The following is a 197,887-nucleotide window of genomic DNA, read 5'->3' on the forward strand; positions in this document are numbered from 1 at the left end:
GTGACTGGTGTTAAGACGTGTGCTATTCCGTTGTGGGTTTTTTTCAGACTGCCAACGGCGACCAACCACCCCCGATGAGGGTCGGCAGTCCGAAAATCACCCAGCCCCCGGAGCACCCACCCCCGGAACCGCCCCCGGCGTCACCCACCCTCCCGAAAGCCCCCACCCCGACAGAAGCCCCCGCAGAAAGCCCGAAGGCCCCCACCCGGCAAACCCGGACAGAGGCCCCCGTCACTGCTTCAGCAACCCCCTCAGCGGTGGTCGAGCGCCGGGTTCACCGTCACCTCGACCCGCTGGAACTCCTTCAGCTCGGTGTACCCCGTGGTGGCCATCGCCCGCCGCAGCGCCCCGAACAGGTTCATGGTCCCGTCCGGCGTGTGCGAGGGCCCGGTCAGGATCTCCTCGGTGGTGCCGACGGTCCCGAGGTCCACCCGCTTGCCGCGCGGCAGCTCCTCGTGGACGGCCTCCATGCCCCAGTGGAACCCCTTGCCCGGCGCGTCGGTCGCCCGCGCCAGCGCCGCACCGATCATCACCGCGTCGGCGCCGCAGGCGACCGCCTTCGGGATGTCGCCGCTGTAGCCGACGCCGCCGTCCGCGATGACGTGGACGTACCGGCCGCCCGACTCGTCCATGTAGTCCCGGCGGGCCGCCGCGACGTCCGCGACCGCGGTCGCCATCGGCACCTGGATGCCCAGCACGTTGCGGGTGGTGTGGGCGGCGCCCCCGCCGAACCCGACCAGCACACCGGCCGCGCCGGTCCGCATCAGGTGCAGCGCCGCCGTGTAGGTGGCGCAGCCGCCGACGATCACCGGCACGTCGAGCTCGTAGATGAACTGCTTGAGGTTGAGCGGCTCGGCGGCGCTGGAGACGTGCTCGGCCGAGACGGTGGTGCCGCGGATGACGAAGACGTCGACCCCGGCGTCCACGACGGCCTTGGAGAACTCGGCGGTGCGCTGCGGCGAGAGCGCGGCGGCGGTGACCACACCGGAGTCGCGGACCTCCTGGATCCGCTGCTTGATCAGCTCGGCCCGGATCGGCGCGGCGTAGATCTCCTGCAGCCGGCGGGTCGCGGCGGACTCGTCGGTGATCGTGGCGATCTCGTCGAGCAGCGGCTGCGGGTCCTCGTAACGGGTCCACAGGCCTTCGAGGTTCAGGACGCCCAGGCCGCCCAGTCGGCCGATCTTGATGGCCTGCTCCGGCGAGACCACGCTGTCCATCGGGGCGGCCAGGAACGGCAGCTCGAAGCGGTAGGCGTCGATCTGCCAGGCGATCGAGACCTCCTTCGGGTCACGCGTACGACGGCTGGGGACGACGGCGATGTCGTCGAAGGCGTACGCCCGGCGGCCGCGCTTGCCTCGCCCGATCTCGATCTCAGTCACTTCGAGCCCTTCTGGTTTGTTGCTCCATGCCCGCCGGGTCACCCCGGCCGCCCCCAGTATCCCGTACTACCGCTGGTCCCGCCCCGACGGCCCGTTCCCCGCACACCCCGAGGGGCCCGCGACCGCAGTGCGGCCACGAGCCCCTCGGTGGTACGGACCGACCGGCGAACCGCTGAGCGGTCCGCTCGGCGAACCGCTCAGCGCGACGAGTAGTTCGGCGCCTCGACGGTCATCTGGATGTCGTGCGGGTGGCTCTCCTTGAGGCCCGCCGAGGTGATCCGGACGAACCGGCCCTTGCTCTCCATCTCGGAGACGGTGGCGGCGCCCACGTAGCCCATGGTCTGGCGCAGGCCGCCGATCAGCTGGTAGAGCACCGCGGACAGCGGGCCGCGGTACGGCACCTGGCCCTCGATGCCCTCGGCGATGAGCTTCTCGTCGGAGGTGACCTCGCCCTGGAAGTAGCGGTCCTTGGAGAAGGACTTCGCCTGGCCGCGGGACTGCATGGCGCCCAGCGAGCCCATGCCGCGGTAGGACTTGAACTGCTTGCCGTTGATGAACATCAGCTCGCCCGGGGACTCCTCGCAGCCGGCCAGCAGCGAGCCCAGCATCACGGTGTCGGCACCGGCGGCGAGCGCCTTGCCGATGTCGCCCGAGTACTGCAGGCCGCCGTCGCCGATGACCGGCACGCCGGCCGCCTGGCAGGCCTGGGCGGCCTCGTAGATGGCGGTGATCTGCGGCACGCCGATGCCGGCGACGACGCGGGTGGTGCAGATGGAGCCGGGGCCGACACCGACCTTGACGCCGTCCACGCCGGCGTCGATCAGCGCCTGGGCGCCGTCCCGGGTGGCCACGTTGCCGCCGACCACGTCGATCCCGACGGCCGACTTGATCTTCGCGATCCAGGCCAGCGCGTTGTGGCTGTGGCCGTGCGAGGTGTCGACGACCAGGAAGTCCGCGCCCGCCTCGACCAGGGCCTGGGCCCGGTCGAAGGCCTCGGCGCTGGCGCCGACCGCGGCGCCGACCAGCAGACGGCCCTCGGAGTCCTTGGCGGCGTTCGGGTACTGCTCGGCCTTGACGAAGTCCTTGACGGTGATCAGGCCCTTGATCCGGCCCTCGTCGTCGACCAGCGGGAGCTTCTCGATCTTGTGGCGGCGGAGCAGCGCCATCGCGTCCACGCCGGAGATGCCGACCTTGCCGGTGATCAGCGGCATCGGGGTCATGATCTCGCGGACCTGGCGGCTGCGGTCCGCCTCGAAGGCCATGTCACGGTTGGTGACGATGCCGAGCAGCTTGCCGGACTCGTCGGCGATCGGCACGCCGGAGATCCGGAACTTGGCGCACAGCGCGTCGGCCTCGGCCAGGGTGGTGTCCGGGCCGACCGTGATCGGGTCGGTGACCATGCCGGACTCGGAGCGCTTCACCAGGTCGACCTGGTTGGCCTGGTCCTCGACCGACAGGTTGCGGTGCAGCACGCCGACGCCGCCCTGGCGGGCCATCGCGATGGCCATCCGCGCCTCGGTGACCTTGTCCATCGCCGCGGACAGCAGCGGGATGTTGACGCGGACGTTCCGGGAGACCCGCGAGGAGGTGTCGACCTGGTTCGGCAGCACCGCGGAGGCCCCGGGCAGCAGCAGGACGTCATCGAACGTGAGCCCGAGCATGGCGAACTTCTCGGGTACGCCTGCGGCGTTGTAAGACATTTGGGGGTACCTTCCGTGGCCGGCCTAATCCGCTCGCGCCCAGAGGGAAGGGGCGCGTTGATCGCTCACTCGCGCAGACCGCCGAAAGCCGGGTGGGCCGGACTTGGACGAACCTCCAAGGAAACCCCGTGCGCACCCGCGAAACTTTGGCAACCTGCCCAGGCGCCGATACCCCATGGTACTGGCACCGCGAATGTGCCCTCGTGTGCCCTTGACAACAAGCGCCCCCGACGGCTCATTCCGCACCGCGGAACGCCGCCCCGCCGGGTCGGAGGCTCAGGAGGACTCCTCCGCGAGCGCCCGCAGCCGGCTGAGCGCCCGGTGCTGGGCCACCCGGACGGCCCCGGGCGACATCCCGAGCACCTCGCCGGTCTCCTCCGCCGACAGCCCGGCCGCCACCCGGAGCAGCACCAGTTCGCGCTGACGGGCCGGCAGGTTGGAGAGCAGTTCCTTGGCCCAGGCCGCGTCGCTGCTCAGCAACGCCTGCTCCTCCGGGCCGAGCGCCTCGTCCGGCACCTCCGGCAGGTCGTCCTGCGGAACGACGGTCGAGCCGGGCCCGCGCATGGCGGCCCGCTGCAGATCGGCGATCTTGTGCGCGGCGATGCCGTAGACGAAGGCCTCGAACGGCCGCCCCTGGTCCTTGTACCGGGGCAGCGCGCACAGCACCGCGACGCAGACCTCCTGGGCCACGTCGTCCACGTGGTGCCGGGCCCCGCCCGGCAGCCGGACGAGCTTGGCGCGGCAGTACCGCAGCGCGAGCGGATGCACGTACGCGAGCAGCGCGTCGATGGCCGGGCCCTCGCCGCGCACGGCGGCCGCGACCAGTTCGCCGACCAGGGGCGAGCCACCCGAACCGAGCACCGGCGGGCGCCCCGGAGCGGCCTCGGCGCCCGAGGAGTCGGAGTCGCCGGTATCCGCGTACGCCGGATCGTGGCCCGGGCCGGAGGGCTGGGCCTCACCCGGGTCCGCCTGGCCGGCCGCACCGGCGACATCGTCGCGCATCGGTCCATGGTGCCTGGTCGACCGGGAAAACGCGGCACCGCGTCCGGAGTTGTGCACCGGAACGTTATGCGCTGCGGCACCGTGCGGCGTGCCGCGCACCACCGGCCCCTCCTGCACCGTGCCGCCTCCCGCCCCGCCGCCGTGGGTGGTCCTGTCCGTCGCGCCGTCCGCCGAGTGTCCTGCGGCCGTGTGGTTCGCCGCAGTGCCTGTCCGCTGGTCCCCGAGGTGCTCCACTCCTCCATGGTGCAACCTCGGGACCGTAACGTCACACGCCCGTGCGGCACCCGCTCCGGAATTCGACGGCGCCGTACCGCAACCGACGGCGCCGGCGGCGGTCAGCGGACCAGGCCCCAGCGGAAACCCAGCGCCACCGCGTGCGCGCGGTCGGAGGCCCCGAGCTTCTTGAACAGCCGCCGGGCGTGGGTCTTGACGGTGTCCTCGGAGAGGAACAGCTCGCGCCCGATCTCGGCGTTGCTGCGCCCGTGGCTCATCCCCTCCAGCACCTGGATCTCACGCGCCGTCAAGGTCGGCGCCGCGCCCATGTCGGGGCTGCGCAGCCGGCGCGGGGCGAGCCGCCAGGTCGGGTCGGCGAGGGCCTGGGTGACGGTGGCCCGCAGTTCGGCGCGCGAGGCGTCCTTGTGCAGGTACCCGCGGGCGCCCGCGGCGACCGCGAGCGCGACCCCGTCGAGGTCCTCGGCGACGGTGAGCATGATGATCCGGGCGCCCGGGTCGGCCGACAACAGCCGCCGGACCGTCTCGACCCCGCCGAGGCCGGGCATCCGGACGTCCATCAGGACGAGATCGGAGCGGTCGGCCACCCAGCGGCGGAGGACCTCCTCCCCGTTCGTCGCGGTGGTGACCCGGTCCACACCGGGTACGGTCGCGACGGCGCGGCGAAGCGCCTCGCGGGCGAGCGGGGAATCGTCGCAAACGAGAACGGATGTCATGACCGTCGTCCTCCGCAGCTGATCCGCGTCACGTTGAGCCTCCTGGCTGGTACGAACCTCTCCGACACGGCCGATCGGCGTCGGACTCCGTCCTGATCGCCCCGACTTGCCCGCGATCGTTCCTGACGTCCGGCGCCCGCTAACCGCCTCCGCACTTCCAACGACCGTCACTCGAATGAGTTACGGCCTTCAGGCCATCTCCACCACTGTACGTGGCCAACCCATTACCGATCAGCCGCATCGCGGTGCACACGCCGCACTTTTGCGCAGCTCGCGCGCGGTGGGCGCACGACCCGCACACCGGTGCGGGCCGTCGCGCGCCCCTCGGCCACCCGATTGCCACACCCGCGCCCGGCAAACCCCTTGCCCACTTTGCCCGTTTTTATAGCTTTCGTATGGTCATTGACTGTTGTGCCAGTGTGTGGGTGACTTGTCCATGGAGTTGCCTTAAGTCATATTTCCAGGTGTCCACACCAGCGCGGGACGCCCCGCCGGGCACCGCCCGGCAGCAGCCCGCCGAAACGCCCGGCCGCCGCCGACCGCCTCTGAAGGGAATGAGCCATGGCAGATTTCTCCCGCCTCCCCGGTCCCAACGCGGACCTCTGGGACTGGCAGCTCTCGGCGGCCTGCCGCGGCGTGGACAGCTCGCTCTTCTTCCACCCCGAGGGTGAGCGCGGCGCGGCCCGCAGTTCGCGCGAGACCAGCGCCAAGGAGGTCTGCATGCGCTGCCCGGTGATCGCCGAGTGCGCCGCGCACGCCCTGGCGGTCCGGGAGCCGTACGGGGTCTGGGGCGGAATGACCGAGGACGAGCGCGAGGAGATGCTGGGCCGCTCGCGGCACCGCCTGGTGGAGGTCCCGCTGACCCCGCCCGCGGTCGCGCAGCGCTAGGCCCGACTCCGCGGTGCGCCGTGAAGAAACGTTTCTTCGCGGCGCCACAGGCCCGGTCCACCCCGACCTGGGCGTACTCCCGGGCCGCCGGGGCCCGGGTCACCGACCGTCAGCGACCGGCCGCCGCACCCGCCAGCCGCTCCTGCATCAACGCCACGGCCGGCACCTCGGCCAGGTCCGGCAGGGTCAGCGCCACCACCTGGCGCACCGCCGGCACTCCGGAGGCCGTCCGCACCGGCACCGTCGACACGCCGTCAGGGCGCACCGACTGCAGGGCCAGCCGGGGCAGCACCGCCACCCCGAGCCCGGCCGCCACCAGCCCGACCACCGCCGGGTAGTCGTCGGTCGCGAAGTCGATCCGGGGCTCGAACCCCGCCCCCGCGCACAGCTCCACCAGGTGTCCCCGGCACTGCGGGCAGCCGGCGATCCACTGCTCCCCGGCCAGCTCGGCCAGCTCCACCGGACCGCCCCGCCCGGCCAGCGGGTGGGCGGCGGGCAGCAGACCCACCAGCGGATCGTCCAGCAGCGGGGTGACCACCAGGTCGGACCAGTCGGTGCCGGCCGACAGCTGCTGGGCCTCCAGGTTCGCCTCGGCCCGCGCCTCGCGCGGCGAACCGTGCGCCGGCGCCGGCGCCGCGACCGCGCCGTCGGTCTGCGGGTAGCGGAAGGCCAGCGCGAGCTCGCACTCGCCGCCGCGCAGCATCGCCAGCGACTCCGGCGGCTCGGCCTCGACCAGCGACACGCGCACGCCCGGATGGCTGTCCCGCAGGCGGGCGACCGCGGGCGGCACCAGGGTGGAACTCGCGGTCGGGAAGGACACCAACCGCACCCGTCCGGCCCGCAGCCCGGCGATCGCGGCCACCTCCTCCTCGGCAGCCGAGAGCCCGGCCAGGATTCCGGTGGCATGCTTGAGCAGGACCCGCCCGGCCTCGCTCAGCTGCATCCCGCGGCCGGAGCGGACCACCAGCGGGGTGTCCACCGACTTCTCCAGCGCCTTCATCTGCTGGCTGATGGCAGGCTGCGTACACCCCAGCTCGCGGGCGGCGGCGGAGAAGGAGCCGGTGCGGGCGACGGCACGCAGAACGCGCAGATGGCGGGCCTCGATCATGCCTCAGTTATAAGGCAATCTTTGCATTCTGCAAAATTCTACTGATAGTTGAAGCCTGGAACACCGCAGCACCGACACAGCCGGAGGCCCGGTCCACGCCCCCGCGAGGGGGGTGCGGACCGGGCCTCCGGTCAACCGCTGTGGCTATCGGCCTCAGTGCGAGTGGCCGTGACCGCCGTGCGAGTGGCCGGCGTCGGCCTCCTCTTCCTTCTTCTCCACCACGAGGGTCTCGGTGGTGAGCAGCAGGGAGGCGATCGAGGCGGCGTTCTCCAGCGCGGAGCGGGTGACCTTGACCGGGTCGATGACGCCGGCCTTCACCAGGTCGCCGTACTCACCGGTGGCGGCGTTGTAGCCCTGGCCGGCCTCCAGCTCGGAGACCTTGGAGGTGATGACGTAGCCCTCCAGGCCGGCGTTCTGGGCGATCCAGCGCAGCGGCTCGTGCAGCGCCTTGCGGACCACGGCGACACCGGTGGCCTCGTCACCCGACAGGCCCAGGCCGCCGTCCAGCACCTTGGCGGCGTGGACCAGGGAGGCGCCACCGCCGGCGACGATGCCCTCCTCGACCGCGGCGCGGGTCGCCGAGATGGCGTCCTCCAGGCGGTGCTTGCGCTCCTTCAGCTCCACCTCGGTGGCGGCGCCGACCTTGATGACGCAGACGCCGCCGGCCAGCTTGGCCAGGCGCTCCTGCAGCTTCTCGCGGTCCCAGTCGGAGTCGGTCGCGGCGATCTCGCCCTTGATCTGGGCGACGCGGCCGGTCACGGCCTCGGTGTCACCGGCACCGTCGACGATGGTGGTCTCGTCCTTGGTGATGGTCACGCGGCGGGCGGTGCCCAGCACGTCCAGACCGGCCTGGTCGAGCTTGAGGCCGACCTCCTCGGAGATGACCGTGCCGCCGGTCAGGACGGCCAGGTCGCCGAGGATCGCCTTGCGGCGGTCGCCGAAGCCCGGGGCCTTCACCGCGACGGCGTTGAAGGTGCCGCGGATCTTGTTGACGACCAGGGTCGACAGCGCCTCGCCGTCGACGTCCTCGGCGATGATCAGCAGCGGCTTGGAGGCACCGCTCTGCAGGATCTTCTCCAGCAGCGGCAGCAGCTCCTGGATGGAGGAGATCTTGCCCTGGTTGATCAGGATGTACGGGTCCTCGAGGACCGCTTCCTGACGCTCGGCGTCGGTGACGAAGTACGGCGACAGGTAGCCCTTGTCGAACTGCATGCCCTCGGTGAAGTCCAGCTCCACGCCGAAGGTGTTCGACTCCTCGACGGTGATGACACCGTCCTTGCCGACCTTGTCGATCGCCTCGGCGATCAGCTCGCCGACCTGGGTGTCCTGCGCGGAGAGGGACGCGACGGCGGCGACGTCGTCCTTGCCCTCGATCTCGCGGGCGATGGACAGCAGGTGCTCGGAGACGGCGGCGACGGCCTTGTCGATGCCCTTCTTCAGGGCGGCCGGGCCGGCACCGGCGGCGACGTTGCGCAGACCCTCGTTGACCAGGGCCTGGGCCAGCACGGTGGCGGTGGTGGTGCCGTCGCCCGCGACGTCGTTGGTCTTGGTGGCGACCTCCTTGACGAGCTGCGCGCCAAGGTTCTCGTACGGGTCGTCCAGCTCGACCTCACGGGCGATGGTGACACCGTCGTTGGTGATGGTCGGGGCACCGAACTTCTTGTCGATGACGACGTTGCGGCCCTTGGGGCCGATGGTCACCTTGACGGTGTCGGCCAGCTTGTTGACACCGCGCTCCAGCGAGCGGCGGGCGTCCTCGTCGAACTGCAGGATCTTCGCCATGTTCCCTATTCCCTCGGGGCTACGGCCGGCCGACCGGCCGCCGAACTACGTGAACCAACAACCACGCCCCGGGCCCCTGTCACTAGGGACACGGATCCGGGGCGGGTCGGAACGACTTGCTTCTCGGTACTGCTTACTTCTCGATGATGGCGAGAACGTCGCGAGCCGAGAGGACGAGGTACTCCTCGCCCCGGTACTTCACCTCGGTGCCGCCGTACTTCGAGTACAGGACGATGTCACCGACGGCGACGTCGAGCGGCAGACGCTGGCCGTCCTCGAAGCGACCCGGGCCGATGGCCAGGACGACGCCCTCCTGGGGCTTCTCCTTGGCGGTGTCCGGGATAACCAGGCCGGAGGCCGTGGTGGTCTCGGCGTCGAGCGGCTGGACCACGATGCGGTCCTCGAGCGGCTTGATGGCAACCTTGCTGCTGGTGGTCACGTCCGAGCTCCCCTTCGGAGATTACGGGGTTTTCTAACGGGTAGGTGGCGAACCTGCGGGCCTGCCGTCGCGGGGGTCAGACACACGTCTTCGCGTTAGCACTCCCCCAGTGGGGAGTGCCAAGGATGACCTTAGGCCGCCGTTAGCACTCAGTCAACCAGAGTGCCAACGACGCGCCTGCGGATCCCCGGCCGCGGCTGAGCGGCCGTACTCGTGTGCGGGCTGCGGACCGGGAAGCGGACCCGGTGCCGGGACCGGGACCCGGGCCGCCGACCGGTCAGAATGGGCCCGTGGACACCGAGAACCTCCAGCCCCTGCTGACCCCCGAGGGTCAGGCCCTGCTCGCCGAACTGCGCGAGTTCGCCCCCGAGGAGGAGCTGACGCTGGCCACCCGGCTGCGGCGGGAGCACCCGGCCGAGCTGGTGTCCGCGGCCTTCGGGCAGGCGCGGCTGCGGCAGCGGGCGCGGGCGAAGTTCGGGGCGGACGCCGACCTGATGTACTTCACGCCCAACGGCGTCGAGCAGTCCACCCGGCGCAGCGTGGCCGAGTGGCGGGCCCGCCGCTTCGCCGACCTGGGCGTGCGGCGGCTCGCCGACCTGTGCTGCGGCATCGGCGGGGACGTGCTGGCGCTGGCCCGGGCCGGGATCCACGTGCTGGCCGTCGACAAGGACCCGGCGGCCTGCGCCGCCACCGCGGCCAACGCCGCCGCGCTGGGCCTCGCCGACCTGGTCGAGGTGCGCTGCGCGGACGTCGCCGAGGTGGACGTCACCGGCTACGACGCGGTCTTCACCGACCCGGCCCGGCGCACCTCGCGCGGCCGGGTGTTCGACCCGGAGGCGTACGCCCCGCCGCTCTCCTGGGCGGTCGAGGCCGGGCGGCGGACCCCGATCGGCGCACTGAAGGTCGCCCCGGGCATCCCGCACGAGGCCGTGCCGGCGGACGCCGAGGCCGAGTGGGTCTCCGACCACGGGGACGTCAAGGAGGCGGTGCTCTGGTTCGGCACCGGGGCGACCCGGCCGCACCGCGCCACCCTGCTGCCGCACGGCGCGAGCCTGACCGGCGGCGACCTGCCCGACCCGCCGGCCGGCCCGGTCGGGCGCTACCTGTACGAGCCGGACGGCGCGGTGATCCGGGGCCACCTGGTGGCCGAGGTGGCCGAGCAGGTCGGCGGCCGGCTGATCGACCCGAAGATCGCCTACCTGACCTCGGACCGGCTGGTCGCCACCCCGTACGCGCACGCCTTCGAGCTCACCGACGTGCTGCCGTACCACGTCAAGAAGCTGAAGGCGCTGCTGCGCGAGCGCCGGGTCGGCACGGTGGTGATCAAGAAGCGCGGGATGGCGATCACCCCGGAGGAGCTGCGCCGTCAGCTCAAGCCCTCCGGGCCGAACAGCGTCACGGTGATCCTCAGCCGCACCGACGACGGGCCGCTGATGATGCTGGGGCAGCCGGTCGGCTGAGCAGGCCCTACGACGCGGGCGCCTGGATGTAGTCCTCCAGCCGGGCCACCGAGAAGCCCTGCTCCTGGATCCGGGCCAGCAGGTCCCCGAACATCTGGGTCATGGTGGCGCCCTTGAGCTCCTTGGGGCCGCGGAAGTGCGCCAGGATGATGTCCCCGGGCTTCAGCTTCTTGTCGCCCGCCTGGTACTGCATGTCGTGGATCTGCATCGACTCGCGCCAGAGCACGATCGCGCGCGGACCGCACTTCTGCACCGAGGTGTTGAGCATCGGGGTGTTGGCGCCGTCGCCGAACGGCGGGCGGAACAGCAGCGGGGCGGTGCCGTACTGCTGGGTCAGCGCGGCCTGGTCGTCGCAGATCTCGGACTTCTGCTTGTCCGCCGACAGCTTGCTCATCACCGGGTGGGTGACGGTGTGGTTCTGGATGTGGTTGCCCAGCGCCTGGAGCGGCTTGAAGTAGCCGTAGTCGTTCTTGACGATGTCCTTGGTCAGGAACATCGAGATCGGCACCTTGAGGTCGGTCAGCATCTCGACGAACTTCGGGTCCTTCTCGGCACCGTCGTCGATGGTGACGAAGACGACCTTGTCGCTGGTCTTCACGTCGCTGAACACCGGTACGGTGCCGGTGCGTTCGAGCTTGATCGGCTTGTCGGCGGGCGGCGCCGGGGCCGGCGCGAGCGGCTTGAGGTTCCACTTCGCCCAGGCCGCGGCGTCGCCCTGGGCCGGGGCCGGGGCCGCGCCGGGGGTGGTGGCGGCGGCGGTCGGCGTGCCGCCGGCGGCGGACGCCCGGGGCGCCGCCGTGGTCGCGGCGGGTGCGGCACTGCCGCCGCCGCCCCCGTTGTCCCCGCACGCGGTGGCGAAGGCCAGCAGGGCCAGCGCCCCCGCCGCGTACGTCCTGGTCCTGCTCAGCCCGTCCCTGTTCACCGCAGCGCGCTCCCGGTCCCGTCCAGCCTTTTCTCAGCTATGCACGGTAGCGGCCGTGGCGGCGGTTCCCGTCCAGGGCCTACTCGACGTGGTCGCTGGTGAAGGACCAGCGGTGCACCGGGCGGCCGAGCAGCCCGGCCGGCGGGTCGGCGACCGGCACCGGCTCGCCGCTCCACCAGGTGATCAGCAGCACCCGCTCACCGGGGGCGGAGAGCAGCTCGACCCGCTCCAGCCCGGCCGCGCCGCGCACCGCCAGCAGGACGGACTCCCGTACCCAGGCGGCGAGTTCGGCGCCGCGGCCGGTCGCCGCGCGGGCCTCCCACATCGCGGCGACGGTCATGCCGCGCCACCGCCGAGGGCGTCGTAGGCCTGGCCGTGGAGGTCGCCGTGTCCGACCGCCGCGCCCGGGACGTGGGGGTCGGTCACCGGCAGCGAGGAGTCGGCGGACAGGTCGAAGGCGGAGGGGGTACGGCCCCGCCACACCATCTCGGAGCCCAGCGCGGCGACCATCGCGCCGTTGTCGGTGCACAGGCCCGGCCGGGGCACCCGCAGCCGGATGCCGGCCCGGTCGCAGCGCTGCTGGGCCATCTCGCGCAGCCGGGAGTTGGCCGCGACACCGCCGCCGATCATCAGGTGGTCGACGCCGTTGTCCTTGCACGCCTTGACGGCCTTGCGGGTGAGCACGTCGGTGACCGCCTCCTGGAAGGAGGCCGCGACGTCGGCGATCGGCACCTCCTCGCCGGCCCGGCGCTTGGCCTCCACCCAGCGGGCGACGGCGGTCTTCAGGCCGGAGAAGGAGAAGTCGTACGCGGGGTCGTTCCTCCCCGACAGGCCGCGCGGGAAGTTGATCGCCTTCCGGTCGCCCTCGCGGGCCGTCCGGTCGACGATCGGACCGCCCGGGAAGCCCAGGCCGAGCACCCGGGCGACCTTGTCGAAGGCCTCGCCGGCCGCGTCGTCGATGGTCGCGCCGAGCGGGCGGACGTCGGTGGTGATGTCCTCGCTGAGCAGCAGCGAGGAGTGCCCGCCGGAGACCAGCAGGGCCATCGTCGGCGAGGGCAGCCGGCCGTGCTCCAGCTGGTCGACGCAGATGTGCGAGGCGAGGTGGTTGACCCCGTACAGCGGCTTGTCCAGCGCCCAGGCGTACGCCTTCGCGGCGCTGACGCCGACCAGCAGCGCGCCGGCCAGGCCGGGGCCGGCGGTGACGGCGATGCCGTCCAGGTCGCTGGCCTTGACCCCGGCGGTGTCCAGGGCGCGCTGGATGGTCGGGACCATCGCCTCCAGGTGGGCGCGGCTGGCGATCTCCGGGACGACGCCGCCGAAGCGGGCGTGGTCGTTGACGCTGGAGGCGACCGCGTCGGCCAGCAGCGTGGTGCCGCGCACGATGCCGACGCCGGTCTCGTCGCAGGAGGTCTCGATGCCGAGGACGAGCGGTTCGTCAGCCATGGGGGGTGTCCTTCGGTTCCTTCGGGTCGGTGCCGTCGGTGCGGTCGGTGCCGTCGAGGCTCGGGTGGTCGAGGCGCATCACCAGCGCGTCGATGTTGGCGGGCTGGTAGTAGCCGCGCCGGATGCCCACCGGTTCGAAGCCGTGGCGCTCGTACAGCCGCTGGGCGCGCTGGTTGTCCACCCGGACCTCCAGCAGCAGGTCGTCACAGCCGCGCCGGGCGGCCTCGTGGATCAGGTCGGTGAGCAGGGCCGTGCCGAGACCGGCGCCCTGGTGGCGCTCGTCGACGGCGATGGTCTGGACGTCGCCCTCGCCGGCCACGGTCATCAGACCGGCGTAGCCGACGATCGTGCCGTCCGCGGCGGTGGCCACCGAGTAGTGGCGGGTGCCGCCGGGGTGGGCCTCGGCGAGCTCGGACCAGAACATCCCGTGGGACCAGGCGTCCTCGGGGAACAACCGGAGCTCCAGGTCCATCACCGGCGCGATGTCCCACCAGCGCATCGGGCGCAGGGTGGTGCCGTGGTTCACGCCGGGAGCACCGCCTTGTAGCCGGCCGGGACCTGGGCGTCCGGGCGGCGCAGGTACAGCGGGACGTTCGGCAGCAGCTCCCGCCCGGCGGCCAGCTCGGCGGCGGCGAAGCCGGCCAGCGCGCCGGCCGAGACGTGCTCGGGGCCGTGCGCGCCCGGGAAGGCCTCGGGGTAGAGCAGCGCGCCGGCGCCCACCGCGCGGGGAGCGGGGGTCAGCTCGGCCGGGCGGTCCACGCCGGGGCCCTCGGTGCGGTTGCCCTCGGCGTCGTACGAGGCCCAGTAGACCTCCTTGCGGCGCGCGTCGGTGGCGACCGTGAACGGCTCCCCGGCCAGGCCCTCGGCGCGGGCCTGGAAGGCGATCGCGTCCAGGGTGCAGACGCCGTGCACCGGCAGCCCGAGCGCGTGGCCGAGCGCCGCGGCGGTCACCAGGCCGACCCGCAGACCGGTGTACGGGCCCGGGCCGACGCCGACCGCGATGCCGGTGAGCCGGTGCTTGTCCACCCCGGCGGCCCGCAGGACCTGGTCGATCGCGGGCAGCAGCAGTTCACCGTGGCGCCTGGCGTCGACCTGGTGGGTCTCGGCGAGGACGCCCGTGCCGTCGTGGACGGCGGCGGTGACGGCAGGGGTAGCGGTGTCGAACGCGAGCAGCAGCACGGGTCAAGGTTAGACCGACGTTGGGCCGACCGGCCGATCGAGCTGGTGTCCCCCTCGGGAACACACGTACTGGGCACTGCCGACCCGCCCGAGGGACCTGGCACGATAAGGGCGGTACGAACAGCGGACGGCGGCGGGAGCGGGCACGTGGCGAAGATGGGTCCTGGAGTGGTGGTCACGGGGTTGACCCTGGGGGCCCTGGCGGTGGTGAGCCTGCTGGCCTTCCAGGCCAACGGCGCGCAGGACCGCGCGGGCGGGCCCCGGCCGACCGTCGCCTCGACGTCCACCGGCCCGGCCGCCTCCGCGACGCCGAGCGCCTCCGCCACCCCGACCGTCCCGCCGCTGCCGACCACCTCCGGCAGCGGTACGCGGGTGGTCTACTCGGCCGGCAGCCACGTCGTCTGGCTGGTCGACCCGAAGAAGAACCCGCAGGTCACGGCCGCCTTCGTGGTCACCCCGGGCTCCGTCGAGCCGACCCCGGGCAGCTACTCGGTGTACAGCCGCACCCAGACCGCGACCGGCACGGACGGCAAGCAGATCGAACACGTGGTGCGGTTCGCCCAGCAGAACGGCGTGGTGTTCGGCTTCAGCTCGGCGCTGGACGGCGCGACCCCGAGCGCCGACCCGAAGACCAAGACCGGCGGCATCCGCAGCGGCCGCGCCGAGGGGCAGCTGCTCTGGGACTTCGCGCCGAACGGCACCAAGGTGGTCGTGGTCGCCTGACCCCGTGGTCGTCCGGCCGCGCGGTCGTCCGGCCGAACGGCGGGCGCCCGCCCGGCGCGGGACCTCCCGGCGCGGAGCGGGACCGCGGGGCACCGGTCACGCGGCCCGGGGCGCTCCCGCCTCGGGCTCCTCGTCGTGCCGGGACCCCGGTTCGGGCGGGGTGGACACCGCCTCGGCGGCCGCGCAGGCGGCCAGCAGTGCCCGCATCGGCTCCCCGGGAGCTCGGCGGGCGGACTCTCCGGCCCCGGCGGTGCGCGCGGCGCGCTCCGGGGCGGGGGTGGTGCTCGACATGGCGCCTCCCTAGTTAGGCAGACCTAACCGCAGCACCCATCCCACCACGCCCGGCACCCCGCCCGCAACACCTTGCCGACAGCCTGTCGGTAAAACGGCGGAACCCGGTCGACCGGCGCCGGGCCCGTCCTCAGGCCAGCTCGGCCAGCCGCACGTCAGCCCAGCGCTCGCCGATGCCGGCCAGCACCACCCGGCGCGGGTCGTGGTCCTCCCCCGCGGTGTCGCCGATCGCCCGCTCGATCCGGACCTCCAGCCGGTCCTCGGAGAGCCGCTCGACCTTGCCCTCGCCCCACTCGACCACGACCACCGACTCCGGCAGCGAGACGTCCAGGTCGAGGTCCTCCATCTCGTCCAGGTCCCCGCCCAGCCGGTACGCGTCCACGTGCACCAGGGCCGGGCCGCCGACCAGCGAGGGGTGCACCCGGGCGATCACGAAGGTCGGCGAGGTCACCGCGCCGCGGACCTGGAGCCCCTCCCCCAGGCCGCGGGTCAGCGTGGTCTTCCCCGCCCCCAGCTCGCCGGAGAGCAGCACCAGGTCACCCGGCCGCAGCAGCGCGGCCAGCTCCCGGCCGAGCCGGCCCATCCGCTCCGGAGTGGGGACGGTGAGAGTGGCGTGCGAGCCCATGCGCGTGTCTTGCCCTTCGGTCCGTAGGCGCGCCGACCACCGGCCGCCACGGCTACGGTGCCACATCGCGGCCCCCCGCCGTGGCGCGCGGGGCCCGGGCGGCCCCCGCCGGGTCTCAGACGGGGTCGGCGGCCGGATCCCCGGACGGGTCCGCGGGCCGGTCCGGCCCGGCCGGTTCGTCGGCGAGCGCGAGGACGGCGGGCGGCAGCGGCGCGGCACCGACGAAGTCCGCGGCCCGGCGCAGCAGCACCGCCAGCTCGTGGTCGACCAGCTCCGGGCACTCCAGCAGCACCAGGTGCCCGGCGCCCTCGACCAGCACCAGCTCGGCGCCCGGCAGCCGCTCCGCCATCGCCTCGCTGTGCGCGGAGGGCGTCAGCAGGTCCTTCGTCCCGGCCAGCACCAGGGCCGGCAGGCCGCGCAGGGCGGCCAGCGCCCCGTACTTCTCGTGCGCCCCGAACACCGGGTAGAACTCGGCGACCACGTCGATCGGGGTGGCGTCCAGCAACTGTTCGGCGAAGCGCACCACGCCGGGGTCGACGTCCCGGCTCCCGAAGGAGAACCTCCGGTAGAAGACGGCGGCCACGTCCGAGCCGAGCCGCCGGCTCGCCTCGACCAGCTCGACCTGCCGGCCGAGCAGCTTCACCACCCCGGGCGCGACCTTCTTGAACAGCTTCGCCCCGGCCTTCGGCAGGCCGAGGCTCACCTCGTTCCAGTCCCCCGCCAGGGTGCCGATCAGCGCGACCCCGGCGACCCGCTCCCGGAACAGCTCCGGGTGCTGGTCGGCCAGCGCCATCACCGTCATGCCGCCCATCGAATGGCCCACCAGCACCAGCGGCCCGGTCGGCGCGACGGCGTCGATCACCGCCTTGAGGTCGCCGCCCAGCTGGTCGATCCCGGCCGGCTCGCCCGCCAGGTACGAGCGGGAGCGCTCGGAGCGGCCGTGGCTGCGCTGGTCCCAGAAGACCAGCCGCAGGCCCTCGCGCAGTGCGGCCCGCTGGAAGTGCCAGCTGTCCTGGTTGAGGCAGTAGCCGTGGCTGAACACCACGGTCAACCGCGGGGCGCTGTCATTCGCCCGCTCGCCTCCAGGGCGCTCCGGACCGGTGCCGACGGTCGGCGCTCCGGCGAGCCCTCCTCCGTCGGTCGCCGGCCGCTTCTCCCTTTCGGCACCGGCGCGCCCCTTCGGCTCGCGGCGGTGGCCGCCCGGCTCGGCCTCCTCCCACCCCGTGCCGTCCAGCTCGACGTACAGCTCGGTGCCGTCCGGCGCGGCCACCGTCAGCGGGCGCCCGCGCAGCGAGCCGTAGGGGGCGGCCGCCTCCAGCTCGGCCCGGGCCCGGCGGCGCATCGCCCGGCCGACCGTCAGCCGCTCGATCGCGACGCCCGCCGCCGCGCCGGCCGCCAGCACACCGACCGAGATCCCGATCACGCCGGCCCGGCTCACCCCGGAGGCCGCGTCGGCCGCCTTGGCCACCGCCGCGACCGGGTTGCCGCCGCCCGGCGTTTCGGTCATGCCGTGCGACCCCCGTCGTGACTGCCGTCCAGGTAGCGGCGCGGCACCCGGGCGCCGATCCGGGTGATGATCTCGTACGAGATGGTGCCGCAGGCGCGGGCCCAGTCCTCGGCGGTCGGCTCACCGCGATCGCCGGCGCCGAACAGCAGCACCTCGTCGCCGATCGCGGGGGTGTCGCCGCCCAGGTCCACCACGAACTGGTCCATCGCCACCCGGCCGGCCACCGTGCGCCACTTGCCGTCGATCTGCACCGGGCCGGTACCGCTGGCGTGCCGGGGCACGCCGTCGCCGTACCCGACCGGCACCAGACCCAGCGTCGTCGGACCGGGCGTCACGTAGTGGTGGCCGTAGCTGACCCCGTGCCCGCCGGGGACGTGCTTGACCAGCGCCAGCCGGGCGGACAGCGCCATCACCGGGCGCAGCCCGAAGTCGGCCGGCGAACCCACCTGGGGCACCGGCGACAGCCCGTACGCGGCCAGGCCGGTGCGGACCAGGTCGAAGTGCGACTCGGGCAGCAGCAGGGTCGCCGGGGAGTTGGCGATGTGCCGCACCTCCGGGCGCACCCCGGCGGCCTCGGCGGCCGCCAGCGCGGCGCGGTAGGAGTCCAGCTGGGCCTGGATCGACGGGTGGCCGGGCTCGTCGGCGGCCGCGAAGTGCGACCAGATGCCGACCACCTTCAGCAGCCCCCCGGCCTCGGCCCGCCGCACCTCGGCCAGCAGCTCCGGCCAGTCGTGCGGCTGGCAGCCATTGCGGCCGAGCCCGGTGTCGGCCTTCAGGTGCACCCGCGCCGGGATCCCGGTCTCCCGGACGGCCGCCAGCAGCTCGTCCAGCGCCCACCGGCCGCTGACCGAGATGTCCAGGTCCGCGCGCAGCGCCTCGCGCCACGGCCCGCCGGGCGTCCACAGCCAGCACAGGATGCGCGCCTGCTCGGGGCGGATGCCCGCGGCGCGCAGCGCCAGCGCCTCGTCCGGCGTCGCACAACCGAGCCAGCCGACCCCGTTCGCGACCGCCTCGCGGGCGCACGCGACCGCGCCGTGGCCGTAGGCGTCCGCCTTGACGGCGAGCATCACCGCCGCGCTCCCGACGCGCTCCCGCAGGGCCGCGAGGTTGCCGCGCAGGGCGGCGAGATCGATGGTCGCCTCGGCCCGTACGCCGTCGGTGAGGGTGGCCGTGCCGGTCGTGTTCGCAGTTGTCATCAGGGTCAGTCTCCCAGACGTCCCGGAGTCCTCGCCGAACGGCCCGGCAGCGCGGCGGTCGGCGCCGCGGCCTCCCGCACCCCGCCGACCTGCGGCGAACGGCCCGTCCGCCCTGGTGAGGACGCGGCGAACGGACGTTCCGGTTCCGCCCCCGCGGCAGGCGCTACGGCTGCCGGACCGCCCGCCAGACCGTCGGCAGCGCCTCCGCCACCGCGAGCGCCGTCACCGGCGCGCCCGGGTCACCCGCCGCCTCCCGGCCCGCCAGGCCGTGCAGGTAGGCGGCCGCCGAGGCGGCGTCCAACGGGGTCAGACCGGCGGCCAGCAGGGAGCCGGCCAGCCCGGCCAGGACGTCCCCGCTGCCCGCGGTGGCCAGCCAGGGGGTGCCGGTGGGGTTCACCCGGACGGCCCCGCCCGGGTCGGCGACCACGGTGGTGGAGCCCTTCAGCAGCACGGTGGCCCGGTAGCCGGCGGCCAACCGGCGGGCGGTGGCGAGCCGGGCGGCGGCCAGGTCGTCGGCGGCCGGCGGCGGGGTGCCGTCGGCGCCGGCCAGCAGCCGGGCGGCCTCCCCGGTGTGCGGGGTGAGCAGGGTGGGCGCGGTGCGGCCGGCCAGCGCGGCCGGGCCGAGCCGGCCCAGTTCGGTCAGCCCGTCCGCGTCGACCAGCACCGGGACGTCGCTCGCCAGCGCCTCGGTCAGCGCCTGCCGCGCCCCCTCGCCGCCGCCCGGGCCCACCACCCAGGCCTGCACCCGTCCGGCCCCGGCCGGTCCGCCCTCGGTGACCAGCGTCTCGGGGAAGCGCCGCACCACCTCCTCGGCCGCCGTACCGACGTACCGGACGGCCCCCGCGCCGCCCCTCAGCGCCCCGGCGACCGCCAGCAGCGCCGCCCCCGGGTAGCGCGCCGAGCCGGCCGCCACCCCGACCACGCCGCGCCGGTACTTGTCGCTCTCCGCGCCCGGCAGCGGCAGCAGCCCGGCCACGTCCGCGTGCTGCAGGGCCGTCACCTCCGGCTCCGGCGGCGCCAGCCCGATGTCCACCAGCTGCACGGCCCCCGCGTACTCGGCCCCGGGGTCGATCAGCAGACCGGGCTTGTAGGTGCCGAAGCAGACCGTAACGTCCGCGCGCAGCGCCTCCCCGGGCACCTCGCCGCTGTCCGCGTCCACCCCGCTGGGCAGGTCCACCGCGACCACCGTCCCGCGCCGCCCGGCCCGGGCGTACGGCACGGCCTCCGGGCGCAGCCCGCCCCGGCCGCCGATCCCGACGATGCCGTCCAGCACCAGGTCCGCGCACGAGAAGTCGGCCAGGCCGACTTCCTGATCCGCTGTCGCCCGTCCGCCCGCCGCCCGCAGGGCCGCCAGCCCGCCCGGGTGCGCCTTCTCCGGGGCGAGCAGCACCGCCGTCACCCGCGCCCCGCGCCGGGCCAGTCGCGCCCCGGCGTACAGGGCGTCACCCCCGTTGTCCCCGCTGCCCGCCAGCACCGTCACCCGACTGCCGTACACCCGCCCCCGACGCCGGGTCAGCAGCCGCGCACAGGTCGCCGCCAGCCCGGCGGCCGCCCGCTGCATCAGCGTGCCCTCCGGCAGCCGCGCCATCAGCGCGGCCTCGGCGGCCCGGACGGTTTCCACAGGGTGTGCATGACGCATGGGGAGGGCTCCTTCAGCGATCGGCTACCGCCGACGCTAGCCCGCGCCGCCGCCCCACGGGGCCGGGCCTGCGGCACACTTTCGGGTGACACCCACGTCGTTCCCCCGCCGGTGCCGGTCCGTACGCCCTTCCCGCCCCGTTCTCCTTCACGCTCGACACGGCGCCCCTGCGGTAGGGCACAGCCACCGCAGGGGTGCCGAGCGCGACTTACTCGACGGTGACCGACTTCGCCAGGTTGCGCGGCTGGTCGACCTCGTGGCCCTTGGCCGTGGCCAGCTCGCAGGCGAAGACCTGGAGCGGGACGGTGGAGACCAGCGGCTGGAGCAGGGTCGGGGTGGCCGGGATGCGGATCAGGTGGTCCGCGTACGGCACGACCGCCTCGTCGCCCTCCTCGGCGATCACGATGGTGCGGGCGCCGCGGGCCCGGATCTCCTGGATGTTGGAGACGATCTTGTCGTGCAGGATCGACCGCCCGCGCGGCGAGGGCACGACCACCACGACCGGCAGCCCCTCCTCGATCAGCGCGATCGGGCCGTGCTTGAGCTCGCCCGCCGCGAAGCCCTCGGCGTGCATGTAGGCGAGCTCCTTGAGCTTGAGCGCACCCTCCAGGGCCACCGGGAAGCCGACGTGACGGCCGAGGAACAGCACCGAGCGGGCGTCGGCCAGCGAACGGGCCAGCTCGCGCACCGGCTCCATGGTCTCCAGCACCTGCTCGACCTGCTTCGGCGCGTCGCCGAGCTCGCGGATGATGGTGAAGATCTCGTCGCCCCACTTGGTGCCGCGCACCTGGCCCAAGTAGAGGGCGACCAGGTAGCAGGCGACCAGCTGGGTCAGGAACGCCTTGGTCGACGCGACCGCGACCTCCGGCCCGGCGTGGGTGTACAGCACCGCGTCCGACTCGCGCGGGATGGTGGAGCCGTTGGTGTTGCAGATCGCCAGCACCTTGGCGCCCTGCTCCCGGGCGTGCCGCAGGGCCATCAGGGTGTCCATGGTCTCGCCGGACTGCGAGATGGCGATGACCAGCGTGCCCGGGCCCATGATCGGGTCCCGGTAGCGGAACTCCGAGGCGACCTCGACCTCGCAGGGGATGCGGGTCCAGTGCTCGATCGCGTACTTGGCGATCATGCCCGCGTGGAACGCGGTGCCGCAGGCGACGATGACGACCTTGTCCACCGAGCGCAGGTCGGCGTCGGAGATGCGCAGCTCGTCGAGGGTGAGCCGGCCGTCGGTGCCGATCCGGCCGAGGAGGGTGTCGGCGACGGCCTTCGGCTGCTCGGCGATCTCCTTGAGCATGAAGTAGTCGTAACCGCCCTTCTCGGCGGCGGACGCGTCCCAGTCGACGTGGTACTCGCGCACGTCGGCCGGGGTGCCGTCGAAGTTGGTGACGGTCACGCCCTCCCGGCGCAGCTCGACGACCTGGTCCTGGCCCAGCTCGATCGCCTCGCGGGTGTGCGCGATGAAGGCCGCGACGTCCGAGGCGAGGAAGTTCTCGCCCTCACCGCGACCCACCACCAGCGGCGAGTTGCGGCGGGCGCCGACCACCACACCGGGCGCGTCCGCGTGCGCGGCCACCAGGGTGAAGGCGCCGTCCAGCCGGCGGCAGACCACGCGCATGGCCTCGGCCAGGTCACCGTCGTACACCTCGCCGAGCAGGTGGGCGACGACCTCGGTGTCGGTCTCGGACCGGAGGGTGTGGCCGCGCTCGGCGATCTCGGCGCGCAGCTGGGCGAAGTTCTCGATGATGCCGTTGTGGACGACGGCCACCCGGCGGTCGTCGTCCAGATGGGGGTGGGCATTGGCGTCCGTCGGGCCGCCGTGGGTGGCCCAGCGGGTGTGGCCGATGCCGGTGGTGCCGCCGGGCAGAGGGGACTCGGCGAGCGACTTCTCCAGGTTGACGAGCTTTCCGGCCCGCTTGTCCGTGACGAGACTCCACTGCCCCTGGGAGTCCTGCGCCTGCACCGCGACACCGGCCGAGTCGTAGCCCCGGTACTCCAGTCGCTGCAGGCCCGCGATAACTACGTCGAGGGCGGACTGCGCGCCCACGTATCCAACAATTCCGCACATGCGTGCCAGCATAAGGGCGGTTCTGTGGCCGTATTCCCGTCTTCCGCGAACGCTGCGTGACCGACACCACAACCACGGTGAACTCCACGACGGCTCACAATGGAGCATGTGCTGACCGAACTCTGTACGCGGGGCGCCGCCACGCCCGGCCCGTCCCCGTCCCCCTACGTGGACCTCAGTCGGGCCGAGTGGAGCGCGCTGCGCGAGCGTACGCCGCTGCCGCTGACCGCCGAGGAGGTGGAGCAGCTGCGCGGCCTCGGCACAGCCCTCGACCTCGACGAGGTGCGAGACGTCTACCTGCCGCTGTCCCGGCTGCTCAACCTGTACATCCACGCCACCCACGACCTGCGCGGCGCGCTGGGCACCTTCCTGGACACCCCGGACACCGAGCGCACCCGCACGCCGTTCATCATCGGCGTGGCCGGCTCGGTCGCCGTCGGCAAGTCCACCACCGCCCGCCTGCTCCAGGCCCTGCTGGCCCGCTGGCCCGAGCACCCCCGGGTCGAGCTGGTCACCACCGACGGCTTCCTGCTGCCCAACGCCGAGCTGCGCCGCCGGGGCCTGATGGCCCGCAAGGGCTTCCCCGAGTCGTACGACCGCCGGGCGCTGATGCGCTTCGTCGCGGACGTGAAGGCGGGCAAGGACCGGGTCACCGCACCGGTGTACTCGCACCTGGTGTACGACATCGTGCCGGACGAGCGGCTGACCGTGGAGCGCCCGGACATCCTGATCGTCGAGGGGCTGAACGTGCTCCAGCCGGCCCTGCCCGGCACCGACGGCCGGACCCGCCTCGCGGTGGCCGACTACTTCGACTTCTCGATCTACGTCGACGCCCGCACCGACGACATCGAGCACTGGTACCTGGACCGCTTCCGCAAGCTGCGGCAGACCGCCTTCCAGGACCCGAACTCCTACTTCCGCCGCTTCACCGAGGTGCCGGAGGAGGAGGCGATGGAGTACGGCCGGCAGGTCTGGCGCACCATCAACAAGCCCAACCTGCTGGAGAACGTGCTGCCCACCCGCGGCCGGGCCACCCTGGTCCTGCAGAAGGGCCCGGACCACAAGGTCCGCCGGGCGCTGCTGCGCAAGCTCTGACCGGCCGGCAGCCGCAGGGACGGCGGCCGCCGGGACCGGACGGCATCGACGGCGAAGGGCCCCCGCACCCGCGGGGGCCCTTCGCCGTACGGGGGTCAGCCCAGGTGGGTGCGGACCGCCTCGGCCAGGCGCTGCCCGACCGTCTCGGCCTGGGCCGGGTCGGCGGCCTCGACCATGACCCGGACCAGCGGCTCGGTGCCGGAGGGGCGCAGCAGCACCCGGCCGGTGGAGCCCAGCTCGGCCTCGGCCTCGGCGACGGCGGCGGCCAGCTCGGTGCTGGTCCGCACCCGGCTCTTGTCGACGCCCTTGACGTTGATCAGCACCTGCGGCAGCCGGGTCATCACGGCGGCCAGGTCGGCCAGCGGCTGCTTGGTGGCGGCCAGCCGGGCGCCCAGCATCAGGCCGGTCAGGGTGCCGTCACCGGTGGTGGCGTGGTCCAGCAGGATGACGTGGCCGGACTGCTCGCCGCCCAGCGCGAAGCCCTGCTCCTTCATCGCCTCCAGCACGTAGCGGTCGCCGACGGCGGTCTCCACCAGGTCGACGCCCTCGCGCTGCATCGCCAGCTTGAAGCCGAGGTTGGACATCACGGTGGCGACCGCGGTGTTGCGGCGCAGGGTGCCGGCCTCCTTCATGGCGACGGCGAGGATGGCGATGATCTGGTCGCCGTCCACCTCGTTGCCCTCGGCGTCGGCGGCCAGGCAGCGGTCGGCGTCGCCGTCCAGGGCGATGCCGAGGTCGGCCCGGTGCTCCTTCATCGCGACGCGCAGCCGGTCGAGGTGGGTGGAGCCGACGCCGTCGTTGATGTTGAGGCCGGTGGGCTCGGCGCCCAGGGTGTGGACGACCTCGGCGCCGGCCCGGGCGAAGGCCTCGGGGGCGACGTACGCGGCGGCGCCGTGGGCGCCGTCGATGACGACCCGGATGCCGTCCAGGCGGTTGGGCAGCACGCCGATCAGGTGGGCGACGTACTTGTCGAAGCCCTCGGTGTACTCGCGGACCCGGCCGACGGCGGCACCGGTCGGGCGGTTCCAGTCCTCGCCGCCCACGGTGTGCTTGCGGTAGTGGGTCTCGATCGCGTCCTCGATCCGGTCGTCCAGCTTGTGACCGCCCCGGGCGAGGAACTTGATGCCGTTGTCCGGCATGGCGTTGTGGCTGGCGGACAGCATCACGCCGAAGTCGGCGCCGAGCGCGCCGGTGAGGTACGCCACGGCGGGGGTGGGCAGGACGCCGACCCGGAGGACGTCGACGCCGGAGCTCGCCAGGCCGGCGATGACCGCGGCCTCCAGGAACTCGCCCGAGGCACGGGGGTCACGGCCGACCACCGCGACCGGCCGGTGCCCGTCGAAGGCGCCGGCCTCGCCGAGCACGTGGGCGGCCGCGACCGACAGGCCGAGCGCCAGCTCCGCCGTCAGGCCCTCGTTGGCCACGCCGCGTACGCCGTCCGTACCGAAGAGTCGTCCCACTGTCCCGTCCTCCATCACCATGCTCGGAACCCACCGATGACCCGGCCGCCGCACGTTAGCCGGGGAACACGTCGCCCCGGAGTACACGAGGTACTCCGGGGCGACGGTTTGCGCAACCAGGGGGGTGCGCCGCCAGGGCGGACCGCACCCCCCGGGACGCGATTAGCGCTTGCTGTACTGCGGCGCCTTGCGGGCCTTCTTGAGACCGGCCTTCTTGCGCTCGACGGCGCGGGCGTCACGGGTCAGGAAGCCGGCCTTCTTGAGGGCGCCGCGGTTGTTGTCCACGTCGGCCTCGTTCAGGGCGCGGGCCACGCCGAGGCGCAGCGCGTAGGCCTGACCGGAGACGCCGCCACCGCTGATGCGGGCGACGACGTCGTAACGGCCGTCCAGCTCGAGGAGCTTGAAGGGCTCGTTGACGGTCTGCTGGTGCACCTTGTTCGGGAAGTAACCCTCGAGGGTGCGACCGTTGATCTTCCACTGGCCGGTGCCGGGGACGATGCGCACGCGGGCGATCGCCTCCTTGCGGCGGCCCAGTCCGGCGCCCGGGGTGGCCTCGCCGAAGCGGCCGGCCAGGGACTCGGAGGTGTAGCTCTCCTCGGAGGTGTACTCGCCCTCGACGGCCTCAACGGCCTCGTCGAAGTCGACCTCAAGGGTTTCAGTGGTCTCGGCCACGATGATCCTCAGCTCTTTTCAGTGTTGGGGGGCTTGGTGGCCGAATTACTGCGCGACCTGGGTGATCTCGAACGGCACCGGCTGCTGGGCAGCGTGGGGGTGCTGGTCGCCCGAGTAGACCTTCAGCTTCGAGAGCATCTGACGGCCCAGGCTGTTCTTGGGGATCATGCCCTTGATGGCCTTCTCGACGGCCTTCTCCGGGTTGTTCGTCAGCAGGTCGTCGTAGCGCACCGAGCGCAGACCGCCCGGGAAGCCCGAGTGGCGGTAGGCCAGCTTCTGGGTCTTCTTGTTACCGGACAGGTGCACCTTGTCGGCGTTGATGATGATGACGAAGTCACCAGTGTCAACGTGCGGCGCGTAGATCGCCTTGTGCTTGCCCCGGAGGAGGTTGGCGGCCTGGGAGGCCAGGCGGCCGAGCACGACGTCGGTCGCGTCGATGACGTGCCACTGACGCTGGACGTCGCCGGGCTTGGGGCTGTACGTACGCACGGTCGTAGCCTTCGCTTTTCAGTGAGTGAGTCCTGACAGGAGCACCCGGACGGAAGAGCAGCCTGGCCCACCTTGGACGCAATTCAAGGGGGGACCGCTGGTCGTCGACCTGATGTCTCCGGCGTACCGACCTCTCACGTGAGATAGAGCGAGCCAATACGCACATCAAGCGTCCAGGTTACCGGGCGGGCGGGAAGGGGTCAAAAATCGCTCGGGTCCCACCCGCCCGTCACTCAGCGTTCGCGTTCCACCCGGGTGACGTCCCAGACCGGCTCGGGCGATTCGAAGACCCGGCCGTCCGCCCCGAACACCAGGAAGCGGTCGAAGGTCTTGGCGAACCAGCGGTCGTGGGTGACGCACAGCACGGTGCCCTCGAAGGCCTCCAGCCCGGCCTGCAGCGCCTCGGCGCTCTCCAGGTCCAGGTTGTCGGTCGGCTCGTCGAGCAACAGGGCCGTCACGCCGGAGAGTTCGAGCTTGAGGATCATCAGCCGGGCCTGCTGCCCGCCGGACAGCGACTCGAACTTCTGCTCCTCCTGCCGGTCCAGCTCGTACCGGCGCAGCGCGCCCATCGCGGCGCCGCGGCTGAGCGCGTGCTCCTCCTCGATGATCGAGCGGACGGTGCGGCCGAACAGCTCCGGGTGGGCGTGGGTCTGCCGGAAGTGGCCAGGGACGACCCGGGCGCCGAGCTTCCAGCCGCCGGTGTGGGCGACGCTGTCGTCGCCGGCGAGCAGCCGCAGCAGGTGCGACTTGCCGGCCCCGTTGGCGCCCAGCACCGCGACCCGCTCGCCGTAGAACACCTCCAGGTCGAAGGGCTGCATCAGCCCGGTGAGCTCCAGCTGCTCCAGGGTGAAGGACCGCATGCCGGTGCGGCCGCCCTTGAGCCGCATGGTGATGCTCTGCTCGCGCGGGGGCTCCTCCGGCCGGCCGGCCTCCTCGAACTTCTTCAGGCGGGTCTGGGCGGCCGCGTAGCGGGTGGCGAGCGCGTGGCTGACCGAGGCGGCCTGGCGCAGGGTGACGACCAGCTTCTTGAGCTTGGCGTGCTCCTCGTCCCACCGCCGGCCCAGCTCCTCGAACCGCGCGAAGCGGTCCTTGCGCGCCTCGTGGAAGCTGTCGAAGCCGCCGCCGTGCACCCAGACGCTGCTGCCGGCGGCGCCGGACTCGACGCTGATGATCTTGTCGGCGGTGCGGGAGAGCAGCTCGCGGTCGTGCGAGATGAACAGGACGGTCTTCGAGGTGGCCTTGACGGCCTCCTCCAGCCAGCGCTTGGCGGGCACGTCGAGGTAGTTGTCCGGCTCGTCGAGCAGCAGCACCTCTTCGGGGCCGCGCAGCAGCGCCTCCAGCACCAGGCGCTTCTGCTCGCCGCCGGAGAGGGTGCTCAGGCCGCGCCACTGGGCCTTGTCGAAGGGCATCCCGAGGGCGGCCGTGGTGCAGACGTCCCAGTCCGTCTCGTAGTCGTAGCCGCCGACGTCCGCCCAGTCGGAGAGCGCCTGGGCGTACGCCATCTGCGTCTTCTCGTCGTCCTGGGCGATCATCGCCAGCTCGGCGGCGTCCACCGCGCGGGCGGCCTTGGCGATCCGCTCCGGGGCGACCGAGACCAGCAGGTCGCGGACCGAGGCGTCGGCCGGCAGCGCGCCCGGGGTCGCGCTCTGGTCCTCCCGGCCGGTGGTGCCGACGAACTGGCGCATCACGCCGAGCCCACCGCTGATCGTCACCGTGCCGCCGTGCGGCTGGATGTCCCCCGCGATCATGCGCAGCAGGGTGGTCTTGCCCGCGCCGTTGGCGCCGACCAGGGCGACCGCGGCGCCCTCGCCGACCCGGAAGGACGCGTCGTCGAACAGCACCCGTCCGTCCGGCAGGTAGTACTCAAGGTGCGAAATCTCGACGTGTCCCATGGGAGCGATTGTCCCAAGCGGACGCCCCCGGCCAAAACGGATTACCAGACGGCGGGCTGCCCGGGCAGCGTGCGCATCCGCCGGGCCTGCCGGTTCCGCTCGGCGAGCTGGTCGTCCGCCGGGTAGCCGACCTCCTCCAGGGTGAGCCCGTAGGGGCGGATCACGTTGACCGCCGAGTTGCGGACCCCGCCGGCCAGCACCTCGCCGGGGAACTCCACCGGCCGGTGCCCGTCGCCGACCAGCAGCATCGCGCCGACCAGCGCCCGGACCATGTTGTGGCAGAAGGCGTCGGCCCGGACGGTGGCGACCGCCAGGCTGCCCTCCTGGCTGGCGTAGCCGTCCACCGGGACGCGGTCCCAGTGCAGCTCCAGCAGGGTGCGGATGGTGGTGGCGCCCTCGCGCTTCTTGCAGTACGCGGCGAAGTCGTGCTCGCCGAGCAGCAGCTTCGCGGCCTCGTTCATCCGGTCCACGTCCAGCGGCCGGTCGTGCCAGAGCACGTGCCCGCGCAGCAGCGGGTCGACCCCGCCGGGGTGGTCGGCGACCCGGTACGCGTACCGGCGCCAGATCGCCGAGAAGCGGGCGTCGAACCCGGCCGGCGCGGCTCCCACCCGGTAGATCCGGACGTCCCCCGGCAGCCGCCCGGCGAGCCGGCGCAGCAGCTTCTCCCGGTGCGCCTCCCACAGCTCGGCGGGCAGGTCGACGTGGGCGACCTGCCCGCGGGCGTGCACGCCGGCGTCGGTGCGGCCGGCCACGGTCAGCGGGAACAGCTCCGGGCTGCGGGTGACGATCTGCAGCGCGGTCTCGATCTCCTCCTGGACCGTCCGCCGGCCGCCCTTCTGCCGGGCCCAGCCGGAGAACTCGGCGCCCTGGTAGGCGAGGTCGAGCCGGACCCGGACGTACCCGTCGGCCGGGCCGTCCTTCACCGGCGGCTGCTCGGCGCAATCGTTGACCACTTGCTCCTGCTCCTACGAATAAGGAACGGGCCCGCTCCCCCATCGCTGGGGAAGCGGGCCCGCATCACACCTGGAGGTGTCAGGCCTGCTCGGTGGCCTCGGCCTCGTCGGCCTTGGCCTCGACCTTGGCGTCGGCCTCCTTGACGGCACGCTTGGTGGCGCCCTCGGCCTCGCCGACGGCGGTCTGCGCGACGGTCAGCGCCTCGACCAGCTCGATCACGGCCATCGGGGCGTTGTCGCCACGACGGGGACCGATCTTGGTGATGCGGGTGTAGCCACCCGGGCGGTTCTCGTAGCGCGGCGCGATCTCGGTGAAGAGGGTGTGCAGCACCGAGATGTCGGTGATGGTCTTGCGCACCAGGCGACGGTTGTGGATGTCGCCCTTCTTCGCCTTGGTGATCAGCTTCTCCGCCAGCGGGCGCATCCGACGGGCCTTGGCCTCGGTCGTGGTGATGCGGCCGTACTGGAACAGCTCCCGGCACAGACCGGCGAGCAGCAGCGGCTCGTGGTGCGGGCCGCCGCCGAGGCGGGCACCCTTGGTGGGACGCGGCATGGTGACTCCTTGAATCTCCGACTACGGCCGTATCAGGTACCGCAGCGGGCGTACCGGCACTGTTGCCCGTACGACTTCCATGACGACGGGGGCGGCTCCGTGGAACCGCCCCCGCGGCCAAATCTCTTAGTACTGCTCGGTCTCCGCGTAACCCGCGTCGTCCAGGTCGTCGGCGCCGAAGGCGTCGGCGGCGGCGGTCGGGTCGAAACCGGGCGGGCTGTCCTTGAGGGCCAGGCCCATGCCGGCCAGCTTCGCCTTGACCTCGTCGATCGACTTCGCACCGAAGTTGCGGATGTCGAGCAGGTCGGCCTCGGAGCGGGCGACGAGCTCACCCACGGTGTGGATGCCCTCGCGCTTGAGGCAGTTGTAGGAGCGGACGGTGAGTTCCAGCTCCTCGATCGGCAGCGCCAGGTCGGCGGCCAGGGCGGCGTCCGTCGGGGACGGGCCCATGTCGATGCCCTCGGCGTCGATGTTCAGCTCGCGGGCGAGGCCGAACAGCTCCACCAGGGTCTTGCCGGCCGAGGCCATGGCGTCGCGCGGACGCATGGCGGGCTTGGTCTCGACGTCGACGATCAGCTTGTCGAAGTCGGTCCGCTGCTCGACACGGGTGGCCTCGACCTTGTAGGTGACCTTCAGCACGGGGCTGTAGATCGAGTCGACCGGGATGCGGCCGATCTCCTGGCCGGAAGCCTTGTTCTGGACGGCGGAGACGTAGCCGCGACCGCGCTCGACGGTCAGCTCCATCTCCAGCTTGCCCTTGCCGTTCAGCGTGGCGAGGACCAGCTCCGGGTTGTGCACCTCGACACCTGCCGGCGGGGCGATGTCGGCGGCGGTGACGACACCCGGGCCCTGCTTGCGCAGGTACATCACGACCGGCTCGTCGTGCTCCGAGGAGACGACCAGCTGCTTGATGTTGAGGATGAGGTCGGTCACGTCCTCCTTGACGCCCGGCACGGTGGTGAACTCGTGCAGGACGCCGTCGATGCGGATGCTGGTGACAGCGGCACCCGGGATCGACGACAGGAGCGTGCGGCGCAGGGAGTTGCCGAGGGTGTAGCCGAAGCCCGGCTCCAGCGGCTCGATCACGAACCGGGAGCGGAACTCGTCGACGACCTCTTCGGTCAGCGAGGGACGCTGAGCGATAAGCATGGGGGGTAATCCTCCGGTTGTCTTCGGCACCCACTATTTGATGCCGACAGGACCAAGCGTACGGGGTCCCGTCGAAAACGGGACCCCGTACGAGGTTTACAGCAGGTACTGCGTGCCCGAAGGCGCTGCGTCAGACGCGGCGGCGCTTCGGCGGACGGCAGCCGTTGTGCGGGGTGGGGGTGACGTCCTGGATCGAGCCGACCTCCAGGCCGGTGGCCTGGAGCGAACGGATCGCGGTCTCGCGGCCGGAGCCCGGACCCTTCACGAAGACGTCGACCTTGCGCATGCCGTGCTCCTGCGCGCGACGGGCAGCGGCCTCAGCGGCCATCTGCGCGGCGAACGGGGTGGACTTGCGCGAGCCCTTGAAGCCGACGTGGCCGGCGGAGGCCCAGGAGATCACGTTGCCCGAGGGGTCGGTGATCGAAACGATGGTGTTGTTGAACGTGCTCTTGATGTGCGCGTGGCCGTGAGCGACGTTCTTCTTTTCCTTGCGGCGGATCTTCTTCGCGCCGGCAGCCTGACGACCCTTGGGGGGCATAAGTCTGTTCTCCTACTGAGGTGGTCGGTCCGCTGACCCGCGGGCCGGAGGGATGTCCGGTTACGGGACGGACTACTTCTTGCCCGGCTTCTTCTTACCGGCGATCGCGCGACGCGGGCCCTTGCGGGTACGCGCGTTGGTGTGGGTGCGCTGGCCGCGGACCGGCAGGCCACGGCGGTGACGCAGACCCTCGTAGCAGCCGATCTCGACCTTGCGGCGGATGTCGGCGGCCACCTCACGGCGGAGGTCACCCTCGACCGTGTAGTTGGCGTCGATGTACTGGCCGAGCTTGACGAGGTCTTCCTCGGTGATGTCGCGAACGCGGACATCCGGGTTGACGCCGGTCTCGGCGAGGGTCTGCTGGGCGCGGGTACGGCCGATGCCGTACACGTAGGTAAGGGCGATCTCGATCCGCTTCTCACGGGGGAGATCAACGCCGGCGAGGCGTGCCATTCAAGGCTCCTGTGGTTCTTCAGAGGTCTTGCGTGCTACCTACTCCGACACCTCACGGTGAGGGAGCCCCGGCCTCTGACCGGGGGCGGCAGTCCGTCCGCAACCGGACGGATCGGGTAGCCCGCTTATGACGTTTTCGCGTCGCGCGAAGTACTACGAGAAATGCTGGGGAGAGATCAGCCCTGGCGCTGCTTGTGGCGCAGGTTGTCGCAGATCACCATGACCCGGCCGTGACGGCGGATCACCTTGCACTTGTCGCAGATCTTCTTGACGCTCGGCTTGACCTTCATGTTCAGGTTCTCCGGGTCTAGATCTGACGTTCTTACTTGTAGCGGTAGACGATCCGGCCGCGCGTGAGGTCGTAGGGGCTGAGCTCCACGACGACCCGGTCGTCCGGCAGGATGCGGATGTAGTGCATGCGCATCTTGCCACTGATGTGCGCGAGGACCTTGTGACCGTTCTGCAGCTCGACCTTGAACATCGCGTTCGGAAGAGACTCGATCACGGTGCCCTCGATCTCAATGGCGCCTTGCTTCTTAGCCATGAACTGCGAGATCCACCTTCCGGGACCGGCTACCGTATGCGGAACGCTCGTGCGAACCTGGGTTCACCCCAGCCCCGAGGGGAAGAGGGCGTGCTGAAGCACGCTACGAGTGAGCCGACGGTCCATCCTACGCCAGCGCGTCCCACGGGCCAAAACGGGGCCCCGGAAGGAGGCCGCCGTCACACCGGGCGGTTCAGACCCCGGCGGAGACGGTCAGCGGGTCGACGTGGGCGGTGCAGGCCGAGCAGCGGCGGGCCGCCTCCGGGATCTCGGTCAGGCACTCGGGGCAGGGGCGCATCGGGGTCTTCGGCTTCTTCGGCAGGTACTTCGCGGTCGCCTTGGTGATCGGCAGCACGACGCAGAAGTACAGCACCGCGGCGGTCATGAAGAAGGCGATCAGCACGTTCAGGAACTGCCCGTACGGGAACTTCACCCCGAGGATCGTCGCCGTGTACGAGCTGAAGTCGCCGGCCGCCCCGACCACCACGCCCACCAGCGGGGTGAGGAAGGCGGACACGAAGCCGGTCACCACCGCGGTGAACGCGGCGCCGATGACCACACCGACCGCCATGTCGATGACGTTGCCGCGCATCATGAAGTCGCGGAATCCCTTGAGCACGTGCTCTCTCCTGCTCGCTCGTAAGCCAACTGCCACTGCCAGCCGTTAAAAATAGGACAAAAGCCCTGGAGGTCCAAACCTCCAGGGCTCTGATCCCTTGTCAGTGGCGGAAGTTGCCCGCCGCGGCGACTAGGCCAGCGGGTCCGGCGCCGCGGTGACGCCCAGCTTGGCGAGCTCGGCCTTGCCGCCGTCGAAGGCGGTCAGCACCAGCGGGCCCTGCTCGGTGACGGCCACCGAGTGCTCCCAGTGCGAGGCCCAGGTGCCGTCGTTGGTGACGACCGTCCAGTCGTCCTCCAGCACCGTGGTGTGCGGGGTGCCCAGGGAGACCATCGGCTCGATCGCCAGCACGGTGCCGGGAACGAGCTTGGGGCCCTTGCCGCGGCCGCGCTCGACGTAGTTCAGCACGTGCGGCTCCATGTGCATCGCGGTGCCGATGCCGTGGCCGCCGTAGCCCTCGGTGATGCCCCACTTGCCCTTGGGCGGCAGCGGCTGGCGGCGGATGAAGCCCTCGATCGCCTTGGAGACGTCCACCAGGCGGTTGTTCTTCTTCATCTGGGCGATGCCGGCCCACATCGAGCCCTCGGTCACCCGGCTGAGCATCTCGACCTCCGGGCGGACCTCGCCGACCGCGACGGTGATCGCCGAGTCGCCGTGCCAGCCGTCCAGGATGGCGCCGCAGTCGATCGAGATGATGTCGCCCTCCTGCAGCACCCGCTCCCCCGGGATGCCGTGCACGACCTCGTTGTTCACCGAGGCGCAGATCACGCCGGGGAACCACAGGCCGCCGTGGTGGGCCCGGAAGTTCGAGGTGGCGCCGTGGCCGGTGATGACCTTGTCGGCGATGTCGTTGAGCTCCTGGGTGGTCACCCCGGGAGCGACCGCCTCGCGGCAGGCCTTGAGGGCCTCCGCCACGATCAGCCCGGCCGCCCGCATCTTCGCGATCTGCTCGGGGGTCTTGATCTCCACCATCAGGGTCACGCCTTCCAAGTCCGGATTACCACTGCCTACCACGGTACGACGTCGAAAACGGCCGGGCCGCCCGCTCCTCGGGCGACCCGGCCGTTCCACGCGTACCTCGCCGAGCGAACTCAGCCGTTCTTCTTCAGCGCCTCGATCGCGCGCTGGGTGACCTCGTCCACCTTGCCGAGCGCCGAGATCGTCGCCACCAGGCCCTGCTGGGCGTAGTAGTCGATGATCGGCTCGGTCTCCGTGTGGTAGACCTCCAGGCGGGTCCGCACCTTCTCCTCGGTGTCGTCCGAGCGCTGGTACAGCTCGCCGCCGCACTCGTCGCAGACGCCCTGGACCTTCGGCGGGTTGTAGTCCACGTGGAACACGTGGCCCCCGTCGTTGCGGCACAGGCGGCGGCCGGCGATCCGGCGCACGACCTCGTCCTCGGGGACCTCCAGGTCCAGGACGCCGTCCAGCTCGATGCCCTGCTCGGCGAGGATCGCGTCGAGCGCCTCGGCCTGGCCGAGGTTGCGGGGGAAGCCGTCGAGCAGGAACCCGCCCTCGGCGTCCGGCTGGAGCATCCGGTCCTTGGCCATCCCGATGGTGACCTCATCCGGCACCAGGCGACCCGCGTCCATGTAGCTCTTGGCCTCGAGCCCCAGCGGGGTGCCCTGGCCGATGTTCGCGCGGAACAGGTCGCCGGTGGAGATGTGGGGGATGGACAGGGTCTTGGCGAGCAGGTGCGCCTGAGTACCCTTCCCGGCCCCGGGAGGACCAACGAGGACGATACGCATCAGCGGAGGAACCCTTCGTAATTGCGCTGCTGGAGCTGGCTCTCGATCTGCTTCACAGTTTCGAGTCCGACGCCGACGACGATGAGCACGCTGGTGCCGCCGAACGGGAAGTTGGTCTGCTGTCCGAAGGCGACGAGGGCGATCATCGGGATCAACGCGATCATGCCCAGGTAGAGCGAACCCGGCCACGTGATGCGGGTGAGCACGTAGTTCAGGTACTCGGCCGTGGGCCGGCCGGCCCGGATGCCCGGGATGAAGCCACCATACTTCTTCATATTGTCGGCAACTTCTTCGGGGTTGAAGGAGATGGCGACGTAGAAGAACGCGAAGAACACGATCAGCAGGAAGTAGGTGGCCATGTAGATCGGGTGGTCACCCTTGATGAAGTTCCGGCTGATCCAGACCGCCCAGCCCGCCTGGCTGTTGGTCAGCTGGACCACCAGGGCGGGGATGTAGAGCAGCGACGAGGCGAAGATGACCGGAATGACACCGGCCTGGTTCACCTTGAGCGGGATGTAGGTCGAGGTGCCGCCGAACGCCCGGCGGCCGATCATGCGCTTCGCGTACTGGACCGGGATCCGACGCTGGGCCTGCTCGACGAAGATGACGAGCATCACGACGATGATGCCGACCGCGACCACCGAGAGGAACTCGACCCAGCCGCCGCCGATGGTGCCGGACTGCTTGATGTTCCACATCGACGACGGGAACTGCGCGGCGATCGAGGTGAAGATCAGCAGCGACATGCCGTTGCCGATGCCGCGGTCCGTGATCAGCTCGCCCAGCCACATGATGACCGTGGTGCCGGCCGTCATCGTGATGACCATGACGGCGATCCGGAACACCCCGGTGTCCGGGACGATCTGGTTGGCGACCGGGCAACCCGAGAACAGGGCGCCGCTGGAGGCCGTGGCCACGATGCCGGTGCCCTGGAGCACCGCGAGCGCGATCGTCAGGTACCGCGTGTACTGGGTGATCTTCGCCTGGCCGGCCTGCCCCTCCTTCTTCAGCGACTCCAGTCGCGGGATCACGACGGTGAGGAGCTGGAGGATGATGCTCGCCGTGATGTACGGCATGATGCCGAGGGCGAAGATCGTCAGCTGGAGGAGCGCGCCACCGCTGAACAGGTTGACGAGCCCGAACAGGCCGTTCTTGCTGGTGTTGGCCACGCAGACGTTGACGGCCTTGAAGTCGACGCCCGGGATCGGGATGTGAGAGCCCAGCCGGAACAGCACCATGATGCCCAGCGTGAACAGCAGCTTCTTGCGCAGGTCGGGCGTCTGGAACGCCCGCGCGAACGCACTGAGCACGGTGCCTCCTGCGCCTCCCGCGCGTCGTCGGCGGGAGGGTCGGTTCTGGATTGGGGAGTTTGCGGTTCGGGCTCCCGTACAGACGGCATAGGCGAGCCTACGCGCAGCCTACAAGGGAACTCCACGGACTCTAACAGTGCACGGCCACTCGAAAGAAGCGCGTACCGTCCCTCCCCCACTCACGGGGGTACGGGATGCCCGGTTTTGCCACACAAAAGAACGACCGCCGGGTGCACTCGATTTCGGCCCCGGGATGAAAGCCCCGGTAAAAGCACGAACCCCGCACCTCCCGAAGGAGGTGCGGGGTTCGAAGCCGGGTGTCGGCGGGTTCAGCGGGCTCAGACGAGCTCGGTGACCGTACCGCCGGCGGCCTTGATCTTCTCGGCGGCGGAGCCGGAGACGGCGTCGACCGTCACCTGCAGCGCAACCGAGACCTCGCCGGTGCCGAGCACCTTGACGAGGGAGTTCTTGCGAACCGCGCCCTTGGCGACCAGGTCCTCGACGGTGACCTCTCCACCCTGCGGGTAGAGCTCGGCCAGCTTGTCGAGGTTGACGACCTGGAAGGTGATCTTGAACGGGTTCTTGAAGCCCTTCAGCTTTGGCAGGCGCATGTGGAGCGGCATCTGGCCACCCTCGAAGCGCTGCGGAACCTGGTAGCGGGCCTTGGTGCCCTTGGTACCACGACCGGCAGTCTTACCCTTGGAGGCCTCACCACGACCCACACGGATCTTGTCGGTCTTGGCACCCGGGGCGGGACGCAGGTTGTGGATCTTGATCGGGTTGTCGCCCATGATCAGTCCACCTCCTCAACCGTCACCAGGTGACGGACCGTCTGGGCCATCCCGCGGATCTCGGGACGGTCCTCCTTGACCACGACGTCGTGCATGCGCTTGAGACCAAGCGAACGCAGGGTGTCACGGTGGTTCTGCTTGCTGCCGATGTACGACTTGGTCTGCGTGATCTTCAGGCGAGCCATCAGGCGCTCACCCCAGCAGCACGCGCCCGCAGCAGAGCGGCGGGGGCCACGTCCTCCAGCGGCAGGCCACGACGGGCGGCGATCTCCTCGGGGCGAACGAGGCCCTTCAGAGCCACCACGGTGGCGTGCACGATGTTGATCGCGTTGTCCGAGCCGAGCGACTTCGACAGGATGTCGTGGATGCCGGCGCACTCCAGGACGGCGCGCACCGGACCACCGGCGATAACACCGGTACCGGGGGCGGCGGGCTTCAGCAGCACGACGCCGGCGGCCTTCTCACCCTGGATCGGGTGCGGGATGGTGCCCTGGATACGGGGGACCTTGAAGAAGTTCTTCTTGGCCTCCTCGACACCCTTCGCGATGGCGGCCGGAACCTCCTTCGCCTTGCCGTAACCGACACCCACGGTGCCATCGCCATCGCCCACCACGACGAGCGCGGTGAAGGAGAAGCGACGACCACCCTTGACAACCTTGGCGACACGGTTGATCGCGACAACGCGCTCGACGTAAGCGGTCTTCTCGACGGCGGGGGCGTTGCCCCGGTCGTCACGCTTACGGTCGCGCCGCTCGCCACCGGTGCCGCCACCGGCGCCGCTACCGCGGCGCTGGGGTCCAGCCATTGGATTTACCTCTCTCGTTTACGTCCGTCGACAGAGTCGACGAGCGGCTTAGAAGTCGAGCCCGGCCTCGCGGGCCGCGTCCGCCAGGGCGGCGATGCGGCCGGCGTACCGGTTGCCCGCGCGGTCGAAGACGACCGACTCGATGCCGGCGGCCTTGGCGCGCTCGGCGACCAGGCTCCCGACCTTCTTGGCCAGCTCGGTCTTGTCGCCCTCGGCGCCCTTGATGGACACGTCGAGGGTGGACGCCGACGCCAGGGTGTGACCCTTGGCGTCGTCGATGACCTGGGCGACCATGTGACGGTTCGAGCGCGTCACGACGAGGCGCGGACGCACCTCGGTGCCGACGACGCGCTTGCGAACGCGGATCGCGCGGCGCTTGCGAGCGGCGCTCTTGTAGGCGTTGCCCTTGCCGATCTTGACAGAGACGCTCATCGCTTACTTACCACTCTTTCCGACCTTGCGGCGGATGACCTCGCCCGCGTACTTGACGCCCTTGGCCTTGTACGGGTCGGGCTTGCGCAGCTTGCGGATCTTCGCGGCGACCTCGCCGACCTTCTGCTTGTCGATGCCGTCCACGTGGAACTTGGTGGGCGACTCGACGACGAAGGAGATGCCCTCCGGCGCAGTGATCAGGATCGGGTGGCTGTAACCGAGCGCGAACTCCATGTCGGAGCCCTTCGCGGTCACACGGTAACCAACACCGCTGATCTCCAGCGACTTGCGGTAGCCCGCGGTCACGCCGGTGATCATGTTCGCCACCAGCGTGCGGGTCAGGCCGTGCAGGGCCTTCGACTGACGCTCGTCGTTGGGGCGGGTGACGGCCAGAGTGCCGTCCTCGCCCTTGCCGATCTCGATCGGCGCGGCGACAACGTGGGTGAGCGAGCCCTTCGGGCCCTTCACCGAGACCGCCTGGCCATCGATGGTGACGTCCACGCCGGCGGGAACCGAGATGGGCAGCCGTCCAATGCGAGACATTGCTGTACCTCCGTTTCCCGAATTACCAGACGTAGGCGAGAACTTCTCCGCCTACGCCCTTCTTGGCAGCCTGCTTGTCGGTCAGGAGACCCGAGGACGTGGAGATGATCGCCACGCCCAGGCCACCGAGGACCTTCGGCAGGTTGGTGGACTTTGCGTAAACGCGCAGACCCGGCTTGCTGATGCGCTTGATGCCGGCGATGGAGCGCTCACGGTTGGGACCGAACTTGAGCTCGATGGTCAGCTTCTTGCCGACCTCGCCCTCAGCCGGCTCCTCAACCTTGTAGGAGGAGATGTACCCCTCCTGCTGCAGGATCTGGGCGACGTGCGCCTTGATCTTGCTGGCCGGCATCGCCACGGAGTCGTGGTACGCCGAGTTCGCGTTACGCAGACGCGTGAGCATGTCTGCGATGGGGTCGGTCATGGTCATGATGGCCTCAGGCCTCTCTCGCCGCGGTTTCTCCGCGCCAGGTCCCCCTTCCGCACTCTTTCGAGTGCGGCAGAGGCACAAGCGCAGGGGACCTGCGACGTCGTAAGACTGGGTGCGAGCCCTCCCTGAGAGGGCCACGGACATCCATGGGGAAGCCGTGGCAGGGGGCCCGACCCCACCACCTTACGGGAATCCGTACGGCAGCCCAAAAACGGGCGGTGTGGGATCGGGCACCTCTGCTTCGCTTGCGGTGCCTGGAGCTCTGGCCGTCTTCCCGGAGGGAAGGACTACCAGGAGCTCTTGGTCACGCCCGGCAGCTCGCCGCGGTGCGCCATCTCACGGAGGCAGACACGGCACAGGCCGAACTTGCGGTACACCGAGTGCGGACGACCGCACCGCTGGCACCGGGTGTAGGCCCGGACGCCGAACTTCGGCTTCCGCTCGGACTTCGCGATGAGGGACTTCTTCGCCATTGGCTCACGCCTCCTTGAACGGGAAGCCCAGAGCGCGCAGGAGCGCCCGGCCCTCGTCGTCGGTCTGAGCGGTGGTCACGACGGTGATGTCCATACCGCGCTGACGGTCGACCTTGTCCTGGTCGATCTCGTGGAACATGACCTGCTCGGTCAGACCGAAGGTGTAGTTGCCACGGCCGTCGAACTGCTTCGGGGAGAGGCCACGGAAGTCACGGATACGCGGCAGGGCCAGCGACACCAGACGGTCCAGGAACTCCCACATGCGGTCACCACGGAGGGTGACGTGGGTGCCGATCGGCTGGCCCTCGCGCAGCTTGAACTGCGCGATGGACTTGCGAGCCTTGGTCACGGCCGGCTTCTGACCGGTGATCGCGGTCAGGTCGCGGATCGCGCCCTCGATCAGCTTGCTGTCACGGGCAGCCTCGCCGACACCCATGTTGACCACGACCTTGACCAGGCCGGGGATCAGCATGACGTTCTCGTACGAGAACTCCTCCTGCAGCTGACCCTTGATCTCGGAGTTGTAACGCTCCTTGAGACGGGGGGTCACCTTCTCAACAGTCGTCTCAGACATCAGATGTCCTCACCGGTTCGCTTGGCAACGCGGATCTTGTTGCCCTCGTCGTCGAAGCGGTAGCCAACGCGGGTGACGACCTTCTTGCCGTCCTTCTCCACGACCAGCTGGACGTTGGAGACGTGCACCGGGGCCTCGACGGTGACAATGCCACCCTGAGTGCCCGGGCCCGGCTTGGTGTGCTTCTTGACCCGGTTCACACCCTCGACCAGGACCTTGTTCTCAGCCGGCATGGCCTGGATGACCTTGCCCTGCTTGCCCTTGTCCTTGCCGGTGATGACCTGAACCAGGTCACCCTTCTTGATCTTCATGCTGTTCGCCATGAGTTAGAGCACCTCCGGCGCAAGCGAGATGATCTTCATGAACTTCTTGTCACGCAGCTCGCGGCCCACCGGGCCGAAGATGCGGGTGCCACGGGGGTCACCATCAGTGTTCTTCAGAACGACCGCGGCGTTCTCGTCGAAGCGGATGTACGAGCCATCCGGACGACGACGCGACTTCACGGTACGGACGACGACGCACTTGACGACGTCACCCTTCTTCACCGAACCGCCGGGGATCGCGTCCTTGACGGTCGCGACGATGACGTCCCCGATACCGGCGTAGCGACGACCGGAGCCACCGAGAACGCGGATGCAAAGGATTTCCTTCGCGCCCGTGTTGTCGGCGACACGCAGTCGCGACTCCTGCTGGATCACAGCTTTCTCCTGATCGTCAACGAGAGCTGACGGGCCGGCCGCTGCTCACACCAGCGCCCACGAGGGGCCTGGTGCACATACGGCCGTACCGCATCAACTTCGTTACTTGGCCTTCTCGAGGATCTCGACGACGCGCCAGCGCTTCGTCGCGGACAGCGGGCGGGTCTCCGCGAGGAGGACCCGGTCGCCGATGCCGCAGGCGTTCGCCTCGTCGTGCGCCTTCAGCTTGTTCGTACGGCGGATGACCTTGCCGTACAGAGCGTGCTTGACGCGGTCCTCGACGGCGACGACGACGGTCTTGTCCATCTTGTCGCTGACGACGAGACCCTCACGGGTCTTGCGGAAACCGCGCGTCTCGTTGGTGTTCTCAGTCATCAGGCGTTCTCCACCGTCTCGATGCCCAGCTCGCGCTCGCGCATCAGGGTGTAGATCCGCGCGATGTCCTTACGGACGAGCTTGAGCCGTCCGTGGTTGTCGAGCTGCCCGGTCGCCGCCTGGAAGCGGAGGTTGAACAGCTCCTCCTTGGCCTCACGGAGCTTGGCAACGAGACCCTCGTTGTCCAGCTCGCGGAGGTCAGCAGCCTTGGTGCCGGCCGACATCAGCTCTCACCTGCCTCGCGCCGGATGATCCGGCACTTCATCGGGAGCTTGTGAGCAGCGCGGGTCAGCGCCTCACGAGCCACCTTCTCGTTGGGGTACGACAGCTCGAACATGACCCGACCCGGGTGCACGTTCGCGATCCACCACTCGGGCGAACCCTTACCGGAACCCATGCGGGTCTCGGCCGGCTTCTTGGTGAGCGGACGGTCCGGGTAGATGTTGATCCAGACCTTGCCGCCACGCTTGATGTGACGGGTGACGGCGATACGAGCGGACTCGATCTGCCGGTTCGTCACGTAGGCCGGGGTGACGGCCTGGATGCCGTACTCGCCGAACGCGAGCTCGGTGCCACCCTTGGCAGCGCCGCGGCGCTTGGGGTGGTGCTGCTTGCGGTGCTTGACCCTACGGGGGATCAGCATTGGGGTCAGGCCTCCGTTCCGGTGTTCTCGGCAGCCGGAGCCTCGACGGCCGCGGCCGCGGGGGCCTCGGCAGCGGCGGGACGACGGCCACGGCCACCGCGCTCGCCACCACGGCGCTCGCCACCGCGGGCGGGACGACCACCCTCGGGGCGGGCCGGGCGGTTGCCCGAGCGGGCGGCGGCGTTCTCAGCGCGGACCTCGGCGATGTTCTTGACGTCGCCCTTGTAGATCCAGACCTTCACGCCGATGCGGCCGAAGGTGGTCTTGGCCTCGAAGAAGCCGTAGTCGACGTTCGCACGCAGGGTGTGCAGCGGCACGCGACCCTCGCGGTAGAACTCCGAACGGCTCATCTCGGCGCCGCCGAGACGACCGGAGCACTGGACCTTGATGCCCTTGGCGCCGGACTTCATGGTGCCCTGCATCGACTTGCGCATGGCACGACGGAAGGAGACGCGGGAGGACAGCTGCTCCGCGACGCCCTGAGCCACGAGCTGGGCGTCCAGCTCGGGGTTCTTGACCTCGAGGATGTTCAGCTGGACCTGCTTGCCGGTCAGCTTCTCGAGGTCGCCGCGGATGCGGTCGGCCTCGGTGCCACGGCGACCGATGACGATGCCGGGGCGGGCGGTGTGGATGTCGACGCGGACGCGGTCGCGGGTGCGCTCGATCTCGACCTTGGAGATGCCGGCGCGCTCCATGCCCTTCGTCATCATGCGACGAATGGCAACGTCTTCCTTGACGTAGTCCTTGTACAGCTTGTCGGCGTACCAGCGGGACTTGAAGTCCGTGCTGATGCCGAGGCGGAACCCGTGCGGGTTAACCTTCTGGCCCATTACCGGGTCCCTTCCTTGCTGCTGACGACCACGGTGATGTGGCTGGTCCGCTTGCGGATCCGGTAGGCACGACCCTGGGCACGCGGACGGAACCGCTTCAGGGTCGGGCCCTCGTCAACGTACGCCTCGCTGATGACGAGGTCGTCCACGTTGTTGTGGTTGTAGTTGTGCACGGCGTTGGCAATGGCGCTGTCGAGCACCTTGCCGACCGGCACGGTGGCGGCCTGCGGAGCGAAACGCAGGACCGCCTGGGCCTCCGTGGCGTTCAGGCCACGGATGAGGTCCACCACGCGGCGGGCCTTCATGGGCGTGACGCGGATGTACCGCGCCTGGGCCCTGGCTTCCATGGTTGTCCCCTTGCTGGTGTAAGTCATTGAGTCGGTAATCTCGCTGGCGACTAGCGACGCTTCGACTTGCGGTCGTCCTTGACGTGACCGCGGAACGTGCGCGTCGGCGCGAACTCGCCGAGCTTGTGGCCGACCATCGACTCGGTAACGAACACCGGGACGTGCTTACGGCCATCGTGCACCGCGATCGTGTGGCCGAGCATGGCCGGGAAGATCACGGAGCGACGGGACCAGGTCTTGATGACGTTCTGGGTACCCGCCTCGTTCTGCGCGTCCACCTTCTTGAGAAGGTGGCCGTCGATGAAGGGGCCCTTCTTGAGACTGCGCGGCATCTGACCTGCTCCTAGCGCTTCTTGTTGGTCTTGCGGCGGCGCACGATGAGAGCGTCCGACGCCTTCTTCGGGCGACGGGTACGACCCTCCTTCTGGCCCCACGGCGAGACCGGGTGGCGACCACCGGAGGTCTTACCCTCACCACCACCGTGCGGGTGGTCGATCGGGTTCATGGCCACACCACGCACGGTCGGGCGAACGCCCTTCCAGCGCATACGGCCGGCCTTGCCCCAGTTGATGTTCGACTGCTCGGCGTTGCCGACCTCGCCGACCGTCGCGCGGCAGCGCGCGTCGACCAGGCGGATCTCACCGGAGGGCATGCGCAGGTGCGCCATCTTGCCCTCACGCGCCAGCAGCTGAATGCCGGAACCGGCGGAACGGGCCATCTTGGCACCGCCCCCGGGACGCAGCTCCACCGCGTGGATGGTCGTACCGACCGGGATGTTGCGAAGCGGCAGGTTGTTGCCCGGCTTGATGTCGGCGCCAGCGCCGTTCTCGATCCGGTCGCCCTGCGCGATGCCGCGCGGCGCGATGATGTAGCGCTTCTCGCCGTCCGCGTAGTGCAGGAGCGCGATGCGCGCGGTGCGGTTCGGGTCGTACTCGATGTGCGCGACCTTGGCCGGCACGCCGTCCTTGTCGTGACGACGGAAGTCGATCACGCGGTAGGCGCGCTTGTGACCGCCACCCTGGTGGCGAACGGTGATCCGACCGGCGTTGTTACGGCCGCCCTTGCTGTGCAGGGGGCGAACCAGCGACTTCTCCGGCGTGGACCGCGTGATCTCTACGAAGTCGGCCACGCTGGAGCCACGACGGCCCGGCGTAGTCGGCTTGTACTTGCGGATGCCCATTTGGCTCTCTCGTCCTCGTCCTTATCGACGATCACGATCTCCTGAGTCAGGAGACCGGACCACCGAAGATGTCGATGCGGTTGCCCTCGGCCAGCGTCACGATGGCGCGCTTGGTGTCCTTGCGCTTGCCAAAGCCCGTCTTGGAGCGCTTGCGCTTGCCCTGACGGTTGATCGTGTTGACAGCCTCGACCTTGACCGAGAAGACCGCCTCGACGGCCTGCTTGATCTGGGTCTTGTTGGCGCCCGGCGACACGATGAACGTGTACTTGTTCTCGTCGAGAAGGCTGTAGCTCTTCTCGGAGATGACCGGCTTCACCAGGACGTCACGGGGGTCCGTGAACGTCTTGCTCGTAACGTCGCTCATCAGGCGGCGCTCCCTTCGAGCTCGCCCTCAGCGGCAACGGCCTTGGCGGACGCGGCCGGACCGGCCACGAAACGCTCGAAGGCGGCCTGGGTGAAGACCACATCGTCGGAGACGAGCACGTCGTAGGTGTTCAGCTGACCGGCGTCCAGGATGTGCACGTTCGGCAGGTTACGAGCGGACTTGAGGCCCAGCTCGTCCGAGCGCTCGACGACCAGGAGGACGTTCTTGCGGTCGGTGATCTTGCCGAACAGACCCTTGGCGGCCTTGGTCGACGGCGCCTCGGCCGCGACCACGTCGGTGACGACGTGGATGCGGTTGTGGCGGGCCCGGTCGGTGAGCGCACCGCGCAGGGCGGCGGCGATCATCTTCTTCGGGGTCCGCTGCGAGTAGTCGCGCGGCACGGGACCGTGCACAACGCCACCGCCGGCGAACTGCGGCGCACGGGTCGAGCCCTGACGGGCGCGGCCGGTGCCCTTCTGGCGGTACGGCTTCTTGCCGCCACCGCGGACCTCGCCACGAGTCTTGGTCTTGTGGGTGCCCTGACGGGCCGCAGCGAGCTGCGCCACGACGACCTGGTGCATCAGCGGAACGCTGACCTTCGCGTCGAAGATCTCGGCCGGCAGCTCGAGGCTGCCGGTCTTGTCGCCCGAGGGCGACAGGATGTCAATGGTGCTCATATCCTCACAGCCCCTTCGCCGCGGTGCGGACGAGGACGAGGCCGCCGTTCGGGCCCGGGATTGCGCCCTTGATCAGGAGCAGCCCCTTCTCCGCGTCAACGGCATGGATGGTCAGGTTCTGGGTGGTCACACGCTCGTGGCCCATCCGGCCGGCCATCTTCATGCCCTTGAACACGCGACCCGGGGTGGCGCAGCCACCGATCGAGCCGGGCGAGCGGTGCTTGCGCTGCACACCGTGACCGGCGCCGAGGCCCCGGAAGTTGTGACGCTTCATGACACCGGCGAAGCCCTTGCCCTTGGAGGTGCCGGTCACGTCGACCTTGACACCCGCCTCGAACAGCTCGGCGGTGATCTCCTGGCCCAGGGTGTACTCGGACGCGTCCGAGGTGCGGAGCTCGACCAGGTGACGACGCGGGGTGACACCGGCCTTGGCGAAGTGGCCCGCGAGGGGCTTGTTCACCTTGCGGGGGTCGATCTCGCCGAAGCCGAGCTGGACGGCGTCGTAGCCGGCCTCGCTGTCGGCGGTGTGGACCTGGGTCACGACATTGGGCCCAGCCTTGACGACGGTCACCGGAACGACCCGGTTGTTCTCGTCCCAGACCTGGGTCATGCCGAGCTTCTCGCCCAGGATGCCCTTAATCTGCTTAGCCATCTTCGGTGCGCCTCTCAGAGCTTGATCTCGATGTCGACGCCCGCCGGCAGGTCGAGACGCATGAGCGAGTCAACCGTCTTCGGCGTGGGGTCGAGGATGTCGATCAGACGCTTGTGAGTACGCATCTCGAAGTGCTCGCGCGAGTCCTTGTACTTGTGCGGCGAGCGGATGACGCAGTACACGTTCTTCTCAGTGGGCAGCGGCACCGGGCCCGCGACCTGCGCACCAGTACGGATCACCGTCTCGACGATCTTCTTCGCCGAGGAGTCGATGACCTCGTGGTCGTAGGCCTTGAGCCGGATGCGGATCTTCTGTCCCGCCATGGCTACTCAGTAGTCCTTTGTCCTTAGTCACTGCACGACTTCCCTCCGACCCCCGCGCTCGGGCGTGTCGCACTGGCGCTTGCAAAAAACCGGCGAAGAACTTCGTCGGTTTCAAACTTTCGGGGTGAGGGGGAGCCGGGCCGAGGCCCCGCACACGCTTCCCGGAAGATTCCCGTACTTTCGCCCCGCAGCTGCCGTGGCGTAGAACTCACGCTTGACGGCCATCACGGGAACGACGAGTACATGGGACTCGCTTCCAGTCCTCCCGGCGGGAGGCGCGCAGCATCGGCACTCAACCGAGCAACTTGGACATACTGCCACATGGAGCAGCCGAAATGCCAATCGGGGCCGGTGAGGACTACCTCACCGGCCCCGATCGGGTGACCGTGCTCAGCGGCGGTGCGTCACCACGGGCGCTTGGTGCCGCAGACCGTCGCCCAGTCGTCGCCGCTCACGTTGCCGCACCACAGCGTGCCCTTGTCGGGACCGTTGTTGTACTCCTTCAGGCCCTTGTTCACCGGCGCGCAGTCGGTCGGGCCGGCCGGGTCGTACTTGGGGCACTTGCCGTCGCTGTTCACCAGGATGTGCGCGCGCCAGGCGTCGATGCCCATGTCGACGTTCTGGCTGCCACTGCTCGGGAGGAGCTTCGGGTCCGTGGTCGGCATGTAGCGGTCCACCGACCAGGAGGCGGACATGGTCGCGAACAGCGCCACCGCGCAGACCGCACCCGCGACCAGGCGACCGGTGACCGCCGGGCGCAGGGTGACCGGCGCCGGCTCGCCGTCGGTGCCGACCCGCTGGACGGTGCGCAGCCAGCCGGTCCCCCGCTGGACGGCGAACATCAGGCCGAGCACGGCGAGGATCATCAGCGCGTACAGGATGATCCAGGTGGTGCGCGGGTACAGCTGGATGGACTTGGTGTGGGCCATCTGGGAGGCGAACCAGTAGCGCAGCAGCCAGGCGCTCACCAGGGTGGCCGCGGTGGTCCTGACGACGATGCTGCGCAGCCCGAGGCCGAGCGCCAGCGCGACGCCTGCCAGCAGCAGCAGGGTGTAGGCGCTCTGCCCGGCCAGCTCACCGCGCCACGGGAAGTCGTGGTAGGTCATGGTGCCGGCGCGGTCCGAGGCCCAGCCCATGATGTACGCCGGGTCGATGTAGACCGACAGGTAGGCGTACCGGTCCTTGGCCTCGGCGCCCAGCCGGACGAGCTGGTACAGCAGCGGCGCGCCGACCACGACGGCGCTGCCCAGGGTCGCGCCGAGGAACACCAGCACCGGCTTGATCCGGGCCGCGCCCTTGCGCCACGGCACCAGGAACAGCGCCAGCACGAACACGCCCGGCGCGGCCCAGACGAACCAGCCCGAGTACCAGAGGAACATCAGGCCGAACGAGACGCCGAAGCCGACTCCGCGCCACACGGTGGAACGGGTGCTCAGGGTGTGCGCCCGGCGCAGCTCGCGCAGCGCGGCGGCGAGCATCGGCACCATCACCAGCATGGTGACGTGGCTGTACGGCCGGATCGGGTCCAGGAAGAGGATCGCGGACGGGACGGCGATCAGCAGCGCCCAGAACGGGCGCAGCATCAGCCGCCAGGACAGGTACGCCATCGGGCCGACCAGCGCGCTGCAGATCAGCTGGAGGTCCTTCATCGCGTAGCCGCCGCCACCGATGCCGCCGTAGAACAGCTTCGACCAGATCGCCAGCGCCGCCGGGAACCCCGGAGGGTAGACGCCGGGCAGGCCCTGGCCGCGCAGCATGTCGTTGGCCATGCCGATGAGGTTGCCGGGGTCGCCCTCCTGGCCGCCGAGGCCCCACTGGGTGCCGTTCAGCGCCACCGCGATGCCACCCGCGACCGCGCCGGTGGCCAGACCGGCGACGGCCGCGCAGACCAGCCGCTGGACCAGCTGGTAGCGGGCCAGGCTGCCCCGGTAGGCGGCGTACAGCAGCACCGCGAGGACCGGCAGGCCCACGATCGCGGCGTACTTCTGCAGCTCGGCCAGACCGCTGACCTGGCCGACCCGGTTGAGCGGGTTGGCGTTGATGCGGCTGCACAGCAGCGTGAAGGCGAAGGCCGCCACGATCGAGACCAGGGCCTCGGCCGAGCGGACCGCCCAGGGCCGGGCCAGCAGGCCGTCCATCCTTCCGAGGCGGTCCGCGACCGCGCCCTCAGGTCGTCGGTGCTCCGCCTCGGAGCCGCCGACCGGGCTGGTGGCCAGATCAGTCATGTCAGTCACTTCCGTGCGTGGCCACTGCGAACGTGGCGTGGAGTGGCGTGGGGGGTCGGCGATCAGCGGACATCATAGGTCGGCCGACGGTGGGCGGGGGCTCCGGACGAAGTCCCCGCCCAGCACGCATCCGACCTGGTCAGCTGCTGCGCATGGCGCGGCCGACCATGGCCCCGGCGTGGGAGAAGTCACCCGCACCCAGACGACCGGCCGCCACCATCAGGGCGTGCAGCCGGGAGGAGATGTGCAGGTCGGCCGAGCGGGCGGCGCCGCCCCAGCCCTTGGCGCGCAGTTCCTTGGAGATCAGCGAGTAGTACTTCAGCTCCTCGTCGAAGCGCTTGCCGTCCTTGACCCGGTTGGAGGAGTCGCTGGCCTGGTGCCGGCGGTAGCGGAACACCTCGCGCTCGTCGACCAGCAGGTTGCCGCCCTCCATCAGCATGTCGACCATGAACGCGAGGTCGTGGACGGCGTCGATGTCCGGGCGGTACGGGATCTTCGAGAGCGCGGACTGCCGGTAGAGCAGCGACGGGGTGTACAGCCAGTTGCCGGCCAGCAGGCTCTTCACCGCGGCCTCGCCGCTGATCACGCCGGCCTTGCGGGCCGGGGCGGCGATCCGGCGCTTGACCTTGTCCCCGATGCCCAGCGCGGGGACCAGGGTCCCGTCGCTGTCCATCACCTTCACGCCCGGCTGGCAGGCGATCGCGTCCGGGTCGGCCTTCATCCGCTCCAGGACGACGTCCAGGTAGTCGGGCTCCAGCAGGTCGTCGGCGCCCATCATCGAGACGAACTCGCGCTCGGCCAGGGTGGAGGCCTTGTAGGTGTTGCCGTTGGGGCCGAGGCGCTCCTCGTTGCGGACGTAGCGGATCCGCTCGTCGTCGAGGCTCTCGATGTACTGCAGCGCGCGGAAACCGGGGTACTGGTCATCCACGACGGTCAGCCGCCAGTCCTCCTGGTGCTGGGCCCGGATGCTGTCGATGGTGGCGAACAGGTACTCCGGGTCGCCGTAGTACGGGATGACGAAATCGACGCTCATGGCGGCGCCGCACCTCCTGGTCCTGGATCACGCTTCGGTGCCGCCCGGCCGCGGCTGCCGGGCCGGACCAAGTCAACCAGCTTCCGGACGGTGATCGCCGCGCGGTGCCGCTCCGGCCGACCGTTCCTTCCCCCGCTGGCCGACGTGCCGACACTCGGAAGAACGGGCCCGCACGATCCGCGGGTTCAGACCGCCCTCCGGAATAGCGGATTTCCGCGACGCACCCGGAAACACCGGGCCCGTGGAGAATGTCCGCCTTGTCGACCGATTCACGATATTCCGTCGACGAACACCGCCCGCATCAGTCTACTGTCACGGCCTTGTTCGAGGAACCCGCCCCTGATCGCTCCCACCGGGCTCAACTCCGGCCAGCGGCTGGCCTGTTGGCGGGCGGCGCGGACGTGGGCGTCGTCATGTCCACAACGTTTCCGGCGCCGTGCGGGTATCCGGGCTCCGATCGCTGCCGATATCCCGCCCTTGCCCGCCCGGTCATTCCGACGACACCCCGCCCGGCTTTCCCCGGACAATTCGCCCAGGTGCGAGGAAGGGCCGCACCCCTGCGGGTGTGGCCCTTCCTGTTGCTCGTCCCCCCGCCCTGCGGGAGGCGCCCGGTCAGCGGTCGGAGCCGACCGGGGCGTCCAAGCGGTCGTTGTTGTGCCGGACGCCCTCGGTGATGGCCACGGTGCGGGCCAGGTCGGTGAGCTTCTTCTCGAGCGAGCGGAAGCGCAGGTAGGTGTTGAGGGTGAGGAAGCCCATCGCGATCACCATCAGGTACAGCACCAGGTCGGTGCCGCGGCCGACGCCGAGCGCGGTGGCCAGCTTGGTCACGCCGGTCGGCCACAGGATGGCGACCACGTTGGCGATCACGAACAGCGCGAAGGCGATGCGCTTCCACGCCCGGGTGTTCGCGGCGTCCCAGCGCCGGACGAACAGGAGGGCCATGGCCACCGCGGCCACGACCAGGATCAGCTGGATCCAGAGGTGATTCATCGGCGGTTACGCTCCCGCAGCGAGATGTCGAAGAGGATGTTCACGCCGTTGATCAGGGACTGGCCCTTGGCGCGCGAGTAGTCGGTGTACAGGATGTCCACCGGGACCTCGGCGACCCGGAGGTCCGAGCCGGCGAGGAAGGAGACGATCTCCGAAGCGTGCGCCATGCCGTTCATGGTGATCTTGATCCGGCCGGCGGCCTCACGGTTCATCACGCGGAGACCGTTGTGCGCATCGGTGAGCTTGAGCTTGCGGGCGGTCGGGCTGACCGCGGCGGCGGTGCGGAGCACCACGCGCTTGATCCACGGCACCTGGCCGGTCTGCTCGATGAAGCGCGAGCCGAGCACGATGTCGGCCTCGCCCGCACGCAGCAGGGCCACCATCTTCTCGACGTCCCCGGTCTGGTGCTGGCCGTCCGCGTCGAAGGTCGCGAAGTACTCGGCGCCCTCCTGGGCCAGCGCGTACTTCAGACCGGTCTGCAGCGCGGCGCCCTGGCCCAGGTTGACCGGGTGCCGCACCAGGTGGGCGCCGGTCGTCATGACGTGCTGGGCCGTGTCGTCGGTGCAGCCGTCGTCGATCACCACGATGTTCGGGAAGGTCTTGCGTGCCCCCTCCACGACCTCGGCGATCACCTGGCCTTCGTTGTAGGCCGGGATCACCAGCCAGACGTTGTCATACTCGGACACAGGTGCTCCATGCTTGGCGAACGGCACGGCGGCCCGTGCCTCGGGTCTGTCTGTCGGTGGTGGTCATGGCCTCAGGACGTCCGCAGCGGCTCTGCTGCCGACGGCTCGGTCGGTACGGCGGCGGGACGGGAGGGGAAGGCTCGGTAGAGCGACCACAGCAGCAGGACCGCACTGACCAGCGAGCCCGCCAGGTACGCGAGCTCCGCGCGCAGGCCGACGGCACCCGGAGCGAGTGCGACAGCCACCAATGCTACGGAACCGGCGGTCCAACCGACCAACTGGCGGCGGTGCTGGCCGCTGGACATCAACGCCTGGCCGAAGACCGTCGCGAGGACGTAGCAGACCGTCCCGAACACCAGCCAGAGGAAGTCCAGCGGCCCGAGCACGTCCTTGGCGTTGAAGAGCAGCGGGTTGAGCTTGGCGCCGAGCACGATGACCGGCAGGCCGCCGCCGATGCACAGACCGGCGGCGATCGCGGCGGTGCGGGTCAGCACCTTGCGGAACTCGGCGTGGTCGCCGGCGGTGGCGGCGCCGGAGAGCGCGGAGACCATCGAGGCCTGGAGGGCGCTGTAGGCGAACAGCGGCGCCCGGGCCATCACCACGGCCTGGCCGATCGCGAAGACCAGCGCGTCGGAGGCCTCGGAGTGCTTCGGCGAGAGCAGGCGCGCGCAGATCACGGTCGCGTTGACCACCAGCTGGCTGAGCATCACCGAGGCGATCAGCAGGCCGAGGCCGCTGGTCAGCTGCTTCCAGGACACCTCCGGCCCCGGGGTGCGGTCGGCCAGGGTGTCGCGCAGGCCGATCAGCGAGGCCGCCAGCGGGGAGACGAAGAGGATCAGGCCGAAGACCAGTGCCGAGTGCAGGCCGAGCGCCGCCGCCAGCGCGGCCAGCCCGATCCGCAGCCCGCCGTCGACCGCCAGCTGGGTGCCGTACGGGCCGAACCGGCCGAGGCCGGCCAGCGCGCCGCGGGCCACCGAGCTCACCGCGAGGCCGGCCAGGCCGCCGGCCAGCGCGAGCACCAGGCTCCGGTCGCCGCTGAACAGCTGGTCGGCGATCGGCCGGGCGGTGACCGCCAGCAGCGCGCAGACCGCGACCAGGATCGCCAGGGCGAGCAGCAGCATCCGCCGGACGGCGGGCAGTGCGCCGTGTCCGGCCACCTTGCGGGCGGCCACCAGCCGGGTCAGCTCGAGCTCGACCGGCTGGAAGAGTCCCCACCCCACGGACATCACGATGGTCCAGAGCATCGTCACCCTGGCCGCACCGACCGTGCTCAGGCTGTAGCCCACGAGCGCCATGTAGACGTACGCCGAGGCTCCGAGCACGACCGTGCCACCGACCACGAGCCGCGCCCCCGGGGGAAGCACCCCAAGCAGCTTGGCGATCGGGTTCTTCATCACATGACCACCGAATTCAGCGGCCGGCCTTGCCACACGTGTCCGCACGAGGCCGACCAGGCCGTGCGATTGCTGTGAATAGTAGCGGGTGGCCGTGAATCCCCGGTGCGCGTCCGTCCACCGTCGGCACACCCGTCGGAACACCCGTCGGAGCCCACCTCAGACGCCCGGGAAGGTACGGCCCCAGGGCTGGGTCCAGAGCAGCCCCGGATCGCTCACCATGGTGACGGTCACGCCCTGCTTGGCCAGGTCCCGCTTGATCCGGTCGCCCACCGCGCGGTCGGCGGTCAGGACGGTCGGCGTCGCGTGCGGCGCGGGGAGCTGGTCGATGGCGCCCTTGAGCCGCCCGAAGGAGCGCTGGTAGTCCTCCTCCTTCACCTGCGGACCGCCGATGTCCACCCAGTGGATGTCGTACAGCGCCTTCATGTCGCCGCCGCGCCGGTTCAGCAGCGAGGCGAGCCAGGTGGCCTTGAGGTTCTTGTAGTTGTCGTTGGAGACCAGGGCGATGACCGGGCCGTCGCTGTTGCGCAGCGGGGCCAGCCCCTCGATCCCCTCGGGCCCCATGTCGCTCTCGAACTCGCCGCGGCCCCAGGCCACCAGCGGGTTGGTGGACCAGGCGGACGGGTTGTCCTTGGTGGCCAGGAAGCCCCACTGGACGTTGGCGAAGAGGCTCAGCGCGGCGGCGACGGCCAGGCCGGAGAGCACCAGCTCCTGCAGCCGCCGGGCCCAGGTCCGGCCGCTCCCCCGAGCCGGCGTCTGCAGCAGGACGCCGACGGCACCGACCGAGATCAGGGCGACCACGATGCCGACGGCCGTCATCTTGTGGAAGTAGTACGAGTACCGCCCGATGCTGTGCAGCTGGTACGCGGCGAAGGCCGTGAGCACGGCGCCGGTGGAGAGCAGCACCGCGAGGTGCGCCTGGCCGGAGGCGGTGCGGCGGTTGCGCGGCACGGCCGCCGCCAGCAGGCCGAGCAGTCCGCCGCCGATCAGGACCGAGCGGTCCGCGGCGACGCTCGGGCCGCTCATGTTGGAGGCGCTCGCGACGTCCAGGTTGCCCAGGACGGAGAGCACGCTCGGCAGGACGGCCACGCCCATCGCGCACGCCAGCGCGCCGAGCGTCCACCACCAGCGCCCGGCGAACCGGCGCCGGTGCACCACCAGCGCGCCCAGCAGCGCGACGCCGACGAACGCGCCGTAGATGTTGTACGCGTAGGTGACCGTGATCAGCCCGGCCGAGGCGGCCAGCACGAACTCGGTGCGGCCCATCGCCGGCCGGATCAGCACCGCCAGCGCGAGCGCTATCAGCATCAGACCGATGAAGGTCGAGTCGAAGCCGTGGACCAGCAGGTCCAGGTAGTTGCTGGCGAACATGATCGCGGCGACGGTCCCGCACACCGCCGCGGCCTGCCAGCCGCGCAGTCGGGGTCCACCGATCCAGCGGGCCGCCCAGACCAGCGCGGTGCAGAACAGCGCGTAGGCCACCAGCAGGTACAGGAAGTACCGGTTCATGGTCTGGAGCATGTCGCCCGGGGAGGCGGCGGAGTGGACCAGCGTGTCGGTCCAGGCCAGCAGGAAGTGCGAGCCCTGCGGGTAGGTCACCTCGGACGGCGGTATCAGGTAGGCCCTGGCGGCTTCCTGATGGAGGAAGTTGAAGCCTCCGACGCCCTCTATGCCGGAGAAGAACGAGAAGTGCGCGAGCCGGTCCTCCGCGGTGGCGAAGTAGGCGACCCGCTCCGCGGCCGACGATCCGGCGACGGGGTGGAAGAGGTAGTGCCAGAACCCGGCGAAGGTGCCCAGCACCAGCAGGTCGGACCAGCGGAAGCGCAGCGGCAGCCGCGGCGCGCGCCGGGCGGCCCAGGCGGCCACCGTCAGCACGCTGAACATCACGCCGGTGGTGGCCACGGGTGAGAGGCCCCAGGGCCAGAGCGAGAAGACCAGGCCGAAGGTGAGCACCGCGCCGAAGAGGATCAGCGCCGCGACGAAGAGCCGGTCCAGCAGCACGCCGCCGACCCGGATCACGGCGGCCGTCGCGATCAGCAGCAGCGGCAGCAGCACCACGCCCAGGTGGAGCGCGACCAGGCAGGCCGGCACCAGCCAGGACAGCGCGATCCCGCCGGCCAGCACGAGCGGGTTGCGGCCCGTCCACCGGCCGCCGACCGGAGCCCGCCGCCGTCCCGGCGGCGCGGTCGCTTGCTGGATCCCGCTGTCGGGCGAGCTCTGTACGGTCGACACGGTGCCGTGCCCCTCCGGTTCAGTCCCTGCCGCCCGTCTCCCCCTACCGGGTCCGGACTTCATCCACCGGCTGCGGGCAGGCTACGAGGGCCAAGCATACCGAGGTCGTGCTTGCCCCGACCGACCCGGGGGCACGCAAGGGCAGCCCACGAACGACCGAACCGGGGAGCCCGTGCGCTCCGTTCGGGGGGTGTCGGGAGGGTCAGGAGCCGGCGGGCCCGGCGGAACCGCCGCGGAAGACCCAGACCTTCAGCAGCACGAACCGCGCCACCGTGGCGAGCCCGTTGGCGACCACCAGCCCGCCCACCTCCACCGGCCGGGAGGCGTGCGGCACGACCCGGTCGAGCAGGGCGAGCACCCCCGAGCTGAGGCCGAGCCCGATCAGGAAGGCGACCGCGCCCTGGAGCTGGTGGCGGACCATCCCCTCCGAGCCGACCACCCCGAAGGTGAAGCGGCGGTTGGCCGCGGTGTTGGCGACCGCGCTGACGGCCAGCGCGATCAGGTTGGCCGCCTGCGGGTTCGTGAACAGCCGGGCCAGGACGAACAGCCCCAGGTAGAAGACGGTGCTGAGGACGCCGATGACCAGGAAGGAGGGCAGCTGGCGACGGGTGGCGGCGGCGGGCCCGACGGGCTCCTCGGTCAGGGTCACCGGCCCCGGCCCCGCTCGTCCTCGTCCGCCGAGTCGTAGCCGACGAAGTAGGTCGGGCGGTTCTGCACCGCCGAGTAGATCCGGCCGACGTACTCCCCCAGCAGGCCGACGCAGATCAGCTGGACGCCGCCGAGGAAGAGCATCCCGATGAACAGCGAGGACCAACCCGGCACCGTCGAGCCGAGCGCGTAGGAGACGGTGGCGTGGACCGCGAGCGCGATGCAGACCACGAAGCTGACCAGACCGAGGTAGGTGGCCAGCCGCAGCGGGGCCGCGGAGAAGTTGGTGATGCTGTCCAGCGCCAGCCGCACCATCTTGGACAGCGGGTAGTGGGTGCCGCCGGCCACCCGCTCCTCGCGGACGTACACCACCTCGCCGCTGGGGAAGCCGAGCCACGGCACCAGCAGCCGGTAGACCGGCTGGTGCTCGGGCAGCTGCTTGAGGGCGTCCACGGCGGCGCGGCTGAGCAGCCGGAAGTCGCCGGCCTGGTTGGGCATCCGCTTGCCGACCAGCCTGCGCATCAGCCAGTAGTAGGCGCCGGCCGTGCGCCGCTTGAAGGCGGTGTCGGTGCCGCGGTCCCCGCGGACGCCGTAGACCACGTCGAGGCTCTGCTCGCGGGCCAGGTCGAGCATCTCCGGGATCTTCTCCGGCGGGTCCTGGAGGTCGGCGTCGATGCTGACCACGTAGTCGCCGACGGCCCGGTGGATGCCGGCGGTCAGCGCGGCCTGGTGCCCGGAGTTGCGGGCGAAGCGGACGATGCGGAACTCCGGCCAGTCCTGCCGGATCTTCTGCATGAGCACGGGTGTGGCGTCCCGGCTGCCGTCGTCCACGCCGACGACCTCGTAGTCGACCCCCAGCCCGTCCAGGATCGGACGCAGCCGCTCGACCGTCAGCGGAAGTGCCTCCTGCTCGTTGTAGATCGGCATCACGACCGACAACAGCGGTGCCGTAGACATGCGTTGGATCCCACTTTCCGCGACGGCGGGGCTGGCTGGTGAGGCGACCATAACAGTCGGCCATGAGCCGCCCGTGAGAGGAAGTGCCCCCAGGTGAGCGCGGGGTTAGACGCCGAAGGGCCCCACGCGCCTCGCGGTGCGTGGGGCCCTTCGGACAAGCCTGACGGGGCAGGCAGGTCAGAGCATCAATTACTTGATGATCTTGGTGACCTGGCCGGCGCCGACGGTGCGGCCACCCTCACGGATGGCGAACTTCAGGCCCTCCTCCATGGCGATCGGCTGGATCAGCGCGACCGTCATGGCGGTGTTGTCGCCCGGCATGACCATCTCGGTGCCCTCGGGGAGGGTCACGACGCCGGTCACGTCCGTGGTACGGAAGTAGAACTGCGGGCGGTAGTTGTTGAAGAACGGGGTGTGGCGGCCACCCTCGTCCTTCGACAGGATGTACGACTGGGCCTCGAAGTCGGTGTGCGGCGTGACCGAACCCGGCTTGATGATGACCTGGCCGCGCTCGACGTCCTCGCGCTTGATGCCACGGAGCAGCAGACCGACGTTCTCACCGGCCTGGCCCTCGTCGAGCAGCTTGCGGAACATCTCGATGCCGGTGACCGTGGTGGTGGTCTTGGTCTCCTTGATGCCGATGATGTCGACAGTCTCGTTGACCTTGAGGATGCCACGCTCGATACGACCGGTGACGACGGTGCCACGACCGGTGATCGTGAAGACGTCCTCGATCGGCATCAGGAACGGCTGGTCCACGGCGCGGGCCGGGGTCGGGATGCTCTCGTCGACCGCGTGCATGAGGCCGAGGAGCTTCTCGCCCCACTCCTTGTCGCCCTCGAGGGCCTTCAGCGCGGAGACGCGGACGACCGGCAGGTCGTCGCCCGGGAACTCGTACTCGGAGAGCAGCTCGCGGACCTCGAGCTCGACGAGCTCCAGGATCTCCTCGTCGTCCACCATGTCGGCCTTGTTCAGGGCGACGACGATGTAGGGGACGCCGACCTGGCGGGCCAGGAGGACGTGCTCCTTGGTCTGCGGCATCGGGCCGTCGGTGGCGGCGACGACGAGGATCGCACCGTCCATCTGGGCCGCACCGGTGATCATGTTCTTGATGTAGTCAGCGTGACCGGGGCAGTCGACGTGGGCGTAGTGACGCGCCTCGGTCTGGTACTCGACGTGCGCGATCGAGATGGTGATACCGCGCTGACGCTCCTCCGGCGCCTTGTCGATCTGGTCGAACGGCGTGAAGGGGTTGATCTCCGGGTACGCGTCGTGCAGCACCTTGGTGATGGCCGCGGTCAGCGTGGTCTTGCCGTGGTCGATGTGACCGATGGTGCCGATGTTGACGTGGGGCTTCGTCCGCTCGAACTTCGCCTTGGCCACTGAGTCCTCCTGAGGACAGTTCCTGTACGCCGTGCTGACGTCAGTTGGTCTTTGATACGGGCCCGGTCCGGGTGCCGGAAGCACCGCGGACCGCCCCGTGGGTGGGGGGGCCGGAGGACCCGGGAGGATCCGGACGGATCCTCCCGGGTCGCCTCCTAACAGCCTAAGGGGTGTGAATCATCCCGAATATCGGGACGTCACTCGCCCTTGGACTTGGCGATGATCTCCTCAGCCACGGCCTTGGGGACCTCGGCGTACGAGTCGAACTGCATCGAGTAGCTCGCGCGACCAGAGGTCTTGCTGCGCAGGTCACCGACGTAGCCGAACATCTCGGAGAGGGGCACCAGCGCCGCAACGACGCGGGCACCGTGACGCTCGTCCATGGACCGGATCTGGCCACGGCGAGAGTTGATGTCACCGATCACGTCGCCCATGTAGTCCTCGGGCGTGGTGACCTCGACGGCCATCATCGGCTCAAGAAGGACCGGCTTGGCCTTCCTGGCGCCTTCCTTGAAGGCCATCGAGCCGGCGATCTTGAACGCGAGCTCGGAGGAGTCGACGTCGTGCGACGCACCGTCGAGCAGGGTCACGCGAACGCCCTGGAGCGGGTAGCCGGCGAGGACACCGAACTCCATGGCCTCCTGGCAACCGGCGTCGACCGAAGGGATGTACTCCTTCGGCACGCGGCCACCGGTGACCTTGTTCACGAACTCGTAGCCCTCGGCCTGCTCGAGCGGCTCGATCGCGATCTGGATCTTCGCGAACTGGCCCGAACCACCGGTCTGCTTCTTGTGCGTGTAGTCGATGCGCTCGACGGCCTGACGGATCGTCTCGCGGTACGCGACCTGCGGCTTGCCGACGTTGGCCTCGACCTTGAACTCACGCTTCATACGGTCGACCAGCACCTCGAGGTGCAGCTCGCCCATACCCGCGATGATGGTCTGGCCGGTCTCCTCGTCCGTGTTGACCTGGAAGGACGGGTCCTCCTCGGCGAGACGCTGGATGGCGACACCCAGCTTCTCCTGGTCACCCTTGGACTTGGGCTCGATCGCGACGCGGATGACCGGGGCCGGGAAGTCCATGGACTCCAGGATGACCGGGTTCTTCTCGTCGGACAGCGTCTCACCGGTGGTGGTCTGCTTCAGGCCCATGACGGCGACGATGTCGCCGGCGCCCACCGACTCGATCTCCTCACGCTTGTTCGCGTGCATGCGGTAGATCTTGCCGATGCGCTCCTTCTTGCCCTTGACGGCGTTCAGCACCGAGGTGCCGGACTCCAGGCGACCGGAGTAGATCCGGACGAAGGTGAGCTTGCCCAGGTGCGGGTCGGACATGATCTTGAACGCGAGGGCGGCGAGGGGCTCCTCGTCCGACGCCTTGCGCGAGATCTTGGTGTCCGGGTCGTTCGGCTTGGTGCCCTCGACGGACTCGATGTCCAGCGGCGACGGCAGGTACTTGACGACCGCGTCGAGCAGGGGCTGAACGCCCTTGTTCTTGAAGGCGGTACCGCAGAAGATCGGGGTGAAGTCCGAGTTCAGGGTGCCCTTGCGGATCACGTCCTGCAGCAGCTCGACCGGGATCTCCTCGCCCTCGAGGAAGAGCTCGGCGATCTCGTCGCTGATGGTCGAGACGGTGTCGATCAGCTGCTCGCGGTACTCGTCCGCCTGCTCCTGCAGCTCGGCCGGGATGTCGACGATGTCGTACATCTCGCCCTTGGCGGCCTCGGCGGACCAGACCAGCGCCTTCATGCGGACCAGGTCGACGACGCCCTGGAAGTCCGCCTCGGCACCGATCGGGAGCTGCATCACCAGCGGGGTGGCGCCGAGGCGCTCCACGATGGTGTCGACGCAGAAGAAGAAGTTCGCGCCCGTGCGGTCCAGCTTGTTGATGAAGCAGATGCGCGGGACGCCGTAGCGGTCAGCCTGCCGCCACACGGTCTCGGACTGGGGCTCGACACCGGCAACACCGTCGAACACCGTGACGGCACCGTCGAGGACGCGCAGCGAGCGCTCCACCTCGACGGTGAAGTCGACGTGACCCGGGGTGTCGATGATGTTGATGGTGTTGTCGACGTCGTCGACCGTCCAGTGGCAGGTCGTCGCGGCCGACGTGATCGTGATGCCGCGCTCCTGCTCCTGCTCCATCCAGTCCATGGTGGCAGCGCCATCGTGGACCTCACCGATCTTGTACGAGACACCGGTGTAGAACAGGATCCGCTCGGTGGTGGTGGTCTTGCCCGCGTCGATGTGCGCCATGATCCCGATGTTGCGGACCCTGGCGAGGTCAAGGGAGGTTGCAGCCATGGTGGCTCGTTCTCTCTCTGTCTAGTGACGGGGTACGGACTACCAGCGGTAGTGCGCGAAGGCCTTGTTGGACTCGGCCATCTTGTGGGTGTCCTCGCGACGCTTCACGGAAGCGCCCAGGCCGTTGCTGGCGTCGAGGATCTCGTTCATCAGGCGCTCGGTCATGGTCTTCTCGCGACGGGCGCGGGAGTAACCGACCATCCAGCGCAGCGCCAGGGTGCTGGCGCGGCCCGGACGGACCTCGACCGGAACCTGGTAGGTCGCGCCACCGACACGGCGGGACTTGACCTCGAGGGCCGGCTTGACGTTCTCCAGCGCACGCTTCAGCGTGACGACCGGGTCCGAGCCGGTCTTCTCGCGGACGCCCTCGAGGGCGCCGTACACGATCCGCTCGGCGGTGGAACGCTTGCCGTGCAGCAGGATCTTGTTGACCAGCTGCGTGACGACCGGGGAGCCGTAGACCGGGTCGATGATGACCGGGCGCTTCGGGGCGGGGCCCTTACGAGGCATTCTTACTTCTCCTTCTTGGCGCCGTAGCGGCTGCGGGCCTGCTTGCGGTTCTTGACACCCTGGGTGTCGAGCGAACCGCGGATGATCTTGTAGCGGACACCAGGAAGGTCCTTCACACGACCACCGCGCACCAGCACGATGGAGTGCTCCTGCAGGTTGTGGCCCTCGCCCGGGATGTAAGCGGTGACCTCGATCCCGCTGGTGAGGCGCACACGGGCGACCTTACGAAGCGCCGAGTTCGGCTTCTTCGGGGTGGTCGTGTACACACGCGTGCAGACCCCACGGCGCTGCGGGGAACCCTTCAGCGCGGGAGTCTTGTTCTTCTCGACCTTGTCCTGCCGGCCCTTTCGGACCAGCTGCTGGATCGTAGGCACCGTTTCTCCGTTTTCTGTGTGCCAAGGCTTGGTGGAACTAACCTGCGGTGTCTCCCTCGCACACGGCCCCGTGGTCGACCCACGCGGTCGGGTGTGTTGGGCGTTTTCCGACACGGAATCCCATGGCTGATGTACAGCGACGGCGCTCTACGCGCGGTGCGCTGGGAAGCGCTCCGGCTCGGCGCGGCGACCGGTGTGCATGCACGCACAAGGACCCGGGGACACCCCAGGCACAAGGTCAGAGCGTACCTAGCGCATGGGGCGCGGTCAAAACAAATGCAACGCCGCAGGTCGCGACCCTCGGCCGGGTGTCGCCCCGGTGTCCCGGACGCGACCGCCCGGTGTCGGGACGCCCTCCACCCGCTCTACCACAGTCGGCGGGGCCCCGCCAGCGGGGGCGGACCCGGCGGGCTCGGCAGGCGCAGCGGCCCCGGCGGACGCGGCCGCTACGCGAAGCCCAGCAGGATCAGCAGCGTCCAGAAGCCGCTGCCCAGGTAGCCGAGCACCAGTCCCAGCACGGCCGCCCAGTCCCCGTCCATGTTGCGCTCGCGGATCTGCGCGCGGGCGATGTGCCCGGTCACCACCGCGGGCAGCGACAGGAACAGCAGGCTGGACACCAGGGAGACCACCGCCAGCACGTTGGTCGGCCGGGCCTGCGGCACCGGCGGCGCGGCCAGGAAGGTCGCCGGGACCGGCTGGACGGCCTGCAGCGGCGACATCGGCCCGGTCGGCAGGTCGGCCACCAGCACGGCCAGCTCGCCGTAGGTGAGCGCCCGGGCGGCGGCCTCGTGGCGCTGCTCGTACTCCTCGGCGGACAGCCGGCCCTCGGCGAACCCGGCCTTCAGCACGTCCACCGTGCGGTCCCGGTCCGCGTGGCTCGCCCGCATCGCAGCCTGCGGGGACGCCGGGGACGACGGCCCGGCGAGCCTGCCGTCGGGCACCGGCCGACGGCCGTGCCGATCGGCGGGGCCGGGTTCGCCCCACGGTTGAACGGACATCCGCCACCTCCCCGCGGCGCGGCACCCCGCGCGCTCACTGCTCCTCATAGTGCAGGACGAACAAGGGAACTGAGTAGTTGCCGGACCGGATCGCCGACCGGATCACCGACCGGTCCGGCGCCCGCCGCAACCCGGCGGCCGGACGGCGCGCCTCACCCGTTCGGCGGACTGGCTCAGGGGATGCTCAAAGCGGACGACAGTCTGTTCGGGCAGTGCCAGGCTGGGCCCGGGAGCAACCGTTCCGTCCACCGTCCGTCCCGCCACGACCACAGACAGAAGGCCGCCATGCAGGCGTCAGCACCGTCGCCCTCCGAACCGACCCCCACCGGACCGGACACCCCCTCCGCCGTGAGCATCCAAGGGCTGTGGAAGCACTTCGGCACCCAGGCCGCGGTGGCCGGACTCAGCCTGGAACTGCCCGCCGGTGCGTTCATCGGACTGGTCGGACCGAACGGCGCGGGCAAGACCACCACGCTGTCCATGGTCACCGGCCTGCTCCGCCCCGACCAGGGCGCCGTGCTGGTGCACGGCACCGACGTGTGGGCCGACCCGGTCACCGTCAAGGCCCGGATCGGCATCCTGCCCGAGGGCCTGCGGATGTTCGAACGCCTCAGCGGGCGCGAACTGCTGCAGTACACCGGCCGGCTGCGCGGCCTGCCCGCCGCCGAGGTGGACCGCCGCGCCGAGGAGCTGCTGGCCGTCCTGGACCTCGGCCGGGACGCCGACAAGCTGGTCGCCGACTACTCCACCGGCATGCGCAAGAAGATCGGCCTGGCCGCCGCCCTGCTGCACAACCCCGACGTGCTGTTCCTGGACGAGCCCTTCGAGGGCGTCGACCCGGTCTCCGCCCAGACCATCCGGGGCGTGCTCAAGCGGTACGCGGCCGCCGGCTCCACGGTGATCTTCTCCAGCCACGTGATGGAGCTGGTCGAGCAGCTCTGCGACTGGGTCGCCGTGGTCAACGCCGGCCGGGTGATCGCCCAGGGCCCGCTGGACACCGTCCGGGGCGGGCGCAGCCTGCACGAGGCCTTCCTGGAGCTGATCGGCGTCCGCGAGGACGACGGCCGGTCGCTCGGCTGGCTCGGCGGCGGCCCCGCCGGGAGCGCCCGGTGACCGCCCCGGCGCCCGCCCGGGCGACCCCCGCGGTGCCCGACGGGCGGACCGTGGTCCGCGGCATGGTCGCGCTCAAGCTGCGGCTGCTGCGCAACGGGCTGCGCCGCAGCCGCGGCCGGGCCGTCGTGTACGTCGTCGGCGGCCTGCTCGGCCTGGTCCTCGCGGGCTTCACGGCCCTCGGCATGGCGATGCTGAACGGGCGCTACGCCGGCTCCGGGGACACCGGGGTGATGCTGCTCGGCGTACTCGTGGTGGGCTGGGCCGCGCTGCCGCTGTTCCTGTTCTCCAGCGACGAGAGCGCCGACCCGACCAGGCTCACCATGCTGCCGCTGCGGCCCGGTCCGCTGCTGCGCGGATCGCTGCTGGCCGCGCTGATCGGGCCCGGTCCGCTGATCAGCCTGGTGCTGGTGACCGGCGCGGTGCTGTCCGGCGCGACCGGCGGGGCCTCGGCCGCGGTCGCGGTGGTCGCGGTGCCGCTCGCGCTGCTCTGCCTGGTCACGCTGTCCCGGGCGGTCGCGGCCGGGAACGCCCGGATGCTCTCCAGCCGGCGCGGCAAGGACTTCGCGATCTTCGGCGGGCTGGCCTTCGCCCTGCTCGTCCAGGTCGCCAACGTCGGCTCGCAGAGCATCTTCGGCCGCCAGCACGGCAAGGACCTCGACCTCAGCCCGCTCCGGCCGATCGCCGCGGTGCTCCGCTGGATCCCGCCGATCAGCGCGGTCGACGCCCCGCGCAGCACCGGCGCCGGCGAGTACGGCCAGGCGGCGCTCCAACTGGCCGCGGCCGCCGCGCTGCTGGTGCTGCTGCTGCGCTGGTGGCGCGCCAGCCTCCAGGAGCTGATGGTCACCGCCGACTCCTCCACCCTGGAGGTGGCGCGCGGGGTGCAGAACGGCCGCGGCTGGGGCTTCCTGCCGGAGGGCCGGACCGGCGCGGTGATGCAGCGCCACCTGCGCTACGCCTGGCGCGAACCGCGGGCCAAGGCCGCGCTGTTCACCAGCATCGGGATGACGCTGGTGATCTGCGTGCTGTCGGTGGTCCAGGGCTGGTCGAGCGTCTACCTGCTGGCCATGACCGGGACGTTCCTCGGGCTGCAGATGCTCAACCTGTTCGGCATGGACGGCTCGGCGTTCTGGATGGTCGCCGCCACCCTGCGCACCCCGGCCGACGCCCGGGACGAGCTGCGCGGCCGGGCGTACGCGGTGCTGTCGTACGCCGTCCCGGTCACGGTGCTGCTCGGGCTGGTGCTGGCCGCCGCCACCGGCGACTGGGCCGGGCTGCCGTCCGCGATCGGCCTGGCCCTGGCGGTGCTCGGCTGCGGCATCGCGCTCGGCTCGGTGTTCAGCGTGATCGCGCCGTACACCATGCCGGCCGACAGCAACCCGATGCGCAACGCCGCCCCCGGGCAGGGCGGGCTGATCCTGCTCAACCAGTTCGGCTCGATGCTCGGCGTCGTGGTGCTCGCCCTGCCGGTCGGCGGCTACCTGCTCTGGGCGCTGACCTCGGACGGGCCGACCTGGCCGCTGCTGCTGCTCGGCCCGCTCTACGGCGCCCTGATCGCCACCCTCGGCATCCGGCTGGCCGCCGCCAAGCTGCTGGACCGGGTGCCGGAGATCATGGCCAAGGCCATCGAACGCTAGGGCGTGTCCGGCCCTGGAACGTGCCCGGGGCGCCTCGGCCGTCCCGTCTCCTCGGCCCCTCCGGCATCATGGGCCGGAGGGGCCGAACCGTCGAGGAGAGCAGGGACACACCGTGGGCAAGCGCGCGCAGCAGGGCGACGGGAACGCCGGGCCGCTGCTGGAGCAGGCGGTGCACGCGGTGCTCACCGCGCCGGAGGAGTCGCTCGACCTCGCCCTGGACACCGGGGCCTCGCTGCTGGCCGCCTCGGCCGGGCAGTGGCCGGCGGTCAGCCGGGCGCTGCTGGGGTACGCGGACACCGCGGTGGGCCGCTGCTGGTCGGCCGGGTGGCGCCCGGCCGACCTGGTGCGGGTGGTGCGGCGCGGGCTGAAGCCCGTCCACCTGGCGCTCGCGGTGGACCTGATCGCCGCCGAGGGCCGGCGGCACCCCGCCGCGGGCCTGGACCGGCGCTGGCAGGAGCAGTTGCGCGAGCTGGAGACCGAGGTCTGGTGGCCGGCCGACGAGCAGTACCTCGGCGCCTTCGCCCACCGGCACCGGCTGGACCGCTTCGCGCTCGCCGGCGCCGTCCTGGAGCTGCTGCGCACCTGGGGCCGGCTGCCCCCGGTCGCCCCGGTCGGCCCGGCCCCCGGCCGGACGGCACGGGCGGAGCGCCCCGCCGGGCCGGGCCCCGCCGCTCCGACGACCGGCCAGCCGCGGATGCTGGCCCGGATCCGGGCGCTGCTGGCCAAGGCCGAGTCCACCGAGTACCCGGAGGAGGCCGAGGCGCTGACCGCCAAGGCCCAGCAGCTGATGGCCCAGCACAGCATCGACGAGGCGCTGCTGGCCGCCGGCGCGGCCGACCGGGACACCCCGGCGGCGCTGCGGATCGGCGTGGACAACCCCTACGAGGGCCCCAAGACGATGCTGCTGGACGCGGTCGCGGCGGCGAACCGGTGCCGGGTGGTGTGGGCCAAGGAGTTCGGCTTCTGCACCGTGATCGGCTTCGACGGGGACCTCGACGGCGTCGAGCTGCTCTACACCTCGCTGCTGGTGCAGGCCACCCACGCGCTCAACAAGGCCGGCTCCGGCAAGGACTCCCGCAGCAAGGCGTTCCGGCAGTCCTTCCTGGTCGCGTACGCGGCGCGGATCCGCGAGCGGCTGACCGCCGCCACCGAGCGGGCCACCAGCGACGCCGCGGCCGGCCGTCACCTCCGCGAGGACGGCACCGAGGAGCAGCTGCTGCCGGACGAGCGGCTGCTGCCCGCGCTGGCCGCCCGCTCGGCGGCGGTGGACGAGGAGGTCGGCCGGCTGTTCCCGAAGCTGGTCTCCCAGCGGGTCCGGGTCAGCGACGGCGAGGGCTGGGCGGCCGGCCGGGCCGCGGCCGACCGCGCGGCGCTGCACGGGCGGGGCGAGATCCGCACCTGACGTCCCGCCTGATAGAAACGACCCGCCACGAACGAAGGGGGATCCGACGTGACCGAGTCGGCGGCGGAGTCGGGATACCGGGACCGGGTGCGCGGCGCGCTGCTCGGCGGCGCGATCGGCGATGCGCTGGGCTGGCCGGTGGAGTTCCAGCAGCTCCACCAGATCCAGGACCGGTTCGGACCGCAGGGCGTCACCGGGCTGCCGTCCGGGGGCCCCGGGACGGTCGAGGTCACCGATGACACCCAGATGACGCTGTTCACCGCCGAGGGCCTGATCCGCGGCTTCGTCCGCGGCTGGACGGGCGGCGGCGGCTCGGTGCCGGAGGCCGTGCACGGCGCCTACCGGCGCTGGCTGCGCACCCAGTTCCAGCCCGCGCCGGACGTCGAGCCCCAGCCCCGCCCGTACGACGGCTGGCTGCTGAGCCGACCGTTCCTGTACGCCCGGCGGGCGCCGGGCAACGCCTGTCTGAGCGGGGCCTCCGAGCACCCGGTGTTCGAGCCGCCGGCCCCGATCGGGCTGCCGGGGCCGATCAACCCCGGTTCCAAGGGGTGCGGCACGGTGATGCGCTCGGCGCCGTTCGGGCTGGCCCGGCTGGGGGTCGAGCAGTCCTTCGGGCTGGCCGTGCAGTGCGCCCAGCTGACCCACGGGCACCCGACCGGCTACCTGGCGGCCGGCGCCCTGGCGGCGCTGGTCGAGCGGCTGGCGTCCGGGACGGAGCCGTGGGCGGCGGTCGGCGAGACGGTGGAGCAGATCCGCGAGCTGCCCGCGTCCAAGGAGACCGTGCAGGCGCTGGCCCGGGCGGTGCGGCTGGCCCAGGAGGCCGAGCCCTCGGCGGACACCGTGGAGCGGGTCGGGCTCGGCTGGATCGCCGAGGAGTGCCTGGCCATCGCGGTGCACTCGCTGCTGGCGGCCACCCTCGACCCCGACCCGGTGCGCGCCGCGCTGCTGCTGTCGGTCAACCACTCCGGGGACAGCGACTCGACCGGCGCGGTCTGCGGGAACCTGGTCGGGGCCGCGTACGGCGCCTCGGCGCTGCCCCCCGAGTGGGTCGCGGCGGTCGAGGGACGGGCGGAGCTGCTGACGGTCGCCGACGACCTGCTGGTGCTGTTCGGCAGCCGTGACCCGGGCCACCCGGCGCTCGGCGGGCGCTACCCGGCCTGGTAGGCCGCTCCGCCCGGTGCCCGGCGGGCGCCACCCGGCCCGGCGGGCCGCATCACCGGCCCCGGTGGGCCGCGTCACCCGGCCTGCGGGTCGGTGACCTGGCCGAGGAAGAGCGGCCGCCCGGTGGCGGTGTCCCGGATCAGGAACAGGAACGGCCGGTCGATGTGCAGTTCGGCGGGCTGCCGCGCGGCCGGCACCGCCCCGGCGACCACCGCGCCGCTGCCGGCCGCCGCGACCGTACCGCCCTCGTCGACCTCGACGGTGGCCTTCTGCAGCACCCCGCCGAGGCCGAGTCGGTCCGGGGCGATGCCGCCGAAGTCGGGCGCCGCGAAGGCCGTCCGGACACCGAGCGAGCGCAGCGCGGAGCTCAGCTCGTTCGAGGTGTCGAAGCGGAAGCGCGGCAGTTGGAGGTCGACGGGCTGCTCGGCGAGGGCGCCGAGGATCCGGTCCAGCTGGGGCTGGTCCAGGCCCTTGCGGAAGGCCGCGAAGCCGCCCTGCGCCGGGACGATCAGGTCCATCGCCAACGTGCCGTCCGCGTAAGGGAGTTCGACGGCCTGCCAGGGCTCGCCGGCGATCCCGCCGGAGCCGTCGGCGTACTTGAGGTCGCCGTTCCGGCTCATGCTGGGGACGCTCGGGGCGGAGCCGTCGAGCGTGTGGAAGGGGCGGTCGGCGGTGTTCGCGGGCTTGAACTCGGTGGCCCACTTCGCCTTCAGGTAGAGCGCGTCGGTGAGGATCAGCCGGGTGTCGCCGGTGACCGCGCCCGGCGGGAGGAGGTCCTTGATCCGGCCGTCGGTGGTCTTCGCCACCGCCGCGTTGATCGCCGTACGGGCGTCCTCCGGGCTCTTCGCGAAGTCGGCGGTGTGCACTCCGGCGTCGAAGGCGGTGGCGAGGGTGGCCAGGTAGCCGGGTGAGACGGCCATGCCCTGCTTCGTCCAGACCTCGTCGGCCTCGCGCAGGGTGAGCTTGTCGGTGGCCGCGGCCGGCCGGTTCAGCGCACCGACGGCGAGGGCGTACTGCTCGGGGGCGAGGTCGGTGTGCAGGGCCTTGGCGAGTTCGTCGGCGGTCGCGCCGCGCGCGCCGGGGAGCAGCATGGCGAGCACGGTGGCCAGGCCGGACGGCGAGACCACAGTGTTGCGCCCGGCGGCGTCCGGCTGTGCGGTGAGGGCGTGCAGGAGGTCCAGGCCGAAGGCGTCGGTGGCCCGGGCGGTGGCCGCGATCCGGGCGGGGTCCACGGCGGGGCGGGAGGCCGGAGCGGCGGCCCGCAGTTCCCCGGTGGCGGCGGCTCCGGTGCTGCCGCAGCCGCTGAGCAGCGGCGCGGCGAGGGCGGCGGCGAGGAGCAGCGCCGCCGGGCGACGGCGGTGGGTTCCGAGCGTGCTGCGGTTCGTCATGGCCCTTCGACGTGCCGCCCGGGGAACGGGTTCCGGTCCCCGGGCCGCGGCCGTCGGGTCAGTCCCAGAGCGCGCCGAGCTCCAGCAGTTCGTCCCGGTGCTCGATCCGCTCGACCCACTCCCCGGGCCAGACCGCCTCGCCGTGGTGGGCGCCGGCGAAGGCGCCGGTCAGGCAGGCGAGCGAGTCGGAGTCGCCGCTGGAGTAGGCGGCCCGGCGGACGGCGGCCACCGGGTCGTCGGGCAGCAGCAGGAAGCAGAGCAGCCCGGTGCCGAGGGCCTCCTCGGCGATCCAGCCCTCACCGGTGGCCAGGCAGGGGTCGGCCTCGGGGTCGGGCGCGACGAGCGCGGCCTCCAGCCGGTCGAGCACCTTGAGGCAGTCGTCCCAGCCGCGGGCGATGACGGCCTGCGGGGAGGCGCCGTGCCAGCGGTCGGCGAGGTCGCCGAGCCAGAACTCGTCGTACCGCTCGCGGCTCGCCAGCGCGTACGCCCGCAGCGCGGCGGGCAGGTCGGCGGGCGGGAGGCCGTCAGCGAGCCGGCGCACGGCGTACGCGGTGAGGTCACCGGCGGCGAGTGCGGTCGGGTGGCCGTGGGTGAGGGCGGACTGCAGCTGGGCGGCGCCGGACAACTGCCGGGCGTCCAGCTCGCGGACCAGCCCGATCGGGGCGACCCGCATGTTGGCGCCGCAGCCCTTGGAGCCGACGTCACTGGCCTGCTGCCAGCGGTACTGCTCGCGGCTGAGCCGCTCGCAGGAGCGCAGACAGGTCATGCCGGGGGCGCGGTTGTTCTGCGGGGAGCGCCACCAGTCGACGAACTCCTCGCGGACCGGCCGGGCCAGTCGCAGCGGGGTGAGCGGCCCGCGGGCCAGGGCGGTCCGCAGGCCGCGGCCGAGGGCCAGCGTCATCTGGGTGTCGTCGGTGACCAACGCCCGCCCGGGCAAGGGGAGTCGCCGCCAGTCCGGGTGTTCGGCGGCGATCCGTTCGATGTCCTGGAACTCGGTCAGCCGGCCCAGCGCGTCGCCGATCGCCAGCCCCAGCAGTGCCCCTGTCGCCTTGCCCACGGCGTTCTCCCCCTCGCTCGTCCCGGCCGGGCCCGGCGCTCAGACCTCGACCAGCAGTTCCTTGAGTCCGCGGATCACGTAGCCCGGGTTCCACTCGGGCTCGCGGACCGGCCGCAGGCCCGGGGCCCGGCGCAGCAGCGTGCCGTAGGACTCGGTGAGCTCCAGTCTGGCGAGCGGGGCGCCCAGACAGAAGTGGATTCCGGCACCGAAGGTGATGTGCGGATTGTCGGTGCGGCCGAGGTCGAGGCGGTCGGGGTCGGCGAAGCGCTCCGGGTCACGGTTGGCGGAGCCGAAGAGCAGGGCGATCTCGGCGCCGCGCGGGACGGTGACGCCGCGGACCTCGATGTCCTCCAGCACCCAGCGCTCGAACATCTGCAGCGGGGTGTCCCAGCGCATCAGTTCCTCGACGGCGGTGGGCAGCAGGTCGTCCACCGCGCCGCGCAGCCGGGCGAGTTCGTCGGGGTGGCGGAACAGCGCCCACCAGCCGTTGCCGGTGGTGTTGACGGTCGCCTCGTGGCCGGCGTTGAGCAGCAGCACGCAGGTGGAGACCATCTCCTGCTCGCTGAGCGCGTCGGAGCCCTCCTGGGCCTGGACGAGCGCGCTGATCAGGTCCTCGCCCGGGGCCGCCCGGCGCTCGCGGATCAGCCCGCGCAGGTAGTCGGAGAACTCGGTGCTCGCGGCGACGGCCCGCCGGGCGGTCTCCTCGCTCGGGTTGAGCTCGAACATGCCGGTGATGTCGGCGGACCAGGGGCGCAGCAGGTGGCGGTCGGACTCGGGCACGCCGAGCATCTCGGCAATCACGGCGACCGGCAGCGGCTCGGCGACGGTGGCGATCAGGTCGCCGCCGCCGGCCGCGAGCAGTTCGTCGACCAGTTCCCCGGCCAGCCGCCGGACGGTCGGCCGCAGCCCCTCGACCATGCGCGGGGTGAAGGCCTTGGAGACCAGGCGGCGGATCCGGGTGTGGTCGGGCGCCTCCAGGTCGAGCAGCCCGTGGTCGTTGAGGGTGTGGAAGGGCTCGTGCGCCGGGTCGGGCTCGGGGCGGCCGAACTCCTGGTGGCTGAACCGGTGGGTGTAGGTGCGTCCGAGCCGCCGGTCGCGCAGCAGGGCGCTGACGTCCTCGTGCCGCGAGACCAGCCACTGGTTCGTCGGTTCGTGGTACGCCACGGGCGCGTGCTCGCGCAGTTCGGCGTACGCGTCGTACGGGTGGGCCACGAACGCCGCCGACCAGGGGTCGAACTTCGCCGTCGTCGTCATCGGTCGATCACTCCAGGCCGTGAGGGGAAGCCGGAAGGATCATCGTACGCACGCGGTGCATTCGTAAAGAGATCCCTCCGGCCCTTCCGCTCCCGCCGCTCCCCCGCGCCTCAGGCCCGCTCCCGCACCAGCCGCCGCACCAGCTCCGGCAGCGCCGTCGAGATCGGCTCCCGGATCACCTCGGCCGCGGCCACGTCGTAGGGCGTCTCCTCGCCGTTCACGATGATCAGCTTCGCCCCGCTCCGCACCGCTTCGTACGGCAGCCCGGCCACCGGGAACACCTGGAGGCTGGTGCCGACCGCGATGAACAGGTCGCAGGCACGGGCGATCGTGTCGGCCCGGCCGAGCACCTCCTGGTCCAGGTTCTCGCCGAACATCACGATCCGCGGCTTCAGGATCCCCCCGCACTCCCGGCAGTCCGGGTCCGGCTCCCCGGCCTCGACCCGGTCCAGCGCCCGCGCCATCGACCCGACCGCCCGGCAGTCCAGGCACTGGGTCTCCCGGACGTTGCCGTGCAGTTCGAGCACCTTGCGGTCGGTCAGCCCGGCCCGCTGGTGCAGCCCGTCGATGTTCTGGGTGAGCACCCGCAGCGGCAGCCCGGAGCGTTCCAGGTCGACCAGCGCGCGGTGCCCGGCGTTCGGCTCCGCGGCCAGCTCGGCCGTCTCCAGCCGCATCCGCCAGGCCCGCTCGCGCACCTGCGGGTCGCCCCGGTACGGGCCGATGGTGACCAGTTCCTCGGCCGACGGGTCCCGGCGCCAAAGGCCCTGCGGGCCCCGGTAGTCGGGGATGCCGGAGTCGGTCGAGATGCCCGCGCCGGTGAGGACGGCGATCAGGGGGCGCTTCGCGTTCATACCCCGGACGGTACGGGCCCCGCGCCGCGGCGGCCACCGGGATTCCGGGCGCCGGAAATCCGGGTGCGCCCGGCCAACTCCCGCCGCACACTGGGCCGGTCACACGCCGTCGGTACGAAGGAGCCCCGTGCAGGGGGCAGTCAGCGTCTCGCCCGCCCGGATCCCCGAGCTGCTGCTCGGCCTGGCCGCCGTCCGCCCGGTGTTCCTCTGGGGCGCGCCCGGGATCGGGAAGTCCTCCCTGGTCAGGGCGTTCGCCGAGGCGCTCGGCCTGGAGTGCGTGAGCCTGGTCGGCACCCAGCTCGCCTTCGGGGTGGTCCTGGACACCTCCGGCTCGATGGACCGGCTCCTGCTCGGCAAGGCGCTGGGCGCGATCGCCTCCTACGCCGTCGCCCGGGACGTCCCGGCCGCCCGGGTGGTGCACTGCGACGCCGCCCCGCACGACGCCGGGTACCTCCCGGTCGAGGAGATCGCCGGCCGGCTCCGGGTGCACGGGCGCGGCGGCACCGTCCTCCAGCCGGGCATCGACCTGCTGGAGCGGGCCGAGGACTTCCCGCCTGGGGCGCGTGTACTGGTGATCACCGACGGCGAGTGCGACGTGCTGCGGGTGCGCCGCGAGCACGCCTTCCTCGTCCCGCGCGGCGCCGGGCTGCCGTTCACCCCGCACGGACCGGTGTTCCGGATGAGCCAGGCACCGTGTCCGGCCGCCGTCGACCCGCTACGCCGGCACCGCCCGGGGCGCCGCGCCGAACCGGACCAGCGGGGTGAGCGCGACCAGGTAGCAGGCGGCGGCGAGCGGGATGAAGGCCAGGTCGGCCCCGCTGGCGACGGTGCCGACCAGCATCAGCACCGGGCTCCACCAGCGCAGCACCCGGCCGGCCCTCACCGAGGCCGCGACCAGCAGCGCCAGCAGCCCGACGTAGAACAGCAGCGGGCCGACCTGGTACACGACCGGGAGCACCCCGGGGACGTCCTGGATCCGCCCGAACAGCCGCACCTGCTCCGCCTTGTCCCCCGCGGCCAGGCCGACGCCCAGGTCGATCCCGATCTGCACCAGCGAGGCCGCCAGGCCCGCGAACGCCGTCCCCAGCGCGGCGTTCGCGGCCAGCCGCCCGGCCGCGGTCCCGCGCGGGGCGAGCAGCCCGCGCAGTGCCCGCAGCACCGGGGCGAACAGCAGCAGGCCGGCGAACATCGCGGTGTGCCCGAGGGTCCAGCCGGGGCCGGGCTCGCGGGAGCCGGGCACCAGCCGGATGCCTCCGTAGAGGGCCATCAGGGCGGGGGCTCCGACGGCGGCGTAGCCGGCGAGGCGGCTGGTGCGGTTGGCGTTCATCTGACGATCTCCAGTGGTGTCCATGGCCCCGGGTCCGTGGCCGGTGTCCCGTTCCGACACCCCAGAGCCTCCCGGCCGACCCCCTCGTCGCGGATCACCCGCACCGGCGAAACCGGCCCCTCCCCCGCACGGGGGAGGCCCTCAGGACTCCCCCGCCACCACCGCGCCGGCCTCGTACGCGAACACCACCGCGTGCACCCGGTCGCGCAGCCCGAGCTTGCTCAGCACGTTGCTGACGTGGGTCTTCACCGTGTGCTCGCTGACCACCAGCTCGGCCGCGATCTCCGCGTTGGACAGCCCGCGGGCGAGCAGCCGCAGCGTCTCCTGCTCGCGCGCGGTCAGCTGCTCCAGCAGCCGGGACGGCGGCCGCACGGCCCGCTCCGGGCCGCCCGGGCGGCGGGCCGCGAACTCGCCGATCAGCCGTCTGGTCACCGAGGGTGCGAGCAGCGCCTCGCCCGAGGCCACCATCCGCACCCCGTGCGCCAGGTCGTCCCGCCGGACGTCCTTCAGCAGGAAGCCGCTGGCCCCCGCGTACAGCGCGTCGAAGACGTAGTCGTCGACGTCGAAGGTGGTCAGCATGATCACCTTGGTGGCCGGGAACTCCGCGCACACCCGGCGGGCGGCCTCCAGACCGTCCATCACCGGCATCCGGACGTCCAGCAGCAGCACGTCCGGGGAGTGCGCCCGCACCGCCTCGACGGCCTCGGCGCCGTCGCGGGCCTCGGCCACCACCTCGATGTCCGGCTGGGCGTCCAGGATCATCCCGAACCCGGCCCGCACCAGCTCCTGGTCGTCCGCGACCACCACCCGTATCGGCGTCATCCGCCCACCCTCTCCAGCCCGCCCGACGGCCCCAGCGGCAGCCGGGCACTCACCAGGAAACCCTCGCCCGCCGGGCCCGGCCCCGCCTCGGCCCGGCCGCCGCAGGCCGCCGCGCGCTCACGGATGCCGACCAGCCCGCGCCCGCCGGACCAGCCGGCCGCCGTACGGTCGGCGGTCAGCGGCACTCCACGGCCGTTGTCGGAGACCCGCACCTCCAGCGCCCCGTCGGCCCGCCGCACCCGGATCGCGACCCGGTCGGCGCCGGAGTGCTTGACGGTGTTGGTCAGCGCCTCCTGCACGATCCGGTACCCGGCCGCCTCCACGTCCGCGGGCAACCCGCCCAGCCCGTCGGCGAGTTCGAGGTCCACCCGCAGGCCCGCCGCGCGCACCCGCTCGGCCACCTCGGCGAGTTCGGCCAGCCGGGGCTGCGGCGCCAGCTCCCGCCCCGCCTCCGGGTCCTTCAACACCCCGAGCACCCGCCGCAGTTGGACCATCGCATCGCGGCCCGCGTCGCCGATGGTGTCGAAGGCGCGGATCGCCCGGTCCGGGTCGTCGCGCACCACCAGCGGCCCCGCCTCGGCCTGGATGACCATCAGCGAGACCGCGTGCGCGAGGATGTCGTGCATCTCCCGGGCGATCCGGGCCCGTTCCTCGGCGACCGCCCGGGCCGCGTCGCTGGCCGCCCGCACCCCGGCCTCCCGGGCCCGCTCCGCCTCCACCCGGGCCAACTGCCGCTGGCTGCGCACCAGCGCCCCGAAGACGAACGAACCGCCCGAGGTCAGCACGCTGAACAGCGCGCCGTTCGGCGAGTGGGTACCGATCACGTTGGCGACCACCACCACCGCCAGCACCGACCAGCGCTGCCACTCAGGGAAGCGCTCGGCCACCGTGTACATCCCGATCACCGCGTACAGCGGCACCTGCGGGTTCGCCGAGTGGGCCACCACCGACAGCAGCAGCGAGGGCAGGCTGCCGACCAGCAGCCAGAGCAGCGTGGCCCGTCGGCGCCAGGGCAGGAACAGCGAGGTCGACACCGCCAGCAGGTACACCCACCACGGCCAGTCGGTGTCGTCGTTGTAGACCGCCCAGATCGACACCGCCGCCGAACAGGCGGCCAGGAGGCCGTCCAGCACGTACGGGCTCAGCCCGGCCGTGCGGCCCGGCCGGCGCGCCGCGTGCTCCACCCTCGCACCTCCCCCGTACCCGGGGGCCCCGCCCCCGCGGAGAAGATCATGCCCTACCGGCAGAACCACCGGCAGCGCCCGGTCAGCCACCGCTGACCGTCACGCCGCCGGTCTCCGCCCGCGCGGTGATGGTGTGCGCCGCTCCCGGCTGCGAGGGGATCCGCACGTCCGCGCCGCCCGCCCCGGCCCGCGCGTCCACCGCGTACGCCTCCCCCGACGGCACCCGCAGCCGCACCCCGCCGTTGCCGACCCGGGCGTCCAGCGTGGCCGGGGCCGCCGCGAAGCCGGCCCGCACCCCGCCGTCGGTCGCGCTCAGGTGCACCGTCGGGGACGTCAGCCCGTCGGCCACCACCCCGCCGTTCTCCACCGCGGCGTCCACCTGGGCGGCCAGCCCGGTCAACCGGATCCCGCCGTTCTGCGCCTTGATCCGCACCTTGGTGCCGGCCGGCACCCGCACCGTGTACCCGACCCCGCAGGAGTCGCAGGTGTACGCCAGCCGCAGCACGCCGTCCGTCACCTCGTGGGTGGTCCGCGGCGCGCTCCCCCGGTAGGTCTGCCGCTCGACGACCTGCACCGAGTCCCCGGTGCCGATCACCTCGATGCCGCCGTCCTCCCCCTCGACCACCAGCTCCTGCACGTGGCCGGCCACCCCGTAGTCGACCGTCCGGTGCCGGTCGTCCCCCCAGGACGGCAGGCACCCCTGCATCCCCAGCACCACCGCCGCCGTGATCGCCACCGCGCCCAGCACCCGCCGCATGTCCGGTCCCCTTCGCCCGCCCCGTCGTCCCGACACCGAGAACCCTCCCGCCTCCGCCCCGCCGGGGCCTCCCCCGCCGGAGCGGTTCCCGGTGCTCCCCCGGGCGGGGGAGCCCGGCCCGGCGGGCGCCGGGAACGCCGCAGGGCGGCCACCCCGTGAGGGGTGACCGCCCTGCGATCAGTGCTGCGCGACTCAGCCGGTGTACGGGCCGTAGTCGTAGTCGTCCAGCGGAACCGCCTGGCCGGAGCCGGCGCCGAAGGGCGACAGGTCGTAGTCGTCGTAGCCGACGGCCGAGTACATCGCGGCCTTGGCCTCCTCGGTCGGCTCGACCCGGATGTTGCGGTAGCGGGGCAGACCCGTACCGGCCGGGATGAGCTTACCGAGGATGACGTTCTCCTTGAGGCCCAGCAGCGGGTCCGACTTGGCGTGGATCGCCGCGTCGGTGAGGACCCGGGTCGTCTCCTGGAAGGAGGCGGCCGACAGCCAGGACTCGGTGGCCAGCGAGGCCTTGGTGATACCCATCAGCTGCGGACGGCCGGAGGCGGGGTGACCGCCCTCGGCGACCACGCGACGGTTCTCGGTCTCGAAGCGGCCGCGCTCGACGAGCTCGCCCGGGAGCAGCTCGGCGTCGCCCGACTCGATGATCGTCACGCGGCGGAGCATCTGCCGGATGATGATCTCGATGTGCTTGTCGTGGATCGACACGCCCTGCGAGTTGTAGACCTTCTGGACTTCGGCGACCAGGTGGATCTGGACGGCACGCTGGCCCATGATGCGCAGGACGTCGTGCGGGTTGGTGGCACCCATGGTCAGCTTCTGGCCGACCTCGACCGCCTCGCCCTCGCTGACCAGCAGCTTCACACGCTTGGAGACGGGGTAGGCGATCTCCTCGCTGCCGTCGTCCGGGGTGATGACGATCTTGCGGGTCTTCTCGGTGTCCTCGATCCGCGCGCGGCCGGTGGCCTCGGAGATCGGGGCCACACCCTTGGGGGTACGGGCCTCGAAGAGCTCGACGACACGCGGCAGACCCTGGGTGATGTCGTCACCGGCCACACCACCGGTGTGGAAGGTACGCATGGTCAGCTGGGTACCGGGCTCACCGATGGACTGGGCGGCGATGATGCCGACCGCCTCACCGATGTCGACCAGCTTGCCGGTGGCCAGCGAGCGGCCGTAGCAGAAGGCACAGGTGCCGACGGCCGACTCACAGGTCAGGATCGAGCGGGTCTTGACCTCGCCGATGCCGTGGCGGATCAGCTCGTCGATCAGCACGTCACCGAGGTCGGTGTTGGCGGTGGCCAGCAGCTTGCCGTCGACGGTGATGTCCTCGGCGAGCATGCGGGCGTACACGCTGGTCTCGACGTCGTCGGCCTTGCGCAGCACGCCGTCGGCGCCCACGGAACCGATCGACAGCTTCAGGCCGCGCTCGGTGCCGCAGTCCTCCTCGCGAATGATGACGTCCTGGGAGACGTCGACCAGACGACGGGTGAGGTAGCCGGAGTCGGCGGTACGGAGGGCGGTGTCGGCCAGACCCTTACGGGCACCGTGGGTGGAGATGAAGTACTCCAGCACGGTGAGACCCTCACGGAACGACGCCTTGATGGGTCGCGGGATGGTCTCGTTCTTGGCGTTCGACACCAGACCACGCATACCGGCGATCTGGCGCATCTGCATCATGTTTCCACGAGCACCCGAGTCGACCATCATGAAGATGGGGTTCGTCTTCGGGAAGTTCGCGGCCATGGCCTCGGCGACCTCGTTGGTCGCCTGGGTCCAGATGCCGACGAGCTCCTGCTTGCGCTCGTCGTTGGTGATCAGACCGCGCTCGTACTGCTTCTGGACCTTCTCCGCCTTGGCCTCGAAGCCCTCCAGGATCTGGGGCTTGCTCGGCGGGACGATGACGTCCGAGATCGAGACGGTGACACCGGAGCGGGTCGACCAGTGGAAGCCGGCCGACTTCAGGTTGTCCAGGGTCGCCGCGACGACGACCTTGGGGTAGCGCTCCGCCAGGTCGTTGACGATCGCGGAGAGCTGCTTCTTGCCCACCTCGTAGTCGACGAACGGGTAGTCCTCGGGCAGCAGCTCGTTGAAGAGCGCGCGGCCCAGGGTGGTCTTCAGGCGGAAGGGCTCGCCGTCGAACCAGCTCGACTGGCCGTCCTCGTCCACCGGCGGGGTCCAGCCGCGGGGCGGGACGGTGCCGGCGCCGAGGCGCAGCTCGATCGGGGCCTGGACGTCCAGGTCGCGGGCGTCGAAGGCCATGATCGCCTCGGCGGTCGACGAGAAGGTGCGGCCGGCGCCCTTCACGTTGTCGCGGTCCGAGGTCAGGAAGAACAGACCGAGCACCATGTCCTGGGTCGGCATGGTGACGGGGCGACCGTCGGCCGGCTTCAGGATGTTGTTCGAGGACAGCATCAGGATGCGGGCCTCGGCCTGCGCCTCCGCGGAGAGCGGCAGGTGGACGGCCATCTGGTCACCGTCGAAGTCCGCGTTGAACGCGGTGCAGACGAGCGGGTGGATCTGGATGGCCTTGCCCTCGACCAGCTGCGGCTCGAAGGCCTGGATGCCGAGGCGGTGCAGGGTGGGCGCACGGTTCAGCAGGACCGGGTGCTCGGCGATGACCTCTTCGAGCACGTCCCACACGACCGGGCGGGCACGCTCGACCATGCGCTTGGCCGACTTGATGTTCTGCGCGTGGTTCAGGTCGACCAGGCGCTTCATCACGAACGGCTTGAAGAGCTCCAGCGCCATGGCCTTGGGCAGACCGCACTGGTGCAGCTTGAGCTGCGGGCCGACGACGATGACCGAACGGGCCGAGTAGTCGACTCGCTTGCCGAGCAGGTTCTGACGGAAACGACCCTGCTTGCCCTTCAGCATGTCGCTGAGGGACTTCAGCGGGCGGTTGCCCGGGCCGGTGACCGGACGGCCGCGGCGGCCGTTGTCGAACAGCGCGTCGACGGCCTCCTGGAGCATGCGCTTCTCGTTGTTCACGATGATCTCGGGGGCACCGAGGTCGAGCAGGCGCTTCAGGCGGTTGTTGCGGTTGATCACGCGGCGGTACAGGTCGTTCAGGTCGGAGGTCGCGAAGCGGCCACCGTCCAGCTGCACCATCGGACGCAGGTCCGGCGGGATGACCGGGACGCAGTCCAGGACCATGCCGTTCGGCTTGTTGCTGGTCTGCAGGAAGGCGGAGACGACCTTGAGGCGCTTGAGCGCACGGGTCTTCTTCTGGCCCTTGCCGGTGCGGATGATCTCGCGGAGGCGCTCGGCCTCCTCCGCCAGGTCGAAGGTCTCCAGGCGGTCCTTGAGGGCCGCGGCGCCCATCGAGCCGGAGAAGTAGGTGCCGAAGCGGTCGCGCAGCTCGCGGTAGAGCAGCTCGTCGCCCTCGAGGTCCTGGACCTTGAGGTTCTTGAAGCGGGCCCACACCTCGTCGAGGCGGTCGAGCTCGCGCTGCGCGCGGTCGCGCAGCTGCTTCATCTCGCGCTCGGCACCCTCGCGCACCTTGCGGCGCACGTCGGCCTTGGCGCCCTCGGCCTCCAGCTCGGCCAGGTCGGTCTCGGCCTTCTTGGCGCGGCCTTCGAGGTCGGAGTCGCGGCGGTTCTCGATCTGCTGACGCTCGACCGAGACGTGCGCCTCCAGGGACGGCAGGTCGCGCTGGCGGCGCTCGTCGTCGACCCAGGTGATCATGTAGGCGGCGAAGTAGATGACCTTCTCGAGGTCCTTCGGCGCCAGGTCGAGCAGGTAGCCGAGGCGGGACGGCACACCCTTGAAGTACCAGATGTGGGTGACCGGGGCGGCCAGCTCGATGTGGCCCATCCGCTCACGGCGCACCTTGGCGCGGGTCACCTCGACGCCGCAGCGCTCGCAGATGATGCCCTTGAAGCGGACGCGCTTGTACTTACCGCAGTAGCACTCCCAGTCCCGGGTGGGGCCGAAGATCTTCTCGCAGAAGAGTCCGTCCTTTTCGGGCTTCAGGGTGCGGTAGTTGATGGTCTCCGGCTTCTTGACCTCGCCGTGCGACCACTGGCGGATGTCGTCGGCGGTGGCCAGGCCGATGCGGAGCTCGTCGAAGAAGTTGACGTCAAGCACTGGTCGTCAAGCCCTCTTTCGTGATTCGAGAGTTTGTCTGTGGTCTGAGGGGGGCCTGGGGGCGGGCCGGCCGCGCGCTCCGGTTGATCCGGACGCGCGAGCCGGCCCGACCTCCGTCAGACCTCTTCGACGCTGCTCGGCTCGCGCCGGGACAGGTCGATGCCGAGCTCCTCGGCGGCGCGGAAGACGTCCTCGTCGGAGTCCCGCATCTCGATGGACTGGCCGTCCGAGGACAGCACCTCCACATTGAGGCAGAGCGACTGCATTTCCTTGATGAGGACCTTGAAGGACTCGGGAATGCCGGGCTCGGGGATGTTCTCGCCCTTGACGATGGCCTCGTAGACCTTCACGCGGCCGAGGACGTCGTCGGACTTGATGGTGAGCAGCTCCTGGAGCGCGTACGCAGCGCCGTACGCCTCGAGGGCCCACACCTCCATCTCACCGAAGCGCTGACCACCGAACTGCGCCTTACCACCGAGCGGCTGCTGGGTGATCATCGAGTACGGACCGGTCGACCGGGCGTGCAGCTTGTCGTCGACCAGGTGGTGCAGCTTGAGGATGTACATGTAGCCGACCGAGACCGGCATCGGGAACGGCTCGCCGGAGCGGCCGTCGAACAGCCGGGCCTTGCCGGTGGAGTTCACCAGGCGCTCACCGTCACGGGTGAGGGTGGTGTTGTCCAGCAGGCCGGTGATCTCGTCCTCGCGGGCGCCGTCGAAGACCGGGGTGGCGAGGTTGGTGCCGCCCTCGACCTGGTCCGCGCCGATCGCCTGGAGGCGCTGGGCCCACTCGTCGGCCAGGCCGGAGACGTCCCAGCCCTGCTTGGCGAGCCACCCGAGGTGGATCTCCAGGACCTGTCCCGGGTTCATTCGGGACGGGACACCCAGCGGGTTGAGGATGATGTCGACCGGGGTGCCATCCTCGAGGAAGGGCATGTCCTCGACCGGGAGGATCTTGGAGATGACACCCTTGTTGCCGTGACGGCCGGCGAGCTTGTCACCGTTGGTGATCTTGCGCTTCTGGGCCACGTAGACGCGGACCAGCTGGTTCACGCCCGGCGGGAGCTCGTCGCCCTCTTCGCGGTCGAAGACGCGGACGCCGATGACCTTGCCGGACTCACCGTGCGGGACCTTCAGCGAGGTGTCGCGGACCTCACGGGCCTTCTCGCCGAAGATCGCGCGGAGCAGGCGCTCCTCGGGGGTCAGCTCGGTCTCACCCTTCGGGGTGACCTTGCCGACGAGGATGTCACCGGTGACGACGTCGGCGCCGATCCGGATGATGCCGCGCTCGTCGAGGTCGGCGAGGACCTCCTCGGAGACGTTCGGGATGTCCCGGGTGATCTCCTCGGGGCCGAGCTTGGTGTCACGGGCGTCGACCTCGTGCTCCTCGATGTGGATCGAGGAGAGGACGTCGTCCTGCACGAGGCGCTGCGACAGGATGATCGCGTCCTCGTAGTTGTGACCCTCCCACGACATGAACGCCACGAGCAGGTTCTTGCCGAGGGCCATCTCGCCCTCGTCGGTGCAGGGGCCGTCGGCCAGCACCTGGTTGACCTCGACCCGGGCGCCCTCGTCCACGAGCACCTTCTGGTTGAAGGCGGTGCCCTGGTTGGAGCGGGTGAACTTGGCGGCGCGGTACGTGGTGTACGTGCCGTCGTCGTTGGCCACGGTGACGTAGTCGGCCGAGACCTCCTGCACCACACCGGCCTTCTCGGCGGTGATGACGTCCGCGGCGTCGACGGCGCAGCGGTACTCCATGCCGGTGCCGACCAGCGGGGCCTCGCTCTTCAGCAGCGGCACCGCCTGACGCATCATGTTCGAGCCCATGAGCGCGCGGTTGGCGTCGTCGTGCTCGAGGAACGGGATCATGGCGGTCGCGACCGACACCATCTGGCGCGGCGAGACGTCCATGTAGTCGATCTCGGAGCCCGGGATGTAGTCGATCTCGCCGCCACGGCGGCGGACCAGGACGCGCGGCTCGGCGAAGTGCAGGTCCGCGGTCAGCGGGGCGTTCGCCTGGGCGATGACGTAGCGGTCCTCCTCGTCGGCGGTGAGGTAGTCCACCTTCTCGGTGACGACACCGTCGACGACCTTGCGGTACGGGGTCTCGATGAAGCCGAAGGCGTTGACCCGGCCGTACGAGGCCAGCGACCCGATCAGACCGATGTTCGGGCCTTCCGGGGTCTCGATCGGACACATGCGGCCGTAGTGCGAGGGGTGCACGTCACGGACCTCGAAGCCGGCGCGCTCACGGGAGAGACCACCGGGACCGAGGGCGGACAGACGACGCTTGTGGGTCAGGCCCGACAGCGGGTTCGTCTGGTCCATGAACTGCGACAGCTGGCTGGTGCCGAAGAACTCCTTGATGGAGGCGACGACCGGCCGGATGTTGATCAGGGTCTGCGGCGTGATCGCCTCGACGTCCTGGGTGGTCATGCGCTCGCGCACGACGCGCTCCATGCGGGCGAGACCCGTACGGACCTGGTTCTGGATGAGCTCGCCGACGTTGCGCAGGCGGCGGTTGCCGAAGTGGTCGATGTCGTCGACCTCGACCACGATGTCGCGGCCGGTCTCGTCGCGCCACTCGGTCTCACCGGCGTGCAGCTTCACCAGGTACTTGATCGCACCGATGATGTCGGGCTCGGTGAGCACGCCGGAGTCCAGCGACTCGGCGTTGCCCAGCTTGCGGTTGAGCTTGTACCGGCCGACCTTGGCCAGGTCGTAGCGCTTCGGGTTGAAGTAGAGGTTCTCCAGAAGCGTCTGCGCGGCCTCGCGCGTCGGCGGCTCGCCCGGACGCAGCTTGCGGTAGATGTCGAGCAGCGCGTCGTCCTGGCCCTGGGTGTGGTCCTTCTCCAGGGTGTTGCGCATCGACTCGTACTCGCCGAACTCCTCGAGAATCATCTCGTTGGTCCAGCCGAGAGCCTTCAGCAGCACGGTGACGGACTGCTTGCGCTTGCGGTCGATGCGGACGCCGACCATGTCGCGCTTGTCGATCTCCATCTCCAGCCAGGCACCACGCGAGGGGATGACCTTGCAGGAGTAGATGTCCTTGTCGGACACCTTGTCCAGGGTGGAGTCGAAGTACACACCCGGGGAGCGGACCAGCTGCGACACGACGACACGCTCGGTGCCGTTGATCACGAACGTGCCCTTGTGGGTCATGAGCGGGAAGTCGCCCATGAAGACCGTCTGAGACTTGATCTCACCGGTCTCGTTGTTGGTGAACTCGGCCGTGACGAAGAGCGGGGCCGCGTACGTGAAGTCGCGGTCCTTGCACTCGTCAATGGAGTTCTTCGGCGGCTCGAAACGGTGGTCGCGGAAAGTCAGGGACATCGACCCGCTGAAGTCCTCGATCGGGGAGATCTCCTCGAAGATCTCCTCCAGACCGGACTTGGTGGGGACGTCCTGACCGGAGTCCAGCGCCTCCTCGACCCGGGTCTTCCAGGCCGCGTTGCCGAGCAGCCAGTCAAAGCTCTCGGTCTGCAGGGCCAGGAGGTTCGGGACCTCGAGGGGCTCCTTGATCTTCGCGAACGAGACGCGGAGCGGGGCGGTGGATGCGGCGGAATTGTTCGAGGCGTTGCGCGGCGCGGCCAAGAGGGGGGTCCTTCCGAGGGCTCGGAGCTCACTACGCGCGTACCAGCCGGGCCTGCTTGAGCCTGGATCCCGCCTCCCTCGCCACTGGCCTCCGCCGGGGTCGAAACCCCAGGTCAGAGCCGCTTTGCGGAGGCGATGCCAGACCCCATCAGGGCAACGCAAACTCCGGGCGACGAGTCACGGAGCAGCTAACAGGCAGCGCAAAGGGACAGTGTAGCCAATGGCCACACTGCTGTCCAGCTCTGATTCGGAAACCGAATCGGAGACTCCTCCCGGTAGCCGGCGGACGCGGACGCCCACCGGGTACTGCTCTAACTCACGTGGAGTCATTTCCCGCCGGAGCCGCTGGTTATGCATCCAGCCGCACACCAACCGGGCGGACTCGCGCCTTGAGAATCGCGCGCCTCGCCGGGTTCGTCAAGGGCCCGCAGGCGGCGCGGACCTCGACCCGTCTATCGGCCGGAACCCCTCCGGCGTTACAGAAGCCGTGGTCGGGGCCACTCTCGATGACGGTGATCACCATACTCCTCACCGCCGACAGTGCCGAGTGCGCGATCGGCCACACCGGTGGTTCCCGGCCCGGCCCGGCGCGCCCCCGGGAACGCAAAAGACCGGGCCGATCACCCGCAGGGGTGATCGGCCCGGTCTCAGGCCCCCTCAGAGGGGGCGAGAAGTCACTTGACGGTGACCTTGGCGCCGGCGGCCTCGAGGGCAGCCTTGGCCTTCTCGGCAACGTCCTTGGCAACCTTCTCCAGGACCTTGGCACCAGCGGTGTCAACGAGGTCCTTGGCCTCCTTCAGGCCGAGGGAGGTCAGGGTGCGCACCTCCTTGATGACCTGGATCTTCTTGTCGCCAGCGCCCTCGAGGATGACGTCGAACTCGTCCTGCTCCTCAGCGGCCTCGGCGGCCGGGCCGGCAACGCCGGCGGCGGCAACGGCGACCGGGGCGGCGGCGGTGACGTCGAACTTCTCCTCGAAGGCCTTCACGAAGGCAGCGAGCTCGATGAGGGTGAGCTCCTCGAACTGCGCGAGCAGCTCGTCCTGGGACAGCTTCGCCATGATGGCGTCCTTCCACTAAATCGGCAGGTGGTGCCGGATGTACGGGTTGGCGGGCGTACGGGCCCGCAGCGAGGCGTGAGCCTGCCGAATTACTCGGCGGCCGCGTCCTCGGCGGCGGGAGCCGGCGTACCGGCACCGCCCTGCTCGACCTTGTCGCGCAGCGCGTCCACAGTGCGGACGAGCTTCGACGGCAGGGCCTGGAAGAGCGCGGCAGCCTGGGACTGCTTGGCCTTCAGGGCACCCGCCAGCTTGGCGAGCAGCACCTCGCGGGACTCGAGGTCCGCGAGCTTCTTGATCTCATCGGCGGACAGCGCCTTACCGTCAAGGACACCGCCCTTGATGATGAGAGCGGGGTTCTCCTTGGCGAAGTCACGCAGAGCCTTCGCCGACTCCACCGGGTCACCGGTGACGAAGGCAACAGCCGTCGGACCGTTGAACAGGTCGTCGAGCTCGGAGATCCCGGCCTCGTTGGCCGCGATCTTGGTCAGCGTGTTCTTCACCACGGCGTACTCGGCGTTGTCGCCGAGCGAGCGACGCAGGGTCTTGACCTGCTTCACCGAGAGACCGCGGTACTCGGTCAGCAGCGCCGCGGAGGAGCCACGGAACTTGTCCGTGATCTCGGCGACGGCGGCAGCCTTGTCGGGCCTGGCCATAGGCTTACGCCTCCTTCCGTGATGTCGAAGTCCGGCCGACCGTGAAAGTCGACCATTCGGCCTCGAACCGACCGGAACGGAAGGAAAGCTCTTGCGCAAATGCAATGAGCCCCGGTGCGCAGGCGCACGGGGCTCGAAACGACCTCAACGGGATCCGCGCGGACGCGGCACCCGGAAATCGAAGCTCCAGACACACCTGCGCGGGCTGCCTGCGACGAATCGCAGATCCTTCGGCCACCGGCTCCCTGACGGGGGCGCGGCGACAACCAGCGGTCTTTGGCTTCGGCAACAGTAACCGGACTCGTCCGGACGACGCAAATCGCCCTCGGACGGGTGAACCGCGGCGGGCCCGGAGCGGCTCAGCGGGCCAGTGGGGAGACCGTCCGGACACCGGTGTCCACGGTGTCCGTCTCGCTCGGCGCCTGGGCCGAGAGCAGCGGGCCGGCCGGGTCCGAGTAGACCACCGAGTCGTCCGCCCGGCCGCTGTCCCCGGTGCCGGTGCGCTGGAGCCGGACCAGCTGGTCCTTGTCGTTCAGCCAGAGGTCCACGGTGAGCGAGACCGAGCCGCCGGGGGCCAGCGCGGTCCGCAGGCCGTCCCGGCGGGCCTGGGTCAGCTGGGACTGGGCGGCCGCGTACTTCTCCGCGGTGGTGGTCACCCGGTAGTGCTCGACGGTCGAGTCCTCGAACTTCTCCTCGCCGACGAAGCTCGGCTCCGCCCCGTCGGCGGTGGCCGCGGCCAGCGCCTCGACCGGGTTGAGCAGGTCGATCAGCCCCGCGTACGGGATCTCCTTGTGGCCGTCCGGGTCGGGCGGGACAGAGAAGCGCTCCCAGTGCTTGCCGCCGTTCCTGGCCGCGGTGGCCGGGTCACCGCCCTGGTAGGCGACGGTGTCCACGACGATCAGCTGCTCGGCGTCGCCGGGGGTGGAGCGCTTGATCTGCAGCGCCGTCTTCGGGGCCCAGAACAGCGTGCCGGAGCCCGCGTCCGCGCCCAGCCGGTAACTGACCTTGGCCCGGCGGGCGGTCTGCATGGCCAGCTGCGCGGAGAGCAGCACCCCGTGCGGCGAGCGGTCGGTCGGCTTGGCCGGCCCGGTCGGACCGGCGGTGGTGGCGGGGGCGCTGCTGGCGGTGGAGCCGACCGACGGCTTCGCGGGCGCGTCGCCGCCGCCGCAGCCGGTCAGCCCGCTCGCGAGCACGGCGACGACGGCCAGTGCCGCCAGCCGCTGCCGTCCCGCCATCGTCCGTTCCTCTCTCACCGGGCCACCTTGCCATCCGGGCCGGGCCCGGCCGGTGGCGGCCCCCCGGTCGCCCCCGAGCGGGGTCCGTCCGGCCCACCGGGTGGGCGGGACGGACCCGGGAGCGGGGTCAGTTGCCCGCGCCGGCGTTCTTGCCCAGCTGCGCCAGCTCGGCCATCTCGATCGTGTCGGACTTGTCCGGTGCGGTCGCGGCGACCGGGGTGCCGTAGTCGGAGTAGGTGACGCTGAACTTCATCGCACCGGCCTTGCTGTCGGCCTGCCCGGCCTGCTTCACCACCAGCTGGTCGGCGTCCACCCAGACGTCGATCGTCTCGCTGGTGACCCCCGCGGTGGACAGCGACTTCTTCATCCGGTCGACCTGCTCCGGGGACAGCTTGTTGCCGTTGGCCGCCACCAGGTCGGCGACCTTCAGCGTGCCGGTGTAGTGGGTGGTCGGCTTGCCGCCCACCGTCTCCTTGCCGACCTCGGTCACGCCGCCGGAGGCGATCAGGGCCTGCACCGCCTCGACGGGGTCGGCCTTCTTCAGCTGGTCGGCGCTGTTGGCACCGCCCTGCAGCTTGGAGATGTCGTCGTAACCGACGTGCACCCAGTGCCGTCCGTCGGTGACCTGGGCGAACTGGCCACCGAGCTTCATGTACATGCCGTCGTTGACGAAGCGGTACGTGAACGCCGTGCCGCCCAGGCCGGCGGCCATCTTGTCGGCGCCGGGCAGACCGGCCATGTCCATCGTCATCTCGCCCTGGAGGCCGTCGGCCCAGCCGAGGGCGCCGTCGACCTTCATCGAGATGCCGCCGACGGTGACCTCCTCGTCGATCTTGGCCGACTTGGCCGCGCCGGTCTTCTTGCCGACCTGCTCCAGGAAGACCGCCGGGCTCACCTTGGCCGGCGCGGCCTCCGGAGCGGCGGCGGTGGTCCCGGCCGCCGCGGTGGTGGGCGCGGCCGAGCCGGCGTTCTTGGCCCCCGAGTCGTTGTTGCAGGCGGTCGCGGTCAGCGCCAGGGCGGCGAGGACGACGGCGACGGCGGTCTTGCGGGTTCCAGCCATGGTGTTCCCCCCTTGAGAACCCCCGGGCGCGGACGCGCCCGGGGTCGGTAGCCGGTGGTGGTGGTTGCCGGGCCCGCTCAGCCGAAGAGCTTGAGCAGGTCGGCCTGGGAGCCGAGGTCCCCGGCGGCGGGCGCCTCGACCTTGGTGCCCTTGCCCAGGTCGGAGTACGTGACCGTGACGGCCTGCGACGCGCCGTTGGTGTCGCCGTACTCCTGGTACTTGACCAGCTCCTGCTTGTCGTTCAGCCAGAGGTCGATGGTCAGGGTCTTGCCGTCCTTCTCCAGCGTCTTCTGGACGGACTGGCGCTGCTCCGGGGTGAGCGAGGTCATCCCGGCCACCAGGGCGGCGCTGTCCTCGACGGCCCGCAGGTGGGTGGTCTGGACGCCGTCCACGCTCTCCTGGCCGACCTTGGTCAGCTTGCCGCTGCCGGCCGCGACGGTGAGCTGGGCGACCGGGTTCATCATCTGGCCCATCACCCCGAAGCCGGCACCCATCTCCTCCGAGGCGGGCACCTTGACCCAGTGCTTCCCCTGGAGGGCCGCGGCCGTGGCGTCGTCGCCGCCGACGTAGGCGTCCGCACCGATCACCCGGACCTTGAGCTTCTTGCCCCCGAGGTCGCTGGACACGTCCACGGCGACCTTGGCCGGGTCCTTCCAGTCCGCGGTGCCGCTGCCGCCCGGGGCGGAGGGGTCCGAGGACGTCATCGCGACCTTGCCGTTGCCCGCCTTCTGCATCACCAGGGCGGCGGCGGTGAGGGCGGCCTTCGGGTCCGCGGTCAGCCCGGCCGCGGCGGCGGCCGCGCCGGCGTCCTTGGCGTCGGCGGCCGTGCTCTTGGAGTCGCCCTTGCTGCCGCAGGCGGTCAGGGCGGCCAGCAGCACGGCGGCGGTCGCCACGGTCGACGCGAGGCGGACAGCACGCATGGAAGTACCCCCGTATATTCTTCGGAAGAGCCGGTCATCGGCTTCTTCTCAGCGGACTCTAACGGATCGCCAGGAGCGAACCGCACCGGATATCCCGCTCCCGTCAGCCGGTCGCGGCGGGCGTCGTCTCCCCCGCCCCGGAGGGTGAGACATCGGTCGTGGTCACCGTGGTTCCGGCACTCCCCCGGGCCGTCTCGCGCAGCCTCAGCAACCGCTGGCCGGGGCCGACCCAGACGTCGTACCCGATCTCCGCGACCCCGCGCTGCCGGTACCAGCCCACCACCGAGGCGAGTTGCTGCGGGCTCAACTCCCGGTCCGCGCCGTAGTAGTCGGCCACCGGGGCGGCCCCCTGGTAGTGCGCGACGGTCGATCCGGCCAACTGCTCGCCGCCGAGCGAGCGGAGCCGGTCGGTCTGGGCGATCGCGTACGCCCGGCTGCCCGGGTTGGTGACCAGCGCGGTCATCCAGCCGCCCGCGTAACCACCGGGGTCGGGGCCGGCCGCCGGGTCGAGCGACTCCGCGGTGACCCGCTCCGCGTGCTTGGTCGCGCCGCCCTGGTAGGCGAGGTCGATCCCGCCGTCCCGGAGGGTCAGCCGGGCGGCGCCCAGTTCGTCGGTGACGGTCAGCGCGGCCTCGTCCCGGTCCCCCCAGACCAGCGTGCCGCTCGCGGTGCGCCGACCGTCCGGCCCCTCCCGCACCAGGTCGATCCGGGCGCCGCCGGTGTCGTCCAGCGCCTGGGCGGCGGTGAGCACCACCTGCTTGGGCGGTATCGGCGCGGGGTCACCGGGGACGCGCGCGCTCGGGACGGCCAGCATGCTGCAACCGGTGGTGGCGCCGAGCAGCAGCAGGGCCGCGAGGAGCACGGCGGGGCGAAGGGCGGGCGGCACGGCACACTCCGGCGGTCACGGATTCTCCACATGATCTGACCGGCAGAGCGTACGACGACTCGGCCAACCGTTCCCATCCACCCCGGGGGGAGCAACGACGGCGGGCCCGCACCCCCGGTGAAGGGGGTACGGGCCCGCCGTGCGGACTGCTCCGGAGCGCTGGGGCTCAGACCGCGGCCGGGTCCTCCTCGACGAGGAGGTTGCGGGTGCGGTTCGGGTCCACCTGGATGCCGGGGCCCATGGTGGTCGAGAACGCGGTCTTCTTGATGTAGCGGCCCTTGGCGGCGGACGGCTTGGCGCGGAGCACCTCGTCCAGCGCGGCGGCGTAGTTCTCGACCAGCTGCTCGTCGGTGAAGGAGGCCTTACCGATGATGAAGTGCAGGTTCGAGTGCTTGTCGACGCGGAACTCGATCTTGCCGCCCTTGATCTCGTTGACGGCCTTCGCGACGTCCGGGGTCACGGTGCCGGTCTTCGGGTTCGGCATCAGACCACGGGGACCGAGCACGCGGCCCAGGCGGCCGACCTTGCCCATGAGGTCCGGGGTGGCGACGACGGCGTCGAAGTCCAGGCGGCCCTTGGCGACCTCGTCGATGAGCTCGTCGGAACCGACGATGTCGGCGCCCGCAGCACGCGCGGCCTCGGCACGCTCGCCGGTCGCGAAGACCAGGACCCGAGCGGTCTTACCGGTGCCGTGCGGGAGGATCACGGTGCTGCGGACCATCTGGTCGGCCTTGCGCGGGTCGACACCCAGACGCATGGCGACCTCGACGGTGCCGTCGAACTTGGTGGTGCTGGTCGCCTTGGCGAGGCGGACGGCCTCGAGGGGGGCGTAAAGGCGCTCGCGGTCGACCTGGGCGTCCGCGGCCTTCAGGGCCTTGCTGCGCTTCATGGCTGCTCCTGAATGGTGAATGGAGTTGTGGTGTCTCGGGCCTGCGCGGGCCCTACCACAAGGGACAAGGGGGCTTTTCAGCCCTCGACGGTGATGCCCATCGACCGGGCGGTGCCGGCGATGATCTTCTCCGCGGCGTCCAGGTCGTTGGCGTTCAGGTCGGGCATCTTGGTGGTGGCGATCTCGCGGACCTGGGCGCTGGTGAGCTTGGCGACCTTGGTCTTGTGCGGCTCGCTGGAGCCCTTGTCGATGCCGGCGGCCTTCAGGATGAGGCGCGCGGCCGGCGGCGTCTTCGTGATGAAGGTGAAGGAACGGTCGTCGTAGACCGTGATCTCCACCGGCACGATCATGCCGCGCTGCGACTCGGTCGCAGCGTTGTAGGCCTTGCAGAACTCCATGATGTTGACGCCGTGCTGACCCAGCGCGGGGCCGACCGGCGGCGCGGGGTTGGCCGCACCGGCGTTGATCTGGAGCTTGATAAGCCCCGTGACCTTCTTCTTCTTGGGAGGCATGTCTCTCCGGGTCCTTCCGAGAGGTGATTGCTGGTGCGTGCGGAACCGGGGCGACACCCGGTCGCCAGCACACACATCGGACCAGGCTAACGCGTCCGCGCCGCTGGACCAAAACGGATTCGGGGCGGGGCCGTCGGCCCCGCCCCGAATCCGAAGACCGTGGGACTAGTTCTTCTGGATCTGGTCGAAGGAGAGCTCGACCGGGGTCTCCCGGCCGAAGATCTCGACCAGGCCCTTGACCTTCTTCGAGTCGGGGTTGATCTCGTTGATGGTCGCCTGGAGGGTCGCGAACGGGCCGTCGGTGACGGTGACCGAGTCGCCGACCTCGAAGTCCAGCACCTGGATCTCGCTCGGCTTGATCGGCGAGGGCTTGCCGGCCTCCTTGGCCGCCTGGCGCTCGACGTCGGGGGCGAGCATCTTGACGACCTCGTCCAGGGTCAGCGGGTACGGGTCGTAGGCGTTGCCGACGAAGCCGGTGACACCCGGGGTGTTGCGCACGACGCCCCAGGACTCCGGGGTGAGGTCCATGCGCACCAGGACGTAGCCGGGGAGCTTGTTCTGGCGGATGGTCTTGCGGTCGCCGTTCTTGATCTGGACGACCTCCTCCTGCGGCACCTCGGCCTGGAAGATGTACTCCTCGACGTTCAGCGAGACGGCGCGCTGCTCCAGGTTCTGCTTCACCCGGTTCTCGTAGCCGGCGTAGGTGTGGATCACGTACCACTCGCCCGCCGCGAAGCGCAGGTCCTCGCGGAACTTGGCGACCGGGTCGACCTCGGCCTCGTCCTCGGCCTCGGCGGCCTCCTCGGCGGCGGCCTCCTCGACCGACTCCTCGGCGGCGGGCTCCTCGTCGCCCTCCACGTGCAGCGCGGTCTCCTCGGCGGGCTCGCCGGCCTCGGCCTCGTCGTCCGCCTCGACCTCGTCCTCGTCGCTGTCCGCGGCGTCCACGATCTGCTCGGCGGACTCGACGTCGTCAGCCAGCTCGGCCGCGTCCAGCTCGGCGGCGACATCCGCCTCGCGGACGGTCTCGTCGGCGTCGTACAGGGGGGACTCAGACACGGTGGCTGCTTCTTTCCTGGAGATGGTGAAGGTGGCGCGCTCCGGAACCGGACCGGCGCGCAGCCGCTCGCGCGGGCGCCAGGAGAGGTCTCGGAGACTTCAACAGTACCGAGTCCACGGTACGCGCGCGTACGTCCGCCGCCGACAGCTCGACCCGGGCCGATGATTTCGGCCCGGGTCGGGGGTGGTTCTCGGGGTGGGGTTCGATCAGCCGAAGACGAAGAGGCTCAGCTTGGAGAAGCCGTAGTCCAGACCGGCGACCACGGCCATCATGACCACGACGAACGTGACCACGACGGCGGTGTAGTTGGTGAGCTCACCCTTGGTGGGCCAGACGACCTTGCGCAGCTCGGCGATGATCTGGCGGTAGAACAGACCCATTCGCGCGAACAGGCCCTTCTTGGCCCGCTTGCCGGACTTCTTCTGCTTGCCGGACGTCTTGTCGCCCTCGGCAGCAGTGGTCTCGGCAGCGCCGTCGGTCCCCTCAGGGTTGCCGCTCTCAGGCGTTGCGGTGGAGCCCGTGGTCTCCGTCACTCGTCCTCACCTGAATCCGGGTCCGGCCAACATCACCTGCGTACCCGGAACAGGCACGAGCGGTCGGCTTAAGCGGTGCTGATCGGTGCCCTCTCCGCATCAAGCCCGCTCGCTCTGTGGAGCGAACGGGCTGGAAACGGATCGAACAGCAGGGCAAGAGGGACTTGAACCCCCAACCGCCGGTTTTGGAGACCGGTGCTCTACCAATTGAGCTATTGCCCTACGGAGTCTGACGACTCCGGTGTCGACCAACCTACCGCATCTCCCCCGACTGTCTGCACAGGCGGTGAAAGCTCCGGTTCTTTTTCGGCGGGCCGTCGAGCAGTGAGTGTACGTGGTCGAGGGGTGTTTGGTCGAACCTCTTCTTCCGGGACCGCCGACCGCCCGGCAGATGTCCGGCCCGGGGCGGCGGCCGCCGACGGATCGGCGGGGGCCGCGATGCGGACGGAGCCGTACGGATGCTGAAACCACGCTGCCCGGTCCGTCCCGGTTCTGCGACGATGCAGGCATGAGCGCTTCCACCCCGCAGCCCGACCAGTCCGTCCGTCCCGCCGACCGCCGGGTCTCCGCCCGGATCGGCGCGATCGCCGAGTCCGCGACCCTCGCCGTGGACGCCAAGGCCAAGGCCCTCAAGGCCGCCGGCCGCCCGGTGATCGGCTTCGGTGCCGGCGAGCCCGACTTCCCCACGCCGGACTACATCGTCGAGGCGGCCGTCGAGGCCTGCCGCGACCCGAAGAACCACCGCTACACCCCGGCGGGTGGCCTGCCCGAGCTGAAGGCCGCGATCGCCGCCAAGACGCTGCGCGACTCCGGCTACGAGGTGGACGCCTCCCAGGTGCTGGTGACCAACGGCGGCAAGCAGGCGATCTACGAGGCCTTCGCCGCGATCCTGGACCCGGGCGACGAGGTGATCATCCCGGCGCCGTACTGGACCACCTACCCCGAGTCGGTCCAGCTGGCCGGCGGCGTCCCGGTGGAGGTCGTCGCCGACGAGACCACCGGCTACAAGGTCTCGGTCGAGCAGCTGGAGGCCGCCCGCACCGAGAACACCAAGGTGGTGCTGTTCGTCTCGCCGTCCAACCCGACCGGCGCGGTGTACACCGAGGCCGAGGCCGAGGAGATCGGCCGCTGGGCGCTGGAGCACGGCCTGTGGGTGCTCACCGACGAGATCTACGAGCACCTGGTCTACGGCGACGCGACCTTCACCTCGCTGCCGGCCCTGCTGCCCGAGCTGGCCGACAAGTGCATCGTGGTCAACGGCGTCGCCAAGACGTACGCGATGACCGGCTGGCGGGTGGGCTGGGTGATCGGCCCCAAGGACGTCATCAAGGCCGCGACCAACCTCCAGTCGCACGCCACCTCGAACGTCTCCAACGTCGCCCAGCGCGCCGCGCTGGCCGCCGTCGCGGGCGACCTGGACGCGGTGGCCGCGATGCGCGAGGCCTTCGACCGCCGCCGCAAGACCATCGTGCGGATGCTCAACGAGATCGAGGGCGTCCTCTGCCCCGAGCCCGAGGGCGCGTTCTACGCCTACCCGTCGGTCAAGGGCCTGCTGGGCAAGGAGATCCGCGGCAAGCGCCCGCAGACCTCCGGCGAGCTGGCCGCCCTGATCCTGGACGAGGCCGAGGTCGCGGTCGTCCCGGGCGAGGCCTTCGGCACCCCCGGCTACCTGCGGCTCTCCTACGCGCTCGGGGACGCCGACCTGGTCGAGGGCGTCGGCCGGCTGCAGAAGCTGCTCGGCGAGGCCCGCGACTGACCCCTTCGTCAACCCGGCGCACGGGGTTCACGCTCCACACCGCCCCCTTTCACCCCTTCGGGGGACGGAAAGGGGGCGGTTCCCGTTCGGGGGCCGGATGCGGCAGTATCGGCGAATGGAACGCCTGTTGAACCCGCGAGACGTCAGGGGCCTCCCGAAGGCCCATCTGCACCTGCACTTCACCGGCTCGATGCGGCCCGCCACCCTGCTGGAACTGGCCGACAAGCACGGCGTCCGGCTGCCGGAGGCCCTCAGCTCCGGCGAGCCGCCCAAGCTGCGGGCCACCGACGAGCGCGGCTGGTTCCGCTTCCAGCGGCTCTACGACACCGCCCGCTCGGTGCTCCGGGACGAGTCGGACATCCGCCGGCTGGTGCTGGAGACCGCCGAGGACGAGCGGCGGGACGGCTCCCGCTGGCTGGAGATCCAGGTCGACCCGACCTCCTACGCGCCCCGGCTGGGCGGGCTGATCCCCGCGCTCGAGCTGATCCTCGACGCGGTCCGGCAGGCCTCGGCGGCCACCGGGGTGGACATCCGGGTGCTGGTCGCGGCGAACCGGATGAAGTCCCCGATGGACGCCCGGACGCTGGCCCGGCTGGCGGTCCGCTACGCCGACCACGGGGTGGTGGGGTTCGGCCTCTCCAACGACGAACGCCGCGGCCTGGCACGGGACTTCGACCGGGCCTTCGAGATCGCCCGGAAGGGCGGGCTGCTGGCCGCCCCGCACGGCGGCGAGTTGGCCGGGCCGGAGTCCGTGCGGGACTGCCTGGACGACCTGGGCGCCGGCCGGATCGGCCACGGCGTGCGGGCCGCCGAGGACCAGCGGCTGATGGCCCGGCTGGCGGACCGCCAGATCACCTGCGAGGTCTGCCCGTCCTCCAACGTCTCGCTCGGCGTCTACGAGCACCCCGAGGAGGTGCCGCTGCGGCGGCTGTTCGACGCCGGGGTGCCGCTGGCGCTCGGCGCGGACGACCCGCTGCTGTTCGGCAGCCGACTGGCCGCCCAGTACGACCTGGCCCGCACCGCCCTGGGCTTCAGCGACGCCGAACTCGCCGAGCTGGCACGGCAGTCGGTGCGCGGCTCGTGCGCGCCGGAGGCCGTCCGCAAGGAGCTGCTGGCGGACATCGACGGCTGGCTGGTGGGCGTCCCGGAGCCGGTCGCGAGCCCCGCCCGGCCCCTCGCCGGTTAGAGCTTGACGCCCACCATCACGGGCTCGTTCACCAGCTCCACCCCGAAGGCCTCGCGGACCCCGTCCCGGATCTCCCGGGCCAGGGCCAGCAGGTCCTCGGCGGTGGCCGCACCGCGGTTGGTGAGCGCCAGGGTGTGCTTGGTGGAGAGGGTCGCCGGGCCGTCGCCGTAGCCCTTGCCGAAGCCCGCCCGGTCGATCAGCCAGGCCGCCGAGGTCTTGGTGCAGCCCTCCGGGGCCGGGTAGGCGGGGGCGTTCTCGGTGCCCGGACGGGTGCGGAAGGACTCGTACTGCGCCGCCGTGAGCACCGGGTTGGTGAAGAAGGAGCCGGCCGACCAGGTGTCGTGGTCCGCCGGGTCGAGCACCATGCCCTTGCCCGAGCGCAGCCCCAGCACCGCCTCGTGGGCCTCGCCCAGCGGCACCCGCTCACCCTGCTCGACCCCGAAGTGCCGGGCCACCTCGGCGTACTTGACCGGGGTGGAGAGCCCGGCGTGGTCCGCCAGCGCGAACCGGACCCGGAGCACCACGTAGCGGTCCGGCTCGGCCTTGAAGCGGCTGTGCCGGTAGGAGAACGCGCACTCGGCGTTCGTCAGGGTGACCACCCGGTCCTCGGCGCGGTCGTACGCGACCACCTCGGTGACCGTCTGGGCCACCTCCTGGCCGTAGGCGCCGACGTTCTGCACCGGGGTCGCGCCGGCCGAGCCGGGGATGCCGGCCAGGAACTCGATCCCGGCCAGGCCGTGCTCGCGCACCGTGCGGGCGACCGCCTCCGACCACACCTCGCCGGCCGCCAGCTCCAGCACCGTGCCGTCCAGGGCGAAGCCGGTGGTGGCGATCCGCAGCACCGTGCCGGGGAAGCCGGCGTCGCCGATCACCAGGTTGGAGCCGCCGCCGATCACCAGCAGCGGCTCGCCGGCCGCGTCGGCGCCGCGGACGGCGGCGATCACCTCGTCGTCGGTGTGGGCGGTCACCAGTCGGCGGGCCGGGCCGCCGAGCCGGAGCGTGGTGAGCGGGGCGAGGGGGGCGTCGTTTTCTACCAGCACGCCCACCAGCGTACGGGGACGGGGGCGGCCGGCCGGCCGCCCCCGTGGCCCGGGCCCGCCGCTCAGGCCTTCGCCGCCTCGGCCGGAACCGGCTGCCCGTCCGCGAGCGCGGTGGCCGCCCCGGCCCGGTCCGTCTCCTCGGCCCGGTCCGCCGCCTCGACGTCGTCGGCCTGCTCGGCTTCCGCGGCCCGGTCGGCGTCCTCGGCAGGCGCGCTCCCCTCAGCGGGCGCAGCCTCCTCGGCGGGCCCGCTCGCCGCCGCCTGCTCGGCGGCCACCGCCGCGACCGGCTTCGCCCGGCCCGGCAGCAGCAGCGCGCAGGCCCCGGCCGCCAGCACCACCGCGGCCCCGACGTACAGCGCGGGCACCATCGCGTCGACGAAGGTCCGCGCCGAGCCGTCGCCGCCCTGCTCCGAGAAGACCGCCGCCAGCACGGCCACCCCGAGCGCGCCGCCGACCTCGCGCAGCGCGTTGTTGGCGCCGGAGGCGATGCCCTGCTCCTCCGGCCGGACGCTGTCCATCACCATCGCGGCGGTCGGCGCGAAGTACATCGACATGCCGATTCCGCACATCACCACGGCGGGGACGACCGGGCCGTACGCGTAGTGCCCCAGCCCGGCGTTGATCGCCGCGTACAGCCCGAGCCCGACGCCCTGCAGCACCAGCCCGCCGACCACGATCGGGCGGCCGCCGAAGCGGTCGGCCAGCAGGCCGGCCACCGGCGCGACGATCAGCCCCACCCCGGTCCACGGGAGCATCCGGATGCCGGCCTCCTGCGGGGTGTAGCCGCCGACGGTCTGGAGGTGCTGGCTGATCAGGAAGATCGAGCCGAACATCCCGAGCGACATCAGCAGGCCGGAGGCGTTGACGGCGGTGAAGGTCTTGTTGCGGAACAGCCGCATCGGCAGCATCGGGTGCTCGGCACCGCGCTGCTCGTACCGGACGAAGGCGATCAGCAGCAGCACGCCGCCGGTCAGCGCGGTCAGCACCAGCGGGCTGGTCCAGCCGTCCGGGTTGCCGCGGATCAGGCCGAGCACCACGCCGAACAGGCCGAGGCTGACCAGCACCGTGCCGACCGTGTCCAGCGCCGGGCTCGCGCCCCTGCTCTCCCGCAGCTTCAGGGCGGCCAGCGGCACCAGCACGAGGCCGACCGGGACGTTCACCCAGAAGATCCACTGCCAGGAGAACTGCTCGGTCAGGGCACCGCCGACCAGCGGCCCGGTGGCGATGGCGAGGCCGTTGACGCCCGCCCAGATGCCGAAGGCCATGCCGCGCTTGGCCGCGGGGATGGCGGCGGTCAGCAGGGTGAGGGTGAGCGGCATCGACACCGCGGCGCCGACGCCCTGGACGGCCCGGGCGGCGATCAGCTCGCCGATGCCGGGCGAGAGCGCGGCCGCGGCCGAGCCGGCCGTGAAGAGCGTGAGCCCGATCAGGAACATCCGGCGGCGGCCGAAGCGGTCGCCGAGCGCCGCGCCGAACATCAGCAGCACGGCGAAGGACAGGGTGTAGGCGCTGACCGTCCACTCCAGGTCGGAGAGCCCGCCGCCGAGCTCCTCCCGGATGGACGGCAGCGCGGTGGTGACGACCAGGTTGTCCAGGGCGGCCATGAAGCCCGCGAGGGCCGTGATCACCAGGGTCCAGACGCCGGTGCGGCCCAGGCCCGGCTTCTCCGCCGCGCCCCCCGGCGCGTTCCCGGCCGTGTTGTCCGTCATGACTTCCCCCACCGTTTCCTAGATAGTTATTGATCACTAACTTTCCGGGGCCGGGAAAAGGCCGCACGGACCCCGCCGTACGACCCGCTCCCCCGACTGCCTACCCGGCCGTCCGCTCCGCCGTCTTCCCGGCCGTCCCGTCGGCCGTCCCGTCAGCCGCCTTGTCGCCGAACCCGTCCCAGATCCGGTGCTCCCTGGGGAAGCCCAGCGCCACCAGGGCGTTGATCAGCATCCCGTAGGCGAAGAACTCCGTGGTGCCCTCGACGTCTCCGCCGACCCGCTCCCGGACCCGCTCGAACAGCTCCCCCCACAGCCGCCGGGCGGTCTCGCCGATCTCGTCCTCGCCGGCCATCCGGGAGGCGAACACCGAGACGTAGAGCTGCATCTGCATCATCAGCTGCTCGCTGTCCTCGACCAGGCCCATGTAGGCCTCGGACATCGCCGCGGCGGCCTCCTCGCCGGTCAGCCCGGTCGACGCCTCGTCGAAGACCCGCCAGGTCTCCTCGATGCAGCGCTCGGCGGCGGCCGTGAAGATCGCCTGCTTGCCGGCGAACAGTCGGAACAGGTACGGCTGCGAGACGCCCACCCGGCGGGCGATCGCCTCGGTGGAGGTGCCCCGGTAGCCGTTCCTGGCGAACTCGATCACCGCGGCCCGGACGACGCTCTCGCGCCGCTCCTCCGCACTCATCCGCATGCTCGTCTTCGCCATGGGAGCAAAGTTAGTGACCAATCACTATCTCCGCAAGGCCCCGGGCGCCCCGAACCCTCCGGAAAGCACGGACCGCCCGGCGGCCCGTGGCACGGGCTACCGGGCGGTCGACGCCGGAGGAGGGGGGCTCAGGCCAGCCGGACGACCGCCCGCGACATCCCCAGCACCTTCTGCCCGCCCGAGGTGGCCAGCAGGTCGACCTGCACCTTGCGGTCGTCCAGCTTCTTGGCGACCTTGGCCGAGACCTCGATCACCGCGCCGACCCCGTCGTTCGGCACCGGCACCGGCCGGGTGAAGCGCACGCCGTACTCGACCACCGCGGCCGGGTCGCCGACCCAGTCGGTGACCACCCGGATCGCCTCAGCCATGGTGAACATGCCGTGCGCGATGACGTCCGGCAGGCCGACCTCCAGCGCGAACTTCTCGTTCCAGTGGATCGGGTTGAAGTCGCCGGAGGCGCCCGCGTACTGCACCAGTGTGGCGCGGGTCACCGGGAAGGACTGCGCCGGCAGCTGGGTGCCGACCTCGACCTCGTCGTAGTTGATCGCCATCGCGCTCACTCCCCCGCCACGTCGGCGGCCCGGGCCACCAGCGTCATGATCGCCGTCACCACGTGCTCGCCGGTCTCGTCCGCCACCTCGCCACGGACGGTGAGCACGTCGTTGCCCGCCAGCGACTTGATGTTGTCGATGGTCACCGCGACCGTCAGCCGGTCGCCGGCCTGCACCGGGCGGCTGTACTGGAACTTCTGGTCACCGTGCACCACCCGGCTGTAGTCCAGACCCAGCTCGGGGTCCTCGACCACCTGGCCGGCCGCCCGGAAGGCGATCGCGAACGGGAAGGTCGGCGGGGCGATCACGTCCTGGTGGCCCAGCGCCTTCGCGGCCTCCGCGTCGGTGTACGCCGGGTTGGCGTCACCGATCGCGGTCGCGAACTCACGGATCTTCTCCCGGCCGACCTCGTACGGATCGGTGGGCGGGTAACTACGCCCGATGAAGGCGGGGTCGAGCGCCATGGCAGCTCCTCGGAACACGGTGGAACGCGGACGGGTACGAAAATGACTCCGGACCGCACCCCCTGTTGAGGGGTGCGGTCCGGAGTCGAAGACCTGAATTCACACAGGCCCGGCGCCCTGCGACAGGGTCAGCGGGTCTCGCGGTGCGCGGTGTGCGAGTTGCAGCGGGGGCAGTGCTTCTTCATCTCAAGACGGTCCGGGTCGTTACGCCGGTTCTTCTTGGTGATGTAGTTCCGCTCCTTGCACTCCACGCAGGCCAGCGTGATCTTCGGGCGGACGTCGGTGGCAGCCACGGGAGTGCCTTCCTTGGACAACGAATAAGAACACAACAAGAGTAGCCGACCGGGAGTGCGATCTCCCGACCGACTACGCGGGGTAGCGGTGACCGGACTTGAACCGGTGACACAGCGATTATGAGCCGCTTGCTCTACCAACTGAGCTACACCGCCACAGTGATCAGCAGACCAGCCGAAGCTGACTGCCTTTCACCAGAGCCCCCATGCGGAATCGAACCGCAGACCTTCTCCTTACCATGGAGACGCTCTACCGACTGAGCTATAGGGGCGAACGAGGAAGAGATTACACGTTCCGCGCCCAGAGGTGAAATCCGTATCCCGGGGCCATGACCGCAGGTCGGCGCGGTGGACGGACGGACGATCCAAGGCAGGGTGTTCGATCGGCCGGTGAGCCGTGCGCCCCGAGCCGATACGACTATTGCCCGCCTCCCGGCACCCCGCCCCCGTGCGCCATAGGCTCGACCCTCATTGACCGGGGCACCGGCCGATCCCCCTCGGGGCCCCACTCCCCACGGGCCCCCGGGGCCCACTGGCCAGCGCGAGAAGGAGCCGGCGATGGACAGCGCAGCCGCCGACGGGCCGCACCCGGGGCCCGGCCCGGCGGCCAACCCGCTCGGGCACGGCCCGGTCCTGCTGCTCACCGGAGCCCGACTGGTCGACGGACGGGTGGTGGACGTCCGGATCAGCGGCGACCGGATCCAGGCGGTCGGCACCGTCGGCAGCCTCGGCCCGCTGCCCGCCCTGCCCGGCGCCCCCACCGTCACCACCGGCGCCCGGATCGACCTCCGCGGCTACCTGCTGCTCCCGGCCCCCGCCGAGGCGCACGGCCACTACGACTCCGCCTTCTCCGCCGCCCTGCCCGCCCCGCCGCCGGACACCCCCGCCGACCTCACCCGCCGGGTCACCGAGGCCGCGCTCACCTCGCTCGGCTACGGCGCCACCGCCCAGCGCACCCACGTGCGGATCGGCGACGTGCACGGGCTGGGCCGGCTGGAGGCGGTGCTCACCGCCCGCCAGGCGCTGCGCGGCCTGGCCGAGCTCCAAGCGGTGGCGATGCCCCGGCTGCTCACCGGCCGGGCCGGCGCGGACGGCCGGGCCCAGCTGCGCGAGGCCCTCAAGCTGGGCGCCACCGCGGCCGGCGGCTGCCCGGAGCTCGACCCCGACCCCAGCGGGTACGTGCACCTGCTGCTGGAGGCCGCCCGGGAGGCGGACTGCCCGGTGGACCTGCACACCACCGCCGTCGACGCGGCCCAACTCGCCCGGCTGGCGGGCGTCCTGGCACCGCTGCGACCCCGGGTCACGCTCGGCCCGTGCGGCGCGCTGGCCCGCGGCGCGTCCACCGTGCTGGCGACCAGCGGGGTGCGGGTGGTCTGGCTGCCGCAGAACGGCGGCTGCACCGGGCTGGAGGGCCGTCCGACCGGCCCGCGGCCGGGCCTGGTACGGGAGTTGACCACCGCCCGGGTGCCGCTGGCGGCGGGCAGCGGCGCGCTGCGCGACCAGTCCAACCCGGTCGGCCGGGCCGACCCGCTGGAGTCGGCCTACCTGCTCGCGGCGACCGGGGAGCTGGATCCGGAGGCGGCCTACGACGCGGTGGCCAACCAGGCCAGGGCGGCGCTCGGGCTGCCGCCGGTGCGGGTGGACGCCGGATTCCCGGCGGAGCTGCTGGCGGTGCGCGGGGACAGCCTGGCCGGGGCGCTCGCCGGCGGGCACAGCCGGCTGGTGGTGCACAGCGGCCGGGTGGTCAGCCGGACCAGCGCGGTGCGGGAGTTCGCGGACACCGTGGCGCTGGCGCTGCCCCGGCAGTCCGGCGGCGCGGACTGCTGAGCACGTCGAGGAGGAGCGGGCGAAAACCAAGGGGCGCGCGACCTGAGTCGCGCGCCCCTCCCCCACTACTGGCCGCCCTTGGACGGCGGCTGGAACGGGTCCCAGGCTTCCCCCACATGGAGCAGGGCCCGCTCGCTTCGACACCGACACTACGACCACGGAACACCGCCGCCGACCGGCCTTGACGCTCCCCTGTCGCCCACCGGGCGGCTCTTGACGGCTCGTTGACGATCCTCGGCTGCGCCCCCGGCTACGGGACGTACCGGTACCCGATCCCCGGCTCGGTGATCAGGTGCCGCGGACGGGCCGGGTCCCGCTCCAACTTGCGTCGCAGCCCGGCGAGATAGACCCGCAGGTAGTTGCCGCGCGCCTCCTGCGCGGGGCCCCACACCTCGCGCAGGATCTGCCGCCCGGGCACCAGCCGGCCCGGGTTGGCGAGCAGCAGGCTGAGGATCCGCCACTCCGTCGGGGTGAGCCGCACCGGGCCACCCGGGCCGAGCACCGTGGTGGCCGCGAGGTCGACGGTGTGGTCGCCGATCACCGGCCGGCCCGGCGGGACGGCGCCCAGCGGCCGGCGCAGCACCGCCCGCAGCCGGGCCAGCAGCTCGTCCATCAGGAACGGCTTGGTGAGGTAGTCGTCGGCGCCCGCGTCCAGCGCGCCGATCTTGTCGGCGGCGTCGGACCGGCCGGAGAGCACGATGATCGGCACCGCGCTGTGGGTGCGCAGCCCGCGCAGCACGTCCATGCCGTCGAGGTCGGGCAGGCCCAGGTCGAGCAGGACGGCGTCCGGGACGGAGTGCGCGGCCCGGTCGAGCGCCTCGCCGCCGCTGGCGGCGGTGCGCACCGAGTACTGCCGGGCGCTGAGGTTGATCCGCAGGGTGCGCAGCAGGGCCGGTTCGTCGTCGACGACGAGGATCTCGGAGTTCTCGGAGCTCCGCTCACCTCGTTCGCTTCGGTCACTCATGGCGCGGCGGCTCCTCCCCTGCGGCGACGTGCTCGGTCTCGACGTGCTCGGTGGCGACATGCTCGGTGGCGACGTGCTCGGCGGCGAAGGGCTCGGCCCCGATCTCCCCGGCCTCGAAGCCCCCGGTGGCGGCGGGCAGGGTGAGCAGCATGGTGGTGCCGCCCCCCGGGGTGTCCTCCACCTCCAGGCTGCCGCCCATGGCCTCGGCGAGGCCCCGGGAGAGGGCCAGGCCGAGGCCGACCCCGGTGGTGTTGTCGGTGTCGCCGAGCCGCTGGAAGGGCAGGAAGATCCGGTCCCGGTCCTCGGGGGCGATGCCCGGGCCGCGGTCGATCACCCGGACCTCGACCTGGTCGGCGTGGTGGCTGGCGGTGACCAGCACGGGCGCGCCGGGGGCGTTGTACCGCAGCGCGTTGGTGATCACGTTGGCGAGCACCCGCTCCAGCAGCGGCGGGTCGGCGAGCACCGGCGGGGCGGTGTCCAGGTCCAGCGGCTGGATCGGCGCGTACGGGTCGGGCAGGCTGTCGAGCGCCCTGGGCAGGATCTCGTCCAGGTGGGTCTCGGTGAGGTGCAGGGTGAGCGCGCCGGCCTGGAGGCGGCTCATGTCGAGCAGGTTGTCCACCAGTCGGGTGAGCTTGACCAGCGATTCGTCGGCGGTGGCGAGGAGTTCGGCCTGGTCCTCGGGCGAGAACTCGACGTCGGGGCTGCGCAGCGAGCCGACCGAGGCGCGGGCGGCGGCGAGCGGGGTGCGCAGGTCGTGGCTCACCGCGGCGAGCAGCGCGGTGCGCATCCGGTCGGCGGCCTTGATCGGCTCGACCTCGGCGGCGACCACGGCCAGCCGGTCGCGCTCCAGGGCGGCGGCGACGTGGGCGGCGAAGGCGGTGAGCACCCGTTGGTCGGCGGCGGGCAGCCGGCGACCGGTGAGCACCAGGACGGCGTCGACGCCGACCGGCACCTCGGTGGTCTCGTGCTGCGCCTCGTCCCCGTCCGGGTGCTCGGCCTGGCAGTGGGCCAGCACCTCGCCGTCGGAGCGGGAGAGCAGCGCGACGGTCTGCATGCCGAAGGCCGTCCGGGACTTCTCCAGCAGCGCGGGCAGGGCGTCGGCGCCGCGCAGCACGCTGCCGGCCAGGGTGGAGAGGGTCTCCGCCTCGGCGGTGGCGCGGGCGGCCCGGCTGGTGAGCCGGCCGGCGTGGTCCACCACGGTGGAGACGGCGAGCGCGATCGCGGCGAAGACCACCAGGGCGACGATGTTGTTGGTCTCGCCGATGGTCAGGCTGTGGACCGGCGGGATGAAGTAGTAGTTCAGCAGCACCGAGGCGATGAACGCGGCCACCAGGGCGGACATCGCGCCGCCGAGCAGGGCGACGATGACCACGCCGAGCTGGAAGATCAGCGCGTCGGTGGTGAGGTTGATGCTGCCGTGGGCCTGGGAGAGCAGGCCGGTGAGCAGCCAGGGCACCGCCAGGCCCGCCGCGTAGCCGAGGACGGTGCGGCGCCGGGAGTGCCGCCGGCCCAGCGAGGGCAGCCGGCCGCGGCCGGTGAACTCGTGGGTGACCATGTGGACGTCGATGTCCTCGGAGGCGTCCACGGTGGTCTGGCCGGTGCCGGGGCCGGTGAGGAAGCGGTTGATCCGGCCGCGGCGGCTGGTGCCGAGCACCAGCTGGGTGGCGTCGTGGGCGCGGGCGAAGGCGAGCAGCGCGGTCGGGACGTCGTCCCCGACCACCACGTGGTAGCTGCCGCCGATGCTCTCGGCCAGCTGTCGCTGCTGGGCGAGCGAGGCGGAGGAGGCTCCGGCCAGACCGTCGCTGCGGGAGACGTGCACGGCCAGCAGTTCGCCGCCCGCGGCGGCGGCGATCCGGGCGGCGCGCCGGATCAGGGTCTCGCCCTCCGGGCCGCCGGTGAGGGCGACGACCACCCGCTCGCGGGTCTCCCAGACCCGGTCGATCTTGTGGCTGGCCCGGTAGTCGCGCAGCCCCTCGTCGACCCGGCCGGCCACCCAGAGCAGGGCGAGCTCGCGCAGGGCGGTGAGGTTCCCGACCCGGAAGTAGTTGGAGAGCGCGGCGTCCACCTTCTCCGCCTTGTAGACGTTGCCATGGGCCATCCGCCGGCGCAGCGCCTGCGGCGCCATGTCGACGAGTTCGAGCTGGTCGGCCCGACGGACCACCTCGTCCGGGACGGTCTCCCGCTGCGGGATCCCGGTGATCTTCTGGACGACGTCGTTCAGCGATTCCAGGTGCTGGATGTTGACGGTGGTGATGACGTCGATCCCGGCGGCGAGCAGTTCCTCGATGTCCTGCCAGCGCTTGGCGTGCCGGCCGCCGGGGATGTTGGTGTGCGCCAGTTCGTCGACCAGGACGACGGACGGGCGGCGGGCGAGCACCCCGTCGAGGTCCATCTCCTCGAACTCGGCGTCGCGGTAGGCGCGGTGGACGCGCGGCAGGACCTCCAGACCGTCGGTCATGGCCTCGGTGTGCCGCCGGCCGTGGCACTCGATGTACCCGACCACGACATCGGCCCCGCGCTCCTGTCTGCGCCGGGCCTCGTCCAGCATCCGGTAGGTCTTGCCGACCCCCGGGGCGGAGCCGAGGTACACCCTCAGCCGACCGGTGCGGATGCCGGAGCCGGGGGTGAGGTCGCGGGCCATGGGCACTGCTTCTTTCCATCGGGAGCTGACGGCTGGGCGGTACGCGTCTGCGGATACGGGGCGGCCGACCCGGGCGCGGGAGGCATCCTCCCGTGCCCGGGCCGGCCCGGTCACCCTGGTATCGGGTGTGGTGTCACTGTCGCGTCACTTCGCTTCGCTGACGGCCCTGTTGAGCAGCACGACGTTGACGCCCGGCTGGCCGAGGAAGCCGAGCGAGCGGCCCTCGGTGTACTTGTCGACCAGCTTGGCGACCGCGTCGGCCGACAGGTTGCGCTCCTTGGCGACCCGGTTGACCTGCTCCTTGGCGTAGTCCACCGAGATGTGCGGGTCGAGGCCGGAGCCGGAGGCCTCCAGCGCGTCGGCCGGGACGCTCGCCGGGTCGACGCCGTCGAACGCGGCGACGGCGGCGCGGCGGTCGTTGACCGCCTTGAGCAGGTCGTCGCTGTTCGGACCGAGGTTGCTGGCGCCGGAGTTGTCGCCGGCGTAGTTGTTGGCGGAGGGCCGCGGCTGGAAGAACTTCGGGTCCGGGACCGGGTCCTCCTTCGGGTCGTCCGGGTTCTTCTTCGGCAGGTTGTAGTTCTGGCCGAGGAGGCTGGAACCGATCTGCTTGCCGTCGGCGGACACGATCGAGCCGTTGGCCTTGTCGCTGAACGCGACCTGGCTGATCCCGGTGATCAGCAGCGGGTAGGCGATTCCGAGGATCACCGTGAGCACCAGCAGCGCGCGCAGCGCGGTGAAGTGGGTGCGGATGGTCGTCGGCAGGGGCTTGGACATGGTGTTTCTCTCCTCTTCCCTGCGTCAGTTGAGGCCGGGGATGAACTGGACGATCAGGTCGATCAGCTTGATGCCGACGAACGGCACCACCAGACCGCCGAACCCGTAGATCCCGATGTTCCGGCGCAGCAGCGAACTGGCGTCCGACGGGCGGTACTTCACGCCGCGCAGGGCGAGCGGGATCAGGCCGACGATGACCAGGGCGTTGAAGATGATCGCCGAGGTGATCGCGGACTGCGGGCTGTGCAGGCCCATGATGTTGAGGTGCTTCAGACCCGGGTAGACCCCGGCGAACATCGCGGGGATGATCGCGAAGTACTTGGCCACGTCGTTGGCGATCGAGAAGGTGGTCAGCGCACCGCGGGTGATCAGCAGCTGCTTGCCGATCTCCACGATCTCGATCAGCTTGGTCGGGTTGGAGTCCAGGTCGACCATGTTGCCGGCCTCCTTGGCCGCCATGGTCCCGGTGTTCATCGCGACGCCGACGTCGGCCTGGGCGAGCGCGGGGGCGTCGTTGGTGCCGTCGCCGGTCATCGCGACCAGCTTGCCGCCCTCCTGCTCCTTCTTGATCAGGGCCATCTTGTCCTCGGGCGTGGCCTCGGCGAGGAAGTCGTCCACGCCGGCCTCCTCCGCGATCGCCTTGGCGGTCAGCGGGTTGTCGCCCGTGATCATGATGGTCTTGATGCCCATCCGGCGGAGCTCGTCGAAGCGCTCCCGCATGCCCTCCTTGACCACGTCCTTGAGGTGGATGACCCCGAGGACGCGGGCGGGCTTGCTGCCGACCTTGGTGGCCACCACCAGCGGGGTGCCACCGGCGGCGGAGATGCCGTCGACCAGGGTCGCGACCTCGTCCCCGACCGAACCGCCGTTCTCCGTCACCCAGTTGGAGACGGAGCCGGCGGCGCCCTTGCGGACCTGGTGGACGCCGTCGGCCTCGTCCAGGTCCACACCCGACATCCGGGTCTGGGCGGTGAACGGGACCCAGGTGGCGTGCGTCAGCTCGCCCTGGACACGGGCCCGCAGGCCGTACTCGGTCTTGGCCAGGACCACGATCGAGCGGCCCTCGGGGGTCTCGTCCGCGAGGGAGGAGAGCTGGGCGGCGCTGGCCAGTTCGTCGGTCCCGACGCCCGGAGCGGGCAGGAACTCGGCGGCCTGGCGGTTGCCCAGGGTGATGGTGCCGGTCTTGTCGAGCAGCAGGGTGTTGACGTCGCCGGCGGCCTCGACGGCACGGCCGGACATCGCCAGCACGTTGCGCTGGACCAGGCGGTCCATGCCCGCGATGCCGATCGCGGAGAGCAGCGCGCCGATGGTGGTCGGGATGAGCGCCACGATCAGGGCGACCAGGACGATCATCGACTGCGGGGCGCCCGCGTAGGTGGCCATCGGCTGGAGCGTGACGACCGCGACCAGGAAGACGATGGTCAGCGAGGCCAGCAGGATGTTGAGCGCGATCTCGTTCGGCGTCTTCTGCCGGGCGGCGCCCTCGACCAGGGCGATCATCCGGTCGATGAAGGACTTGCCGGGCTCCGAGGCGATCTTCACCACGATCCGGTCGGACAGCACCTTGGTGCCACCGGTCACCGCGGAGCGGTCACCGCCGGACTCCCGGATGACCGGCGCGGACTCACCGGTGATCGCCGACTCGTCGACGCTGGCGACACCCTCGACCACGTCGCCGTCGCCGGGGATGACCTGCCCGGCCTCGACCACCACGTGGTCACCGAGCTGGAGCGCGGTGCCGGGCACCTCCTCCTCGGCCTGGGTGGCGGGCCAGTTGGTGAGCCGGCGGGCGACGCTCTCGGTCTTGGTCTTGCGCAGGGTGTCGGCCTGGGCCTTGCCGCGGCCCTCGGCGACGGCCTCCGCCAGGTTGGCGAAGATCGTGGTGAGCCAGAGCCAGACGGTGATCGCCCAGGCGAACACGGACGGGTCGGCGATCGCGGAGACGGTGGTCACCACCGAGCCCACCTCGACCACGAACATCACCGGGTTCTTGATCATCACCCGGGGGTCGAGCTTCTTCACCGCGTCCGGCAGGGAGGCGACGATCAGCTTCGGGTCGAGCAGGCCGCTCTGGACTCTGTGCGGCCCGGCGGCCTCGGCCTTGTCGTCGGCCGGTGCGGGGTTGAGCGTAGGGGTGGACATCAGGAGAGACCTTCCGCAAGCGGCCCGAGGGCCAGGGCCGGGAAGTAGGTGAGGCCGACGACGATCAGGATCACGCCCGACAGCAGGCCCACGAACAGCGGCTTGTGGGTGGGCAGGGTGCCCGGAGTGGCCGGAACCGGCTGCTGCTGGGCGAGCGAGCCCGCCAGCGCCAGGACGAAGACGATCGGCAGCAGTCGCCCGAAGATCATCGCCAGGCCGAGCGCGGTGTCGTACCAGTCGGTGTTGACGGTCAGACCGCCGAAGGCCGATCCGTTGTTGTTGGCGGCCGAGGTGAACGCGTACAGCACCTCGGAGAAGCCGTGGGCACCCGAGTTGAGCATCCCGGCCCGCTCGCCCGGCAGGGCCATCGCCACACCGGTGCCGACCAGCACGATGGTCGGGGTGGTGAGGATGTACAGCGAGGCGAACTTCATCTCGCGGCCGCCGAGCTTCTTGCCCAGGTACTCGGGGGTGCGGCCGACCATCAGGCCCGCCACGAACACCGCGACGACGGCCAGGATCAGCATGCCGTAGAGGCCGGAGCCGGTACCACCGGGCGCGATCTCACCGAGCATCATGTTGAAGACCGTCAGCCCGCCGCCGAACGGCGTGAACGAGTCGTGGAAGGAGTTCACCGCGCCGGTCGAGGTCAGCGTGGTCGAGGCGGCGAACAGGGTCGATCCGGCGATGCCGAAGCGCTGTTCCTTGCCCTCCATCGCGGCGCCCGCGGCCTGCAGGGCGGCGCCGTGGTGCGAGGCCTCGGACCAGGTCAGCAGGGCGGTCGAGGCGATCCAGAACAGGCCCATCACGGCGACGATCGCGTAGCCCTGGCGGTTGTCGCCGACCATCTTGCCGAAGGTCCGGGGCAGGGCGAACGGGATCACCAGCAGCAGGAAGATCTCGACCAGGTTGGAGAAGCCGGTCGGGTTCTCGAACGGGTGCGCCGAGTTGGCGTTGTAGAAGCCGCCGCCGTTGGTGCCGAGCAGCTTGATGACCTCCTGGGAGGCCACCGGGCCGCCGGGGATCTTCTGCACCTCGCCGCTGAGCGTGGTCACGTCGGTGAAGCCGTGGAAGTTCTGGACCACGCCGGAGGCGGCCAGGATCAGCGCGAACACGATCGAGATCGGCAGCAGCAGGCGCAGGTTGATCCGGGTGAGGTCCACCCAGAAGTTGCCGACGCGGTCGGTCCGGTTGCGGGTGAAGCCCCGGATCAGCGCGGCGACGACGGCGATGCCGACGGCCGCGGAGACGAAGTTCTGCACCGCCAGGCCGGCCATCTGCGCCACGTGGCCCATCGCGGACTCGCCGCTGTAGGACTGCCAGTTGGTGTTGGCGACGAAGGAGATCGCGGTGTTCCAGGCCTGGTGGCCCTCCATCTGCGGAACGCCCAGGCTCAGCATCAGGTAGCCCTGGAGCCGGATCAGACCGTAGAGGAAGAGCACCGAGACGGCCGAGAAGGCGATCACCGAGCGCAGGTACACCGGCCAACGCTGATCGGCGTCACCGTCGACGCCGATCAGCTTGTAGATGCCGCGCTCGACTCTGAGGTGCTTCGAGGTGGTGAGGGTCTTGGCGATGTAGTCGCCGAGGGGGCGGTAGCACAGGGCCAGTGCGCCGACGAGGGCGAGGGCCTGCATCCAGCCCGCGAGAGTGGATCCCATGTCAGAACTTCTCCGGGAAGATCAGCGCCACGACGAGGTAGCCGACGAGAGCGACGGCCACGACCAGACCAGCGATGTTCTCGGCACTCACAGCTTCTCCACCCCCCGCGCGATCAGGGCGATGACGGCGAACACGGCGACCGTGACACCGACGTAGATGAGATCGGACATGGGCTCCACCAGCGTGGTTCGGGAGATGCCGCGCACACCCCGGTGGGGTTTCGAGCGGCACCGGCGGACAACCGGCAGATGCAGCAAACCAGCCGTCTAAGGCGCGTTAGGGGCTCCTGACGCCCTCCATACGGGTGAATGCGGTGCGTTGACGCGACCTTGACGCCCGCTTCACCGGGCCGAGACCGCCGTGACCAGGCCGAGACCGGGAGTTCCCCGGGCCGAGACCGGTTGCGGAGGCGCCGGTGCGGACGCTGCGGGCTCCGGCGTGGGCGTCGCGAGCCCCGGCGTGGGCGCTGCGGACGCCGGAGCGGGCACCGGAGCGGACGCCGCGGACAGGGTGCGGACGGGAACGGGCCCCGGCGCGGCTGGCTGCCGCCCCGGGGCCCGTACGTTCACCCGTCGGTGTCCTGCGGTCCCGCTGCTTCCTCCGGTCTGCCGCCTCTGCTGTTCCCCCGGTTCCCCCGCCTCCCCCGTCGCCCCCGTCTCCCGCAGATCACATCCGCATCCGCAGCCGGCAGACCACCGCGTCGGTGTGCCGGCGCAGGGCGCGGTCGATCACGGCGCCGCGCCGGTTCTGCAGCGCGCGCTGCCACCAGTGGGCGGGCTCGACCTCGGGGATCAGCACGGTGAGCCGGTCGTAGGCGTGCTCCTCGCCGAGCCGGTTGACGAACTCGGCGATCGGCTGGCCCAGCCGCCGTCGGTCCTCCGGGACCTCCAGCAGGGGCACCCCGGGCTGCCACAGCTCCCAGTCCCGGCGCAGCGCCTCGGCGTCGGCCGGGTCGTGCACCACGGTCACCGCGAACACCTCGTCGCCGAGCGACAGCGCCGCCGACAGGCCGTCCCGGGTGAGCCGGGTGATCGCCGTCACCGGGACGATCACCAGGCTGCGCTGGCGGGTCACCGCGCCCGGCACCCGGCCGAGCTCCAGCCGCTCGCCGATCCGCCCGTAGCTGCGGTGGATCGCCTCGAACAGCACCACCAGCAGCGGCAGGGCGACCACGATGCCCCAGGCGCCCTCGGTGAACTTGGTGCCGGTCACCACCAGGGTCGCGACGCCGGTCAGCACCGCGCCGAAGCCGTTCAGCGCGGCCTTCCACTGCCAGCCGGCCGGGCGGTGCAGGTGCCAGTGCCGGACCATGCCGACCTGGCAGATGGTGAAGCCGACGAACACACCGATCGAGAACAGCGGCACCAGGCTGTTGACGTCACCGCCGGAACCGACCAGCAGCACGGCCGACACCGCGGCCAGGAACAGCACGCCGTACCGGTACACCTGGCGGTCGGCGCGCAGCGCGAAGACGTGCGGCAGGTGGTTGTCCCGGGCGAGCAGGTCCATCAGCACCGGCAGGCCGCCGAAGGAGGTGTTGGCGGCGAGGCCGAGCAGGACCACGGTGGAGAACTGGACCACGAAGAAGCCCAGGCCGTGGCCGAGCGAGGCGTCGGCGAGCTGGGCGAGCACGGTGACGCCGTCGACCGGCTGGAGGTGGAAGCGGCCGATCAGCACGGCCAGGCCGATCAGCATCACGCCGAGCAGGGCGCCGAGCATCACCTCGGTGTGCTGGGCCCGCTTGACCCGCGGGGTGCGGAAGGAGGGGACGGCGTTGGCCACCGCCTCGACGCCGGTCAGCGCCGAGCAGCCCGCCGCGAAGGCCTTGAGCAGCAGCAGCGCGCCGACCGCGGTGGCGTTCTCGGCGAGCACCGAGGCGTGCCCGGCGGCGGCCGCGGTGCTCGCCGGGGCGTCCCGGAACAGGCCGACCACGATGATCGCCAGGATGGACAGCACGAAGACGGCCGTCGGCGCCATGAACCAGCGCGCCGACTCGGCGATGCCGCGCAGGTTGACGGCGGTCACCAGGGCGAGCACACCCAGGCAGAGCCAGACCCGGTCGTCGTACAGGCTCGGGATGGCCGAGGTGAGCGCGGCCACGCCGGCGGTCACCGATACCGCGACGTTCAGGATGTAGTCGATCACCAGCGAGGCGGCCGCGGTCAGCGCCGTCCGACGGCCCAGGTGCGCCTTGGCCACCGCGTAGGAACCGCCGCCGTCCGGGAAGGCCGCGATCACCTGCCGGTAGGAGGCGACCAGCACCGCGAGCAGGACGGCGATCGCCACCGTGACCGGGAGGGTGAAGCCCAGCCCGTACGAACCGGCCGCGGCCAGCACCAGCACGATCGACTCGGGGCCGTACGCCACGGAGGCCATCGCGTCCAGCGACAGCGCGGCGAGCCCGCCGACCGCGCTGAGCCGGTGCCGCTCGTCGGCCGCCCCGGTATCCGGTGGCTCGTCGGCCGTCACGGCCGGGGTGGAAATGGCGCTGGACATCGGACGGGACCTCCGCAGTCGGTAGTTGCTCCGAATCCTGCGGTTCGCACGCCCCGGCCGGGCCTGCCCCCTACGCGTTCCTGACGCCGCCACCAGTGCCCTTGACGCGGTCTTGACGCGACCGCCGGGCGGCGGGAGGGAAGTTGGCGGGGGTGGGGTGAGCCGTTGTCCCGGCGGGCGCCGGTTGGGAAGACGATCAGCTCGGTCGAAGGACTCCCACCCCCGAGCACCACTCTGCTGCCTGGCAGAGGTAATTGCAAGCAATGTGCAATAGCTGCCACCCCCGCCGACCGACCCCGCACCCCACCCGCACGCACGGAACAGCCGCCCGAACACGACAAAACAGCCCCCGATCCGCGTTTCCGCAGATCGGGGGCTGTTCTCTATCCTGTGGCTGGTGCAGGGTTCGAACCTGCGTAGCTTGCGCGACAGATTTACAGTCTGCTCCCTTTGGCCGCTCGGGCAACCAGCCAGGATTTTCGTTTCCCGGGGCTCGCGCCCCGTTCGACTTGGTAAACCATACCCGATCCGACGGGGTGGTCCGCCACCCGATAGATCACGCGACGATCAAGAACCGCCGCGCGGCGGTCACGGGCGGGGCCGGGGTGACGCTGGATAGGCTTGGGCTGCGGGCGCCCTGCTGGGGCGGGCCGTGTCAGTGAAGCCAGAGCATCAAGGAGACCAACACCCATGGCCGACTCCAGTTTCGACATCGTCTCGAAGGTCGAGTGGCAGGAGGTCGACAATGCGATCAACCAGACCTCCCGCGAGATCGCCACCCGCTTCGACTTCAAGGGCGTGGGCGGCGAGATCAGCCGCTCCGGCGAGAAGATCGAGATGAAGGCCAACGGCGAGGAGCGCGTGCGCGCCATCCTGGACGTGCTGCAGACGAAGTTCGTCAAGCGCGGCCTCTCGCTGAAGGCGCTGGACGCCGCCGAGCCGCAGCTGTCCGGCAAGGAGTACAAGATCTTCGCGAACATCAAGGAGGGCATCACCACGGAGGATGCCAAGAAGGTCGCGAAGATCATCCGTGACGAGGGTCCGAAGGGCGTCAAGGCCCAGGTCCAGGGCGACGAGCTGCGCGTCAGCTCCAAGAGCCGCGACGACCTCCAGGCCGTGCAGGCGCTGCTCAAGGGCAAGGACCTGGACTTCGCGATCCAGTACGTGAACTACCGCTAGTCGACCGCCGCTCCCCTTCATCGGGGAACAGGACGGCACGGCCCCGCTCCCGGGTTCGGGGGCGGGGCCGTTCGCGTCGGGGCGACCGGGGCGACCGGTGGGTCAGCGGGTCAGTCGACGGCGGGGTGGGAGTGGGCGGCGGAGGTCAGGGCCTGGGCCTGGGCGCGCAGGGCGTCGAGCTGCTCCTGGAGGCCCTCGGGTGCGGAGCCGGGGAGCTTGGGCGCGACCGGGGCGGCACCCGGGACGGTGGGCACCGTCGGCACGGTCGGGAGCTGGCCGAGCAGGCTCTGCAGCACGCTCTGGAGGGAGGCGACCAGTTGCTGGACGGTGCCGCTGAGGTCGGGGACGGCGGAGGTCACCGAGGAGAGCAGGCCGGTGACCAGCTTGACGACGTCGCCGACCGCCCCGAGCGCCGCGCTCGGATCCGGCGCGGTCGGGAGGGTGGGCAGCGCCGGGACGGCCGGCGTACCGGGGACGGTGGGCAGCGCCGGGACGGCCGGCGTACCGGGAACGGTCGGCAGCGCCGGGACCGCAGGGGTCCCGGGAACAGCCGGCAGCGCCGGGACGGCAGGGGCGCCGGGGACGGTCGGCAGCGCCGGGTCGTCGGCCGGGAGGACGGTCGGCAGCGCCGGGACCGTGACCGGGGTGACCGGGACGGCATCGGTGGCGGTGGCCGGGACGGTGGTTCGGGGGGCCGCGCTTCCGTTGCCGGCAGCGGTGGCGGACGCCGTGGCGACCATGGTCAGCGCGAGGGCTGCGGTCAGCGTGGCGGCCATCCGGGTGGCACGCATGGGTACTGCTTCCTCTCAGTGCGAGTCAGGCGAGATCGCCTGACTCACACCGTGCGGTCGCCGTCCGGAGCCGGCCACCGCAGGTACGCCGAACGGCGGCGCGTCGCACTGTGACGGGGCCGACGGAGCCGACGGAGCCGGAAGCGGGCGTTGCGGAGGCGGCGGTTCAGCCCGCCGCCCAGTCGGCGGTGCTGCGGTGCGCGTCCAGCCCGACCGCGTCGAACTCGTCCGTCCGCCCCGGCGCGACGGACCCGCCGAGCCACCGCAGGGCCCGGGAGATCGGGGTGCCCTCGGCCGGTAGCGGCTCGAACTCGCCGCTGCTGAGCGGGCCCAGGACGATCCGGCCGTCCGACCAGACGGCGGCGCGCTGGGTGCCGCTGCCGCCGAAGTACTCGGCCTCGACGCAACCGATCGGACCGGCCTTGGACCAGGCGGCGAGCCGGAGTTCGAAGCCCTCCGGGTGCCAGCCGAACCCCGCCCCGGCGCCGGGCCTGGGCACGGCGGCGTCGCCCTGGAGGGCGGACAGCACGGCGGGGGTGACCGGGATCAGTGCCAGCCCCTGCGCCAACGGCACCACCCGGGCCACCGAGACTTCCGCCGCCGCCACCGTCAGCAGCTCCACCGTGCCTATCAGCGCCTGGAGTTCATACGACATGCCGGTCATGCTGTCCCACCGCACCGACAGGCGGCCCGGAATTTATCGTTCCGTGCCCGCGCGGAGACCGTAGAGCAGGGTGAAGAGGGTCACGTCCACCGCGTCGTCGGCCGTACTCGGACCTTCCGCGGTCAGTTCGTCCAGGAGTTCCTTCAGTTGGGACTGCAGACGGGCCAGCCGCGCCGGTTCGAGCCGCAGCGCGAAGTTGGCGAAGAGACCCGACGGGGTGTCCGCGCCGTCCGGGGAGGAGCCGAAGTCCAGCCGACCGTCCGCCGCGTGGCCGCGGAAGTCGCCGCGGACCCGGTCCATCGCGGCCAGCATGGCGTCGTACGCCTCGGACCGGGCCGGGGAGTCGGCGGTGAACATCTCCGGGGCGAGCCGGATCGAGTCCTGGGCGACCCGGTAGCGGCTCTCCACGATGCCGGAGACCAGCCGGGTGCCGGCGACCAGGATCAGCCCGGCCTTCTCCAGCTGCTTGATGTGCCGGTAGAGCTTGGTCTGCGGCTCGTCGAGCTCGGCGGCGAGTTCCTTGGCGGTCAGCGCGCGGTCCTCGGAGGTCTTCAGGGCGCCGAGGATGGCGAGGCGCAGCGGGTCGGCCAGTGCCTTGAGCACCGCGACGTCCCCCACCTGGCGCTCCTTGACCCAGGTGGTGGGCTGCTCGTCCCCGTCGGCGGGGTCCCGTTCGTGCTCGGCCACGGGCCCACCCTCGCAGATCGGTCACCGCGGGCGCAATCACCCCTCGGTGAGCGCTCACTCCCGCGCAATCACTCACGATCACGAGAGCACTCACTCTTGCGCAAGCACTCACTTGAACGCCATCATTCATGACAACGTGAACGATGCCGAAGAGCGAGAACACTGGGGGCGGGACATGACGGAGCACACCACGACGACGACGGCCGAACGGACGACGGACCCGGCCCGGCCGGCCCCCGGACCGGAGGACACCCCACCGCCCCTCGTCCCCCTGCGGCGCAACCTGCGGTTCCAGTCCCTGTGGATCGGCCAGTCCTGCGCCACCCTCGGCATGCGGATCGGCGACACCGCCTTCCCCCTGCTGGTCCTCGCCCTCACCGGCTCCTCCACCGCCGCCGGGGCCTTCGGCGCGGTGGAGATGGCGACCGCCCTGCTGCTCGGCGTCCACGGCGGCTCGATCGCCGACCGGCGGGACCGCCGCCGGGTGCTGCTGGCCGCCGACTCGACCCGGCTGCTGGCCATCGCCAGCGTCCCCGCCGCCCTGGCCTTCGGCCCGCCGTCCCTGGTCCACCTGCTGGTGGTCGCCGCCGTGATCGGCGCGACCTCCGCCTACACCGGCCCGATCCGGCTGCTGGCGCTGCGTTCGGTGGTCGCCCCGGAGCAGCTGCCGCAGGCGCTCGCCCAGGACGAGGCCCGGATGAGCGGTGCCGCGCTGGCCGGCCCGCCGCTGGCCGGGTTCCTGTTCGGGCTCGGCCGCTCGGTGCCCTTCCTCGGCGCCGCGTTCGCCTCGCTGGTCGCGCTGGTGTCCGCCCTCGTGGTGCGCTTCCCCAGCCCGGCCGCACCGCAGCAGCGCGAGCGGGGCGGCGCGCTGGCCGGCTTCCGCGTCCTCGCCTCCTCCCCGCTGCTGCGCCCCGCGCTGGCCGTGCTGCTGGTGATCAACCTGACCGGGGCGGCCCTGCTGCTGCCCGTCATGGTGCTGCTGCGCGACCACGGCACCAGCAGCGGCGGCATCGGCCTGGTGCTGGCCGGCGAGGCGGTCGGGGCGCTGGCCGGGGCGACCCTGGTCTCCCGGCTGCACCGGCTGGCCGGCCCCGGCGTGCTGCTGCTGGTCGTCGCCTGGACCGCCGTGCCGGTGCCGCTGGCGCCACTGCTGCCCGGCGGGGCGGTCACCGTCTTCGTCGCGCTGTTCGTGGTCGGCGCGGGTGTCCCGTCCCTGCGGGTGATGCTGGACCTGCTGGTCTTCCGTCAGGTGCCGGACGAGCTGCGCGGCCGGGTGATCGCCGCGACCGTGACGCTGCTGACCGCCGGGATGCCCGCCGGGGCCTTCGCCGCCGGCCTGCTGCTGGACCACCTCTCCCCCGCCGCCGCTCTGGCCACGATCGCCGGTGCGCTCGCCGCCGCCCTGCTGCCCGCCACCGCGAGCCGCACCCTGCGCCGCGCGGTCTGGCCCGCCGCCGCGCCGATGTCCCCGCAGGGCTGAACACCGGTCACCCGCACGGCCGCACGCCGCATGCGGGGGCCTCGGCAACCGGGTGAACTGACCGGGTACGGCCCGCCCCCGGGGCCCTCCCGACGACCCCCGCGCAGCCGACCGGGGGCACACCGGGGCCGTACCGGAGGAGGACCGATGAGTTCCACCGACGCGCCCCCACCCGGCCCCGGCGGCGACACCGGCCCCGCCACCCGGGAGCGCACCGGCTCGGTGGCCAGCCGGATGGCCGGCGCCCCGCGGATGTCCTGGATCACGCTCGCGCTGATGACCACCAGCTCGGTGGCCAGCCTGCGCTCCGCCCCGACCATGGCGGTCTACGGCCTGGCCTGCGTCTTCCTCTACCTCGTCCCGGCGGTGGTGTTCCTGCTGCCGACCGCGCTGGTCTCCGCCGAACTGGCCTCCGGCTGGGACGGCGGGGTCTACCGCTGGGTCTCGGAGGGCCTGTCGAAGCCGCTCGGCTTCCTGGCCGTCTGGTGCCAGTTCGCGATGACGATCTTCTACTACCCGTCGCTGCTGGCGTACGTGGCCTCGACCATCGCGTACGTGGTGAACCCCCGACTGGCCAGCAACGGCCCGTACACCGCGGTCGTGATCATAGTGCTCTACTGGACCGGCGTCTGGGTCTCCTCGCGCGGGACGAAGGCGGTGGCCGGGCTGTCCTCGATGGGTCTGGTGATCGGCACCCTGATCCCCGGCACCCTGCTGGTCGTGCTCGGCGGCGTCTTCCTCGGCGAGGGCAACTCCCCGGCCGCCCCGATGAACACCGCCCACCTGCTCCCGCAGTGGACCGGCCTGGCCAGCCTGGTGCTGATCGTCAACAACTTCCTGGCGTACTCCGGGATGGAGATGAACGCGGTGCACGTCTCCTCGCTGCGCGACCCGCCCCGGGAGTTCCCCCGGTCGATGTTCACCGCGGCGGGCCTGGTGCTGGCGATCTTCATCCTGCCCGCGCTGGCGATCAGCTGGGTGGTGCCGTCCACCGAACTGAGCCTGACGGCCGGGGTGATGCAGGCCTTCGACGCCTTCTTCCAGTACTTCTCCGTGGGCTGGCTCACCCCGGTCATCGCGGTGGCGCTGATCGCCGCCTCGCTCGGCGGCATGCTGACCTGGCTGGCCGGGCCGTCCAAGGGCCTGCTGATGATCTCCCGCCAGGAGGGCTACCTGCCGCCCTTCCTGCAGCGGCTCAACCGGGAGGGCGTCCAGCAGAACCTGCTGGTCACCCAGGGCGTGGTGACCACCGCGATCGCCCTGCTGTACGCGCTGATCCCGAACGTCTCCAGCGCGTACTGGATCTTCTCGGTGATCACCACCCAGGTGTACCTGATCGTCTACCTGCTGATGTTCACCGCCGCGATCCGGCTGCGCCGCACCCGGCCCGACCATCCGCGCGGGTACCGGGCGCCCGCCCTGGTGCCGGTCTGCGTGGTCGGCCTGCTCGCCTCGGCCGCCGCGATGGGGATCGGCTTCGTGCCGTCCTCGCAGTTCGGCAGCGGCAGCGTCTGGTCGTACGTCGGGATCGTCGGCGGCGGCCTGCTGGTCCTCGGGCTGCTCATCCCCTTCCTCTTCCTACGGCTGCGCAAGCCGAGTTGGCGCTCCCCCGAGGCGGCCGCCGAGCTGGCCGCCCAGGAGGCGGCGGAGCAGGGCGGCGGGGGTGCGTCATGAGGTGCCCCGTGACCGGCCGGGGTGCGTCATGACCAGGAGCCCGATGGCCTCCCGGCACCGCTGGATCTACCTCGGCTCGATCGTGCTGCTGGTCGCGATGCTGGTCGCCGGCCTGCTCTCGTTCTCCCAGCTGCACGCCACCGACCGGGCCGCCCAGCAGGCGGAGCGGCTCTCCGCCCGGCTGAGCGCGGCCGGCTACCCGGTGCCCACCCGGGACCAGCTCACCCACACCCTGGGCGAGGACGGCGGCGCGGTCTGCGCCGACCCGGCGAACGCGCTCAACCAGGCGCAGTGGACGTACGGGATGTCCAACGGCGCGGGCGGGCCGGGTCAACGCCCGGTGCCGTCCGACCAGGAGATCCTCCGGGCCGAGGTGATCGTGCTCTCCGTGTACTGCCCGGACCGGCTCGCCGCGGTCCAGGACCGGATCGACGACCTCGACCTGCGGGACACCGTCCGCGCATGGGCGACCGGAACCAGGAGTTGACGATGACCGACGAACTCGCCCGCCGGATCGACACGTTGATGTCCCGAGCGCGGGCCGACCTGGCCGAGCTGGTGGCCATCCCGTCCGTCGCCGACCCCCGGCAGTACCCGCCGGAGAAGTGCCGGGAGGCCGCCGAGTGGGTCGCCGCCGCGTTCGCCGAGGCCGGCCTGCGCGACGTCCACCTGGAGGAGACCCCGGACGGCAGCCACGCCGTGGTCGGCCACCACCCGCCCCCGCCCGGCGCCCCGACCGTGCTGCTCTACAGCCACTACGACGTCCAGCCCCCGCTCGACGGCTCCGCCTGGACCTCCCCGCCGTTCGAACTCACCGAGCGCGACGGCCGCTGGTACGGGCGCGGCGCCGCGGACTGCAAGGGCAACATCGTCATGCACCTCACCGCGCTGCGGGCGCTCGGCGAGTCCGTCCCGGTGGGCCTCAAGCTGGTGGTCGAGGGCTCCGAGGAGCAGGGCACCGGCGGCCTGGAGCAGTACGTGCCCCCGCACGCCGGGGAGTTGCACGCCGACGCCCTGCTGATCTGCGACACCGGCAACGCCGCCGTCGGCGTCCCGACCGCCACCACCTCGCTGCGCGGGGTGGCCAACGTGGTGGTCGGCGTCGAGGCGCTCGACGGCGACCTGCACTCCGGCATGTTCGGCGGCCCCGCCCCGGACGCCCTCGCCGCGCTGATCCGGATGCTGGACTCGCTGCGCGGCCCCGACGGCGGGACGGTGATCAACGGCATCGACTGCACCGGGAGTTGGAGCGGCGTCGGGTACGACGAGACGCAGTTCCGGGCCGACGCCGGGGTGCCGGACGGGGTCCGGCTGACCGGCTCGGGCACCGTCGCCGACCGGCTCTGGGCCCGCCCCGCGGTCACCGTCCTCGGCATCGACTGCCCGCCCGTGGTCGGCTCCGCCGCTGCCGTCCAGGCCACCGCCCGGGCCCGGGTCAGCCTGCGGGTGCCGCCCGGCACCGACGCCCGGGCCGCCCAGGAGGCCCTGGTCGCCCACCTGGAGGCGGCCGCGCCGTGGGGCGTCCGGGTCACGGTGGAGCGGGAGGGTGCCGGCGCACCGTTCCGGGCCGACACCGGCGGCCCCGCGTACGCGGCGCTCGACCGGGCGATGCGGGAGGTCTACGGCACGCCGATGTCCTTCCTCGGCCAGGGCGGCTCGATCCCGCTGTGCAACGTCCTCGCCACCACCTTCCCGGAGGCGGAGATCGTGCTGATGGGCGTCGAGGAGCCGCGCTGCCTGATCCACGCGCCGAACGAGAGCGTCGATCCGGAGGAGCTCCGCCGGATGGCGCACGTCGAGGCACTGTTCCTCCAGAACTTCGCCAACCGGCCCTGAACGTGCTGGAGTTGGAGCAAGTCCCGCCGCCGGACCCCGAGGAGGAAGAACCGTGCCCCGTCCGTTCAGCACCGAGGACCACGCCGCCCGGATGACCCGGGCCGCCGCCGAGGCGACCGCCGCCGGACTGGCCGGCCTGGTGATCGCCCCCGGCCCCGACCTCAGCTACCTGTGCGGCTACCGGCCCACCGCGGTCACCGAGCGGCTCACCGCCCTCGTCCTCACCGCCGGGCGCCGGCCCGCGCTGGTCGTCCCCAAGCTGGAGCGCCCGGACGCCGAGAAGGCGGTCGGCGCCCCGGCCGTCGACCTGCTGGACTGGTCCGACGGCGAGGACCCGTACGCCACCGCCCGCCCGCTGTTCGACCCGGCCGGGCGGTACGGCGTCTCCGACAACGCCTGGGCGATGCACCTGCTCGGCCTCCAGTCCGCGCTGCCCGGCGCGGGCTTCACCTCGCTCACCGAGACCCTGCCGATGCTGCGCGCGGTCAAGGACGCCGAGGAGTTGGAGCGGCTGGCCGCGGCCGGCGGCGCCGCGGACGCCGCCTACCGGGGCATCCTGGAGGTCGAGTTCGCCGGCCGCCGGGAGACCGACGTGGCCGCCGACCTGGGCGCGCTGCTCATCCAGTACGGGCACAGCCAGGTCGACTTCACGGTGGTCGGCTCCGGCCCCAACGGCGCCGACCCGCACCACGAGGCCGGGGACCGGGTGATCCGCACCGGCGACACCGTGGTGCTGGACTTCGGCGGCCTCAGGGACGGCTACGGCTCCGACACCACCCGCACCGTGCACGTCGGCCCGGACGTCCCGGCCGAGGTGCGGGCGGTGCACGACCTGGTCCGGCTCGCCCAGCAGACCGCCTTCGAGGCGGTCCGCCCGGGGGTGAGCTGCCAGGAGATCGACCGGATCGCCCGACGGGTGATCACCGAGGGCGGCTACGGCGAGTACTTCATCCACCGCACCGGCCACGGCATCGGCATCACCACCCACGAGCCGCCGTACCTGGTCGAGGGCGAGGAGCGTCCGCTGGTGCCCGGCATGTGCTTCTCGATCGAGCCCGGCGTCTACCTGCCCGGCCGGTTCGGGGTGCGGATCGAGGACATCGTCACGGTCACCCCGAACGGCGGACGGCGCTTCAACAACACACCGCACGAGCTCGGTACAGTGGCCTGACCGATCGTCCCCTTCTGGCGGGTTTCAGGACCTTCGTCCCGGCAAGATTTGACCCAACCGTGTGATTTTCTTACGAGCCGGTCATAGTTCACCCAGCGTCCTTCAAGCTTGCATTGCTAGTTTCGGTGAGCATGACGAAGCTGCTCAGCCCGGCCCCACCGTCCACGGTGCGGGCCGGACGACTGCGTCCCGTGACCGACCGCAACCGCCGCACCGGCCTGTCCAGACTGCGCCTGCTGGCCTGGCCGGCCTACCTGACCGCCTTCGTCTGGTTCCTGGCCACCCAGGGCATGGCCTTCGCCAACGACGTGGTCTTCCTCTGGCTGATCGGTGCCCTGCTCACCGCCGCCGTCCACAGCGGCCACGGCCGACGCGGATTCCTGCTCGTGCTGCGCGACTGGATCCCGGTGATGGCCGTGGTCTGGGCCTACTCGCTGCTGCGCGGCTACGGCGCCCACACCCCCTGGGCCCCGCACTGGCTGCCCCAGCTGCGCGCCGACGAGGTCCTCGGCTTCGGCGAGACCTGGACGGTACGGATCCAGCACGCGCTCTACACCCCCGGCTCCCCGCACTGGTACGACTACCTGGCGACGGCCGTCTACCTCTCGCACTTCCTGGTGGTCTTCGTCCTGCTCGCCGTGCTCTGGCGACGCGCCCACGACCGCTTCCGGCAGCTGCTCGCCTGCTACTTCACCCTGACCTTCGCCGGCTTCGCCACCTACCTGCTCTACCCGGCCGACCCGCCGTGGCTGGTCGGCCAGGAGGGCAACATGCCGCAACTGCACCGGGTGGTCTGGGAGACCATCTCCGCCGTCGGCCTGCCGCAGGCCGACTCCCTGCTGGAGAACGGCAGCCAGTTCGCCAACGACGTCGCCGCGATGCCCTCGCTGCACTCCGCCTACCCGGCGATGCTGCTGTTCTTCTTCTGGCCCACCGCCCGGCCCTGGCTGCGCGCCGTGCTGGTCGCCTATCCGCTCGCCATGGCGTTCACCCTGGTCTACGGCGCCGAGCACTTCATCGTGGACGTGTTCGCCGGTTGGACGTACGCGGCCGTGGTGGTCTTCGGCCTGCGGTGGCTGCGCGACCGCCGTACCGCCCGGATCGCGGTCGCGGCAGACTTGGCCCGGTGCAATCCCGTTCCGTGAAGGCGGCACCCTCCGCCGTGAAGCCCACGCCCGAACAGCTCCGGGCCGCCCAGGACACCACCATCCCGGACATCACCGGCCCCGGGCTGCGGGTGCTGTTCTGCGGCATCAACCCCGGCCTCTGGTCCGGCGCCACCGGGCACCACTTCGCCCGCCCCGGCAACCGCTTCTGGCCCGCCCTGCACCGCTCCGGCTTCACCGACCGCCAGTACCGCCCGGACGAGCAGGGCGCGCTGCCCGCCCTCGGCCTCGGCATCACCAACGTCGCCCCGCGCACCACCGCCAAGGCGGACGAACTCACCGCCGAGGAACTGCGCGCGGGCGGCGCGGCCCTGCGCGAGCGCGTCCTGCGGCTGCGGCCCGAGGTCCTCGCGGTGCTCGGCATCGGCGCCTACCGGACGGCCTTCGGGCAGCGGCGGGCCGCGATCGGCCGCCAGCCGGAGGGCATCGGCTCCACCGAGGTGTGGGTCCTGCCCAACCCGAGCGGCCTCAACGCCCACTACACCCTGGACGCGCTGGCCGCCGAGTTCCGCACCCTCCGGGAGAGCCTCGACGTCGGCGCCTAGGGTCCCGTCCCTGGGCCCTGGGCGAGTCCGGCCCAGGGCCCGGCGGACCGGCTCCTAGGCCGCCGTCAGCCCGGCCGGCAGCGGCAGCGCGCGCAGCCCGCGGATCAGCGCCCGGACGGCGGGCGTCCCGGCCAGCTCGGGCGTGGTGACGTACCCGACGAAGCGGCTGGGCGGGCGCGGGCCGAGGTCGGTGACGGCCAGTCCGGACGGGGCGCCGAGCAGCGCCGTCCGGGGCATCACCGCCATCCCGAGGCCCTGGGCGACCAGCGAGAGCGCCACCGTGTCGTCCTCCACCTCGACGGTCGCGGGCGGGAGCCAGTCCTGCCGCCGCCACCAGTCCTTGGTGAAGGAGTCGCAGTTCTCCGCCCAGTCCACCAGCGGCAGCCCGCGCGGCTCCGGGTGGTCCCGGGGGTGCGCGAGGGCGTACGACTCCCGGTACAGCCGGACCGCGACCAGGCCCGGGACGGGCGGCGGGCCGCCCGCGTCCAGGGTGGCCAGCCCGAGGTCGGCGCGGCCGTCGGCGACCTCCCCGGCGGTGCCCCGGCCGAGTTCCCGGACGATCCGCACGTGCGGAGTGAGTCCGGGGTGCTCGGCGGCGAGCCCGGCCAGCACGGGCGGCAGCAGGTGGGCGGCGGCGCTGCGGAAGGCGGCGATCCGCAGCGGGCCGGCCACCGGGCCCGCCGCGGCGGTGCCCGCGCCCCGCACCTCGGGGCCCATCACGGCCAGCAGCCGGAGGATCCGGCGGGCGTACCCGACCGCCCGCGCGCCGGCCTCGGTGGGGCGCGCGCCGTGGCGCCCGCGCTCGAAGAGCACCGCGCCGAGCTTCCGTTCGCAGGCGCGCACGGCGTGCGAGACGGCGGACTGGGTGGTGTCCAGGCACGCGGCGGCCGCCGTGAAGCTGTGCTCCTCGTCCACGGCGACCAGGACGCGCAGCTCGTGCGGGGCGAGATCGGTCATGACGGCGAACCTACCGGCATCCATCGACGCCGCTCATGGAACCCTCCGTTCCATCGCCGCCGACCCCTGCCCGGCCGCTCCCCCGCTTCCTACCGTGGGCACGTCCCGACCACCCCCGCCCGTACGGAGCACCGCCGATGTCCCGCCCCACCGCCCGCGCCGTCCACCTGGTCTCCCGCCCCACCGGGGCGGCGAGCGCCGAGAACTTCGCCTTCGTCGACGTGTCCGTCCCGGCCCTCGCCACCGGCGAGGCCCTCGTCGAGAACCTCTACCAGTCCGTCGACCCGTACATGCGCGAGGAGATGGACGAGGGCGGCTGGGCGCTGCACGCCCCGCTGGAGGGCCGCACCCTCGGCCGGGTGGTGGAGTCCCGGGCCGACACCCTGCCGGTCGGCGCCCTGGTCTTCCACCGGCAGGCCTGGCGCACCCACTCGGTGGTCACCGCCGACCGCGCCCAGCCGCTGCCCGACCTCGCCGGCGTCCCGCTCAGCGCCCACCTGTCGGTGCTCGGCGGCACCGGACTGTCCGCCTGGGTCGCGCTGACCAGGATCGCCCGGCTCCAGCCCGGCGAGACCCTGTTCGTCTCGGCCGCGGCCGGCGGCGTCGGCACCGCGGCCGGCCGGATCGCCCGTCTGCTCGGCGCCGGACGGATCATCGGCAGCACCGGCTCCGCCGCCAAGGCCGCCCACCTCACCGGACACCTCGGCTTCGACGCCGCCTTCGACCACCACGACGGCCCGATCGCCGACCGGCTGCGCGAGGCCGCCCCGGACGGGCTGCACGTCTACCTCGACAACGTCGGCGGCGAGCACCTGGAGGGCGCGATCAGCGCGATGCGCGAGCACGGCCGGATCGCCTGGTGCGGCGCCGTCGCCCAGTACGACCGCCCCCAGGACCCGCCGGCCGCGCCGCGCAACCTCTACGACGTGGTCGGCAAGAGCCTGCGGCTGGAGGGCTTCCTGGTCCGCGACCACCTGGACGCCCGCGCCGAGCTGTACGACTTCCTCGTCCCGCACCTGCGCTCCGGCGCCGTCGTCCCGGACGAGACGGTCGTGGACGGCTTCGAGCACGTGGTGGACGCCTTCCTGGGCATGCTGCGCGGCGCCAACACCGGCAAGATGATCGTCCGGCTCTGAGCCCCACGGATCCGGCCCTCACGGATCAGGCCCCGACGGATCAGGTCCGCACGGGTCCCGGGGCCGGGGGTCCCGGGGCCCGGTCCTACCAGGGCGTGACGGCCTTCAGCACCACCAGCAGGGCCACCGCCGCGTTCAGCGCGCACAGCGCCGAGGCCGCCGTGCCGGCCGCCGCGACCATCGCCGCCAGACCCGCCGGGGTCTTGGCCGGCGGCCAGTTGCGGGCGGTCGGCACCGGGCCGAGCAGCGCCGCCACCCGGCGCGGCACCGGGCCGGGCTGGGCGGCGGCCGGGGCGGCGAAGGCCGCGAACCCCGGTACCGGTGCGGCGTGCGAGACCAGCGCCGCCCGGGCCACCGCCCGGGCGGTGATCCGCCGGTCCCCGACCGCCTGGGCCGACTCCTCATCCGCCCAGCGCTCGGCGCTGAACGCCACCGCGTCCTGCAGCGGCCGCAGGAAGGGGTTGACGCAGGCGGCGAGCTGGGTGGTCAGCAGGTAGCGGTGGTGCCGGTGGCGCAGGTGCGCCCGCTCGTGCGCCAGCAGCGCCTCGCGCTCGTCCTCGGCCAGCCCGGCCAGCATCCCGGTGGAGACCACCACCCGCCCGGGCGACCCGGGCAGCGCGTAGGCGTACGGGCTGCGGTCCGGCAGCACCGCGAGGTCGCCGGCCGCTGCCGGCCCGGCCGGCAGCCCGGCCAGCGCCCGCCGGGCCCGGGAGCGCACCCGCAGGTGCCGCACGACCGTCCGGCAGCAGGCGAAGCCGACCAGCACCAGCAGCCACATCGCGGCCGTGCCGACCGTCTCGTGGTACGGCAGCGCGTGCCGCACCACCGGGTCGGACCAGCTGTCCGGCAGCGGGTTGCCGGGGATCTGCGCGGTGCCCACCACCCCGATCAGCCCGAGGCAGAGCACGCTGCACACCGCCATGACGGCACTGATCACGGTCATCAGCCGGGCGGCACCGCGCGGATGGAGGTGCTGCTCGGTCAGCCGGGCGATCGGCACCGCCGTCAGCGGCAGGATGAGCGGGAGGAAGACGAAGAAGCCCACGGGTCAGCTCTCACGGTCCGCCGCTGCCGGATCCGCGGAAGCGGCGTCCAGCAGCGCCCGCAGCAGTTCCTCGTCGTGCGGCAGCAGCGCGGTGACGAAGCTGGCGAGCACGGCGTCCCGGTCCGCCTCGCCGTCGAGCATCCGGCGCATCCGCAGCGCGGCCAGCCCGGCGGCGTCGGAGGAGGCCAGCCACAGGTACGAGCGGCCGGAGCGGCTCCGGGAGACGGCGTTCTTGGCGTGCAGCCGGGACAGGATGGTCATCACCGTGGTGTACGCCAGATCGCCCTCCAGGCGTTCCTGGACCCACCCCGCGCTGGCCGGGCCGGGCGCCCGCTGGAGCACCGCCAGCACCTGCGCCTCCAACTCGCCCTGGCCGCGCCGGCGGGCCGGCGCGTCCCCGGGTGCCGGGGCGTGCCTCTCGTCTGCCATGACGGCCCACTCCCTCCGGATGCCGCACCCCGGACCGACGCGGGGCGCGGGGTCATCCTAACGAGCCCGACCCTCCCCCGGACGGCTCAACGCGAGGGTTCGAGGACGCACGACGTGGCCCCGGGTGCGCCGGTGCCCCCGGTGGCCCCCGGGGCGGGAGCCGCCGGAAGGCTAGCTCCGGGCCCGTTGGGTGACCGCGATGCAGACCAGCACCACCAGCGCCGTCACCGGCGCGGCCACCGGCAGGTCCTCGCCGAGCAGCAGCACCGACCAGAGCAGCGTCAGCAGCGGCTGGGCGAGCTGCAGCTGACTGGCCCTCGGCACGCCGATCGCCGCCATCCCCCGGTACCAGGGCACGAACCCGCCGAACTGCGAGACCGCCGCGACGTACGCCAGCCCGATCAGCGCCTTCGGACCGGGGTGCACCGGCTCGACGGCCAGTCCGTACCCGGCGGTCAGCGCCGTCACGGGCAGCGCGGCCACCACCCCCCAGGCGATCACCCGGGCGCCCGTCAGCTCCCGGGACAGCCGCCCGCCCTCCGCGTACCCGGCCGCGCAGACCAGCAGCCCGGCGAACAGGAAGAGGTCCCCGGTGGTCGGCCGGCCGTGGCTCTGCAGCAGGGTGAAGCCCAGCACCGCCGCCGCCCCGGCCAGCGCCGCCGCCCAGAACGCCCGGGACGGCCGACGGCCGGTGCGCAACGCCGCGACCACCGCCGTGGCCAGCGGCAGCAGGCCGATCACCACCGCCGAGTGGGCGGTCGAGGAGGTCTCCAGGGCGAGCGTGGTGAGCAGCGGGAACCCCACCACGCAGCCGGCCGAGACCACCAGCAGGCCGGGCCAGTGCCGGCGCTTCGGCAGCGGGGCGGCGGAGGCCAGCAGGTAGAGCCCGGCCAGCACCCCGGCGAGCACGCCGCGCAGCCCGGTCGAACTCCACGGGCCGAAGCCGGTCAGCGTCCACGCGGTGGCCGGGAAGCTGAGCGAGAAGGAGGCCACCCCGAGGGCGGCGAGCAGGGTGCCGGAGGCGGCGCCGTCGGGCTGGGCCGCTATCGCCACCGGTCGGGTAGCGCTATCTTGTGCCTTCATGAACGAGCGTAGCAGCGTGGCCGAACTCGCCGACAGCCTGCGGCGCGAGCTCGAGCGCTACCCGGAGGGCCGGAAGCTGCCCTCCAGCCGGGCCCTGGTGGAGCGTCACCAGGTCAGCCCGGTGACGGTCTCCCGCGCCATCGCGGTGCTGGTCGCCGAGGGGCTGGTGGTCTCCCGGCCCGGCGCCGGGGTGTTCCGGGCGGCGCCCTTCGCGGCGGCCCCGGACGGCGCCGCCGTCGCCCCGGCCGCCCGCCCCGGCGACCTCTCCTGGCAGGAGGTCGCGCTCAGCGCCGACGCCGGTCCGCGTGACCTGCTGGCCGCCCCGGTGTTCGCCACCCTCCGGGTGCCGCCGCCGGACGTCATCGACCTCAACAGCGGCTACCCGCACGCCTCGCTGCTGCCCGAGCGGCTGCTCGCCGCCGCCCTCGCCCGGGCCGGCCGCCGTCCCGGCGCCTGGGACCGCCCGCCCACCGACGGCCTGACCGAGCTGCGCGGCTGGTTCGCCCGCGACATCGGCGGCCACGCCGGGCCGATCGGCGCCGGGGACGTCCTGATCACCTCCGGCGGGCAGGGCGGGCTCACCGTCGCCATGCGCGCGCTCGCCGCGCCCGGCGCGCCGGTGCTGGTCGAGTCGCCGACGTACTCCGGCATCCTCGCGGTCGTCCGGGCGGCCGGACTGCGGCCGGTGCCCGTCCCGATCGACGCCGACGGCGTGCGCACCGAGCTGCTGGCCGACGCCTTCGAGGCCACCCGGGCCCGGGTGTTCGTCTGCCAGCCGCTGTTCCAGAACCCCACCGGTGCGGTGCTCTCGCCCGCCCGGCGGGCGGAGGTGCTGCGGATCGCCCGGGCCGCCGGCGCCTTCGTGATCGAGGACGACTTCGCCCGGCTGCTGGTCCACGCGGACGCCCCGGCCCTGCCGCGGCCGCTCGCCGCGGACGACCGGGACGGGGTGGTGGTGCACCTGCGCTCGCTCACCAAGGCCGCCTCCCCCAACCTGCGGGTCGGCGCCCTCACCGCCCGCGGCCCGGCGCTCGCCCGGCTGCGGGCCACCCAGGTGGTGGACAGCTTCTTCGTCCCCCGGCCGCTCCAGGAGGCCACCCTGGAGCTGGTCTCCGATCCCGGGTGGGCCCGCCACCTGCGGGCCCTCGGCGCCGAACTGCGCGACCGCCGCACCGCCGCCGTGGCCGCCCTGCACCGGGAACTGCCCGGTGTGCTCGGTGCCCACCGGCCCGGCGGCTACCACCTGTGGCTGCGCTTCCCGGACGGCACCGACGACGCCGCGCTCGCCGCCGCCGCCCTGCGCGCCGGCGTCCAGGTCACCCCCGGCCGCCCGTACCACGCGGCCGAACCCCCGGCCCCGCACCTGCGTCTCAGCTACGCCGCCGCCGAGAGCCCCGCCGCCGTGGCCGAGGGCATCCACCGGCTCCGCACCGCCCACGAGCGGACGACGGTCTGAACCCCGCCCCGCCCGCGCCGGCTAGGACCGGTAGCCCGCCATCCGCTCCAGCCGGGCGATCCGCTCCGCCATCGGCGGGTGGGTGGAGAACAGCCGGGCGCCCGTCTCGCCCGGGCGGAACGGGCTGGCGATCATCATGTGGCTCGCCGTCTGGAGCTGGGGCTCCGGCGGGAGCGGCAGCTGGCGGGTGCCCGCGTCGAGCTTGCGCAGGGCGCCGGCGAGGGCGAGCGGGTCGCCGGTCATCCGGGCGCCGTCGGCGTCGGCCTGGTACTCGCGGGAGCGGCTGACCGCCATCTGGATCAGCCCGGCGGCGATCGGCCCGAGGATCATGATGGCGAGCATCCCGAACAGCCCGGGCCCGTCGTCGTCGTCGCTCCGGCCGAACGGGATCAGCCAGGCGAAGTTCACCAGGAACATCACCACCGAGGCCAGTGCCCCGGCGACCGAGGAGATCAGGATGTCCCGGTTGTAGACGTGGCTCAGCTCGTGCCCGAGGACGCCGCGCAGCTCGCGCTCGTCCAGGATCTGCAGGATGCCCTCGGTGCAGCAGACCGCCGCGTTGCGCGGGTTGCGGCCGGTGGCGAAGGCGTTCGGGGCGGGCGTCGGGGAGATGTAGAGGCGGGGCATCGGCTGCCGGGCCGAGGTGGAGAGCTCGCGCACGATCCGGTAGAGCCCGGGCGCCTCGAACTCGCTGACCGGCCGGGCCCGCATGGCCCGCAGGGCGATCTTGTCGCTGTTCCAGTAGGCGTACGCGTTGGTCCCGAGCGCGATCAGCAGGGCGACCACGAAGCCGGTCCGGCCGAAGAAACTGCCGATCACCAGGATCAGCGCCGAGAGGCCACCGAGCAGGACGGCGGTCCTCAGTCCGTTGTGCCGGCTGTGCACGTCAGGCCCTCCAGTGGTGCGGTGGGGAAGCCCTTTCTGCCTCGTCCCTCTTGCCCGGTCAACGGGCGGGCCCCGGGACCTTGTTCCCTTGTGACCGACGTGACACCCGGTCGGCGGCTCAGAACAGCGAGCCGCCGGCCACCTGGAGGACCAGCTGCGGGGCGACCGAGAGCACCACCGCGACCGAGGCGGTGAGCCCCAGCGTGGCGGCCAGGCCGACCGGCAGCCGCCGCTCGGCGCCGTCCTCGGCCGCGCTCCCCGGCTCCGCCGGGGCGAACAGCCGGGCCGTCCAGCGCAGGTAGTAGAAGAGCGCGACGACCACGTTGACGGCCATCACCACGGCCAGCCACCCCAGCCCGGCGTCCACGGCCGCGCGGAACACCACGACCTTGCCGAACAGGCCGATCACGCCCGGCGGCAGGCCGGCCAGGCAGAGCAGGAAGAAGGCCAGCGCGAGCGCCGTCCAGCGGTTGCGGGCGAACAGGCCGCGGAAGTCGTCCACCCGGGTCCCGGCCCGGCGGCCGACGGCGGCGACCACCCCGAAGGCACCGAGGTTCACCACGCCGTAGATCAGCGCGTACGCGGCGGTGGCGCCGAGCGGGTCGGCGCCGGTGGGCGCGTAGCCGGCCGCGGCGAGCGGCACCAGCAGGTACCCGGCCTGGCCGACCGAGGACCAGGCCAGCAGCCGCACCGCGCTGTACCGGGTGTCGAAGCGCTGCCGCAGCGCGCCGACGTTGCCGGCGGTCATGGTGACGGCGGCCAGCACGGCGAGCACCAGGCCCCAGGTGTGGGCGTACGGCCGGAACGCGATGGTGGTGGCCAGGGCGAGACCGGACAGGCCGGCCGCCTTGCCGACCACCGAGAGGTAGCCGGCCACCGGCAGCGGGGCGCCGGTGTAGGTGTCGGGCACCCAGAAGTGGAACGGGACGGCGGCGACCTTGAAGGCGAAGCCGACCAGGGTGAGCACCGCGCCCGCCTCGGCCAGCGGCTTGAGCTGCCCGGGCGCGTGCTCCAGGCCCTCGGCGACGGCGGCGAGGTGCAGGCTGCCGCTGGCCGCGTAGACGAAGCCGACGCCGAGCAGCATCACGGCGGTGGCGGTCACCGAGGAGACGAAGAACTTGAGCGCGGCCTCCGCACCCCGCCCGTCCCGGCGCAGCGCGACCAGCGCGAAGGCGGGCAGCGAGGCGACCTCCAGGGCGATCACCATGGTGGCGAGGTCGCGGGAGGCGGGCAGCAGGGCGGCGCCGGTGGCGCTGGAGAGCAGCAGGAACCAGTACTCGCCGCGCGGCAGCCCCTCGCTCTCGACCGTGTGGGCCGACAGCAGGGCCGCGATCAGCGCACCGCCGAGGGCGAGCAGCTGGAACACCAGCGCGAAGTGGTCGGCGACGTACGAACAGCCGCTCACCGCCGGACTGTCAGTGGCCCCTGTTACGTTCCGGAGGCAGAAGGTCGCTCGGGGTGAGCCGCCGGTGAGGGGAAGGAGCGCGATGAGGGCGAGGGCGAGTCCGGCCGCGGTGAGGCGGCCGAGCCACTTCTTGTGCCGCTCGGGCAGGAACAGGTCGGTGACCAGCACGGCGAGGGCGGCCACGGCGGCGATCAGCGGGGGCGCGATCGCCACCCAGTCCACGGACTGGATCAGGGAGCCCGGGTTGGCTACGGCGAGGGAGGTCACAGTGTGCTGCCCCGTGGAGTGAGGTCCGAGTGAGGTCCGAGTGCGGCGGTGCGGGCTGCGAGCACGGTCAGCCACCCCCGAGGAGGTGCTTGACGGCGGGGTCGGAGAGCCCGAGCAGGAGGGCGGGCCAGAGGCCGGCCAGCAGCGTGAGCGCGGCCAGCGGCGTCCAGCTGACGGCTTCGTACGGGCGCAGGTCGGCCACCTCGGCCACCGGTGCGGGCTGCTCGGGGTCGCCCATGCAGACGCGCTTGACCACGATCAGCAGGTACGCGGCGGTGAGGAGGGTGCCGAGGCCGGCCAGGACCATGTAGGTGACGAAGGCGGGGCGGGAGAGTCCGGCCGCCGGGTCGAAGGCGCCGAACATGGCGAGCAGCTCGCCCCAGAAGCCGGCCAGGCCGGGGAGGCCGAGGCTGGCGACGGCGGCGAAGGCGAGCAGCGCGCCGATCCGGGGTGCCCGGCCGTACAGGGCCGCGCCGGTGGCGCCGGAGAGGGTGTCGAGGTCCGCCGTGCCGTAGCGGTCCTTGAGGGCCCCGACCAGGAAGAACAGCAGACCGGTGATCAGGCCGTGGGCGATGTTGGCGAACAGCGCCCCGTTGACGCCCACCGGGGTGAGGGAGGCGATGCCGAGCAGCACGAAGCCCATGTGGCCGACGGAGGAGTAGGCGATCAGGCGCTTGAGGTCGCCCTTCGCCCCGGGGCGGGCCAGCGCCAGACAGGCCAGCGAGCCGTAGACGATGCCGACGGCGGCGAAGGCGCCCAGGTAGGGGGCGAGCGTCGCGGTGCCGTCCGGCACGACCGGGAGGAGGACGCGGACGAGTCCGTAGGTGCCCATCTTCAGCAGCACGCCGGCCAGCAGCACCGAGCCCACCGTCGGAGCGGCGGTGTGGGCGTCGGGGAGCCAGCTGTGCAGCGGCCAGGCCGGGGCCTTGACCGCGAGCCCGACCATGATCGCCAGTGCGGCGGTCACCTGGGTGGTGTGGCTCAGGCCGTTGCCGTGGTGGGCGGCCAGGGCCTGCATGTCGAAGGTGCCGGCCTTGCTGCCGATCAGCAGGAAGCCCAGCAGCATCACGGCCGAGCCGAGCAGCGTGTAGAGGATGAACCGGTTGGCGGCCGGCACCTTCGCGCCGCTCCCCCAGCGGGCGATCAGGAAGTACATCGGGATCAGCACGATCTCGAAGGCCAGGAAGAAGAGCAGCAGGTCCAGCACCGCGAAGGTGGCGAGCATGCCGACTTCGAGCAGCAGGAACAGCCCGACGAAGGCCTGCGGCGACGGCACGCCCTCCCCGTCCGGCAGCCGCTTCTCCGAGTACAGCGCGCAGAGGAAGGTGAGCAGGGCGGTCAGCACGATCAGCGGCAGCGAGACGCCGTCCACCCCGAGGTGGAAGCGCACGTGCAGGGCCGGGATCCAGTCCAGGTCGGTGGTGGCCTGCATCCGGGCCGGCGCGCCGTGGTCGAAGCCGGCCGCGAGGGCGACGGCGAGCAGCAGCACCGCGCCGGTGACCACGGAGTTCAGCCGCAGCGCCCGCCGGCCCGCGACGGCCCGGTCCGCTCCGAACACCGGAGCCAGGGTGAGCGCGGCGCCGAGCAGTGGCAGCGCCAGGAGGGCGATGAGGACCGCGTTCATCGGAGGCTCCCAGCGACAGCGGCGGACGGGACGGAGGTGGGGAAGGACGGCACCGGCTACACCGCCACCAGGACGGCCAGCAGGACGACCCCGGCGAGCAGCGCGCTGAGGTAGGTCTGCGCGTTGCCGGTCTGGGCGAGCCGGACGGCCCGGCCGAGCAGGTTGGCGCCGATCCCGCTGCCCTGGACGTAGCCCTCGACGACCTCGCGGTCGAGGAAGCGGACCAGCCGGGCCGCGGCGCCCACCGGGCGGACGAACAGCAGGTGGTACAGCCGGTCCACGCCGAAGCCGTGCCGGGCCGGGCCGAACAGCGGGCCGAGCAGGGTGCGCCCGGGGTCGGCGACGACCACCCGGGCGGCCGGGGCGGGGCGGCCGGTGGCCAGCCGGGCGGTGGCCGAGCGCCAGGCGCCGTAGGCGGCGAGCACGCCGACCACGGCGAGCCCGGTGCCGGTCACGGCGGTGACGCCGGTGGGGCGCAGCGAGCCGCCGTCCAGCAGCGCGGGCAGCCAGTCCGAGCGGAGCCCGGCGATGCCGAAGCCCATGGTCGGGACGGCCAGCACCCAGAGCGGCCAGCGCATCGCGGGCGGCTCGGCGGTGGCCGGGTCGGCCTCGTCCGGCTCGGGCGAGTACGGTGCGTCGCCCTCGTGGTCGGCCGGGTCGGCCGGGACGGCCGCCGGGGCGGTCCGGCCCGCCGGGCTGTGGAAGGTCAGCAGGAACAGCCGGGCCGCGTACGCGCCGGTGAGCAGCGCGGTGAGCGCGGCCGAGATCAGCACGATCCAGCCGGCCGCCTGCGGCACCGCCGAGGCCGGGCCGAGGCCGTTGGTGAGCGCGTCGCCGTTGGCGGCGTGCTCGGCGGCGGTCAGCACCGCCTCCTTGCTGAAGAAGCCGGAGAACGGCGGCAGCCCGGCCAGGGCGACCAGCGCGATGCCCATCGTCCAGTAGGCGTCCGGCACCCGCTTGCGCAGCCCGGGGATCCGGGACATCGCGGAGATCGAGTTGGTGTGCGCGGCGTGGATCACCACACCGGCGGCCAGGAACAGCAGCGCCTTGAACGCGCCGTGGCTGACCAGGTGGAACACCGAGGCCTCGCGGTCACCGCTGGCCAGCGCGCCGGCCATGTAGCCGAGCTGGCCGACGGTGGAGTAGGCGAGCACCCGTTTGAGGTCGTCCTGGGCGAGCGCGCAGAGCGCCGATCCGATCATCGTCACGGCGGCCATCACCGCGAGCACGACCAGCGCCGCACCCGACTGGAGGAACACCGGCATCAGCCGGGCCACCAGGTAGATGCCGGCCGCGACCATGGTGGCGGCGTGGATCAGCGCGGAGACCGGCGTCGGACCGGCCATCGCGTCCGGGAGCCAGGTGTGCAGCGGGAACTGGGCGCTCTTGCCGGCGACACCGGCCAGCAGCAGCAGCGCCGTCAGCGTCGGGTGACCGAGCCTGCCGTCGCCCGCGGCGGCCAGCACGTCCGGGATCCGGAAGCTGCCGGCGTCCGTGCCGAGCAGGAAGATCCCGAACAGGAACGGCACGTCGCCGAGCTTGGTGACCAGGAACGCCTTGAGCGAGGCCGAGCGGGCGTCGGCGCTCTCCCAGTGGTGGCCGATCAGGAAGTACGAGCAGACGCCCATGACCTCCCAGCCGACCAGCAGCACCACGAGGTCGCCCGAGTAGACCACCAGGAACATCGCCGCGGTGAACAGCGAGACCAGCGCCGCGTACGAGGGGTAGCGCCGGTCCTCCTTCAGGTACGCGGTCGAGTAGACCTGGACGCAGGTGGCGACCAGGCCGACCAGCACGGAGATCAGCGAGCTGAAGCCGTCCAGGTGGACGGCCAGCGCGATGTCCGGGCCGCCGGTCGGGGTGAGCCGGGTGGCCGCGTCCAGGCTCCGGCCGGTGCCGAGCTGGAGGGCGACCACCAGGGCGAGCACGGCCGAGACGGCGACCGGGACGATCGCCAGCGGTCGGGCCAGCCCGGGCGCCTTCTTGCCGACGGCCAGGGTCGCGGCGGCCCCGAGGGCCGGCAGCGCGGGGACGAGGACGGGCAGGGCGAGGTTCATGCGGTGGCCCGGCCCTTCAGTGCCTCGGCTGCGACCGGTTCCTCCGCGGCGGGGGCGTGCGACTCGGCCGGGTCGCCGAGCGCGGTCGCCCGGTCGATGTCCGCGGTGCCCCGGGCCCGGAACAGCAGCAGGACGATGGCCAGCCCCAGCCCGACCTCGGCGGCGGCGACGGTGATGGTGAACAGGGTGAGCGCCTGCCCGGCGTGCAGCGCGTCGCGCAGCCAGGCGTCGAAGGCGACCAGGTTGAGGTTGACGGCGTTGAGCATCAGCTCGACGGACATCAGCACCAGGACGGCGTTGCGCCGGGCGAGCACGCCGTACACCCCGACGCTGAACAGCAGCGCGGAGAGGACGACGGGGTAGGCGAGGTGCATCAGCTCTCTCCCTCCGGCGCGGACGCCTCCGACACGGACGCCTCCGGTTCGGCGGCCACCGGGGGCTTGGGCGCGGTCGCGGCCACGGTCCCGTTCGACCCGACCGGCCGGCCCGCCCGCACCCGGCCCGCCCGGGGCGCCGGCACCCGGCGTCCGGACCCGCGCGACAGCACGATCGCGCCGACCAGCGCCGCCAGCAGCAGCACGGACAGCGCCTCGAAGGGCAGCACCCAGTGCCGGAACAGGCTGGCCCCGGTGACGGCGGCCGAGCCGCCGCCCGCCCCGAGGTCGATCCAGGACGTCCGGAAGGCGTCGACCACCAGGGTCACCAGGGTCCCGGCCGAGGCCAGCGCCACGACCAGGGCGACCCAGCGGTTCTTGGAGTCGGCGTCCGGCGAACGCCCGATCGGCGCCTTGGTGAGCATCAGCCCGAACAGCACCAGGACGACCACCGAACCGAGGTAGATCAGCACCTGCACCCAGGCGATGAACTCGGCCGTGAGCAGCAGGAACTCCACCGCGAGCCCGCCGAGCGCGACCACCAGCCAGAGCGCGGCGTGCACCAGCTGCTTGGTGGTCACCGAGACGACCGCCGCGCCGAGCACCGCGATGCCGACCAGCAGGAAGACGATCTCCTGACCGGTCGGGGACAGGAACGAACGGGCGGCCGGCTCCAACGAGCCGGTCGCCGCGAGGAGCACGGCGCCACCGATCACGCGTCGTCACCCTTCTCCTCGACAACTTCTGCGGCGGCCGCAGCGGCGGCCGCCAGCTTGTCCGCCGCCTTCCGGGCGGTGGCGATCTCCTTGGGCTCCTCGGCGGCCGGGTCCAGGGCCGGCGGCGCCGGAACGGTCCACATCCACTCGCGGAGCTTCTCCCGCTCGTGGGTCAGCTCGTGGATGTCGGTCTCCGCGTACTCGAACTCCGGCGACCAGAACAGCGCGTCGAAGGGGCACACCTCGATGCAGATCCCGCAGTACATGCAGAGCGAGAAGTCGATGGCGAACCGGTCCAGCACGTTGCGGGTGCGGGCCCGGGCGTTCGGGTCGGCGGCCGGCAGCGTCTCCTTGTGGGAGTCGATGTAGATGCACCAGTCCGGGCACTCGCGCGCACAGAGCATGCACACCGTGCAGTTCTCCTCCAGCAGCGCGATGACGCCGCGCGAACGCGGCGGCAGCACCGGCTGCACGTCGGGGTACTGCGCGGTGACGCTCTTCCTGGTCATCGTCCGCAGCGTCACGGCCAGGCCCTTGGCGAGGCCGGCACCGGGAAAGCTCATGCGATCGCCACCTTGAGGATGCCGGTGAGGGCCAGCTGGACGAGCGCCAGCGGGATCAGCACGATCCACGCGAAGCGCATCAGCTGGTCCTCGCGCAGCCGCGGGTAGGTGACCCGCAGCCAGATGACCACGAAGGCCAGCGCGAAGGTCTTGAGGAGCATCCAGAGCCAGCCGAGCTGGTCGGACATCGGCCCGTGCCAGCCGCCGAGGAAGAGCACCGCCGTCAGCGCCGACACCACCAGGATGCCCACGTACTCGGACAGCAGGAACAGCGCGAAGCGCAGTCCGGTGTACTCGGTGTACGCGCCGAAGATGATCTCCGAGTCGGCGACCGGCATGTCGAACGGCGGCCGCTGGAGCTCGGCCAGGCCGGCCGTGAAGAAGACGAAGGCGCCGATGAGCTGCCAGGGCAGCCAGTACCACTGCCAGGCGTCCAGGATCCCGGGCAGCGACAGGGTGCCGGCGGCCATCGCCACCGAGGCCGCCGCGAGCACCATCGGCAGCTCGTACGACATCAGCTGCGCGGCCGTGCGCAGGCCGCCGAGCAGCGAGAACTTGTTCGCCGAGGCCCAGCCGGCCATCAGCTTGCCGATCACCCCGACGCCCATCACGGCGAGCACGAAGAACAGTCCGGCGTCGATCGCCTGGCCGACGAAGCCGTCCGGGCCGACCGGGATCGCCAGCAGCACGAACAGGTACGGCAGCAGCGAGACGGCGGGCGCCAGCTGGAAGATCCGGCGGTCCGCCCCGGCCGGGACGATGTCCTCCTTCTGCGCGAACTTCACGCCGTCCGCGACGAGCTGCGCCCAGCCGTGGAAGCCGCCCGCGTACATCGGGCCGAGCCGGCCCTGCATGTGCGCCATCACCTTGTGCTCGGTCTGGCCGATGACCAGCGGGAAGACCAGGAAGACGACGAGGGTGGCGACGCAGCGGAGCACCGTGTCGAGCAGGTTCACGCGCCGTCTCCGTCCTGGTCGGCCGCTCCGGCCGACGTCTCGTCCTTCTTCTCGTCCGACGTCCCGTCCTGCTGCTCCTGCGGCTTCCCGCCCGGCTCGGCGGCCGGCTCCGCACCCGCGGGCCCGGCGTCGTGGGCGGGCACCGGGTTGTGCCAGGGCGCGTCGGAGGACCGGGGCGCGGCCGGAGCCGGGCGTTCGACGGACGGCTCGGCGGCAGCGCTCTGGCTCGCCGACCCGTCCGACACCGACCGGGTCCGCCGCGGCCGGTCCGCCCGCACCACGGGCGCACCCTCAGCAGCAGCCGCACCGGCACCGGCACCGGCACCGGCACCGGCACCGGCACCGGCAGCCTCGACGGCCGGGGCCTCGGCAGCCGGCTGGCTCGCCGACCCGTCCGACACCGACCGGGTCCGCCGCGGCCGGTCCGCCCGCACCGCAGGCGCACCCTCGGCAGCAGCCGCACCGGCACCGGCCGGGGCCGCAGCCCCGGCCCGGGGCGCGCGCGCCGCCGCACCGGCCGCCCGGGCACCCCGCGCGGGCCGCTCGGCGACCGGCGGCAGGGTGCCCTTGAGCGGCCCCCACTCGTTCGGGTCCGGCACACCGGGCGGCTGCATCTTGCGCCGGGCCGGCCCGTCCCCGTGGTCGGACTCGCCCGGCTCCTTGGCGCCCGGCCAGGCCTTGGCGACCCGCGCGGCGAGCACGAACTCCTTGCGCAGCGGGTGCCCCTCGAAGCCGTCCGGCAGCAGCAGGGTGGCCAGGTACGGGTGCCCGGGGAAGTCGATGCCGAACATCTCGTGGGTCTCGCGCTCGTGCCAGGCGGCCCCGGCGTAGACCGCGACGGCGCTGGGCAGCGCGGCCTTCTCCCGCGGCACCCGGGTGCGCAGCGCGAGGTGCCGCACGCCCGGCGCCTCGGCGGCGGCCAGGTGCGCGACGACGGAGAAGCCCTCGGCGAGCTCGTCGACGGCGCTCAGCCAGTCGAAGTAGTCCAGGCCCAGCGCGTCCCGGGCGCCGGTGAGCGCCTCGATCCAGTGCTCGGCCGGCACGTCGACGGTGATCAGCCCGTACGCCTCGGCGCCGGTCGCCCATTCCCCGACCGACGCCGCGTACTGCTCTGCCGTGGTCACGACACTCCTCCATCGCCGGACGGCCCCGCCACCAGCGGGCGGCGCAGCGCCGCCGCGGGCGCGGTGTAGCGGCCGGGCAGGGACTCGGCGGCGATCTTCTCCTGCAGCTTGAGGATGCCCTGGAGCAGCGCCTCGGGCCGGGGCGGGCAGCCGGGCACGTAGACGTCGACCGGGATGATCTGGTCCACGCCCTTGGTCACGGAGTACGAGTCCCAGTAGGGACCGCCGGAGTTGGAGCAGGCGCCGAAGGAGATGACGTACTTCGGCTCGGGCATCTGCTCGTAGAGGCGCTTGACGGCGGGCGCCATCTTGTCGGTGACCGTCCCGGAGACGATCATCAGGTCCGCCTGACGGGGTCCGGGCGCGAACGGGATGACACCCATCCGGATGAAGTCGTGCTTGGCCATGGACGCGGCGATGAACTCGATCGCGCAGCAGGCCAGGCCGAAGTTGAAGCACCAGAGGCTGTAGCGGCGCCCCCAGTTGAGCACGACCTTGACCGGGTCGGGCGCGAGCCGGGCCAGCGGGCCGATGGAGCGGCGCTCCACCGCGCCGGGGCGGGCCGGGTCGGGCAGGCCGAGCGGGACGGGACCGTCCTGGGCGCCGTGCGGGTGGCTGTGGGTCACGTCCATTCCAGAACGCCCTTCTTCCAGGCGTAGAGCAGTCCGACCGCGAGGAAGCCGATGAAGAGGAACATCTCGACCAGCGTTCCGGCGCCGTACCCGGCGGCGGCGAAGACGGTCGCCCACGGGAACAGGTAGATCGCGTCGACCGCGAAGATCACGTACAGGAAGGCGTACACGTAGTAGCGGATCTGGGTGTGCGCCCAGTCCTCGCCCACCGGGTCGACTCCGCACTCGTAGGCGAGGAGCTTCTCGGGTGAGTGCACCACCGGCCGCAGCAGGCGGTTGGCGGTGAACGCCACGGTCACGAAGAGCACCCCGACGACGGCCAGCAGGCCCATCGCGGCGTACGCGTCGAAGTAGCCGCTGCCGACCGCCGGGTCGGCCGCGACGGCAGCCGCCTGCTGCCCCTCCATGCCTTCGCCTCCACCTCGGCCGGGGACCCGCCCTCAGGACGGCTCCACGACTCTTCCTCGTACGCTCTCAACCATGGCCAATGCGTGAGTCTAAGGGGAGGGCAAGGCTCCCCTCACCCCCTGCCCGCTCCGCAAGACGTCCGGTGGACGGTCCGGTGAACTCCCGGGGGCCCGCGCGGGGGGTGGGGATAACCCCCCGCCGGGAAGATGTATCACCCCCATGGCACATCCCGGTCCTCGTTCGGGAAGCTGGGGTCCGCCAGCTCGAACGAGGGGACGGATGATCCGATGAAGCCGCTGCACCGCCGCGCCGTGGACGCGATCAAGGGCCAGGACGCCCGGATGGAGCGGCCGTCGCTGTACGGCGCGCGGATGTGGCGCCAGGTCGGGCAGCTGCTGCTCAACTTCCCGCTCGGCGCCGCCGGCTTCGTGCTGGCGGTCGCCGCGCTCTCGGTCGGCCTGAGCCTGGCGGTCACGGTGATCGGTCTGCCGGCGCTGGCCGCCGGGCTGGCCGGCTGCCGCGCCCTGGGCGCCCTGGGCCGTAGCCGGGCCCGCTCCGCGTACGGCTCCGCGATCGCCGAGCCGGAACCGGTGCGGCGCCGCCCGGGCGTGGTCGGCTACACCATCGCCCACCTCACCGACCTGCTGAACTGGCGCTCGGTGCTCTACAACGTGCTGATGCTGCCCTGGGGCATCCTGAGCTTCACGGTGACGCTGGTCTCGGTGGTCACCCTGTGGCCGGTCCTGCCCTTCATGGTGCGGGCGATGGCCGCGATCGACCGGATCCTGATCGAGTCGCTGCTCTTCCCCGGCGCCCTGGCCGAACGGGTGCGCGAGCTGGAGGACGACCGCGGCACCGTGGTCGACACCGCCGCCGCCGACCTGCGCCGGATCGAGCGCGACCTGCACGACGGCGCCCAGGCCCGGCTGGTCGCCCTGGCGATGGACCTCGGCATGGCCAAGGAGCGGCTGCGCGAGGTGGAGACCCAGGAGGACATGGCGGTCGCCGCCAAGATGGTCGACAACGCGCACGGCGAGGTGAAGCTGGCCCTCCAGGAGCTGCGCGACCTGGCCCGGGGCATCCACCCCGCGGTGCTCACCGACCGGGGTCTGGACGCGGCGCTGTCCGCGGTCTCGGCCCGCTGCACCGTCCCCGGCGGGGTGAAGGTGAACGTCGACCTGGCCGGGCCGGACGGCGAGCCCGAGCGCCCGGACTCGGCGGTCGAGGGCATCGCCTACTTCACGGTCAGCGAGTTGCTGACCAACGTCTCCAAGCACGCGGGGGCGACCAGTGCCTCGGTCGACGTCTGGCGCTCGGACAGCCAGCTGATGGTGCTGGTCCAGGACGACGGCCGGGGCGGCGCCGCCGCCTACCCGGGCAGCGGCCTGGCCGGGCTGGCCGAGCGGATCCGGGCGGTGGACGGGGTGTTCCTGGTGGAGAGCCCGGAGGGCGGCCCGACCACCGTCACCGTCGAGCTGCCCTGGCGCACCCGCACCGCCCGGCGCTGACCGCGCGGGGCACGAAAGGGCGCCGGGCTCCCGTCGAGGCAGTGGACGGGAGCCCGGCGCCGGTCCGGCACGGCGGCCGGCCCGCGGAACCCTTGCACGGTGGGCGGGCCGGCCGGCGCACCGGGGCCGGGGGTCCGGGGCCTGGCTAGGAGCTGCTCTCCAGGGTGCCGAGGGTCACGTCGGCCGTCCTGCTGTTGCCGTCCCTGGTGTAGGTGACGGTGACCTTGCTGCCCGGGGTGAGCGAGGCGAGCGCGGTGGTGAGCGCGTTCAGCGAGTCGACCGGGGTGTCGCCGATCCTGGTGATGACGTCGCCGGCCTGGAGCCCCGCCGCGGCGGCCGCGCCGCCCTGGCTGACCGCCACGATGACCGCCCCGGCCGGCTGGAACTGCTGGTTGAAGCTGGTCCGGGCGGTGATGCCGAGCGCGGCCCGGCCGGAGTTGGTGACCTTGCCCTGTTTGATCAGCTGGTCGGTGATGCTGGTGATGGTGGACGCCGGGATGGCGAAGCCGATGCCCGGGGCGGCCGCGCCGTTGGTCTGCGGCTCGGTGGCGGCCAGGGTGTTGATCCCGATCACCTGGCTGTCCAGGTTGACCAGCGCGCCGCCGCTGTTGCCCGGGTTGATCGCGGCCGAGGTCTGCACCATGTTGCCGATGGTGGCGCCCGGCGAGCCGCCGCCGCGGGGCTCGGAGACGGTCCGCCCGGTGGCCGAGACGATGCCCTGGGTGACGCTGCTGGAGAGGCCGAGCGGGCTGCCCATGGCGAGGGTGATCTGGCCGAGCTGGACCTTGCCCGAATCGCCGAAGACCGCCGGCTTGAGGCCGCTCGGCGGGCTGTTGAGCTTGATCACCGCGAGGTCGGAGTCCGGGTAGCTGGCGACCAGCGCGGCGTCCAGCGACTTGGTGGAGTTGGCCAGCGTGACGGTGAAGGTGGTCGCGCTGCCGACCACGTGGGCGTTGGTGACGATGTCGCCCTTGTCGTCGTAGACGATCCCGGAGCCGAGGCTGTCGCCGGTGGTGATCTGGACCACCGAGGGCAGCACGTCGGCGATCACCTTCTGGTAGGCGCTCTGGAGCTGGTTGTCACCGCCGGGCTGGCCGCTGGGGGCCGAGGAGGCCTGCTTGGTGCCGGCCGCGGTCGAGGACGCCGAGGAGGACGACGAGGACGGGTTGCTGCACCCGGCCAGCGCCAGCGCGAGCGCCGCGACGGCCGCGACCGCCCCCGGTGCGAGCCGCCGCCGGTACGCCCTGGGGCCGGTCGGCCGGGGGCCGGCCGGCAGCGGGCGGTTGTGTTCCTTCGTTCGGCTCACCTGGCTGCCTCCGATTCGTCACCGCGCCGGGGCGCGGGCATGAGAGCACGGAAATCTTTGTCAGCATTTCACCGATTTGTCCGTTTTCCCGGTTCGACTCGCCCGAGGCCGGTGGCCGAAACCGAACGCCTAGGATTGCCGCATGACTTGGTTGATCACCGGCGGTGCCGGATACATCGGTGGGCACGTCGTCCGCCAGCTGCTCGACGCCGGCGAGCGCGTCGCCGTCCTGGACGACCTGAGCACCGGCGACGCCTCCCGGGTGCCGGCCGGCGTCCCGCTGATCGAGGGCTCCACCCTGGACCGCACCGTCCTGGACGCCGCGATCCGCGAGCACGGCATCGAGGGCATCCTGCACTTCGCCGCCAAGAAGCAGGTCGGCGAGTCGGTCGAGCAGCCCTTCCTGTACTACCGCGAGAACATGATCGGCCTGCAGACGGTGCTGGAGGCCGCGGCCGAGGGCGGCGTCAAGCGCTTCCTGTTCTCCTCCTCCGCCGCCGTCTACGGCATGCCGGACGTCGACCTGGTCACCGAGTCCACCCCGTGCGCCCCGATGAGCCCCTACGGCGAGACCAAGCTGGCCGGCGAGTGGCTGGTCGCCGCGGCCGGCAAGGCCCACGGGATCTCCACCGTGGCCCTGCGCTACTTCAACGTGGCCGGCGCCGCCTCGCCCGAGCTCTCCGACGCCGGGGTGTTCAACCTGATCCCGATGGTCTTCGAGCGGCTGACCGCCGGCGAGGCGCCGCGGGTGTTCGGCGACGACTACGCGACCCCGGACGGCACCTGCGTCCGCGACTTCATCCACGTCTCCGACATCGCCTCGGCCCACGTGGCGGCCGCCAAGCGGCTGGCCGCCGACCCGGCCGGCGAGACCGCGCTGGTGCTCAACATCGGCCGCGGCGAGGGTGTCAGCGTCAAGGAGATGATCGAGGCCATCGGCAAGGTCACCGGCTACGACACCACCCCTGCGGTGACCCCGCGCCGCCCCGGCGACCCGGCCCGGGTGGTGGCCGCCGCCGACCTGATCCACCGCGAGCTGGGCTGGAGCGCGCGCCACGACGTGACCGACATGGTCTCCTCCGCGTGGGAGGGCTGGTGCAGCCGCCACCCCGGGGCCCGCAAGGCCTGACGTAGCACCACCGGCCGGCGGTGTCCGCCCCGCTCAGCGGGCGGGCACCGCCGTGCCGTAGTAGGCGTCCAGCGCGTACACGCAGCGGTCCTTGGAGCCGACGAAGACCCGCCCGCCGACCGCCACCGGGGAGCCGGTCAGCTCGCCCTTGGTGCCGAGCTCCCAGCGCAGCTGACCGGTCGCCAGGTCCAGGGTGTGCAGCGAGTGGTCCCGGCTGCCCAGGTGCACCAGGCCGTCGGCCAGCGCCGGGGAGCCGACGATCTCGCCGCGCGCGGTGTAGCGCCAGCGCTCCCGGCCGGTCGCCGCCTCGAAGGCGTACAGCACCTCGCCGCTGCCGACCAGCACCATGCCCTCCCCGACCACCACCGGTTCGGCGCCCTGGCGACTGCCGGTGACCCCGCGCCAGCGGTCCAGGCCGGTGGCCGCGTCCAGCGCGTAGACGGTGCCCAGGTAGTCCGCCACGTAGACGGCGTCGCCGTCCAGGGCCGGCGGGGTGAACAGCACCACCGGGGCGTCGAAGCGCCAGCGCTCGGCCCCGCTGGCCGCGTCCAGCGCGTACACCCTGGTCCCGGCCGTCACGTACAGCACCCCGCCGCGCTCCACCGGGCGCGAGGGCACCTCCTCGCCGACCTGGAAGGACCAGCGCAGGCCCGCGCCCCGGCCGTCCACGCAGCGCAGCCGTCCGGCGCCGTAGTAGTAGACGGCGCCGCCCACCAGGGTCGGGCCGGACTGCGGGTTCTCGTAGTCCTGCTGGGCGTCGTCGGCGCGCCACAGCTCGGCGCCGGTGGCCGCCGCGCGCAGTTGGACGCCGCCCCCGCGCACCCCGCAGCAGAGCACGCCGTCGGCGGCGGACAGCGAGTAGACCCAGCCGTCCAGCGAGGTGCGCCAGCGCTCGGTGCCGTCCGCGACGTCCACGGTGTACAGGTGCGGGCCGTCCGCGGCGTGCACCCGGCCGGCGTCCACCGCGAGCGCCCAGGCGACGTCCCGGGTCTTGTAGCGGCGCTCGCCGGAGGCGATGTCCAGCGCGTGCACCTCGAAGCTGGAGACGAAGAGCGTGCCGTCGGCGACCACCGGCGTGCCCCAGACGTCGTTGGACATCCGGAACCGCCAGGGGCGCCAGCGCACGGCCGGAGCCGGCGGCGTCGGGCTCGGAGGCGGGGTCGGCACCGCCCGGCGGACCCAGTCGGTCGTGGCCGGGGCGGTGCTCGGGCCGGACTGCTCGTACTCGGCCCGCGGCCCCGGGCCTATCCGCACCGAGGCGCCGGACAGCTGCACCTCGACGGACATCCCGCCGGTGGGCGCGCGGTGCTTGTTCTTGGACGGGATCTTCGCGGTCGGGATCTCCGCGTCCGAGGCCCCCGGCCGCGGCCCGGCGTGCACCGGCCCGGTGGGCGGCGCATGGCCGGCCCCCGGGTAGGTGCGCGGGTCGTCCGGGCCCGGGTGCTGCGGCGGTACGGGCGGCTGCGGCGGCGGGCCCTGGGGGTGCGGCGGCCGCAGCGGCTCGACCGGGCCGGAGTGCGGGCGCGGCGGGGCGACCGGGCGGCGGCCGCGCTTGCTCTCGATCAGCGCCAGCGCGTGGGCGGGCAGCCAGTCACCGGCCTCGCCGGAGGCGTCGTCCCGGGAGAACAGGTGCGGGGCCAGCTCGGCCTGGATCTGCGCCGGGGTGGGCCGCCGCTCGGGCGCCTGCTGCATGCAGGCCCGGACCAGGTCCATCAGCTCGGGCGCCATGCCGGTCAGGTCCGGCTCCTCGCGCAGCAGCTGGAACACCGTCTCGACCGGATTGGTGCCGCGGAACGGCGGGTGCCCGGTGGCGCAGAAGACCATCAGCGAGCCGAGCGAGAAGACGTCGCTGGCGCCCCGGACGGTGCGGCTGTCCCGGGCCTGCTCCGGGGACATGTAGGCGGGGGTGCCGACCGCGACGTTGGTCATGGTCAGCCGGGTGCTGGAGACGCCGGCCGCGATGCCGAAGTCGATCACCTTGGGGCCGTCCTCGACCACCAGGACGTTCGAGGGCTTGAGGTCGCGGTGGACCAGCCCGGCCGCGTGGATCGACTGGAGGGCCTCGGCGATGCCCGCGACCAGCCAGCGGGTGGCCTCCACCGGCAGCGGGCCGCACTCCTCGACCAGGTCCTCCAGCGAGGGCGCCGGGATGTACGCGGTGGCCAGCCAGGGCACCCGGGCGTCCGCGTCGGCGTCCACCACGGCCGCGGTGTAGAAACCGCCGACGGTCTTGGCCGCCGCGATCTCACGGGCGAAGCGGACCCGGAACAGCTCGTCCTCGGCCAGCTCCCCCCGGACGGTCTTGATGGCCACCCGGCGCCCGGAGGCGGAGCGCGCCAGGTAGACCAGCCCCATCCCGCCCGCCCCCAGCCGCCCCAGCACCTCGAAGGGCCCGATCCGCCTCGGATCGTGCGCCGTCAGCTGGTCCACTCCGCAGCCACCTCCCCGTCGTCCGCACCCGCCGCGTGGTGCCGGACCCGATTCTCCAATGCCGCCCCGCGCATCTCCAACCTCCCCTACCGGGAGACGGCCGCAGCCCCGTGCCACGACGCCCCGCTGGTCAGCCGGGACGGAACGGCCGGATTCTGACGCCCGCTCCGACCGCGGCTTGCGCCCCGGGGCCCGGACCGTCGGAGTGTCACCCCGCACGACTGGTCACGCTCTGTCACTCGATCACCCCTCAGCGGACTCGCCGTCACGCTATGGGGTCAAAAGCACACGGGGGGGCTTCAAGAGCGCCTTCGGAGCCCGGTGAATATCCGTCCGAAGCGGTTCAGGCCGCTATAGCAACCCCCCGTGCGGAGTAATAGTCGCATCACCGAATCGCGCCAAGATCGTGCCACGGTAAGCTGACGGCATGACAGGACAAGTTCGCACCGTCGACGGTCGCGTCGCCGGGCGACGCGGACAGGAGACGCGGCAGAAGCTGCTCGACTGCCTCCGCGAGATGCTCAGCACGTCGCCCTATCGGGACGTCAAGGTCATCGACGTCGCCCGTATGGCGGGTACCTCCCCCGCGACCTTCTACCAGTACTTCCCGGATGTCGAGGGCGCAGTCCTCGAAATCGCCGAGGAAATGGCCAAGGACTCCGACACCCTCAAAGAGCTGGTGGCCGGAAAGTCCTGGGCAGGGAAGTCCGGACCGACCACTTCGGAAGAACTGGTCGACGGATTCCTCGCCTTCTGGCGCAAGAACGACGCCATTCTCCGAGTGGTCACGCTCGGTGCCGCAGAAGGGGACAAGCGGTTCTTCAAGATCCGCATGACCGTCCTCAACTCGGTCGCCAAGCCACTCGCCGAGGCCGTCAAGGAACTCCAGGCGAAGGGTCAGGCCGACAAGTCGCTCGATCCCAACGCCGTCGCCGGGGCCCTGGTCTCGTTGCTCGCTTCGGCGGCCGAGCACCAGAAGGCCTTCACCTCCTGGGGCGTCAAGGTCAAGGACCTCAAGCCCAACCTCGCTCCCCTGGTGTACCTGGGCGTCACCGGCAAGAAGGCGCCCAAGTAGGACCAGCCGTTCGATCCACCATCCGCTCCGCGCAGCCCCGGCCTCCTGTCCGGGGAACGACGGACGGCGGCCGTGTCCTCGGGGGAGGTCCGCCGACGTACCGCACGCGCGCCAGACATGCCGGTGGGCGGGCACCCCTCACACAGGGTGCCCGCCCACAGGTATGTGGTTCGCCACCTCGCCATCGCCTCCGCAGCGCCGACCGTCGCCCGAGCGGGCGAGTCACCCGCCCCGAGCCGAAGGGCCGCGCCGGTGCCGAAAGGGAGAAGCGACAAGCGAGGAACGAGCGCCGGAGCGCCGACCGTCGGCACCGGACAAGAGCGGCCCGGAGGCGAGCGGCGAGTTACGGACAGCGCACGACCTGGCCCGCGTAGGCCAGCCCGCCGCCGAAGCCGAAGAGCAGGACCGGGTCGCCCGGGGAGAGCGCGCCGCGCTCGACCAGCTTGGAGAAGGCGAGCGGGATCGAGGCGGCCGAGGTGTTGCCCGAGTCGACCACGTCCCGGGCCACCACCGCGTCGGCGAGGCCGAGCTTGTTGGCGATCGCGTCGATGATCCGCAGGTTGGCCTGGTGCGGGACGAAGCCCTTCAGCTCGGCCGGGTCGATCCCGGCGCGCTCGCAGGCCTGCCGGGCCAGCGGGGCGAGCTGGGTGGTGGCCCAGCGGAACACCGACTGGCCCTGCTGGCTGATCACCGGGTCCCAGCCGGTGATCACCACGGCGTCGCCCCGTTCCGGCTCGGAGCCCCAGACCACCGGCCCGATGCCGGGCTCGGCGCCCTCCGGCTGGGCCTCGACCACCGCGGCGCCCGCGCCGTCGCCGAAGATCACGCAGGTGGACCGGTCGGTCCAGTCGAGCGTGTCGGACATCCGTTCGGCGCCGATCACCAGGGCGCGGCGCGCCGCGCCGGCCCGGATCGCGTGGTCGGCGGTGGCCAGGGCGTACGAGAAGCCGGAGCAGACCGTGTTGATGTCGTACGCGGCGGGCGCCCGGACGCCCAGCCGGGCCGCCACCGCGGCGGCGGTGTTGGGGCTGCGCTCGATCGCGGTGCAGGTGGCGACCACGACCAGGTCGATCTCCTCCGCCGTCCGGCCGCTGTTGGCCAGCGCCTTCTGCGCGGCTTCGGCGGCGAGGTCGACCAGGGACTCGCCCTCGGCGATGTGCCGGGTGCGGATGCCCACCCGGGTACGGATCCACTCGTCATCGGTGTCGACGAGTGCCGCCAGGTCGTCGTTGGAGAGGACCTTGGGGGGCTGGTAGTGCCCGAGTGCCACAATGCGCGAACCGCTCATGCTGCCATGGAACCGGGTTACCCGCTGGTCAGCCGGGCACGACCGGCTACAGGATCCGCGCCGACGATCTGTAGGGGGTCCACAAGACCCTTGGGGCGCCTGGGTCCCGGCCGTACGCCGTGGTCAGGCCGCCAGCGAGGCGGCGTCGCCCATCACGATCACCGGGTGGGCGGTCGGGTCCAGGGTGCGGATCAGCTGGGCCATCTTGTCCTCGGGTATGGACACGCACCCGTGGGTCGGGCCGTCGTGGTCGACGTGCAGCCAGATCCCGCCGCCCTTCTTGCTGCCCATCGGGCGGCGCATGTCGAGCGGGGAGCTGCCGGCGACCCGGTTGTAGTTGATCGCGACCACGTAGTCGAAGGAGCCGGCCAGCTGGTCGCCGAAGAAGCCCGTGCCGGAGACCACGAAGCTCGGGTCCTTGTCGTACGGGAGCTTGCTGCCGGGGTCGGCGTTGCGGCCGCCCGCGTCGGTGAGGTCGAAGACGCCGATCGGGCTGCGCAGGTCGCCCTCGTTGTGGTCGGCTGTCCAGCCGTTCTTGCCGTTGTGGCCCTGCCAGGTCTCTCCGGCCAGCCAGCGGCCCTCGGGGGTGCGGGTCCACAGGGTGACGCTGTTCCGGTCGGTGTCCTTGCCCTGCCCGGTGGCGACGACGACCTGGGTGGTCGCGGCCGGGATCTTCGCGGTGAAGGCGGCGCCGAGCCCGGGTATCGCGGTCAGCGAACCGTCCGGGCGGGCCTCGCTGCGGCCGGCGGCCGCGGGCGCGGACTGCCGGTCGGTGGCGGCCTGGACGGCGGCGGGGGCGGGCGACGCGGGGTGGTCGGGCTTGCTGACGCCCTCCGGTCCGTGGCCGTCGGCGGCGGTGGCGACGGCCGTGGCGCCGTCCTGGCCGACGGTGTACCAGCCCGCGGCGGCGGCGACCAGCAGCGCGGTACCGGCCATCACGGCCTTGCCGTGGCGCTTCTGCTTGGCCTTGCGCCGGCGGCCCCGGGCGGCGGCCCGGCCCCCCGGGGCGGGGGCCGCGGAGGCGAGGGGCACGACCGGGGCCAGCTGTTCGTGGACCGGCTCCTGGTGCGGCGCATCCCCGTACACCGGCTCCGGGTACTCGGCCTGCGGGTACTCCGCCTGCCGGTACTCCGACTGCCAGTGGTCCGGCTGCCCGTACACCGACTCCGGGTACTCCGGCTGGACGACGTAGGGCTGGAACGGCTGGTCGTACGCCTCGAAGTACCCGTCGGCCGGCTGCGGGCAGTCTCCGTAGCCGTCCTGCGGCACCTGCTGCGGGTAGGGCTGGTACGCGCTGTACGGCGCCTCGTGCGACTGCTGCGGCACCCCGTACACCGGTTCCTGCATCGGCTCGTACGGCGGGTACTCGGTGGCGCGATGAGAACCGGACATGCCGTCGATCCTGCCAAACGCCCTACCCGTTGGTAAACCCGGGTCACGTGCGGGAGCCGTGAAGACGCCGCCGCCCGGACCGCGGGTGCGGTCCGGGCGGCGGCGGGCCCACCGGAGTGTGCGCAGGTCAGAGGCGCATCGCCTGCGGGGTCTCGCGGCGCGTCAGGTCCGGGCCCTCGTACTCGCGGATGATCTCGTAGCGGGTGTTGCGCTCCACCGGGCGGAAGCCGGCGTCCCGGATCAGGCCGAGCAGGTCGTCGCGGCCGAGCTTGTTCGGGGTGCCGAAGTTGTCCGCGTCGTGGGTGATCTTGTACTCGACCACCGAGCCGTCCATGTCGTCCGCGCCGTGGCTGAGCGCCAGCTGGGCGGTGGTGACGCCGTGCATCACCCAGAAGACCTTGACGTGCGGGACGTTGTCGAAGAGCAGCCGGGAGACCGCGAAGGTCTTCAGTGCCTCGGCGCCGGTGGCCATCTCGGTACGGGCCATCAGCTTGTTGCGCACGACGCCGTCCTTGGAGTCGTGGAAGTCGTGCTGGTAGCGCAGCGGGATGAAGACCTGGAAGCCGCCGGTCTCGTCCTGCAGCTCACGCAGCCGCAGCACGTGGTCGACCCGGTGGCGGGGCTCCTCGATGTGGCCGTACAGCATGGTGGCCGGGGTCTTGAGGCCCTTGCTGTGCGCCAGGCGGTGGATCCGCGACCAGTCCTCCCAGTGGGTGTCGTGGTCGACGATGTGCTGGCGGACCTCCCAGTCGAAGATCTCCGCGCCGCCGCCGGTCAGCGACTCCAGACCGGCGTCGATCAGCTCGTCCAGGATCTCGTCGGCGGGCAGGCCGCTGATCTTCTCGAACCAGTGGATCTCGGTCGCGGTGAAGGCCTTCAGCGAGACGTTCGGCAGCGCCGCCTTCAGCTCCCGCAGCGAGCGCGGGTAGTAGCGCCACGGCAGGGTCGGGTGCAGGCCGTTGACGATGTGCAGCTCGGTGAGGGACTCGCTCTCCATCGCCTTGGCGAGGCGGACGGCCTCCTCGATGCGCATCGTGTAGGCGTCCTTCTCGCCCGGCTTGCGCTGGAACGAGCAGTACGCGCAGGACGCGTTGCACACGTTCGTCATGTTGAGGTGGCGGTTGACGTTGAAGTGGACGACGTCGCCGTTCTTCCGCGTCCGCACGTGGTGCGCCAGCCCGCCCAGCCAGGCCAGGTCGTCGCTCTCGTAGAGCGCGATCCCGTCCTCGCGGGTCAGCCGCTCACCCGCGTAGACCTTCGCCTCCAGCTCGCGCTTCAGCCCTGCGTCCATGCGGTGGCCCGCCTCCTCCGACATTCGATTCCTTGCCGGACACGAGGTTACGTCACTCGCCCGCTCGCCTCCGGGCCGCTCCGACCCGGTGCCGACGGTCCTCACTCCGGCGCTCCTGCGTCGCTAGTCGCTCGTCGCTTTCGGCACCGGCGCGGCCTTCGGCTCGGGGCGGGCCGCCAAGAGCTCCGCGAGCAGTGTCGGGTCGATGTTGCCACCGCTGACCACGGCGGCCACCCGGCGGCCACCGGTCTCGGCGGCCCGGTGGAAGTACGCGGCCGGGGCGACCGCGCCGGAGGGCTCGGCGACCAGCCGGCCGCGGCGGGCCAGCAGGGCGACGGTGGAGCGGATCTCGTCCTCGGTGACGGTGACGATGTCGTCCACGTAGGCGGTGATGTGCGCGTACGGCAGCACGCCGACCGAGGGGGTGCGCAGCCCGTCCGCGACCGTCCGGTAGGTGTCCGCGACCGGCCACTCGACCCGGCGCCCGGAGCGCAGGCTCTCCTGCGCGTCGGCGGCCAGCTCCGGCTCCACGCCGATCACCCGGATCTCCGGGCGGCTGAGCTTCAGCGCGGCCGCCGTCCCGCCGATCAGGCCGCCGCCGCTGACCGGCACCAGGACGGTGTCCAGCCCGGCGGGGGCGTCCTCGGCGATCTCCAGGCCGACCGTGCCCTGGCCCGCGATGATGAACGGGTCGTCGTAGGGCGGCACCCAGACGTAGCCGAACCGCTCGGCGAGGTCGCCGGGCAGGGTGTCCCGCTCCGCCGGTGGGACGAGGATCACCTCCGCGCCGTACGAGCGGGTGGCCTCGACCTTCACCGCCGGCGAGGTGTCCGGCATCACGATCACGGCCTTGATGTCGAGCAGCTGCGCCGCGTAGGCGACCGCCTGGGCGTGGTTGCCGCTGGACTGGGCGACCACGCCGCGGGCGCGCTCCTCGGGGTCGAGCGCGGCCAGCCGGTTGTAGGCGCCGCGGGTCTTGAAGGCCCCGGTCGGCTGGAGGTTCTCCGGCTTCAGCCAGAGCCGCCGCTCGCCCTCGGCCGCCCAGGGGGCGGGGACCAGCGGGGTGCGCACGGCCACCCCGGCGATCCGCTCCCGGGCCGCGTGCAGCTCCTCCAGACCGACCAGTGCCATCTCGTCACTCTCCTACGGGGGGGAGTTCGCTCACCCGGTTCTCCCACTTCGTGGAGAGTACGACGGTGGTGCGGGTCCGGGCCACGCCCTTCGTGCCCGAGATCCGCTTCACCACCGACTCCAGGCCGGCCACGTCGGCCACCCGGACCTTGAGCATGTAGGAGTCGTCGCCCGCGATGAACCAGCAGTCCTCGACCTCGTTGAGGTCCTTCAGCCGGAACGCGACGTCCTCGTGGTCGGCCGCGTCCGTGAGCTGAAGGCCGATCAGGGCCGTGACGCCGAAGCCGAGCGAGGCCGGGTTGACCGTCGCGCGGTAGCCGGTGATCACACCGGCCTGCTCCAGGCGGTTGATCCGGTCCGTGACGCTCGGGCCGGAGAGCCCGACCAACCGGCCCAGCTCGGCGTAGGACGCACGGCCGTTCTCCCGGAGCGCCTGGATGAGCTGTCTGTCCACCGTGTCCATATACCGTCCGCGTCCTTCCGAACCTCACCAGACCCACAGATCATTATCCGGATTCCAAGGCGCCATGCGCTGACCGACCCGGATATCGCAGAGAAGATACTCTCCCGCCCTCGGTCTCCTTACTCCCCCTCAGCCCCAGCGGCCTGCCCGTCGCCGGCTTCGCGGGCCGCCGCGCCCAACTCGCCCTCCCAGCGCAGGTACAGGGAATGCGGCACGTCGACGGCGTCCAGCACCCGGCCGGCCACGAAATCGACGAGTTCGCGCACGGTGGAACCGCCGGCGTAGAAACCGGGCGCGGCGGGCAGGACGACGGCGCCCTGCGCGTCGAGCTCCACCAAGTGCTTCAACGTCACCCCGTTGAGTGGCGTCTCGCGCACGCACACGACGAGCGGGCGGCGCTCCTTGAGGGTGACGCTGGCCACCCGCTGCAGCAGGTCCTTGCTCAGGCCGAGGGCGATCCCGGCCACCGCACCGGTGGTCGCGGGGACCACCAGCATGCCCTTGGCGGGGTACGAGCCGCTGGACGGGCCGGCCGCGAAGTCCCCGGCGGACCAGTACCGGACGTCGTCCAGGCCGTCCTCGGTGCCCAGCCACCGCGCCAGGTCGGCGCGCCAGTGGGCGTCCCGGAAGGAGATGCCGGTCTCGTCCAGGATGGTGAGCCGGGCCGCCCGGCTGACGATCAGGTCCACCGCCTCGCCGGCGGCGAGCAGGGCCCGGATCACCGAGGCCGCGTACGGCGTCCCCGACGCTCCCGAGACCCCGACCACCCACGGCTGACGCTTCGCAGTTCCCATGGGGCAATTCTGTCCCGCCCCGACCTGCGGCTTCGCCCCGGGCACGGCGGAGCGGGCCCGCGCGGGCGCGCCCCCTGGGAGGATGGGCCCATGGCAGCGACCCTCGTCGACCTCACCCATCAGGTGACCACCGCGATGCCGGTCTACCCCGGCGATCCGGCCGTCCTGCTGGCGCCCGCGCTCACCACCGCCACCGCCGGGGTGAACGTGCTGGCCCTGCACCTCGGCTCGCAGTCCGGGACGCACGTGGACGCGCCGTACCACGTGGACGTCACCTGGCCGACCCTGGACGGGCTGCCGCTGGAGCGGTTCACCGGCCCCGCCGTGGTCGCCGACCTGCGCGGGCTGGAGCCCCGGACGGCCGTCACCCCGGAGCTGCTGGCGCCCGCGCTGGAGCGCTGCGGCGAGGGCTCCGTCCTGTTGCTGGCCACCGGCTGGGCCCGGCACTGGGGCACGGACGCCTACCTCGCCCACCCCAGCCTGACCGCGGCCGCCGCCGAGGCGATCGTGGCCGCCGGGGTGCGGACGGTCGGCGTGGACGCGCTGAGCGTGGACCCCACCCCCGATCCGGGGCCGGAGGACCCGGCGGTGGCCGCGCTGCTCGCCGACCTCACCGACGAGCACGACGGCCCCGACCCGGTGGAGGAGCCGACGCTGGCCGCCCACCGGGTGCTGCTGGGGGCGAGCGGCGGCGGGGTGATCGCCGAGAACCTGACCGACCTGCGGGCCCTGCTGGAGGCGCAGGAGGCCGGCCGGCCGGTGGAGGTCTCGCTGTTCCCGCTGCGGCTGGTGGCGGCCGACGGGGCACCGGTGCGGGCGGTGGCCCGGCTGGGCTGACCGACCGCCGCGGCCGCCGCCGGGACGCCCCGGGCGCACCGTCCTTCCCCGGGGCGGTACTTGGTCTAGACCATCCCCCGGTGGCGCCACTAGGCTGTCCGGCCATGGCTGAGATCATCGGAGTGGTCGAGCGACTCTGGCGCTACCCCGTGAAATCCACCGGCGGCGAACGGCTCGACTCCGTCGACGTGGACGTCCGCGGCCTGGCCGGGGACCGCCTCTACGCCGTCCGCGACGCCTCCGGCAAGCTCGGCTCCGGCAAGAACACCCGGCGCTTCCGCCGGATGGACGGCCTGCTCCGGCTCTCCGCCCGCCTCGGCCGCCGGATCGACGGCCCCGAGCTGTTCGACCCGCTGGGCCGGCCGGTCGACCACCCGGCCGCCTTCCTGCGCGCCTACCTCCAGCGCGCGGACGTGGAACTCGCCCGCGAGGACGCGGTCTCGCACTTCGACCGGCTGCCGGTCAGCCTGCTCACCACGGCCACCCTGGACTGGGTCCGCGAGGCCGTCCCGTTCGCCGCGGTGGACGAACGGCGCTTCCGCCCCAACATCGTGCTGCGCACCCCACCGGGCACCCCGCCGTTCGTCGAGGACGCCTGGCTCGGCCGCCAGGCCCACGGAGAGGCCCCGGACAGCGCCCGGCTCGCCTTCGTCGCCTCCAGCGAGCGCTGCGCGATGACCGGCGCCCCGCAGCCCGGACTGCCGCACGCGCCGGAGATCCTCAAGGCGATCGTGCACGCCCACGACGGCCGGCTGGACGCGCTCGCCGAGGTCGCCGCCCCCGGGCGGCTCCGGCTGGGCGACCGCCTGGTGCTGGACTGAGCCGTCGGGCTGTCGGGCTGTCGGGCTGTCGGGCTGTCAGACTGCCGGGCCGTCAGGCCGCTGACGGAAGAAAGCGCAGGTCGGAGCGGTCTCGGAGATTTCCGGAAAAAACTTCGAACCCACCTGCAACCCCCGTGACCCTTGCACGTCTATCTCAGTGAGCGGCGGGGGAACCCGCCGCGGCGGACCGCAGGCGACACCGGGGACACCACCCCGGACCGCGGCTCCCGCCAAGACCACAGCTGCTCGACCGGCGGCGGAGACCGACCGGTGAAACACCCTGGGGGGTATACATCATGTCCGTTGTGCGTGTTCGTCGTTCCGGCTCCACCGTCCTCACCGCCGCCACCCTGGGCGTGCTGCTGGCCACCGGCGCCGTGGTGGCCTCCCCGGCCGCCTACGCCGCGGCCCCGGCCGCCGCCGCGACCACCGCGGCCACCGCGGACGCGCCGACGCTGACGGTCGCCCCGCCGACCTCGTTCGGCAACGGCGGCAAGCCGGTCGAGTTCACCGAGACCGTCACCAACCCGGGCACCGCCGACGCCAGTTACACGCTGAAGCTCGACGCCGCCGACGGCTACGCCCGCTCGACCGGCCGCATCACCGTCGAGCGCCAGGACGCGGGCGCCTGGAAGCCGGTCGACCTGGCCTTCAGCCAGGACAACGCCGGCTTCCACTTCACCGGCGAGATCCCGGGCGTGACCGTCGCCGCCGGTGGCAGCACGACCGTCCGGCTGCGGATCGCCGCCCCGCTCAACAACGACTGGGCCGGGATGAGCTCCACCGTCAAGCTGGACTCCGCCGTCGTGGACCCGGCCTCGAAGACCGTCCTCACCCAGAACACCAAGAACATCTCGCTCAAGGCCCTCGACGTGCAGACCAAGGGCGCGCCCAGCAGCGCCGTCCCCGGCGGCGCCCCGGCCGAGTTCGACGTGGTCGTCACCAACTCCAGCGCCTCCGCCTACGACAACGCCTCGACCGTCGTCAACGTCGACGGCCGCAGCACCCTCCAGGTGCAGAAGGCCGACGGCAGCTGGGAGGCCGTCACCGGTGTGCCGAGCACCCAGCCGGGCTCCCCCATGGTCAGCTACCACCTCACCGCGGACCGGACCCTGGCCGCCGACAGCATCGTCGTCAAGCACGTCCGCCTGGCCTTCACCGCCGGTGCCCCGCTCGGCCGGACGTACGTCAACCCGTGGGTCGTCCTCGGCGAGGACGGCGGCTACCCCGCCTACATCGGTGTCCAGGGCTTCCCCGTCGACCTGACCGCCGCCCCGTCGCTGTCGGTGCAGGAGCCCGCGTCGATCGGCAACGGCGGCAAGCCGGTCGAGTTCACCGAGACCGTCACCAACCCGGGCACCGCCGCCGCCACCTACACGCTGAAGCTCGACGTCGGCAACGGCTACGCCCGTTCGAAGGACCGCATCACCGTCGAGCGCCGGGACGGCGACAGCTGGAAGCCCGTCGACCTGGCCTTCAGCCAGGACAACACCGGCTTCCACTTCACCGGCGAGATCCCGGGCGTGACCGTCGCCGCCGGCGGCAGCACGACCGTCCCGCTGCGCATCGCCGCCCCGCTCAACAACGACTGGGCCGGGATGAGCTCCACCGTCAAGCTGGACTCCACGGTCGTGGACCCGGCCTCGAAGACCGTCCTCACCCAGAACACCAAGTCCGTCCCGCTCAAGGCCCTCGACGTGCAGACCAAGGGCGCGCCCAGCAGCGCCGTCATCGGTGGCGCCCCGGCCGAGTTCGACGTCACCTTCACCAACTCCAGCGCCTCGGACTACGACAACTTCTCGCCCGTCGTCCAGACCGACAAGCGCAGCGTCTTCCAGGTGCAGCAGGCCGACGGCAGTTGGGCGACCCTCACCGGCACCCCGGTCAGCCAGCCCGGCTCCCCCGAGGTCACCTACCACCTCGCCGCGGACAAGAACCTGGCCGCCAACACCACGGTCACCAAGCACGTCCGCCTCGCCTTCACCCTCGACGCCCCGCTCGGCCGGACCTCCGTCAACCCCGCGGCCATCCTCGGCGAGGGCGGCGGCTACCCTGCCTACGTCGGCCCCCAGGGCTTCGCGGTCGACGTCACCACCGCCCCGCTCGGCACCGCCGGGAAGGGCTCCGCCACCGGCGGCGACACCGCCGTCAAGGCGGGCTTCACCACCTCCGACGGCGGGTCGAACGCCGCGGGCACCACCGGTGGCACGGGCGGCACCGACAGCAGCGCCGGCTCCACCGACACCCAGCTCGCGGGCGGCGCCCTGGCCCACACCGGTGCGGACGGCATGCTGGCGTCCGCCGCGGCCGCCGCCGGCCTGCTCGCCAGCGGCATCGGCGCGGTCCTCTTCGGGCGTCGCCGCCGCAGCGCCTGATCCCCGCCCTCCGGGCGATCCGAGCCCCGACCCCCGGCACCGTCCGGGGGCCGGGGCTCCGGCGTTCCCGCCCGGCGGGATCCGGAGGAGCGGGCCTACCCGCGGATCAGGCAGAACGGGTGCCCGGCCGGGTCGGCGTAGACCCGCCAGCCGCCCGCGTCGTGCAGCCGGGTGGCGCCGAGCGGGAGCAGCCGGGCCTCGGCGGCGTCGAGGTCCGGCACGTCGATGTCCAGGTGGGCCTGGGACGGGTGTTCCGGGTCGGGCCAGCGGGGCGGACGGTGGTCGGCGACGCCCTGGAAGCAGAGCACCGTGCCGTCGTCCAGGTGCAGGGTGGACCAGTCGGCGTCGAGCGACCAGCGGCGGTCCGGGCGGTCGACCTCGCCGCCCAGCAGCTCGGCGTAGAAGCGGGCGAGCGCGGCCGGGGCCGGGCAGTCGAGCACCAGGCACTGCAGTCTGCCGATCACGGGTCTCCTCAGGGGGTGTCGTCCTCCCCGGATTCTGCCGCCGGCAGGGCGACGGCCCGCAGGAAGGCGTCCGCGAACAGCTCGACGGTCTCCTCCACCGAGGGCAGGTCGGAGCCGAGCAGGGGTTCCAGGGCGGGCCGGAGCACCAGGTGGTTGATCAGCGGGCCGAACATCAGCTGGGTCAGCACCGGGAGCGGCAGCGGGCGCAGCCGGCCGGCCTCGATGTGCGGCAGCAGCAGCCGGGAGATGCCGTCGAGCATCCGCGGCAGGTGGGTCTCCAGGATCCGGGAGGCGGGGCCGTCGGGTCTGCCGAAGAGGTCGGCGAACATCGCCGGGACGACCCGCGGATCGCGGACGAGGGCCGCGGCGAAGGTGCGGTGGAGCGCCCGGACGGTGGCCTCCAGGCCGACCGGCGGGTCGGCGGCCAGCGCCTCCAGGTCGGGCAGCGGGCCGTACTGGAGGAAGACGGCGGCGATCAGGCCGTCCCGCCCCTCGAAGACGGTGTGCAGGCTGGGCAGCGAGCACCCGGCCCGGTCGGCCACGGCGTCCAGGGTCACCCCGGCGAGGCCGCGTTCGGCGACCAGCCGGCCCGCCGCCTCGATCGCCCGCTCCCGCACCGGGGGCCGGCCGCCCGGGTCGACGCCGGTCCGCCGGACGGCCTCGTCCAGCGGGGCCCGGGAGCCGCCGAGCCGGCGCAGCAGGGTGCTGCGCGAGATGCCGGCCGCCGAGGCGATCGCCGTCAGCGGGACATCCGCGACGTCCCGTCCCCGTTCCTTCGCCGCGGTGAGCGCGGCCGTCACCAGATCGTCCATGTGACACAGAGTACTACTTGACACCTGAGACTGTCCCAGAGATGCTCTAAAGGCGAGTTCCATGCAGGATCGGCAAGGGATCGAAGGGGAGAGAGCCATGAGCGTCGTCATCTCCGGGGGCGGACCGGCCGGAATGATGCTGGGCCTGATGCTGGCCCGCGCGGGCGTCGAGGTGACCGTGCTGGAGAAGCACGGCGACTTCCTGCGCGACTTCCGCGGGGACACCGTCCACGCGTCCACCGTGCGGCTGATGGACGAGCTCGGCCTCGGCCGGAAGTTCGCCCGGCTGCCGCAGAGCAGGCTCGGCGACATGGTGATACCGGCACCCGGGGGCGGCACGGTGGCGCTGAGCGCCTACGACCGGCTGCCCGCGCCGTACAACTACATCGCGATGATGCCGCAGTGGGACCTGCTCGACTTCCTGGTCCAGGAGGCGCAGCGGGAGCCCACCTTCAGCGTGCGGATGAACACCGAGGCGACCGGACTGCTCCGCGAGGGCGGCCGGGTCGTCGGCGTCCGCTACCGCACCCGGGACGGCGAGGAGGGCGAACTCCGCGCCGCGCTCACCGTCGCCGCCGACGGCCGCCACTCCACCCTGCGCCGGGAGGCCGGACTGCAGCCCCGGGAGTACCGGGTGCCCTTCGACGTCTGGTGGTTCCGGCTCCCCCGGCACCTCCACGAGCAGGCCGAGAAGCCCAGCCTCGTCCCCGGCTTCGGCAACGGCGAGCTGGCGATCAGCCTCACCCGCGACGACTACTTCCAGATCGGTTACTTCAAGCCCAAGGGCTCCGACGCCCAGCTGCGCGCCGAGGGCGTCGAGCGGTTCCGCGCCCGGATCGCCGGGATCTTCCCGCAGTACGCGGACCGGGTCGACCAGTTGGCCGCGATGGAGGACGTCCACCTGCTCGACGTCAAGCTCAACCGGCTCGAACGCTGGTACGTCGACGGCCTGCTGCTGATCGGCGACGCCGCCCACGCGATGTCTCCGGCCGGCGGGGTCGGCATCAACCTCGCCATCCAGGACGCCGTCGCCGCCGCCACCCTGCTCGCCGAACCGCTGCGCCGCGGCCGCCCGACCGTCGCCGCCCTGGCCCGGGTCCAACGGCGCCGTGAGTGGCCGACCGTGGTCATCCAGCGCCTCCAACGGCTCCTGCACCAGATCATGTTCGTCCCGACGCTCTCCGGCCGCCGGGCCGGACCGCCGGTCGCCTTCGCCGCCCTCGCCCAGCGGGTGCCCGCCGTCCGACTGGGCATCTCCCGGCTCATCGCCCTCGGGCCGCGCCCCGAACACGCCCCGGCCTTCGCCCGCCGCCCCGCGGCCTGACCGGGCCCGCCCGAACGGCCGGTCCGCCACCCCGGACCGGCCGTTCGGGCGGGCGGATTCCGGGGAAGGACCGAGGACATGACGATCCCTCACCGTCTCACCGGCACCGGCGACCACCCCGTCCTCGTCCTGCACGACTGGTTCGGCACCAGCGCGGACTGGGGCCCCTTCCTCGACTACCTCGACGGCGGCACCTTCAGCTACGCCTTCCTCGACTACCGCGGCTACGGCGACCGCAAGGACGTGACCGGCGCGTACACGCTCGCCGAGATAGCCGCCGACGCGCTCGCCCTCGCCGACCAGCTCGGCTGGGACCGCTTCTCGCTGGTCGGCCACTCGATGGGCGGCAAGGCGGCCCAACAGGTGCTGGCCGAGGCCCCGTTGCGGGTGCGCAAGCTGGTCGGCCTGGCGCCGGTGCCGGCCGGGACGTACCCGTTGGACGAGGCCGGCGAGCGGCTGTTCTACGGCGCCGCCGAGGACCGGGAGAAGCGGTACGCGATCCTCGACCTGGTCACCGGGCAGCGGGCCGGCCGGGTCTGGCTGGACCGGATGGTCGACCGGTCGCTGCGGGTGTCGACCGCCGAGGCCTTCGGCCGCTACGTCCGGGACTGGGCGACGGCCGACCTGGAGCGCCGGGTCAGCGGGAACCCCGTACCGGTCAAGGTGATCGTCGGCGCGTACGACCTCGCGCTGACCGCCGACGTGATGCGCGGCACCTGGCTGGAGCACTTCCCCAACGCCGAGCTGGAGGAGCTCGACGGCAGCGGGCACTACCCGATGTACGAGACGCCGGTGGCGCTGGCCACGTCGCTGGAGTCCTTCCTGCACAACTGACCGGCGCCCCGGGCCGGTTCGGCGGGTGCGGGGAGACGCCCGGAGCGCCCCCCGCACCCGGCCCCGGCGGGGCGCGCCGCCGGCGGTAGACGATGGCGCATGAACGGGAGACCCGCGCGCATGGGGCAGTGGGGGGCCGCGCGCCTACCGTCGGGGTATGACGGAGAAGACGACTGACGACGCGTCGACGGTGCTGCTGGTCGGCGCGTCCGGGGCGGTGGGGCGCCACCTGGGGCTGCAACTCGCCGCCGCCGGGGTGCGGGTGCGGGCGCTGACCCGGCACCCGGACCGGGCCCGGCAGCGGGGGTTCGTCCAGGGGGACCTGCGCGACCCGCGGTCCCTGCGCGCGGCCGCGCACGGCGCCGACGCGGCGTTCCTGAGCTGGCCGTTCGCGACGGCGGAGGGCGCCGAGCGGGCGGTGGCGGCGCTGGCCGGGGAGGTCGGGCGGGTGGTGTTCCTGTCCTCCGCCGCCGTCCGGGACGCGCCGGGGGCCGGGCCGCACTCGCCCGGGCGACCGCACGGCGGGATCGAGGCGCTGCTCGCGGACAGCGGCGTGCGGCACACCGCGCTGCGGCCGTACGGCTTCGCGGGCGACGCGCTGCGCTGGGCGGAGGAGATCCGGGCCGGGGGCCCGGTGCGCGGCTACGGCGGCGCGGCCGGGCTGAACCCGGTGGACGAGCGGGACGTCGCCGCGGTCGCCGTCCGGGCCCTGACCGAGGACGGGCACGACGGCGCCCGCCACGTCCTCACCGGCCCGGAGTCCCCGACCCAGGCCGAGCAGGTGCGGATCATCGGCGAGGCGGCCGGGCGGGCGGTCCGCTGGGAGGAGGTCCCCCGCGGGGCGGCCCGCCGCCGGATGCTCACCGCGGGCTGGCCGCCGGCCGTGGCGGACGGCGCGCTGGACTCCGTCCACGCCCGGATCGCCGCCCCGGAACCGGTGACCGACACCGTCCAGGACGTCACCGGCCACCCCGCCCGCAGCTTCCGGGCCTGGGCCGCGGACCACGCCGCGCTGTTCCGCTGAGCCCCGGGGCGGTCGGATCCCGGGGCGGCCGGATCCCGAAGCGGTCGGCTGCCGGGCGGTCAGATCCCGAGGCCGCGGATGACCAGGTCGACCAGGGCGAAGAAGAACAGCGAGATGCCGACGAAGCTGTTCGTCTGGAAGAACGCCCGGTTGAGCCGGGAGAGGTCGTTCGGCCGGACGATGGTGTGCTCGTAGACGAAGGCCCCCGCGACGACCACCAGGCCGATCCAGAAGGCCGGCCCGGCGTGGGTGAGCACCGCGAACCAGACCAGCAGCAGGGTGGTCAGGGCGTGGCAGACCCGGGCGCCCCAGATGGCGGCGGGGACGCCGAAGCGGGCCGGCGGGGAGCCGACGCCGTTCTCCCGGTCGGACTCGACGTCCTGGCAGGCGTAGATCAGGTCGAACCCGCCGATCCAGATGCCGACCGCGGCGCCGAGCACCACGGCCTCCCAGGACCAGCTGCCGGTCACCGCGAGCCAGGCGCCGACCGGGCCCATCGCCTGGGCCAGGCCCAGGATCGCCTGCGGGAAGTTGGTGAACCGCTTGCCGTACGGGTAGACCACCATCGGCACCACGGCCACCGGGGCGAGCGCCAGGCAGAGCGGGTTGAGCATCGCCGCCGCACCGAGGAAGACCACCAGGGCGACCGCCGAACCGATGTACGCGGTCCGCAACGAGACGGCGCCGGTGACGAGTTCGCGGCCGGCGGTGCGCGGGTTCCGGGCGTCGAGCTCACGGTCGATGATCCGGTTGGCGGCCATCGCGAAGGTGCGCAGGCCGACCATGCAGACCGTGACGACGAACAGTTCGCCCCAGTGCACCCGGTGGTCGGCCAGGAACATGGCGGTGAGCGCGGCGATGTAGGCGAAGGGCAGGGCGAAGACCGAGTGCTCGATCATCACCAGGCGCAGGAAGGCCCTGGTGCGCCCCGGGGTTTCGACGGCGGCCGTGCTCACAGTCCGTATTCCTTCCAACGACGGGTCACCAGTGCGGCGGTGGCCGGGTCCGAGGAGACCATCTCGGGCCAGCCGCCGTCCCGGGTGTAGCCCTCCTCGGGGAGCTTGCGGGTCGCGTCGATGCCCGCCTTGCCGCCCCAGAACTGCTGGTAGGAGGCGTGGTCGAGGTGGTCGACCGGGCCCTCGACGACGGTGAGGTCGCGGCTGTAGTCGACGTTGCCGAAGGCCCGCCAGGCGACTTCCTGGTAGTCGTGGACGTCGCAGTCGGAGTCCACCACGATGATCAGCTTGGTGAGCGACATCATGTGGGCGCCCCAGATCGCGTGCATCGTCTTCTGGGCGTGCTTGGGGTACTTCTTGTCGATCGAGACGATCACGCAGTTGTGGAAGCCGCCGGCCTCGGGCAGGTCGTAGTCGACGATGTCCGGGATGATGATCTTCAGCAGCGGCAGGAAGAACCGCTCGGTGAACTTGCCCAGCGGGCCGTCCTCGGTCGGCGGGCGGCCGACCACGATGGACTGCAGGATCGGCCGGCGGCGCATCGTCACGCAGTCGATCTTCAGCGCCGGGAAGGGCTCCTGCGGGGTATAGAAGCCGGTGTGGTCGCCGAACGGGCCCTCGGGGAGCATCTCGCCGGGCTCCAGCCAGCCCTCCAGGACCACCTCGGCGTCCGCCGGGACCTGCAGCGGAACGGTCTTGCAGTCGACCATCCGGACCCGCTCGCCCGCGACGAAGCCGGCGAACAGGTACTCGTCGATGTCGCCGGGCAGCGGCGCGGTGGCCGCGTAGGTGACGGCGGGCGGGCAGCCGAAGGCGATCGCGACCGGGAGGCGCTCACCCCGCTTGGCGGCGACGGCGTAGTGGTTGCGGCTGTCCTTGTGGATCTGCCAGTGCATCCCGATGGTGCGGCGGTCGTGCCGCTGGAGCCGGTAGAGGCCGAGGTTGCGGACGCCGCTGTCCGGGTCCTTGGTGTGGGTCAGGCCCAGGTTGAAGAAGGAGCCGCCGTCCAGCGGCCAGGTGAACAGCGCGGGCAGTTCGTCCAGGTTGACGTCGTCGCCGGTGAGCACGACCTCCTGCACCGGGGCGTCGCCGGACTTCACCTGCCGGGGCGGGACGTGCGCCATCGAGGCGAGCTTGCCGAAGGCGTCCCGGAACCCGGTGAAGCCCTGCGGCAGTTCGGGCTTGAGCAGACCGGCGATCTTCTGCGCGATGTCCTCCGGGCCCTTGAGGCCGAGGGACTTGGCCAGGCGGCGCTCGGTGCCGAAGACGTTCATCGCGAGCGGCATCGACGAGCCCTTGACGTTCTCGAACAGCAGCGCCGGGCCCTTGGCCTTCTGCACGCGATCGACGATCTCGCCGATCTCCAGGTGCGGGTCCACCTCCGCCTTGATGCGCTTGAGGTCGCCCTCGCGGTCGAGGGCCCGGAGAAACGAGCGGAGATCGTCGTATGCCATGTCTGTCAGTATCCGCCACCCGATAGCCTGGCTTGCGTCAAGGGCCCCGGTGGGGCCCCCGCCGCCACCGCCGTCACCGGGGGGAGATCACAGCCGTGCTGAGGATTCTTCTGACCATCGTCCTGCCGCTCGCGCTGTGGGTGTGGGCGTTCATCGACTGCCTGGTCACACCCGAGGACGAGGTTCGCTACCTGCCGAAGGTGATCTGGCTGATCATCGTGCTGCTCTTCCCGCCGCTCGGCCCGATCGCCTGGCTGGTGGCCGGCAAGCGGCGCGGCTTCCTGCGGGCCGCGGCCCCGGACGGGCAGCCGGGACGGCCGGCGGCCGGCGGCCGGCCGGGGTCCGGCGGCGGGCGCCGGATGGCACCGGACGACGATCCGGAGTTCCTCGCGTCGCTCGGCAACGGGCCGTCGACGGGCAACGGGCCGTCGACGGGCGACGGCGGGGCGCCCTCCGGGAGCGGGTCGTTGCAGAAGGACGACAAGGACCACGAGGCCATGCTCCGGCAGTGGGAGGCCGATCTGCGCCGGCGCGAGCAGGAGCTGCGCCGCGGCGACGAGCCCGAGGACGGACGAAAGAGCTGATCGGAGCGGTGCCGCCGCTCCCCCGGACAGCCCACCCGGGCGCCCACGGGTGGGCTGTGGCGTTTTTGGCGCTTCCCTACGACTGCGGACCCTCTAGCACGAATCGGTCCCTTCCCGTCGCCGGGATTGAGCAGAGCTTGAACCATACGCTAGATGGCTGCCCTACATTGCTGTGAGACGGCCCTGACCTGCGCTTTTCTTCATGCACAGATCACCGGACCATCATCTGGCCGACAACCCCCAGTATTCGAACGGACACCGAGCGCACAGCCTTCGAACCGACCGCTTCTGTGCAGGCCTGACAGCTAAACGAACTCGACCTTGTACGGAATCGACGCCGAAACCAGCGCACGGCCCCTCGTACAGTCATAAGTGAAGAAGTTGTTTCGCAGCTGGGGGCACAGCAGACGTTGGCTGTCGGACAGTTCCCTCACCCTTGGAGTGGTTCGAGATGACGGTTGTGCATGAGGCGCCGGTCGGCGGCGAGGTCCCCGAGGTCCCGGCTGACGCCAAGGGGCGGGTCGCCGAGCTCCACGAGCTCCGCGAGAAGGTCCGCCGCGGCCCGAGCGACAAGGCCACGGAGGCCCAGCACGCGAAGGGCAAGCTGACCGCCCGCGAGCGCATCGACCTGCTGCTGGACGAGGGCTCCTTCCGCGAGGTCGAGCCGCTGCGCCGGCACCGCGCCCAGGGCTTCGGCCTGGAGGCCAAGAAGCCGCACACCGACGGCGTGATCGTCGGCTGGGGCACCGTGCACGGGCGCACCGTGTTCACCTACGCGCACGACTTCCGGATCTTCGGCGGCGCCCTGGGCGAGGCCCACGCGCAGAAGATCCACAAGATCATGGACATGGCCATCGCGGCCGGTGCCCCGCTGGTCTCGCTGAACGACGGCGCCGGCGCCCGCATCCAGGAGGGCGTCACCGCCCTGGCCGGTTACGGCGGCATCTTCCAGCGCAACACCAAGGCCTCCGGCGTCATCCCGCAGATCTCGGTGATGCTCGGCCCGTGCGCCGGCGGCGCCGCGTACTCCCCCGCGCTGACCGACTTCGTCTTCATGGTCCGCGAGACCTCGCAGATGTTCATCACCGGCCCGGACGTGGTCCAGGCGGTGACCGGCGAGAAGATCAGCCAGAACGGCCTCGGTGGCGCCGACGTGCACGCGGGCGTCTCGGGCGTCTCGCACTTCGTCTACGACGACGAGCAGTCGTGCATCGAGGAGGTCCGCTACCTCCTGTCGCTGCTGCCGCAGAACAACCGCGAGATGCCGCCCTCCGTGGTCAGCGAGGACCCGGTCGAGCGCCGCAACGACAGCCTGCTGGACCTCGTGCCCGCCGACGGCAACCGCCCGTACGACATGCGCAAGGTGATCGAGGAGATCGTCGACCACGGCGAGTACCTGGAGGTCCACGAGCGCTGGGCGACCAACGTGCTCTGCGTGCTGGCCCGGGTCGACGGCCACGTCACCGGCATCATCGCCAACCAGCCGCAGTCGCTGGCCGGGGTGCTGGACATCAACGCCAGCGAGAAGGCCGCGCGCTTCGTCCAGATGTGCGACGCCTTCAACATCCCGCTGGTCACCCTGCTGGACGTGCCCGGCTTCCTGCCCGGCGTCGACCAGGAGCACGGCGGCATCATCCGGCACGGCGCCAAGCTGCTGTACGCGTACTGCAACGCCACCGTGCCGCGGATCTCGCTGATCCTGCGCAAGGCCTACGGCGGCGCCTACATCGTGATGGACTCCCGCTCCATCGGCGCGGACCTCTCCTACGCCTGGCCGACCAACGAGATCGCCGTGATGGGCGCCGAGGGCGCCGCCAACGTCATCTTCCGCCGCGAGATCAACGCCGCCGAGGACCCGGACGCCATGCGCGCCCAGAAGATCAAGGAATACAAGAACGAGCTGATGCACCCGTACTACGCGGCCGAGCGCGGCCTCGTGGACGACGTCATCGACCCGGCCGAAACCCGCCAGGTGATCGCCTCCGCCCTGGCCATGCTCCGTACCAAGCACGCCGACCTGCCCAGCCGCAAGCACGGCAACCCGCCGATGTAGCAGCGCGGTCCGCAGCAGGCCGTACCGAGCCACACCACACACCACAGCAACCGGGGGAGAAACCAGGCCATGACCGCTTCCGTCGAACCTCTCGTCCGCATCGTCCGCGGCACCCTCTCCGACGAGGAACTCGCCGCCCTCACCGCCGTCCTGGCGGCCCGCGCCGCCGTCGCGCAGCAGGCCGCCGCGGCCGCCCAGGTCGAGCCGATCGCCAGCTGGCAGCGCCTGGAGCGCCGCCCGGCGTACTACTCGCCGGTCAGCTGGCAGCAGGCCGCCTGACGGTTCCGGCACCGGCACCGCCGGACAGCCACCAAGGACGGGCCCCGACGGCCGGTCGCCCGCTCCGGGCGGCCGGCCGTCGGGCCGTCCGGGCCCGCCCCGGCGCGCGGGCGCCGCCCGCACCCGTCCGACCGGGCGCGGCGCGGCTCGGTAGGATACCTACCGGACGGTTCCCGCCCGTCGCCCCGCCGCCCCCCAGGACCGGCGGCTGCCGAGGTACCGAACTTTCCAGGGAGGCTGCGATGGCCAGGCAGGCCCGCGCGCTGGCGACCCGCCAGGCGGTACTCCTCGCGGCGGCCGAGGTGTTCGACGAGCGGGGCTACGCCGCCGCCACGATGTCCGAGATCCTGGACCGGGCGGGCGTCACCAAGGGCGCGCTGTACTTCCACTTCCGCTCCAAGGAAGAGCTGGCGCTCGCCGTGATCGAGGGTCAGGGCGCCTGGATCGCCTCCTGGGAGCCGTCCTCGGACAGCCCGGTGCAGACCCTGATCGACCTCGGGTACGCCTTCGCCCGGGCCCTCCAGGAGGACCCGCTGGTGCGCGGCAGCATCCGGCTGACGATCGAGCACGGCAGCTTCACCCAGCCGCAGATCGCCGCCTACCAGGGCTGGATGGACCTGGTCCGGGCGCTGCTGGAGCGCGCCCGGGAGGCCGGGGACCTCCACCCCGGGGTCGACCTGGTCGCGGCCTCCGGGGTGATCACCGGGGCGGTGACCGGGATCCAGCTGAGCTCCCAGGTGCTGGCCGACCGGCGGGACCTGATCCAGCGGCTGGCCGACCTGTGGACGCTGATCCTGCCGGGGCTGGTCCAGCCGCACGCGCTGGCCCGGCTGAGCGTCGCCGAACGCGGCTGAGCGGCCCCGGGCGGGATCCCGGACGGCCCGCCGCGACGGGCGGGCCACGGCGCCGGACCGCCGACGACGGGCGCGGACCCGGTCACACCCGGTAGCCCGGGTGCCCCTCCGCTCCCACCAGGGCCGGCAGCGCCGCCGTCCAGAGCCGCCGGACGGTCTCCGGGGCCGGTCGGCCGGGCTCCTCGGCGGCCAGCAGCACCTGGCCGGCCACCACCGTGGTGAGCAGTTCCGCGCAGGCCCGCCGGTCCGCCCCCGGGCGCAGTTCGCCGGCCCGGTCGGCGCGGTCCAGCAGCCGGTGGACGACGGCGGTGAGGCTGCGCCAGGCGGTGTCCGGCCCGGTCGGCCCGGCGCCCGGCCGCAGGCCCTGGCGGCCGAGCCGGACCCCGGCCCGCACCACCACGTCCTCGCGCAGCAGCCGGGCCAGCTCGAACGAGAAGTCGATCAGCCCCTGGACCGCCGGGCCCTCGGCGCGCAGCGCGCGCAGCGCGGCCGAGCCGATCTCCCGTCCGGCGGCGGCCCGTACGCCGTCGGCGAGGGCCTGCTTGGAGACGAAGTGGAAGTAGAGGGCGCCCTTGCTCACCCCGGCCCGGCGACTGATGTCGACCAGGCTGGCGGCCTCGAACCCGACCGCCGCGAAGGTGTCCGCGGCGGCGAGCAGCACGGCCTGCCTGGTCCGCCCCGCGCGTTCCTGCTTGACCACTGACCCCTCCGGACTCCGCCGGACGCGCTCCCCGCCCCACCCGGCCGCTGTCGGCACCCCCTCGGTCGGAGGCGGCGCCTCGCACGCGGACGGCGTTGGCCGAAACCGCATGGTTGGTATCTAATCTAGCGCCTGTGTCGACCCCGCCGTCCAGCGGGGACCACCCCCCGCCCAAGGTCTGTCCTCCCCGTTCGGGGCATCACCGCAGACCAGAGGGCGGGTAGCGTGACTGGTCCGGGTCTTGCGACAGGGCCACCCCGGCCGCAGAAGACAAACCGGGTGGTATGTATGTTTTGCTGTGGGGCGGCCGTAGCGGCCGCCCGACCGACACCCTGGAGCTGGGGCCCGTCATGCCATTGATCGTAGAGCCGGACACCCTCGGCCCGTACGCCCACCCCGGCTCCGACCCGTACCCCGGCCCGTGCCCCGGCACCGGCTACGACTTCCACGACCGGACCGTCTCCCGGCACCTGGTGCACCGCGCCTCGGTCTCCGAGGTCTTCCTCACCGGCTGGCAGGCCACCGGCCCGTACGACTTCCTGCTCGGCGCCCAGTGGCCCCGGCTGCACGGCTTCTACCGGCTGCCCGGGGACCGCTACCACGATCCGGTGCTGATGGCCGAGACCGTCCGGCAGGCCGGGCTGCTGATCGGCCACGCCGGCTTCGGGGTGCCGCGCGGCCACCACTTCGTCATGGAGGACCTCGGCTACGCGCTCGGCGAGGAGGGCCTGCCGGGCCTCGCCGTCGCCGCCGCCCCGACCTCGCTGATGCTCGCCGTCGCCTGCCAGGACGTCCGGATGCGGCACGGCCGGCTGGTCTCGCTGCGGGTGCACGCCGAGGTGACCCGGGACGGCCTGCGGATCGGCCACGGCTCCGGCCAGCTGCGGGTGGTCACCCCCGCCTCGTACGAGCGGCTGCGCGGCCGGCGCACCGTCACCGTGCCGCGGCCGCCGGAGCCCGACGCACCCGAGCTGGTCGGCCGGGTCCAGCCGGCGGACGTGGTGCTCAGCCCGACCCTGCGGCCGGACACCTGGCTGCTGCGCGCCGACGCCGGGCACCCGGTGCTGTTCGACCACGAGCTGGACCACGTGCCCGGGATGCTGGTGCTGGAGGCCGCCCGGCAGGCCGCCCAGCGGCTGCAGCACCCCGAGCCGGTGGTGCCGGTCGAGCTGGTGACCTCCTTCGACCGCTACATCGAGCTGGACCGCCCCTGCTACGTGCGGGCCGTCCGCGAGCGCACAGCCGACGGCCGCCGCACCCCCGTCCTGGTCAGACTGCTCCAGGAGGGGAGGACGGCGGCCGAGTGCCGGCTGCTCACCGAGCCGGTGGACGGTCCGCGGGTGCCGGTCCGGCGGGACGCCTTCGAGGGCCGCCCCGCCGTACCCGGGCTGCTGCCGCTGGCCAGCTAGGGCGTGTCTGACAATTCCCGCCGGGCGCGCGACGCCGGTCATCCCGCCTGGACGCACCGGCAGATCGCCCAAGTACGCCCAGTACGAGGACGACCTGCCGGCACGCCCAGCCGGGCGCGGAGTGGGGGTACCTCCCGGCCGGAGGCTGGGGGAGCCGCGCGCTGACCCGACGCGAATTGTCAGACACGCCCTAGGGCCCCGTGCCGGTGCGCTCAGGCGGCCACCAGCGCGGTCGGCCGCCGCCCGGCGTGCATCACGCTGAGGTTGGCCGCCAGCCGGACCGGGTCCTGGGCCAGCCAGAGCCGCAGCGCCGCCCCCAGGGCCGCGCTGGCCGACTCGATCCGGACGTCGGTGATCTGGGCGATCCGGGCCGCACCGGGCACCAGCAGGTCGGCCAGCGCGGTGGGCAGCCAGACCGTCAGCGCGCACGGCGCCGGTGTGGCGATGGCGCTCAGCAGGCGGTAGGCGTCCCCCGGTGCGCTGAGCGTGGGGATGATGTCCAGCAGAGCGTCGGCCACCACTTCGGACACGTCGCTCCGGTGCCCCTGGGCGAGCCGGCGGAGCAGCAGCTGCTCGGCGGCGGTGATTCGGACGGTCAGCATGACCTCGTCGCACTCCATTGCGCGATTTCCTCCTCGTTCCTCCCCGTACCGGCGCAGGCGGCCGGCACGACTTACCCCTGTTGCACCTCGGCCCGGCCACCTCCGTGGAAGCCGGGCCGGTGGGTGGGTGCCCCCGGTCAGATCCCCGCGTACGAGTGCTTGCCCGTGACGAAGATGTTCACGCCGTAGTAGTTGAAGAGCCAGCAGGCGAAGGCCGCCAGCGCCAGGTAGGCGGCCTTGCGGCCCTTCCAGCCGGCCGTGGCGCGGGCGTGCAGGTAGCAGGCGTAGGCGACCCAGGTGATGAACGACCAGGTCTCCTTCGGGTCCCACTCCCAGTACTTGCCCCAGGCGGCCTCGGCCCAGATCGCGCCCGCGATGATGGTGAACGTCCACAGCGGGAAGACCAGGGCGTTGATCCGGTACGACAGCTTGTCGAAGGTAGACGCGGCCGGCAGCCGACGCCAGATCGACGGCGAGGTGCCCAGCGGGCCGGTGGTCAGGCCGGCCGCCATCCGCTTGTCGAAGGAGTCCTTGGCCAGGTACATCAGGGTGGAGATGAACGCCGCGTAGAAGGCGCCGCCGCAGAAGATCGCGGTCGAGACGTGGATCGCCAGCCAGTACGAGTGCAGCGCCGGGACGAGCTGCTCGGAGTCGGTGTACAGCACCTGGGTGGCGATGCCGAGCGTCAGCAGCACGGCGACCGCGACCGGCAGGCCGAGCCAGCGCACGTTCTTCCGCGCGGCCAGCAGCACCAGGTAGGAGCCCGTCATCGCGAAGGCGAAGGCGCAGGAGAACTCGTACATGTTGCCCCACGGCCAGCGGGACACCGAGAGGCCGCGGGCGACGATGCCGCCGCCGTGCAGCAGGGCCGCCAGGACGGTCAGCGAGACCGCGATCCGGCCGGCCAGGTCGGCCTTCTCGTTGGTGCCGGCCGCGCCCGGGCCGTCCACCTCCTCCTCGCCGCGGCCGCCGGTGACCACCGTCGCGCCCTCGCCCGCCAGGACGGTGCGGGTGAGCGTGGTGGTGCCGCCCTTCGCCCCGGCCACGGTGACGGTGACCTTCTTGGCGGCCTTGGGCTCGGCGGCGGCGACGGTCTCGGCCAGGTTGCCCGCCTGCTCCTTGGAGCGGACGGCGACCGCGCCCTTGCTGCCGAACGTCCACTCGAACATGTGGGCGAACATGGCGATCGTGTAGACCGCCATCGCCGAATAGATCAGCTTGTTGGAGAGGTCGGCCAGCTGTGGGTCGACTCCCGAGGCGAGGTGCACCGTCTACTCCTTGGAGTTCTGGTCGGCAGGGGCTGTGGGGTCTTCTGCTGCGGGGGCTTCCGGAGCCTCCTCGGCGGCCGCGGAGTCGTCCGGGGCGTCCGGGGCGTCCGGGGCGTCCGGGGCGTCCGGGGCGTCCTCCTCCGCCGCCGGGGCGTCGTCCTGGAGGTCCACCGCGAGTTCGGCCAGCTCCTCGGCGATCTTCGCCGACTCGCTGCGGGCCAGGCCGGCCAGCTCCACCTGGGTGCCGCCGCCCGGCAGGGGCACCGCGCGGACCCAGATCCGGCGGCGCTGGATGAACAGCGAGCCGATCAGGCCGAGGATCGCCAGCACGGCGCCGGTCAGCGCGATCTCATTGCCGGGGCGGTGCGAGATGTTGAAGCTCGCCCACTGCTTGTAGCCCTCGAAGGTGACGCTGCCGTAGCCGTCCGGGAGGGTCCAGGCCTGGCCGGGCTTGAGCAGGGCCTTGGCCGGCTGGCCGTCCTGCTGCATCTGGGTGAGCTTGGAGGTGTTCAGCTGGTAGATGTTCTGCGGCAGGCCGGAGTCGGTGCCGAGGTCGCCGGAGAAGGCGTTCAGCACCAGCTCGGGGGCGGCGTCGCCGGGGAACAGCGAGATCGGGCCGGTGCCGGCGAAGCTCAGCGGGGCGGTCGGCAGGAAGAAGCCGGAGAAGCCCAGCTGGGTCTTGTCGCCGCCCGGGCCCACGCCGTAGTCGGAGACCTTCACCACGCCGGTCGAGGTCAGGTTGGCGTCCTGCGGCAGGAACGGCACGACGTCGTGGTAGACCACGTCGCCCTTGCCGTTCTTCACGGTGATCACCGGGGCGTAGCCGTGGCCGATCAGGAAGACCTTGCTGCCGCCGATCTCCAGCGGGTGGTTGACCTCGATCGTGCCCTTCTTCAGCTTCGACTCGTCGCTGCCCTCGAAGTACTCCACGTTCGCGGTGAACTGCCGGGCGGCGCCCATCTGGTCGCCCTTGTCCTGGAACTTCGAGGTGAAGTTGTCCAGCTTCAGGTAGAAGGGGTCGAGGTCCTGGTTGTTGTAGAACCGGGTGCCGGTGAAGTCGTCGAGCTGGGTGATGGTGTTGGAGTAGCCCTGGCCCTCGACCATCAGCTTGCCGCCGGTGCCGGACGCCAGGCTGGCCCAGGCGAAGCCGCCGAGCAGGGCGAACAGCGACAGGTGGAACAGCAGGTTGCCGACCTCGCGCAGGTAGCCCTTCTCGGCGGCCACCGAGCCGCCGGCCAGGTTGGCCCGGAAGCCGCGCTTGCGCAGCAGCCGGTGGGCGGCCGCGTTGACCTGCTCCGGGTCGGCCCCGGTGCGCCAGACCGCGTACACCGGCATCCGGGTCAGGTTGCGCGGGGCGGCCGGCGGCTGGGAGCGCAGCACGCCGACGAACTGCCAGGTGCGCGGAACGATGCAGCCGGCCAGCGAGACGAACAGCAGGATGTAGATCGCCGAGAACCAGATCGAGCTGTAGACGTCGAACAGCTGGAGCTTCTCGTAGATCGGCGCGACCGTGGTGTGCTGCGCCTTCCAGGTCTGCACCTTGAACTGGTTCTGGCCGTTCTGCGGGATCAGCGAGCCCGGAATGGCGGCCAGCGAGAGCAGGAACAGCAGGATCAGGGCGACCCGCATCGAGGTCAGCTGGCGCCACATCCAGCGGGCCCAGCCGAGCACCCCTATGCCGGTCGGTCCCTCGGACTCGACCGGCGCGGTGCTGAGCCGCTCGGCGGCGGTGTCGTCGTCCGGCGCCGGGGGCAGCTCGGTCCCGGTCGTGGTCTTGCTCACGGTCAGATTCCGATCTGGGAGTCGGCGGTCCAGGACTGCAGTTGGCTCATCCAGGAATCCCAGATCCCGGTGACGAGCAGCAGACCGACCGCGACGAGCATGCCGCCACCGATCCGCATCACGAGCGGGTAGTGCCGCTTGACCCACCCGAAGGCACCCAACGCGCGGCGGAAGGCCAGCGCGGCCACGATGAACGGTACGCCGAGGCCCAGGCAGTAGAAGGTCATCAGCAGGGCCCCGCGCGCCGCGTCCGCCTGGTTCAGCGAGAGCGTCTGGACGGCGGCCAGGGTCGGGCCGATGCAGGGCGTCCAGCCGACGCCGAACACCATGCCGAGCAGCGGAGCGCCGAGCAGGCCGACGGCCGGGCGGCGGTGCGAGCGCACCTCGCGCATGCTCAGGCCCGGGACGAGGCCCATGAAGGCCAGGCCCATCACCACGGTGAGCGCGCCGAGCACGATCGAGATGACCCGCCGGTGCTCCTGGAGGGTGTTGCCGAACTGGCCGAACAGCGCCCCGCCGGAGACGAAGACCACGGTGAAGCCGAGGATGAACAGCGTCGCCCCGAGCAGCATCCGCCCGCGCTTGGCGCCGCGGGCGTCCGCGAGGTCGGCGGCGGAGAAGCCGGTCACGTACGACAGGTAGCCGGGCACCAGCGGCAGCACGCAGGGCGAGAAGAACGAGACCAACCCGGCCGCCAGCGCGATCGGCGCCGCGGCGAGCAGCGCCCCGCTCTGCACGGTGCTGAAGGTGTCGGCCAGCGGGAGCACGGTCTGCGGGAGTTCGGCGAGTTGCGGTGAGCCGCTCACTGCTGCTGCTCCGCGGCCACCGGCTGGACGATCGACTCCAGCGCCTCCTGGGTCGTCCCGCCGACGGCGCGGGCGGCCAGCTTGCCGTCCCGGTCGACGACCAGCGTGGTCGGGATCGACTGCGGGTTGAGGCTGCCCTTGGGGAACTTGAGCAGCTGGGTGCCGGCCGGGTCGAAGATGCTCGGGAAGGAGACGCCCTGCTCCTGCTCGAACCGGACGGCGTTGGTCTTGTCGGTGTCCCGGGTGTTGATGCCGAGGAACTGGACGCCCTTGTCCTTGTACTCGTCCGCGACGGCCTGGAGGTTCTTCGCCTCGGCCCGGCACGGCCCGCACCAGGAGCCCCACACGTTCAGCACCACGACCTTGCCGCGGTAGTCGGAGAGCTTGACCTGGTTGCCCTCCAGGGTCTCCCCGGAGATGTCCGGGGCGTCCCCGCGCTTGCCGGCGTCCGCCTTCGCCAGGTTGGTCCCCTTGACGGTGACGAAGCCGACCTGGCCTTCGCTGCTGCCCGACGCGCCCGAGGACGAACAGCCGGTGAGGACGAGCGCAGCGGCGGCGGCAGTGGCGGCGGCTGCGGCGACACGGGGACGGGGGCGCGTCATGGCAGACATGTGAAAAGTTTCGCATGGAGTTCCGGGCCGGTTCGCCGGGGTCCTACCTTGCGCGTCGCACCCCCTCTGACCTGCGACGACTTCGGGTCACCCGGCGCCTGCCAGGTGACCCGAAGTCATACTTACGTACCGCTTACGGGGTCAGGCGCCGAAGCTCTTACCCACCGGCTTGTCCCCCTTGCGGCCCTTGCCGACCAGGTGCGCGGGCAGCAGGTCGCGGGCCGGTTCGCGGTAGCCGACCGAGACGATGTGGTCGCCCTCGAAGGTGAAGCTGGTCAGCGAGGCCAGCGAGCACTGCCGCTTGCGCGGGTCGTGCCAGAGCCGGCGGCGCTCGACGAAGGAGCGGAGGATCCAGATCGGCAGCTGGTGGCTGACGCAGACCGCCTCGTGGCCGCGGGCGGCGTCCCGGGCCGCGCCGATGGCGCCCATCATCCGCACCACCTGGTCGAGGTAGGGCTCGCCCCAGGACGGCCGGAACGGGTTGGTGAGGTACTTCCAGTAGCCCGGGTTGCGCAGCGAGCCGTCGCCCACCCCGAAGGTCTTGCCCTCGAAGATGTTCTCCGCCTCGATCAGCCGCGCGTCCTCCGCGACGTCCAGGCCGTGCGCCTTGGCGATCGGCGCGGCGGTCTCCTGGGCCCGCTCCAGCGGGGAGGCCACCACATGGGTGATGTCCCGCCCGGCCAGGTCCTCGGCGACCCGGTCGGCCATCTGCCGGCCCAGCTCGGACAGGTGGTAGCCCGGCAGCCGCCCGTACAGGACGCCCTCCGGGTTGTGCACCTCACCGTGGCGCATCACGTGGACGACGGTGATCTCTTTGGCGCTCACTTCTCAACTACTCCTGGGACTCGGGGACTCAGGCCGTGGCGGCGGCAGCGGCGCGCGCGGCGGCCGGCAGGGCGGCGGCGATCCGCTCGATCGCCCGGGCGTCGTGGCTCGCCGAGACGAACCAGGACTCGAAGGCGGACGGCGGCAGGTAGACGCCCTGGGCGAGCATCGCGTGGAAGAAGGCGGTGAAACGGTACGCCTCCTGGGTCCGGGCCTCGTCGTAGTCGGTGACGGGGGCCTCGGTGAAGAACACCGAGAACATGTTCCCGGCGGTCTGCAGCCGGTGCGCCACGCCCTCCTTGGCGAGCGCCTCGGAGACCAGGCCGGAGACCTCGGCGGCGACCCGGTCCACCGTCGCGTACACCTCGTCGGTGCAGCCGCGCAGCTGGGCCAGGCCCGCCGCGGTGGCGACCGGGTTCCCGGAGAGGGTGCCCGCCTGGTAGACCGGGCCGGCCGGGGCCAGGTGGGCCATCACGTCGGCGCGGCCGCCGAAGGCCGCGGCCGGGAAGCCGCCGCCCATGACCTTGCCGAAGGTCAGCAGGTCCGGCGCCCAGCCCTCGTGCGCCGCCTCCAGGCCGTACCAGCCGGCCTTGGAGACGCGGAAGCCGGTCATCACCTCGTCGGAGACGAACAGCGCGCCGTTGTCCCGGCAGAGCCGGGCCAGGCCCGCGTTGAAGCCGGGCAGCGGCGGGACGACGCCCATGTTGCCGGGCGAGGCCTCGGTGATCACGCAGGCGATCTCGCCCGGGTGGGCGGCGAAGGCCTGCTCGACGGCGGCGAGGTCGTTGTACGGCAGCACGATGGTGTCGCCGGCCTGGGCGCCGGTGACGCCCGGGGTGTCCGGCAGGCCGAAGGTCGCCACGCCGGAACCGGCGGCGGCCAGCAGCGCGTCCACGTGACCGTGGTAGCAGCCGGCGAACTTGACCACCTTCGCCCGGCCGGTGAAGCCGCGGGCGAGCCGGATCGCGGACATGGTGGCCTCGGTGCCGGAGGAGACCAGGCGGACCTGCTCCACCGGGGCGACCCGGGCGACGATCTCCTCGGCCAGCTCGACCTCGCCCTGGCCGGGCGTGCCGAAGGAGGTGCCGCGGGAGACCGCCTGCTGGACGGCGTCGATCACGGCGGGGTGGGCGTGGCCGAGGATCATCGGACCCCACGAGCACACCAGGTCGACGTACTCACGACCGTCGGCGTCGGTGAGGTAGGGGCCGGTGCCGGACACCATGAAGCGCGGCGTGCCGCCGACCGCGCGGAAGGCGCGCACCGGGGAGTTGACGCCGCCGGGCGTGACCACGGAGGCGCGATCGAACAGCGACTGGGACTGGGGGGCTTCGTAGGGGTAGCTCACGGGAGACATGGTCTCAAATCGTGTCCTTGAGCTCTGCATGTCCGGCCCGATCATCTGGAACGATGATCCGGGCACCGTTGTCTGTACGGTTGTCCATGACGGTTGTCCGTGGCGGTCGTGTACGGGCGGGGCCGCTGGCTGTTCCGGAGCACGGACCAGTCAGACTGTGGACACCGGGCGCGCGAGCGTTCCGGTGGTGTGCAGGGGTGTGGAGAGGACTGCCGTGTACCGCGAGTGGGTACGGCCCACGGGTGGGTACTGCGGCGCATGACGGGTAAGGAGCACGTCCGGTGGGATGCCGGGCGTGCGGGGGTCTGTCGATTCCGGCGAATTCCGGTGAGGATGGTCCGAGTGTCCGAGGCGCAGGACGGCTTCGACGAGGCGGCGGGTGGCTCCCGCAGGCCCGCCGAAACCGCACGCGGGGGTACGGGAGCGGGTACGGGTCGTGGTCGTCGCGGCGGCGAGAGGCGGGGTGAGGGACGCGTGGGGGTGACGTACAAGTACTTCGGCGCACCGGACCGCGCGACCGCCGCCAGAGTCCCCACCGCCCTCGGCCCGGGCGGTCTCGGCCTGGACGCCGGTGAACTCGGCGCGCTGGGGCGGCTCGGCGACCTGATGGAGACCAGCGGCTCCCCGACCGGCCACCTCTCCACCAAGATCAAACCCGAGACCATGAGCGCCATGGTGCTCACCGGCATCCAGGGCGTCCCGCTGCACCAGGTGCCGCCGCTGGAACTCGTCGTGCTGCACCCCGACTACGCCGTCGTCCAACTCCCGCACAACGTGGTCGAACCGCTCCGCAAGGCCGACGAGACCGAGCTCGGCGCGGCGGCGTTCATCTGGTCCACCGTGCCGGACCGGCGCGGACCGCGGGACGCGTTCGTGATCTACAGCATGCTGCACGAGTGGCAGGACTTCGCCAACCGGCTGCACGACGCCGGGCACCAGCTGTACTGCCTGGTCTGGCCGTAGGGCGCGTCTGGCGCCCCGAACCCCGGGCCGGTCAACACGGCGCGGGGTTCGATGAGTTGATGTCCCGTCACGTCCTGATGACGGGTCGGGCCGAGGCCGCGGCCAGCAACAGGGCCAGCGCGAGCAGCCCGGCGGCCACCGTGAAGGCCAGCCGGAAGCCGGCCGTGAGCGACTCGGCCGCGGGGTGTCCGGCGACGGTCAGGGCGTGGGCGCGACCGGTGGCGAGGGTGCTCAGCACGGCGACCCCGAGCGCGCTGCCGACCTGCTGGGCGGTGCCGAACAGGCCGGAGGCGGTGCCCGCGTCGCGCGGGTCGACCCCGGCCATGGCGAGGGCGGTGACCGCCGAGTTCGCCAGCCCGAAGCCGCTGATCAGCAGCATGGTGGGCAGGACGTCGAGGGCGTAGTCGGCGTCGGCGGGCAGCCGGGTCAGCAGGGCCAGCCCGGCGAGCAGCAGGACCAGGCCGGTGAGCAGCATCCGGCGCTCGCCGAAGCGGGCGTTCAGCCGGGCGGAGAGCAGCAGCGAGACGGCACCGCCGCTGACGGCCGCCGGGAGCAGCGCGAGGCCGGTGGCGGCGGCGCCGTAGCCGCGGACGTCCTGGAGGTAGAGCGCGATCATGACCTGGAAGCCGAACATCCCGCCGACCGTCAGGGTCTGCACCGCGGCGGCGGCGGTCAGACCGCGGGAACGGAAGATCCGCAGCGGCAGCAGCGGCCGGGCGGCCAGCGCCTGACGCAGCGTGAAGGCGGCCAGCAGGGCGAGCGCGAGCGCGCCGAGGAGGAGGGTCCGCGCCGAGGCCCAACCGTTCCCGCCGGTGCCGACGATGGCGTAGCTGCCGAGCATCAGGGCGGCGGTGACCAGCCCGGCGCCCAGGAGGTCGACCCCGCCCCGCAGGCCGGGGCCGTGGTCGGGCGCCAGCACCCGGAGCGCCAGCAGGGCGGCGGCGAGGCCGATCGGCAGGTTGATCAGGAAGATCCAGTGCCAGTCGAGGGCCTCGGTGAGCACCCCGCCGAGGACCTGGCCGATCGAGGCGCCGGCCGCACCGACGAAGCTGAACGCGCCGATCGCGCGGCCGCGTTCGCCCGGCTCGGGGAACAGCGTGACGATCATGCCGAGGCTGACGGCCGAGGCCATCGCGCCGCCGACGCCCTGGAGGAAGCGGGCGGCGATCAGCATCCCCTGCGAGGTGGCGAGGGCGCAGAGCAGCGAGGCGGCGGTGAAGACCGCGAGGCCGGCGACGAAGACCCGCTTGCGGCCGATCAGGTCGCCGAGCCGGCCGGCCAGCAGGAGCAGCCCGCCGAAGGCGATCAGGTAGGCGTTGACGGTCCAGGTGAGGTCGGCGGGCGAGAAGTGCAGGTCGCCCTGGATGGCGGGCAGCGCCACGGTGACGATCGAGCCGTCCAGGATGATCATCAGCATCCCGGCGCAGAGCACCGCGAGGGCGAGTGCGCGGGACCGGGTGGGGGCCGGGGGCGCGCCGTCGGGCGCGGGGGTGTCCGGCACGGTCGGGGCGTGCGAGGTCGGGGCGTGCGGAGTCGGGGCGTGCGAGGTCATGGCGGTTCTCCCGGTTCGTCGAGTACCGGGAAGGACGCTATCAGATTGTTTTGTTCGGGACTATCTATCTCGGGAGCAGCTTTCGAGTGCCGGTCAGCCCCGGGAACGGCGGGCCCGGCGGACGGTGCGTTCACTCTCCACGGGCTCCGCGAGGTGCCCGTCCACCAGGCGGGTCAGGGCCGAGACGAAGGCGTCCCGCTCGGGCTGCGGCAGCGCGTCCAGCAGCTCCCGGTGGACCCGGTCCGCGATCGCGGTGCCCCGCTCCACGGCGCGCCCGCCCTCCTCGGTGACGGAGATGATCCGGGCCCGGCGGTCGGTGGCGGACGGGCGGCGCTCGGCCAGGCCCGCCTTCTCCAGCTCGTCGACGGTGACCACCATGGTGGTCTTGTCCAGGTCCGCCAGCTCGGCCAGCTGGATCTGGGTGCGCTCGGCCTCCTGCGCGTGGAACAGCACGCAGTACGCGCGGGGGGTGATCCCGAGCTCGGTGAAGGCGGCCGCCATCCGGGTCGCCAGCACGTGGCTCGCGTGGTCCAGCAGGCCGGAGATGTCGCGGATCTGGCGCACGGGCGGGGTCGTCGTCATACGTCCGAGGTTAGCAACGGCCCGTCTGCTGTCGGATGATCCCGTTGCTGACCAACGCCGGGGTTACGGGATACCCAACTCGAACAGCGCATAGCCCGCGTACCAGCCCGCTGCGAGCACCGGCATCGCGAACAGCCCGACCAGCGTGGAGGTCCGCACCCGGCGCAGCGCCACCGCCAGGCCGATGAACAGCGGGAACGCCGGCAGCAGGTAGCGCGAGATGTTGCCGAAGATCTGGTTGCTGCTCAGCGCGGTGAAGACGGTCAGCGCGGTGTAGACCCACAGCACCAGCGGCGGGCGGGCCTGCCGGAGCAGCACCAGCAGGCCGGGCAGGGCGATCAGCAGGGCGATGGCGATCAGGTCCGGGACGGGATTGGACTGCCAGAAGTCCCAGTGGCCGGTGATCACGTCCATGACCGTGCGCAGGGTGGAGGCGCCGAAGTCGAAGTAGCGGTTCCAGGCGCCGCGCTGCAGCTTGAAGTAGCCGCCCCAGTCGCCCATCCGCCAGCCCACCCAGGCCACGTAGCCGAACAGGCCCCACGGGGTGATCAGCATCGCGGTCAGCGGCCGGGCCACCCCGTCCTTGCGACGGACCAGCGCCACCAGCGCGGCGATCGAGACCGCCGCGATCAGCGCGGCCGCGGTCGGCCGGTTCAGGCCCGCGACCAGGGCCAGCAGGCCGGCCGCGATCCAGCGGCGGGTCATCACGCAGTAGCAGGCCCAGGCGGACAGCGCGACGAACAGCGAGTCCGAGTAGACCGCCCACTCCACCCCGGAGCCCGGGAACAGGCCCCAGATCACCGCGGCGATCACACCCGCCCGGAAGCCGCCCAGCCGCTCCGCGATCGCGAAGATCCCGGCCGCGGCGACCAGTGAGGCCAGCACCGAGACGGCTATCCCGGAGCCGTACGGGCCGAGCCCGGTGACCGCGCCGACCAGCCGCATCAACCAGGGGTAGAGCGGGAAGAAGGCGGCGGAGTTCTCGTAGTAGGTGGCCAGCGGGAAGCCGTGCAGCGGGATCAGCTGCGGGTCGTAGCCATTCTCCGCGATCCGCTGGTACCAGACGCCGTCCCAGGTGCCGAGCACGTCCCAGGCGTGGGCGCCGCCGCCGCGGCCGACCTGCTTCTTCAGGTAGTCGCCGGTGTGGTCCAGCAGCACCAGGAAGACGGCCAGGCCGATCGCCTTGACCACCGCGTACGCGCCGAGCGCGGGCGCGAAGCGGTCCGCCAGCGCCATGAACCGGCCGGGCGCCCGGACCGCCCGCTCGGCGCGCTCCTCCGCCTCCGTCGCCGCCTCGGCCGACTCGGGGCCCGAAGACCCGGTGCCGACCGGCTCGGTGCTCGAAGACTCGGTGCTCGATGCCGTGCTCATCTGCTCTGGGTACTCCCCGCCCGGCTCCTGGTGCGCGCGGCTCCGGCGCAACGATGTTCCCGAGAGCCTACGGCACGCCCCACCAGCCCGGCCCGCCCCCGGGCGCTGGAAACGGCCGTCGCCGCCCGGGTGGGGGCGGCGACGGGTGGGTGAGGCGGGTCAGCTGTGGAGGTAGACGATGCCGAGCTTGGTGAGCTGCCAGAGCTGGGCGGGGGCGCCGGTGTCGGTGGCGAGTTCGACGTACGGGTTGCCCTTGGCGTCGACGGCGGTGCCGGCCGCCAGGACCTTGGTCGGGTCCGCCGAGTCGGCGATCTTGTAGGTGCCGTTGCCGGCCGGCTTGAACACCCAGTGCTGGTTGGCGCCGCCGTTGCAGCCCCACTGCTGGATCCGGGTGCCGGGGGCGGTGGCGGCGGCGTTGGCGTCCAGGCACATGTCGCGGTTGCCGCTGAAGTCCAGTTCGTAGCTGCCGCCGGGCTTGGCCTCCAGGACGAAGGACTGGTTCAGCCCGCCGGTCGCCGGGTAGCTGATCGCGGCCCGGCCGTTGCTGGAGTCGCCGTACGTGCCGCCGCCGCTGAGGTCGAGGGCGTTGCCGGTGGCCGCGTTGGTGAGCTGGTACCAGGAGCCGTCCTCGGGGACGTCGCCGAAGGGCTTGCCGGGGGTCAGCGGCTGGATCGAGGTGGTGTTCTGCTGGTTGAGCGTGCAGTACGCCTCCGGCTGGGCGGGCTCGGCGAAGAACTGGCCGAGGCAGACGCCCTCACCGCGGTAGCCGGCCACCCGCAGGTGGTACGACTGGCGGACCATGTTCATGCACAGCCCGGGGATGCCGATCTGCGAGTCGCAGCCGTTGCGGGCCCACTCGGAGAGGTTGATGACGTCCCCGTTGCTGTACTCGTACGGCGAACTCGTCCACTCCGCGCACACCTCGTGCCCGAAGGCGACCCTCCGCTGGTCCAAGTACCGTACGCCGGGCACCTGTTCGGCCGCGCCGCGGAGCGCGTCGCTGAACGTGGGCACCACCCAGTTGTGGCCCCAGGCGAGGTCCTCGGGGAAGGCCGGGCAGCCGTCGGTGATCTTGCCGAGGTAGTCGTTGCGCCGGATGTCCGGGGTGATCGGGTTGAAGTACGACTGGTAGACGAGCTGGTACGCGGAGTCGGCGTAGCCGGCCCTGCGCATGGTCTGCCGGATGTTCTGCAGCGCGGCGACGACCTTGGGCTGGACGGCCTTGGCCCGGCGGCGGATCTCGTCGCTGCCGATGGTGTCCCGGCAGCCCTGGCTCTTGGGGATCGGGAAGTACTGGGCGAGGCAGTGCATCATGACGCCGCTGAAGTCGAAGTCGTCGTTGGCGCCGATGGTGACGACGACCATCTTGACGTCGTACTTGGCCGCCGTGTCGGCGAGTTTGACGTCCTGCTTGGGCTCGCCGAAATCGCCGCTGCCGCCTCCGGTGATCTTGGCCAGTTCGGGGTCGCTGACCAGGTCGCCGGTCTGGGCGCCGGAGCAGGCGAGGTCGATCGGGGTGACCCCGGGGATGTCGGTGGTGAAGATCTCCGACTTGGGGTGCCGGTGGCAGTAGTTGGTGGGGGTGTCGGTCTCCGGGAAGTAGCCGTCGTTGGTGTCGGTGCCGGCGCCCTCCCCGGAGATGGCGCTGTCGCCGAGGGCGACGATCGCGGCCGGGCGGGTGGCGGCCGGGGCCGGGGCCGGCGAGGTGTCGGCGAGGGCGGCGGGGGCGCCGGCCAGGCCGAGGGCGGCGACGAGGACGCCGGTGGCGAGCAGCGCGACGGACCGGGACGAGCCCGTTCGCGCCCGCCGCGCCGCGGACGTGCGGGACCTGATCACACGCGTCTCCTTGCGGGGGTGGGGGGACCGCCCGGCCGGGGGTGCCGAGCGGCGCGGAGCAAGAGAGGTGGTGCCGAAAAGGTGAGCAGGTCTCACATTCTAGGTACTGACAAGTAATGCAACAAGGCTTGTGACGGCAACGGGAATTGACGCGCGCGCAGCCGCCGGGGAACGGAAAAGAGCCGCCGTTCCGCGCCCCAGGAGGGAAGCGCGGAACGGCGGCTCTCACCGGCCGAACCGGGGGTGCTTTCAGCCCACGTTGGCGCAGTGGTTGCCGAACGCCGGGTTGAGCAGACCCACGATGTCGATGGTGTTGCCGCACAGGTTGACCGGAACGTGCACCGGAACCTGGATCTGGTTGCCCGAGATGACACCGGGGGAACCGGCGGCGACACCCTCGGCGCCGGAGCTGGCCATCGCGGTGCCGGCGCCGGCGGCCACGATGCCCACCACGGCCGCGCCGACGGCGGCGGTCTTCTTGATGCTCATGCGAGCCTCCTGACTGTTCATACAGAGATGCACGGGGAGTGCGACATCTAGAACGACACCCGTACGGACCGGTTGCGACGGTGGGCCCACTGTCACCCGTCTGGCTCAACGAGACCGCCGACCGGCATTCGGGTGATCTCCGGCGATCGGCGGGCCGGACCGTTTCCCTCCGCTCGCCGCCTCGTTCTCCCTCACGTACACGGTCCAAACCGGCCCTGCTCCTGAAACGAGTACCGCCCATGCGCAACCCGCCCACGGCCTCGACGGCACCGAGGCCACCGGCAGGTCGGTCGACGTGGCGGGCCCCCCAGAACCCGGCGTTCGGCGACACCGCCTGAACGTCTGACCGGGAATTCCCGGTCGCACCTCCGTCCGAAACGTTCCCGGCCGTGCGGGAAACGGTTCTCGGAGTGCTGGAAGAAACGCGGCGGCTGCGTCGACGCCCGAGCCACGGGCGGAACACGCCGGTGTGCGCCGCCGGAGTGACAATCACGGCGATCCCTGAAGCCTTCGGGTGAGTATTCGTGCTCGCCCGTTTCCCGACATTTCCCTTCCGTCGGGCAGAAATCGGAGGAACATCATGCGCAACCTCAAGAAGGCCGCCGCCCTCTCGCTGGCCGCCACCGGCCTGGTGCTCGGTGCCGCCGGCGGCGCGTTCGCCAGCTCGGGCGCCGAGGGCGTGGCCGCCGGCTCCCCCGGCGTGCTGTCCGGCAACCAGATCCAGATCCCGGTGCACATCCCGGTCAACGTCTGCGGCAACAGCATCGGCGTCATCAGCATCCTGAACCCGGCGTTCGGCAACGCCTGCGCCAACCTCGGCTGAATCCGCTCTCGCCGCACCGGCGACAGCTGATTCACCCGAGCCCGTGCCGCGCCCCGCAGCGCCGGGGCGCGGCACGCTCCACCCTTGTGTGATCGAGGAGATCAACCCCCATGCAGAACGTGAAGAAGGCCGCCGTCCTCTCCGCCGCCGCTGCCGGCCTGGTGCTGGGCGCGGCGGGCTCCGCCGCCGCCAGCTCCGGCGCCGAAGGCGTGGCCGCCGGCTCCCCCGGCGTCATCTCGGGCAACCAGCTCCAGGTGCCGATCCACATCCCGATCAACCTGTGCGGCAACTCCATCGACGTGATCGGTGCGCTGAACCCGGCCTTCGGGAACACCTGCGTCAACGCCGAGGCCCACCCGATGCCCGCGGACGACTGCTGATCCCCGATCGGCACGCGTTTCGGCCGTACTGCCCCCCGACCAGCCGGCCGGGGGGCAGTTCGGCATCCCCGATCCCTCGAAGGGTGATCAGCATGGTTTCGATGAAGGGCGGGGCCGGCCTGGCCGCCGCCGTGGGCGCCGCGGTGCTGCTCGGTACGGGCGCCGGTACCGCGCAGGCCGCCGCGGCCCCGGGGCAGCAGCCCGCGGCGGGCCCGGCCACCCTGGCGAAGACGGACGTCGGCCAGGCGCTCGGCGGGACGACGGCCGGCCTCGGCTACGGCGTCGCGCCGATCAAGAGCCTGCGGCTGGACCCGTGGGCCAACTCCTCCGCCGACGTGCTCAACAACGGCGCGACCGTCCAGCCCGACCAGGGCCTGGCCCCGCTGGGCACCGGCACGCTGACCGGGCCGCTGAGCTCGGGCGGCGGGGTGAAGGACCTCCCGCTGGTCGGCGGGCTGTCCGGCGTGCTGCCCGGCTGAGCACCGGGCGCACGGACGCGACGGAGCCCGGCACCCCCGTCCGGCGGAAGGGTGCCGGGCTCCGTCGCATCCGGCCCGGGTTGCGGGACCGGGTCAGAGCTGCGTGAGGTCGGCCAGGCCGCTCTGCTGCACCAGACCGGTGACGGTCGAGGTGGCCGTGTCAGGCGCGTCGGTCTGCTGCAGCACCCCGGTGGCGGTCGCGGTGGTGGTGTTGGCCAGGTCGTTCGCCTCGTCGGTGACGGAGAGCCGGCTCCCGTCCGTGCCGAGGCTCGCGGTGGCCCCGGGGACGGTCTGCACGGCGCCGGGCACCAGGTGCGGGTCCACCTCGTCCACCCGGATCCGCCCGTCCGCGAGCTGGCCGGTGCCGTCGTGCACCAGCGCCAGCGGCTTGCCCACGTCCAGGCCGGGGGTCCTGGCCTGGAGCGGCGCGGCGGGGGCCTCCAGCAGCACCTCGCCGAGGTCGGCGCCCTGGTCGACCAGCGGGAGCGGCAGCTGTGCCTTGGCACTCGGGCCGACCTTGCCGGTGGCCAGCTGGGGCACCAAGTGGTCCGGGAGCAGCCCGTTGTCGGTGGTCCGGCCGGAGGCCGGCGGCATGACCAGCGAGGTCGGGATGCCGGCCGTGACACGGCTGCCCAGCGGGGTCAGCGGCACGTCCGCCGGGACCTGCTGGGTGGACAGCTTGTCCTCCAGGGCTCCGACCTGGTCGGGGCTTACCGGGGCGGCGGAGGCCGCTCCCTGGGAGGCGAGCACGCCCGCACCGACCGCCAGCAGCATCGCGCCGGCCCGCTTGGAGAACTTCATGCTTTTCACCGTTCTGCCTGTCCGTACCGGGAACGCCTGGAGACCCGGTACCGGAGTTCCTTCGGGGAGGGCTGCGGGGCCCGCAGCCGGAAAGCAATCTGCGCAACGAGTGACCGTGAGTTCGGATTGCGGGCGTTAACCGGTTCGGCCTAATAATCCGACCGGAAACCACTCCCGGACGCGCCTCCCGGACTCTTTTCAAAAATCCCCGTAACCTTCCGAGCCGTCATTCTTTGATCTGGACGTCAGTGACTGCAGACCGGGTCTGAGCGTTCGACGCGTTGCTACGCACGGAAACCGAAAGCATTTCAGAGAGGGATCTCCCCATGATCCAGAAGTCCTTCGCCGCCGCCGGCCTGGCCGTCGCCGCGCTGGCCGCCGCCGCCGCTCCCGCTTCCGCCATCGGTGACGCGGACGGCGCAGCCGCCTCCATCGAGGGCAACGGCGGCACCAACTTCACCGGGACGGTCGGGAACAACAGCCCGAACTTCCACTTCCTGGACAACGCGAACGTCTGCCTCCCCGAGATCCACAACATCGCCGTCGGCGTTCTCGGTGTGGCCGTCCCGGTCGAGGTCCCGATCGCCAACAGCGGTGGCAAGCAGTACTGCACCCAGGGCCAGGGCACCCAGAGCCACGGCGACGCGGGCGTGTCCCACCTGGTCGGCTGACGCTCCCCGGCCCACCCGCACCACCCCCCTGAACCACCCTCGAATCGCTCCCCGATTCACCCTTGAGAGGAAAACCGGAAATGATCAAGAAGTCCCTCGCCGCCGCCGGCCTGGCCGCCGCCGCCATCGCGATGTCCGCCGGCTCGGCTTCCGCCATCGTCGACTCGGACGGCGCCGCCACCTCCGTCCAGGGCAACGGCGGCACCAACCAGACCGGCACCCACGGCAACGGCAGCCCGAACTTCCACACCCTGGACAACGCGAACATCTGCCTGCCGGAGGTCCACAACATCGCCGTCGCCGTCGTCGGCGTCGCGGTTCCGGTCGAGGTGCCCGTCCTGAACAGCACCCCGAAGCAGATCTGCAACGTCGGCCAGAACACCCAGTCCTCGGGCGACGCGGGTGTCTCGCACCTGATCGGCTGATCAAGGGGCATGGCACGGACGGAGGGCCCGGGGAGGAAGTTCCTCCCCGGGCCCTCCGGGCTTGACCGAGGTGTCCGGCCGGACCGCCGAACGGATGGGCCGTCCGGATGACCGTCCGGCCCGGCGCGTGGGGCGTCGGACCGGACGGGCCGAATGATCACCAGTCAGAGGCAGAGCGCCCGTGGGGGCGCTCCCACAGAGAGGGCAGATCCATGAAGAGCAAGCTGGCCAAGGCCGCCCTGACCGCTGCCGCCGCGCTCGCGCTCGCGGGTGCCGCCACCCCGGCGTTCGCGCACGTCGGCCTGGAGGGCGGCGGCGGCCTGGTCGCCACCGGCGACCAGCCGTTCGTGGCCGGTGGCGGGTTCGGCGTCGGCCACACCTCCAACGTCATCGCCGGCGGCTTCGTGGCCGGCGGCGCCACCGCGACCGACCTGGCCGGCGGCGGCGACGGCTTCGCGCACGTCAACGGCTGGCACTAGTGGGCCGGAAGGCCGGGTCGTCCCGCGGGGGGCGGCCCGGCCTTCCGTCTGTCCGTCCGTCGACTACCGCTGCTCGAGCATCCCGGCGGCCTCGACCGCCCAGTAGGTGAGGATCTGCTCGGCGCCCGCCCGGCGCAGCGAGGTGAGCGTCTCGATGATCATCCGCTCCCGGTCGATCCAGCCGTTCGCGGCGGCCGCCTCGACCATCGCGTACTCGCCGGACACCTGGTACGCGGAGACCGGCACCGGGGAGGCGTCGGCGACCTGGCGGAGGATGTCCAGGTAGGCCATGGCCGGCTTGACCATCACCAGGTCGGCGCCCTCGGCGAGGTCCTGCTCCAGCTCGCGCAGCGCCTCGCGGGCGTTGGCCGGGTCCTGCTGGTAGCTCTTGCGGTCGCCCTTGAGCGAGGAGCCGACCGCCTCGCGGAACGGGCCGTAGAAGGCCGAGGCGTACTTGGCGGTGTAGGCGAGGATGCCGGTGTCCTGGTGCCCGGACTCGTCCAACGCCCGCCGCACGACGGCGATCTGACCGTCCATCATGCCGGACGGGCCGACCAGGTGGACGCCCGCGTCGGCCTGCACCCGGGCCATCTCGGCGTAGCGCTCCAGGGTGGCGTCGTTGTCCACGCTGCCGTCGGCGGCCAGCACGCCGCAGTGGCCGTGGTCGGTGTACTCGTCCAGGCAGAGGTCGGACATCACCACCAGGGAGTCGCCGACCTCGGAGACCACGTCCCGGATCGCCCGCTGGAGGATGCCGTCCGGGTTGGTGCCCTCGCTGCCGGTCGCGTCCTGCACGGCCGGGACGCCGAACAGCATGACGCCGCCCAGGCCGGCCTCGGCCGCCTCGACGACGGCCTTGCGCAGGGTGTCGCGGGTGTGCTGGACCACGCCCGGCATCGAGGAGACCGGGACGGGCTCGCTGACGCCCTCGCGGACGAACAGCGGCAGGATCAGCTCCGCCGGGTGCAGCCGGGTCTCGGCGACCAGGCGGCGCATCGCCGGGCTCTGCCGCAGACGACGCGGGCGAACGTACGGGAATTCAGCGGACACGGCTTCTCTCTCCGAACGGTTGTGCAGCACTGGGGGGCGACGAACCGCCGCCCCCAGCACCATAGTTGCCCTTACCCCGATGGGTGAGGGCGCTCAGCGGGCCTTGCGGCGGGAGCCCGGACGGCGCTCGCTGGGCCGGTACACCGGCTCGCCCGCAGCCGTCGCGGTGTCCCGGCGCTTGGCCCCGAAGTCTGCCAGCGCCTGGGCCAGCGCGGCCGCCGACGGCGCCGGAGCCATCACGTCGACCCGCAGGCCGTGCTCCTCGGCGGTCTTGGCGGTGGCCGGGCCGATGCAGGCGATGACCGTGACATTGTGCGGCTTGCCGGCGATGCCGACCAGGTTCCGGACGGTCGAGGACGAGGTGAACAGCACCGCGTCGAAGCCGCCGCCCTTGATCGCCTCGCGGGTCTCGGCCGGCGGCGGCGAGGCGCGCACCGTCCGGTACGCCGTCACGTCGTCGACCTCCCAGCCGAGTTCGACCAGGCCGGCCACCAGGGTCTCGGTGGCGATGTCGGCGCGCGGCAGCAGCACCCGGTCGATCGGGTCGAAGACCGGGTCGTACGGCGGCCAGTCCTCCAGCAGCCCGGCCGCGGACTGCTCGCCGGAGGGCACCAGGTCCGGCTTCACGCCGAAGTCCACCAGCGCCTGCGCGGTGGTCTCGCCGACCGCCGCGACCTTGATCCCGGCGAACGCGCGGGCGTCCAGGCCGTACTCCTCGAACTTCTCCCGGACGGCGCGGACGGCGTTCACCGAGGTGAAGGCGATCCACTCGTAGCGGCCGGTGACCAGGCCCTTGATGGCCCGCTCCATCTGCTGCGGGGTGCGCGGCGGCTCGACCGCGATGGTCGGCACCTCCTGCGGCACCGCGCCGTACGAGCGCAGCTGCTCGGACAGGCCGTGGGCCTGCTCCTTGGTGCGCGGCACGAGGACGTTCCAGCCGAACAGCGGCTTGGTCTCGAACCACGAGTGCGAGGCGCGGTGGGCGACCTGCTCGCCCACCACGGCTATCACCGAGGTCGCCGGGTCCACCGGGGCGGAGACCGGCGAGGGCAGCACCCGGGCGGCCTTCAGGTCGGCCGCGATGGCGGACAGCGTGGAGGTGAAGGTGCGCTGGCGGGTGGTGGTGCCGGAGAGCGTGGCGCTCAGTGCCGACTCCGGCTTGCGGCCGTTGGAGACCAGCGCGCCCGCGGTGGCGGGCAGCTGCCCCAGGGTGGTGCGGACCACCAGGGTGGTCTCCGGCGCGCCCAGGTCGACCGGGGCACCGGACAGCAGCTGGGCGCCGTCCACGAAGCGGACGTCGGTGCCGGCCGCGCCGCGCAGCGGGACGCCCGCGTACGCCGGGACGCCGACCGACTGGGCGACGCCCGGGATGACCTCGAAGGGGATCCCGTCGCCCGCGCAGCTGAGCATCTCCTCGGCGGCGCAGCCGTCCAGGCCCGGGTCGCCGTCGACCGTGCGGACCACGTGCTTGCCGGCCCGGACGGCCTCGGCGACCAGCTTGGCCAGGTCGAAGCCGGCGCCCTCGGCGGCCGGGGAGTGCACCTGCACGCCGATCGGGCAGTGGGTGCGCACGGCGGCCGCGGTCAGCGGGTCGGCGACCAGGACGTCGGCCGAGGAGAGCACCTCGACCGCGCGCAGGGTCAGCAGGCCCGGGTCACCGGGGCCCGCCCCCAGGAAGGTGCACCGTCCCGCGGGCTGGTCGGCCGGGAACAGGGCGTCGGTGGCGGCGGTGGCACTCATGCGTACACCTCGCTGCGCTCGGCGGTCTCTTCGCGAAACGCGCACCTCGTCATGATTCGCTCGCTTCGCTCGCTCATCGGGCTCGCTCCCCCATCAGGGTGGCCGCGCCCGCGTCGAGCAGCCGGGCGGCCAGGGCGTGGCCGAGGGCCCGCGCCTGCTGCTCGGCGGTCTCGTCGAGGACGATCGGACCGTTGGCGGACATCTTCAGCAGGGCGGTGCCGTCGGGGTCTCCGACCACGCCGTCCAACTGCAGTTCGTTCTCCCGGCTCCAGGTGGCCAGCGCGGCCACCGGGGCCGAGCAGCCGGCCTCCAGGGTGGCCAGCAGGGCGCGCTCGGCGGCCACGGCGACCCGGGTGGGGGCGTGGTCCAGCAGGGCGAGCGCCGCGGTCAGCACGGTGTTCCCGGTGGTGCACTCGATCGCGAGCGCGCCCTGGCCGGGGGCCGGGATCATCAGCTCGGGGTCGAGGTGCTGGGAGATCTCGGCGCTGCGGCCGAGCCGGTTGAGGCCGGCGGTGGCCAGCACCACGGCGTCCAGCTCGCCGGCGGTCACGTAGCCGATCCGGGTGTCCACGTTGCCGCGGATCGGGACGGTCTCCACCCGGGCCCCGAGGGCCCGGGCCCAGGCGTTCAGCTGCGCCATCCGGCGCGGCGAGCCGGTGCCGATCCGGGCCGGGCGGCCGGCCCCGGCCAGCTTCTCGACCAGCTCGTCCAGGGTCAGGCCCTCGGCGGCGACCAGGGCGTCCCGGACGTCCTCGCGCTCGGGGACGGCCGCCAGCGCCAGGCCCTCGGGGGCGGCGGTGGGCAGGTCCTTGAGCGAGTGCACGGCGAAGTCGATCCGGCCCTCCAGCAGGGCGTCCCGCAGCGCGGAGACGAACACGCCGGTGCCGCCGATCTGGGCGAGCGCCTCCCGGGAGGTGTCTCCGTAGGTGGTGATCTCGACCAGCTCGACGGGGCGGCCGGTGAGCCTGGTCACCTCGCGGGCGACCATGCCCGACTGGGCCATGGCGAGCGCGCTGCGCCGGGTGCCGAGCCGCAGGGCGGCGGCCGGAGCCTGCTCGGTGAGCGGTTGACCATTCATGAGGTGATCGTCCCGGTGGTACTCGTGGGATGGCTGACGGTTCATCTGGCGCCCCCGCCCGAAGGCTGGGGCCGACCGCCGACGGGCGTGCCCGACACGGCGTGCACGGCCGCCGGGTCGAGGTCGAACAGCTCGCGCAGGGCGTCCGCGTAGGAGGCCCCGCCGGGCTCGGCGGCCAGTTGCTTCACCCGGACGGTCGGCGCGTGCAGCAGCTTGTCGACGACCCGGCGGACGGTCTGGGTGATCTCGGCGCGGGAGCGCTGGTCCAGGTCGGGCAGCCGGGAGTCCAGCCGGCCCAGCTCGGCGGCGACCACGTCGGAGGCCATCGCCCGCAGGGCGACCACGGTCGGCGCGATCCGGGCGGCCCGCTGGGCGGCGCCGAAGGCGGTCACCTCGTCGGAGACGATCCGGGTCACCTGGTCGACGTCGCCGGCGCCGGGGCTGGCGGCGTGGGCGTGCGAGAGGCTCTCCAGGTCGACCAGCAGGGCGCCGGGCAGCTCGTGGACGGCGTGGTCGACGTCCCGGGGCATGGCCAGGTCGAGCAGGGCCAGCGGCTCCGGGGAGGTGCGGACGGCCACGGCGGCGGCCACGTCCTCGGCCCGGACCACCACGCCGGCCGCGCCGGTGCAGGAGATCACCAGGTCGACCTCGGCCAGCGCCCGCGGCACCTCGGCGAGGTCCAGGGTGCGGGCCACGTCCGGGCCCAGGATCTCCACCAGGCGCTCGGCGCGGGCCGGCGTCCGGTTGGCGATCAGCAGGTCGGTGACGCCCGAGCGGACCAGGGTGGCGGCGGCCAGCGAGCTCATCGAGCCGGCCCCGACCACCAGCGCGCGCTTGCCGGCGATCTCGCCCGCGCCCGCCGCGACCTGCTCCAGGCCGAAGGTGACCAGCGACTGGCCGGCCTTGTCGATGCCGGTCTCGCTGTGCGCCCGCTTGCCGACCCGCAGCGCCTGCTGGAACAGCTCGTTCAGGCCGCGCCCGGCGGTGTGCTCGTCCTGGGCCGTGGCCAGCGCGTCGCGCAGCTGACCGAGGATCTGGCCCTCGCCGACCACCATCGAGTCCAGGCCGCAGGCCACCGAGAAGAGGTGGTGGACGGCGCGGTCCTCGTAGTGGACGTACAGGTGGGAGGTCAGCTCCTCCAGGTCCACCCCGCTGTGGTGGGCCAGCAGCAGCGACAGCTCGGCGACGCCGGCGTGGAACTTGTCCACGTCCGCGTAGAGCTCGATCCGGTTGCAGGTGTTGAGCAGCGCGGCCTCGGCGACGGTCGAGGACGCGGCCGCGTCGTGCAGCAGCCGGGTCGGGACCTCGCCGGTCAGCGCGGCGCGCTCCAGCACGCCGACCGGTGCCGTCCGGTGGCTCAGTCCGACGACGAGAAGACTCATGCCCGCCCCCCACGGCGTTCGGTGTTCATGCGGGCATCACCGCGGACAGTTCGCCCTCGCCGCCCTTGGCGGTCTTGCCCTTGGCCGGCTCGGCCTGGTCCTTGGCCGCGGGCTCGGCGCCGGGACGGCCCTTGCCGCTGCCGCCGGCCGCCCGGCGCAGCTTGGCCGCGGCCGCGCGGACCGGGCCGGGGGCCCGGTCCAGCACCGACTCGGCGCGGTCGGGCTCCTCGCCGGCCTTGCGCTGCTCGTGGAAGGCGAGGATCTGCAGCTCGATGGAGAGGTCCACCTTGCGCACGTCGACGCCGTCCGGGACGGTCAGCACGGTCGGGGCGAAGTTCAGGATGCTGGTGACGCCGGCCTCGACCAGCCGGTCGCAGACCTGCTGGGCGGCGCCGGGCGGGGTGGTGATGACGCCGATCGAGACGTGCTGGCTCTCGACGATCGATTCCAGCTCGTCCATGTGGCGCACCGGGAGCCCGGCGGCGGTGGAACCGACCACGTTCGGGTCGGCGTCCAACAGGGCGGCGACCCGGAAGCCGCGGGACGCGAAGCCGCCGTAGTTGGCGAGGGCGTGGCCGAGGTTGCCGATCCCGACGATGACGACCGGCCAGTCCTGGGTCAGGCCGAGCTCGCGGGAGATCTGGTAGACGAGGTACTCGACGTCGTAGCCGACGCCCCGGGTGCCGTAGGAGCCGAGGTAGGAGAAGTCCTTGCGCAGCTTCGCCGAGTTCACCCCGGCCGCGGCGGCCAGTTCCTCGGAGGAGACGGTCGGCACCGAGCGCTCGGAGAGCGCGGTGAGGGCCCGCAGGTAGAGGGGGAGGCGGGCGACGGTCGCCTCCGGGATGCCCCGGGCGCGCGAGGGTCGGCGCGCGGCGCCCTGGTCGGGCGTCTGCGAACTGCTCTGTGGTGATCGGCCGATTGCCACGGTGCTCCTGTGGGTGAAGCTGGGCTTTGGCAGCCAGGCTAAGCGTTTGTGAACGTGTGCACAAAGATGGTGTCCGTTTTGTCCCCGCACAGTGATGCGCATCACGCCGTCGAACCCATAGCACCGGCCTGGGTCAGGACCAGCTCCGGGGCCGCGGAACCGGGCAGCCACGGGCCGAACGGCGCCTCCCGGCGCAGCAGCGGGACGGCTCCCCCGGAGGGGCGGGAGCGGGCCCGGCCCAACCGCGGCCAGGGCACCCGGGCGGCCTCGCGCAGCGGGCCGGTCCAGTCGTCCGGCGGACAGGACGGGACCCCCACGCAGTGCCGCAGCAGTTCGGCCGTCACCCGGGCGTCGCCCAGCGCGGTGTGCGCCGGGTACCAGCCGAGACCGGCCGCCTCCACGCAGGCCGCCAGGCCGTAACGGCCGACCTCCGGCAGGTGGGCGCGGGCCAGCCGCATCGTGCAGAGCAGCGGGACGGGCGGCAGCGGCACCCCGATCCGGGCGAACTCGCGGTCCAGGAAGGCGTGGTCGCAGCTGACGTGATGACCGACCAGCACCCGGCCGGCCAGCAGCTCCAGCAGCCGGGGGGCGATCTCCCGGAACCGCGGGGCGCCCTCGACGTCGGCCTGGTGTATCCGGTGCACGTGGGTCGGGCCGACCGGGCCGAGCGGGTCCAGCAGGGTGGCGAACTCGCCCTCGGGGCGGAGCCGCTCGTCCAGCAGCACCACCGCGACCTCGACCACCCGGTGCCGCCATGGGCTGCGGCCGGTCGCCTCCACGTCCACCACGGCGAAGCCCCGGCCCCCGGGCGGGGTCTCGGGCATCCCTGGGGTCGGGCGGGGAAGCATGGCGGCACTCCTCGTGTGCTCAGCCCCCCACGGGCGCAAACGCGTTCGATCGTAAGCCGACCACGGCACCCCGCCCCAAGCCGGAACGGGGTGTCTTCGGCAACGATTCGGCGAACCGCCCCCGCCGGTCGGCGGGGGCGGCGGTGCGCGGACGGAGCGCGGTCAGGCGCCCAGGGCCTTGCGCAGGCGGTTCTCGTCGACCCGCCAGAAGTCGTGCTGACGGCCGTCGATCAGGGTGACCGGAATCTGCTCCCAGTACCGGCGGTACAGCTCCTCGTCCCGGGTGATGTCCTTCTCCTCGAAGGTCGCGCCCAGCTCGGCCGTCACCCGGACCAGCACCTCCCGGGCCTCGTCGCACAGGTGGCAGCCGGGCTTGCCGACCAGGGTCACGGTACGGTCGGCCGGCTCGGGGCTCTTACGTCGCAGCAGTGGGCTCACCACGCCATTGTCGCCGGGCCGGCCGGGGAGCCGTTCACCGCACGGGCACCGCTCCGTCACGGCCGCTCCCCGCCCGGCTGGCTATGCTCGATGACATGGCCGTGCTCCGAAGGCTCACCCAGTCGAGACGCTCCTCCACCGAGCGGAGCGCCCTGGCAGGCGAGGCCGCCGCCGCGGCGGCCGAGGCCGCGCTGCGCGCCGAGCCGGTGCCCGCCACCGTCGTGGACGCCCCCCGGGCGGCCGACACCCTCGTGGACGGCGCGGGCGCCTCCCGGGCGGACGACACCCCGGTGGACGGCCCCGAGGCCGGGGACCCGGAGGGCGGGGCGGCGGAGGGCCGGTCCGGGAAGGCCCCGAAGGCGCCGGCCGGGAACCACACCCCCGACCCGGACGACCCGCGCGCCGCCGCCTTCTTCGACTGCGACAACACGATCCTGCGCGGCGCCGCGATCTTCTACCTCGGCGTCGGCCTCTACCGCCACGGCTTCCTCACCCGCCGCGACATCGCCCGCTTCGCCTGGCAGCAGACGCTGTTCCGGCTGAACGGCACCGAGGACCCGGACCACATCTCCGACGCCCGGAACACCGCCCTCGGCATCGTCGCCGGCAAGCCCACCGCCGACCTGGAGGCGATCTGCGAGGAGGTCTTCGAGCAGGTCGTCGCCGACAAGATCTGGCCCGGCACCCGCGCCCTGGTCCAGATGCACCTGGACGCCGGCCAGCGGGTCTGGCTGGTGACCGCCGCCCCGCTGGAGGTGGCCCGGATCATCGCCCGGCGGCTCGGGATGACCGGCGCCCTCGGCACCGTCGCCGAGGCCCGGGAGGGCCACTACACCGGCCGGCTGGTCGGCGACCTGCTGCACGGCCCGGCCAAGGCCGCCGCGGTGCGCGCGCTGGCCCGGCGCGAACGGCTGGACCTCGACCGCTGCGCCGCGTACAGCGACTCGGCGAACGACATCCCGATGCTCTCGCTGGTCGGCCACCCGTACGTGGTGAACCCGGACGGCGCGCTGCGGCGGCACGCCCGGGCGCAGGGCTGGCGGGTGCGCGACTTCCGGACCGGGCGCAAGGCGGCCCGGGTGGGACTGCCGGCGGCGGCCGCGCTCGGCCACCGGGAAGGCGCGCCCCAGCTCACCGGCCAGCGAGG

The 197,887-nt window shown here is 72.2% G+C and carries 195 protein-coding genes, 4 tRNA genes and 2 pseudogenes; 45 read left to right on the forward strand and 156 right to left on the reverse strand.

Going from position 1 to position 197,887, the window contains the following annotated elements:
* Positions 1-251: 251 nt before the first annotated feature.
* From AB0O91_RS03225 to AB0O91_RS03240, 4 genes are all read right to left on the reverse strand, one after another.
* A complete protein-coding gene (locus tag AB0O91_RS03225; RefSeq protein ID WP_363427405.1) occupies positions 252-1,379 on the reverse strand; it encodes a GuaB3 family IMP dehydrogenase-related protein in 1,128 nt (375 codons plus the stop codon).
* A gap of 197 nt (positions 1,380-1,576) precedes the next feature.
* Complete coding sequence (gene guaB, locus AB0O91_RS03230; RefSeq protein WP_363427406.1) at positions 1,577-3,079, reverse strand: IMP dehydrogenase; 1,503 nt, start codon at positions 3,077-3,079, stop codon at positions 1,577-1,579.
* Between the two features lie 276 nt (positions 3,080-3,355).
* Positions 3,356-4,081: an RNA polymerase sigma factor ShbA gene (gene shbA, locus AB0O91_RS03235; RefSeq protein ID WP_363427407.1), complete on the reverse strand. Its 726-nt coding sequence runs from the start codon at positions 4,079-4,081 to the stop codon at positions 3,356-3,358.
* Positions 4,082-4,416: 335 nt separating this feature from the next.
* Positions 4,417-5,028, reverse strand: coding sequence for a response regulator transcription factor (locus tag AB0O91_RS03240; RefSeq protein WP_014136228.1), 612 nt, complete (start codon positions 5,026-5,028; stop codon positions 4,417-4,419).
* Between the two features lie 561 nt (positions 5,029-5,589).
* Here AB0O91_RS03240 and AB0O91_RS03245 point away from each other — a divergent pair.
* Positions 5,590-5,916: a WhiB family transcriptional regulator gene (locus AB0O91_RS03245; RefSeq protein WP_350503538.1), complete on the forward strand. Its 327-nt coding sequence runs from the start codon at positions 5,590-5,592 to the stop codon at positions 5,914-5,916.
* Positions 5,917-6,025: 109 nt separating this feature from the next.
* On the opposite strand, the gene AB0O91_RS03250 is transcribed toward AB0O91_RS03245, so the two are convergent.
* The 3 genes from AB0O91_RS03250 to groES all read right to left on the reverse strand — a co-directional run bounded on the left by AB0O91_RS03250 (position 6,026) and on the right by groES (position 9,245).
* Positions 6,026-7,024: a LysR family transcriptional regulator gene (locus tag AB0O91_RS03250; protein WP_363427408.1), complete on the reverse strand. Its 999-nt coding sequence runs from the start codon at positions 7,022-7,024 to the stop codon at positions 6,026-6,028.
* Positions 7,025-7,177: 153 nt separating this feature from the next.
* The gene (gene groL, locus AB0O91_RS03255; RefSeq protein WP_363427409.1) at positions 7,178-8,806 is read right to left on the reverse strand and encodes a chaperonin GroEL; all 1,629 of its coding nucleotides are present in this window, start codon (positions 8,804-8,806) and stop codon (positions 7,178-7,180) included.
* A gap of 133 nt (positions 8,807-8,939) precedes the next feature.
* Positions 8,940-9,245: a co-chaperone GroES gene (groES, locus tag AB0O91_RS03260; RefSeq protein WP_363427410.1), complete on the reverse strand. Its 306-nt coding sequence runs from the start codon at positions 9,243-9,245 to the stop codon at positions 8,940-8,942.
* 290 nt (positions 9,246-9,535) lie between these two features.
* Between groES and AB0O91_RS03265 the strand changes: the two genes are divergently transcribed.
* A complete protein-coding gene (locus AB0O91_RS03265) occupies positions 9,536-10,705 on the forward strand; it encodes a class I SAM-dependent methyltransferase (protein WP_363427411.1) in 1,170 nt (389 codons plus the stop codon).
* 7 nt (positions 10,706-10,712) lie between these two features.
* On the opposite strand, the gene AB0O91_RS03270 is transcribed toward AB0O91_RS03265, so the two are convergent.
* From AB0O91_RS03270 to tsaB, 5 genes are all read right to left on the reverse strand, one after another.
* Complete coding sequence (locus AB0O91_RS03270; RefSeq protein ID WP_363427412.1) at positions 10,713-11,627, reverse strand: polysaccharide deacetylase family protein; 915 nt, start codon at positions 11,625-11,627, stop codon at positions 10,713-10,715.
* Positions 11,628-11,706: 79 nt separating this feature from the next.
* A complete protein-coding gene (locus AB0O91_RS03275; RefSeq protein WP_363427413.1) occupies positions 11,707-11,967 on the reverse strand; it encodes a hypothetical protein in 261 nt (86 codons plus the stop codon).
* Positions 11,964-13,070, reverse strand: a complete 1,107-nt coding sequence (tsaD, locus tag AB0O91_RS03280; RefSeq protein ID WP_363427414.1) for a tRNA (adenosine(37)-N6)-threonylcarbamoyltransferase complex transferase subunit TsaD — start codon at positions 13,068-13,070, stop codon at positions 11,964-11,966. The genes AB0O91_RS03275 and tsaD overlap by 4 nt, the downstream gene beginning before the upstream one ends.
* The gene (rimI, locus tag AB0O91_RS03285) at positions 13,063-13,569 is read right to left on the reverse strand and encodes a ribosomal protein S18-alanine N-acetyltransferase (RefSeq protein ID WP_363427745.1); all 507 of its coding nucleotides are present in this window, start codon (positions 13,567-13,569) and stop codon (positions 13,063-13,065) included. Before rimI ends, tsaD begins: the two co-directional genes overlap by 8 nt.
* Before the next feature lie 23 nt (positions 13,570-13,592).
* Complete coding sequence (gene tsaB / locus AB0O91_RS03290; protein ID WP_363427415.1) at positions 13,593-14,249, reverse strand: tRNA (adenosine(37)-N6)-threonylcarbamoyltransferase complex dimerization subunit type 1 TsaB; 657 nt, start codon at positions 14,247-14,249, stop codon at positions 13,593-13,595.
* Between the two features lie 156 nt (positions 14,250-14,405).
* Between tsaB and AB0O91_RS03295 the strand changes: the two genes are divergently transcribed.
* Positions 14,406-14,972, forward strand: a complete 567-nt coding sequence (locus AB0O91_RS03295; protein ID WP_363427747.1) for a hypothetical protein — start codon at positions 14,406-14,408, stop codon at positions 14,970-14,972.
* Between the two features lie 96 nt (positions 14,973-15,068).
* Here the strand turns inward: AB0O91_RS03295 and AB0O91_RS03300 are convergent, their stop codons facing one another.
* The 6 genes from AB0O91_RS03300 to glmS all read right to left on the reverse strand — a co-directional run bounded on the left by AB0O91_RS03300 (position 15,069) and on the right by glmS (position 22,295).
* Positions 15,069-15,263, reverse strand: coding sequence for a hypothetical protein (locus AB0O91_RS03300; RefSeq protein WP_363427416.1), 195 nt, complete (start codon positions 15,261-15,263; stop codon positions 15,069-15,071).
* Between the two features lie 130 nt (positions 15,264-15,393).
* Entirely contained in the window at positions 15,394-15,888 is a 495-nt protein-coding gene (gene tsaE, locus AB0O91_RS03305; RefSeq protein ID WP_363427417.1) for a tRNA (adenosine(37)-N6)-threonylcarbamoyltransferase complex ATPase subunit type 1 TsaE, read from the reverse strand.
* Positions 15,889-16,003: 115 nt separating this feature from the next.
* The gene (locus tag AB0O91_RS03310) at positions 16,004-17,395 is read right to left on the reverse strand and encodes an alpha/beta hydrolase (RefSeq protein WP_363427418.1); all 1,392 of its coding nucleotides are present in this window, start codon (positions 17,393-17,395) and stop codon (positions 16,004-16,006) included.
* Positions 17,392-18,591 carry an alanine racemase gene (gene alr / locus AB0O91_RS03315; protein ID WP_363427419.1) on the reverse strand — a complete coding sequence of 400 codons (1,200 nt, stop codon included), beginning with the start codon at positions 18,589-18,591 and terminating at the stop codon, positions 17,392-17,394. The genes AB0O91_RS03310 and alr overlap by 4 nt, the downstream gene beginning before the upstream one ends.
* 163 nt (positions 18,592-18,754) lie before the next feature.
* Complete coding sequence (locus AB0O91_RS03320) at positions 18,755-20,230, reverse strand: NAD(P)H-hydrate dehydratase (protein ID WP_363427420.1); 1,476 nt, start codon at positions 20,228-20,230, stop codon at positions 18,755-18,757.
* A 208-nt stretch (positions 20,231-20,438) separates the two neighbouring features.
* The gene (glmS, locus tag AB0O91_RS03325; protein WP_363427421.1) at positions 20,439-22,295 is read right to left on the reverse strand and encodes a glutamine--fructose-6-phosphate transaminase (isomerizing); all 1,857 of its coding nucleotides are present in this window, start codon (positions 22,293-22,295) and stop codon (positions 20,439-20,441) included.
* A gap of 99 nt (positions 22,296-22,394) precedes the next feature.
* Between glmS and coaA the strand changes: the two genes are divergently transcribed.
* Positions 22,395-23,390 (forward strand): type I pantothenate kinase, encoded by a 996-nt coding sequence (gene coaA / locus AB0O91_RS03330; RefSeq protein WP_363427422.1) that lies wholly within the window; start codon positions 22,395-22,397, stop codon positions 23,388-23,390.
* Positions 23,391-23,485: 95 nt separating this feature from the next.
* Here coaA and glmM read toward each other — a convergent pair whose 3' ends face one another.
* From glmM to AB0O91_RS03575, 49 genes are all read right to left on the reverse strand, one after another.
* Positions 23,486-24,850, reverse strand: coding sequence for a phosphoglucosamine mutase (gene glmM, locus AB0O91_RS03335; RefSeq protein WP_363427423.1), 1,365 nt, complete (start codon positions 24,848-24,850; stop codon positions 23,486-23,488).
* Positions 24,851-25,012: 162 nt separating this feature from the next.
* Complete coding sequence (gene rpsI, locus AB0O91_RS03340) at positions 25,013-25,522, reverse strand: 30S ribosomal protein S9 (protein WP_229928575.1); 510 nt, start codon at positions 25,520-25,522, stop codon at positions 25,013-25,015.
* A gap of 45 nt (positions 25,523-25,567) precedes the next feature.
* Positions 25,568-26,011 (reverse strand): 50S ribosomal protein L13, encoded by a 444-nt coding sequence (gene rplM / locus AB0O91_RS03345; protein ID WP_363427424.1) that lies wholly within the window; start codon positions 26,009-26,011, stop codon positions 25,568-25,570.
* A 233-nt stretch (positions 26,012-26,244) separates the two neighbouring features.
* The gene (locus tag AB0O91_RS03350; protein WP_363427425.1) at positions 26,245-27,903 is read right to left on the reverse strand and encodes an ATP-binding cassette domain-containing protein; all 1,659 of its coding nucleotides are present in this window, start codon (positions 27,901-27,903) and stop codon (positions 26,245-26,247) included.
* 41 nt (positions 27,904-27,944) lie between these two features.
* Positions 27,945-28,856 (reverse strand): tRNA pseudouridine(38-40) synthase TruA, encoded by a 912-nt coding sequence (gene truA, locus AB0O91_RS03355; RefSeq protein WP_363427426.1) that lies wholly within the window; start codon positions 28,854-28,856, stop codon positions 27,945-27,947.
* 79 nt (positions 28,857-28,935) lie between these two features.
* Complete coding sequence (gene rplQ, locus AB0O91_RS03360) at positions 28,936-29,409, reverse strand: 50S ribosomal protein L17 (RefSeq protein WP_363427427.1); 474 nt, start codon at positions 29,407-29,409, stop codon at positions 28,936-28,938.
* A 126-nt stretch (positions 29,410-29,535) separates the two neighbouring features.
* Positions 29,536-30,558, reverse strand: coding sequence for a DNA-directed RNA polymerase subunit alpha (locus AB0O91_RS03365; RefSeq protein ID WP_030055844.1), 1,023 nt, complete (start codon positions 30,556-30,558; stop codon positions 29,536-29,538).
* 130 nt (positions 30,559-30,688) lie between these two features.
* Positions 30,689-31,096, reverse strand: coding sequence for a 30S ribosomal protein S11 (gene rpsK, locus AB0O91_RS03370; RefSeq protein WP_014136257.1), 408 nt, complete (start codon positions 31,094-31,096; stop codon positions 30,689-30,691).
* A 72-nt stretch (positions 31,097-31,168) separates the two neighbouring features.
* Entirely contained in the window at positions 31,169-31,549 is a 381-nt protein-coding gene (gene rpsM, locus AB0O91_RS03375; protein WP_148644398.1) for a 30S ribosomal protein S13, read from the reverse strand.
* Between the two features lie 176 nt (positions 31,550-31,725).
* Positions 31,726-31,839 carry a 50S ribosomal protein L36 gene (gene rpmJ / locus AB0O91_RS03380; protein WP_003956441.1) on the reverse strand — a complete coding sequence of 38 codons (114 nt, stop codon included), beginning with the start codon at positions 31,837-31,839 and terminating at the stop codon, positions 31,726-31,728.
* 32 nt (positions 31,840-31,871) lie between these two features.
* Positions 31,872-32,093, reverse strand: coding sequence for a translation initiation factor IF-1 (infA, locus tag AB0O91_RS03385; protein WP_003956442.1), 222 nt, complete (start codon positions 32,091-32,093; stop codon positions 31,872-31,874).
* A 193-nt stretch (positions 32,094-32,286) separates the two neighbouring features.
* On the reverse strand, positions 32,287-32,712 hold the full coding sequence (mscL, locus tag AB0O91_RS03390; RefSeq protein WP_363427428.1) for a large conductance mechanosensitive channel protein MscL: 426 nt from the start codon (positions 32,710-32,712) through the stop codon (positions 32,287-32,289).
* A 129-nt stretch (positions 32,713-32,841) separates the two neighbouring features.
* A complete protein-coding gene (map, locus tag AB0O91_RS03395) occupies positions 32,842-33,681 on the reverse strand; it encodes a type I methionyl aminopeptidase (protein WP_363427429.1) in 840 nt (279 codons plus the stop codon).
* A 119-nt stretch (positions 33,682-33,800) separates the two neighbouring features.
* Entirely contained in the window at positions 33,801-34,454 is a 654-nt protein-coding gene (locus AB0O91_RS03400; protein ID WP_363427430.1) for an adenylate kinase, read from the reverse strand.
* Positions 34,454-35,764, reverse strand: coding sequence for a preprotein translocase subunit SecY (gene secY / locus AB0O91_RS03405; protein WP_363427431.1), 1,311 nt, complete (start codon positions 35,762-35,764; stop codon positions 34,454-34,456). Before secY ends, AB0O91_RS03400 begins: the two co-directional genes overlap by 1 nt.
* Positions 35,765-36,102: 338 nt before the next feature.
* Entirely contained in the window at positions 36,103-36,558 is a 456-nt protein-coding gene (rplO, locus tag AB0O91_RS03410) for a 50S ribosomal protein L15 (RefSeq protein WP_363427749.1), read from the reverse strand.
* Entirely contained in the window at positions 36,558-36,740 is a 183-nt protein-coding gene (gene rpmD, locus AB0O91_RS03415) for a 50S ribosomal protein L30 (protein ID WP_030251557.1), read from the reverse strand. The genes rplO and rpmD overlap by 1 nt, the downstream gene beginning before the upstream one ends.
* Positions 36,740-37,360 carry a 30S ribosomal protein S5 gene (rpsE, locus tag AB0O91_RS03420; protein WP_363427432.1) on the reverse strand — a complete coding sequence of 207 codons (621 nt, stop codon included), beginning with the start codon at positions 37,358-37,360 and terminating at the stop codon, positions 36,740-36,742. Before rpsE ends, rpmD begins: the two co-directional genes overlap by 1 nt.
* A gap of 48 nt (positions 37,361-37,408) precedes the next feature.
* Positions 37,409-37,792, reverse strand: a complete 384-nt coding sequence (gene rplR, locus AB0O91_RS03425) for a 50S ribosomal protein L18 (RefSeq protein WP_030280785.1) — start codon at positions 37,790-37,792, stop codon at positions 37,409-37,411.
* Between the two features lie 3 nt (positions 37,793-37,795).
* Positions 37,796-38,335: a 50S ribosomal protein L6 gene (gene rplF, locus AB0O91_RS03430; protein WP_350511315.1), complete on the reverse strand. Its 540-nt coding sequence runs from the start codon at positions 38,333-38,335 to the stop codon at positions 37,796-37,798.
* Between the two features lie 22 nt (positions 38,336-38,357).
* Positions 38,358-38,765 (reverse strand): 30S ribosomal protein S8, encoded by a 408-nt coding sequence (gene rpsH, locus AB0O91_RS03435; protein WP_030280781.1) that lies wholly within the window; start codon positions 38,763-38,765, stop codon positions 38,358-38,360.
* Between the two features lie 287 nt (positions 38,766-39,052).
* Entirely contained in the window at positions 39,053-39,238 is a 186-nt protein-coding gene (locus tag AB0O91_RS03440) for a type Z 30S ribosomal protein S14 (protein ID WP_030055830.1), read from the reverse strand.
* Between the two features lie 4 nt (positions 39,239-39,242).
* Positions 39,243-39,812: a 50S ribosomal protein L5 gene (gene rplE, locus AB0O91_RS03445; protein ID WP_363427433.1), complete on the reverse strand. Its 570-nt coding sequence runs from the start codon at positions 39,810-39,812 to the stop codon at positions 39,243-39,245.
* On the reverse strand, positions 39,812-40,123 hold the full coding sequence (gene rplX, locus AB0O91_RS03450; RefSeq protein WP_030232484.1) for a 50S ribosomal protein L24: 312 nt from the start codon (positions 40,121-40,123) through the stop codon (positions 39,812-39,814). The genes rplE and rplX overlap by 1 nt, the downstream gene beginning before the upstream one ends.
* A gap of 15 nt (positions 40,124-40,138) precedes the next feature.
* Complete coding sequence (gene rplN / locus AB0O91_RS03455; RefSeq protein ID WP_030393301.1) at positions 40,139-40,510, reverse strand: 50S ribosomal protein L14; 372 nt, start codon at positions 40,508-40,510, stop codon at positions 40,139-40,141.
* Between the two features lie 102 nt (positions 40,511-40,612).
* Positions 40,613-40,885: a 30S ribosomal protein S17 gene (rpsQ, locus tag AB0O91_RS03460; protein WP_030055826.1), complete on the reverse strand. Its 273-nt coding sequence runs from the start codon at positions 40,883-40,885 to the stop codon at positions 40,613-40,615.
* Entirely contained in the window at positions 40,885-41,109 is a 225-nt protein-coding gene (gene rpmC, locus AB0O91_RS03465; RefSeq protein WP_063348970.1) for a 50S ribosomal protein L29, read from the reverse strand. Before rpmC ends, rpsQ begins: the two co-directional genes overlap by 1 nt.
* The gene (rplP, locus tag AB0O91_RS03470) at positions 41,109-41,528 is read right to left on the reverse strand and encodes a 50S ribosomal protein L16 (RefSeq protein WP_030055824.1); all 420 of its coding nucleotides are present in this window, start codon (positions 41,526-41,528) and stop codon (positions 41,109-41,111) included. Before rplP ends, rpmC begins: the two co-directional genes overlap by 1 nt.
* 5 nt (positions 41,529-41,533) lie before the next feature.
* A complete protein-coding gene (gene rpsC, locus AB0O91_RS03475; RefSeq protein WP_030280775.1) occupies positions 41,534-42,358 on the reverse strand; it encodes a 30S ribosomal protein S3 in 825 nt (274 codons plus the stop codon).
* Positions 42,358-42,705 carry a 50S ribosomal protein L22 gene (gene rplV, locus AB0O91_RS03480; RefSeq protein WP_033824229.1) on the reverse strand — a complete coding sequence of 116 codons (348 nt, stop codon included), beginning with the start codon at positions 42,703-42,705 and terminating at the stop codon, positions 42,358-42,360. Before rplV ends, rpsC begins: the two co-directional genes overlap by 1 nt.
* Before the next feature lie 50 nt (positions 42,706-42,755).
* Positions 42,756-43,037, reverse strand: a complete 282-nt coding sequence (gene rpsS, locus AB0O91_RS03485) for a 30S ribosomal protein S19 (protein WP_030055821.1) — start codon at positions 43,035-43,037, stop codon at positions 42,756-42,758.
* Between the two features lie 11 nt (positions 43,038-43,048).
* Entirely contained in the window at positions 43,049-43,885 is an 837-nt protein-coding gene (gene rplB, locus AB0O91_RS03490) for a 50S ribosomal protein L2 (RefSeq protein WP_363427434.1), read from the reverse strand.
* A gap of 46 nt (positions 43,886-43,931) precedes the next feature.
* Positions 43,932-44,249 (reverse strand): 50S ribosomal protein L23, encoded by a 318-nt coding sequence (rplW, locus tag AB0O91_RS03495; RefSeq protein ID WP_030280768.1) that lies wholly within the window; start codon positions 44,247-44,249, stop codon positions 43,932-43,934.
* Complete coding sequence (gene rplD, locus AB0O91_RS03500; protein ID WP_363427435.1) at positions 44,249-44,926, reverse strand: 50S ribosomal protein L4; 678 nt, start codon at positions 44,924-44,926, stop codon at positions 44,249-44,251. Before rplD ends, rplW begins: the two co-directional genes overlap by 1 nt.
* Positions 44,927-44,930: 4 nt before the next feature.
* Positions 44,931-45,578, reverse strand: coding sequence for a 50S ribosomal protein L3 (gene rplC / locus AB0O91_RS03505; RefSeq protein ID WP_363427436.1), 648 nt, complete (start codon positions 45,576-45,578; stop codon positions 44,931-44,933).
* Between the two features lie 14 nt (positions 45,579-45,592).
* Positions 45,593-45,901: a 30S ribosomal protein S10 gene (gene rpsJ, locus AB0O91_RS03510; RefSeq protein ID WP_012785157.1), complete on the reverse strand. Its 309-nt coding sequence runs from the start codon at positions 45,899-45,901 to the stop codon at positions 45,593-45,595.
* A gap of 404 nt (positions 45,902-46,305) precedes the next feature.
* Positions 46,306-48,126 (reverse strand): hypothetical protein, encoded by a 1,821-nt coding sequence (locus tag AB0O91_RS03515; RefSeq protein WP_363427437.1) that lies wholly within the window; start codon positions 48,124-48,126, stop codon positions 46,306-46,308.
* 139 nt (positions 48,127-48,265) lie between these two features.
* Positions 48,266-49,159 (reverse strand): glycosyltransferase, encoded by an 894-nt coding sequence (locus AB0O91_RS03520; protein ID WP_363427438.1) that lies wholly within the window; start codon positions 49,157-49,159, stop codon positions 48,266-48,268.
* A 612-nt stretch (positions 49,160-49,771) separates the two neighbouring features.
* On the reverse strand, positions 49,772-50,149 hold the full coding sequence (locus tag AB0O91_RS03525; RefSeq protein WP_363427439.1) for a DUF2304 domain-containing protein: 378 nt from the start codon (positions 50,147-50,149) through the stop codon (positions 49,772-49,774).
* On the reverse strand, positions 50,146-50,835 hold the full coding sequence (locus AB0O91_RS03530) for a glycosyltransferase family 2 protein (RefSeq protein ID WP_363427440.1): 690 nt from the start codon (positions 50,833-50,835) through the stop codon (positions 50,146-50,148). Before AB0O91_RS03530 ends, AB0O91_RS03525 begins: the two co-directional genes overlap by 4 nt.
* Positions 50,836-50,906: 71 nt before the next feature.
* Positions 50,907-52,229 carry a hypothetical protein gene (locus AB0O91_RS03535; protein WP_363427441.1) on the reverse strand — a complete coding sequence of 441 codons (1,323 nt, stop codon included), beginning with the start codon at positions 52,227-52,229 and terminating at the stop codon, positions 50,907-50,909.
* Positions 52,230-52,388: 159 nt separating this feature from the next.
* Entirely contained in the window at positions 52,389-54,461 is a 2,073-nt protein-coding gene (locus tag AB0O91_RS03540; protein WP_363427442.1) for a hypothetical protein, read from the reverse strand.
* A 202-nt stretch (positions 54,462-54,663) separates the two neighbouring features.
* Complete coding sequence (locus AB0O91_RS03545; RefSeq protein ID WP_363427443.1) at positions 54,664-55,110, reverse strand: GtrA family protein; 447 nt, start codon at positions 55,108-55,110, stop codon at positions 54,664-54,666.
* Positions 55,107-56,066: a glycosyltransferase family 2 protein gene (locus AB0O91_RS03550; protein WP_363427444.1), complete on the reverse strand. Its 960-nt coding sequence runs from the start codon at positions 56,064-56,066 to the stop codon at positions 55,107-55,109. Before AB0O91_RS03550 ends, AB0O91_RS03545 begins: the two co-directional genes overlap by 4 nt.
* 189 nt (positions 56,067-56,255) lie before the next feature.
* Positions 56,256-57,449, reverse strand: coding sequence for an elongation factor Tu (gene tuf / locus AB0O91_RS03555; protein ID WP_031063092.1), 1,194 nt, complete (start codon positions 57,447-57,449; stop codon positions 56,256-56,258).
* 197 nt (positions 57,450-57,646) lie between these two features.
* Positions 57,647-59,752 carry an elongation factor G gene (fusA, locus tag AB0O91_RS03560; protein WP_363427445.1) on the reverse strand — a complete coding sequence of 702 codons (2,106 nt, stop codon included), beginning with the start codon at positions 59,750-59,752 and terminating at the stop codon, positions 57,647-57,649.
* Positions 59,753-59,791: 39 nt separating this feature from the next.
* Positions 59,792-60,262, reverse strand: a complete 471-nt coding sequence (gene rpsG, locus AB0O91_RS03565) for a 30S ribosomal protein S7 (protein ID WP_030055803.1) — start codon at positions 60,260-60,262, stop codon at positions 59,792-59,794.
* Between the two features lie 2 nt (positions 60,263-60,264).
* Positions 60,265-60,636 (reverse strand): 30S ribosomal protein S12, encoded by a 372-nt coding sequence (rpsL, locus tag AB0O91_RS03570; RefSeq protein ID WP_014144289.1) that lies wholly within the window; start codon positions 60,634-60,636, stop codon positions 60,265-60,267.
* 446 nt (positions 60,637-61,082) lie between these two features.
* Positions 61,083-61,634 (reverse strand): DUF1707 and DUF4190 domain-containing protein, encoded by a 552-nt coding sequence (locus tag AB0O91_RS03575; RefSeq protein WP_363427446.1) that lies wholly within the window; start codon positions 61,632-61,634, stop codon positions 61,083-61,085.
* 285 nt (positions 61,635-61,919) lie between these two features.
* Here AB0O91_RS03575 and AB0O91_RS03580 point away from each other — a divergent pair, with 285 nt between their 5' ends.
* From AB0O91_RS03580 to AB0O91_RS03595, 4 genes are all read left to right on the forward strand, one after another.
* Positions 61,920-62,747, forward strand: a complete 828-nt coding sequence (locus tag AB0O91_RS03580) for an ABC transporter ATP-binding protein (RefSeq protein WP_363427447.1) — start codon at positions 61,920-61,922, stop codon at positions 62,745-62,747.
* The gene (locus AB0O91_RS03585) at positions 62,744-64,381 is read left to right on the forward strand and encodes a transporter (RefSeq protein WP_363427448.1); all 1,638 of its coding nucleotides are present in this window, start codon (positions 62,744-62,746) and stop codon (positions 64,379-64,381) included. The genes AB0O91_RS03580 and AB0O91_RS03585 overlap by 4 nt, the downstream gene beginning before the upstream one ends.
* Positions 64,382-64,493: 112 nt before the next feature.
* Positions 64,494-65,783, forward strand: a complete 1,290-nt coding sequence (locus AB0O91_RS03590) for a DUF2786 domain-containing protein (protein ID WP_363427449.1) — start codon at positions 64,494-64,496, stop codon at positions 65,781-65,783.
* 48 nt (positions 65,784-65,831) lie between these two features.
* Entirely contained in the window at positions 65,832-66,947 is a 1,116-nt protein-coding gene (locus AB0O91_RS03595; RefSeq protein WP_363427450.1) for an ADP-ribosylglycohydrolase family protein, read from the forward strand.
* A gap of 71 nt (positions 66,948-67,018) precedes the next feature.
* On the opposite strand, the gene AB0O91_RS03600 is transcribed toward AB0O91_RS03595, so the two are convergent.
* The 4 genes from AB0O91_RS03600 to AB0O91_RS03615 form a co-directional block, all read right to left on the reverse strand.
* Positions 67,019-68,332 (reverse strand): serpin family protein, encoded by a 1,314-nt coding sequence (locus AB0O91_RS03600; protein WP_363427451.1) that lies wholly within the window; start codon positions 68,330-68,332, stop codon positions 67,019-67,021.
* Between the two features lie 58 nt (positions 68,333-68,390).
* Entirely contained in the window at positions 68,391-69,389 is a 999-nt protein-coding gene (locus AB0O91_RS03605) for an ADP-ribosylglycohydrolase family protein (RefSeq protein WP_363427452.1), read from the reverse strand.
* Between the two features lie 39 nt (positions 69,390-69,428).
* A complete protein-coding gene (locus AB0O91_RS03610) occupies positions 69,429-70,643 on the reverse strand; it encodes a cytochrome P450 (RefSeq protein WP_363427453.1) in 1,215 nt (404 codons plus the stop codon).
* Positions 70,644-70,753: 110 nt separating this feature from the next.
* The gene (locus AB0O91_RS03615) at positions 70,754-71,494 is read right to left on the reverse strand and encodes a Sir2 family NAD-dependent protein deacetylase (protein WP_363427454.1); all 741 of its coding nucleotides are present in this window, start codon (positions 71,492-71,494) and stop codon (positions 70,754-70,756) included.
* A gap of 127 nt (positions 71,495-71,621) precedes the next feature.
* Between AB0O91_RS03615 and AB0O91_RS03620 the strand changes: the two are divergent.
* Positions 71,622-71,798: pseudogene (locus AB0O91_RS03620) on the forward strand (AAA family ATPase); the annotation flags it as partial.
* Positions 71,799-72,179, forward strand: a pseudogene (locus tag AB0O91_RS03625) (VWA-like domain-containing protein); the annotation flags it as partial.
* Between the two features lie 30 nt (positions 72,180-72,209).
* On the opposite strand, the gene AB0O91_RS03630 reads toward AB0O91_RS03625, so the two are convergent.
* From AB0O91_RS03630 to AB0O91_RS03710, 17 genes are all read right to left on the reverse strand, one after another.
* Positions 72,210-72,845, reverse strand: coding sequence for a hypothetical protein (locus tag AB0O91_RS03630; RefSeq protein ID WP_363427455.1), 636 nt, complete (start codon positions 72,843-72,845; stop codon positions 72,210-72,212).
* A gap of 117 nt (positions 72,846-72,962) precedes the next feature.
* On the reverse strand, positions 72,963-73,643 hold the full coding sequence (locus tag AB0O91_RS03635) for a response regulator transcription factor (RefSeq protein WP_363427456.1): 681 nt from the start codon (positions 73,641-73,643) through the stop codon (positions 72,963-72,965).
* Entirely contained in the window at positions 73,640-74,827 is a 1,188-nt protein-coding gene (locus AB0O91_RS03640; RefSeq protein WP_363427457.1) for a histidine kinase, read from the reverse strand. The genes AB0O91_RS03635 and AB0O91_RS03640 overlap by 4 nt, the downstream gene beginning before the upstream one ends.
* 82 nt (positions 74,828-74,909) lie before the next feature.
* Positions 74,910-75,584 carry a hypothetical protein gene (locus AB0O91_RS03645; RefSeq protein WP_363427458.1) on the reverse strand — a complete coding sequence of 225 codons (675 nt, stop codon included), beginning with the start codon at positions 75,582-75,584 and terminating at the stop codon, positions 74,910-74,912.
* Between the two features lie 192 nt (positions 75,585-75,776).
* Positions 75,777-79,670, reverse strand: a complete 3,894-nt coding sequence (locus AB0O91_RS03650; RefSeq protein WP_363427459.1) for a DNA-directed RNA polymerase subunit beta' — start codon at positions 79,668-79,670, stop codon at positions 75,777-75,779.
* Between the two features lie 116 nt (positions 79,671-79,786).
* Entirely contained in the window at positions 79,787-83,263 is a 3,477-nt protein-coding gene (gene rpoB, locus AB0O91_RS03655; protein ID WP_363427460.1) for a DNA-directed RNA polymerase subunit beta, read from the reverse strand.
* 674 nt (positions 83,264-83,937) lie between these two features.
* Complete coding sequence (gene rplL, locus AB0O91_RS03660) at positions 83,938-84,321, reverse strand: 50S ribosomal protein L7/L12 (RefSeq protein WP_363427461.1); 384 nt, start codon at positions 84,319-84,321, stop codon at positions 83,938-83,940.
* An 89-nt stretch (positions 84,322-84,410) separates the two neighbouring features.
* Positions 84,411-84,974: a 50S ribosomal protein L10 gene (rplJ, locus tag AB0O91_RS03665; protein ID WP_350503606.1), complete on the reverse strand. Its 564-nt coding sequence runs from the start codon at positions 84,972-84,974 to the stop codon at positions 84,411-84,413.
* Between the two features lie 359 nt (positions 84,975-85,333).
* On the reverse strand, positions 85,334-86,209 hold the full coding sequence (locus tag AB0O91_RS03670) for a hypothetical protein (RefSeq protein ID WP_363427462.1): 876 nt from the start codon (positions 86,207-86,209) through the stop codon (positions 85,334-85,336).
* 127 nt (positions 86,210-86,336) lie between these two features.
* On the reverse strand, positions 86,337-87,269 hold the full coding sequence (locus AB0O91_RS03675) for a hypothetical protein (RefSeq protein ID WP_363427464.1): 933 nt from the start codon (positions 87,267-87,269) through the stop codon (positions 86,337-86,339).
* 77 nt (positions 87,270-87,346) lie between these two features.
* Positions 87,347-88,189, reverse strand: a complete 843-nt coding sequence (locus AB0O91_RS03680) for a hypothetical protein (protein ID WP_363427465.1) — start codon at positions 88,187-88,189, stop codon at positions 87,347-87,349.
* A gap of 103 nt (positions 88,190-88,292) precedes the next feature.
* Positions 88,293-89,075, reverse strand: a complete 783-nt coding sequence (locus tag AB0O91_RS03685) for a hypothetical protein (protein WP_363427467.1) — start codon at positions 89,073-89,075, stop codon at positions 88,293-88,295.
* 166 nt (positions 89,076-89,241) lie between these two features.
* The gene (gene rplA / locus AB0O91_RS03690; RefSeq protein WP_360342401.1) at positions 89,242-89,964 is read right to left on the reverse strand and encodes a 50S ribosomal protein L1; all 723 of its coding nucleotides are present in this window, start codon (positions 89,962-89,964) and stop codon (positions 89,242-89,244) included.
* A 77-nt stretch (positions 89,965-90,041) separates the two neighbouring features.
* Positions 90,042-90,476: a 50S ribosomal protein L11 gene (rplK, locus tag AB0O91_RS03695; RefSeq protein ID WP_350511356.1), complete on the reverse strand. Its 435-nt coding sequence runs from the start codon at positions 90,474-90,476 to the stop codon at positions 90,042-90,044.
* 165 nt (positions 90,477-90,641) lie between these two features.
* Entirely contained in the window at positions 90,642-91,532 is an 891-nt protein-coding gene (gene nusG, locus AB0O91_RS03700) for a transcription termination/antitermination protein NusG (RefSeq protein ID WP_363427470.1), read from the reverse strand.
* A gap of 207 nt (positions 91,533-91,739) precedes the next feature.
* Positions 91,740-92,066: a preprotein translocase subunit SecE gene (secE, locus tag AB0O91_RS03705; RefSeq protein WP_363427472.1), complete on the reverse strand. Its 327-nt coding sequence runs from the start codon at positions 92,064-92,066 to the stop codon at positions 91,740-91,742.
* Between the two features lie 149 nt (positions 92,067-92,215).
* Positions 92,216-92,288, reverse strand: a tRNA-Trp gene (locus tag AB0O91_RS03710).
* A gap of 286 nt (positions 92,289-92,574) precedes the next feature.
* Between AB0O91_RS03710 and AB0O91_RS03715 the strand changes: the two genes are divergently transcribed.
* Both AB0O91_RS03715 and AB0O91_RS03720 read left to right on the forward strand, forming a co-directional pair.
* On the forward strand, positions 92,575-93,822 hold the full coding sequence (locus AB0O91_RS03715; RefSeq protein ID WP_363427474.1) for a pyridoxal phosphate-dependent aminotransferase: 1,248 nt from the start codon (positions 92,575-92,577) through the stop codon (positions 93,820-93,822).
* Between the two features lie 115 nt (positions 93,823-93,937).
* The gene (locus AB0O91_RS03720) at positions 93,938-95,008 is read left to right on the forward strand and encodes an adenosine deaminase (RefSeq protein ID WP_363427476.1); all 1,071 of its coding nucleotides are present in this window, start codon (positions 93,938-93,940) and stop codon (positions 95,006-95,008) included.
* Here the strand turns inward: AB0O91_RS03720 and AB0O91_RS03725 are convergent.
* The 8 genes from AB0O91_RS03725 to AB0O91_RS03760 all read right to left on the reverse strand — a co-directional run bounded on the left by AB0O91_RS03725 (position 95,005) and on the right by AB0O91_RS03760 (position 100,046).
* Positions 95,005-96,048: a UDP-N-acetylmuramate dehydrogenase gene (locus AB0O91_RS03725; protein WP_363427478.1), complete on the reverse strand. Its 1,044-nt coding sequence runs from the start codon at positions 96,046-96,048 to the stop codon at positions 95,005-95,007. The genes AB0O91_RS03720 and AB0O91_RS03725 overlap by 4 nt on opposite strands.
* A gap of 62 nt (positions 96,049-96,110) precedes the next feature.
* Positions 96,111-97,757, reverse strand: a complete 1,647-nt coding sequence (locus AB0O91_RS03730) for an MFS transporter (protein ID WP_363427480.1) — start codon at positions 97,755-97,757, stop codon at positions 96,111-96,113.
* A gap of 100 nt (positions 97,758-97,857) precedes the next feature.
* Positions 97,858-98,466 carry a TetR/AcrR family transcriptional regulator gene (locus AB0O91_RS03735; protein WP_363427482.1) on the reverse strand — a complete coding sequence of 203 codons (609 nt, stop codon included), beginning with the start codon at positions 98,464-98,466 and terminating at the stop codon, positions 97,858-97,860.
* 128 nt (positions 98,467-98,594) lie between these two features.
* Entirely contained in the window at positions 98,595-99,017 is a 423-nt protein-coding gene (locus tag AB0O91_RS03740) for a MaoC family dehydratase (protein ID WP_363427484.1), read from the reverse strand.
* Between the two features lie 5 nt (positions 99,018-99,022).
* Positions 99,023-99,481 carry a MaoC family dehydratase N-terminal domain-containing protein gene (locus AB0O91_RS03745; protein WP_363427486.1) on the reverse strand — a complete coding sequence of 153 codons (459 nt, stop codon included), beginning with the start codon at positions 99,479-99,481 and terminating at the stop codon, positions 99,023-99,025.
* Between the two features lie 128 nt (positions 99,482-99,609).
* Complete coding sequence (gene rpmG / locus AB0O91_RS03750; RefSeq protein ID WP_006604855.1) at positions 99,610-99,774, reverse strand: 50S ribosomal protein L33; 165 nt, start codon at positions 99,772-99,774, stop codon at positions 99,610-99,612.
* An 83-nt stretch (positions 99,775-99,857) separates the two neighbouring features.
* A tRNA-Met gene (locus tag AB0O91_RS03755) sits at positions 99,858-99,930 on the reverse strand.
* Between the two features lie 43 nt (positions 99,931-99,973).
* Positions 99,974-100,046, reverse strand: a tRNA-Thr gene (locus AB0O91_RS03760).
* Positions 100,047-100,332: 286 nt separating this feature from the next.
* Here AB0O91_RS03760 and AB0O91_RS03765 point away from each other — a divergent pair.
* Complete coding sequence (locus AB0O91_RS03765; protein ID WP_363427488.1) at positions 100,333-101,601, forward strand: hydrolase; 1,269 nt, start codon at positions 100,333-100,335, stop codon at positions 101,599-101,601.
* A 250-nt stretch (positions 101,602-101,851) separates the two neighbouring features.
* On the opposite strand, the gene AB0O91_RS03770 is transcribed toward AB0O91_RS03765, so the two are convergent.
* From AB0O91_RS03770 to AB0O91_RS03810, 9 genes are all read right to left on the reverse strand, one after another.
* On the reverse strand, positions 101,852-102,565 hold the full coding sequence (locus AB0O91_RS03770; RefSeq protein ID WP_363427490.1) for a response regulator: 714 nt from the start codon (positions 102,563-102,565) through the stop codon (positions 101,852-101,854).
* Entirely contained in the window at positions 102,558-105,206 is a 2,649-nt protein-coding gene (locus AB0O91_RS03775) for an ATP-binding protein (RefSeq protein ID WP_363427492.1), read from the reverse strand. The genes AB0O91_RS03770 and AB0O91_RS03775 overlap by 8 nt, the downstream gene beginning before the upstream one ends.
* A 144-nt stretch (positions 105,207-105,350) precedes the next feature.
* Entirely contained in the window at positions 105,351-105,980 is a 630-nt protein-coding gene (gene kdpC / locus AB0O91_RS03780) for a K(+)-transporting ATPase subunit C (RefSeq protein ID WP_363427494.1), read from the reverse strand.
* 24 nt (positions 105,981-106,004) lie between these two features.
* Positions 106,005-108,122 carry a potassium-transporting ATPase subunit KdpB gene (gene kdpB / locus AB0O91_RS03785; RefSeq protein ID WP_363427496.1) on the reverse strand — a complete coding sequence of 706 codons (2,118 nt, stop codon included), beginning with the start codon at positions 108,120-108,122 and terminating at the stop codon, positions 106,005-106,007.
* Positions 108,122-109,783: a potassium-transporting ATPase subunit KdpA gene (gene kdpA, locus AB0O91_RS03790; protein ID WP_363427498.1), complete on the reverse strand. Its 1,662-nt coding sequence runs from the start codon at positions 109,781-109,783 to the stop codon at positions 108,122-108,124. The genes kdpB and kdpA overlap by 1 nt, the downstream gene beginning before the upstream one ends.
* Position 109,784: 1 nt before the next feature.
* Entirely contained in the window at positions 109,785-109,874 is a 90-nt protein-coding gene (gene kdpF, locus AB0O91_RS03795) for a K(+)-transporting ATPase subunit F (RefSeq protein ID WP_045693083.1), read from the reverse strand.
* Positions 109,871-110,041 (reverse strand): hypothetical protein, encoded by a 171-nt coding sequence (locus tag AB0O91_RS03800; protein WP_363427500.1) that lies wholly within the window; start codon positions 110,039-110,041, stop codon positions 109,871-109,873. The genes kdpF and AB0O91_RS03800 overlap by 4 nt, the downstream gene beginning before the upstream one ends.
* A gap of 409 nt (positions 110,042-110,450) precedes the next feature.
* Complete coding sequence (locus AB0O91_RS03805) at positions 110,451-112,280, reverse strand: APC family permease (protein ID WP_363427502.1); 1,830 nt, start codon at positions 112,278-112,280, stop codon at positions 110,451-110,453.
* Positions 112,281-112,671: 391 nt separating this feature from the next.
* A tRNA-Tyr gene (locus tag AB0O91_RS03810) sits at positions 112,672-112,752 on the reverse strand.
* 218 nt (positions 112,753-112,970) lie between these two features.
* Between AB0O91_RS03810 and AB0O91_RS03815 the strand changes: the two genes are divergently transcribed.
* The gene (locus AB0O91_RS03815; protein WP_360253100.1) at positions 112,971-113,459 is read left to right on the forward strand and encodes a YajQ family cyclic di-GMP-binding protein; all 489 of its coding nucleotides are present in this window, start codon (positions 112,971-112,973) and stop codon (positions 113,457-113,459) included.
* A 110-nt stretch (positions 113,460-113,569) separates the two neighbouring features.
* On the opposite strand, the gene AB0O91_RS03820 is transcribed toward AB0O91_RS03815, so the two are convergent.
* From AB0O91_RS03820 to AB0O91_RS03830, 3 genes are all read right to left on the reverse strand, one after another.
* Entirely contained in the window at positions 113,570-114,250 is a 681-nt protein-coding gene (locus AB0O91_RS03820; protein ID WP_363427504.1) for a hypothetical protein, read from the reverse strand.
* 166 nt (positions 114,251-114,416) lie between these two features.
* Positions 114,417-114,905 carry a hypothetical protein gene (locus AB0O91_RS03825; RefSeq protein WP_363427506.1) on the reverse strand — a complete coding sequence of 163 codons (489 nt, stop codon included), beginning with the start codon at positions 114,903-114,905 and terminating at the stop codon, positions 114,417-114,419.
* Between the two features lie 42 nt (positions 114,906-114,947).
* The gene (locus AB0O91_RS03830; protein WP_363427508.1) at positions 114,948-115,601 is read right to left on the reverse strand and encodes a helix-turn-helix domain-containing protein; all 654 of its coding nucleotides are present in this window, start codon (positions 115,599-115,601) and stop codon (positions 114,948-114,950) included.
* Positions 115,602-115,776: 175 nt separating this feature from the next.
* Between AB0O91_RS03830 and AB0O91_RS03835 the strand changes: the two genes are divergently transcribed.
* From AB0O91_RS03835 to mug, 7 genes are all read left to right on the forward strand, one after another.
* Positions 115,777-117,081 (forward strand): MFS transporter, encoded by a 1,305-nt coding sequence (locus AB0O91_RS03835; protein WP_363427510.1) that lies wholly within the window; start codon positions 115,777-115,779, stop codon positions 117,079-117,081.
* A gap of 234 nt (positions 117,082-117,315) precedes the next feature.
* Positions 117,316-118,755 carry an APC family permease gene (locus tag AB0O91_RS03840; RefSeq protein ID WP_363427751.1) on the forward strand — a complete coding sequence of 480 codons (1,440 nt, stop codon included), beginning with the start codon at positions 117,316-117,318 and terminating at the stop codon, positions 118,753-118,755.
* Positions 118,756-118,783: 28 nt separating this feature from the next.
* Positions 118,784-119,242 (forward strand): hypothetical protein, encoded by a 459-nt coding sequence (locus AB0O91_RS03845; RefSeq protein ID WP_363427512.1) that lies wholly within the window; start codon positions 118,784-118,786, stop codon positions 119,240-119,242.
* Positions 119,218-120,591, forward strand: coding sequence for a dipeptidase (locus AB0O91_RS03850; RefSeq protein ID WP_363427514.1), 1,374 nt, complete (start codon positions 119,218-119,220; stop codon positions 120,589-120,591). The genes AB0O91_RS03845 and AB0O91_RS03850 overlap by 25 nt, the downstream gene beginning before the upstream one ends.
* 91 nt (positions 120,592-120,682) lie before the next feature.
* A complete protein-coding gene (locus AB0O91_RS03855; protein WP_363427753.1) occupies positions 120,683-121,762 on the forward strand; it encodes an aminopeptidase P family protein in 1,080 nt (359 codons plus the stop codon).
* 131 nt (positions 121,763-121,893) lie between these two features.
* Positions 121,894-122,907: a phosphatase PAP2 family protein gene (locus AB0O91_RS03860; RefSeq protein WP_363427516.1), complete on the forward strand. Its 1,014-nt coding sequence runs from the start codon at positions 121,894-121,896 to the stop codon at positions 122,905-122,907.
* Positions 122,889-123,473 (forward strand): G/U mismatch-specific DNA glycosylase, encoded by a 585-nt coding sequence (gene mug / locus AB0O91_RS03865; protein WP_363427518.1) that lies wholly within the window; start codon positions 122,889-122,891, stop codon positions 123,471-123,473. Before AB0O91_RS03860 ends, mug begins: the two co-directional genes overlap by 19 nt.
* Positions 123,474-123,527: 54 nt before the next feature.
* Here the strand turns inward: mug and AB0O91_RS03870 are convergent, their stop codons facing one another.
* Positions 123,528-124,430 carry a LysR family transcriptional regulator gene (locus AB0O91_RS03870; protein ID WP_363427520.1) on the reverse strand — a complete coding sequence of 301 codons (903 nt, stop codon included), beginning with the start codon at positions 124,428-124,430 and terminating at the stop codon, positions 123,528-123,530.
* Positions 124,431-124,567: 137 nt separating this feature from the next.
* Here AB0O91_RS03870 and AB0O91_RS03875 point away from each other — a divergent pair, with 137 nt between their 5' ends.
* Positions 124,568-125,566, forward strand: a complete 999-nt coding sequence (locus tag AB0O91_RS03875) for an NADP-dependent oxidoreductase (protein ID WP_363427522.1) — start codon at positions 124,568-124,570, stop codon at positions 125,564-125,566.
* 85 nt (positions 125,567-125,651) lie between these two features.
* Here the strand turns inward: AB0O91_RS03875 and AB0O91_RS03880 are convergent, their stop codons facing one another.
* The 3 genes from AB0O91_RS03880 to AB0O91_RS03890 all read right to left on the reverse strand — a co-directional run bounded on the left by AB0O91_RS03880 (position 125,652) and on the right by AB0O91_RS03890 (position 128,123).
* Complete coding sequence (locus AB0O91_RS03880) at positions 125,652-126,611, reverse strand: M48 family metalloprotease (RefSeq protein WP_363427524.1); 960 nt, start codon at positions 126,609-126,611, stop codon at positions 125,652-125,654.
* Between the two features lie 3 nt (positions 126,612-126,614).
* Positions 126,615-127,040, reverse strand: coding sequence for a BlaI/MecI/CopY family transcriptional regulator (locus AB0O91_RS03885; RefSeq protein ID WP_363427526.1), 426 nt, complete (start codon positions 127,038-127,040; stop codon positions 126,615-126,617).
* A gap of 171 nt (positions 127,041-127,211) precedes the next feature.
* Complete coding sequence (locus AB0O91_RS03890; RefSeq protein ID WP_363427528.1) at positions 127,212-128,123, reverse strand: DMT family transporter; 912 nt, start codon at positions 128,121-128,123, stop codon at positions 127,212-127,214.
* On the opposite strand from AB0O91_RS03890, the gene AB0O91_RS03895 reads away from it, so the two are divergent.
* Positions 128,122-129,579 carry a PLP-dependent aminotransferase family protein gene (locus AB0O91_RS03895; RefSeq protein ID WP_363427530.1) on the forward strand — a complete coding sequence of 486 codons (1,458 nt, stop codon included), beginning with the start codon at positions 128,122-128,124 and terminating at the stop codon, positions 129,577-129,579. The two genes, AB0O91_RS03890 and AB0O91_RS03895, sit on opposite strands and share 2 nt — an antisense overlap.
* A gap of 21 nt (positions 129,580-129,600) precedes the next feature.
* On the opposite strand, the gene htpX is transcribed toward AB0O91_RS03895, so the two are convergent.
* The 11 genes from htpX to AB0O91_RS03950 form a co-directional block, all read right to left on the reverse strand.
* Positions 129,601-130,464, reverse strand: coding sequence for a zinc metalloprotease HtpX (gene htpX, locus AB0O91_RS03900; protein ID WP_363427532.1), 864 nt, complete (start codon positions 130,462-130,464; stop codon positions 129,601-129,603).
* Between the two features lie 118 nt (positions 130,465-130,582).
* Positions 130,583-132,136 (reverse strand): NADH-quinone oxidoreductase subunit N, encoded by a 1,554-nt coding sequence (locus tag AB0O91_RS03905; protein WP_363427534.1) that lies wholly within the window; start codon positions 132,134-132,136, stop codon positions 130,583-130,585.
* 67 nt (positions 132,137-132,203) lie between these two features.
* On the reverse strand, positions 132,204-133,760 hold the full coding sequence (locus AB0O91_RS03910; protein ID WP_363427536.1) for an NADH-quinone oxidoreductase subunit M: 1,557 nt from the start codon (positions 133,758-133,760) through the stop codon (positions 132,204-132,206).
* 56 nt (positions 133,761-133,816) lie between these two features.
* A complete protein-coding gene (locus AB0O91_RS03915; protein ID WP_363427538.1) occupies positions 133,817-135,817 on the reverse strand; it encodes an NADH-quinone oxidoreductase subunit L in 2,001 nt (666 codons plus the stop codon).
* Positions 135,814-136,191: an NADH-quinone oxidoreductase subunit NuoK gene (gene nuoK / locus AB0O91_RS03920; RefSeq protein ID WP_363427540.1), complete on the reverse strand. Its 378-nt coding sequence runs from the start codon at positions 136,189-136,191 to the stop codon at positions 135,814-135,816. The genes AB0O91_RS03915 and nuoK overlap by 4 nt, the downstream gene beginning before the upstream one ends.
* On the reverse strand, positions 136,191-136,907 hold the full coding sequence (locus AB0O91_RS03925; protein ID WP_363427542.1) for an NADH-quinone oxidoreductase subunit J: 717 nt from the start codon (positions 136,905-136,907) through the stop codon (positions 136,191-136,193). The genes nuoK and AB0O91_RS03925 overlap by 1 nt, the downstream gene beginning before the upstream one ends.
* A complete protein-coding gene (locus AB0O91_RS03930) occupies positions 136,904-137,470 on the reverse strand; it encodes an NADH-quinone oxidoreductase subunit I (RefSeq protein WP_363427544.1) in 567 nt (188 codons plus the stop codon). Before AB0O91_RS03930 ends, AB0O91_RS03925 begins: the two co-directional genes overlap by 4 nt.
* Positions 137,467-138,420 (reverse strand): NADH-quinone oxidoreductase subunit NuoH, encoded by a 954-nt coding sequence (gene nuoH, locus AB0O91_RS03935; protein WP_363427755.1) that lies wholly within the window; start codon positions 138,418-138,420, stop codon positions 137,467-137,469. The genes AB0O91_RS03930 and nuoH overlap by 4 nt, the downstream gene beginning before the upstream one ends.
* Positions 138,421-138,422: 2 nt before the next feature.
* Positions 138,423-139,550 carry an NADH-quinone oxidoreductase subunit C gene (locus AB0O91_RS03940; RefSeq protein WP_363427546.1) on the reverse strand — a complete coding sequence of 376 codons (1,128 nt, stop codon included), beginning with the start codon at positions 139,548-139,550 and terminating at the stop codon, positions 138,423-138,425.
* Positions 139,547-140,182: an NADH-quinone oxidoreductase subunit B family protein gene (locus AB0O91_RS03945; protein WP_363427548.1), complete on the reverse strand. Its 636-nt coding sequence runs from the start codon at positions 140,180-140,182 to the stop codon at positions 139,547-139,549. The genes AB0O91_RS03940 and AB0O91_RS03945 overlap by 4 nt, the downstream gene beginning before the upstream one ends.
* Positions 140,173-140,589: an NADH-quinone oxidoreductase subunit A gene (locus AB0O91_RS03950; RefSeq protein ID WP_363427550.1), complete on the reverse strand. Its 417-nt coding sequence runs from the start codon at positions 140,587-140,589 to the stop codon at positions 140,173-140,175. Before AB0O91_RS03950 ends, AB0O91_RS03945 begins: the two co-directional genes overlap by 10 nt.
* A 342-nt stretch (positions 140,590-140,931) precedes the next feature.
* On the opposite strand from AB0O91_RS03950, the gene AB0O91_RS03955 reads away from it, so the two are divergent.
* Positions 140,932-142,098 carry a sensor domain-containing protein gene (locus AB0O91_RS03955; protein ID WP_363427757.1) on the forward strand — a complete coding sequence of 389 codons (1,167 nt, stop codon included), beginning with the start codon at positions 140,932-140,934 and terminating at the stop codon, positions 142,096-142,098.
* Between the two features lie 145 nt (positions 142,099-142,243).
* Here the strand turns inward: AB0O91_RS03955 and AB0O91_RS03960 are convergent, their stop codons facing one another.
* Positions 142,244-143,287 carry a trypsin-like peptidase domain-containing protein gene (locus AB0O91_RS03960; RefSeq protein WP_363427759.1) on the reverse strand — a complete coding sequence of 348 codons (1,044 nt, stop codon included), beginning with the start codon at positions 143,285-143,287 and terminating at the stop codon, positions 142,244-142,246.
* 259 nt (positions 143,288-143,546) lie between these two features.
* Here AB0O91_RS03960 and galE point away from each other — a divergent pair, with 259 nt between their 5' ends.
* On the forward strand, positions 143,547-144,533 hold the full coding sequence (gene galE / locus AB0O91_RS03965) for a UDP-glucose 4-epimerase GalE (RefSeq protein ID WP_363427552.1): 987 nt from the start codon (positions 143,547-143,549) through the stop codon (positions 144,531-144,533).
* Positions 144,534-144,566: 33 nt separating this feature from the next.
* On the opposite strand, the gene AB0O91_RS03970 is transcribed toward galE, so the two are convergent.
* The gene (locus AB0O91_RS03970; protein WP_363427554.1) at positions 144,567-146,963 is read right to left on the reverse strand and encodes a PQQ-binding-like beta-propeller repeat protein; all 2,397 of its coding nucleotides are present in this window, start codon (positions 146,961-146,963) and stop codon (positions 144,567-144,569) included.
* A gap of 427 nt (positions 146,964-147,390) precedes the next feature.
* Between AB0O91_RS03970 and AB0O91_RS03975 the strand changes: the two genes are divergently transcribed.
* Entirely contained in the window at positions 147,391-148,038 is a 648-nt protein-coding gene (locus AB0O91_RS03975; protein WP_188307623.1) for a TetR family transcriptional regulator, read from the forward strand.
* A 343-nt stretch (positions 148,039-148,381) separates the two neighbouring features.
* Here the strand turns inward: AB0O91_RS03975 and AB0O91_RS03980 are convergent, their stop codons facing one another.
* From AB0O91_RS03980 to AB0O91_RS04005, 6 genes are all read right to left on the reverse strand, one after another.
* The gene (locus AB0O91_RS03980) at positions 148,382-149,326 is read right to left on the reverse strand and encodes a beta-ketoacyl-ACP synthase III (protein ID WP_363427556.1); all 945 of its coding nucleotides are present in this window, start codon (positions 149,324-149,326) and stop codon (positions 148,382-148,384) included.
* 123 nt (positions 149,327-149,449) lie between these two features.
* A complete protein-coding gene (locus AB0O91_RS03985; RefSeq protein ID WP_363427761.1) occupies positions 149,450-150,262 on the reverse strand; it encodes a L,D-transpeptidase family protein in 813 nt (270 codons plus the stop codon).
* 583 nt (positions 150,263-150,845) lie between these two features.
* Positions 150,846-152,009 (reverse strand): aminofutalosine synthase MqnE, encoded by a 1,164-nt coding sequence (gene mqnE, locus AB0O91_RS03990; protein ID WP_363427558.1) that lies wholly within the window; start codon positions 152,007-152,009, stop codon positions 150,846-150,848.
* A gap of 123 nt (positions 152,010-152,132) precedes the next feature.
* Positions 152,133-153,140 (reverse strand): threonine/serine dehydratase, encoded by a 1,008-nt coding sequence (locus tag AB0O91_RS03995; RefSeq protein WP_363427560.1) that lies wholly within the window; start codon positions 153,138-153,140, stop codon positions 152,133-152,135.
* A gap of 4 nt (positions 153,141-153,144) precedes the next feature.
* Entirely contained in the window at positions 153,145-153,603 is a 459-nt protein-coding gene (locus AB0O91_RS04000; protein ID WP_030055719.1) for an Lrp/AsnC family transcriptional regulator, read from the reverse strand.
* Positions 153,604-153,722: 119 nt separating this feature from the next.
* Positions 153,723-154,397, reverse strand: coding sequence for a UbiX family flavin prenyltransferase (locus AB0O91_RS04005; RefSeq protein ID WP_363427562.1), 675 nt, complete (start codon positions 154,395-154,397; stop codon positions 153,723-153,725).
* Between the two features lie 90 nt (positions 154,398-154,487).
* On the opposite strand from AB0O91_RS04005, the gene AB0O91_RS04010 reads away from it, so the two are divergent.
* From AB0O91_RS04010 to AB0O91_RS04020, 3 genes are all read left to right on the forward strand, one after another.
* Positions 154,488-155,234, forward strand: coding sequence for a cyclase family protein (locus tag AB0O91_RS04010; RefSeq protein WP_363427564.1), 747 nt, complete (start codon positions 154,488-154,490; stop codon positions 155,232-155,234).
* Positions 155,235-155,338: 104 nt separating this feature from the next.
* Positions 155,339-156,055 carry an MOSC N-terminal beta barrel domain-containing protein gene (locus tag AB0O91_RS04015; RefSeq protein WP_363427566.1) on the forward strand — a complete coding sequence of 239 codons (717 nt, stop codon included), beginning with the start codon at positions 155,339-155,341 and terminating at the stop codon, positions 156,053-156,055.
* Between the two features lie 305 nt (positions 156,056-156,360).
* Positions 156,361-158,430 (forward strand): LPXTG cell wall anchor domain-containing protein, encoded by a 2,070-nt coding sequence (locus AB0O91_RS04020; RefSeq protein WP_363427568.1) that lies wholly within the window; start codon positions 156,361-156,363, stop codon positions 158,428-158,430.
* A gap of 95 nt (positions 158,431-158,525) precedes the next feature.
* On the opposite strand, the gene AB0O91_RS04025 is transcribed toward AB0O91_RS04020, so the two are convergent.
* Complete coding sequence (locus tag AB0O91_RS04025) at positions 158,526-158,894, reverse strand: VOC family protein (RefSeq protein WP_363427570.1); 369 nt, start codon at positions 158,892-158,894, stop codon at positions 158,526-158,528.
* 8 nt (positions 158,895-158,902) lie between these two features.
* The gene (locus AB0O91_RS04030) at positions 158,903-159,706 is read right to left on the reverse strand and encodes a TetR/AcrR family transcriptional regulator (RefSeq protein WP_363427572.1); all 804 of its coding nucleotides are present in this window, start codon (positions 159,704-159,706) and stop codon (positions 158,903-158,905) included.
* A gap of 97 nt (positions 159,707-159,803) precedes the next feature.
* On the opposite strand from AB0O91_RS04030, the gene AB0O91_RS04035 reads away from it, so the two are divergent.
* The 3 genes from AB0O91_RS04035 (at position 159,804) to AB0O91_RS04045 (ending at position 162,888) form a co-directional block, all read left to right on the forward strand.
* On the forward strand, positions 159,804-161,030 hold the full coding sequence (locus AB0O91_RS04035) for an FAD-dependent oxidoreductase (protein ID WP_363427574.1): 1,227 nt from the start codon (positions 159,804-159,806) through the stop codon (positions 161,028-161,030).
* Between the two features lie 78 nt (positions 161,031-161,108).
* Positions 161,109-161,864 carry an alpha/beta hydrolase gene (locus AB0O91_RS04040; protein WP_363427576.1) on the forward strand — a complete coding sequence of 252 codons (756 nt, stop codon included), beginning with the start codon at positions 161,109-161,111 and terminating at the stop codon, positions 161,862-161,864.
* Between the two features lie 157 nt (positions 161,865-162,021).
* Positions 162,022-162,888 carry an NAD(P)H-binding protein gene (locus tag AB0O91_RS04045; RefSeq protein ID WP_363427578.1) on the forward strand — a complete coding sequence of 289 codons (867 nt, stop codon included), beginning with the start codon at positions 162,022-162,024 and terminating at the stop codon, positions 162,886-162,888.
* 59 nt (positions 162,889-162,947) lie between these two features.
* On the opposite strand, the gene mqnP is transcribed toward AB0O91_RS04045, so the two are convergent.
* Both mqnP and AB0O91_RS04055 read right to left on the reverse strand, forming a co-directional pair.
* Positions 162,948-163,853, reverse strand: a complete 906-nt coding sequence (gene mqnP / locus AB0O91_RS04050) for a menaquinone biosynthesis prenyltransferase MqnP (protein ID WP_363427763.1) — start codon at positions 163,851-163,853, stop codon at positions 162,948-162,950.
* Positions 163,841-165,298, reverse strand: a complete 1,458-nt coding sequence (locus AB0O91_RS04055) for a menaquinone biosynthesis decarboxylase (RefSeq protein WP_363427580.1) — start codon at positions 165,296-165,298, stop codon at positions 163,841-163,843. The genes mqnP and AB0O91_RS04055 overlap by 13 nt, the downstream gene beginning before the upstream one ends.
* 95 nt (positions 165,299-165,393) lie before the next feature.
* On the opposite strand from AB0O91_RS04055, the gene AB0O91_RS04060 reads away from it, so the two are divergent.
* The 4 genes from AB0O91_RS04060 to AB0O91_RS04075 all read left to right on the forward strand — a co-directional run bounded on the left by AB0O91_RS04060 (position 165,394) and on the right by AB0O91_RS04075 (position 169,068).
* The gene (locus AB0O91_RS04060) at positions 165,394-165,882 is read left to right on the forward strand and encodes a PLD nuclease N-terminal domain-containing protein (RefSeq protein ID WP_363427582.1); all 489 of its coding nucleotides are present in this window, start codon (positions 165,394-165,396) and stop codon (positions 165,880-165,882) included.
* 451 nt (positions 165,883-166,333) lie between these two features.
* On the forward strand, positions 166,334-167,935 hold the full coding sequence (locus AB0O91_RS04065) for an acyl-CoA carboxylase subunit beta (protein WP_363427584.1): 1,602 nt from the start codon (positions 166,334-166,336) through the stop codon (positions 167,933-167,935).
* Between the two features lie 69 nt (positions 167,936-168,004).
* Positions 168,005-168,214, forward strand: a complete 210-nt coding sequence (locus tag AB0O91_RS04070; RefSeq protein ID WP_363427586.1) for an acyl-CoA carboxylase epsilon subunit — start codon at positions 168,005-168,007, stop codon at positions 168,212-168,214.
* Between the two features lie 242 nt (positions 168,215-168,456).
* A complete protein-coding gene (locus tag AB0O91_RS04075; RefSeq protein ID WP_363427588.1) occupies positions 168,457-169,068 on the forward strand; it encodes a ScbR family autoregulator-binding transcription factor in 612 nt (203 codons plus the stop codon).
* Positions 169,069-169,150: 82 nt separating this feature from the next.
* On the opposite strand, the gene AB0O91_RS04080 is transcribed toward AB0O91_RS04075, so the two are convergent.
* On the reverse strand, positions 169,151-169,768 hold the full coding sequence (locus tag AB0O91_RS04080) for a ScbR family autoregulator-binding transcription factor (RefSeq protein WP_363427590.1): 618 nt from the start codon (positions 169,766-169,768) through the stop codon (positions 169,151-169,153).
* Positions 169,769-170,118: 350 nt separating this feature from the next.
* Here AB0O91_RS04080 and AB0O91_RS04085 point away from each other — a divergent pair, with 350 nt between their 5' ends.
* Positions 170,119-171,177 carry a ScbA/BarX family gamma-butyrolactone biosynthesis protein gene (locus AB0O91_RS04085; RefSeq protein WP_363427592.1) on the forward strand — a complete coding sequence of 353 codons (1,059 nt, stop codon included), beginning with the start codon at positions 170,119-170,121 and terminating at the stop codon, positions 171,175-171,177.
* A gap of 212 nt (positions 171,178-171,389) precedes the next feature.
* On the opposite strand, the gene AB0O91_RS04090 is transcribed toward AB0O91_RS04085, so the two are convergent.
* The 7 genes from AB0O91_RS04090 to hemL form a co-directional block, all read right to left on the reverse strand.
* Entirely contained in the window at positions 171,390-171,779 is a 390-nt protein-coding gene (locus tag AB0O91_RS04090; protein WP_363427594.1) for a hypothetical protein, read from the reverse strand.
* 137 nt (positions 171,780-171,916) lie between these two features.
* Complete coding sequence (gene ccsB / locus AB0O91_RS04095) at positions 171,917-173,047, reverse strand: c-type cytochrome biogenesis protein CcsB (RefSeq protein WP_363427596.1); 1,131 nt, start codon at positions 173,045-173,047, stop codon at positions 171,917-171,919.
* 3 nt (positions 173,048-173,050) lie between these two features.
* A complete protein-coding gene (locus AB0O91_RS04100; RefSeq protein WP_363427598.1) occupies positions 173,051-174,829 on the reverse strand; it encodes a cytochrome c biogenesis protein ResB in 1,779 nt (592 codons plus the stop codon).
* Between the two features lie 2 nt (positions 174,830-174,831).
* The gene (locus AB0O91_RS04105) at positions 174,832-175,596 is read right to left on the reverse strand and encodes a cytochrome c biogenesis protein CcdA (protein ID WP_363427765.1); all 765 of its coding nucleotides are present in this window, start codon (positions 175,594-175,596) and stop codon (positions 174,832-174,834) included.
* A gap of 35 nt (positions 175,597-175,631) precedes the next feature.
* Positions 175,632-176,246, reverse strand: a complete 615-nt coding sequence (locus AB0O91_RS04110) for a TlpA disulfide reductase family protein (protein WP_363427600.1) — start codon at positions 176,244-176,246, stop codon at positions 175,632-175,634.
* A 141-nt stretch (positions 176,247-176,387) separates the two neighbouring features.
* The gene (locus AB0O91_RS04115; protein ID WP_363427767.1) at positions 176,388-177,038 is read right to left on the reverse strand and encodes a histidine phosphatase family protein; all 651 of its coding nucleotides are present in this window, start codon (positions 177,036-177,038) and stop codon (positions 176,388-176,390) included.
* Between the two features lie 61 nt (positions 177,039-177,099).
* Positions 177,100-178,428: a glutamate-1-semialdehyde 2,1-aminomutase gene (gene hemL, locus AB0O91_RS04120; protein WP_363427602.1), complete on the reverse strand. Its 1,329-nt coding sequence runs from the start codon at positions 178,426-178,428 to the stop codon at positions 177,100-177,102.
* Positions 178,429-178,761: 333 nt separating this feature from the next.
* Here hemL and AB0O91_RS04125 point away from each other — a divergent pair, with 333 nt between their 5' ends.
* Positions 178,762-179,391: a hypothetical protein gene (locus AB0O91_RS04125; protein ID WP_350511442.1), complete on the forward strand. Its 630-nt coding sequence runs from the start codon at positions 178,762-178,764 to the stop codon at positions 179,389-179,391.
* 67 nt (positions 179,392-179,458) lie between these two features.
* Here AB0O91_RS04125 and AB0O91_RS04130 read toward each other — a convergent pair whose 3' ends face one another.
* From AB0O91_RS04130 to AB0O91_RS04150, 5 genes are all read right to left on the reverse strand, one after another.
* A complete protein-coding gene (locus AB0O91_RS04130) occupies positions 179,459-180,943 on the reverse strand; it encodes a DHA2 family efflux MFS transporter permease subunit (RefSeq protein WP_363427604.1) in 1,485 nt (494 codons plus the stop codon).
* A 93-nt stretch (positions 180,944-181,036) separates the two neighbouring features.
* Positions 181,037-181,525: a MarR family transcriptional regulator gene (locus AB0O91_RS04135; RefSeq protein WP_363427606.1), complete on the reverse strand. Its 489-nt coding sequence runs from the start codon at positions 181,523-181,525 to the stop codon at positions 181,037-181,039.
* Positions 181,526-181,588: 63 nt separating this feature from the next.
* Positions 181,589-182,896, reverse strand: a complete 1,308-nt coding sequence (locus tag AB0O91_RS04140) for a glycosyltransferase family 39 protein (protein ID WP_363427608.1) — start codon at positions 182,894-182,896, stop codon at positions 181,589-181,591.
* A gap of 159 nt (positions 182,897-183,055) precedes the next feature.
* Positions 183,056-184,732 (reverse strand): RICIN domain-containing protein, encoded by a 1,677-nt coding sequence (locus tag AB0O91_RS04145; protein WP_363427610.1) that lies wholly within the window; start codon positions 184,730-184,732, stop codon positions 183,056-183,058.
* 249 nt (positions 184,733-184,981) lie between these two features.
* Positions 184,982-185,221 carry a chaplin gene (locus tag AB0O91_RS04150; RefSeq protein ID WP_350521601.1) on the reverse strand — a complete coding sequence of 80 codons (240 nt, stop codon included), beginning with the start codon at positions 185,219-185,221 and terminating at the stop codon, positions 184,982-184,984.
* Between the two features lie 580 nt (positions 185,222-185,801).
* Between AB0O91_RS04150 and AB0O91_RS04155 the strand changes: the two genes are divergently transcribed.
* From AB0O91_RS04155 to AB0O91_RS04165, 3 genes are all read left to right on the forward strand, one after another.
* A complete protein-coding gene (locus AB0O91_RS04155) occupies positions 185,802-186,044 on the forward strand; it encodes a chaplin (protein ID WP_363427613.1) in 243 nt (80 codons plus the stop codon).
* A gap of 110 nt (positions 186,045-186,154) precedes the next feature.
* The gene (locus tag AB0O91_RS04160; RefSeq protein ID WP_363427615.1) at positions 186,155-186,424 is read left to right on the forward strand and encodes a chaplin; all 270 of its coding nucleotides are present in this window, start codon (positions 186,155-186,157) and stop codon (positions 186,422-186,424) included.
* Between the two features lie 92 nt (positions 186,425-186,516).
* Positions 186,517-186,903 carry a hypothetical protein gene (locus AB0O91_RS04165; RefSeq protein WP_363427617.1) on the forward strand — a complete coding sequence of 129 codons (387 nt, stop codon included), beginning with the start codon at positions 186,517-186,519 and terminating at the stop codon, positions 186,901-186,903.
* Between the two features lie 93 nt (positions 186,904-186,996).
* Here AB0O91_RS04165 and AB0O91_RS04170 read toward each other — a convergent pair whose 3' ends face one another.
* Positions 186,997-187,704 carry a hypothetical protein gene (locus AB0O91_RS04170; RefSeq protein WP_363427619.1) on the reverse strand — a complete coding sequence of 236 codons (708 nt, stop codon included), beginning with the start codon at positions 187,702-187,704 and terminating at the stop codon, positions 186,997-186,999.
* Between the two features lie 326 nt (positions 187,705-188,030).
* Between AB0O91_RS04170 and AB0O91_RS04175 the strand changes: the two genes are divergently transcribed.
* From AB0O91_RS04175 to AB0O91_RS04185, 3 genes are all read left to right on the forward strand, one after another.
* Complete coding sequence (locus AB0O91_RS04175; RefSeq protein WP_031063477.1) at positions 188,031-188,375, forward strand: hypothetical protein; 345 nt, start codon at positions 188,031-188,033, stop codon at positions 188,373-188,375.
* An 80-nt stretch (positions 188,376-188,455) separates the two neighbouring features.
* Positions 188,456-188,800: a rodlet layer protein gene (locus tag AB0O91_RS04180; protein ID WP_188309838.1), complete on the forward strand. Its 345-nt coding sequence runs from the start codon at positions 188,456-188,458 to the stop codon at positions 188,798-188,800.
* Positions 188,801-189,012: 212 nt separating this feature from the next.
* Positions 189,013-189,279 (forward strand): hypothetical protein, encoded by a 267-nt coding sequence (locus AB0O91_RS04185; protein WP_363427621.1) that lies wholly within the window; start codon positions 189,013-189,015, stop codon positions 189,277-189,279.
* A 63-nt stretch (positions 189,280-189,342) separates the two neighbouring features.
* Here AB0O91_RS04185 and hemB read toward each other — a convergent pair whose 3' ends face one another.
* From hemB to AB0O91_RS04220, 7 genes are all read right to left on the reverse strand, one after another.
* Positions 189,343-190,329, reverse strand: coding sequence for a porphobilinogen synthase (gene hemB, locus AB0O91_RS04190; protein WP_363427623.1), 987 nt, complete (start codon positions 190,327-190,329; stop codon positions 189,343-189,345).
* Between the two features lie 93 nt (positions 190,330-190,422).
* On the reverse strand, positions 190,423-192,069 hold the full coding sequence (locus AB0O91_RS04195) for a bifunctional uroporphyrinogen-III C-methyltransferase/uroporphyrinogen-III synthase (protein WP_363427625.1): 1,647 nt from the start codon (positions 192,067-192,069) through the stop codon (positions 190,423-190,425).
* Positions 192,070-192,142: 73 nt separating this feature from the next.
* Complete coding sequence (hemC, locus tag AB0O91_RS04200) at positions 192,143-193,147, reverse strand: hydroxymethylbilane synthase (RefSeq protein WP_363427627.1); 1,005 nt, start codon at positions 193,145-193,147, stop codon at positions 192,143-192,145.
* A gap of 41 nt (positions 193,148-193,188) precedes the next feature.
* Positions 193,189-194,529: a glutamyl-tRNA reductase gene (locus tag AB0O91_RS04205; RefSeq protein ID WP_363427629.1), complete on the reverse strand. Its 1,341-nt coding sequence runs from the start codon at positions 194,527-194,529 to the stop codon at positions 193,189-193,191.
* Between the two features lie 25 nt (positions 194,530-194,554).
* Complete coding sequence (locus tag AB0O91_RS04210) at positions 194,555-195,448, reverse strand: redox-sensing transcriptional repressor Rex (RefSeq protein ID WP_363427769.1); 894 nt, start codon at positions 195,446-195,448, stop codon at positions 194,555-194,557.
* A 107-nt stretch (positions 195,449-195,555) separates the two neighbouring features.
* Positions 195,556-196,302, reverse strand: a complete 747-nt coding sequence (locus AB0O91_RS04215; protein ID WP_363427631.1) for a 3'-5' exonuclease — start codon at positions 196,300-196,302, stop codon at positions 195,556-195,558.
* Between the two features lie 162 nt (positions 196,303-196,464).
* Positions 196,465-196,740 carry a glutaredoxin family protein gene (locus AB0O91_RS04220; protein WP_363427633.1) on the reverse strand — a complete coding sequence of 92 codons (276 nt, stop codon included), beginning with the start codon at positions 196,738-196,740 and terminating at the stop codon, positions 196,465-196,467.
* 95 nt (positions 196,741-196,835) lie between these two features.
* Between AB0O91_RS04220 and AB0O91_RS04225 the strand changes: the two genes are divergently transcribed.
* A partial coding sequence (locus tag AB0O91_RS04225; protein ID WP_363427635.1) for an HAD-IB family hydrolase occupies positions 196,836-197,887 on the forward strand: 1,052 nt, incomplete at its 3' end.

This window comes from Kitasatospora sp. NPDC089797 (assembly GCF_040684795.1).
GTDB lineage: Bacteria > Actinomycetota > Actinomycetes > Streptomycetales > Streptomycetaceae > Kitasatospora.

What these genes read in the sequence shown, in the direction of transcription:
- guaB (WP_363427406.1), bottom strand. Translation starts at nt 3,079, where the DNA reads ATGTCTTACAACGCCGCAGGCGTACCCGAGAAGTTCGCCATGCTCGGG.
- shbA (WP_363427407.1), bottom strand. Translation starts at nt 4,081, where the DNA reads ATGCGCGACGATGTCGCCGGTGCGGCCGGCCAGGCGGACCCGGGTGAG.
- AB0O91_RS03240 (WP_014136228.1), bottom strand. Translation starts at nt 5,028, where the DNA reads ATGACATCCGTTCTCGTTTGCGACGATTCCCCGCTCGCCCGCGAGGCG.
- AB0O91_RS03245 (WP_350503538.1), top strand. Translation starts at nt 5,590, where the DNA reads ATGGCAGATTTCTCCCGCCTCCCCGGTCCCAACGCGGACCTCTGGGAC.
- AB0O91_RS03250 (WP_363427408.1), bottom strand. Translation starts at nt 7,024, where the DNA reads ATGATCGAGGCCCGCCATCTGCGCGTTCTGCGTGCCGTCGCCCGCACC.
- groL (WP_363427409.1), bottom strand. Translation starts at nt 8,806, where the DNA reads ATGGCGAAGATCCTGCAGTTCGACGAGGACGCCCGCCGCTCGCTGGAG.
- AB0O91_RS03275 (WP_363427413.1), bottom strand. Translation starts at nt 11,967, where the DNA reads ATGACCGTCGCCGCGATGTGGGAGGCCCGCGCGGCGACCGGCCGCGGC.
- tsaD (WP_363427414.1), bottom strand. Translation starts at nt 13,070, where the DNA reads ATGGCTGACGAACCGCTCGTCCTCGGCATCGAGACCTCCTGCGACGAG.
- rimI (WP_363427745.1), bottom strand. Translation starts at nt 13,569, where the DNA reads ATGCGCTGGTGGGACATCGCGCCGGTGATGGACCTGGAGCTCCGGTTG.
- AB0O91_RS03295 (WP_363427747.1), top strand. Translation starts at nt 14,406, where the DNA reads ATGGGTCCTGGAGTGGTGGTCACGGGGTTGACCCTGGGGGCCCTGGCG.
- AB0O91_RS03300 (WP_363427416.1), bottom strand. Translation starts at nt 15,263, where the DNA reads ATGTCGAGCACCACCCCCGCCCCGGAGCGCGCCGCGCGCACCGCCGGG.
- tsaE (WP_363427417.1), bottom strand. Translation starts at nt 15,888, where the DNA reads ATGGGCTCGCACGCCACTCTCACCGTCCCCACTCCGGAGCGGATGGGC.
- AB0O91_RS03310 (WP_363427418.1), bottom strand. Translation starts at nt 17,395, where the DNA reads ATGACCGAAACGCCGGGCGGCGGCAACCCGGTCGCGGCGGTGGCCAAG.
- alr (WP_363427419.1), bottom strand. Translation starts at nt 18,591, where the DNA reads ATGACAACTGCGAACACGACCGGCACGGCCACCCTCACCGACGGCGTA.
- AB0O91_RS03320 (WP_363427420.1), bottom strand. Translation starts at nt 20,230, where the DNA reads ATGCGTCATGCACACCCTGTGGAAACCGTCCGGGCCGCCGAGGCCGCG.
- glmS (WP_363427421.1), bottom strand. Translation starts at nt 22,295, where the DNA reads ATGTGCGGAATTGTTGGATACGTGGGCGCGCAGTCCGCCCTCGACGTA.
- coaA (WP_363427422.1), top strand. Translation starts at nt 22,395, where the DNA reads ATGGAGCATGTGCTGACCGAACTCTGTACGCGGGGCGCCGCCACGCCC.
- AB0O91_RS03350 (WP_363427425.1), bottom strand. Translation starts at nt 27,903, where the DNA reads ATGGGACACGTCGAGATTTCGCACCTTGAGTACTACCTGCCGGACGGA.
- rplQ (WP_363427427.1), bottom strand. Translation starts at nt 29,409, where the DNA reads ATGCCGCGTCCCACCAAGGGTGCCCGCCTCGGCGGCGGCCCGCACCAC.
- AB0O91_RS03365 (WP_030055844.1), bottom strand. Translation starts at nt 30,558, where the DNA reads ATGCTTATCGCTCAGCGTCCCTCGCTGACCGAAGAGGTCGTCGACGAG.
- rpsK (WP_014136257.1), bottom strand. Translation starts at nt 31,096, where the DNA reads ATGCCCCCCAAGGGTCGTCAGGCTGCCGGCGCGAAGAAGATCCGCCGC.
- rpsM (WP_148644398.1), bottom strand. Translation starts at nt 31,549, where the DNA reads ATGGCACGCCTCGCCGGCGTTGATCTCCCCCGTGAGAAGCGGATCGAG.
- rpmJ (WP_003956441.1), bottom strand. Translation starts at nt 31,839, where the DNA reads ATGAAGGTCAAGCCGAGCGTCAAGAAGATCTGCGACAAGTGCAAGGTG.
- infA (WP_003956442.1), bottom strand. Translation starts at nt 32,093, where the DNA reads ATGGCTAAGAAGCAAGGCGCCATTGAGATCGAGGGCACCGTGATCGAG.
- map (WP_363427429.1), bottom strand. Translation starts at nt 33,681, where the DNA reads ATGGTGGAGATCAAGACCCCCGAGCAGATCGCGAAGATGCGGGCGGCC.
- AB0O91_RS03400 (WP_363427430.1), bottom strand. Translation starts at nt 34,454, where the DNA reads ATGCGTATCGTCCTCGTTGGTCCTCCCGGGGCCGGGAAGGGTACTCAG.
- rpmD (WP_030251557.1), bottom strand. Translation starts at nt 36,740, where the DNA reads ATGGCTCGCCTGAAGATCACGCAGACCAAGTCGTACATCGGCAGCAAG.
- rpsE (WP_363427432.1), bottom strand. Translation starts at nt 37,360, where the DNA reads ATGGCTGGACCCCAGCGCCGCGGTAGCGGCGCCGGTGGCGGCACCGGT.
- rplR (WP_030280785.1), bottom strand. Translation starts at nt 37,792, where the DNA reads ATGAGCGTCTCTGTCAAGATCGGCAAGGGCAACGCCTACAAGAGCGCC.
- rplF (WP_350511315.1), bottom strand. Translation starts at nt 38,335, where the DNA reads ATGTCTCGCATTGGACGGCTGCCCATCTCGGTTCCCGCCGGCGTGGAC.
- rpsH (WP_030280781.1), bottom strand. Translation starts at nt 38,765, where the DNA reads ATGACCATGACCGACCCCATCGCAGACATGCTCACGCGTCTGCGTAAC.
- AB0O91_RS03440 (WP_030055830.1), bottom strand. Translation starts at nt 39,238, where the DNA reads ATGGCGAAGAAGTCCCTCATCGCGAAGTCCGAGCGGAAGCCGAAGTTC.
- rplE (WP_363427433.1), bottom strand. Translation starts at nt 39,812, where the DNA reads ATGTCTGAGACGACTGTTGAGAAGGTGACCCCCCGTCTCAAGGAGCGT.
- rplX (WP_030232484.1), bottom strand. Translation starts at nt 40,123, where the DNA reads ATGAAGATCAAGAAGGGTGACCTGGTTCAGGTCATCACCGGCAAGGAC.
- rpsQ (WP_030055826.1), bottom strand. Translation starts at nt 40,885, where the DNA reads ATGACTGAGAACACCAACGAGACGCGCGGTTTCCGCAAGACCCGTGAG.
- rpmC (WP_063348970.1), bottom strand. Translation starts at nt 41,109, where the DNA reads ATGTCGGCCGGCACCAAGGCTGCTGACCTCCGCGAGCTGGACAACGAG.
- rplP (WP_030055824.1), bottom strand. Translation starts at nt 41,528, where the DNA reads ATGCTGATCCCCCGTAGGGTCAAGCACCGCAAGCAGCACCACCCCAAG.
- rpsC (WP_030280775.1), bottom strand. Translation starts at nt 42,358, where the DNA reads ATGGGCCAGAAGGTTAACCCGCACGGGTTCCGCCTCGGCATCAGCACG.
- rplV (WP_033824229.1), bottom strand. Translation starts at nt 42,705, where the DNA reads ATGGAAGCCAGGGCCCAGGCGCGGTACATCCGCGTCACGCCCATGAAG.
- rpsS (WP_030055821.1), bottom strand. Translation starts at nt 43,037, where the DNA reads ATGCCGCGCAGTCTCAAGAAGGGCCCCTTCATCGACGGCCACCTTCTC.
- rplB (WP_363427434.1), bottom strand. Translation starts at nt 43,885, where the DNA reads ATGGGCATCCGCAAGTACAAGCCGACTACGCCGGGCCGTCGTGGCTCC.
- rplW (WP_030280768.1), bottom strand. Translation starts at nt 44,249, where the DNA reads ATGAGCGACGTTACGAGCAAGACGTTCACGGACCCCCGTGACGTCCTG.
- rplD (WP_363427435.1), bottom strand. Translation starts at nt 44,926, where the DNA reads ATGAGCACCATTGACATCCTGTCGCCCTCGGGCGACAAGACCGGCAGC.
- rplC (WP_363427436.1), bottom strand. Translation starts at nt 45,578, where the DNA reads ATGGCTAAGCAGATTAAGGGCATCCTGGGCGAGAAGCTCGGCATGACC.
- rpsJ (WP_012785157.1), bottom strand. Translation starts at nt 45,901, where the DNA reads ATGGCGGGACAGAAGATCCGCATCCGGCTCAAGGCCTACGACCACGAG.
- AB0O91_RS03515 (WP_363427437.1), bottom strand. Translation starts at nt 48,126, where the DNA reads ATGACTGATCTGGCCACCAGCCCGGTCGGCGGCTCCGAGGCGGAGCAC.
- AB0O91_RS03520 (WP_363427438.1), bottom strand. Translation starts at nt 49,159, where the DNA reads ATGAGCGTCGATTTCGTCATCCCGTACTACGGCGACCCGGAGTACCTG.
- AB0O91_RS03525 (WP_363427439.1), bottom strand. Translation starts at nt 50,149, where the DNA reads ATGAATCACCTCTGGATCCAGCTGATCCTGGTCGTGGCCGCGGTGGCC.
- AB0O91_RS03535 (WP_363427441.1), bottom strand. Translation starts at nt 52,229, where the DNA reads ATGAAGAACCCGATCGCCAAGCTGCTTGGGGTGCTTCCCCCGGGGGCG.
- AB0O91_RS03550 (WP_363427444.1), bottom strand. Translation starts at nt 56,066, where the DNA reads ATGTCTACGGCACCGCTGTTGTCGGTCGTGATGCCGATCTACAACGAG.
- fusA (WP_363427445.1), bottom strand. Translation starts at nt 59,752, where the DNA reads ATGGCTGCAACCTCCCTTGACCTCGCCAGGGTCCGCAACATCGGGATC.
- rpsG (WP_030055803.1), bottom strand. Translation starts at nt 60,262, where the DNA reads ATGCCTCGTAAGGGCCCCGCCCCGAAGCGCCCGGTCATCATCGACCCG.
- AB0O91_RS03575 (WP_363427446.1), bottom strand. Translation starts at nt 61,634, where the DNA reads ATGTCCGTTCAACCGTGGGGCGAACCCGGCCCCGCCGATCGGCACGGC.
- AB0O91_RS03580 (WP_363427447.1), top strand. Translation starts at nt 61,920, where the DNA reads ATGCAGGCGTCAGCACCGTCGCCCTCCGAACCGACCCCCACCGGACCG.
- AB0O91_RS03600 (WP_363427451.1), bottom strand. Translation starts at nt 68,332, where the DNA reads ATGACGAACCGCAGCACGCTCGGAACCCACCGCCGTCGCCCGGCGGCG.
- AB0O91_RS03610 (WP_363427453.1), bottom strand. Translation starts at nt 70,643, where the DNA reads ATGACGACGACGGCGAAGTTCGACCCCTGGTCGGCGGCGTTCGTGGCC.
- AB0O91_RS03615 (WP_363427454.1), bottom strand. Translation starts at nt 71,494, where the DNA reads ATGAACGCGAAGCGCCCCCTGATCGCCGTCCTCACCGGCGCGGGCATC.
- AB0O91_RS03630 (WP_363427455.1), bottom strand. Translation starts at nt 72,845, where the DNA reads ATGGACACCACTGGAGATCGTCAGATGAACGCCAACCGCACCAGCCGC.
- AB0O91_RS03635 (WP_363427456.1), bottom strand. Translation starts at nt 73,643, where the DNA reads ATGACGCCGATACGGGTGGTGGTCGCGGACGACCAGGAGCTGGTGCGG.
- AB0O91_RS03645 (WP_363427458.1), bottom strand. Translation starts at nt 75,584, where the DNA reads ATGCGGCGGGTGCTGGGCGCGGTGGCGATCACGGCGGCGGTGGTGCTG.
- rplL (WP_363427461.1), bottom strand. Translation starts at nt 84,321, where the DNA reads ATGGCGAAGCTGTCCCAGGACGAGCTGCTCGCGCAGTTCGAGGAGCTC.
- rplJ (WP_350503606.1), bottom strand. Translation starts at nt 84,974, where the DNA reads ATGGCCAGGCCCGACAAGGCTGCCGCCGTCGCCGAGATCACGGACAAG.
- AB0O91_RS03670 (WP_363427462.1), bottom strand. Translation starts at nt 86,209, where the DNA reads ATGGCGGGACGGCAGCGGCTGGCGGCACTGGCCGTCGTCGCCGTGCTC.
- AB0O91_RS03675 (WP_363427464.1), bottom strand. Translation starts at nt 87,269, where the DNA reads ATGGCTGGAACCCGCAAGACCGCCGTCGCCGTCGTCCTCGCCGCCCTG.
- AB0O91_RS03680 (WP_363427465.1), bottom strand. Translation starts at nt 88,189, where the DNA reads ATGCGTGCTGTCCGCCTCGCGTCGACCGTGGCGACCGCCGCCGTGCTG.
- rplA (WP_360342401.1), bottom strand. Translation starts at nt 89,964, where the DNA reads ATGAAGCGCAGCAAGGCCCTGAAGGCCGCGGACGCCCAGGTCGACCGC.
- rplK (WP_350511356.1), bottom strand. Translation starts at nt 90,476, where the DNA reads ATGCCTCCCAAGAAGAAGAAGGTCACGGGGCTTATCAAGCTCCAGATC.
- AB0O91_RS03715 (WP_363427474.1), top strand. Translation starts at nt 92,575, where the DNA reads ATGAGCGCTTCCACCCCGCAGCCCGACCAGTCCGTCCGTCCCGCCGAC.
- AB0O91_RS03720 (WP_363427476.1), top strand. Translation starts at nt 93,938, where the DNA reads ATGGAACGCCTGTTGAACCCGCGAGACGTCAGGGGCCTCCCGAAGGCC.
- AB0O91_RS03730 (WP_363427480.1), bottom strand. Translation starts at nt 97,757, where the DNA reads ATGACGGACAACACGGCCGGGAACGCGCCGGGGGGCGCGGCGGAGAAG.
- AB0O91_RS03735 (WP_363427482.1), bottom strand. Translation starts at nt 98,466, where the DNA reads ATGGCGAAGACGAGCATGCGGATGAGTGCGGAGGAGCGGCGCGAGAGC.
- AB0O91_RS03740 (WP_363427484.1), bottom strand. Translation starts at nt 99,017, where the DNA reads ATGGCGATCAACTACGACGAGGTCGAGGTCGGCACCCAGCTGCCGGCG.
- AB0O91_RS03745 (WP_363427486.1), bottom strand. Translation starts at nt 99,481, where the DNA reads ATGGCGCTCGACCCCGCCTTCATCGGGCGTAGTTACCCGCCCACCGAT.
- AB0O91_RS03765 (WP_363427488.1), top strand. Translation starts at nt 100,333, where the DNA reads ATGGACAGCGCAGCCGCCGACGGGCCGCACCCGGGGCCCGGCCCGGCG.
- AB0O91_RS03770 (WP_363427490.1), bottom strand. Translation starts at nt 102,565, where the DNA reads ATGAGTGACCGAAGCGAACGAGGTGAGCGGAGCTCCGAGAACTCCGAG.
- AB0O91_RS03775 (WP_363427492.1), bottom strand. Translation starts at nt 105,206, where the DNA reads ATGGCCCGCGACCTCACCCCCGGCTCCGGCATCCGCACCGGTCGGCTG.
- kdpC (WP_363427494.1), bottom strand. Translation starts at nt 105,980, where the DNA reads ATGTCCAAGCCCCTGCCGACGACCATCCGCACCCACTTCACCGCGCTG.
- kdpB (WP_363427496.1), bottom strand. Translation starts at nt 108,122, where the DNA reads ATGTCCACCCCTACGCTCAACCCCGCACCGGCCGACGACAAGGCCGAG.
- kdpA (WP_363427498.1), bottom strand. Translation starts at nt 109,783, where the DNA reads ATGGGATCCACTCTCGCGGGCTGGATGCAGGCCCTCGCCCTCGTCGGC.
- AB0O91_RS03805 (WP_363427502.1), bottom strand. Translation starts at nt 112,280, where the DNA reads ATGTCCAGCGCCATTTCCACCCCGGCCGTGACGGCCGACGAGCCACCG.
- AB0O91_RS03815 (WP_360253100.1), top strand. Translation starts at nt 112,971, where the DNA reads ATGGCCGACTCCAGTTTCGACATCGTCTCGAAGGTCGAGTGGCAGGAG.
- AB0O91_RS03820 (WP_363427504.1), bottom strand. Translation starts at nt 114,250, where the DNA reads ATGCGTGCCACCCGGATGGCCGCCACGCTGACCGCAGCCCTCGCGCTG.
- AB0O91_RS03825 (WP_363427506.1), bottom strand. Translation starts at nt 114,905, where the DNA reads ATGTCGTATGAACTCCAGGCGCTGATAGGCACGGTGGAGCTGCTGACG.
- AB0O91_RS03835 (WP_363427510.1), top strand. Translation starts at nt 115,777, where the DNA reads ATGACGGAGCACACCACGACGACGACGGCCGAACGGACGACGGACCCG.
- AB0O91_RS03840 (WP_363427751.1), top strand. Translation starts at nt 117,316, where the DNA reads ATGGCCGGCGCCCCGCGGATGTCCTGGATCACGCTCGCGCTGATGACC.
- AB0O91_RS03845 (WP_363427512.1), top strand. Translation starts at nt 118,784, where the DNA reads ATGACCAGGAGCCCGATGGCCTCCCGGCACCGCTGGATCTACCTCGGC.
- AB0O91_RS03850 (WP_363427514.1), top strand. Translation starts at nt 119,218, where the DNA reads ATGGGCGACCGGAACCAGGAGTTGACGATGACCGACGAACTCGCCCGC.
- AB0O91_RS03855 (WP_363427753.1), top strand. Translation starts at nt 120,683, where the DNA reads ATGACCCGGGCCGCCGCCGAGGCGACCGCCGCCGGACTGGCCGGCCTG.
- AB0O91_RS03860 (WP_363427516.1), top strand. Translation starts at nt 121,894, where the DNA reads ATGACGAAGCTGCTCAGCCCGGCCCCACCGTCCACGGTGCGGGCCGGA.
- AB0O91_RS03870 (WP_363427520.1), bottom strand. Translation starts at nt 124,430, where the DNA reads ATGACCGATCTCGCCCCGCACGAGCTGCGCGTCCTGGTCGCCGTGGAC.
- AB0O91_RS03875 (WP_363427522.1), top strand. Translation starts at nt 124,568, where the DNA reads ATGTCCCGCCCCACCGCCCGCGCCGTCCACCTGGTCTCCCGCCCCACC.
- AB0O91_RS03885 (WP_363427526.1), bottom strand. Translation starts at nt 127,040, where the DNA reads ATGGCAGACGAGAGGCACGCCCCGGCACCCGGGGACGCGCCGGCCCGC.
- AB0O91_RS03895 (WP_363427530.1), top strand. Translation starts at nt 128,122, where the DNA reads ATGAACGAGCGTAGCAGCGTGGCCGAACTCGCCGACAGCCTGCGGCGC.
- AB0O91_RS03890 (WP_363427528.1), bottom strand. Translation starts at nt 128,123, where the DNA reads ATGAAGGCACAAGATAGCGCTACCCGACCGGTGGCGATAGCGGCCCAG.
- AB0O91_RS03910 (WP_363427536.1), bottom strand. Translation starts at nt 133,760, where the DNA reads ATGAACGCGGTCCTCATCGCCCTCCTGGCGCTGCCACTGCTCGGCGCC.
- AB0O91_RS03915 (WP_363427538.1), bottom strand. Translation starts at nt 135,817, where the DNA reads ATGAACCTCGCCCTGCCCGTCCTCGTCCCCGCGCTGCCGGCCCTCGGG.
- nuoK (WP_363427540.1), bottom strand. Translation starts at nt 136,191, where the DNA reads ATGCACCTCGCCTACCCCGTCGTCCTCTCCGCGCTGCTGTTCAGCGTC.
- AB0O91_RS03930 (WP_363427544.1), bottom strand. Translation starts at nt 137,470, where the DNA reads ATGAGCTTTCCCGGTGCCGGCCTCGCCAAGGGCCTGGCCGTGACGCTG.
- AB0O91_RS03945 (WP_363427548.1), bottom strand. Translation starts at nt 140,182, where the DNA reads ATGGACGTGACCCACAGCCACCCGCACGGCGCCCAGGACGGTCCCGTC.
- AB0O91_RS03950 (WP_363427550.1), bottom strand. Translation starts at nt 140,589, where the DNA reads ATGGAGGGGCAGCAGGCGGCTGCCGTCGCGGCCGACCCGGCGGTCGGC.
- AB0O91_RS03955 (WP_363427757.1), top strand. Translation starts at nt 140,932, where the DNA reads ATGGAGCGGCCGTCGCTGTACGGCGCGCGGATGTGGCGCCAGGTCGGG.
- galE (WP_363427552.1), top strand. Translation starts at nt 143,547, where the DNA reads ATGACTTGGTTGATCACCGGCGGTGCCGGATACATCGGTGGGCACGTC.
- AB0O91_RS03975 (WP_188307623.1), top strand. Translation starts at nt 147,391, where the DNA reads ATGACAGGACAAGTTCGCACCGTCGACGGTCGCGTCGCCGGGCGACGC.
- AB0O91_RS03980 (WP_363427556.1), bottom strand. Translation starts at nt 149,326, where the DNA reads ATGAGCGGTTCGCGCATTGTGGCACTCGGGCACTACCAGCCCCCCAAG.
- AB0O91_RS03985 (WP_363427761.1), bottom strand. Translation starts at nt 150,262, where the DNA reads ATGGCCGGTACCGCGCTGCTGGTCGCCGCCGCCGCGGGCTGGTACACC.
- mqnE (WP_363427558.1), bottom strand. Translation starts at nt 152,009, where the DNA reads ATGGACGCAGGGCTGAAGCGCGAGCTGGAGGCGAAGGTCTACGCGGGT.
- AB0O91_RS03995 (WP_363427560.1), bottom strand. Translation starts at nt 153,140, where the DNA reads ATGGCACTGGTCGGTCTGGAGGAGCTGCACGCGGCCCGGGAGCGGATC.
- AB0O91_RS04000 (WP_030055719.1), bottom strand. Translation starts at nt 153,603, where the DNA reads ATGGACACGGTGGACAGACAGCTCATCCAGGCGCTCCGGGAGAACGGC.
- AB0O91_RS04005 (WP_363427562.1), bottom strand. Translation starts at nt 154,397, where the DNA reads ATGGGAACTGCGAAGCGTCAGCCGTGGGTGGTCGGGGTCTCGGGAGCG.
- AB0O91_RS04010 (WP_363427564.1), top strand. Translation starts at nt 154,488, where the DNA reads ATGGCAGCGACCCTCGTCGACCTCACCCATCAGGTGACCACCGCGATG.
- AB0O91_RS04015 (WP_363427566.1), top strand. Translation starts at nt 155,339, where the DNA reads ATGGCTGAGATCATCGGAGTGGTCGAGCGACTCTGGCGCTACCCCGTG.
- AB0O91_RS04030 (WP_363427572.1), bottom strand. Translation starts at nt 159,706, where the DNA reads ATGGACGATCTGGTGACGGCCGCGCTCACCGCGGCGAAGGAACGGGGA.
- AB0O91_RS04035 (WP_363427574.1), top strand. Translation starts at nt 159,804, where the DNA reads ATGAGCGTCGTCATCTCCGGGGGCGGACCGGCCGGAATGATGCTGGGC.
- AB0O91_RS04040 (WP_363427576.1), top strand. Translation starts at nt 161,109, where the DNA reads ATGACGATCCCTCACCGTCTCACCGGCACCGGCGACCACCCCGTCCTC.
- AB0O91_RS04045 (WP_363427578.1), top strand. Translation starts at nt 162,022, where the DNA reads ATGACGGAGAAGACGACTGACGACGCGTCGACGGTGCTGCTGGTCGGC.
- AB0O91_RS04055 (WP_363427580.1), bottom strand. Translation starts at nt 165,298, where the DNA reads ATGGCATACGACGATCTCCGCTCGTTTCTCCGGGCCCTCGACCGCGAG.
- AB0O91_RS04065 (WP_363427584.1), top strand. Translation starts at nt 166,334, where the DNA reads ATGACGGTTGTGCATGAGGCGCCGGTCGGCGGCGAGGTCCCCGAGGTC.
- AB0O91_RS04070 (WP_363427586.1), top strand. Translation starts at nt 168,005, where the DNA reads ATGACCGCTTCCGTCGAACCTCTCGTCCGCATCGTCCGCGGCACCCTC.
- AB0O91_RS04075 (WP_363427588.1), top strand. Translation starts at nt 168,457, where the DNA reads ATGGCCAGGCAGGCCCGCGCGCTGGCGACCCGCCAGGCGGTACTCCTC.
- AB0O91_RS04085 (WP_363427592.1), top strand. Translation starts at nt 170,119, where the DNA reads ATGCCATTGATCGTAGAGCCGGACACCCTCGGCCCGTACGCCCACCCC.
- AB0O91_RS04090 (WP_363427594.1), bottom strand. Translation starts at nt 171,779, where the DNA reads ATGCTGACCGTCCGAATCACCGCCGCCGAGCAGCTGCTGCTCCGCCGG.
- AB0O91_RS04110 (WP_363427600.1), bottom strand. Translation starts at nt 176,246, where the DNA reads ATGTCTGCCATGACGCGCCCCCGTCCCCGTGTCGCCGCAGCCGCCGCC.
- AB0O91_RS04115 (WP_363427767.1), bottom strand. Translation starts at nt 177,038, where the DNA reads ATGCGCCACGGTGAGGTGCACAACCCGGAGGGCGTCCTGTACGGGCGG.
- hemL (WP_363427602.1), bottom strand. Translation starts at nt 178,428, where the DNA reads ATGTCTCCCGTGAGCTACCCCTACGAAGCCCCCCAGTCCCAGTCGCTG.
- AB0O91_RS04125 (WP_350511442.1), top strand. Translation starts at nt 178,762, where the DNA reads ATGGTCCGAGTGTCCGAGGCGCAGGACGGCTTCGACGAGGCGGCGGGT.
- AB0O91_RS04130 (WP_363427604.1), bottom strand. Translation starts at nt 180,943, where the DNA reads ATGACCTCGCACGCCCCGACTCCGCACGCCCCGACCTCGCACGCCCCG.
- AB0O91_RS04135 (WP_363427606.1), bottom strand. Translation starts at nt 181,525, where the DNA reads ATGACGACGACCCCGCCCGTGCGCCAGATCCGCGACATCTCCGGCCTG.
- AB0O91_RS04140 (WP_363427608.1), bottom strand. Translation starts at nt 182,896, where the DNA reads ATGAGCACGGCATCGAGCACCGAGTCTTCGAGCACCGAGCCGGTCGGC.
- AB0O91_RS04150 (WP_350521601.1), bottom strand. Translation starts at nt 185,221, where the DNA reads ATGAGCATCAAGAAGACCGCCGCCGTCGGCGCGGCCGTGGTGGGCATC.
- AB0O91_RS04155 (WP_363427613.1), top strand. Translation starts at nt 185,802, where the DNA reads ATGCGCAACCTCAAGAAGGCCGCCGCCCTCTCGCTGGCCGCCACCGGC.
- AB0O91_RS04160 (WP_363427615.1), top strand. Translation starts at nt 186,155, where the DNA reads ATGCAGAACGTGAAGAAGGCCGCCGTCCTCTCCGCCGCCGCTGCCGGC.
- AB0O91_RS04165 (WP_363427617.1), top strand. Translation starts at nt 186,517, where the DNA reads ATGGTTTCGATGAAGGGCGGGGCCGGCCTGGCCGCCGCCGTGGGCGCC.
- AB0O91_RS04170 (WP_363427619.1), bottom strand. Translation starts at nt 187,704, where the DNA reads ATGAAGTTCTCCAAGCGGGCCGGCGCGATGCTGCTGGCGGTCGGTGCG.
- AB0O91_RS04175 (WP_031063477.1), top strand. Translation starts at nt 188,031, where the DNA reads ATGATCCAGAAGTCCTTCGCCGCCGCCGGCCTGGCCGTCGCCGCGCTG.
- AB0O91_RS04180 (WP_188309838.1), top strand. Translation starts at nt 188,456, where the DNA reads ATGATCAAGAAGTCCCTCGCCGCCGCCGGCCTGGCCGCCGCCGCCATC.
- AB0O91_RS04185 (WP_363427621.1), top strand. Translation starts at nt 189,013, where the DNA reads ATGAAGAGCAAGCTGGCCAAGGCCGCCCTGACCGCTGCCGCCGCGCTC.
- AB0O91_RS04195 (WP_363427625.1), bottom strand. Translation starts at nt 192,069, where the DNA reads ATGAGTGCCACCGCCGCCACCGACGCCCTGTTCCCGGCCGACCAGCCC.
- hemC (WP_363427627.1), bottom strand. Translation starts at nt 193,147, where the DNA reads ATGAATGGTCAACCGCTCACCGAGCAGGCTCCGGCCGCCGCCCTGCGG.
- AB0O91_RS04205 (WP_363427629.1), bottom strand. Translation starts at nt 194,529, where the DNA reads ATGAGTCTTCTCGTCGTCGGACTGAGCCACCGGACGGCACCGGTCGGC.
- AB0O91_RS04215 (WP_363427631.1), bottom strand. Translation starts at nt 196,302, where the DNA reads ATGCTTCCCCGCCCGACCCCAGGGATGCCCGAGACCCCGCCCGGGGGC.